Genomic DNA, 186,864 nt, shown 5'->3' with positions numbered 1-186,864 from the left:
TTTTAATAAAATAACTCAAACATGTCTTGCGGAAGTAGTTCAGTGGTAGAATACAACCTTGCCAAGGTTGGGGTCGCGGGTTCGAATCCCGTCTTCCGCTCCAATTTTCAGTATGACATGCCGGGGTGGCGGAAYAGGCAGACGCACAGGACTTAAAATCCTGCGGTGGGTGACCACCGTGCGGGTTCGACCCCCGCCCTCGGCACCATATGCGCCCGTAGCTCAATTGGATAGAGCGTTTGACTACGGATCAAGAGGTTAGGGGTTCGACTCCTCTCGGGCGCGTTTTTTATTAACGGGAAGTGGCTCAGCTTGGTAGAGCACCTGGTTTGGGACCAGGGGGTCGCAGGTTCAAATCCTGTCTTCCCGATATTTTCAAAATATGGGGCCTTAGCTCAGCTGGGAGAGCGCCTGCCTTGCACGCAGGAGGTCAGCGGTTCGATCCCGCTAGGCTCCACTTATTTGAATATAACTTATGGCGGTGTAGCTCAGCTGGCTAGAGCGTACGGTTCATACCCGTGAGGTCGGGGGTTCGATCCCCTCCGCCGCTACCATAAAGGACCTTTAGCTCAGCTGGTTAGAGCAGACGGCTCATAACCGTCCGGTCGTAGGTTCGAGTCCTACAAGGTCCACCACTCAAAGTTCATATCTCGGAGGTATACCCAAGTTCGGCTGAAGGGATCGGTCTTGAAAACCGACAGGCGGCGAGAGTCGCGCGGGGGTTCGAATCCCTCTACCTCCTCCATTTTTTCTAAATTAAATATTATATCRTCGCGGGGTGGAGCAGTACGGTAGCTCGTCGGGCTCATAAYCCGAAGGTCGCAGGTTCAAATCCTGTCCCCGCAACCAAATGGTCCCGTGGTGTAGTGGTTAACATGCCTGCCTGTCACGCAGGAGATCGCCGGTTCGACCCCGGTCGGGACCGCCATTTTTTTACATAAAGGCTCGGTAGCTCAGTCGGTAGAGCAGAGGACTGAAAATCCTCGTGTCGGCGGTTCGATTCCGTCCCGAGCCACCATTTTGAAATCGCAAGCCGGCTTAGCTCAATTGGTAGAGCAACTGACTTGTAATCAGTAGGTTGGGGGTTCAAGTCCTCTAGCCGGCACCACTTTAAAAATGAGCCATTAGCTCAGTTGGTAGAGCATCTGACTTTTAATCAGAGGGTCGAAGGTTCGAATCCTTCATGGCTCACCATTTTTAATTTAATGCGGGTGTAGTTTAGTGGTAAAACAAGAGCCTTCCAAGCTCTGGTCGAGAGTTCGATTCTCTTCACCCGCTTTTTATGGGCCTATAGCTCAGCTGGTTAGAGCGCACGCCTGATAAGCGTGAGGTCGATGGTTCGAGTCCATTTAGGCCCACCATAATTATTCCGCAGTAGCTCAGTGGTAGAGCTATCGGCTGTTAACCGATCGGTCGTAGGTTCGAGTCCTACCTGCGGAGCCATATTATAGAGAAGTACCCAAGTGGCTCAAGGGGCTCCCCTGCTAAGGGAGTAGATCGCGAACGCGGTGCGAGGGTTCGAATCCCTTCTTCTCTGCCAGATTTTGGCCCGTTGGTCAAGTGGTTAAGACACCGCCCTTTCACGGCGGTAACACGGGTTCGAATCCCGTACGGGTCATACTAAAAGAGATAGCATAATCTGCTATCTCTTTTTTGTTGTATATATGTTATCTAAAGCGGACTTTTAGTAGTCTGCTTTTTTTTATAAAAGATGGAGTATGAAAAGGTCATTATAGGGGGGATTTTGTTCTACTGGAAAAGATACCTAAAATATTAAAGCATCTTTCGCTAGATAACCACCTTTACACTGATTTCGCCATCGCTCTACTGAATATCAAGTTCACTGCAATCACGATGACTGCACCGATAAGGGTTGCAAATACACGGTCGAACAGAATGATAAACTGGAACGGCTTGCCGGCTTCCATGATCAAAATAATGAGCGGGATCATGGTTGCAGAGTATACAAGATAATTTCGAACCTTTAGAAGAGGTCGAACACCTGCGAATAGCCCGATACTTATAACTAACCCCAAAATTGGTAGACTAGTTGCGAGAAGCAAGCTCGCAACAATCACGCCGATTACTGTACCAAGCACTCGTTGTGTTGTTTTGATTGGAAAGAGTTCTATTTTCCGCTGAGTAAGGATCGCTACGGTAATTGCAATCCAATAGAAGTGGTGCTCGGGCCAAAGTATTCGCAATCCCTCAGCTATACCTAGACATAATGCGAGCCTGATTTGGAATTGCCAATTGGATAGGTGTGCAAGAGAGTTCCACCATAGAATGATTTTTTTCGATGTTGGCCCTTTCACAGCTCCATCCAGCGATGATTTAAAACAACGGTGTACCCAGATGCCTAGCACCAAGCTGATACTGACGGTCCAAATCGCCCCCGCTAAGATTGAAAAAATTAGTTCCATCCGGTACTCCGTCTGGTCGACCATATTGAGGATGATAATCAGGAATACGACAAAGCGTGTTGTTGCCACCGCCAAGGCACGACTATATCCGCCAATTAACGCAGCAAGGCTTACCAGCAGGATCAAGACTCCAAATGTTAGATAGCCATGTCCGAAAGAGAGAACAGCAGCAATCGCGGCGAGCACTACTGATATCAGCGCTGATGCCAACCTTTTCCCGTGATTTATAAAACTCGAACCGACTTTCACGCTACTGACTGCCAAACTGCCGACCGATGCAGCAAAACCAAGAGCGGGATAGCCTAGAACTGTGGCGAACAGAACGGGTCCGGCCATACCTATGCCGGCGGAAATGAGTTCTACTATTTCTACCTTGGCCTCCTTAGACCAAGAAAACACTTGGGCCCTATATGTCTTTACATTCATCTATAGCACCTCTTCCGACCCAAAGAGTAGGGTACAGTTTAATAATAGGCTCTTTCTTTAATCCATGGACATGTGGTGATACCTATGTCCATCAGGCTAATATTTTGAAGTATCCCCAAAATGAAAATTTTATCTTTCCAGAGTTATTTATAATAATTCAGCTCATTTTTTTCGATATGGGGAAATACCAATTTCTTAAGTTGATGGCAATGTATGGTGACCCCTTATAAAAACCTCTAAAAGTATTGCTGCGGATTTACAAAAGTTAAATGATAAGAATTATGTGAAGGCTAACTTCTTCGCTCCAGTCAAATTTTGAGGTGGGAGTCTTACTGCCCACAAATAGCGGGATAAATAATATAGATAGAAGAAGCTATCCTTGTCGAAACGTCGATATAACCAAAGTTGTGTTCGATATAATTTCACTTACCAAGAAAACTTTAAGAAAAAACCTTTCACAATCTAAAGAAAACGCCTCCATTGAGATGGATTTCACCCGCATTCTAACAACTTTACACTCTATGTGAAAAAGTTCACAAATAGGTCATAATTTGTGAAGGAATTCACAATAATCCGTGCTACAATATGTATGTAAAGAAGTTAAACAACATTAAATTAGTATTTTAATTAATTACTTAAACAATAATAAAAAATAGATGTAAACAATTGAAAGGGGAAATTAACATGAAAAAAGGTATCAATCGCGTAGTATTAGTAGGAACAGGAGCTGTAGGTTGTAGTTACGCTTACTCAATGATCAACCAAGGTGTAGCTGAAGAATTCGTACTAGTAGATGTTAATGAAGCAAAAGCAGAAGGAGAAGCAATGGACTTAAGCCATGCGGTACCATTCTCTCCAGCACCAACAAAAGTTTGGAGCGGTAGCTATGCAGATTGTAAAGATGCAGATTTAGTAGTTATCACTGCTGGATTACCACAAAAGCCAGGCGAAACTCGTTTAGACTTAGTTGAGAAAAATACAAAGATCTTTAAACAAATCGTTCGCGGTATTATGGATAGCGGATTCGATGGAATCTTCTTAATCGCAACTAACCCAGTTGATATTTTAACTTACGTAACTTGGAAAGAATCTGGTTTACCGAAAGAGCGCGTAATCGGTTCTGGTACTACTTTAGACTCTGCTCGTTTCCGTTACATGTTAGGTGACTACTTAGATGTAGATCCACGTAACGTTCATGCTTACATCGTTGGTGAGCACGGTGACACTGAACTTCCAGTATGGAGCCACGCTACTGTAGGTGTACAAAAACTAGAAACAATCTTAGCGAACAACGAACAGTATAACCAAGAAGATTTAGATAAAATCTTTGAAAATGTACGCGATGCAGCTTACCACATTATTGAGCGTAAAGGCGCAACTTACTACGGAATCGGTATGTCACTACTTCGTGTAACTAAAGCGATCTTAAGCAACGAGAACAGCGTATTAACTGTATCTGCATACCTTGAAGGTCAATATGGTGAGAAAGATGCTTACGTAGGTGTTCCAGCTGTTATTAACCGCGAAGGTGTACGTGAAATCGTAGAACTTGAATTAAACGAAGAAGAAAAAGTGAAGTTCGCTCATTCTGTAAAAGTATTAAAAGAAACAATGGCACCAGTACTATAATAACCGCTAATAATTCAGAGGCGGGAAAGTGCTTCCTACCTCTGAATTTATATAAATTAATATAAATTCCTTTCCGGTTTCCCTTGTATATCCCCAATATACCCCTTTTGCTGGATAAGGGTCATTTATAGAAAAAAGCACTCTATTTTCGAATAGAGTGCTTTTATATGTTATTTTTTCGGTGTTAGACGTCTTGAAATGAATTACCCGATGTTTCGGAGTCGCTGAAATAGGCGAATACACTGCCAGATGTAAGTGATAAGCCTAGTGATGCAGTGACAACTGCCATTCCTACTTTTTGTTTCAATGACATAAGAAAGCCCCCTAGTTTGATTTTTATCCCGCTATTTGTGGGCAGTAAAATTCCCACCTCAAAATTCGGCTGGAGCAAAGAAGTTAGGTGGGAGTAGGGCTGCCCGCAACCCACCACTGATTAAAGTTTCACTTTACAGCAAACATTCGCAACGAGCATGAAATAAGTAAACATAGTAATTCAGTATGAATTGTAGTTGCGAAGTATGCTGTTCGTTATTGAGAACAAGTGTATGCTTATGAATTTTACATTTCAATAAATTTTGTGACAAAAAATGTTGAGAAACATTTTTTTATGAAAGATTATTTTGTTTGTATTTTACGTGGAAAGAGCGTGAAATACAGAGAGAAACCAATAAAATAAATATTGAGCAACAATGAAAGGCGAGAAATAGTAAGGGAAATGAAGCGCTTGCAATGAATATTCGTCAAAATTCGATAATTTACACGGAAAATGTGAATATTTTAAGTGAAATTTAAGAAAAAAACGAATATTTTTTAAAAAATAACAAGGATATTTCAGTTTTTCGCAGAAATGATAAAGAGTAAAAAATTTCTGTCATCTTAGTGAGGTGAACATATTGGATGTAATAAATTGTGAAGAAGTGAAACGAGATGAGTTTCATACAGAAAAGTACTATGACAGTTATAACATCTTTGGGGCACATATTGTGACGGAAGATGGGATGCGAGGTGTACGATTCACAGTATGGGCTCCTCATGCGAAAGCAATGAGTGTTGTTGGGGATTTTAATGAATGGGATTATGAGCAACATAAGATGCTACAAGTGACAGAAGAGGGGATTTGGTCCTTGTTTGCACCGCATATTGAAGAGAATGATATATATAAGTATGCGATTGAAACGATGGACGGTGACGTTATTTTAAAAGCGGATCCTTATGCAGTATATGCAGAAGTAAGACCAAATACGGCATCTGTAGTTTTTGATATAGAGGGATATGAATGGAATGATAAAAACTGGATTCGTAAGAGAAAGAAAAAATCGATTTATAAAGAAGCGATGACAGTTTATGAATTACATTTCGGTTCTTGGAAAAAGAAAGAGGATGGCGCTCTGTATTCTTACAGAGAAATGGCCGAGGAGCTCATTCCGTATGTGGTGGAACATCAATTTACACATATTGAAATTATGCCGCTTGTTGAGCATCCATATGATCGTTCTTGGGGATATCAAGGAACAGGATATTATGCAGCGACAAGTAGATTCGGCACGCCACATGATTTGATGTATTTTGTCGATGAATGTCATAAATATGGAATCGGTGTCATTTTAGATTGGGTGCCGGGGCATTTTTGTAAAGATGCTCACGGTTTATATTTGTTTGATGGGACACCGACTTATGAATATAAAGATAGAGACGTACAAGAAAACCTGGTATGGGGAACTGTTAATTTTGATTTAGGGAAGAGAGAAGTACGCAATTTCTTAATTTCAAATGCGTTATTTTGGATGAGGCATTTCCATATTGATGGTTTCAGGGTAGATGCAGTTGCGAATATGCTGTACTGGAATAAAGAAGGAAAAGAGCAAAGCAATGAACATGCTGTTTCTTTCTTACGAGAGTTAAATGAAGCCGTGTTTGCAGAAGATGAAGAGTTTCTTATGACAGCGGAAGATTCAACAGCTTGGCCACTTGTAACAGCTCCAACATACGAGGGTGGACTTGGATTCAATTATAAATGGAATATGGGTTGGATGAATGATGTGCTGAAATATATGGAATGTGCGCCAGAGTACCGGAAATACATTCATGAGAAAATGACATTCTCTTTAATATATGCTCACTCTGAAAACTTCATATTGCCGCTTTCTCATGATGAAGTCGTTCATGGGAAAAAGTCGTTATTAAATAAAATGCCGGGAGATTACTGGGATAAGTTTGCTCAGCTTCGTTTATTATATGGATATTTCTTTACTCATCCAGGTAAGAAATTACTCTTTATGGGTGGAGAATTCGGGCAATTTGATGAGTGGAAAGACCTTGAAGATTTAGATTGGAATTTACATGATTTTGAAATGCATCGTAATATGCATGATTACTTTAAAGAGCTCATAGCATTGTATAAGCGCTCAAAACCACTTTGGCAGTTAGATCACTCGCCTGAAGGATTTCAGTGGATTGATGCTAATAATAATGAGCAAAGTATTTTCTCGTTTATCCGCCAAGGGGATAAGCAGGAAGATGCGTTAGTTGTCGTATGTAATTTTACGAAAGCTACATATGAAAACTATAAAGTAGGTGTACCAGATTTCGAGTACTATAACGAAATTTTAAACAGTGACTCGGCGCAATATGGCGGATCGGGGCAAGTTAATAAGAAACGTCTCAAGACGATTCTAGAGCCATATCATAATCAAGCAGCACATGTAGAAATTACAATTCCACCATTTGGCGTATCCATATTACGACCAGTGAAGACGAGAAAGGGGAGCAAAAAACAAGATGGCTCAAAAACAAAAGTGCGTAGCAATGTTACTAGCAGGGGGAAAAGGTAGTCGTTTAAGTGCATTAACAAAAAATTTAGCCAAGCCAGCTGTTCCATTTGGTGGTAAATATCGCATTATTGATTTTACGTTAAGTAACTGTGCAAACTCCGGTATTGAAACGGTGGGGATTTTAACACAATATCAACCGTTAGAACTTCATAATTATATTGGAATCGGAAATGCTTGGGATCTTGATCGTGTAAACGGTGGAGTCACTGTGTTACCTCCTTATGCGGAGTCTTCAGGTGTGAAGTGGTATACAGGTACGGCAAGTGCTATTTATCAAAACTTAAACTATTTAAGTCAGTATGAACCAGAATATGTCCTTATTTTATCAGGCGATCATATTTATAAAATGGATTACAGCAAAATGCTAGATTACCATATTGAGAAAGAAGCGGACGTTTCGATTTCTGTTATTGAAGTGCCGTGGGATGAAGCAAGTCGCTTTGGCATCATGAATACAAATGAAGAGATGGAAGTTGTTGAATTTGAGGAGAAACCGCAATTTCCAAGAAGTAATCTTGCATCAATGGGAATTTATATTTTTAACTGGGCTATTTTAAAAGAATATTTAGAGATGGATGCAAGAAACCCTGAATCTAGTAATGACTTCGGAAAAGATGTACTTCCGCTCTTGTTAGATGAAGGGAAGAAGTTGATGGCGTATCCATTTGAAGGATATTGGAAAGATGTTGGAACGGTGAAAAGCTTATGGGAAGCGAATATGGATTTACTTCGCGATGAAACATCGTTGAACTTGAACGATCGTAATTGGCGCATTTATTCTGTAAATCCAAACGAGCCGCCTCAATATATTGCAGAAAAGGCAAAAGTAGAAGAGTCACTTATTAATGAAGGGTGCGTCATTGAAGGGGACGTGAAGCATTCTGTTTTATTCCAAGGAGTGACGGTGGAAGAAGGTAGTATGGTAATCGATTCTGTCGTTATGCCGGGGGCAAAGATTGGTAAAAACGTTGTGATTGAAAGAGCGATCGTTGGATCGGAAATGGTTATTGAAGATGGGACAATAATTCGTCCAGAAAAAAATGTTGATGATGTAGTACTAATTGCTGAAGGAAAATAGAAAAGGGGGATGAAATGAATGGGAGAAAAAATGTTAGGAATTATTAATGCAACGGGAAGTTTTCCTTCCTTAAAGAAAGTAACAGGGCATCGTTCATTAGCGGCGTTACCGTTTGGAGGCCGTTATCGCCTCATTGATTTCATGCTTTCAAATATGGTGAATTCTAATATTCATAGCGTGGCGGTTTTTACAAGTCATAAAAATCGTTCTTTAATGGATCATGTCGGTTCAGGAAAACAGTGGGATTTAGATAGAAAGCGTGATGGACTGTTTTTATTCCCACCGAACTGCCAATGTGATCATGACGAATTTGGATCTTTTGCACATTTTAGAAGACATATTGATTATTTTCTAAGAAGCAGAGAAGAATATGTTGTTATTACGAATAGCCATCTTGTAACAGCGTTAAACTTTCAAGCGGTGTTAGAGCGACATATACATACGTCTGCAGATATTACTGAAGTTTGTCATGAAGGGGTTTCGCTTCAAACATATGTGTTAAAGAAACAATTATTGCTAGACTTATTTGAGACATATAAAGATGTGGAGCAATACAGTTTATTTGATGTAGTGAGAGAAAAGAGCGGGAAATCACTGCATATTACTACGTACGAACATACAGGATATGTAGCTATTATTGATTCTATTGAAAGTTACTATAAACATAGCCTAGAAATTTTGCAGCCTTCTATTTGGAAGCAATTATTTAAGAAAGAAGCACCAATCTTTACGAAAGTAAAAGATGAGCCACCAACTCGTTATGTGAAGGGTGCAGTAGTGAAAAATACGATGATTGCAAACGGCAGTATTATTGAGGGTGAAGTAGAAAATAGTGTTGTCTCCCGTTCTGTTAAAATTGGAAAAGGTTCAATTGTTCGTAATAGTATTATTATGCAAAAGAGCCAAATTGGAGATAATTGCATAATAGACGGTGTTATTATTGATAAAGACGTGAAAATTGGTGACGGCGTAGTGTTAAAAGGAAATGCCGATGAGCCATATGTTGTAGAAAAAGGTAGTGTACAAAATAGTACAATCAACAGTTATTCGTAAATAGCAGGTGCATAATTAGTGGGGGATTTAGAAAACCCCCACTAATTAAGGTTTTACTCTATATGAAAACTTGAAGGGAGGAAGCTGTAAGAAGAGCGATTTATGATGTATACGCTTTTCGTGCAGTGGAACAACAGGTGAATATTTTATTTGCAGTATCAGAATGTGTACCGTTTATTAAATCCGGAGGTCTAGCTGATGTAGCAGGAGCGCTTCCAAAAGAATTAAAAAAATTAGGAGTGAATGTTCGCATTATACTTCCAAACTACAGTCTTATCCCGAAAGAGTTAAGAGAAGGATGTACGCTTCATAAAGTAATTAGCGTTCCCCTTGGATGGAGAAATCAATATTGCGGGATTTTAAAAGGTGAGCAGGACGGGATTACGTATTACTTAATAGACAATGAATATTATTTTAAGAGAGATTCTCTATATGGCCATTATGATGATGGGGAGCGTTTTTCTTATTTTTCAAAAGCAGTTTTAGAGTGTATTCCGCATCTTGATTTCGAAGTAGATGTTCTTCATAGCCATGATTGGCATACAGCTATGGTTAATTTCTTACTTCGTGAAAAGTATCAAGATAACCCGTTATATGAGCATATTAAAACGGTATATACGATTCATAACTTGCAGTTCCAAGGTGTATTTCCTCCTGAAGTGATGTACGACTTACTGGAGCTTGGTCATGAATATTTTCATAGTGAACAGCTTGAGTTTTATGGAAACGTGAACTTTATGAAAGGCGGTATTATCGCATCTGACCAAATTACAGCGGTTAGCCCGACATATAAAGAAGAGATTCAATATGAGTTTTTCGGTGAGAAGTTAGATGGATTGCTACGAAAATATAATGATAAGCTTAGTGGCATTGTAAATGGAATTGATACGAGCGTATATAATCCAGAAACAGATCCATATATTACGGCTCAGTATAGTGCAGAATCGCTAGATGAAAAGAATGAAAATAAACGCGCATTGCAGCGTTATTTTGGTTTACCAGAAAAAGAAGATACACCAATTATTTCGATGGTAACGAGATTAACGAAGCAAAAAGGTCTTGATTTAGTACGTACTGTATTCCGCGAAATAATGGAGGAAGATGTGCAATGTATTATTTTAGGATCAGGTGACTCTGAATATGAACAATTCTTTGAATGGATGGCATACGAGTATCCAGAAAAGGTAAAAGTATATATTGGGTTTAATGAAGCGTTAGCGCACCAAGTGTACGCGGGAAGCGATTTGTTTTTAATGCCATCGCTGTTTGAACCGTGTGGACTTGGACAACTTATTGCGCTAGCATATGGCACGATTCCAATTGTAAGAGAAACAGGCGGATTAAATGATACTGTACATTCTTACGATGAGGACACTGGAATTGGGAATGGCTTTAGCTTTACGAATTTTAATGCGCATGACATGTTACATACGATTCTTCGTGCAATTGAGTTTTATCAAGATAAACCGGTATGGGATAAGCTTGTAAAGCAAGCGATGACTGAAGATTATAGCTGGGGGAAATCTGCTCTTGCATACAAGAAATTGTATAAAAGTCTCATGGAATAACATTGAGGTGGTGAAAAAATGTTTACTCATGTTGAAAGCTTCAAATCCGCTTTTCTAGAAAAATTAGAAACGATGTATGGGAAAAGTTTCAAAGATTCTACAACTCGTGATCAGTATAATACGCTCGGTCATATGGTACGTGAGTATATGAATAGTCAATGGATTGCAACGAATGAAAGTTATCGTTCTGGAGATCAAAAACAAATGTATTATTTATCCATTGAATTTTTACTTGGGCGTTTACTAGGCAGTAATATATTAAATTTAGGCATTCGAGATGTATGTGAAAAAGGACTTTTTGAACTTGGAATTTCTTTGCACGAGTTAGAAGAAATTGAAGCAGATGCTGGCCTTGGTAACGGTGGACTTGGACGTTTAGCAGCCTGTTTTCTCGATTCACTCGCTTCTTTAAACTTACCAGGACATGGCTGTGGTATTCGTTATAAGCATGGTCTGTTTGATCAAAAAATTGTTGATGGCTATCAAGTAGAATTTCCAGAACAGTGGCTTCTTCATGAAAACGTTTGGGAAGTAAGAAGGTATGACCAAGCGGTAGAAGTAAGTTATTTTGGAAACGTTGAACCACTAGAAATTGATGGACGTTTAGAGTTCAGGCATACAAATGCAGAAGTTATTATGGCAGTACCATATGACGTTCCAGTTGTAGGGTATGAAACGAGTACTGTAAATACGCTTCGGCTTTGGAATGCGGAGCCAGTTCCTTTCCCGCAAAATTGTAAAGATATTTTGAAATATAAGCGTGAAACAGAGGCCGTATCGGAGTTTTTATATCCGGATGATACGCATGATGAGGGGAAAATACTTCGTTTAAAACAACAGTATTTCCTCGTATCAGCAAGTTTGCAAAATATCGTTCGTATGCATAGGGAGAGACACGGTAGTCTTCGTCAGTTACATGAAAAAATCGCGATTCATATAAACGATACACATCCGGTTCTAGCAATTCCAGAACTTATGCGTATTTTATTAGACGAAGAAAAATTGACATGGGAAGAAGCTTGGCACATAACAACGCAGACGATTTCCTATACGAATCATACGACGTTATCAGAAGCGCTTGAGAAATGGCCAATTCGCATTTTTAAACCGTTATTACCGAGAATTTATATGATTATTGAAGAAATTAATGAACGTTTCTGTCATGAGCTTTGGGACCGTTATTCGTACGATTGGAAGCGTATTGAGGACATGGCCATTATTGCGCATGACCTTGTGAAAATGGCTCATTTAGCGATTGTTGGTAGCCATAGCGTTAACGGTGTGGCGAAAATTCATACAGAAATTTTAAAGCAGCGTGAAATGCGATTGTTCTATGAATTTTATCCAGATAAGTTTAATAATAAAACGAATGGAATTGCTCATAGACGTTGGTTAATGAAGGCGAATCCGCAGCTGACAAACCTGATTTCAGAGGCGATTGGAACAGAGTGGAAGAAAGAACCGATTAAGCTTCAAGCGCTGCAAACAGTTCAACACGATGCGAGTTTCCAAGAGAAATTTGCAGAGGTAAAACAAGAGCGTAAAGAGATTTTAGCGGAGCGTATTCATAATAAAATGGGGATTATAATTGATCCAAATTCTATTTTTGATGTGCAAGTGAAAAGGTTACATGCCTATAAACGACAGTTATTAAATGTTCTTCATATTTTGTACTTGTATAACCGTTTAAAAGAGGATACTAGTTTTTCATTTTACCCGCGTACTTTTATTTTTGGAGCGAAAGCATCACCTGGCTATTATTATGCGAAGAAAATTATTAAATTAATAAATGAGCTTGCAAGAAAAGTGAATACCGATCCGTACGTAAGTCAATTTATGAAAGTTATCTTTCTAGAAAACTACCGAGTTTCTTTAGCTGAAGATATATTCCCGGCGGCAGATGTAAGTGAACAAATTTCAACTGCGAGTAAAGAAGCATCGGGAACAGGGAATATGAAATTTATGATGAATGGTGCGATTACACTCGGAACGTTAGACGGAGCTAATGTTGAAATAAAAGACCGGGTCGGTGATGATAACTGTTTCATTTTTGGTTTAACAGCGGAAGAGGTTCTTCATTACTATCAAAATGGTGGATATCGTGCAAGTGATTATTATCACCACAATATGCATATTAAAAAAGTAGTAGATCAGTTAACGAATGGTTTCTTTGCACATTCGGGAGCTGAATTTGAAGCGATTTATGATTCTCTCGTTATTCAAAATGATGAATACTTCGTTCTTCGAGATTTTAGCCCATATGCTGAAAGACAAGAAGCTGTCGGAAGGGCCTACGAAAATAGGGAGAAATGGCTGGAAATGTCGATTTTGAACATTGCACAATCGGGGCATTTTGCGAGTGATCGAACAATTTTGCAGTACAGTAATGAAATTTGGGGTATTGGTAATACTGTTAAACTATTTTAGATGAAAGCCCCTGTTGAAGGGGCTTATATTTATTTTTAAAACAGGGGTACGCTTGCTTAGAAAAATAAAACGAGCTTAATGAGATTAAGCTCGTTTTACTTATGTTGCTTAAGAAAGAAATGGGATAGCGGTATATATTATCGCTGTTCCGTCATATTCCCCTGTCGCAAAGTATGAAAATGTAAAGAAACCTGTAAACGAAAAAATTATTATAAGAAAAAGTGCAAAGAAAAATTTTAGCATGTAAGGTCCCCTCATCCGAAAGTAATTTCATAGATTATTATAGTATACAAATATTAAATTTCCAATTGTTTACTGGTTAAAAATGAGAGGTCAGACATGTTTTGTATGTTGTAATGGAATGATTATTCGTAATGGATTTTGTATTTTTCGTAAATGTCATGTTGTGATGGACGTGTGCATATTCCCAGTCTTTCTCATTAAAATGGACATTTCTTGGAGGGAGAAGAGGAACGACATCGAATAAATTGACAAAACGAAAGCTACTAGCTACTTGCAGTTTATAATAATTTCGAAAGGCGATATCTCCAACTTTTGGAGAGGCAAAGGTATAAAGACCGTACTGTGCGAAGGCAGTATTTATACGTGCATCTAGTATGTGTAGTGTAGCGAGTGCACCGCCTAAGCTATGGCCTGTTGCAAGAAGTTTCTTATGGGCGGGTAATGACACGAGCATATCCATAATGGAATCCCGGCAAGATTCATAAATTGAAAGAAAGCCATTATGAACATTCCCACTATTTAAAGCATATGGGTATGGCTTTTGGTTAACGAGTGAATCGATAATCCAATCTGTATCTGTTTGTGTGCCCCTAAAAGCTACAATAATCGTATCCTCAGATTCTAATATGAATCCGAACCATTCTGTCTTTTGAATGGCCTTTCCTTGAAACCCTTGTACATATTGGAACCCATCGGGTATTTCGAAAATGCCATTTTGTTTATATTGTTCATACGTTAGATCGCAGCAAGATGCTAACAATATGGCAGTATCTTTATCAAAGGATAAAGGAGTACGCATCAAGAAAGCCCTCCTTAAGAAAAGGTATATTTCAATATATGCAGTGAGGGACTTGATTCATTCTTTTGAAAAAAGGCTTGAACCTACAGTTACGTGAGGGAGTATGATTTTTGTAAACATATTGTTAGGAGGAGTGTAGGATGAGCAAAAAGGAAGGCTATTCAATTGGTGAGTTTTCAACGAGAAAAGGTATCTCAATACGGAAACTACAGTATTACGATGGAATATTACATGATTAAAAATGGTTTATACAGTCAAAAATAAACAGATAGTTCCCTATGAAGGGCACTATCTGTTTTTAGTGTTTTACTCTTTCCCATCTAAAAGGCGACCAAGTCCGCCTAAAACGCTACCTTCACCGCTGTTTTGAGCTGCTGGGCTTGTAAGACGTGCTGCTAAGCGGCTAAGTGTTAAGGACTGAATCCAAACCGTCCCAGGACCTTCTAGCGTTGCGAAGAATAAACCTTCGCCGCCAAATAGAGCTGTTTTTACTTTTCCAACGAATTGAACATCGTAGTTAACATCTTTCGTCATTGCAACGAGACAACCTGTATCAATGCGAAGTTTCTCGCCAGGTTTTAATTCGCGCTTATATACAGTTCCGCCTGCATGCATGAAAGCTAGACCATCACCTTCAAGTTTCTGCATGATGAAACCTTCACCACCGAAGAAACCAGTTCCTATTTTTTTAGTAAACTCAATTCCGATAGAAACACCTTTTGCGGCACAAAGAAATGCATCTTTTTGGCAGACTACTTTTCCTTGATATTCTGTTAAATCAACAGGAATAATTTTTCCAGGATAAGGAGCGGCGAATGATACGTGTCGTTTGCCATGACCTGTATTTGTAAATACAGTCATAAACATACTTTCACCCGTAACGAGACGTTTACCTGCGCCCATTAATTTACCGAATAGACCATTAGATGGTCCAGAACCATCACCGAAAATCGTTTCCATTTCGATATGATCTTCCATCATCATCATTGCGCCAGCCTCTGCGACAACGCTTTCTTCTGGATCCAATTCAATTTCAACAAACTGCATATCATCGCCATATAATTTATACTCGATTTCATGTGCTTGCATTTTTTCACCTCATCATATGTAGTAATTATATTGTACAGAAATCAAAGGAATTAGAATACTGTAGTTTTATTAATTTTTGAATAAAAATAGAATGAAAATTTAAGGTTATACTAGAATTATAAAAAACGATGGGACGAAAGTGTTCTCATTTGACGTTTTTGATATAGCATGATATAGTGAAAACACTATTGAGCTACATAATGTGGTACGGAAATAAAGCACGTTGTATTAAAGGCTGTAAGCTTGTTATACATTCATGTCCTTTATATCCACCTTTTCATGTGGATTCATAGTTTCATTTTTATTTAGGAGGTACATGACATGCAAACAGGTAAAGTTAAATGGTTTAACGGCGAAAAAGGTTTTGGCTTCATCGAAGTTGAAGGCGGAGAAGACGTATTCGTACATTTCTCAGCTATTCAAGGCGACGGCTTCAAAACTTTAGAAGAAGGTCAAGAAGTTTCTTTCGAAATCGTTGATGGAAACCGCGGACCACAAGCAGCTAACGTTACAAAAAACTAATTAGCTAGCGAAAAAAAGCATTCCGAATTTCGGAATGCTTTTTTTATGCTTTAGAACCAGACTCATCTGAAGATAATTCACCTTTAAAGGTGCGTTCTTCAGAGTCATCAAGCAATTGTTCATATTCTTCATGTTCTTCTGTTGCGAAAACTTGTGGGTTTTTTCCATACATATCTGTTCCAATAAAGTTTTCGAAATCCTCTACATACCCAACATTTTCTTCACTATTTACGTACATGCCATTATAGTTTTTTGAATCCTGTCTTTCTAAATCGGATGGTGTTTCTGATGTTCCGTAATTTGCGACGTCTTGCCAAGCATCTTCAGCATCGTACTCTACAGAATGATCTTCGTCGTGCTTATGAAACGAAGAATTTAGCACCTCTTCTTCAACTGGGCGCGTCTGCATATCTAATTTATTTGTAGTGTGCTGAATACACGTTGTAGCAGTTGGCATTGCTTCTAATCTTTCAAATGGAATTTCCTCACCAGACACTTCGCAAATTCCGTACGTACCAGCTTCAATTTTTTGCAGAGCATGTTTCGTATCTTCTAACTGTTTATGCCAAAATTCGATGAGTCCGAAATCTTTCTCACGTTCGTACAATTCTGTAGCCATATCACCTGGATGGTTGTCATAGCTAGACAATTCTCCTACTGAATCACGTTCAGATGCACGGTTTTCATCTTCATGAGTTTGTATCGTTTGTTCAACTTCTTGCTGTTGTTTTTCTAGAATAGATTTAAATTGATTTATTTGTTGTGGAGTTAACATAGTCGTCCACCTTCCTACAATTCAGTTTCTTTACATAGTATGAGCGTTGAGAGTAGGAATTATGAAATGAATTTCAGCCGGGAAGTCGGTATATGAAAAAAGGAGCCGCATAAGCAGCTCCTTTCTATAGGAAGTATCCAAGCAATAATCCGATTCCCATTAGGAGACCGAAAATTGTATTTGTTTTTGCTGTTGAAATCATCGCAGGTACCATTTCCATTGGAATGCTTTTGCCGATAAAGCCTTTCGTCGCTTTAAATGCTTTCGGTACACTTAAGAATACGATAAGCATCCATGGTGATACGATGTTAACGATGATTAAAGCGATTGTCCAAATGTAGGCAACGATAAACATAGAAGCAAGTACACCAACGGCTCTTTCGCGTCCAACGAGAATTGCTAACGTTTTACGACCATTTTCTTTATCACCATCTAAATCACGAATATTGTTAGATAGTAAAATTGCACCAATTAAAATGGAGCTTGGAATAGATAATAAAATCACTTCTGATGTTACTGCCCCTGTTTGGATAAAGAATGAAATACCAATAATAATGACACCCATAAATAATCCTGCTGTTAGCTCTCCAAATGGTGTGTACGCAATTGGAATGGGGCCACCAGTGTAAAGGTAAGCAACGGCCATACAAACAAGACCGATTGCAGCAAGCCACCAGCTAGAGTTCATACAAATATAAGCACCTAATAGCGTTGCGATGCCTAAAAATCCGAATGCTAAGTTAAGCACGGTTTTTGGTTTAATGCCATCGCGGACGATAGCACCTCCGATTCCAACTGAACCTTCATGATCGAGTCCTCTTTTATAATCAAAGTATTCATTAAACATGTTCGTTGCTGCTTGAATGAGAAGGCAAGCAAGAAGCATCATAAAGAAAAGAGGAAGATGTATTTGATTTATACCTCCGACCTGCATTGCAAAAGCTGTTCCGATGAAAACAGGAACGAAAGCTGCTGTTAATGTATGGGGACGTAATAAACTCCACCAAATTCGCCAGCCTGTTTGTTTACTTGGCTTTGGCGCCGTAGGAGAGGAATTCGTTTCGACGTTCATTTCCATGTTGAATCCTCCTTGGTCACATATTGTACACAATTAAGTGTAGAAAAAGCATCATTTAGTGTCAACGTTTATTTTCTAGGAAGAGAAGGTGAATTTCTCAGAAATGCTAAACGTTGACAGGCCTTTCCTTTGAGGTGTATCTTAAAATCAAGCGTAATTATGACTATTTTTCGCCCATAGGGGGGAGACAATTGTGATTCAAACGAAACGAAAAGGCTTACAAGAAGTTCTTGTTACAGCTATTAAGCGTACGACTGATGAAAAAACATTAGTTAGTTTTGTAAAACAAATAGATTGGGTGGATCCACTTCTGTTTTATGCAGCAGGAAAAAGGATCGCATTCGAAAATAGATGTTATTTTGCAGACCCAGCTCAGCATGTAATATTTGCTGGAATTGGCTCTGTTTTCACTATAGCAAATTCTTCTCACAAACGCTTTCAAACTGCTCGTGACGAGTGGGATAAAGTAAAAGAGAAAGCATTCGTACAAAGAGAAGGATACGAATTTGGAACAGGTCCTCTTTTATTTGGTGGATTTTCATTTGACCAAGAAAAAGAAAAAACGAATCTTTGGAAAGAATTTGATGATACCACATTTTCACTACCAGCATTTTTATTAACTGTAAAAAATGAAAAGGCGTGGTTAACGATTAATCAGTTCGTTTCAGCTGAAGATTGTGCAGAAACTCTTTATAACGAAATTATTTCTGTAGAAGAGAGAATTTTACAAGAGAGTAAATGTGCACTAGTAGGATCAAAATTAACAGTTACTTCTAAAGTAGAAGTTGATCCGAGTGGCTGGATGAACGCGATTGGAAAAGTGCAAGATGAAATGAAGCAAGGGAACGTGCAGAAGGTTGTATTAGCAAGGGAGCTAAAATTAACGATGGATCAGCATATTGATTCCGTTCTTGTTTTAGAAGCGCTTCGCATTGGGCAACCGGATTGTTACGTATTTTCTTTTGATTATAAAGGAGCATGCTTCTTAGGGGCGACACCTGAGCGATTGATTCGAAAAGAAGGCGAGAAGTTCACATCGATGTGCCTTGCTGGTTCAATTTGTCATGGCAATTCTATAGAAGAAAGTAAACAAAATGGTGAGACGCTTCTTCATGATGAAAAGAATTTGGCTGAACACGGTTATGTAGTTAACATGATTCGAGGTGTGCTAAGTGAGCATTGCGAATCTGTTAATATTCCGGAGAGCCCAGGCTTATTAACGACGAAAAATTTAATCCATTTATATACGCCAGTAGAAGCAAAAGGTGATGCAAGTCTTTTAACGATGGTAGAAGAATTACATCCAACACCAGCTCTTGGTGGTACACCTCGTCATGAGGCGTTGAAATTAATTCGTGATGTAGAGCTTTTAGATAGAGGATTATATGGTGCACCAATTGGCTTTATAGATGATGAAGGAAATGGTGAATTTGCGGTTGCACTTCGCTGCGGATTATTAAATGGCGAGAAGGCATCCTTGTTTGCCGGCTGTGGTATCGTAATTGATTCAGTAGCGCAGCTTGAATATGAAGAAACAAGTTTGAAGTTTAGACCGATGCTTGGTGCTTTGGAGGAATTAATGAAATGAACAATCATATAGAAGCATTATCATATTATTTAGGCGCGTTCGTGGACGAACTGACGCGTCTAAATGTATGTGATGTTGTCATTAGTCCTGGCTCACGGTCAACGCCGATTGCCTTACTAATGGAACAACATGAAGGAATGAAAACATATTTACATGTAGACGAAAGATCAGCAGGATTTTTTGCGCTCGGTATTGCGAAAGCAAAAAAACGTCCTGTTGCGCTATTATGTACGTCAGGGACGGCAGCAGCGAACTATTATCCAGCTGTATGTGAAGCGTTTCATTCACGAGTGCCGCTTATCGTATTAACAGCGGATAGACCGCATGAATTAAGAGATGTGGGTGCACCACAGGCGATGAATCAATTTAATTTATACGGTACTTTTGTGAAGCAATTTACAGAGATGGCACTTCCTGAAGCGAATGAAGCAATGTATCATTACGCTCGAATGACAACGCAGCGTACGATAGCAAGCGCACTTCTAGCGCCGCAAGGACCTGTTCATCTTAATTTTCCAGTTCGCGAGCCGCTTATACCGGATTTCTCATTAGAAAGTTTATGGGATAAAGGGCGTGGTGAATATACAGGAGTAGTTCAGCAAGGGAACGTGACGATGCCGAGTGAATATGTAGATTCTCTTGTAGGGCGCCTTTCACATATGGAAAAGGGGCTTATTATTTGTGGAGACGGCAGTCATCCAGAAATAACAGAAGTTGTTATGAAAGTAGCTGAGAAAACAGGGTATCCAATTTTAGCAGATCCACTTTCTAACCTTCGTAGTGGTAATCATGATAAAACGATGGTTATAGATTGTTACGATACATTTTTACGAAATGAATTGTTAAAAGAAACGTGGAAGCCGAATGTTTTAATTCGTTTCGGCGGAATGCCTGTTTCTAAAGCATTAACGCAGTTCATCAAAAAACAAACGAAAGCTGTTCATATCGTTGTCGATGAATCTGGACAATGGAGAGATCCAGCTCTAGTTGCGACAGAAGTTGTACAAGCTAGTGACAGTGAATTTTGCAGAGCATTACTAGAGAAAATGCCAGTTATGAAAAAGAATGATTGGTTCGGAATGTGGAAACATATAAACGAGAAAACGAGAGAAACGCTTCGTGAGATGGAAACATATGAAACGGCGTTTGAAGGAAAAGTAATTACGGATATTGTACGTGTATTACCAGAAGGGGCAACGTTATTTGCGAGTAATAGTATGCCAATTCGCGATACCGATTCATTTTTCTTCACATCGGATAAAAACATTCAAGTAATGGCGAACCGCGGTGTAAATGGTATTGATGGAATCATTTCAACAGCTTTAGGAGCGAGTATTATTTGTGATCCGCTCGTATTAGTAATCGGTGATTTATCATTTTATCACGATTTAAACGGACTATTAGCCGCGAAACTACATGAGTTAAATATAACGATTGTTGTTGTAAATAATGATGGTGGAGGTATTTTCTCATTCTTACCACAATACGAGAAAAAGGAACATTTCGAATCATTATTTGGAACACCAATTGGGCTTGATTATGAACATGTTGTCAAAATGTATGGTGGTTCATTTAGCCGTGTAAATGGTTGGGAAAACTTCCGAGAAGAAGTACAAACTGGAACGAAAACGAATGGATTACACGTTGTGGAAATTTGTACGAATCGCGAAGAAAACTTGAAATTACATCGTGAACTATGGGCAAAAACAATGGACGTTATTACTACATCTTTGCAAGGTGAATCAAAATGAAAGTAACATTGCAAGGTGTATCGTATGAATATGAAGTAGCCGGAAGCGGGGAACCACTTCTACTTCTTCATGGTTTTACGGGAAGCATGGAAACGTGGGGTTCCTTTATTCCTTCTTGGAGCGAGCAGTTTCAAGTCATTCTAGTAGACATTGTTGGACACGGGAAAACGGAAAGTCCTGAAGATGTGACGCATTATGATATTCAAAATGTGGCACTGCAAATGAAAGAACTACTGGATCATCTTCATATTGAAAATGCGCACATACTTGGCTATTCAATGGGTGGTAGACTTGCGATTACGATGGCATGCTTATATCCAGAATATGTGCGTTCGCTTCTTTTAGAAAACTGTACAGCTGGACTTGAGAGTGCAAAGGAGCGAAAAGAACGCAAGGAAAAAGATGAACGACTTGCTGATAAAATTGAGCAAGAAGGTATCCGAAGTTTTGTATCGATGTGGGAAAATATTCCGCTATTTGAAACGCAAAAACGTTTAGTGCAAAGCGTAAAAGAAGCGGTGCGAAAAGAACGACTTGCTAATAATCCAAAAGGACTTGCAAATAGTCTTCGCGGCATGGGAACAGGGGCTCAGCCTTCATGGTGGAACGAATTGCAAAACCTAAAAATGCCTGTCCTTTTACTGAATGGAGAAAGCGATGAAAAGTTCTTTCGCATATTAAAAAACATCGAAAAATGCATCCCTCATGCGAAATTTGTCAAAATTGATGGGGCTGGCCATGCAATTCATGTGGAACAACCGGAAAAGTTTGATACAATAGTAAAGGGATTTCTAAAAACTATGCAGTGATACTTTTTTCAGCAAGAAGGAAGTTGCACTTATAGCGGAGATCAGAAATATAAAAGGAGGTAATAGTAATGACTATTGAATGGGTAAAAGAAGGCAATTACGAAGATATTATTTATTCAACATACAATGGCATCGCAAAGATTTCGATTAACCGCCCTGAAGTACATAATGCATTCCGTCCTAAAACGGTAATGGAGTTAATCAATGCTTTTGCACACGCTCGTGATGATGCAAATGTTGGCGTTATCATTTTAACAGGTGAAGGTGGACGTGCATTCTGTTCTGGCGGCGACCAAAAAGTTCGCGGTCATGGTGGCTATGTAGGTGACGACCAAATCCCACGTTTAAACGTATTAGACTTACAACGTCTAATTCGCGCAATCCCTAAACCAGTTATCGCAATGGTAGCAGGTTATGCAATCGGTGGTGGACACGTACTTCATATCGTATGTGACTTAACAATCGCTGCAGACAACGCTGTATTCGGACAAACAGGTCCTAAAGTAGGAAGCTTTGACGGTGGATACGGAGCTGGTTATTTAGCTCGTATGGTAGGCCATAAGAAAGCTCGTGAAATTTGGTACCTATGCCGTCAATATAGTGCACAAGAAGCACTTGATATGGGCTTAGTAAACACAGTAGTACCATTAGAAGAACTTGAAGCAGAAACAGTACAATGGTCACAAGAAATTTTAGCAAACAGCCCAATGGCACTTCGTTTCCTAAAAGCTGCATTCAACGCAGACACAGACGGTTTAGCTGGTATTCAACAACTAGCTGGAGACGCAACGTTATTGTACTACACAACTGACGAAGCAAAAGAAGGCCGCGACGCGTTCAAAGAAAAACGCACTCCGGACTTCGGTCAATTCCCTCGTTTCCCGTGATCAAACCAAAAGCGGAAGCGGCTCGCTTAGAATGTGAGGGGGATGGAGCTTCTGACAAAGAGGCGCTTTTTGCCTCGTAGGAAGCAGCTCGCACACAATGTGAGATGCTCCCAAAAGATTACACCGGAAACAAAACAACTAAGAGACTTGATTTCATATCAAGTCTCTTTCTTTCATGAAAGGAGAATGAGTGATGGAGACGATGCCGAATTGGTTAATGCAACGTGCATTTTTAACACCTGATCGCACTGCAATTGAAATTGAAGAGGAGAAGGTTACTTTCGTGCAGCTGCATGAAAAAGTAGTATCTGTTTGTGAATACCTCACGCATGTAGGAGTGAAGCGGGCGCAAAAGGTGGCTGTTCTGATGAAAAATGGTATGGAGATGATTACAGTTATTCACGCCCTATCTTACATAGGTGCAATAGCTGTGCTTTTAAATACGCGTCTTTCAAGAGAAGAGCTACTTTGGCAAATGGATGATGCGGAAGTTGTTTGTTTAGTGACGGATCAAGAGTTTGAGACGGAAAATGTTCCAGTACGCTCATTTGCTGAAGTGATGCAAGGACCGAAGGCGGAAGCATTTATACAAGAAGAATTCTCTTTAGAAGAAGCGATGACAATTATTTATACGTCAGGGACGACAGGGAAACCGAAAGGCGTTGTTTTAACGTACGGTAACCACTGGGCAAGTGCAGTCGGTTCTTCGCTTAATTTAGGGCTTCGTGATGATGATTGTTGGTTAGCTTGTATGCCAATGTTCCACGTTGGCGGGTTATCTCTTTTAATGAAGAATATTATGTACGGTATGCGCATTTTACTCGTTCCAAAATATGATGCTAATTTTATTCATAAAGCACTTCAAACGAGAGGCGTTACGATTATTTCTGTCGTTTCTAAAATACTAACAGATTTATTAGAACGACTTGGCGAAGGTACATATCCATCTTCTTTACGATGCATGTTACTTGGGGGAGGACCAGCACCGAAGCCGTTATTAGAAACATGTGTGGAAAAAGGAATTCCTGTGTATCAAACGTACGGTATGACAGAAACGTCATCGCAAATTTGTACGTTAACAGCAGATTACATGTTAACGAAAGTAGGATCAGCCGGAAAACCACTATTTCAGTGTCAGCTTCGTATTGAAAAAGACGGCGTAGTTGTGCCGCCCCGTGCTGAAGGAGAAATTGTAGTAAAAGGACCGAACGTAACAGGTGGCTACTTTAACCGTGAAGATGCGACGCATGAGGCGATCAGAAATGGATGGCTTCATACTGGTGACCTCGGTTATTTAGATGAAGAAGGATTTTTATACGTATTAGATCGCCGCAGTGATTTAATTATTTCTGGCGGAGAAAATATATATCCAGCTCAAATTGAAGAAGTATTGCTCTCTCATCCGGCGGTAGCAGAAGCGGGTGTTGTCGGTATGGCTGACGAAAGTTGGGGACAAGTACCAGCTGCTTTTGTTGTAAAAAGTGGAGACGTAACAGAAGAAGAAATTCTTCGTTTTTGCGAAGAGAAATTAGCGAAATATAAAGTGCCGAAGAAAGCATGTTTCTTAGAGGAATTACCACGAAATGCTTCGAAGAAATTGTTAAGACGAGAGTTAAGACAATTAGTGGAGGAGATGTAGGTGGAAATAAAAAAAGCGACACTTTATATAACGGAAATGCCGCTCATTATCCCGTTTGCGGCAAGTTACGGGACTTATGAAAAGCGTGAAAGTATCGTCATTGAATTAGAAGATACAGATGGATACATTGGTTTTGGTGAAGTCGTTGCATTTTCTGAACCGTGGTATACGGAGGAAACGGTGAAGACAGCGCTGCATGTACTTCAGGATTTTTTATTACCAGATTTATTGAAAGCTGAAATCTCTCATCCGAATGAAGTACCGTCTTTGTTCAAACATATAAAGAGAAACCGAATGGCAAAGGCCGGAATTGAAGGTGCTGTTTGGGATTTATATGCGAAGCGTCAAAAGCAGTCGTTAGCGATATTGCTTGGCGGAAATAGGTCTGAAATTGAAGTCGGCGTTGTGATTGGGATCAATACAATTCCCACTATGTTAAAACAAATCGAGAAGTACGCGGAAGAAGGATACGAGCGCTTTAAAGTGAAAATAAAGCCAGAACATGATTACGAATTACTGAAAGAAATTCGCAAAGAGTTTCCGAACATCCCGTTAATGGCTGATGCAAATTCAGCTTATACATTAGCGGATACGGAGAAGTTGAAACGACTAGATGAATTTAGGCTTATGATGATTGAACAACCTTTAGCGGATTACGATTTTCTGGATCATGCACAACTGCAAAAGAAAATTGAAACACCGATTTGTTTAGATGAAAGCATCCATAGTTTAGAAGACGCACGTGTTGCGATTACGCTTGGCAGTTGCCGCGTCGTTAATATTAAACCAGGGCGAGTGGGCGGATTAACAGAGTCCGTTCAAATCCATAATTATTGTATGGAGCATAACATACCAGTTTGGTGCGGTGGCATGGTAGAAATGGGGATTTCACGAGCTCAAAATGTTGCACTCGCTTCATTGCCAAACTTTACGATTCCTGGAGATATATCTGCTTCTAGTAGACATTGGGAGAGGGATATCATTTCACCAGAAGTGATGCTTGAAGGCGGAAAAGTAAGGGTACCGCAAAGTATTGAACGTGAGTATGAAGTAGATCGAGGCAGGTTGGAAGAAATAACAAAGCAGCGGATTATTTTTGAGCGATGAATGGGAGCTTTTATTAGTACTGACTACCTGCAAATAGCGGGATGATTTTGTCGTTAATTTTCGGTAAGTCGATATATTTAAAAAATCGACGATATAATTTCATTTATCAAGGTTACTCTTACGGGTAGCCTTTTCTTAGTGTACAAATTGGATAGACTAGTTTAAAATCGAGCGTATGAAAACAGAATAAAGTAGGGGGACTAAAATGAAGCGCATTTCAATTTTAATAGCTGATGATGAAGCGGAAATTGCTGATTTAATTGAGATACATTTAGAAAAAGAGGGTTACCACGTCGTTAAAGCAGCTGATGGAGAAGAAGCCATGCATATTATTCAAACGCAGCCAATTGACTTAGTGGTTTTAGATATTATGATGCCGAAAATGGATGGATATGAAGTGACGAGGCAGATTCGCGGCAAGCACCACATGCCAATCATTTTCTTAAGTGCGAAAACATCTGATTTTGATAAAGTGACAGGTCTTGTATTAGGCGCAGATGATTATATGACGAAACCTTTTACACCGATTGAATTAGTTGCACGTGTAAATGCACAACTGCGTAGATTTCTTACGTTAAATCAGCCGAAAGTAGCGGAGAATAAATCTGCTTTAGAAATAGGCGGAGTCGCTATTGATCCTGAGCGAAGAACAGTAAATGTGTACGGAGAGCCAATTGAATTAACACCAAAAGAATTTGATATTTTATATGTATTAGCAAGTCATCCGAAGAAAGTGTACAGTGTGGAAAATATTTTTCAGCAAGTATGGGCTGAAGGGTATTACGAAAGTGGAAATACAGTTATGGTACATATCCGTACTTTGCGAAAAAAGCTTGGGGAAGATAAAAGAAAGGATAAGTTAATAAAAACAGTGTGGGGGGTAGGTTATACTTTCAATGGCTAAAACGATGAGAAGCTTTCGCTCGAAGATGATTATGCTATTTGCGTTAAGTATGATATTAGCTGGTGGCGTAACGTATTTAATTTATGAGGGGCTACGTCTCTATTATAAATTAGCAGTTCGTTATGAGGATCCTTTAGCCCAATTTCGTTCAATGGTAAGACAAATTGGGGACATTAATTTCTTTTTAATTGTATTTATTCCTCTGTCCATTATGTTTTTCTTCTTCCTTACTAGACCGTATTTAAAATATTTTGATGAGATTTCGAACGGGATTCATCATCTTGCGAACGGAGATTTTTCAAATCAAGTTCGTGTTTCATCAAATGATGAGTTTGGATATATCGCACGCGAAATTAATGTAGCAAGTGAAAAATTAAAAGAAGCGGTTGAACGAGGAGACTTTGCGGAAAGTAGTAAAGATCAGCTCATTGTCAACTTAGCTCATGATTTAAGAACGCCGCTAACATCTGTTTTAGGGTATTTAGATTTAATTCTTAAAGATGAGAATTTGACGAAGGAACAAATTAAACATTTTTCTACAATTGCTTTTACGAAATCCGAAAGGCTTGAAATCTTAATTGATGAATTATTTGAAATAACGAGAATGAATTATGGCATGTTGCAAATTGAAAAAAGATCAATTGATATAAGTGAATTACTTATACAGTTAGATGAAGAATTATATCCGTTATTAGAAAAAAAAGGTTTAGAAGCGAGATTGAATATGGATTCGCATTTACCTATTAACGGTGACGGGAAATTGTTAGCTCGAGTATTTGAAAATCTTTTAACGAATGCGATTCGCTATGGATACGATGGAAAGTTTGTTGATGTGAACGGATATATTGATCATGAAGAGGTAGTTGTACAAATTATTAATTACGGCGATAGCATTCCAGAAGAAGATTTACCATATTTATTTGATATGTTTTATACAGGTGATAAGGCGAGGTCAGAGCAAAAGGGCGGAACAGGCCTTGGGCTATTTATCGCAAAAAATATTATCGAACAGCATGATGGGACAATCTCTGCTGAAAGTAACGTAATTAGAACGATATTTGAAGTGAGATTACCAAAAGAAGAGAGCAAAGCAATTTAATAAAAATTTAAACTTTACCCCACTTTTTATTTTAATAGTTTTTTCTATTCTATACGTAAGTTACGTTAAGGAGGAACTAGAAATGAAAAAGTGGGTATTTATTTCTCTTTTTATAATATGTACAGCATGTGTAGGCTTTTATATATCACCAGTATTTCAAAAGGAGATCGATGTTAAAATTGCAGAAAAAGATAATAAAGTAAAAGCCGCGAACACTGAAAAGATAGAGGTCACAAAGGAACAAATTTATAAAGGGGATCTACTATTAGTTAATAAAGATTACCCGGTTAAAAAAGATAGTGTTAGGTCCGATATTGTCAATGTAAATCACAATAGTGAATTAGTAAGAGGCTATGTAATATTTGATAGAAATCTTCGCTTATCAGAGGGTGTTGTAAAAAAGTTTTTGAACGTTGTCGATGCAGCTGGGAAAGATGGAGTACAGCATTTCTTAATGAGTAGCGGTTACCGAGATTTTCAAGAACAAAGTAAATTATATAAAGAAATGGGATCGGATTATGCACTTCCAGCAGGATATAGTGAACATAATTTAGGGTTATCACTCGACGTTGGGTCTACTCAAAAGAAAATGGAGAAAGCTCCTGAAGGAAAATGGATTGAAGAGAACGTATGGAAGCACGGATTTGTTTTACGTTATCCGAAAAATAAAAGTGATATTACGGGCATTCAATATGAGCCGTGGCACATACGTTATGTAGGCTTACCACATAGCGCAATTATGCAAAAAAAGAAGATTACGTTAGAGGAATATTTGGACTTTTTAAAAGAGGAAAAAGAAGTTTCAACTGAGGTTGAAGGTAAGAAATATACGGTTTCTTATTATAAAGTTTCAGATCGTATGAACGTGAATGTTCCGGTGAATAAGCAATATGAAATTTCGGGGAACAATATGGACGGGGTTATTGTGACGGTTCAGGAATAGAGAAAAAGGCTGGTCCGTTTTGGGTCAGTCTTTTGGCATATAAGAAATAGATTGCCGTTTTTTGTCGGTAAATCGATATTCCTTGTCGAATCATTGATATAATTTCCTGTACTATCAACATTTTGTGGATTGTTTTTTTATTTACCATTAAACATTATAACGTTATATTTACTTTTCTTTTTTTTCATGATACTCTAAATATGTGAAAGAGATATAAAATGAAACTTTAATGTAAGCGTATTCTTATGGCTTCTTATAGAAAAGGGTGGAAATACAATGACAGAACGATTCGTGCTACGTAATGTGAAACGTGTGAACGGGGAAGAGATTGACATTGTAATTGAAAATAATAAAATCGCACAGGTGACGAAAGCTGGTGCTGGCGAGGGTGGAAAGGTTCTTGATTACTCAGGTACTTACGTATCGAGTGGCTGGATTGATTTGCACGTTCATGCTTTTCCAGAGTTTGATCCGTATGGCGATGAGGTAGATGAAATTGGCGTTAAGCAAGGGGTAACGACAATTGTTGATGCGGGAAGCTGCGGAGCTGATCGTATCGCAGATTTAGTACAAAGTAGAGAACAGGCAAAAACGAATTTATTTGCCTTTTTAAATATTTCTCGCATCGGTTTGAAACGAATTGATGAATTATCCAATATGGAATGGATAGATAAAGAGAAAGTAATAGATGCAGTAGAAAAGTATAAAGATGTAATCGTTGGATTAAAAGCGAGAATGAGTAAAAGTGTCGTTTGTGATAGCGGAATTGAACCGCTGCACGTAGCGCGCTCTTTATCTCGTGAAACATCATTGCCGATTATGGTACATATCGGTTCAGCTCCTCCGCGTATTGAGGAAGTTGTACCTCTTTTAGAAAAAGATGATGTCATTACACATTACTTAAACGGGAAAGAAAATAATTTATTTGATGAAGAAGGAAAACCGATATCTGTGTTATTAGATGCAGTGAAACGCGGTGTGCATTTAGATGTTGGTCACGGTAATGCTAGTTTTTCTTTTAAAGTAGCAGAGGCGGCGAAGCGTCACGATATTGCTTTTAATACAATTAGTACAGATATTTACCGGAAGAACCGTATACACGGTCCAGTGTATAGTATGGCTCACGTTCTTTCGAAATTCCTTTACTTAGGTTATCCGCTAGAAGAAGTAATTGATGCGGTGACGAAAAATGCGGCAGAGTGGCTGAAGAAACCAGAGCTTGGCCGTATTCAAGAAGGCGATATTGCAAACTTAACTTTGTTTACGGTGAAAGATGAGCCGATTACGTTAATTGATTCAGAAGGGGATCAGCGCATTGCTGAAAGAAGAATTGATACGAAAGGGGTTGTAATCAATGGGTCATTCATTGAATGCTAAGTACGGATTAAAAAGAGTTATTAATGCGAGCGGTAGAATGAGTATTTTAGGTGTATCCGCTCCGACAAATACAGTGATGGATGCGATGAAGCATGGTGGACAAAATTATGTGGAAATTGCCGATTTAGTAGATAAAGCAGGAGACTATATTGCAAGAATTTTAGATTCAGAGGCAGCGGTCGTTGTGAACTCAGCATCGAGTGGAATTGCACTTTCTATTGCGGGTATCGTTACAGAGGGAAATCGCCGTAAAAGTGAACGACTTCATCAAGAAGTAATCGCGAAAAACGAAGTGATTATGTTAAAAGGTCATAACGTTCAATACGGTGCTCCTGTTGAAACGATGATTTATTTAGGCGGCGGTAAGCTCGTTGAAGTAGGTTACGCAAATGAAGGGAAAGCGGAGCATATTGAAGATGCAATTGGCGAAAATACAGCAGCTATTCTTTATGTGAAATCGCATCATGCAGTGCAAAAAAATATGATTTCTGTTGAAGAAGCGTGGGAAGTAGCACAGCGAAATAATGTACCACTTATCGTTGATGCGGCAGCTGAAGAAGATATTCAAAAATACGTGAAGTATTCAGACCTAGCCATTTATAGCGGTTCAAAGGCAATTGAAGGACCTACTTCCGGTATTGTCGGCGGTAAACGAAAATATATCGAATGGTTGAAAGTGCAATTACATTGCAGCGGTAGAAGTATGAAAGTTGGGAAAGAAACAACTTTCGGTTTACTTCAAGCGCTTGATGAGTACGGAGTAAAAGAAGATAAGAGTGAGCAAGAAAAAGAGTTGTTACAAGTGCTTATGCCGCTGAAAGAGTTAAACGGTGTAAATGTAACAATCGTTCAAGATGAAGCTGGAAGAGCAATTTTTAGAGCGCGTATTCATATTAACGAGAACGAATTAAATAAAACTGCAAAAGATGTTGTGACCGCGTTACGCGAAGGGGAAATCGCCATTTACACACGTGATTACGGAGTAAGACAAGGGTTCTTTGATATTGATCCACGTCCACTTCAAGGTGATGACATACATGTAATTGAAGAAAAAATGAGAGAAATTGTAGGGGGAAACTAAAATGACAAACATTCAAAAACGTTTTTATAAAGGCCGCGTAGCATTAAATGTATTAGCGAACAATACCCGAAATGCGAAAAACATTTTTGAAGCAGCAGAAGGTTATGTAGTCGTTGGAGTGTTATCAAAAGATTATCCGACAGTAGAAGAAGCAGTAACTGCGATGAAAGCATACGGAAAAGAAATTGATGACGCTGTATCAATCGGACTTGGAGCAGGAGATAATCGCCAAGCGGCAGTTGTAGCTGAAATTGCGAAGCATTATCCTGGTAGTCATATTAACCAAGTGTTCCCTTCAGTTGGAGCGACGCGTGCAAATCTTGGCGGAAAAGATAGCTGGATTAATAGTTTAGTATCACCAACAGGAAAAGTAGGGTACGTAAATATTTCTACTGGTCCAATTAGTGCAGCTGGAGAAGAAAAAGCAATCGTTCCAATTAAAACAGCAATCGCACTTGTACGTGATATGGGCGGGAATTCATTGAAATACTTCCCAATGAAAGGCTTGGCTCATGAAGAAGAATATCGCGCTGTTGCGAAAGCATGTGCGGAAGAAGGATTTGCATTAGAGCCAACAGGCGGAATTGATAAAGAGAACTTTGAAACAATTGTACGTATTGCATTAGAGGCAAATGTAGAGCAAGTTATCCCGCACGTGTACTCTTCTATTATTGATAAAGAAACTGGCAATACGAAAACAGAAGATGTTCGTGAATTACTAGCGGTCGTGAAGAAGTTAGTTGATCAATATGCGTAAGAAAATTGCAGCATTCGGTGAAGTAATGATGCGCCTGCAAGTGCCAGGATATGAATTGCTGTCGCAAGCAAACACATTAAATTACTCATTTTCAGGTACAGGTGTGAACGTTGCAGCAGCACTTTCTCATCTAGGACATGAAGGTTTTCTTATTTCAACTTTACCGGAAAACTCTGTTGGGGATGCGGCGGTATCGCACATTCAAAAACTAGGGATTCAAGCACCGTTTATTTCAAGAGGCGGTAAATATGTGGGCATGTACTTTTTGGAAAATGGATTTGGCGCACGTGCAAGCCGCGTTACGTATTCTAACCGATTAGAAAGTAGTTTCAATACGGCGTCTGAAGAGATTTACCAGTTTGAAAAAATAGCTAAAGAAATTGATATCGTTCATTTTTGCGGAATTACCCTTGCGATGAATGATACTGTGCGCCATCATATGAAATCTTTGGCGAAGGCAGTTAAAGAAAATGGAGGCACTGTCGTTTTCGATTGCAACTATCGTCCGTCGCTTTGGGGAGAAGATGGGTATGAACAGGCGAAACCTCATTATGAAGAAATGCTAGGCTTTGCCGATATTGTAATGATGAATGAAAAAGATGCGATGTTTGTCCTCGGAATGAAAACGGAAGAGACGGAGCGAGAAGCACAGCTTGTTGATCTTATTCCAAAAGTCGCTGAAATATATAATATCGCTACGATCGCGGGAACGCATCGTTCTATTAATAGCGATAATACACACTCACTTCGCGGATTCATATGTAAAGATGGGACGTTCACTTTTGCCAAAGCACTTACGTTTTCTGTATATGATAGAATAGGTGCTGGAGATGCTTATACGAGCGGAATTATTCATGGCGAGATAAAAGAGTTTGCACCAGAGAAAGCTGTTTCATTTGCGTCAGCAGCTGGAATGCTTGCACATACAATCGTCGGTGATACGCCAATGTCATCAGAGAAAGATATACTTCGGGCAATGACGGCATCAGTAGGTGATGTAGAAAGGTAGTGGGTGTAACGGTGAACGTAACGAGAAAAAGAGGTCCATTATATTTACAAATTAAAAATATTATTCGTGATCGAATATTACATGGTGTTTATGCCATTCATACAAATATTCCTTCTGAACCACAATTAGAAGAAGAGTTCAAAGTGAGTAAAATTACAGTGCGAAACGCAATTAAAGAACTCGTTCAAGAAGGATATTTAGAAAAGAAAAGTGGTAAAGGAACGAAAGTCATTCGAAATACTTCTGCGACAAAGCTTTCAAAGGGAAAGAAATTTACAGAAGTGTTAGTGGAAGAAGGCTATAAAGTACAAAAGAAATTGCTAAAGGCAGAAGTGGTTCATAATGAAGAAGGAACAGTACCATTTCGTTTGTTTGGTAAAGAGAGTTTTCGTATTGAGCGTCTATATGCTTTAAATGATACTCCGTACATTCATTATACGCACTATTTCTCAGCACAAATGGCAAGTACAGACTTAGCGGACTTTGACTTACAATCGCTTTATGATCTAGTCGAGGACCGTGGTATACATTTAGAAAACTTCAGAGATGAATTCGCTGTTGGATTTGCGCCTAATTTCGTTGCAGAAGCGTTAGGAGAAAAAGAGGGAACAGCGTTATTAAAACGTATGCGCTATTCTTACGATGAAGTTGGCGAAGTAATTGAATATAGTGAAGGCTACTACAATACGGAAATGCAGCATTACGTTGTAAATTATGATGTGTAAAAAGTGAAGAGGGACCAATTCCCTCTTTTTTTGTAAAAAAATTTCATATCGAAGGGGAATGGGATATGGATATATACTTATTAATCGTCACGTTAATTGCGATCGCAATTGTTATTTTAGGGGTATCATGGTGGAAATGGCATGCGTTTATTAGTTTAACAGTTGCTAGTCTATTTTTAGCTATTATGTCTGGATTGAACTTGACCAAAATTGTTACTGCCTATGAAACTGGTGTTGGTAGTGTACTAGGGCATTTAGTTGGTATTTTGGCTCTCGGAACAATTTTAGGGAAAATGATGTCCGATTCAGGGGCTGGCATGCAAGTAGCAGATTTCTTCATTCGATTCTTCGGGGTAAAAAAATTACCTTGGGCTATGTTATTCGCCGGATTTGTTATAGGGATTCCAGTGTTTTTTGAAGTGGGAATCGTCATTTTATTACCACTTGTTATTTCAATTCGAAAAACAACGAAACAAAATATATTGTTAATTGCTTTACCTGTTATTGCTGGATTATCGATTGTACATGGGCTAGTGCCGCCGCATCCAGGTGCGATGACAGCAATCGGGATTTATAACGCGAATTTAGGAAAGGTACTATTGTATTCATTAATTATCGCGTTACCAACAGCAATTATCGCAGGACCGGTATTTGCAAAATGGGTACATAAGAGGGTTATACCTGAAAATGAACCGGAGCTTGTTCGAGTTACGACAGTATCTACTGATTTGCCAAGTCGTAAAGCTTCATTCTTTATCATTTTATTACCAGTAGTTTTAATGATTTTATCAGTAGTCGCACCATATATTTCATTACCGAAAAAAATAACTGAATTTTTAGTATTTGTAGGAAGTCCGGTAATCGCTTTACTTATTTCATGTTTCGCAGCGTTTTATTTGCTTGGTATAAAACAAGGAATTAATAAAAAGATGATTAAAAAATTAACAGATGAAAGTTTACTACCTGTCGGTTCCATTATTTTAATAATTGGTGCAGGCGGTGGATTTAAACAAATATTAATTGAAAGCGGCGTTGGAACAGCCATCGCTCAAATGGCAGAACATATTTCATTATCACCAATCGTCTTAGCGTTCATGGTAGCGGGATTAATCCGAATTGCAACAGGTTCAGCTACTGTAGCATTAACGACAGCAGCTGGAATTGTTTCACCGGTTATTCAGCACATGTCTGGTGTAAATTTAGAATTACTCGTTATTGCAACCGGTGCAGGTTCATTAATGTTTTCTCACGTAAATGATGCAGGATTCTGGCTTGTAAAAGAGTATTTAGGTTTGACAGTAAAAGAAACGTTTAAAACGTGGACGGTGCTGGAGACATTGTTATCATTTATTGCATTCGGCTTTGCGCTTTTACTTAATATGTTTGTTTAGAAGAAGGGGGTGCCTATTTAAAGGTATCCTCTTTTTGTGTTGGGGCTCTTTTCATGAAACAAGCCCGTTTTTAGGAGTGCCAAGCTTCCGATTTGCCCTGAAAACATAATATAAATGGAATCCCCTCATTTAGAGCAAGTTGAACTTGTTATGAATGATACTAAAGGAGGAATAGAGTAATGAGCGAAAAGTGTGAACACAGACATGATGATTGTAACCGCAGACATGATGATTGCGACCGTAGACGTGGCTGCGGCGGCGGTTTTGCGCTTCTAATCGTATTGTTTATTTTATTAATTATCATCGGTGCTAGCTGCTTCGGCGGAGGCGGCGGTGGTTGTGGTTACGGCGGTTATGGTGGATATGGCGGCGGCTATGGTGGATACTGCTAATTATTAAAAACTATTGAAAATGGCCTTGTGCAATATGCACAAGGCCATTTTATTCATATTTTTATATGCTGTGATAATTTATTAATGTACAGAGAGCGGATTAAGAAAAAGAAAATAATCTCGATAATCCCGAAAAAGGTGAGTACAATCAGTAACTCTTTTAGTAACGAGAAAGAAAACATGCTTTGTAAAAACTTAACCGCAAATAACGTGTGAACACCAGCAACGATGTAAGGAACGAAAAATAAAATTCCTAATTGAATCGTTGCGGAGCGAAACATTTCTGATTCAGTTAAGCCCAGTTTTGTAATCGTAATGTACTTTTGTTTTTCATTCGTTAAGTCGTTATACATACGGAAGTATAAAACGCTAGCCGCTCCGATAAAGAAGATAAAGCCAAGAAATGCCCAAATAAAGAATTGAGCAACTGCATTTTCTTTATTATGGAGTAACTCATCAGTAGCTGTATAAATATTAAAAGGGACGGGAGATGCATGCTTATCATCTTTATGTGCCTCATAATATTTTTCGGTGTCATTACTAATACTTTTTAATATATTTTTCGTTGGAATAATTGCATTTTCCCAATTATCCACGAAGTAGTTATAAACTGTAATGGTTTCAATATGAGGAATCATAGTATCGATTGCATAATCTTGCATAATAACTAAATTTGCTAATGCAAATGGTGGTGCTATTCCTTTGTTAATAAATCCCTTTATATAAAACTCCTTTTTATTGGATTCAAGCGTAATTGTATTTTGTTTTACAAATGGATTTGATACAAGGTTTAATAGCTCTGGTGAATAGCCAGAAATAATGTAAACTTCTTTTGAATCAAGGGTGATTGTAGGTCTCTTTAACTGCTTAGCAATTTCGTTATAATCACTCATTTTCATAATTGCAATCTCTTCTTTTGAAGCATTATCTTTTAAAAGCGTAAATTTATATTTTTTATATTGAAAATGAGCATTGGAAAGTTCGGATTCAATAGTATTAACGTGCTTTCGTTCAAGGGAATGATCCCCTTCTAATTTGTATGTGAAGGGAATAGGATATCGCTCTAGTATCGACGCTTTTGTATTATTATTCGCAGCAAATAGTCCGATAATAATCGTAAATGCAAGCGCAGATAGCATAGAAACGATAAAGAGTACATTAATATTACTACGGGTACGAGCAACTAAGTCTGAAATCCATAACATGTTTATTTGTTTCAAATAAAACTTTCTACGTTTCTTTAAAATATAGATAAAAAGAAGAAATGTTTGTGAAAAGAAAAAATATGTTCCGACTACTACGAGTGGCAAAATAGATAATATAATAAAGAAGACAGATCCGTTTTGCACATTTTTTTCGGTTACGTAGCCTTGTGGATAACCAGCAATATAATAACATAACCCTAAACAAGTTAAAGCAAATATCGAAATGAGTATAGACGGCCTTTTTTCGGCTGTCACTTTCTTGTTCCCTTTAATAAGATGGACTGTTTTACGAGTCCGAATAAACATAGGTGTAAATGTAGAAACGATTAAAAATAAAATGATAAACGTTACGGTTGTCACGATAATCGCTTCTGTTGGCCAATATAAATAGAGACCTTTCGCACTTGTTAATTTTGAAGTGACTAATAAGAAAAAATTAGAGAACACTAGGCCACCTTGTATACCGATAAAGATGGACAATATCCCGATTATCATGTTTTCAGTAAATAACAGTCTTTTTAATTGTTTCTGTGAGATACCGAGAATCGTGAGTATCCCGAATTGCTGCTTCCGTACATTTAAAAATGTTCCAATTGAATATAAGAGAAAGAAGAACGAGAACATAACAATCACAAGCTGTGCTGTACTCGCTAAGTTCATTAGAGGATCCCGTTCTTGAAAGCTTTGTACATTTTGTAAGCGTGGATGATACGCGTATACAGTAAATGAAAAGAAAACCATAATAGAAAAAGCACTACTTACAAAATAAGCAAAATATGCTTTAGAATTACGCGAGACATTTTTAAATGCAAATTGCCAAAACGTCATCCACGCCTTCCTCCTAATAATGCTAAAACATCTAATATTTCTTGATAAAATTTCTCGCGATATAGTCCGCGGTGTAATTCATTGTAAAGCCCACCATCTTTAATGAAAATAACGCGGTTACAATAACTTGCTGCAAACGGATCATGAGTAACCATTAAAATTGTGGCATCCTCTTCTTTATTTAATTTCGTAAATAGCTCCATTACATCAATTGCTGCTTTAGAATCTAAGTTTCCTGTCGGTTCATCCGCAAGTAGAAGTGACGGATGATGAATAACAGCGCGTGCTACCGCGGTACGCTGTGCTTGTCCTCCAGAAACTTCAAAAATACGCTTGTCCAAAATATGATCAATTCCAAGTTTCTTTGAAATGTTATCGAGCTTTTCGTCCATTTCTTTTAAAGGAACATTATCTAACGTTAAAGGCAGTACGATATTTTCACCGATTGTTAGTGTATCTAATAGGTTAAAGTTTTGGAAAACAAACCCTAACTCTTGGCGGCGGAAAATAGCTAGTTTCTCTCTACGAAATGTGTGCGGTTTTTTTCCATTAATCACGACATCACCAGAAGTAGGGGAGTCAATTGTAGAGATAACGTTTAAAAATGTAGATTTACCGCTACCAGATGGTCCCATGATAGCAACAAATTCTCCTTTATCTACATGTAAATTTATATTTTTTAAAGCAGTATGAGGGACTTTTCCTTCATACACTTTTGAGACGTTTTTTATGTGTAATACTTCTTCCATAATAATCACCTTTCTATTTTTAAAACTTAATATGTTGTGATAATTTTTGCATATAAAAGGAACGAATTAAAAGGAAAAAGATAATTTCAACCGTTCCAAAGATTACAAGTACAACTGTAATCTCAGCGAATAATGATAGATGTAATATCTCTTGTAACATCTTTGTCGCAAACATCGTATGGATCGATGCCATAATGTAAGGAACAAAGAAAAGAATCGCAAGTTGAATTGTAGCGGATTGCTTCATTTCGACTTCTGTTAAACCGATTTTTGTAATCGTTATATACTTTTCTTGCTCATTTGTTAAATCTGTATACATACGGAAGTAAAGAACACTGCCAGCTCCGATAAAGAAAATAACACCTAGGAAAGTACCAATTAAGAAAAACGAAGCAACATTTAATTTTGTTTTGTATAGAGAATCGCTTGCTTCACTTGCATGAAACGGTGGATGTTCTGCCTGAATAGCTGCATTGTCATTATCAATTTTTGTTATAAATGCTGAACCGATATTATGTGCCTTTTCCCAATCTGGAACTTTGAAGCTATATACACTCATCTGTTTTGAAGTAGTTGATAAGGCTTCTACATTTTCATCAGATAGTACGAGTAATTGGTATATTAAGCTGTTTGGGAAGGGGTTATAACTTTTATATTCTTTCACTTGTAGTTGTAAATTGTTTTGAGTAAGTGGAAGAATATTTTTCTTTTCTTTAGTATGAATTGTTCCAATAACTTGATCGTCTAAGTCTTTCATAAGAATATAAGATTCATTCTTATTCACCGTGAGAGTTTCCCAGCTTAATGCTTTAGCAAGTACATTATAGTCACTTTGTTTAATGGCATAATAGAGCTGTGAGTTATCCTCAGCTGAAGATACTTCATATATGTCTGTTTTAAATTTTGTATAAGTAAATTGCTCTTCGTTAAATTTTTGTTCTAACCAATTTAAATGTTCATCAGCTAACGTATTTTCAGTATGTGATAAATAAGTAAACGGGAAAGGATTTTTCCTTATTTCATCAAACTTTGTGAATTTCCCAAACCCATATAAGAATGTAATCATTGTGAAAGCGAGTGTCGATAACATCGTCACGATAAAGAGCATGTTAATATTTGTCCGAATCCGAGTTGCTAAATCAGAAACCCAAAGCATATTAATACGTTTCATATAAAATTTTCTTCTCGTCTTTAATATGCGAATGAGTAAGAAGCTAATTTGTGAGAAGAAAAAATATGTCCCAGCTGCAGCAAGTGATGGGATGACAAATATACAGGAGGCAGCGTACAAAAGCCCAGCGATATCTCCTAGTGACATAAAATATAGTGGGTTTGCTGCTAAAACATATCCAGATATTAAACATATCGCACCAAAGAGAGAGATGAGTACAGATGCTTTTCTTTCTTTTTGTTTTGTTCCTTCTTTTAAAAGACGTACAGCTTTTCTCGTACGGATTAGCATCGGTGTAAAAGATGATACGAGAATGAAGAGTCCAAGAAAGATAATTATAGTTAAAACGATAGCAGCTGTAGGCCACCAATATAAATATAAACCAGGCACATGCGTAATTTTGGCGGTAACTAATAAAAAGAACTGTGAAAAGACAAGGCCAAATTGAATGCCGAAAAATATGGATAGGCCACCAATTAGCATGTTTTCTAGAAATACGAGCCTCTTTAATTGCTTTGGAGATATGCCAAGTACTGTTAAAATCCCGAACTGTTTTTTTCGTACTTTTAAGAAAGTACCGATTGAATATAGTAAAAAGAAAAATGAAAAGAATACAATGACAACTTCTGAGATTGTCATTAATATGTTCAGAGCAGCATTCACGCCCGTCATATGCAATTTAGGATGAAATAAATAAACTGCAAACGAGAAGAAAATTGCAATGGAAAACGCACTGCTTACAAAATAGGCGAAATAAGCTCTGGCGTTCCGTGTTACGTTTTTAAAGGCAAACTGCCAAAATGTCATTCACCTGAACCTCCTAATAGAGTGAAGAGGAAAAGGATATAAGAGATACCCTTTTCCTGTACTAATATATTCATAAAACTTAACCATTCGTATACTCTGATAACTTTTGCATGTAAAAGGAACGAATGAATAAGAAAAAGACGATTTCAACTATGCCAAAAATAATAAGAACGGCTGAAATTTCTTTGAATAGTGATAAATCAATTACATCTTGAAGCATTTTTGTTGCGAACATTGTATGAATGGATGCCATAACATATGGAACGAAAAATAAAATGCTAAGTTGAATGGTTGCAGATCGTTTCATCTCTGCATTTGTTACACCAATTTTTGAAATTGCTACATATTTTTCTTGTTCGTTTGTTAAATCTGTATACATTCTGAAGTAAAGAACGCTACCTGCTCCAATAAAGAAAATGACACCTAAGAATGTCCCGATTAGGAAGTATGCAGCACTTCCTGATGTGATTCTATATAATGAGTCTGCTGATTCATAGGAGCGTATAAGGGGGCCTTCGTATTGGAATTCCTGTCGATCCTTTTGTATTTTTTTCATAAAATCATTAGCAATTTCATACGTCTTTTCCCAGTTTTGTACGTTATAATTGTACGCTGATACATGCTTTGTTGTACTTGGTAAGTTGTTTACAACAACATCAGGTAAAATTAAAGTTTGATATGAAAAGTTAGATGGAATGGCCCCTGCTTGTTCATAGCCCTTTACTTGTAATATCGTATTTGTGCTAGAAAGTGTAATGGATTTTCTATTGAAGCTTGGATCAAATTGGCTGAATAAGGTGAAATAAGCGCTGCCGCTTAAGACATATGCTTCGTTATCACTCATGAATAGTTGTTTCATTCGCAGGGAAGCTGCAAGTTTATTATAGTCACTTTGTTTCATTGCATAGATGTCATTGTAAGTCGTTATACCTGCATCTTCTTTCAGTGGTGTTTCATATAAATCAGCTTCTATCTTTTTATAAGAGAAATTTTCTTTTTGTAACTGCTGTTCAAGCCAAGTTAAATGCTTGTTAGCAAAAGGATTTGCGTCATATGAAAAATAAGAAAATGGAAAAGGTGAACTTCTCGTAACATCTAGCTTTGTAAACTTTCCAAATCCATATAGAAATGTAATCATTGTGAATGCTACTGTAGATAGCATCGCTACAATAAAAAGCATATTAATATTTGTTCGAATACGACTTGCTAAATCAGAAATCCAAAGCATATTAATCCGTTTCATATAAAAACTTCTTCTTTTCTTTAAAATATAAATAAGTAAGAAACTAATTTGAGAAAAGAAAAAATATGTCCCAATTGTAACAAGTGCTGGAATCACAAAAATACTTGAAACCATATATATAACGCCTACTTGCGGGTTTACTGAGAAGAAATATTTAGGATTTACAGCTAAAATATAACCACCTAATAAACAGATAGCACCAAATAGAGAAATTAATATGGATGGTTTTCTTTCTTTTTGTTTTACATTGTTTGTTTTTAAAAGGTGCAATGCTTTTTTTGTTCGAATAAGCATTGGTGTGAATGCAGATACAGCGATAAAGAGACCAAGAAACACAATCGTTGTTAAAATGAAAGCATTCGTAGGTATATATAAATATATCCCTGGTACGTGCGTAATTTTCGCCGTCACTAATAAGAAAAATTGCGAAAAGACAAGCCCAAACTGCATACCAAAAAAGATAGATAAAATACCAATTAACATATTTTCCGTAAAAACGAGACGATGTAATTGCTTTTTCGATATACCTAAAACGGTTAAAATACCAAATTGTTTTTTACGAACTTTTAAAAACGATCCGATTGAATATAGTAAAAAGAAGAAAGAGAACAGTACAATGACAACTTCTGAAAAAATCATTAATCCTGAAATTTCAGAGATCATACTGAAATTTTGTAATTTCGGATGAAATAAATAAACAGCAAACGAAAAGAAAACAGCGATGGAAAAGGAACTGCTTAAAAAATAGGCAAAATAAGCTCTTGAGTTGCGCGTTACATTTTTAAATGCAAATTGCCAAAATGTCATAATATGTACCTCCCGTTAGAAGGCCAATATGCAGTTTTATTGCAAAAAATGTATGAGAGTATATTCTCATACATTTTGCTAGCATATGTTCCGATCATGCTTTGGTCACCTTCTCCGTATTTTCTGCTTGATTGTTTGCAGCGTTGTGGAAGATGATTTTAATCGTCGTTCCTTTACCAACTTCAGAGTCTAGTTTTACAGAATGACCTAAATAATCACAAATTTTACTTACGATATAAAGTCCCATACCAGTAGATTCTCCGAATGTACGACCATTTTTCCCAGTGTAAAATGGTTCAAATACTCTTCGAACATCTTCTTGCGGAATACCAACGCCCTCATCACGAACTTCCAAAATGATATCTTTTCCATTTCGATAAGCTGATAAGAAAACTTTCTTTCCGCGTTCACCAGAATAACGAACAGCATTTGTCATTAACTGATAAATGATGAACTTTAGCCATTTCGCATCAGAAGCAACTTTTAAATCTGAATGAACTTCTAAAACAGGGAAGACCCCGTTTCGAATGAATAGTTCTTTTAATCCGTTAATATTTTTTGTTACAGCATCTTTTAATGAAACGGTCTCAACATGGAAGTCTTCATGGAAGTTGTTTAACCTTGCCATGTATAAAGCCATATCGAGTCCTTGATTTAGTCGCTCTAATTCTTTTTTAAATTGCGGGATTAAATGTTCATCTTCCATTTCAAGCACCATAAGTTGCATAACAGAAACGGGCGTTTTCATTTGATGTACCCAGTGGTTAATAAATAATTGGTGTTCTTGCTGTTTTACTTCAAATGTTTGTAGGTCTTTTTGGAATAGACGATATTGCGTACGAACGAGCTCGTTTACACCGTGGGGCATAGGAGCAGTCGCTCTTTCAATAAACGCATCTTCCATTTTCTCTGGTGGTTCACTTAATCTGTGGTACATTCTACGATTACGAACGTAACGATAAGCGAGGAAACAGATGAATAAATATAAGCTTAAAACGATGAAGTAAAACTTATTATTTTGAAATCCGTCTACTGCATCATAAAGAACGAAAATGATTCCGAAGTTTAATACATATAGTAGAAAAAATGCAAAATGATCACGTAAAAATAGCTTCATGCTTATTCACTCCAAGTTGTGTTAAAACGATATCCAAGTCCACGTACTGTTTCAATAGAGTTCTCAATACCAAGCTCATTAAACTTTTTACGAAGACGCGTAATGTTTACGTTTAATGTATTTTCTTCAACGAAGCTCTCATCATCCCAAAGGGCAGCTAATAAATCTTCACGACTCGCTGTACGAGGGAATTTAGATAATAGCATTTCTGCTAAAATAGCTTCTTTCTTTGTTAAAAGAACTTGCTCAGATCCGAAATGAATTTCTGGACGTTCAGGGAATAGTTTTAAACCTTCTACTTCAACGATACGTTCAGAAATATTTGGTGCATAATCACCATAAATACGGCGTAATTGACCTTTAATTTTTGCCATTACAACGTCATAGTGGAACGGTTTCGTAATGTAATCATCCGCGCCACTTTCAATCGCCATAATTTGTTCCATTTCACCAGCACGAGCTGAAATGAAAATAATTGGACAAGTAGATTCATGACGGATTTGACGGCACCAGTAGAAACCATCGAATTTCGGTAAGTTTACATCAAGTAAAACAAGATGCGGTTTCACGGCGTTAAACGATTCCATAATATCATCGAAGTTCTCCGCAACAACAGCATCATAGCCATATTTTTGAATGTGAGATTGTAGTAATGATGAAATATTTGGATCGTCTTCAACGATTAAAATTTTATACATATGTATATTCCTCCTAAAAAAAACAATTGTAGCTATAGTGTACCATGTGTTTCTCGTCTTTTCATTATGTTGAAATATAAGCTAGTAAACAGTATAGGTCAAAAGCGTGAAAAGTAAAAAAGGGCTATGGATACGATTGACAATTTATAGTTTTCATTTTAACATTTAGATAAATATCTAAATGTCTAATTAGTGAAAGGAAGAAAGACATTGAATCAAGCATTCAAAGCATTAGCAGACCCAACAAGGCGAAAAATTTTAGATTTATTAAAAGAAGGCGATTTAACAGCTGGGGAAATTGCTGAACAGTTCAACATGACAAAGCCAAGTATTTCACACCACTTAAATGCACTTAAAAATGCTGAACTTATTCAAGATGAAAAAAGAGGGCAATTCGTTGTGTACTCTTTGAACACAACTGTCTTTCAAGATTTATTGACTTGGGTGTTTACGTTTACGAATAAGGGGGAAGAGGGGAAATGAAAAAGCATCTTTTTGCAATTATATTAATTCTTATAACTTGTATAGCTTGGGCGTTTGCTTGGCCACATTTGCCGGATACAATCGCGACACATTGGAGTGGTGGTAAGGCAGATGGTTATTCTTCTAAATTATATGGAATGATTTCTATGGTTGGAATTATGATTGCGTTATATGTATTTCTAAATGTGATACCAAAGATTGATCCAAGGAAAGCAAATTACGAGAAATTTTCTAAAGCTTTTATGATGATGAATAACGGGATACTATTGCTACTATTTGTAGGAAATATAGATATTATTACAAGTGGATTAGGATATAACTTATTCATTAATCGCATGCCTGAATTATTAGTTGGTATTCTATTCATAGTTATCGGAAACTATTTACCACAATGTAAACCAAATTACTTTGTAGGCATAAAAACACCGTGGACGTTAAGTAACGAAGAAGTATGGAGAAAAACACACCGTTTTAGTGGAAAGGTGTTTGTTGCATTAGGAATCATTATGATTTTAAGTGTTTTCGCGCCGGTAGCATGGAAATCTTTCGTAATGGCTGGAATTATTATTGGTGCAGTAGGACTAACGATGGGATATTCCTATGTTGCTTATAAGAAAGAGATAGGGGCTTAATATAAAATTTATGGGGGAGAGAGGATGAAAAGACACGTATTACCATGGAGTTTAATTATTGCAATTGCAATTGGCTGGTACATTGTATGGCCTTATTTACCGAAACAAATTCCACGTCATTATAATGCTGCAGGAATGGTAGATGGATATTTTTCTAAAGTAGAAGCGAGTTCAGTTTCAATAGGTAGTATGGTGTTGCTGTATTTGATATGGCTAGCTATGGGGTATATTGATGTAACGAAAGATAAGTATAAACAGCATGCTAAAGTCCTTTCTGCAATCCATTATGCAATTCTTTTGATAGGGTTCGGCTGTAATATATTTGCGCTATTAGCAGTGTCTAATTATATTGCATCGGGCTCCATTGCATTTAATTTCGGACTTGGAACATTGTTTTTAGTACTCGGCAATTATATGCAACAAACGAAGCCAAATGGCTTAGTAGGAATCCGGATGGACTCGACATTAGAAAATCCTGTAGTTTGGAGAAAAACACACAGATTTGCTTCGAAGGTATTTGTAATAGGTGCACTTTGTATATATGCTGGGGCGGTACTTCCAGATCCATTCAATATTTTTATGGGGATTGGAATAATATTAATATGCATCTTCATATCAACGATAAAGTCATATGCTATTTATAAAAAAGAAATGCAATTGTGAGTAATAAGGGATTGAACTGTACGAGTCAAATTTTATATTTATAGTTTCTATGTGTTAAGAGATTTAAATACTCAGTGGGGATAATGAAAAAGCTCGCTGAGTAAATTTTTTGCTTTTAGGTCTGGAAATTCAGTTAAAAAGGATAGTTTGGGGGAAATCACATGTTAGAAATTATAAATTTTAGCAAGACATACAAAGGTGGCAAAAAAGCAGTAGATCAGTTAAATATTACTGTTCAAGCAGGGGATATCTTTGGATTTATTGGCCATAACGGTGCGGGGAAAAGTACAACAATTAAGTCGTTAGTAGGAGTTATAGATTTTGAAGAGGGTGAAATTTTTGTTGATGGACATTCAGTAAAAAAAGATCCGATTGCATGTAAGAAAGTAATGGCGTACATTCCTGATAATCCAGATTTATATGAGCAATTAACAGGAATTCAATATTTGAACTTTGTTGCTGATGTGTTTAAAGTGTCTGCGAAGGATCGAGAAGCACAGATACAAAAGTATGGGGATGCTTTTGAGATTACACCTTACTTGGGAGATTTAATATCTTCCTATTCACACGGTATGAAACAAAAAGTGGCGATTATATCAGCGGTTTTGCATAAACCGAAATTATTAGTTTTAGATGAACCTTTCGTTGGTCTTGATCCAAAGGCTGCTGTAGTGTTGAAAGGTATTATGAAGGAGCTTTGTGAAAAGGGAAGTGCGATTTTCTTTTCTACGCATGTTTTAGATGTGGCGGAGAAGTTATGTAATAAAATAGCGATGATTAATAGAGGGAAATTAGCACTTTCAGGGGAAGTGAATTCTTTAATAAAGGAAGGATCATTGGAAGAGCTCTTTATGAAGGAGCTTGCTAATGAATATTAGTAGTCTAGGTCTTTTAAAAATCCGCTTGATAACGCAGCTTGGTTTAAATACTTTTAAATACGAAAAAGATAAAAAGAAGAAGCAGAATAAGATTTTACTGTCAGCATCTATTGCCTTAGTTGGTGTCATGTTAATGCTATATTGTGGGGCCTCGGCATATGGATTGGTGAGACTAGGAATAAGTGAAATTATCCCAGTTTATGCACTAGTTATTAGCAGTGTATTGACGTTGTTTTTCACTATATTTAAGGCAAATGGAGAGATTTTTGCTTTTAAGGATTACGATCTTTTAATGTCATTACCGATTCGTGTAAGTACGGTTATTACAAGTAGGTTTTTGTATTTATATTTGCTGAATACGATCTTTTCAATCATAATCATGCTACCAATGGGAGTTGTTTATGGCATACATGAGAGGCCATCAGTTTCTTTTTACTTTATGTGGTTCATCAGTATGTTTATAGCATCTTTAATTCCAACAACAATAGCAGCGATTTTTGGAGCTGCGATTACGGCAATCGCTTCTAAATTTAAAAATACGAATAAAATAACTACAATTTTAAGTTTCATAGTAATTATTACATTCGGTTTCTTTATGCTGAAAAACGGAAATGCTCAATATAGCCTTAATGATATGAACGGGATTGGTGCAATTGTTTCGGAGCAATTAACTAAAGTGTATCCACTAGCTAACATGTTTCAAAAAGCAATTGTTCATGCTGATATTGTAGCTTTCATCCTATTCGTTGGGATATCGGTTATTTGGTATTATCTTTTTGTAAAAATCCTTTCGTTAAAATATAAGCAAATAAATACAGAGATTACCACTTATCATATGCTTTCAAATTATGAAATTCATAGCATGAGAAAAGAAAGTGTATTGGCCGCATTGTATAAAAAAGAACTGAAGCGTTTCTTTTCTTCTACAGTGTATGTGGTAAATAGCGGAATGGGAGTTGTGATGGCGCTAGCTTTCGCACTAGCTATAGTTGTAGTAGGGCCAAGTCAATTAATAGCGTATCCTGGAATTGAGGCCCTGTTGCAAAAGGTTGCGCCATTTGCTATTGCAGCAGCGATTTCGATGACGTGTACAACATGTGTGTCATTGTCATTAGAAGGAAAAAATGTATGGATTATTAAGTCGTTACCTATTACGCCAAAGATGATTTATGACAGTAAAATACTTATGAATCTTTCATTAAGTATACCTGCATCACTTATCAGTTCCGTATTACTGATAATAGGGTTAAAACTAGATATTTGGAGTTCTCTTTTAATCGTAATAACACCGATAACATATTCATTCTTTTCGGCAGTATGGGGGATTTTTATTAATAATCGATTTGGTTATTATGATTGGGTATCAGAAACTCAAATAGTAAAACAAAGTGTAGGATCGTTTGTCGGTATGTTTGGTGGCTTAATTATGGCTGTTATACCTGCCTTTTTAATCGGTACTGCTACGATCTCGAACTATAGAGTATTTACTTTGGTAGTTATTATAGTGCTTGCGATTATTACTATTTTCTTGTATAAGAACGAGTCGAGAAGAAGTATAAAATAAAAAGCTGCTTTTCCTTTAAAGAGGAAGAGCAGCTTCTTTATTTTGAAAAATTTTAGACCTTTATATTACTTTTTTAAAACAGGTATCCATATCTCGCTTCTGAAATTCGGTGAGGATACGTCTTTACTTTCATTCCACAATATTTCCGGTCCTTCCGCTAGTTCATAATTCGAAGAAGGGAACCATTCGGAATAAATACGTCCCCACACATTTTGTAATGCATCAGGAAATGGACCGACAGCTTCAAATATAGCCCATGTTGAAGCTGCGACTTCAAGTTGTTTGAATTGCTTTGGACAATCTTTCGTTGTGGCTACTCCAATATAGTGATCGAGTTCGCCTTTTTCCTCCATTCTTCCTTCAGAAAAATTCGTAGAAGCACTAATAATTCCGGTAGGTTCAATATTTGAAAGGGACTTTAATGTTTCGATTGATTGGCTGTCTAAACTTTTCCACATAGAAGCAATTTCTTCGTTTACACCGTTAAAAACAATCGGTACTCGTTTTTGTATACCAATGATTTGAAATGGCCCTTTTTCTTCAATTCGATAGTTCATTTCATTTCCTCCTTGAATGGATAGTTGGAAGGTCATTGGTGAATAAGCTTTCAAAGAACGACTAGTACTTCGAGCTTCTGAAGGCGTTATTCCGTGCAAATTTTGAAATGCACGTGTAAATGAATCTGGTGAGTTGTAGCCATATTTTATAGCGACATCAATGACTTTTGCATTGCTATCTTTTAGTTCAAAGGCAGCAAGGGTAAGACGTCTACAGCGAATATATTCTGATAGTGATATGCCAGCTAGAAAAGAAAACATTCTTTTGAAATGATATTCGGAGCAGAAAGCTATTTTTGCGACTTCTTTAAAATCAATTTCGTGTGTAAGGTTGTCTTCAATATACTGCATTGCCGCATTCATATTTTTAAGTGAATCCATTATATGACCTCCTCTGTATATAGAATATCAGGAACGAAATAGCTCCATCCGACATTTCATGCACAACTTTGTGGGGGCATTTTTAACCTTACAAAATTGTAATGTTCCTGTAAGGAGAATGAATGGATGGCATGATATCCCAATGTTATAGTAACAAAGTACTTTAGTACATTAGGTTAAATTCTGATGTCTTTACTTATGTGCCTTACATAACTGTCATGTTTGTGTAAGAAACATCGATAGTGGCAAGAGTAGAGAGTGTATATAGTTGAAAATAGAGAATAGAAGAAATGAGGGATGTCGAGATGAAAACAGTGTTAGAAGCAAAAAATATTGAAAAAGTGTATGACACAGGTGGTAATAAATTTGCAGCTTTAAAAGGTATTAACTTACAAGTAAAAGAAGGTGAGTTCGTTGGAATTATGGGACCGTCGGGTTCTGGTAAGACGACGCTACTAAACGTTCTTTCTACAATTGATAATGCGACGGACGGTGAAATTTTAATTGATGGAAAAGATATCGTGAAGATGAACGATGATAAGCTAGCGTTATTCCGCCGCGATCATTTAGGTTTCATTTTCCAAGATTATAACTTATTAGATACGTTAACGGTGAAAGAGAATATTGCGTTACCTCTTGCGTTATCAAAGGTGAAAGCGAGTGAGATTGATCGCCGCGTTCTTGAAATCTCAAAGAAATTCGGTATTGATCATATTTTAAGTCAGTTCCCATATCAAGTATCCGGTGGACAGAAGCAGCGCTGTGCAGCATCGCGTGCAATCGTTACAAGTCCTAGTATGATATTTGGGGACGAGCCGACTGGAGCACTTGATTCTAAATCAGCGACAGATTTATTAGAAAGTATGAAGTCGTTAAATGAATATGATAATTCTACAATTTTAATGGTAACGCATGATGCGTTTGCGGCGAGTTATTGTAAACGAGTTATTTTCATTAAAGATGGTGAGTTATATAAAGAATTACACCGTGGTGAATCAACACGTAAACAGTTCTTCCAAAAAGTCGTTGACGTAATGTCTTCCATTTCTGGAGGTATGGCTGATGACCTTATCTAGCATTGCCCTCCGCAACATACAGCGGAACTTTAAAGACTACTTTGTATATTTTGCATCTATGATATTTAGCATCGTCATTTATTTTACATTTAAGGCGTTACAGTATAATTCACAAATGGAAAAAGCAGCGGAAGCATCAAAAAAGATTAGCGGTGCATTCCAAGTTTCCAGTGTAATGCTAATCATTTTCGTAGCAGTGTTTATTATATATTCGAACGGTTTCTTTACAAGAAAACGTAAAAAAGAAGTTGGACTATATTCCTTATTAGGTATTCGAAAAAGACAAATTGGTAAAATGCTCTTTTATGAAAATATGTTAATGGGATTAATGTCTTTAATTATTGGGATTGCGATTGGTAGCGTCCTTTCAAAACTATTCCTTGAATTACTTGTAAGTATGATGGGATTAAACTTAAATGTTCATTTTGAAGTCCCGATGGCTGCAATTGTTGATACAGCAATTATTTTCTTTGTGATTATATTGTATACATCACTTCAAGGATATCGTTTAATTTATCGCTTTAAGTTAATTGAACTTTTCCGCGCAGAACGTGAAGGAGAAGCAATGCCAAAAGGATCTGTCATTATGGCGTTAATTTCAGTTTTCTTAATCGGCTCAGGTTATTTCTTAGCGTTAATGTTTATGAAGGCAGTTATGTATGCAAACTTTATGGCAGTCGCACTTTATATATTACTTGCGACAGTATTAGGTACGTATTTACTATTTATGTTCTTTACAGTATTCGTATTGAAACGTGCAAGAAATAATAAATCATCGTTTTATAACGGTATGAATATGGTAACGACATCACAGCTACTATATCGTATTAAAGGAAATGCAAAGTCACTTGCGACAATTTCTATTTTAAGTGCAGTAACATTAACAGCGGTTGGTACGTCAGTTACGATGTATTACAACACATTTACACAATCCAAAGCAGTTGCACCATACAGCTACTCTTATGAAAAGAAAGATGCAGAACTAGATAAGAAAGTAAATGCGATTTTTGCTGAAGAGAAAGAGAATCACCCTGTAAAAGATCAATTTGAAGTTGAGATGGTTCCTGTAAAAGGAAAGTTTGAAGGAGCTAAAGTCGATTTCATCTTTAATATGAACTACAGTATCTCTGAGAAATATCAATTTATATCTCAAACTGAATTTAATAAACTTGCTAAAAAAATCGATGCGGAAACAGTGAATGTAGCTACTGGCGAAGCATTTATATATGATAGTTCTTATATTGAAGGGTATGAGTTTAGCCCTGAATATAAAGGAAATAAAGCGGTATTCCAAATTGGAAATGAAACGAAGACATTGACGATCCAAGGTGCAAATAATAATGCAATTACGAACTTAGGTGAATTAGTTGTTGTCGTTCCAGATGAAATGTATGAACAAGCGAAGCAAGCATTTGGAACACGTGTTGTAAAAAATATCGATGTAAAAGATGAAAGAAACAGTAAAGTGTTAACGGAAAAATTAACAAAAGTGATGCCAGCTGGTGAATCAGAAATGACACCAACATTTAGAGATTTCTACACTGGTTTCCATATGGGACTTGAAGCAACTGGACTAATGATGTTCATCGGAATGTTCTTAGGACTTGTATTCTTACTAGCAACAGGTTCTATTATTTACTTCAAACAGCTAACAGAAGCAAGTGCAGATCGTGAGCGTTACGTTGTCCTTCATAAAATCGGTGTAACGAAACAAGAAATGAAAAAAGCTATTGCAAAACAAGTGAGCTTTATCTTTGCAATTCCACTAGTAATCGGAATTCTACACAGTTTGTTTGCATTAAAAGGTTTAGGGAACATACTACCATTTGAAATTATGATTCCGCTTCTAATTAGTATCGGAGTATATAGCGTTATTTATATCGGATATTACTTCTTAACAGTTCGCTCTTATTATAAGATTGTGAGCGCGAAGTAATGAAAGAGTTGTTTTATCTTGGTAAAAAAGCATCCGACTAACATGTTAGTCGGATGCTTTTTTGTCTATACGTGAGCTTTATTTTCGTCCGAACTATCAAACATGTCCATTACTTTAAAAATACCTTCCAACAGCAAGGTACATAAAATAGCGAAAATTAATACGGCATGAGGTGATAATTCAACTGATGTGAAGTTAAGGTCTGCCAACCAAAAGTAACCTACATAAAAACTTAGAAATGTGCTAACAGCCGAAAGTGTAAATTCTAAAAATCCTAATTCTTTTAATTTTTCCTCAGATAATTTACATAAACGTAAAACAATAGAGAAGAGAATTCCTACTATGAAAAATCCAATACATAATGCGAACAATGATATTATGCTTGGATACTTAACTTCATCAGGTATCCACTTTTTCATTCCCACTATTAAAAATGTAGGGACAAGAATAGGCAATAAAAGTGGTAGCACTATTTGTATAGATGCAAACAATGCATTTGGTTTATTATCGTTTTGATTATTCATAAAGCCTCCAAAAATGATTTCTATACTAATTCCAAATATCTTAGAGGATTCTAACATAAAAATAGTAACTTCGCTATACAAAATCGGAGTAGGATCATGATCCTTCATGGTAAATAAACAAGATGCCTTATTCGTATATGTTCGAGTCGTTTATCCTTGTAATTCAATTTTTATGTCTGCTTATAGTAAATAAGGAAATTTCCTTCATCTTCATAAAATMTTAAGAAATCTCCACAATATTTGTTAAGAAACGATAGTTATACTTAAAAACAAGTTAGAAATATCGAACGAATGGAGAGAAGTATATATGCAGCTTATTACATTCTTAACCGAATTTATTAAACATCCGAAACATACTGGGGCAATTGCACCGAGTTCTCACATATTAGCAAAGAAAATGGTAGATGCAATCGATTTTGAAACAGCGAAGTACATTGTAGAATTAGGACCTGGCACAGGATCTTTCACAAAAGGGATTATGAAGAGAAAAAAGAAAGAAACGATATTTATTCTTGTTGAAATTAATGAAGTTTTTTTCAAAGAGTTAAAGAAAAAGTTTAAAGATGATTCGAGTGTTATCGTTATACACGGTTCAGCTGAAAATATAAAAAAGTATATGGAAGAGCTAAACGTAGAGAGTATTGATTATGTGTTATCTGGGCTACCGTTTGCCTCTTTACCGAAGGAGGTTTCAGCACGAATTTTAAGTAATGTAATGGAGTCACTGCAACAGAATGGAGAATTTATTACATTTCAATATTCACTTGTGAAAAAAGGATTTATACAGCATTTCTTCCCTGAAATTACACTAGAAAAAGTGTGGCTTAATTTCCCACCAGCTTACGTCTTTAGCTGTAGAAAAGAGTTAAGGGGAGCATATGCATAATGGAGTTACATGAATTAATGTCATACATTGAGCAGTACGGTTATTGGGCGCTATTCTTTTGTTTATGGCTAGGAATCGTCGGTATGCCAATTCCTGATGAAATGATTGTCATGAGTGGTGGGTTTGTATCATCAATGGGTATATTAAGTGTGATTCCAGCTTTTTTATTAACATATTTAGGTGTTGTATCAGGTCTTTCTTTAGGGTATATACTAGGGAAAATATTTGGCATAAAAGTACTTAACAAATTGATGAAAAAGAAAAAGGCGAAGTACCTTTTAAAATCACAAGAGGTGATAGGTAAATATGGTCATTATGCATTAGTAATAAGTTATTTTATACCTGTTGTGAGGCATATCGTACCGTATTTAGTAGGAATGAATAACATGTCATTTAAAACGTATGCATTGTATTCCTATATGGCAGGACTTGTTTGGACACTAGCTTATTTCATGTTGGGCGCTCTATTCGGAAAACATATTGAAACGATTGTAGCACTTGCAACGAAGTATGGGATGTATTTAGGCGGGGGCATTATGATCATTACTAGCATTTCTTATGTGTACATTCAAAAGAGAAATGCAGTAGTGAGTGAAATAAAGTAACATTCATAGTTTGGTAAACGATGCTGGAGGAGATTTTGTGAGTAAGGAAACGATACTTATCGTAGACGATGAGAAGGAAATTAGAAAGCTTATCGCCATTTATTTGAAGAATGAAGGGTACGAAGTATTACAAGCTGGAGATGGTGAAGAGGGTTTAGAAATAGTAAAGAAAAGAGACGTGCATCTAATTGTACTTGATATTATGATGCCGAAAATAGATGGTATTCATATGTGTATGAAAGTGAGAGAAATAGCGGAAATGCCCATTATTATGCTGTCGGCAAAAACGCAAGATATGGACAAGATTTTAGGGTTAACAACTGGGGCAGACGATTACGTAGCAAAACCATTTAATCCACTTGAACTCATTGCTCGTATTAAATCACAACTTCGGAGATATATGAAAATGAGCGGGGCAAGTGTAAAAGATGAAAATGTATTTGAAGTTGGAGATATAAAGATAAATATAGCAACGCGGCAGGTCATTATCGCAAATAAAGAGGTGAAATTGACACCGAGAGAGTTTGAGGTATTAGAATTGCTTGCACGAAATCAAGGAATGGTATTAAATGCAGAGCAAATTTATGAAAGAGTATGGAAAGAGCAAGCTTTCCAATCCGATAATACTGTGATGGTACATATTCGGAAAATACGTGAAAAGATAGAGGCAATTCCAAGGAAGCCTCGTTACATTAAAACAGTATGGGGAGTTGGCTACAAGATTGAGAAAGATATTTGAACCGATAATATGGATGAATCAAGTTTTTAAAAAAATGATAGGTAAAACAGTGAGTTATTTGCAAAAGAGTATACGTGTACAGTTGATTGCTACATTTACTTTCTGTACATTACTTGGTGTATTAGTAGGGTGGTCTGCAACTTCCTTTTTCGAGGATGCGAATAAAATTTCTATCATTGATTATGCATCAGGTATGGAAGCCATTGATGGACAGACAAAAAGGCTTGTTGAAAGTATGACAGAAGAAGGCAAGGAAATTAATATACAAGAACTGCTTGATCAATTGAATCACAGGAATCAATTGAAGGTTTTAATAATAGATGAGAATGGGAAAGTGGTTTATAAAACAAAGGGAGCACCGGAAGAACAGATTAATCTTCATGAGACGATGCGTAATGTAATGGATTTTAAAATGGATCAAGTACGATATGTAGAGGCACACAATTTAATTCAAGATAGAGCTGAACAAAAGCGTAAGGAGTTTACAACCTTTTATCCAGTTACTGTTAATACGAAAAATATGTATATCATTGCAAGTGGTATACCACAAGGAAATGTAAAGTATGTAGTGAACGGTAGTAGCCCATTTCCATCTTTACTAGGCTTTATTACTTTTCTACTTTCTTTCTTTTATATAACGAAAAGGAAGATGAATCAAATTGAAGCGATGGCAGAAGGAGTAAGAGAGTTTTCGAAAGGTAACTTACAATATAAAATCAAACAGGCAGGTCAAGATGAAATAGGATTATTAATTTCAAATATTAATCAAATGGCAGAAAAGCTTTTGTCTAATATAGAAAAAGAAAAACAAATAGAGAAACAAAAAAGTGAATTGATTACAAATGTATCACATGATTTAAGAACTCCACTTACTTCTATTATGGGGTATTTACGTTTACTAGGTGATGCAAAATATGAAAATAAAGAACAGTATGATGAGTATATAAAAATTGCCTTTTCAAAGTCAGAGCAGTTGAAGATGTTAATAGAGGATTTGTTTGAGTATACAAAACTAACAGATGAAAATATGGTGTTAGATTCGCAAGAAGTGTGTATGAATGAACTACTTGATCAATTAATAGAAGAGCTAGTACCACAAGCGGAGGAACATAATCTTTCATTCGTGAAAGAATTTCAAGAAGATCGTATATATGCTGTTGTGGACTCGGAAAAAATGGTACGTGTGTTTGAAAATCTCTTAACAAATGCAATTAAATATAGCGTGGAAAAAGAAGAAATTAAAGTTTCTATTCAAAGGGAAGAACGTCATATTAGAGTTTCAATAGCAAATCATAGTGAAGAATTTACCCAAAGAGAGTTAGAGAACTTGTTTGAGCGTTTTTATAAAAAAGACCAATCAAGAAGTAGGGCTGTAGAAGGTTCAGGCTTGGGGCTTGCAATTGCAAAAAGCATTGTTGAATTGCATAAAGGGGACATTCGAGCGGAATATGAAAATGGGGTTATTCAATTTATTATTTTATTACCAATTTAATTAGAAGAACGTTAGAAATATCGGTTACCTTCTAATTAGGGAAGAATGAGTGATAGTGTTGCTATTGATTTAGAGAGAGTCTTATTCCATCATTCAGGTGGACGTTGATTAATAAAACAGAGAAGTGGAGAATCGAAAGTTATATGAAAAAATTAAGTGCGTTTATCGTATTGATTATAGTTGGAGTTACATTACTTGTAGTGAAAGGTGGACCGATGGTAGATCAACTCAATCCATTTATTAAAGAAGATGTTTATTATGCTGTTGTCGACAGTGATGGGGAATATGAAGTGAAAAGTAAAGGTTTTGGTAGATGGAGTTATAAATTTAAAGGGTATGATGAATCTGGAAAAGAACAAAAGATTATGCTGACTACTACAAAACATTTAAGAATAGGAGCATATTTAAAGATTAAATCTAAAAGGACTTATGGTATGCAGTGGGAAGAAGTACAGCGTGAGGAAATACCGGCCAAAGCAAAAGAAAAAGTAACAATTAAGCCCTGAATATAGTAGCAGTATATGATAATTTCTAAATTTTTTATAAAGAAGATAAAGTTTATCTGAACTTTATCTAAACTGCATTTCTTCTGTATACAACTACTAGTATTCTATATTGTGTAGATAAAAAATGGTAAGGAGTAACAAGATGATCATGCAGGTTTCTAAGAAGAAAATATTATTATTTCTTTCAATTATTCTTTTGGCTTTATTGATGGTATATGTATGTACAAATAATAAGCATGTCCAAAATATTGTTCATAATATAGAAGACATTTATAAAGTATATAAAGAGAATCAAGTATTGAAAGAAAAAATTGAACATCAAGAATCGTTAAAGAGTAAAGTGCAAATGTTAAGTGAGGAGAAAGAAAACTTTAATAAACTTATTAGTAAGGAGAAAGAATTAAAGGAACAGGGAAAATATAATTTCATTCAAGCTACAGTAGTAAGCCGTGTAGCAGAAGAGTGGTATAGAGAAATCACTCTTGATAGAGGTTCACAACATGGTGTAAAGGCTGATATGGCTGTTATTACGGTGAACGGTTTTATTGGAAAGGTAGAGAGTGTAGATCAATTTACATCTGTTGTGAAATTAATTACGAATGATGAACGAACAAATCGTTTAGCAATCACCTTCCAAAATGATTCATCTATTTTAGGATTTGTTACAGGGTATGATAAGAAAAAACAAGCCCTTCGAATTGATAATATTCCATCAGATAAAGCGAAAGAAATAAAAATAGGTGATAGCATTATTACCTCTGAATTAAGTCAGAAAATACCACCCGGTCTTGAAGTAGCAGAGGTGATAGAGCAAGAACCAGATCAATATGGTCTTGCTTATATTATTTATGCAAAACCAAAGGCAAACTTATATGATTTAGAAGATGTAATTTTAATAGAACCTAAATAATAGTTTTATATAGTGTCTATGAGCGGTGAATTAGAAACGAAGAGAATTAATGTAAAGTAAAGAGTAAGAGGGATAAGGAAAAATAAAATGGTACTAAATGTAATAATATGTAGTCATATCTTTATATCGTTTTTATTTTATCTTTATCTTATCTTTATCTCGGACAATTATAATGAAGAGGTAAACTGATGATAAGTACAAAGTTATTAAGTATTACAGTGGGTCTTTTTTTTGTCCATTTTTAATATTAATTATTTATATAACCTCTCCAGTAGGCTAGAAAAACTATACAACATCCTTCGAATTTATATTTGTAAATGCATTATTTGAGCGCGAGAATAATGGCTCTTCGAAAACGTTATTGACGTCATCTTCGTGAGAACAAAGTAATGGTATATGAATTGGTTTATAAAACATTTAATTCGTATATTATAATTTAGTTAGAGATATACATTACAAAAATGTAAGGATAATGTAAGAGGAATCAATATTTCTGCTCGCAAGTAAAAGATAAAATGATTGTTAGTAGCTACAAAAATAGCATGATCGAAACACTCGCAACATGACAGGAGGCAATATGAAAACTTTAATATTTGATGAGAACGTTGTACAAAAAGTACATAGTAAAAAAATGAATGTATTACACCATACTGTAGAGAAACGTGGGCGTAAAATATGTTATTAAAACTTTCTATTTCCAGTATGAAAAAAATGATAAAGGATTACATCGTTTTACTAATAGGTCTTGTAATCTCGATTTCTATATTTTACATGTTTCAAACACTTGCGTTAAATAAAGAATTTACAATGAATAACAGCATCATTGGTTCAATTGTATTTGTATTTCAAATAGGATCTGTTTTGGTGGCGTTTATTACATTCTTTTATATTTTTTATGCAAACTCTTTTCTCCTTTCACTCCGGCGGAAAGAACTTGGCATGTATCTTGTAATAGGGGCAAAAAAGAGTAAAATCAGTCAACTTTTGTTTTTTGAGACGTTTATTATGGGAATGATTTCACTAGTGCTAGGTAGTGTATTCGGAGCTATTCTTTCTAATTTTGTAAGCAAATTTTTAACGAAACAATTGGAAATATCAGCGGAAGGTTATCAAGCATTTTATGGTCCTGCATTCAAAATAACATTCATATTTTTTAGTGTATTATTTTTGCTTACATCCTTTGTGAATGCGATTCGTATAGCACTTAAAACAGAATTAGATTTAATTCGTGCAGAGCAGCAAACGGAGCGCATAAGAATGAAAGGCCCAGCTACAATATTGTTAACCTTATGTAGTTTGCTAGGCCTAGGTGTAGGGTATTATTTTGTGATCTTCGTAGGAATAAAAGGTGCTGGTGCTATTTTACTCCCATTATTCACGATTACACTTGGGACATATCTTATATTTATTTCACTCTTACCTGCGTTTGTTAATAGGCTAAAGAAAACGCGCTATTTAAACGAGAAGAAATTAAATGCATTTACATTTGCACAACTGCAATTCCGTGTAAGTAGTTTGGCAAAAATACTAGGAACTGTAACGATGTTAATTGGCCTAGGTGTAGGAGCGATGGCTGGTGGGATGTCTTTACAAAAAAATGTAATCCTTACAGCAGAAAGTATGCCAGGGTATGATATTACGCTGCATGATCCGGTAGCGATAGATTATAAAGCTATGGAAAAAATGAAAATTATAGATAAAAAGCAGTATAAATATAAAGTTGATAATCAAGCTGTGTACTATTTAAAAGAGGAATTATTAGAGAATCCTCCACTTCTATTCAGAAAGAAAGAGACAACACATATTTCTGAACAACTTCCATCTTCGAGCTATAGGATGTTTAAGGGAGAGGAAGTTGATCCATCTAGTTCTACGTTACCGATGAACTGGGACAAGATTGTGGATAGTGATTTTAGGTCGAATATTACTGTATATGATCGTAAGCCTGTCTATATTGTCGATAAAAACCGTTATGAAACAATTCAAGGGAATGAGCATACGTTTTTTATTGCTAAAGTAGATAATATTTTACAGTATAAAACAGAGTTAAAAGAGATGGATAATCGTCAAATTGAAAAAATAGCTGCTGCCACTAATAGGCCTAAAGCAGATGTATATTTACCAACGAACTATGGTGATTATGAATCTATGCTCGCCTTTTCAAAAGGAACTTCCTTTATGGGATTCTTTTTAGGTCTTGCTTTTTTAGCTATGATGGCAAGTTGTTTAATGTTTAAAATCCTTTCTGGGGCTACGAAAGATATAGGGCGGTATGAGATGCTTCGAAAAATTGGGGTGCGTAAAGAATTACTTATAAAATCTATGTATAAAGAATTAGGTATCGTATTTCTATTTCCAGCAATATTGGGTCTCATTCATGTTTTGGTAGGAATGAACATATTTACATTTGTTAAATTTTTTGTGAATCCATATGTGAACATATGGATGCCGATTTGTATATTCCTAGGAATTTATATAGTCTACTATTTAATCACTGTACAATTATATAAGAGGATTGTTCTTCCGAAGGAAAGATAAATATATAACGAGGAAGACTTGAAAAGCTAGATTAATATTTCATTAATAAGTAAGGGATGTAGAAAGGAATTAATAGAATGGGGAAATTGTTAAAGGTAAAAAACATAGTTGTAATGACAGTAGCTACAGTTGTAGTGGGAGGAGCTTTTTTCGTATTTCAATCGATAACCTCACCTGCAAAAGCGATAGCAAATCAAGAAAATTCAGTTCAGTATGCAAATGAACAAATAAAAGTGGAAATGAATAAGGTAGCACCAACGCAATTTAATGGTCAAACTAGGAAAATTGCCTATCTTACTTTTGATGATGGTCCAGGAAAGTATACGGCACAGTTACTAGATATATTAAAGGAAAATGATGCGAAAGCAACATTTTTTCTAATCGGTCAAAATGTAAAATCATATCCTGATTTAGTAAAACGAGAAGAAGTAGAAGGACACTATGTGGGAATGCATAGTATGACGCATAATAACAAGAAATTATATGCCCAGGGTGGCTATGTAGATGAAATGAAAGAGGATCAAAGTTTAATTGCTAGTATTCTTGGACATGCTCCAAAACTAACACGTCCGCCATATGGTTCGAAGCCTGGGTTACACGAAGAACTTCGTAATAAAGTTGTAGAAAATGGTCTTAAAGTATGGGATTGGACAATTGATTCATTAGATTGGGAATACAGTGGAATGCCAATAAATACAGCAACAGCAAAAATTGTTCAAAATGTACTGGCTGGTGCGACAGATCAAAAAGAAGTGATTTTGATGCATGACATTCATCCGCAATCCGTTGCAGCAGTACCTGCTATTATTAAAGGTTTAAAAGAAAAAGGGTATGAATTGGAAGCGTATCATGAAGATGATCATTTCCCATTGAACTTTATGCATGATAAACGTATGTAACATAGGAGGAACTGATATTGATTTATAAAGCGTTAACGATTACGGGAATTATATCTATAAGCTTATTGACAGGGTGCTTTGGCGCAAAGCCAGAAGCAGAATTGTACGTCGCATTTGAAAACGCGATGAAGCAAGAAAAGATGGTTTCTGAAGATGCGAAAAAACTAGAGGTCTTAGAAAAACAAGGTCAAGAGTTATACAATCAAATTATAAATGATGGTAAAGATAGTAACCAAGCAATTATGCCGAAGCTAGAGCAAGCTACAAAAAGTATTGATGAACGTGAAAAAGTATGGAACAAAGAAAAAGAAGCTTTTGGAAAAGCACAAGAAGAAGTAAAATCAGTTCATAAAACTATAGATAAAATGGAAGATGCAGCTCTTCAGAAACAAGCAAAAAAAATACAGGATATTTATAAAAAGCGTTATGCATCTTTTAGTAAGATGAATGATTCGTATCAAAAGTTAATGAAATCTGAAAGAGAATTATATAAAAGCTTAGGTGAAAAAGAAACGAACTTAAAAAAGGTTAGTGAAAAGATTAAAGGTGTAAATCAAATGAATGAGGACATTCAACGAGAAAAAGAGAAATTTAATAGATATACACAAGAATATAACAAAGAGAAATTAGATTTTTATAAACAAGCGAAAATTAAGATGAAAGAGGAGAAATAAATACTTTATTTCTTACTCCAAAATAGAATAGAGAAATCAAAAGTCCCAAGCTACTAGCTTTGGGGCTTTTTCATATTCTTAAAGAAATGTTAAGAATATCCGCTGCTATTTATTAAGAAATGCTATCTATACTTAGAAATGGGTTAAGAAGTGCTCGGAAAATATGTAGGGAAAATAAAAGATAGGAAAAAGAAGTGTAGGAGGATATATATGAAAGCATCAGTTGTAGAGGTAAAGAATGTACAAAAGGTATACGGTAAAAAAGATGAGAGTCAATCACATGCACTAAAGAATGTATCGTTCTCAATTCAAGAGGGTGAATTCGTTGGAATTATGGGACCATCTGGTTCAGGAAAAACAACATTATTGAATGTAATTTCTACATTAGATAAGGCAACAGGTGGAATTGTTGAAATTGCTGGAATAGATATTACGAAAATGAAGCAGGGAGAATTATCTGATTTTCGCTCAGAGACACTAGGGTTTATCTTTCAAGATTTTAACTTACTTGAAAATTTATCAATCTATGAAAACATTGCATTACCGCTTTCTCTGCAAGGCGTTCATTCGAAAAGAATTGAATCAAAGGTGAAAAAGGTAGCAGAAATGTTAGGAATTTCAGAGATTCTTCAAAAATATCCGTCCGAAGTATCTGGTGGACAAAAACAACGCTCGGCAGCGGCCCGTGCACTTGTACATGAGCCAGCCATTATTTTAGGAGATGAGCCAACAGGAGCGCTTGATTCTAAAAATGCGAAAAGTTTATTAGAGTCGATGACCAACTTAAATGAAGAACAGGATGTTTCGATTATGATGGTTACACATGATCCATTTAGTGCGAGTTACTGCCGACGTATTTTATTTATCCAAGACGGAGAACTGTATAAAGAAATTCATCGCAGAGGTACGCGTGATGAGTTCTATAAAGAAATTTTAGATGTGCTTGCGGATTTAGGCACACAAAAAGCATAAGAAAGAAGGTTCAACATGTTATTCAAACTTTCCATGTCGGGACTAAAAAGTAAACGAAAAGACTATATGGTCTTATTAGTTGGGCTTATTATGTCTATTTCAATTTTTTATATGTTTCAAACGTTAGCGTTAAATAAGACGTTTATTGAAGGGAATTCTATGGATGGGATTTTTTCCGTCTTTCAAACGGGCTCATTTTTATTAGGATTTATTACATTATTTTATATTTTATACGCCAATTCATTTTTATTATCACTTCGGCAAAAAGAATTTGGTATGTATATGGTATTAGGGGCAAAAAAGCATAAAATTACATTGCTCATGTTTATTGAAACAATTGTATTAGGAATAGTATCTCTTATAGTAGGTGTGATAGTCGGTATAATCTTGGCACAAGGTGTTGGACATTTACTGATGAAGGAGCTGGAATTTACTGGCGGTGGTTATCATGCATTTTATGTACCATCAATCGTTGTTACTTTCATCTTTTTCATTGCATTATTTATGTTGTCCGCAATTATGAATGGTATGAAACTAGTGCGTAATTCGCTATTACAACTCGTTCACTCCAATAGTCAAACAGAGCGTACGTCTACTAAAGGGAAACTAACAAGTATAGTAGCACTTTTATCAATTATTTTATTAGCAGTTGGCTATGTTTCGATGATTTATATGAAGGAGCTAAAGGAATCAGGATTTATCATTGCAACAATTACAGTAACATTAGGAACTTACATGCTATTTGCATCATTCCTTCCCATTATTATTAATAAACTAAAAGCGAATAAAAATCATAGTGAAAAAGGAATCAATGCGTTTACGTTTGCACAGTTAAGTTTCTCTATTAATAGCTTAACGAAAGTATTAGCGACAGTTGCTATGTTAGTGGCTCTTGGTGCGGGTGCAATCTCCAGTGGTATGGCGTTAAAAAATAATGTTACAAATATAGTGGAGAGTGCAGAATACTATGATGTCGAAATTAAAAATCCCACAGCAGAAGAAAAGAAAATACTAGATAGTATTACATTTAAAGAAAAGAATGAATATCGATACAAAGTAGATGAGCAGTTTATTTATCAATTGAAAGAAGATTTGGAAAGAAAGCGTCCGCTAACACGTACTGGAAATGACGAGAATAGTAGCCGATTCATTCCTGTTTCGAGGGAACTAATTGCGGGATCCGTTTTAAGTCATAGCCAAGAAAAAAATGAGAATAATACCAATGTAATTCCAGAAGAATGGGGAAATGTTTTACGGTCTCTTCAAAAGACATATATGAATCCTAGTCAAAAGATAAAAATTGTAGATCAAAAGATGTATGATGGGATACAAGGTAAAGAAGAAATTATAATACTGGGGAAAACGGACAATTTTATAACGTATAAAGAAGAATGGAAAAAAATTGATGAATTAGAGCTAGCTAAATATAAAGATATGAAGGGCGTACATCTTTTGAGTAAATATATGCTGTATGAAAAATACTACAGTACTTATAGTGGAACACTATTCATGGGATTTTTCTTAGGTATAGCTTTCTTAGCGATGCTGGCAAGCTGTTTAATGTTTAAAATTCTTTCTGGTGCTTCAAAAGATATTATTCGCTATCAAATGCTTCGTAAAATTGGTGTACGTTATGAGCTATTAACGAAATCAATTTATAAAGAGTTATTTTTCATTTTCTTATTCCCAGCGATCGTAGGTATAACGCACGTATTAGTCGGAATGAACATGTTCTCGTTCTTAATAGATAATCCATATTTCCGTATTTGGCTGCCGATTATTATTTTCTTAGTCATTTATGTGTTTTATTATTTCATTACAGTTCAATTGTATAAAAAAATTGTTCTTCCGAAAGAAGTGTAGTGTGTAGTGAATAAGGGGGATGATGAATCGAGCTAAATTTAGGGGAATATTATATGGAATTTATAGCGATGAAGAAGTTATAAATTCAAAAAAGCAGCTATTCTACGTAATAGCTGCTTCTTTCATTATTTGTAATTAGGAAGCAACTTGTACTGTAGATAAGGAGAAACAAAATCCTCTATTTTTTCAGTATATAAAAGATAAAGAGGGAAAGGTATTATAACTTCTGTAGTAATCTTTCGCCACTTTTCATGTCACCTTTACACAATGGGCATTGCGGCTTATCTTCTAAAGAAAAATTTTTACGCATCCATCCAAGGCAGTCGTCTGCTTCGCATTCCCACACAGCAATTGCTTCTGGTTCTTCTACAGGTTTATCATTTTTTCTCCAATACATGTGATCGCTCCCTTAAATTGAAAAGTTTTTCAGAAAAAACAAAAAAGGTTGTTAACGATTTTGTTAACAACCTTTTATTTATTCATCATACTATATTTTTTTGAAAAATGCGAAGTTTAGTAATTATTAAAGTTATAGTGAAATAGTGATTATACAAGCTTAGGATTATAAATCATCGTTGAACACTTTGGTAATAATTCAATTTGACACGGGATTTTTTGTTTGATTTTCTTGTGAATACCTTATTTAATACTAATAAATAAGGTAGATATTACACTTTGTTTACAATGTGTTTTTGTATTAATATATTGTAATTTATTTTGATTGATTATGAAATAGAAAATGGAAAAGTGTCAGTAAAGAGTCGGAATAGGTATTTTTCTTTAAAATTTTATTTTTTTTAGTTGAGTTTCTTTCTAGAATTCATTAAATTTTTAATAAAAGTGAGTAGCGCTAATTAATAGGTAGTATAAATCGCAAGATAGAAATAACTGGAGGATAATATAGAGCAATATATTAGAAACATTTGTTATATATTTCTTAAGGATTTCAAAGAAGATTAGTAGAATGAGCTAAGTAATTCAGCTACACTTTTTTATCATCCAAAAATATTGTAGTGATTTTAATTGAAAAGGGAGCATGTTAATGGAGACACAAATCGTTATTGGAGTACCTGGTTTATGGAAAGATAGAACAGAATTAATACAAGAAGTTGCGAGTAAGAGTAACTATATGTTAGCAGGGAATATTATGCACCATAAGGAGAAGGAGATTGTTTTTGAAATTGATGTATATGAACAAGACACATCTTTAGAAGAAGCTTTCTTCTATGCAAGCGGTGAGCGTTTTGATGAAGAATTGCTTCGGGAATTGGAGAAGCATACTTATACAGTGTATGTTATTGCGAAAGTTGACGATACAGAGAGGTTACAAGAAGTGATTGATGTAGGAATGGAACTCTTAAATGCAGGTGGACTTGCTTTAAAAGTTGAAACAGCAGGTGTAGCTTATTCGAAAGAAGAATGGAAAGAGCTTGCAGAGGATAAGGAAATATTCCCTATGTACTCACACCTTGTAACTTTAGTAGGAGATGAAGAGGGCGGTTATTATTCGTGTGGAATGCAAGCATTTAATCTACCAGATGTTGTTTTAGACGGAGGAATAGATCCGGAAGTAGCTGTAGATTTATTAAATGATTTTAACCTACATAATATATTCGAAAAACCTAATTTGAAAGATGGAGATACAATTAGTTTCACAGAAGATTCCCCAATGTATCGTCTAGCTCATTATATAGATGAACGCTATGAACAAGAGGATCCATTTTATAATCCGTGCGGGGTATGGAAGTTAGAGAGTGCTTCGGCAAAGAAATCTATATTTCAGAAGTTTGGGAGTGTGCTAAAAGGATGGAAAAATACATAAAAGAGCAAATGAGTATATGCGACAAATATAGAGCAGAGTATGTAGAATCCCCGAATGACTTGAAATTAGGAATAGCGCAAAATGTGAAAAGTGGTATCGTTCCGATTAATGGGTTACGAATGCCTGTAGAAAACGGAACGACAGGTTGGTACATTTGGGCTGGTGAAGAAATGGGGACAGAAGAAGATTTCTTTCTTCCTTTACACGTTCAACATATTGATGAATGGGTACCTGAAATAAAGAAGTATTTAGGATTACCACCTGGTTGGAGATTTTTAATTGCTAGAGATTACGAGGATGTGTGGTATGATCCGAATTTGCTTGATGAAGATTTGGAAGAAGATTCAGATGCATGGGAAGAAGAAATGTTACAAGAACATGGATGGTATATGCATAGCATACTAGCGGAAGATAATGATGGTATTCATGCTAATTATCACACTCATGGTCTAAGAGAAAATTTGAATCATCAAGATCTACAAATAATATTAAATATGGATCCTGAAGTTGCGCATGATGTTTTTTGTTCTATAGTAGAAGAAGTACGTAGTGGGGAAAAGTTTGAACAAGGGATTGAGTATACGAATATTATTGAAGGATATCCCGTTATTATGAAGTCTTTCGTAGAGATGGATCGAGAAGTATTAAGAGTTTTATTACCTGATGAAAGAGGCATTCTTCCTACTGCAATAGAGTGTGATGAATGTTATAAGACTCAATTAGATAATATTGAAGATTAAGGATTTTAATACACACTGGAAAATGTAGATAAATTTTGTGTATGACATGGATAGGAGAGCGAGATGAAAAGAAGAAGAAAGTCCGGAGAAAAGATACAAATGAACCGCTTTACACTCCCTTTATGTTATGGAAGTGAAGCACCATATTATTACTACGAGGTAGCACCTCATGAAAGAGAGGGACGCTTCCATTTAACATCAGATCTTTGCATAATGGACGATGAACATTACTTCATTAGAGGGTGTTTAGAACTTCCTATAATTGATTACCACGAAAATTTCATCTGGACTGTGTGGGTATCACTTAGTAAAGAAAGTTATGATAAAGTACTAGAAGAGTGGGATGAGAGAGGACGAGAGAATAGTGATCCTCATTTTGGCTGGTTATCTGTAGAAATACCAGTTTATCCAGAAACACTAAATTTAAAGACAAATGTACATATAAGAGAAGTTGGAATGGCACCGTATGTTGAATTAGAGCCAACCGATCACCCTTTAGCGATAGAACAAAGAAATGGAATTACTTTAGAGAGAGTTAAAGAAATACAAGAAATTATACAACGACATAATTAGATTAGAAGAAAAGAACGAGTGATATCACTCGTTTTTTTCATTACACAACATTAGGATTATAAATCATCGTAAAGTGCGCTTGTAACAACTCAATATGACACGGTGTATGAAGAGAGCTTTCACCATCTGTATCTACTTCTTTTTCTTCTTCTGTTTCAATATGAATGGATTTAGCTTTGACGTGGAAGATGTCATTTTCATTTGAGTCTTCAAATAGTTTCTTTCCGATATAATCTTTAAACGCTTGAATGCCTGTTGATTTGACTACGAAAATATCAAGTGTTCCGTCATCACATTTTACGTTCGGAATAAAGGATGGGATACCCCCGAGATATTCACCGTTTCCAACCATAACAAGGACAGCTTCATCTTCATACACTTGTCCGTCGTAAGTAATTTTTACTGGGAATGGTTCAGCATTTTTTACAGTTCGAATGGTGCTTAAATAGTAACCAATTTTACCAAGCTTTGCTTTCTCTTCTGCATCAATATTGTTTGATACTTCAGATACGAGTCCAATGCCCCAGAAGTTTAAGAAGTGTTGTCCGTTTGCTTTTGCGACATCAATTGGTTTTACATGTCCTTTTGTAATGAGTTTCGCTGCTTCTGCAATATTTTGCGGAACACCAAGTGTGCGAGAGAAGTCGTTGCAAGTTCCACCTGGAATGATTGCAAGTGTAGGTCTAGTTTCAAGAGGGGCTAAGCCGTTTGTGCATTCAAATACAGTTCCATCACCACCAAAGACGATAATTAAATCTACTTTACTAGCAAACTCTTGGCAATATTTTGTTGCATCACCTTGTTTTTTCGTATGAAGGATATGTAGGTCAGGAAAAGCTGCGGCAAGTGGTGGTACGATTTTTGTTAAGTTCGTATGTAAATCGCCTTGTCCTGCTTTCGGATTTACGATGAGGAGTACTTTTTCAAATTTTGTTTTTGTCATTCTTCATCTCTCCCTTTGTTTTTATAAATTACGATAGAAATAAAACTTCCACCAATAATGCATGGAAGCTTATTTGATCCCGCTATTTGCGGGCCAATAATCATTGGGGATGGACAAAAATCCCACTGATTAAGGTTTCACTTTATTATATTATTCCGTTACAACTGAAGCGATAAATGGTAAGTTACGATATTTTTCTGCGCAGTCGATACCGTAGCCAACGATAAATTCGTCTGGAATTTGGAAGCCAACATATTCAGCTTTTAAGTCCACTTTACGGCGCTCAGGTTTATCAAGTAACGTACAGAATTTCAATGCTTTTGGTTTATGCATGAAGAAGTGATCTTTTAAGAAGTGAAGTGTTAAACCAGAATCGATAATGTCTTCTACGACAATTACGTTTTTTCCAGTAATGTTTACATCGATATCTTTTAATAGTTTTACTTTTCCAGTTGATTCTGTTTGATTTCCGTAGCTAGATGCAGAGATAAAGTCGATAGTTACTTCGTTTTTAATATGACGAATTAAATCAGCAGCGAATACGAAAGATCCTTTTAATACAGCGATTACAACGATTTCTTCTCCTTCAAAATCACGTTCGATTTGAAGCGCTAGTTCTTTTACTTTTTCTTGTAATTGTTCTTCAGAAATTAAAGTGTCTTTTATTTCAATTTTCATTTGAATCCTCCTACAGTGTAAAACTTGTGAACATTTCGACTGTAAAGGATAGAAAGAAAAAAGTCAAAGAAGATATAAGGTTTTTACAGAAATCCCCACAAAATAGTCAGATGATATGATATACTGATAATATTAAGAAAACGTTTCCAAAAAGGGTGATTATGATGAAAAAGAAACAGTATACAAGTGTAACATTTATAAAAGCATTGTTTTTAACAATTGTTCTTGGTATGTTGGCTTACATAATTGATGTACCTGCAATTCGCATTTCACTAATTGGAATGACTTTAGTATTAGGCGCAATTTCCCACGGTATGATGTCGCAGCTGCAAGAGGCTGGACTTGATGATATGAAAGATTCTATAGATAAGAAATGAAAAACCTTCACGTATATAGAGTGAAGGTTTTTCGTTTCTTACAAAAATGTAAGGTGATTTGTAAGACAAATCGATAGTTGCATAGTAGTGTTTTGGATAAACTATAAGTGTAAGGTAAAAGGCAAGCATATTTTAGGTAAATTAAGTTTTAGGCACTCTATATGTGAAAAAGGAGTAGGAGGGCATGGAGAAACATTGGACGACCTTTTCTTTTTTAGCAACTAGTAACACCGTAATGCTAGCTGGAGAAATGGATTTTTTGCATACGTTTGATCGAGAAGACGATCATTATTCTTCTAAATTTACAATGAAATGGAGTAAGTGGAGCGATAGTTGTAAATTGGAAGAAGAGGCCCCTAACGAAAGGCAAAAAATTATTTTAACAAATCCTATTAAAGCATGGGTCGTTCAATGTCGTAAGTGTAACGTCAAAAATCACTTCAAGAAAACTGAGCCGAGACAATTAGTTATCACTCCGGCCCTTTCTACTTCTCAATCACGCGAAAGTAACAAATAAATATCGAGACACACACCCGAAAAAACATCGTATATATTACGGTGTTTTTTTATTTTCTAAAATGAAATCTTTAAATGAAATATATTTCATCTGCATCTTATATTTACATCTCTTGTTTATTCTAGTAATACATCCGGTGCGACGTGATGTGTTACTAGAATAAAGTATAAAAGGAGAGAAATAAAATGAAAAAAAAACTATTACCAATTTGTGCAATGGCACTTTTAACAGTAGGATATTCTTCAGTAGCGAGCGCTTCTACTGGAACATTAACAAAAGAAGAATCAGCGCAAATGCAGCAAGATAAAGCTAAAAAAGAAGAAGCAATTAAGGAACAGCAAAAGAGCGAAGTAGAGAAAAAAGAAGCAGCACAAGTACAAGAAAAAAGTGATATGGCTAAAAAAGAGGAAGCAATAAAAGCAGGGCAAAAGAATGATACAGCGAAAAAAGAAGTAACACCACAAGTGCAAGAAAAGGAAGCTCTTGCAAAAAAAGAAGCAGCAATTAAGGCAGGGCAAAAGAATGATGCAGCGAAACAAGAAGTAGCGAAACAAGCTGTACAAGGTGAAAAATTACCAAACACAGCATCAAATAATGTAGCAATGATGGCATTAAGCGCATGTCTTGTAGCGATAGGGACATTATTTGGTTTGAACCGTCGTAATAAGATTAAGGCATAAATAAAATATTGTTCTATAAAGAATGGGATAATTTCATATATTAAAAATGGTAGGTTACTCCTACCATTTTTTGCATGGAGGGATTCACAGTGACAGTTCTAAATCGTATTGGATTTACGTTAATGATAGTAGGCTTATTAATGGGAGCCTATTACGCTTTTGAATGGTATAAAGGAAAAAGTTCTGCACAAGATTTAACGACAGAAGAAATTAAAAATTTTGAACAACAAACATCCAAGCAGCATTCTAGCGAAGTACCAGTAAATGCACAAGTACCTTCTTCTCAAATACAACATAAAGAAGGAGAAAAGATAGCTATGTTAAATATACCGAAAATAAAGAAGAAGTTTTCTATATATTGGGGAGCAAATGATGCTACATTGAAAAAAGGAGTCGGTATGTTTGTTAGTGATTTAACGACAACACCATCTGGAGGGGGGCATACTGTACTGAGCGGGCATAGGGATACTGTATTTACAGAATTAGGGGAGCTTAAAGAAAAAGACAATCTCATTTTAGAATATGAAAATACAATGTACACATATGAAATTCAAAAGATGTGGATTACACATGCGGATGATCGCACTGTTATTGTAAAAAAAGAAGAACCGACATTAACAATGACGACTTGTTATCCATTTGATTATATAGGGGATGCACCGGATCGATATATTATCGAAGCAAAGTTAATTACGAGTAATTCAAAATAAATTATAGAGCTTTGAATAGTAATTTCTTAAAGCGAGAGGGGGAGACATAGATTATGTCAAAAAACATTTTGATTGTTGAAGATGAAGATATTTTACGCGAAATATTAAAGGATTACTTTTTGAGTGAACAATATAAAGTGCTTGAAGCGAGAGATGGAAAAGAAGCTTTAGTCTTATTTGAAGAAGAAGAGGTCGATTTAGTTATACTTGATATTATGTTGCCGGAACTTGATGGATGGTCTGTTTGCCGAAGGATTCGTAAGACGTCCGGGGTTCCAATTATTATGCTGACGGCACGTGTAGATGAAGATGATACATTACTTGGGTTTGAGCTTGGGGCAGATGATTATGTTGCGAAACCATATAGTCCGCCTATTTTATTAGCGAGAGCGAAACGATTATTAGAAAGCAGACAAGCATCAAAGAAACCTTTGGAAAATGAAGATGATACGTTATCAATTCATGGCATTCACGTCCATTTTCCGTCACGTACTGTTACTGTTGATGAGGCAGACATTACTTTAACACATACAGAATTTGAAATATTAGCTTATTTCATGAAAAATCAAGGGATTGTACTAACAAGAGAACAGTTAATTTCAAGAATTTGGGGGTACGAATTTGCTGGTGATGATCGAACGGTTAATAGCCATATTCGTAATTTGCGAAATAAATTAGGAGAAAAATCAAAGCACATTACAACTGTAGTGCGAACCGGTTATAAATTCGAGGGGAACATATGAGAAAAGGGATTGTACTTAAATTATTTACCCTTACAACAGCCTTATGCATGTTGATTTTAGCGACGATATTTATTGGACAAACGATATTTTTTAAACAATATTATGCAAATCGAAAAGTGGAAGATATTAAAGTGAATTTAGATTCCTTTGTAAAGAATTATTTAAATCATGCCGAAAGTGCAGAAGAAATTCAGAAACTGGAGCAAGACTTTTTAAGCGAAAATAATACATGGATTACGACATTAGATCAGAATGGGAATTTAAAACATGCGGATGATTTTTATTTTGAGGTAACGATAGACCGTAAGCAACAGAAGAGCTTTGGACAACAAATAATCATGATTCCCTTATACAATCTCATCAATATAGAAGAGATTGATAATAAACCGTCAAATCAGTTTTTAGACCAAGAAATTAATTTTTCTGGAGTGAAAAAAGAAGATAGTTTTATTCCATTTTCTTTCGCGTTAGGCAAGGGGAATTTAAGTGGATCTAATAAACCGTTAGAAAAAAAAATCAGTGAGATTCGAGAAGAGAAGGAAAAAAAGAAAGCGGACCAAGAACCACTTGTTAAGGAAAAGAAGCAAGTTACTCAAGAACAGGCTGCTCAAGAACGAGCTAATCAGGAACAGGGTGCTAAGATAGACGGGCGTGTTACGAAAGTACAGTTACCCGATGTAAAAGGTCCTGTGAATCCAATTTATAAAAATAGTTTATTCTTAGATAGCATAAAGGAATTTCAAACTGATTTATTATCAAAAGAGAGCAATCACATACAGTATTCAACACAAATAGTGGATTATGAAAAAAATGATATAAAATATAAATTATTAATTAAACCAATAAAAGAAAAAGACGGATCGATAGCATATATATATGCGATGGCTTCTTTGCAGCCTGTAGATGAGGCTGTACAAATGGTGCAAGATTATTACATCTATATTGTTGCGTTTGTAGTCGTTCTCATTTTTCTAGCTTCGTTCTATTACTCAAAACAAATTGCAAAACCATTATTAAAAATAAATAATACAACAAAGAAGATAGCGCATTTAGATTTTACAGAAAAAATTCCGATTACTTCAAAAGATGAGATTGGTGATTTATCAAAAAATATTAATACACTATCTAATAAGCTACATTCACATATTGGACAGTTAGAACAAGATATTGAAAAAGAAAGAAAGTTAGAAAACACAAGGAAAGAATTTATTGCAGGTGTATCGCATGAACTAAAAACGCCGCTGAGTATTATGAAAAGCTGTATTTCCATTTTAAAAGATGGGGTAGCTGAACATAAGAAAGACTACTATTTTCAGGCGATGGAAAAAGAAGTAGACAAGATGGATATACTAATTTTGGATATGCTTGAATTAGCTAAATTTGAGTCTGGCACATATAACATGAAGATGGATTCTTTCTATATCGATGGAGTGATTGAAGAAATATGTGAACAGCTTTCATCGGAGATAGAGAAAAAAGAACTGAGTGTGCACAAACATATATGTCCAGCTGAAGTGGTTGGGAATCAAAATAGAATTGAACAAGTAATTGTGAACTTCATTACGAATGCAATACGTTATACACCAGATAAAGAGGATATTATTATTTCCACAATAGACGAGAAGAATTATATAAAAGTGTGTATTGAAAATAAGGGTGCCCACATTGAAGAAGAACAATTAGATAAAATTTGGGATCGTTTTTATCGAGTAGATGCGGCACGGAAACGTTCACAAGGTGGAACCGGGCTTGGCCTTGCGATTTCAAAAAACATTTTAGAGCTGCACAATGCTGAATATGGGGTCAAGAATACAAAAGATGGTGTGTTATTTTACTTCTACTTACCGAAAAAAGCGTAGACAATACATGCTACGCTTTTTTTAAGTTATTTTCATATTATCTTTATCTAATCTTTATTTTTAAGCGATATAATTTGGTTAGAAAATGAGGTTATGTAAGGAGTAGATTAGCCGTGAATAGCAATTTACTAGGTGTGATGGTATTTATTTTCTTTTGTGTATTTATCGTATTTATTATTGATATTACTCATTGAGAGCTTTGATAAAAAAAAGAGCGCTAATTAAGCGCCTTTTTTTTGTGAATTCATTTGATAAGCACCAATGCTTTTGAATAAGCGTGGTGAAGTTGTAAATAAAAGAATTAGTAATACAGTACATAATGTGAAAGAAGCGAGCATTGTACTACCGTTTACAATTAATGAATATAAGACGGCTGATTGCCCTTTTGGTGCATATTGGCCCCAAAAGATAATACCTGCAATAAAGTGCCAGAAATAACGTGCAAGGCTACCAATAAATGTAGCAAAGATAATATAAGCAATGGTTTTCTTTCTTTGATTATTCATTAATGTTTGCTGAATGGGCTTATAAAATAGTCCAGCAAATCCAATGAATGCAAAGGCAACGAAGTATTCAATTATTGTTTGAGTCGGTGTGACGATAATTGCATCTCCAACAACAATTTGTAAAAGCCCCCAAATCAAGCCTCCTAAGAAAGCTATTTTGAAACCCCAGCGGTATGCGATAATAAAAATAGGTATCATAGCAAATGAGATGGAACCGCCTGTTGGAAGTTTAAGTGATAATGGTAAAATATCGATAATCAAGGCGAAGGCTGCAAGAATAGCAGATTCGATCATCGCTTGTAAATTGGTGTTACGCATGTTGTCTCCCCCTAAATCCAAGTTGCACAAAAAAGAACATTATCATAGGAGGATACGAAATACGTAAATAAAAAAAGAGGTGTGTATTTCGGACGTTTGCACAATTCCTGCGTTAGCATTAACTAACAGGTTCAAAGGGTCGGAACGAATTGTTCCCTCTCAGCGGTAAGGCTCCCCCTGTGATAACGAGATTCTTTATTTGCTATTGTTCATTGTAAGCGAAATGGATGAGAATGGCAAATGAATACCGTATGACAATTATTGAAATAGAATTGTAGCGAAATGTTAATAAATATGAAGCAAAAGGGTATAGTCCAATTGAAATAGAGTATGATATAATTTTTTTGAAAATAATTATCATTCTCTTCTGAGGGGGAAGGTTATGAGCTTAGTAGATATTAAAATTGGCGAGAAAGTGTTAGTAAAAAGTATTCAGTCTTTAGATCAGTTATTAAAGCGTAGACTAGCTGCTTTCGGTCTTGCGGAAGGAAGCGAACTTCGCTTGAAACAGAAAGCGATGTTTAAAGGTCCTTGTACATTGGAGTGTCGTGGACAGTTAATTAGTATTCGTCATTGTGACGCGAAAATGATAAAGGTGGAATTAGCGTGAATAAGGTTGCTTTGCTAGGGAATCCGAATACAGGGAAAACATCATTATTTAATGCACTTACTGGTTCTTATGAATATGTAGGAAACTGGAGCGGTGTAACAGTAGAAAAGAAGGTTGGTAAATTAAAAGATAAGCAAGGAACATTAATTGATTTACCAGGCGTTTATGATTTGAATCCAGTTTCACGTGATGAAGGTGTCGTTACGAATTTTCTACTAACAGATGAATTTCATCACATGTTAAATATAGTGGATTCTTCTCAATTTGAGCGAAATATGCATTTAACATTGCAATTACTTGAATTTGGTAAGCCCGTTTCAATTGGTTTAAATATGATTGATGTGGCAAAGCAAAGAGGAATTGTGATTAATGTAAAACGGCTATCAGAAATATTAGGTGTAACAGTCGTTCCTGTCATCGCAAGAACCGGAAAAGGCTGTGAAGAATTACTTACTACTCTTCATGAAGAGAAACAAAAAGAGAAAAAGCCATTCATTATTTCATATGGTGTACAAATGGATGAAGGAATTGGAGAGGTAATCGCTCTTTTAGAGACAGCGAATTATGAGCATCCGAGATGGTTAGCCCTTCAATTTTTAAGCAATAACGAAGTAGTAGAAAAAGAAATGAAAGCATTACCAATTTATAAGGAACTTATAGCCATTCGATCTCGTTTAGATGGAAAACTTGATTGTACGTTGGAAGAGCACATTTACAAGACTCGTGAAGCGTATATTGAAAAGTTAAAAACAAATGTTATGCAACATGAGAAAGAAGGAAAAATTCCTTTTTCAGAAAAAATTGATAGATTAATTACACATAAAATTTTAGGACTTCCAATCTTTTTAGCAGTTATGTTTTTTATTTTTCAGGTTACGTTTACGTGGATTGGTACACCTTTATCTGATATGCTTGATGGATTTTTTGGCGGACAACTTACTGATTGGGTTACAGCTGGGCTCACAAGTGTTGGGGCTTCTGACTTTATTCAAGCACTCGTTACAGAAGGTATTATTGCTGGGGTTGGTGCGGTATTAGTATTCGTTCCACAAATCTTTGCACTATTTTTCTTCATTTCATTATTAGAAGACTCAGGATATATGGCACGAATTGCAGTTGTTATGGATAGAATTATGGAGTTTTTCGGTTTAAACGGAAAAGCATTTATTCCGATGATTATCGGCTTTGGATGTAACGTTCCAGGTATTATGGCAGCGAGAACGATTGAACAAGAAAAAGAAAGGTTACTTACCGTTCTTGTAACACCGTTTATGTCTTGTTCGGCACGTTTACCTGTATATGCACTATTTGCGGGAGTTTTCTTCCCTCATAGTCAGGCGACTGTTGTGTTCTCTTTATATATCGCAGGGATTGTTCTTGCATTACTCGTTACAAAAATTATGTCACTTACTATTTTAAAAGCGGAAAAATCTATTTTTGTAATTGAGCTACCGCCTTACCGTGTGCCACAAGCAAAAACGTTATGGCTCAGCACGTGGGAGAAAGGTAAAGGATTTGTTCGTAAAGCAGGTACATTCATCTTCGGTGGTTCTGTTGTCATTTGGTTATTAAACTATGCAGGTCCATCAGGATTTGGTGTTGATATGGGAGACAGTTTCTTAGCGATGATTGGTGGATTTATCGCACCACTATTTGCACCGCTCGGTTTTGGAACGTGGCAAGCTGCGGCATCCCTTTTAACAGGATTTTTAGCGAAAGAAGTTGTCGTTTCTACAATGGCAATTATTTATGCGGTTAAAGAAGATGTGCTAGGAAATGTAATGGGAGCACATTATACTGCGCTATCAGCATATGCATTTATGTTCTTTATTTTATTATATGTTCCATGCTTAGCGACAGTAGCTGTTATTAAACGTGAAACTGGATCGATGAAATGGACCGTTTTCTCTGTCGTTTATCCGCTCGTTGTTGCTTATGTATTAACGCTCATTATATACCAAGTTGGATCCTTACTCGGATTCTAGAAGGAGATGTATTGCAATGATGGTCAATATTATAATTGGAGCTATCATTTTTGGTTATGCAGCATATACGTTAGTTAATTTTGTAAAGAGAAGTAAAAAAGGCAAATGCGCAGCATGCTCTTTAAGTAAGTCATGTCAGTCGCAAACTTGTAGTCCGGATATGGAGCAAATCGCTCATAAATAGAAAAAAGCTTTGCGAATTTCGCAAAGCTTTTTTGTTTACTTTTTAATTTTTACAAGCTGAGAAGCTTCTACTCCGTTGTAACCAGGGAATTCTTTACTAGGGTCTTTATCGAATTTTAATACACCAACAGATTTTTCATCACCTTTTACATTTCCATAAGTTGCATCGTCAACAATTGCGAACATGTCTGCATATGCACGGCCACTTCCGATAATTGTGTTGCCTTCGTATTTTAATTTTGCCCCATCAAGTGTAGCATTTTCTACTTTCTCTTTTGCAAATAACACGCCTTCTTCTGTTGTTACAGCTGGTAATTTATCAAGTGGTTTTGTATCATCGTTTTTATCAACTTTGCTAAGTAATTCTTTTTTCACCAGTTCTTCACCAGTTTTCTTATCCATTACAAGAACTTTTTTACCCTCTAATGTTGTCATTTTCATTTTATAGAAGTCTTTTTCTTTCACTTCTTTTTTATTTTTATCTGTAACTTGTTGAATTTGTTCATCTGTTCCGTATAGTACAAAGCCGTTCGCTTTTTCTCCTAATAAAGAACAACCTGATAATGCTCCGAATGAAATTGCTGCTGCTAATCCGATTCCTACTAATTTTTTCATGATGATTGCTCCTTTTATATGTTTTATAGTAAATACATTTTTTGTATTAGTCCTGAAATTATAAGAAGCTTGTTTGTTGCTTCTGGTATTAGTGTATAAGAAATATTGAAACGTAACTATCGAGTTAGCTTACAGTAACATTACAATTATGTAATTTAGTGAAATCGCGCAAAAATAAGTTAATTTTGGAGGCAGAAATAATAAGGATATAGTAGGAATACAATATTATATTTGGAATGTCATATTATATTAGTTGTATTTTGGAAATAACATGTAAGGATATCTTAGTTTTGTTATAATAAACACATAGGTTGTAAAAATGAATATTCTTACTGAAAAGGGAGATTTTTAATTTTCCAAGTAGTGAATTTGAAATATGAGGTATATCATAGGAGGAATTTGGATGTCTGTATTTAAACGATTAAGAGATTTAACAATGTCGAATGTGTATTCATTAATTGAAAAAGCTGAAGATCCAGTTAAGATGACGGATCAATATTTACGCGATATGCAAGCGGATGTACAAGAAGCTGAGAAAAGTGTAGCAGCTCAAATCGCACTTGAGAAGAAATTCAAAATATTATTTGAAGAGCAAGAAGCACTTGTGAAAAAGCGTGAAGAGCAAGCTCATATGGCTGTTCAAGCTAGCAACTTAGATCTTGCGCGCCGTGCTTTAGAAGAAAAACAAAATGCAGAGCAAAAGATGAATGAGTATAAAGCGAGCTATGAGCAAAACAAAGCAGCTGCTGATAACCTTCGTCTTAAGCTAGAAGAAATGCGTAAGCAATTAACAGAGCTGAAAAATAAACGTGAAACACTTGTTGCACGTGTAAATGCAGCGAAAGCACAAAAGAATATTAATCAGGCGATGTCTGGATTTGATTCAAATTCAGCAAAAGCTGGTTTAAGCCGTATGGAAGAGAAAGCACTTCAATTAGAGGCTGAAGCAGAAGCAAGCGGTGAAATTTACAAGAAAGAAAAGTCGTTAGATGATGAATTCGCAAGCTTAAACAAAAATTCTGTTGTTGACGATGAATTAGCTCGTATTATGAAGCAGTACGAGAAATAATATAGAATAGACAAAGAAACCGACATGTCTGAAGAGAATTCATGTCGGTTTTCTATTACCCCGCATTAACGGGCAGTAAGACTCCCACCTCAACATTTTGTGAAAGCAGAGAGGTTGGTGGGAGATCGACTGCCCGTAAATGCCCGATTGGTTCAACTAATAATCAGTAGGGGATGGAAAACTCCCCACTGATTAAATTTTCACTTTACTTTTTTAGAGGAGGTTTTGTAATGACGTGGATGAATGTTTTAGCTATGCTTGTATGGACTGGAGCGAGTGCGGTACTTTTATTTGCAATTATGTGGGTTGATTCGATTTTTACAAAATACAATGATTTAAAAGAAATGAAAAATGGAAATACAGCAGTGACAACGCGTTTCGTTATGAAATTATTTGCGCAAGGGTACATTTTATCTCAATCTATAACGAAAGCGAATGACTTATGGCAAGCGCTTCTTGCCTCAGCAGTTTCATTCGTTATTTTATTAATTGTAGAAATGTTCATTGAGTTTGTGTTAAAGAAAATGTCTGGTTTAGATTTAGAAGAAGGAACGAAAGAAGGCAGCTTAGCACATGCGTTGTTAGCTGGTTCATTACATATCGTTGGTGCACTTATTTTAGGTGCTTGTTTATAAAGAGAAAAGGAGGGGTAGATTGTGAGTTTATTTAAACGTATTAAAAATATAATGAAGAGTCCGGAGCCGCCGAAGCCAGAAAAGAGTCTTTTAACGTTGGCTCCTGGCGATATGATTGAAGTCTCGTTAGTCATGTACGAATTAACTGGGAAAACGAGCATGCATTCTCGCAAGGAGATTATTTTAACTTTGCAGGATGGGAAAGATATTCGTTATTTGAAAATTGAAGACCGTGAAAATACGTATTACAAATTGTATACACCGATTGATGGTCGTTTAGATTCAATCGATGAAATTCCGACGACGATTGAAATGGATGATATAGAGTATCATATGGAAGAACAATATAATGGACGTGTTGTTGTTATGGGGAAAACACCATTCGCTGCTTCAGAAGAACAGTACGTATGGGAATTCCAATCCGATAACCGCAAATTATTACGTGTTGAATGGCAAAATGGTCGCACAATGATGTATGAGGGAGAAGTAATTATTCCTGCTGATGTACAAATCATAAGAGCAACATAAGGGGGGCGTAATCATGTCAAACCGATTGTTTACCATGATTAAATCGTTCGTGATCCCTATACTTGCTATCGTTACATTACTTGTTATTGCCGGCTATGCTTTATCGGGCTGTCAAAGTGGTCAGGCGAAGTCAATTCAGGACCGTTATCCGCTAGAGTCTGTCGCAAAGGATGGTAAACAAGAATCTTACGTGTATAGGGCTGCCAATCGGTCAGTTCCTGAAGTTGCAAAGGAACTTATAGCCGAAAGGAAACCGAAGCAAGCATCTAAAGAAGACGAAAATCAAATGTTCCTCGTTTATTCTGATAAAATGTATAATTTACAAAAGGATAAAGAGAAACCATCTGATACGTTAATTGAAATAAGTAATGAAGAATTTGTCCGTCAAAATTACCAACCATCCTTCTTACAAGGATATATTATGGGGAGTATATTAAACGATATATTCGGTTCACGAAAATCATCATACGGTGATTATCGCGGATATAATGACAGACAAAATCATAAACCGGTTATCCCGGAAAGACCACCTACGAAAGAAGAAAAGAAAACCCCGCCTCCAATTACGAAGGAAGGGAAAGGATCTATCATTAAGCGAGGCGATAATGTAGATCCGAAATCATCTGTAGGTGATAAAGGAAGTATTACGGAAAAAGGAAGTAAAACGACGCCTCCGCCTTCTACCGGAAGCAAAGGGAAAATTACGAAAAACCCGGGTGGCTCGAGTGGATCTGATGTGAAGCCGAAATCATCCATTAAAACCCCACCAAAGAATACGTCGCCCCCGAAAACAAGGGTTGGCGGTTCAGGGAAAATTATGAAGAGAAGATAAAGGAAAACCCAAGGAGCAGGTAAGCACTTCTTGGGTTTTTATTATTGTATATGTCATTTGTTTTTATTTAAAAATTGTAGTGTTTTATCGAATGTTTCTTTTCCTGCTGGTGTATTCATGTTGAACTGAAATTCATGCGCTAACTCGCCAAAAATACTTTTATCAAAGAAAAGACCGTCTACAGCTACATCTTTGCTTTGTAATGTTGAAAATAATTCCTTACCTTGATCTTCGAATGAGGCAGTATTACCATCTGTAATAAACGTTGGTGGATAATCTTTTGTTACATGCTTTGAAATTGAAGCAATGTTCATTTCTGGTAATGTTTCAAAGTTTTTTGCTCCAAAGTATGCCCAACCAGTCGTACGCATAAAATCTTGTATTTGTTTAGATGTTTCCACTTTAGCTAATGCAGGCATGTTATAAGGACCACAATATAACAAAACACCTTTTATAGTAGAAGGGTTAATAATAGCATCAATCTTTGCTAATTTTGCATATTGTGGGGAAGTTTGAATTGTAACAAATTGACCAGATATTTGTGCCCCGGCAGAATCCCCAGCAAAATAAATAGTATTTAGTTTTAAATTATATTTTTCTGCATTATTTTTTATATATGTATAAGCCTCACCGAGCTGGAGTACGGGAGTAGGATATTTTCTTTTAGGAGCAAGGGCATAGTTAATATTTACTACCGTATAACCACTAGCTGCTAATTCTACTGCATAACCAGTAATTTGCGATTTATCTCCACCTACAAATCCACCACCATGCACCCAAAAAATAACGGGTGTTTCTTTCGTATGATTTTTAGGATAAATAATATCTAATGTGCCGTCTGGAAATTTAGAATGATAGTCAATATCTTCAACGATTTTTGTTTCTTTTAAAGCATTTTCATAGTTATCAGATTGAAACATCATGCCTTTTTCAAAGACTTTTTTTATAATAAATGCTTTTGGATTTGGTGAAAGAAACCAGTAACTTAGTCCTGAGAGAATGAGTCCTAAAATAATTAGAAGAGCGATGAAAAGCCTGTTTTTTAATACTCCTTTAGGTTTTTGTTTTTTCATTATGAAATTATCTCCATTTCTTATTTTTATCCCGCATTAACGGGCAGTAAGACTCCCAGCTCAAAATTCGGCTGTAAAGCAAAGAAGTTAGGTGGGAGATCAACTGCCGGTAAAAGCCCGATTGGTGAGGGCTGATTAAAGTTTCATTTTATATAGAGGTGAAATGTATTTTTTTACAGCCCTCCTTATCTAGTACACTCTTGTTAATAGTATTATGAAGTTTTTGGAAAAGTCTACCCAAAAATGTATTCTGCTTTTAGTTTATGACTGCTACAATTAATGAATAAGGAGGGAATATTATGACCATGTATAAAAGATTTAGTTTAATCATATTCCTCGTCTTATTCCTCAGTTTGTTTATTAGCACAACGATGAAATTTCACTTTATAGTAGGTATTCTATGGATACTGTGTACATGTACTCTCTTTCTATATGTTCCGCTTCGCTTTCAGCATGAAGTGCCCGCCTTTCAAAAGTACGTCGATTGGATTAAAAGCGGGGGAAGATGGGGGGAGTAAAATATATCAACGGTTTTTCGATTATATCTATCGTAGCTCAAAATATATCAACGATTCGAAAAGGAATATCGATTTACCAACTTCATAATAAAAAGAGGCTGCACCAATATTTTGGCACACCCTCTTTTTTCATAATGATTAATGAATATCACGTTTCTTAAAGTTACCGCCTTTTACTTCAGCTACGTCATAAACTGTAATAAAGGCATTAGGATCGATTTCATTAATCAGGTCCTTCATTTTACTTTCTTCTAAACGGTTAATTACACAAGAAATTTCTTTGAATTTCTCTCTTGAATAACCACCATATACTTCGTTATACGTTGCGCTTCGGCCTAAACGATCGCGAATTGTTTCTACCATTAATTCAGGCTCTTTCGTGATGATTTTAAATGTTTTCGAACCACTTAAACCAACTTCAACGATATGAATCACTTTCGAAGCGATAAAGTAAGCAATTGCCGAAAGGATAGCCCCTTGAAGACCAAATACTGTTGAAACAAAAATAAAGACAAACATATTTAAGAATAAAATAAGGTCACTTGTTCCAAAAGGTAACTTACGAGAAAGTAATACAGCTAGCATATCGATTCCATCTAATGCGCCGCCGTTACGTAAGGCTAGTCCCATACCGAAACCGATAATAATACCACCAACAACTGTAACGAGTAGTGTATCGCCTTCAATAATAGTTGGTATTCCGTGCATGACAACGGTACCTATTGCTAATGAAGCAATCCCGATGATGGAATAAATTGCAAAGCTTTTACCGATTTGTTTATATCCTAACCAAACGAAAGGAATGTTAATAACTGCGATTAGAGCTCCTAATGGCAATCCAAATAATCTTGAACTAACGATACTTAAACCAGTCACACCACCGTCGGATACGTTATTTGGAATTAAGACAGCTTCTAATCCGTACGCTGTGATAAATGCCCCAATAATAATCATCAAAGCTTTTGAAGCAATTTTCAGCTTATTGGGCTTACTCTTGATCATTTTTTTCATATAATTTCCTCGTTTCAAACTAGTTTCTTTTTCTTACATGTTTGCTAATCAGTTCGATTCATGCCTAACAACCATTTTAACATTATATTTGAAAAAATTCTCCTTTAATGGATGTATGCAGGGAATATTATCACCATAGTACCATTAAAATATTTTTGAAATTCGTATAAGAAATCCCATCCTTTTAAAGGATGGGATGTTGTTAAGAAAGTATAAAACTAACGACTGTTAGGAATAAAGCGAAACCTAAAATAGTTCCACATATTTTCATATGGCGCTTACGCCCCATAACGACAATTGCGACATATTCGCGAATCATTGCATTAGGCCAGTAATAAAAGGCTGTTTTTGATCCGATTCCTTGGCTATTAAGGCCAGCTTGTCTTGCATATATGCCAGCACGGAAAAGATGGAAATTATTCGTTGTAAAAATACTTTTATACTTACCTTCTGGTTTTAAAGAATCCATAATTTCTTTAGAGAACGACATGTTTTGATATGTGTTTACAGAACGATTTTCTTGTACCGTATGTTCAAGCGGAATGCCTTTTTCAACAGCATAATTTTGCATCGCTTCTGCTTCCGGAAGACCTTCATCAGGCCCTTGCCCACCAGAGAAAATGATTGTTGGTGGTGTATTCACAGCGGCTTGCTTCCAATAAAAGTCGATTGCTTTATTAATGCGACTTGCAAGTAAGGGTGGCACTTTGTCATTAATTAAGCCGCTACCAAGAACGATGATGAAATCTTGATTACGTCTCGGTCTATTGAATTGGTATAGAAAATAAGCGCTTAAGAAGTTAGATAAATGTATAAAGAAATACATAGTTACAAGAGAAATAGCAGCAAAAATAAATTGAAAATGCTCTGAGAATAAACTTGCTGGATTTATGATAGGGATTAGTATACAGAATAAAATCCCTAAAGCAGCAATTAAAGTTAAAGAGTTTGTAAAGCGTCTTCCTTCACGCCTCATCAAGATTCTCGCATTAAGAAATAGTCCAAACATTAGAGCAACGATGCCAAAAGGTATCATGAAAAGTAGAGCTAACATGGGTAGAATAACGATGAAATGTAAAGTGTTACTACCAGATGCAAACGAGGCGATTGCACAAAATAATAGAAATGAACAGAAAAAGGCATTAAATAAAAAGCCATTTATTATTTTTCGTGGATCTTTTAAGTAAGAGATAAGAAAAATAATAAACAATATAAGAGGAATGATTCCGAAAAACATAAATATAGTACACCTCAATTTGTATAATGTTTTATTGCATCCTTAATATTACATGATTTTGAAGATGTTGATAAAAAAATAACGATTTCGAATTTTCTCAACAATCGATATAGTTAAATATGGTAAAATGTATTCAAAGTGATATATTAAAAGTAAAATGGTTGAAGAGGCACTCTGTGGAGTGTCTTTTTCTTTTTGGTATGTAATTATGCATATTATGTTTATTTTCAAGGGAAGAGGATTAAAATATAAGTTGTGATACACGCTATAAAGCAGAATTTTATATTAATATTTACCTCTACTCTTTTTGTACCTAACAATCTTGTAACAATTCATGATTCTGTTTTCTAGTGTGTGTTTACAAAAAGCGGGATGGGGTATATATAAACAGGGGAAAGGACGTCTTCTTGAAAGGCGTCTTTTTGTTTCTTAGTATAGATAATTTCCACTATTAACGTAGTGCAAACTATCTATACTAAACATTAGCAATCTTCCGTATAAAGATTATCAATTTACTATATATTCCAGTGGTGTTAAGCTACATATGAAAGGCTTTCTTTTTCAAAATATTACCCCTAATAAATTTTGAAAGAGTCAACTGTCTCCAAAATTGCCATTTGTGCTTAGCAAAAAAAGAATCCTTCGGGGTTCTTTTTTTGTATTCGACAGAATATGACAAAATGAATTTATATAATTTGTTATATTGTTAAATGGTTATTATGGAAAAGAGAAGGAGACTTAAGTATGGGATTTAAAAAATTACTTTTAACAGGTGCAATTGTTGCAACTACAGCATTTACTTCAATCGGGACAGCGCAGGCAAGTACTCAGTTTAAAGATGTTCCAAACAATCATTGGGCTTATAAGGCAATTATGGATTTAGCAAATAAAAACATTGTTGCTGGATATGGAAATGGGATTTTTGGATTTGGTGATGATGTAACTCGTGAGCAAGTTGCAGCCCTTATGTTCCGTCAATTAAAGCCAGCAGTAAAAGAACAGTATAATAATCCGTATAAAGATGTTACTGATCGTTCGACTCAGTTTAAAAAAGAGATTCTTGCTTTAACAGAGATCGGTGTATTCGCTGGAGATGACACAGGGAACTTTAGGCCGAAAGATTCGTTAACTCGCGATGAAATGGCACAAATTTTAACAAAAGGGTTTCGATTGCAAATTAGAGGGGATCATAATTTCCCGGATGTAGATAGAAATGGATGGGCGAATCCTGCGATTACTGCAGTTAAATCAAATTATATTACAGCTGGAACTGGTGATGGTAAATTCGCACCTAGAATGCATGTAAGTCGTGAGCAATATGTTCAGTTCTTATATAACGCGACATTACCACTTGAAGAAAGACCAGGAGCAAGACAAGAACAACCACAACCAGAGGTGAAGCCGGAACAAAAGCCAGAACCAAAACGCTTTGCTAACTGTAAAGAAGCAAATGATGCTGGAGTTTACGATATTACAAGAGATAGTCCGTATTACGGTAAGCATTTAGATCGTGATGGCGATGGAATTGCTTGTGAGAGAAAGAAGAGCGGTAAATAAGAAAAAAGCACTCAGCCTGAGTGCTTTTTTCTTATTCACACATGCTATTTTTTTAGGCGATTCTCATAGAATGGGAGTAACGAAATGAAAGTAGGTGATAAAATGCCAGCTATTGTGGAAGGGGTTATTATTGAGAACTGTAATGGGACAATTAACTTAGGTGATAAATATAACGTACATCCAATTGAAAAAACGAAAGCTTATAATGGATCGGGATCTTCAAATACCGGATTAAATGTGAGGACATTCAGTGGTATTAGTACGGCAGATGTAACGGATAACGATGTGTATGACCAAGTAATTCAATCTACGTTATAATTTTTATATGTAAAATTGCATAAAATGATGTGCTTGCCCTGTGATACAATTTAGTTGTGAGCTGTTAGTGATTCTTCTTTATCATAGTTGTTAGATTAGAAATGTAACATCTTATCGAAAATCATACGTAAAATAAAAAAGACACTTCGCTCGAAGTGTCTTTTTTATTTTAGTGATATCCTTTAGCAGAGTCTTTATGAATTTTATTTTTAAATATGCTGTAGCTCCAAAGCTGATATCCAATAACGATTGGTACCATGACGATTGCAACGAAGAACATAATTTTTAAATTTAATTGACTACCAGCTGCGTTGTATAACGTTGTACTATAAGCGTCGTTAATACGAGATGGTAACATTCTTGGGAACATACCTGCAAAACCAGTTGTCATAAACATTGCGATTGTTAAGCAAACGAATGTGAATGCAAGGCCGATTTTATGTTTGTACACCATAATAAGTGTGAGTACACTCATTAACATTGCAAGTACTGGAAGAATGAATAGTACAGGATATTCCGTGAAGTTTTGGAATAAATTTGTACGATTTGCAGTTGCGACATAGAAGATAGCTAAAATGATAGCAGCTGCCATTGAAAATGGTCTTACAATTTTATAAGCACGATCAGATACTTCGCCAGTTGTTTTAATCATAATCCAAAGGGCACCAGATACGACGAATATAGCAGTGAAGAAAAGACCGCCTAAAATACCATAATGGTTTAGTAAGCTAAGTAAAGTTCCTTCATAACCATCTTTTCCGATTTGCAGCCCGTAATACAGGTTAGCGAATGTAACACCGAATAAGAAGGCGATTAGGAAACTACCAATTGTAAATGCCCATTTACAAGTTTTTTGCCAAATTGGTGAATCGTCTTTATGCATAAATTCAAGTCCAGCGGCACGAGCAAATAGTGCAAGTAATACTAAAAATAGTGGTGTATATAGGTAGCTAAACATATTTGCATATGTGACTGGAAAGGCAGCAAATGTTGCACCACCAGCTGTAATTAACCATACTTCATTACCACCCCAGAACGGGCCGATAGCTTCTTGTAATTGATTTCGTTCTTGTCGGTCTTTCGCAACGAATGGGAAAATCATTCCGTTACCGAGTGCGTAGCCATCAAGAATGAAGTACACTGTCCAAATTACGCCCCATAAACCGAACCAGATAATTGCAAGCATATCATGAGACATGAGCCGCACCTCCTTCAGTAGCAGGTTCTTCTAATGCAGCGGGTCCTTTTTTCGCGAACTTCAGCATTAAGTATACGTCTGCAATTAAGAGTAAAGTGTAGAACAATATTAAACTAATTAATGAGAACCAAATTTGTGGAACTGATATAGGTGACACGGATTCTGCTGTACGCATTAGTTTATAAACTGTCCACGGTTGACGACCTACTTCAGCGACAATCCAGCCAGCATTAATTGCAATATATGGAAGTGAAACAGACCACATTGTAATTTTTAAATAACGTTTTGAGTTTTCTAGTTTTCCTTTTCGGTTTAAATAGAAACCGTACCAAGTTAATGCCATAAAGAACATGCCAAGTGCAACCATTAAGCGGAAGCTATAGTACACGAGGTTAACATTTGGACGATCTTCTTTTGGAATATCTTTTAAACCAACAATTTCTCCATCAAATGAGTTTGTATAGAAGAAACTTCCGAGCTTTGGAATAGTAAGTAGTTCAAAGTTTTTTTCATTTTTCACATCAGGAATTTGAATGATTGAGAAGCCTTGTCCTTTTCCGGTTTCCCAAACAGCTTCCATCGCAGCTCCTTTTGCTGGTTGATATTTAGCAGCTGATACACCGGATTGATGGCCCATAAATGGTGTAATTGTTGCGGCGAATAAACCTAATATTAAACCAAATTTAAATGATTTTTTGAAGAATTCCACTTCGTTTTTACGTAGTAAGTGATATGCACTAATTGCCATAACGAAGAAAGCACCGACAATATAACAACCAATTACAGTGTGGAAGAACATATTCCATGCATATGGATTTGTAACAAGTGCCCAGAAGTCATTTAATTCAGCGCGGCCGTTACGTACTACGTACCCAACAGGATTTTGCATGAATCCGTTTGCAGTAATAATCCAAAGGGCAGAAATATTTGTTCCAAGTGCAACCATCCACATACAGAAAGCACGGAATTTTGGTGAGATTTTGTCTTTACCGAATAACCATATTCCCATGAAAGTAGATTCTAAGAAGAAGGCAACGAGTGCTTCGATTGCGAGAGGTGATCCGAAAATATCCCCCATATATTTGGAGTACTCAGACCAGTTTGTTCCAAATTGGAATTCCATCGTAATCCCAGTTATAATCCCCATTACGAAGTTAATTGTAAAAAGTTTTCCCCAGAAATTTGCCATTTTGCGGTATGTTGGATTCAATGTGCGGGCGTATTGAGTTTCCATACATGCTACTAAAATAACAAGTCCGATTGTCAAAGGTACAAATAAAAAGTGATAAAAAATAGTAATTGCAAATTGAAAACGACTTAGTAACAGAACGTCGGACATAATAAATATTCACTCCTTTTTTACATTATCTACAATCAGTTTATAGTGAAAAAACGTTTAAAGTATGTGAGACTTGTTACAAAGGTGTGTGTATATTTTGAAAGAATTATGTCGATTATCTGAAAATATCCTATTTTTACTATAAAGCAATATCCTTTTTGAGTTTTTCAAATTTTGGTACACTACATATGTAATGTAAATGAGAGAAAAGAGGGTTCTTTACTATGAAGTCATTAGAAGAGATTTTACAATACAATGAAAAATTCGTTGAAGAGAAAAAATACGAAGAGTATGAAACAGGAAAATTTCCAAATAAAAAAATGGTAATTATCTCTTGTATGGATACTCGTCTTGTTGAATTATTACCGAAAGCAATGAATATGCGTAACGGTGATGTGAAAATTATTAAAGTAGCAGGCGCTGTTATTTCACATCCATTCGGAAGTATTATGCGTAGTATTTTAGTCGCTGTATATGAGCTTGGAGCTGATGAAGTATGTGTTGTCGGTCATCATGATTGTGGTATGGCAAAAATTCAAGCAAGCAGTACAATTGAAAAAATGAAAGAGCGCGGCGTAACAGAAGAGAAATTAGATACACTTCGTTATTCTGGAATCGATTTAGAAAGATTCTTACAAGGGTTCTCTAGTGTAGAAGAAAGTGTAGAACATAGTGTGTCAATACTCCGCAACCATCCGTTACTTCCGGAAGAAGTACCTGTTCACGGTCTTGTTATAGATCCTGACACAGGAAAATTAGATTTAGTTGTAAATGGTTACGACAATTAAGAATTTACTTTGTCATCCTTTTTATCTGGGACAGGATCAAATCCTCCTGGATGGAAAGGGTGACATTTTAATATACGCTTACATGTAAGCCAAAATCCTTTGAAGGCACCGTGTTTTTGAAACGCTTCTAATCCATAATGAGAGCAAGTCGGATGAAAGCGGCACGTTGGCGGTGTCATCGGAGAAATGAACTTTTGATAAAAGCGTATAATACCGATAAAAATCTGTTTCATAATGGTCTCCTTTTCAGCATAGTCTTAAAGTATTATAGCACGACAGTACATAATTCTTTACTAATGTCGATTTCCGTTATATCATATTGGATATAACGGAATTAAATTAAAAGCGGGAGAGATGTTGTATGCCATCAGTAGAAAGCTTTGAATTAGACCATACGATTGTAAAGGCGCCTTATGTAAGACATTGCGGAGTTCACAACGTAGGTAGCGACGGTATTGTAAATAAATTTGATATTCGTTTTTGCCAACCGAATAAACAAGCAATGAAACCAGATGTTATTCATACGTTAGAACATTTATTAGCATTTAATTTACGTAAATATATTGATCGTTATCCGCATTTTGATATTATCGATATTTCACCAATGGGTTGCCAAACAGGATATTATCTTGTAGTAAGCGGAACACCAACAGTTCGAGAAATCATTGATTTATTAGAACTAACATTAAAAGATGCGGTTCAAATTACAGAAATTCCAGCTGCAAATGAAACACAATGTGGCCAAGCGAAGCTTCACGACTTAGAAGGAGCACAACGCTTAATGAACTTCTGGCTAAGCCAAGATAAAGATGAACTTGAGAAAGTGTTTGGATAAAGTGATACTTTAATCAGTGGGTGAGAGTCTTATTGCCTACAAATAAAAAAACTGCCTGTGAAAGGGCAGTTTTTTTATTTGTAGAAATGTATGTTATGAAGAGTATTGACTTTAACGTATACGTCAAAGTTTATAGTAGGGATAAATAAAGTAAGTAAAGGGAGGAAATGATGGATAAGTATAGCATTGGCGAAATTTCAAAAGAAACGAATGTAACGACGAGAACACTTAGATATTATGAGGAAATTGGATTATTAAAACCGTCGTACGTTGCCGAGTCAGGATATCGTTACTATTCAAAAGATGATGTAATTACATTGCAACAAATAACAACGTTTAAAAAGCTTGGTTTTAAGCTTTCGGAAATAAAAAAAGTGTTAAAAGAGGAAAAGGGAAATTCAGAAGAAAGATGGAAAAGTGCAATTCAAAATGAGATTCGAACAATACAAGCAGAAGTAAAAAGATTACAGGACTTAGAAAAACTATTATATACAACATTTCATTCCATTGAATTAACAGGGGAGCTTAAAACAGAGGATTTAATGTTATTTATAAAATCCGTACAGGGAATTGATCAGAGGGAGAAATTTTGGAAAAGGTATTTTAATGAGGAAGAGCAGCAGATTATTCAGGGCTTACCAACATTTGAAGAAAACGATAAAAGAACGAAAGAGTGGTTGCAAGTATTAAGAGAAATTCGTGAGCGTATAAATGAACCAGTAGATTCACCAGAAGTTCAACAATTGGCGGAAAAAGTAGTGGATTTTTCCATGCACGTATTTCAAGAGGATGAACAATTAATAAATAAGTATTGGGAATTAATTAGACCTGAAGAGGGGGAGATTGCAAAAGTATATGGACTTGATTCGGAAACAATGGAGTATATAGATGAAATGGTAGAGTATTATTTGAAAAAGGAGGAAGATAAATGACAGCTATGCAAAAAGAGAAGCTATATGGAAAGGAGCACGCACGATTAGAGCGGCAATACTTTTATAAACATGTGGGCATTTTCATTCTTGCGCAGCTTTTATTTATTTTTGTAATAGGGCTTGTACCAGCTCAAGAGTTACCAAGTGGATCTTATATTCTTCATATGAAAGAATGGATTTTGAATAAACAAATAGGCTTTTATAAAAATGCAACTGTTAATACCATTATCAGTGTTTGGACATCGGTGCTCATTATTCATTTTATTTGGGCGATGTCGTATATCTTTTTTCCGAAAAAGAAACGTAGTTCGCTAAAGCAAGAAACACGACAAGAGGTAAAAGAAGAAGTGAAAAAGAAAAAGGAGATTAGTACAAATAGGGCGTGGCTGTATTTAGTATTTGGAGGCTTAATTGAAATATATTGGGCAACAGGATTAAAAACAAATTCGATGAGCATTTTGACACTTATTGCAATTTTAGTTAGTTTTCATCTATTAATTGAAGCAACTAAAAGAATCCCAATTGGAACGGCATATGCAGTATTTACTGGAATTGGGACAGTGGGAACGATAGTAGTAGATATTTTATATTTTAAAGAGCCATTTTCGTTTATTAAAATTTTCCTTGTTTGTTTATTAGCACTATTTATTATCGGATTGAAATTTAGTGGCGACAAGGAAGAGGTGAAATAAAATGGCGTGGATGTATTTAATTATAGCTGGGCTTTTTGAAATTGTCGGTGTAATTGGGATAAAGAAAGTAGCAAAAGATAATAATTGGACGAATAATATTATTTTAATAGGTGGATTTATTATTAGTTTTCAATTTTTAACGATGGCGCTCCAAGAAATTCAGTTATCAATTGCATATGCAGTTTGGACTGGAATTGGGACGCTCGGTGCAGCAGTTGTCGGTATTTTATTCTTTCAAGAGCCGAAAAATGCTTTTCGGATTATTTGTATCGTTGGGATTATGGGGACGATTATTGGATTGAAAGTAGTGAGTTAAAGAAGAGCAAAATCTGCTCTTCTTTTTTTTATGATAGTATACTAGACGCTCCAACATATAAAAAAGCGGCAGAACCGAGAAAATAAACAAATGCTTTTGCTTTTTGCCGCTCTTTTATTTCATCAATTCCAAAAAGGATAAACATAATACTTAAAAGGATAAATACGAATGGTAAAAGCATAGGGAAGTTTGAAAAGAGGCTAAATAGGGCGAGAATAAGAGCGATAGTCGCTATTATAATTCGAATGTTTTTTAACATGAAATCCTCCTTTAGAAGAACAGTATAAATGGAATGACAAAAATAATGGTAAACATACTTAAACCGATGCTAATAGCTCCAATTTGCTTTTACTGCTTTTGAATCGTCTCAATTCCTACTAAAATACCATACAAACTAAAGAGAAACAAAATGGTAGGTGAAAAGATTTGAAAGTTCATTGTAAATGTACTGTATAAACATAGAATCAAAGTAATAAAAACGATAATTAGTTGTATTTGTTTTATGTGCATTTTAGCCCCTTTTAAGTAGAAAGAGTTAGTTACCTGGAGATAATAATTATAATAGCGACGATTAAAGTAAATACGCCAGAAAAGAAGGAGAGTGTACTATGTACTTTCTTTCCTTTCTGTTTTTCTTCTGCGCTCATGATGAAACTCATAACAGATAAGGAGATAAACATATAGGGCATCGTACCAAGCGGGTTTGTAGATATTCCATATAGAGCGAGAGAGATGACAATAAGAGCGGATATGATGCGAAATATTTTTAGCATACTACCACCTATCTTCTTGTAGTTTTAAATTAGCCTTCAATGTAATAATAGTTCGTAGTTGGTATTTAAAGTTTCATTCTACATGTAACGAAGGTAGTTCGATATTACAATGAAGAGCATAAGAATAGAAACGAAAAAATGCGAGATACCCATTGATTTTCTTCCGGATTTCAGTTCATTAATTCCTAGAAGAATAAAGAAACAACTGAGAGCAAATTGCATGTATGGGAGAAGTGTGAAATTATCGGTAGCAAGAGAATAAGTGCAAAGAGAGATTGTGAGAAGCATGAAAAAATAGCGTATTCCAGTTAGCATCGAATTCCTCCTTTAAAGAGACTATTTATCGAAATATTTCTGAGAAGCCAAGAAATAAAGCAACAGCTCCTGCTAACAGAGCAAGTATGCTACCACCTTTTTGCTGTTTTAAGATTTCCTCTATACTAATAATGAAAGCCATCCCCCCTAAAAAGATGAACATATAAGGCATGATTTCCCTATTACCAGTAAAAAAGCTATAGATTGCTATAGATAAAGCAATAAGTGATAAAGTAATCCGTAATCCTTTCAGCATAAAAGACCCTCCTCTATTTTATGTAGGTAATGATGAGAACAATCCAAGAGAATGCTCCAGCAACAATGCAAATAAATCCGGTTCCTGAATCCTTCTTTTTTATTTGCTCAATTGCGATGAGAAACATTAAAGCTCCTAATAGAAATTGTGAAAGTGGTAGAAAGTTATTTTGACCTGTATAGAGCCCAATTGCCGACATAATTATCACAGTGAGTGCGAGTGCGATGCGAAGTATACTATGATTCCTCCTTATTATTTTTCGAGTAAGGGTTATCTTCGGGCTTATCAACAGAATGTTTATATGCGTAGCCTTTATTAATCGTCATAACGGAGAGTACTAATACGATCAGTACGATTATAATGCCGATAATTAATATTTTGAGCATGAAATCCCTCCTTTTCTTTATTTTACATAATTTTGTAATTGATGAAAACAATAGAAATTAAAAGGATGAAAGAAGGGTGTTACATGGAGAATAAAAAAACATATTATATATCAGTTGGAAATGGTCAAATTTCGCAAGTGAAGACGGCGGATACGTATAATTTTGAAATTTATGCAAATGACGAAGAGATTACGGAATTAAGAGAGTATTTTGATCAAGCGCATGAAGAGGACTTAGGTTCGTATGTACGCTCCCACGTTCCATTCGTTGAGTATCATCACGATTCGAATAATGATCGATATGATGAACAACTACAAAAAGCATATAAAATGATTTATGATCTAGGGAATCATGAAACGAAAGAATTAGTCGCACAAATGGGAATAATCAATGGATTGTAATTGGATAATATTATGCAGAAAAGCGAGAATATGCTACAATTTGTGGTAGGAAAAACTTGTAATCATCAATAGGGGAGTAATGGCATGTACAAATTTAAAGATTATTACCACAACACTGTACAATTATCGTTTGAACGTTACCCATTTTCTCCTGAGCCAAAGCATGTTTGGGTTGTATGCCGGTACGGGGATCAATGGTTATTAACGCATCATTTACGCCGTGGTCTTGAATTTCCAGGTGGTAAAGTAGAACTCGGGGAAACACCGGAAGAAGCGGCAGTTCGAGAAGTTCATGAGGAAACCGGCGGCATAGTTTCTGATTTAACTTACTTAGGGCAATACAAAGTATCCGGAAAAGACAAAATAATCATTAAAAACATTTATTTTGCAACAATTAGTGCGGTAGAGCAACATACGCATTACGAAGAAACGAAAGGGTCTGTTTTATTAAAAGACATTCCTGATAATATTAAAACTGATAGAAAATTTAGCTTTATTATGCGCGATGATGTATTAGCGCGTACGATGAAACATATAGAAGAAATCGGCTGTTTTACGAAGTAAAGTGGCCGGTTTCTTTTTTTGATTAAATACCCAAAAAAGGTGTGAATATATCTTTACTTTTAGGGAGGCATTTGGGAATGAAAGTATCCACTTACTATTGTCACTTTTTGTCGGTAAATCGATATATTTCAAAAATCGCTGATATATTTGGAGTTGCGGTCGATATATTCGAAAAATCGCTGATATAATTTATTTATTATTGTATTGTTTTTCTCTCCGCCCCTAAAAACGAAAGCACCTCCAACAAATCATCCACCACACGTGAATGTTCAAAGTCACCCCAAAATAAATCTCTCTTCCAAACGCCAAGAATGCCTATTTGTTCAGCTCCTATTACGTCATTTTCTGGATGGTCTCCAACGTAAAGGCATTCTTCTGCTTTTACGTTTAGCTTTTGTAAAGCACGTTCGAAAATCTCAGGGTGAGGCTTTTTAATTCCTTCCGCTTCTGAAACAAGAATCGTGTTTGTATACGTATGTATGTTTAGTGCTCGAAGGTTGTTCATTTGAAAATCAGTAAAGCCGTTTGTAATAATACCGATTTTAATGTTTCGCTGAGTTAGTTGTTGAAGTAATTCATGCATGTTTTGGAAAGGAATACAATGATGTTGGAAGTTTGTAATGTAGTCGTGCAGCAGTTGCTCTTGCGTTAAAGTGGTAATGTTGTATTCGCAAAGGAGAGTGGAATATACCTTATCTTTCCACGTGTAACCATTATTGTCGAGTTCGAGAAAACGAGAGCAATACTCGAATTTTTCTATGTTTATCAAATGAAAGGCGAAGCGATTATATTGATCGCGAATAAATTGCTCTAGAGATTGGCGACGATCTAATAGTGTTCCATCTAAGTCAAATAAGATTGCTCGAATCATGGGAAACCTCCATACAGCTTTTATAATTAATTATCGCATATTCGTTAAAAAATGATTATGATATTTTTGTAGAATGGAATAATGGAGGTGCGTATGAAGAAACTGTATGGCAAGTTAATGTGTTTTATGATTTCAACGGGCTTAGTAGCTGGATGTGATATGTCGGAGCAAACTTCGAAAAGAGAGAAAAAAGATGTGTGCGAAACGACAGAAGAATGCACACAAATAGGTGATAAAACACTTCAAAAAGTATATAAAAAGATAGATGGACTTTCAGAACTTGAAGTACTAGAGGATTATGATTTAGAAGGACATTCAAGTAACGATATGAAAGAAGCAGAAATGAAAAAAAAGGATGATGAAAATTATTTCTTTTTAGCTTCTTATTATATCGATGGTGATGAAATTGTAGATCCTTATTTCGATAAACTAGATCGCAAACGATTGAATAAGGCTTTTGCGGAGGATAAGGACGCGAAAGAAGAAGTATTAAAGCAACGTCAAGATAGGGATTATCATGAATCGTTATGGGAGATGTATAGCACGCTTATTCCTGCTAAGTATCGCACTGACATAAAAGAGTTTGATATGGTAACAGATGGATACGATGGAATTGTGGCTCATGTTATGCCGAGTATGGAGTATCCGAAAGAGTGGACCATTAGTTTAGATACGCTTGATTCTGCAGTAAATATCGATCAAGTGATGAAAACATTAATACATGAGACGGCTCACGTATTAACGCTGGGACATAAACAAATACCAGTAAATGAAAAGTACTTAAAGGCTTTTGAAGAAGATAAAGATATTTCATCATACCAAAATAAATGTAAATCTCTTTTCTTACAAGAAGGATGTGCGAAGGAGAGCTCTTATATAAATCAATTTTATAATTCTTTCTGGAAACCAATTGACCAGGAGTGGACAGAAAAGAAAGTGGAAGAAAGCGAAGAAGCTCAAATTGAATTTTTTAAGGAAAAGCATGGTGAGTTTGTTTCACTGTATGGGACGACAAATGTGGCAGAGGATATTGCGGATACATTTACAGCGTTTATTTTACAAGATTCAAAAAAGGTGAAAGAAGGAACAGAATTAAAATATAAAAAAATTATCTTCTTCTATCAATTCCCCGAGCTTGTAAAAATGAGAGCGGAAGTGTTAGCGGGATTATATGATGTTTCGAAAACGATAGAACAACCAAGTGGACACTAATGCGAATTATGTGTTCGATATATTTTAGCCAAGGGAAAACGTGAAGAATTATAGTTCTTTGCGTTTCTTTATGTTGATAAAATTGAAAATTCTGTCTTTTTTTAAAAAAGAAGAAGGAACTGAATCATTAAAATAGAATTAGTATAAAAACGTCACAAATTAGACACAATTATAATGCGCATAGTATAGGGGCTATAAGTTTACTCTCGAGGAGGTAATGAAACGTATGAAAACGATTCTTGCTGTTGCTGGTCTCATTTGGGTAATGTCTCACGGTTTTCCGATTTTTGAAGGAGAGCAAATTCGTAGTGCATTAAATAAAGAGTTTAATGATTATCATATTATTGATCGAAAAGATAATGTCGTTACGGTGCGTGTGAAAGATTGTTTCCATACAGTTACGGTTGCTAATGGGAATATTGCAGACGATTCGAAAATGTGTGATAAAAGGTAAGAGAAAGAAGCTGACTCTAGCATATCGCTCTAAGTCAGCTTTTTTTTCGTTTTCCAATAAGGAGTTTTTCAAATGCCTCGACAAATACATACATAAGAGTTGCGAGGACGCAAGTGAGCATTACACTGAGCAAGACGAGTGTGAAGTTAAAGACTTGGAATCCATAGCTAATTAAATAGCCAAGTCCTTGTTTAGAAACGAGGAGTTCCCCGAAAATAACACCGACCCATGATAAGCCAACATTTACTTTTAACGTTGAAATAATTGCAGGGAAAGATGAAGGGAGAATAACGTGCTTATAGCATTGCCATTTATTTGCGCCGAATGTGTCCATGACCTTAATATAGTTGGAATCGACTTCTTGAAATGCGCTGTAAATAACGAGAATGGTAATGATGATAGAGATGATTACCCCCATTGCGATAGAGGATGAAATATTTGGACCGAAAATAACAATGATGATTGGACCGAGTGCGACTTTTGGCATTGCATTTAGGACGACGAGATAAGGATCAAGTACGCGGGCCAAAAGTGGCATCCACCAAAGGAGAGTAGCAATAATAGCTCCAAGTACAGTTCCGAGAATAAAACCCACTCCTGTTTCAAGTAATGTCGTCCATATGTGGACCCAAAGTGAACCGTCAATCCATTTCGTTAAAAAGAGATCCCAAATACTTGAAGGAGAACTAAAGAGTAAAGGATCAATCCATTCTTTTTTACTAGCTATTTCCCATAGTGCAAAGAAAAGAACAAGAAGTACAAGCTGTAAAAAGCGAGCTAACCATGCATGTTGTCTTTCTTTTTTTCGAAACTGTTCATGTAGTTGTTTTATATTATCCAAGTCGTTCCAGCTCCTTCCATATTTCTTGGAAGAGGGATGGGAAGTCATGGTGGTGGCGTGCTTCTAACGGCGATAAGGAACGGATACTTTCTGGGACGATGAATGTTTTTGCGATTTTTCCAGGGTTTGCCTGCAGTAAATAAATACGATCACTCATCGCAATTGCTTCTTCAATATCATGTGTCACAAGTAGGGATGTTTTCTTATAGTTACGTAGTAATGTGAAGACGAGATCTTCTAGTTTTAATTTTGTTTGATAATCAAGAGCGGAAAATGGTTCATCTAACAATAAAATTTTTGGGTCGGTCGCTAATGTTCGAACGAGTGCAGCACGTTGGCGCATACCACCGGATAGTTCACGAGGGTATTGCTGTTCTATATCATATAGGCCGACTTGTTTTAAAAGCTTTAATGTATGTTCTTTCGTATTTTCATCATAAACCTTCCGAATATGAAGTCCGAGCATAATATTTTCTTCAATTGTTTTCCAAGGAAACAAGTAATCTTGCTGGAGCATATAGCCCATAGAGGGGGTCTTAGTTGTAATCGGTTCACCATCTAAAAATACGATACCTTCAATTGGATCAAGTAGCCCTGCGATGATGGAGAGGAGCGTTGTTTTTCCGCAACCACTTGGACCAAGGATTGAAATAAATTCGCCTTCTTCTACTTGCAAACTCATATCTTCAAGAATAAGTTTGGCATTTTCTTTTGCAAAAAAGCAGTGAGAAACGTTACGTATTTGTAAAAAGCTCATACACTTCGCCTCTATTTCTTAATAACGCTTTCGGCAATTTTTGTATTGACGAGCGCTTCATGTGGAACTTCTTTTTGTAATTCACCAGATTCTTTCATAATCGTTTGGAGTTGTTTCCATTCTGCATCATCTAATAATGGATTTGTCGCATATGAATGTTGTTTTTTGTAGCGTTCAATTACTTTTACTGAAATGTCTTTTGAAGTGTCTTTAAATAGTGGTGAAACGGCATCGGCAATCTCTTCTGGACTATGTGTATCAACCCATTGCTGCGCTTTATATAGTGCGCGCGTGAATTTTTCTGCAGCAGCTTTATCTTTCTTTAAGAAACTTTCTTTTGCCATAAACGTTGTATAAGGGACAGTACCAGATTCAGCTCCGAAAGACGCGACGATATAACCTTTTCCTTCTTTTTCAAGTATACTTGCAGTCGGTTCAAAGAGCTGTACAAATTCTCCCGTACCAGATGCAAAGGCATTTGCAATATTAGCAAACTCGATATTTTGAATTAAGTTCGTATCTTTGCGAGGGTCAATGCCATTTTTCTTTAAAACGTATTCACCAACCATTTGCGGCATGCCGCCTTTACGCTGTCCTAAAAACGTAACGCCTTTTACGTCGTTCCAATTAAAAGAGTCTAATTTTTTACGGGAAACTAAAAATGTGCCATCTGTTTGTGTAAGCTGCGCAAAATTAATGACAGGATCTTTTGCTCCTTGTTGATGAACATAAATAGACGTTTCTGAACCAACGAGAGCAATATCAATTCCGCCAGATAAAAGGGCGGTCATCGTTTTATCTCCGCCAGCTGTTGTTTGTAAGTCAATATTTAAGCCTTCATCTTTAAAAAATCCTTTTTCAATCCCAACATATAATGGTGCGTAGAAAAGAGAGTGTGTAACTTCGCCAACGCGAATTTTTTGAGCTTGTTCTTTCGTACTTTCCTTTGTACTACTACAAGCAGCGAATGTGAAAACAGCTAATAACATGATGCAAAAAACGGTTATTAATTTTTTCACTATATGACACCTCCTAGAAGTCAATCTACAAGCATAATATGTAGGTAAGTGCCCATATGTGAGTATAGATAGCAGGAATTTTTCGGGTAATAAAGAAGTACAAATATAAGGGGTGATAAAATGGATTACGAATACGATGATAGCGTACATTTACATCTTGATTATTTCGGAACTGAATGTGATATGGAATCGATTGCTTATAAGAGGAAGCATGAAGACGTGTGGGATGTGTATTTTAATTTTGGAGTATACGGTCTTCAGAAAGAGGAGATAGAGACAGGTCGGTTTATGGACAAATATGCTGGTTATTACGTTTTTTCTGTACATGCTCGTGATTTGAGCTGGGAGTTTGGAAGTGCTCAGTTTGAGGAATGGGTTTTGAAGAACCATATAGTAGAAAGAACGCTTCAAAAATAGGGAGGAATTTTGTGTTTGAATTTCTCATCTTATTGCTTATTTGTGTAATTGGAATTTACATCATGCAAGTGCTCACTTACCGATTCGCAAAGAAAAATATTCATAAATATAAGGAAATGAAATGGATTCATATGTGGCTAGACATGACTATGAAAAAGGGTCCGAGATTAGATTTGTTTGATTTTGTACTTATAGTAATCGTAAGTATCATATGGAAAATATGGATGCTTCCTCTTGTATAGTAAACATGCTAATCATCGTATCCTAATAAATAACGAAAAGAACCTGTCATATGACAGGTTCTTTTCTATTTGTAGCATGTAGTGTTACATGGAAAATCCAATGTATACGACAAATTACGACAAAGGGGTTTATACATATTTGTTATTCTATTAAAGGTCATTATTTGTAATGTATATAGGAGGATTTTTTAATGTTAAAGAAATTATTATTATTTTTACTTATGAGCTTATGTGTAGTGGTTTTAACAGCTTGTAAAGATGAAGAGGAAAAGCTGAAAGCATCGGAAGAACAGAAAATAGATGAGAAGAAAGTTGAAGAAGATAAGAAGGTAGAAGAGCAGCAAAGAGTAGAAGAAGAAAAACGTAAGCAAGAAGAGCAACAAAAAGTAGAAGAAGAAAAACGTAAGCAAGAAGAGCAACAAAAAGTAGAAGAAGAAAAACGTAAGCAAGAAGAGCAGCAAAGAGTAGAAGAAGAGAAACGTAAGCAAGAAGAGCAGCAAAGAGTAGAGCAAGAAAAACGTAAGCAAGAAGAGCAACAGAAGGCTCAGCAACAACAGTCTGCACAACAAGAGAGAACACAAAAACAAGAAAAAACAACAGAAGCAACAGGTGGGAAACCGACAAGATCACAAATTTCGGTTGGTTCACATGTAGTTATTCAATTGGATAAAGATTATAGTAAAACAGTGAGTGGTGTTGTGAAAGATATTTTAACAAACACAGAAACACATACGTACGGAATTAAAGTTCGATTACAAGATGGACAAATTGGCCGTGTTCAAAGTGTTGGATAAATAAAAAAGAGGTCGTCCAAAAATGGACGACCTCTTTTTTATTATGCTTGGCTAGTGCGGAAAAATGGAAGCTTCTGCACAGCGTAAACTAACCCATATGCAAGAATTAAGCACATAAGAGGGTTAATGAAAAATCCGTAGCGATTAATTGCTAAGAATAAGTTTGAGAAGATGATGTAAATAACAGAACTTGCTACTAGCATCATAACGCGTTTATGTTTAAATGAATTTAGCATGCAGAAGAAACTGCTCAAGAATGTGCCTATGATGAAGACTTTATGACACATTTGCATAAATTTATGAATATGGTATTGGTCTACAGCAGGAGCTGTTTTGAATAATTCAATTGTTTTACCAACAGTGAACCACGAGAACCAATATGTGAAGTCCGTTTTAAATCCATTTTTGATTAAATCTTTTGCGTATGCATTTTTATCTTCTAAACCCTGGGCCTTCATTTGATTAACTACATTTTCATAGCCGATTTTGTTAAATGGATCCGCACCGGCAATTAATGGGTCCGCACCTTGGGTTGAGAATAAAATAAATTGATTGAACGCTAAATAGTTACGAACAACCCAGGCACCGATAATAAAGAACGGGCCAATGAGCCATAATAATCCAATTCGAATTGAGTCTTTAAATCCATATGTGAACAAGACGACAAGAACAGGAATGAGCATCATTGGAGCTGGATTTGGACGGAACATAAGTAAAATGGAAACGACAATTCCGAACCATATATGGAATTTCACTTTATTATATTTCCATGCGAGAACAAATACATATACACTTAACGTTAATAAGAATATTGAAGGAACTTCGGTTAATAACGTACGGAAGTATGTATAGTTACTTGGATAAATAGCATATAAAATACTTGCGACAATTCCATAAATATTCTTTTCAAATAACTCTTTTCCTATTAAGAATACTAATAACACTGTGCAAAGGTTCAGTATCATATTAATGACGGTTGCCACGTAATAGTAAGGAAGTGATGTAACATCAGAAATAATCATAGCGCCAGCTAATAATAGTGGCTGACCTGGTGTGATGTATGCATTTTTTCCAGGAACTTCACTAGGCTCCAAATAAACATATCCAAAGACACCGTGTTTTAATAGCTGTTCAGCTGTTAACGAATAGTTGAACGCATCATATGCACCATATGTTACTTTGACTACTTCTCCATTTAATCCTGGCTGTTTTACTAGACAAAAAACATGCAACAGGAAAGAAAGCGCCAAAATTACATATACCGCTTTAGGCAAATTTTTAAACTTATTTAACAAAAATGAGCATCTCCCTTTTTATTATTTCTTTCGTATTTTCATGATAAAACCATATTAGTATTAAGGTTTTCCAAAACATAGTTATTATATCATAAAGTGGAATGAAGGAATTTAGTTTTTTAAGAATGAATAGTTGGTATTCCAAAATTTAACTGTTGATTAAGGGAGAATTAAGAAACTACAGTTATAGTAGAATCCAGTGTGAAGACGAAATGCATGAAGTATGTTATCTTAATAGAAACTGTTTTTACGGTGCGGGGTGAAATTAATAAACAGAAAAGAGGGAATGAATTGAGGGGTAATTTTTCATTTCATCAGCCAAGAAGAAGTATATTAATTTCAGCGATGTTAAGTGGCCTAGTAACCCTATATGTAATACCAACACTTTTCTTGATTTTAAAATATTTTAGTTTAGATGCGATGAAAGATATGTTAAATCAAAAAATTGTTTTAAGTATAATGATAATTTTGATGTGGGTTGTACTACTATATGTTGCGTATTTAAATAAAGGTATAGTTAATAAATTTAAACCGATTATTCGGATTTATATTAGAACTTTTTTAGTAGCTCATGCGGTTACTTTTCTTTTTATTTTTATGCAAAATAATATGAATCTCGTAAATACACTGAATTGGATTTACAATTATAACGCACAGTTTATATTTAGTTTAATTGTAATTTATGCGATATATGTTTTGGTGTATAATGTGCTTGGGAAAGTTTTTTTGAGTACTATTTTGACAAGCATTTTGCTAATCATTTTGGCTATTGTAAATCACTTCAAAATTGTTTTTAGGGGAGACCCACTATATCCTTCTGATTTTACACAGATTGGACATATGCAATCTGTTATACCGATGGTGATGGATTATTTTAGTTGGGGTTATATTCTTCTCGTTATTGTAAGTGTTGTTGTCTGTATTTTGGCGGGTATGTATGTGAGGAAGTATATTCAAAATGTAAAAGTTCATGCAGGCGTACGAGTTCTATTTATAATAGGATCCGTTTTTATTTTATATGTGTATGGTAATTTTACGGATACGTTTTTGAATAAATGGTTTCAAAAGTCAGGTATAGAGTTCATTTTGTGGAATCAAAATGAAAATTATGCTTCAAATGGTTTTGTGCTAGGATTTATAAGTAATTTAGATACGACAGTCATTGAAAAGCCGAAAGATTATTCAAAAGAAAATATGCTTCAAATAGCAAACGATATAAAGAAACAATATAGTAGCAATATAGGGGCGCAGAAGCAAAAAGAGAAACCGAATATTATTTTTGTAATGAGTGAATCGTTTTGGGATCCAACGAAGTTAACGAACCTGTCCTTTAGTGAAGATCCTTTACCTAATTTGCATCATTATATAGAAAGTTTTCCTGGTGGACAAACTATTTCTCCTGCATTTGGAGGAAATACTGMGAACGTTGAATTTGAGGTATTAACGAGTTATTCAATGAGTTTGTTAAAACCAGGATCTATACCGTATCAGCAAGTTGTTACAAATAAGAAAGAAATTCCATCAATTCCTCGAGCTTTGAAAAAAGAAGGGTATTATACAAGTGCAATTCATTCGTTCGGTCGCTCATTCTTTAAACGGGATGATGTATATAAAGTGTTAGGGTTTGATAAGTTTAATGCACAAGATACGATGGAAAATGTAGAAGTTGATGGAGATTATATTAGCGATTTATCTATGAGTAAAGAGATAATAGCTGAATTAGAGAAGCAAAAGAAACCTACGTTTGTTCATGCAGTTACGATGCAAAATCATTTTCCATTTACAGAAGGAAGATTTGGTGAAAATCAAATAGAGATTAGTGGATTAGAAAATGAAGAGTCGAAGGCTGAATTAGAGACTTATACAGAAGGGTTAAGACGTTCAGATGAAGCTCTTCAATATTTAATAGAGGAGCTAGATAATTTAGATAGACCTACATTATTAGTATTCTTTGGGGACCATCTCCCATCACTAGGAACAAATAAATCTCTTTATAAAGAGACTGGTTATATAACAAATGAAAAAACGCCAAGTGAACGATTAGCGATGGCGCAAACGCCGTTATTAATGTATGCAAATTTTGATATGCCAAATGACAATTTAGGTTTAGTAAGTCCAATCTATTTTTCAAATCTTGTCTTTGATTATGCTGGATTAAATAAGGTACCATTCTATCAATTTTTATCGAAGTTATATGGAGAAATTCCCGTACTTCGTGATGAATTGAAGATAGGAAAAGACGGAGAAGCAATAAAAAGTTTAACAGAAAAACAAAAAGAAATGTTAAAGCAATATGAGTTTATTCAATATGACTTACTCATCGGAAAGCAATATAGTAAGGATATATTATTTAAATAGGCGACAAAAAAGAACTTGTATACGATACAAGTTCTTTTTTCATAGTATTTAACGGGATAATCAGACAAGCTAGGTTTAGGGAGTATTACTTGTACATTTAGTATAAATTAAAATAGAGTCGTTTTAATAATTGATTTGTGAGAAGTGTGTGAATTTTTCATCTAGTATATAATTGGACAATTTGTTTAATTTTAATAGAATCAGTTCCAGATTTATTATTAGTTTTTAGTTTACAATTATTTGTTGTGTGGATTTATAAACAAACAGGATTTCGAGTGGTTAGTATTTATGCGTTTAACGATGAGCATGTTTATTTTTTATCTATTCTTTGTATGACAATTGTTCCAACTCTTCATTTTTTCCGCATTATCGTTTTATTTTTAATGGAAGAGAAGAATAAGTCATATGTGGAATTTGCTCGTGCAAAAGGTAGTTAAGAAAAAGAATTTGCCGTAAGGGCAAATTCTTTTTTTACTGTAAAGGAACTATGAATTTAAAAATTTTATCAGTTCCTTATTTAATTCATCCGCTTGATCGATTGGAGAGCCGTGGCCACTATTTGTAAGAGGATATAGTTCAGAGTTTTTAATTCGCTCTTTTGTTAGCTCAGCACTTTTATAAGGGATGAGTTGGTCGTGAACACCGTGGAATATTTTTGTTGGGACGTTAATTTTACTTAAGTCTTTCGTTACGTCTTCGTTTGCAGCAGCTTGCAAAATTTTGATGAGAGCATAAGAAGCGGACTGCATACCGAGATAAGAAAACCATTCTAACGTGGCAGCTCCTAAGTTTCTATTAAAAAATGATAAAGATACATCACTTAGAAACTTAGGTAAATTTACATACATTTGAGCAATCAGAGCATCTGCTTGTTCTTTCGGTACGCCGTAAGGGGATTCTTGGTTTTTCACGAAAGAAGGAGAGACAGCATCCACTAATGCAAGTTTGGAAATACGACGCCCATTATATCGTGACATATACCGAATAGAGAGAGCGCCACCGACTGAGAAGCCGACTAACGTAGCATTTTCTATTTGAAGTGCATCTAATACAATTGCGATATCATCAGCTAAACGATCATAAGTGTAACCAGTCCATGGTTTATCAGACTGTCCGTTTCCTCGTATATCCATGGCGATGCAGCGGAAACCATGTTGTGGTAAGATATTAAATTGATATTGGTACATTTGATGATTTAAAGGCCAGCCATGAACGAAGAAGACAGGTTTACTTCCAGGGCCTGGGTTAATATCCTCAACAAAAATGTGTACATCTTTTTCCACTGTAACGAACATGACGTATCCTCCTCATGTATTTTAATAGGCTCTTTCCCAAAATCGCTGTTTTGTCATTGCCTGAATAAATTCATTCGCAAGTAAGGTAGGATTTTGTTCTGTTATAACGCCAGGTTTTCCTTCGATGTTTAAAGATTGAACAATAGTAGTTCCATTTTGGAAAGCGCCAATTGGCTTAAAGTGATTATACGATTCTACGACGAATGAACTTGCCTTGTTAAGAAAATGATCATTAATATTTCCGCCAATAAGAAGTAGCCCATCATAAAGAAGTGGTGATCCTGTTAAGAAAGTATCATTCACTTCCCACTGTCCATTTTGAGAGCCTTGCACAAAACCTAATCGTTCGGAAATAATAACGGGCTGAAGACCGGCTTGTTTGAATTGATTTATAATATATTGTGCGTTTTGACCGTCATATCCGTTTGCGACAATGACGCCTACTCGTAATGTATTTGGGCTGAATGTTGTATGTTCCATACTTAGTGCTGGTGAGGATTTTGTAACATTTGATTCTTGAACATTTGGCACTGTTGCCCCGACTGCTTCAGCTACTAAAGTAGCTAATTCTGTACTTATATGACCAATCATACCTACGACTTGTTGGCGAACTGATTTACTTTTTACTTTTCCTAATTCAAAGGAAAAGGCCTGCATAATATGGATTTTTTCGACGTGGCTCATACTATTCCAAAATAAACGGGCTTGTGAGAAATGGTCTTTAAAACTAGCGGCTGTTTCTCTTGTTTTATGTCCAGAAACAGTAGAAGGATATGTAACGAAACCGCCTTTCGTACCAGGTACAGTAAAGGGAGAGTTATTAGCTAAAGAGTTATTATGGTAAGCGACTTTTCCTTTATCAATTATATATTTAGACGCACCATCTCTTTGATTGTTATGAAAAGGACATACCGGACGATTAATCGGTAACTCTTGATAGTTTGTACCGACGCGTGCTAATTGTGTATCTGTATAAGAAAATAGTCTACCTTGTAAGAGAGGATCATTTGTAAAATCGATACCGCGGACGATGCTTCCAGGGTGCAGTGCGACTTGTTCTGTTTCCGCAAATACGTTATCAACGTTTCGGTTTAACGTCATTTTTCCGATGATCTTAACAGGGAAGTCTTCTTCCGGCCAAATTTTTGTTGCATCTAATATATCGAAATCGTATTTAAATTCATCCTCTTCTTCTAAAATTTGAACGCCAAGTTCGTACTCAGGGTAGTTTCCGGCATTAATATTTTCCCATAAATCACGGCGATGATAATCTGGATCAGCGCCGCCTAGTTTTTGAGCTTCATCCCAAATTAACGAGTGAACGCCAAGCTTTGGCTTCCAGTGGAATTTTACGAATCGTGACTTCCCATGTTTATTAACTAAACGAAATGTATGAACGCCGAACCCTTGCATCATTCGAAAACTTCTCGGAATTGCGCGATCCGACATAATCCACATCATCATCGCAGCTGATTCTTGATTATTGGCGATAAAGTCCCAAAAAGTATCGTGTGCTGTTTGTCCTTGGGGAATCTCATTATGTGGCTCTGGTTTAAGAGCATGAATAAGATCCGGAAATTTAATACCATCTTGAATGAAGAAAATCGGAATGTTATTACCCACTAAATCGAAATTTCCTTCCTCTGTATAAAACTTAACAGCGAATCCTCGTACATCTCGGTTCGTTTCATTCGCACCTTTTGATCCAGCAACTTCAGAAAAACGAATAAAAATAGGTGTCTTTTTAGATGGGTCTTGTAAAAAATGAGCCATTGTTAAGTCTTCTAAAGAATCATATAGCTCAAAAACACCATGTGCTCCGTAACCGCGGGCATGAACGACTCTTTCAGGAATTCGTTCACGGTCAAAATGAGCGAGTTTTTCTCGCATCAGGAAATCTTCTAAAAGTGTAGGACCACGATCGCCGGCGGTTAAAGAGTTTTCATCATTTGAAATTTTGACACCCGTATTCGTTGTCATCTCTTTTCCTTCATTGTTTTTCGTAAAGGATTGTAACTGTTCTATCTTCTTATTTTCACGACCGTCCATATAAAGCACCTCCCATATTATACGTATTATTGTTCATGGTTTTTATGCTTACATATGGTGTGGGGAAGTATATTATCTATGGATTGATTTTCCTCATTTGTTCAATTTATCTTTGTTTGTCTATGAAAATCATTTATTATAATAAATGGTATTCTTTTGAAGGGGTGTTGAAGTGGAAGAGAGTTTTCTATCAGCTAAAGAAGAAAAGAAAAACGCTAAGATTTTCTTATGGGTAATACATGTTATTTTAATTGTATACGAGGTTGCATACGCGATTATATTAGAAGATACAATGCCTTTAGGAAATTGGCATAAAGGGATATGGAAGCTTGCATATATTATGGCTATATTAGGTATTAGTGTTTACTTATTTGAGAGAGAAAAAGCATATTTAGTTAAATATACATATTTATTTGCATACATGATCGCAGAGACTTTTAATATTGGATGGTATGCTTTTCATAATAGAATAGCATTTGATGAAGGGAATGTAATTGAATATATTTTTATTTTCTTCGTACCGATCTTTTTGAGTAAAAGATATTTATTTGTCTTAGCGCCATTCCTTATAGGGAAATATATGATATACCTATTTGTATTTGGAGAACTTAACCTGTTTATGTCTCTTGTTATAAATATGGTGTTACTTTTCGTGTCATTTATTATTTTAAATCGATTTTTACAATATCTTTCAGCAGTAAAGGGACGTATTGCAGAGGCAAGTCAGTCACAAAAATTGGCGGTTATCGGAAAAATGGCAGCGACAGTCGGACATGAAATTAAAAACCCACTTGCTTCATTAAAAGGGTTTACGCAATTACAAAAAGAGAAACACGAAAAAGATGCAACATATGAACAAATGATTCTCGAAATCGAAAATATGAATAATATGATTAGTGAATTAATGGAGGTTGCTACATGTAAACCTTCTGTTTATGAAAAACACATTGTAAGTGATGTTTTAGTACAAGCGGTAGAAAACATGCGCGGAAAAATGAACGAGTTAAATATAAATTGCACCTTTAATGAAGAGCAAAATAGAAGTGAAATTGAATGTGATAAACGCAAATTAAAAGGAGTATTTTTGTATGTTATTAAAAATGCTTTAGAGGCAATGGAACATGGCGGAACATTAAAAATACAAGTTGAAAATAAAAAAAGAGATTATGTAATAGTAAGTATAGTAGATAGTGGTTTTGGGATAAAAAAGGATAATTTAGGACGAGTTAAGGATGCTTTTTATACAACGAAGCAAGATAGAATTGGATTAGGTCTTACGGTAGCAGAGCGAATTGTGACAGAGCATCTTGGAGAATTACACATTTCTAGTGAAGTAAAGAAAGGAACGAGAGTAGAAATACTGCTCCCGAAAAAATGTGAGCGCAATGTGACACAAGATTAAGAGGTGTTGTTAAAGGAGTTATCATATGGAAAAAGGAAATATATTTGAAAAAGAAGAGATAAAGGCATTAATAATATTTTTAAGCTTATTCTTCGTTATATTTTTTGCGTATGATTTTGCTGAAAAAGTTATTGTCCTTTTATCAGATAAAAATCAAAAACTAGCAGATGCTTTTGGAGAAGGATTAGGTTTATGGCTATATAGTTTTATGGTTGGATTATTCTTTATAGGACTTTATTTTATGAAATGGAAAAAGCCGTATATTGTGAAGTATATTATTTTAATTGGCTATAATATATTGGATTTTATTAATAACTTCATTATTTATTACGGAAGTGATGCGGAATTTGATAGCGGGAATATAGTAGAAGGATTCTTTATTTTATTTGCACCGATATTTGTGAATAAGAGGTACTTTTGGTTAGTTGCCGGAACTATTGTTGGAAAATATGCACTTATGGGATTCGTTGTTCAATCCTTTATTGTTCTTATCCCAATAGCATTATATAGCGTGTTTGTTATTATATGTTGGATTATATTTTTAAGATTCCAATCTTACGTTCGTACACTTGAAATGATGGATAAAGAAATAAGAAATGTAGAGAAATTAGCAATGGTTGGGAAAATGGCGACAGTAATTGGCGATAAGATTAGAAGACCGTTAGAAAAATTGAAAAAACTTGTGAATAAGCAAGCGAAAAAATATCCAGAAGATAAAATTTATAGTGAAATTATGAGACAGGAAGTAGAGCGAATTCATACAATTGCTACAGAACTAAATGGGTTTGAGAAATCTAAATCGGTAGAATCCGAAACGCATAATATTAAAGAAATCATCTCTTATGTTATCAGGGTTATGGAAAAGCCAGCTTTAGAACAAGGGATAAAAATGCATGCTATTTATAGTAAAGATATACCATCAATTACATGTGAGGAAAAACGATTGAAACAAGTATTTTTTAATTTAATAAAAAATGCGATTGAAGCAATGTCAGTTGGCGGAACTATTACTGTAAAAGTTATAGTGGAAGATGTGATCATTGTTCAAATTATAGATGAGGGATGCGGCATTCCGAAAGATAAAATTCCGAAGCTAAATGAAGCTTTTTACACAACGAAAGAAACTGGAACAGGCTTAGGATTAGTAGTTACGGAAAAAATTATTAAAGATCACCACGGTAAATTGAACTTTGAAAGTGAAGTTGGAGTTGGAACGACTGTTGAGATTATGTTGCCGATTTAATTATAGTGGGAAATTTTAAAAAGGGGATGTTTACAACATTGACAAACTGTACAAATTCACAATCCAAAATAGGGGTGTTTTAAAGCGAGAGTATATAATGGATTTGTCTGTTATTTGTTTTCATTTATTTGTAATTTTTTTGCCTCGGTAGCGAGGTTTTTGTGAAATGAACGATTTGTAAGTGTGGGCTATATATCAGTGATTAGAAAAATAGAATATACAGCACTTGCCGTAATCCCGGGGGTAATATAAAGAGATATCGCATCCCCCCTCGAAAACAGGTTTCCGGTTGTAATACTAGTCCAAGTTACAGTGGCAGGTCCAGGTGCTGGAGTAGGGTTATACACTTGAGGTTGTCTAGAGCCAATATCCGTAGGTTTAATTGAAAATGTGATAGTTCCCGTAATTTTATCTGTAGTAGTTAAAGTAATAGTAGATAGGATGTAACTAGAGGTAGGGGCAGAGAGGTTTGTTGGGACATTCCTGCAAATATCAATCGTATAAACAGCAGCGGGTAAGTTATTAATATTTATAGATGTAGCAAAACCAACAATATTTCCAGCTCCAGCAGTTACATACGGAATAACGTTAGAATCAATTCCTGGAGAACCTGCTATACGTTGAAACCCAGCATTCGTCCCTTGAAAAACAATACTTTTCGCTGTTGAACTACCAGCAGGTCCAGTAGAACCAGTGACTCCAGTAGCTCCGGTAGAACCAGTGGCACCAATAGTTCCGGTAGCTCCGGTAGAACCAGTGACTCCAGAAGTTCCGGTAGCTCCGGTAGAACCAGTGACTCCAGTAGTTCCGGTAGAACCAGTAGAACCAGTAGAACCAGTAGAACCAGTAGAACCAGTAGAACCAGTAGAACCAGAAGTTCCGGTAGGACCACCTTCTACCAATACGATATAATCTTGAGACACATTCGGAAATCCTTGAGGTGCATCTTTTTTTACAACATAGCCGCTACTCGTGTAAGTGACAACTTGTCCCGTTTTATAGTTAGGAGCGGCTGCTAGACTAAAAGCGGTAGTACTTTGCAAACCGGCCCCGGCATTGCCAGTAGGTCCAGTAGCACCAGTGGGTCCAGTACTGCCGATAGAACCGCTGTTGCGTCTACCGTCACAACTAAAGCAATTGCGTTGGTACATATATTATCTCCTTTCTATATTTTTGAAAATCTAGTTTTAAAAGTAGAACTACTTTATATATATTGTAGATTCTATATTTATGTGTGGTCGATCGTATTGTGTATATAGATTTTAAAAATAGGGGAGGTGTTATTAGTTTTATAACCACCAGGTCTCCTGCGGAATCAAAGTAACATCTACATCAAAATTCTTTTTAAATCAATCATACATCAATGTCTCTTTCACTAAATATTCAGAGGCAGAGTGTGACACACCGATGAGTGAGTATTTATGCCTACCATAATCATTGTCGATATGGCAATGGATTTCTCCTGTAATAAATGATTAAGTTATTGTTCTATTTCTTTTAAGGCTGGCATGTTTGGTAATCCTCCTTAAGATAGTTCTTACTTTGTTAGTTGTTTTTGTTTTTTTGTGGAAAAATAAGAAGCGGATAGGAAACAAATAAAACCTAGAATCCAGCCAATAGAAGGAGAATAGGGAAGTATATGTTGTAATACCATTCCGCTAGAAATAAAAAAGCTACCTAATAGACCTAAGAAAATGAGATATCGCTGTAGTTTGAACATCAGTGATACAACCTCCTTTATCACGCATTAACTGCTCGTAAAAGCCTGATTGGCGAGGGCTGATAATCAGAGGGGGATGGATACCTCCCTGATTAAAGTTTCACTTTATCACATATATTTTATAGTAGTCTTAATTTTCTGTATATAAGATTCAAGAAAAATGGTGGTACAATATATAAATGATACGAGAAGAGAGGATGTAGGTTAACACATGTACGTTACTGTAACAGAGGCAGCATATAAAAAGATTATGAATACGATTCCAAGTGAAACGAAATATATAAAGTTATTTTATGATAATGAAGGTTGCGGTTGTGTTATGAGCGGGATTATTGATTTAGTAGCCGTTTCAGAGAAAGATGAGCGCGATGTAGATATCGAATCAAGCGTACTAAACTTTATTGCAGATCGCACAAAGCTTGTATTTATGGATGATAAATTAACAGTTGATTGGCATGAAGTTGGAGGGACTTTCCAGTTGAAGAGCCCAAGCCAGTTTTATAATCCGAATATGAAGTTACATGTTCGATTATAATGAAGAGAGAAGGAGTATATAATATGCTCCTTTTTCTTATGGATTTTTTCACATAATGAAATGTACATATAGTTGAATTTTCTGTATAATTCTCTTTGCGGAGGGGGTTGCGCATGAAAAGATGGGGAATTGAGTTATTAATTTTAAGTGTCGTTATTATTTGGGGGATTAACTATACGATTGCGAAATATGGACTTTTAGAATTTACAGCAATAGAGTTTACTGCAGTTCGAATGATGACAGCAGCACCACTACTGTTATTACTTACGTTATTTATCGAAAAGTCACTTTATATGGAGCGAAAAGATATACCAAGATTAATCATCGTTAGCGTTGTAGGTATTGTACTGTATCAAACGTTATTTATGGAAACTGTAAAATACACATCCGCTACAAATGCTTCTTTACTCATATCTATTTCACCTATTTTTACAACTGTATTTGCGATTTTCTTGAAACAAGAAAAATTTTCTTCTCGAAAGTTAGTTGGTTCCATGATTGCCTTTATTGGTGCTACATTAGTTTTAGTAGCGGGGCATTCACTCGCTAGTTCTTTCTACGGAAATGGGATTGGACTTATTACATCAATATGTTGGGGACTTTATCCCATTTTAGCAGGGCCGCTTATTAAAAAATACTCAGCATTACGTGTTACTGCATGGTCGACATTAGTTGGAGCGATTCCGCTCTTATTGTTAAGTGGTCCACATGTATTTGTCATGCCATTTCACATTACACACGGAATGACATTGTTTGCTTTACTATATTCTATTTTCTTTGTAACAGTATTCGGTTTAGTCATGTGGTATGTTGGTGTTCAAAAAATTGGTGCGTCACATACGATGGTATATATGTATATTACGCCGCTTGTAGCTGTTTTATTTGCAGCTGTATGGGCAAATGAATATGTATCGTTTCAACAAATAATCGGTGGAATCATCATTTTCTTCGGTCTATGGTTTGTGAAATCAGAGAAAGTAGAAGCTAATTCTATCGTGCAAGAACCTATATCAAAATAGGAAAACAGATCACCTATGATCTGCTTTCCTATTTTTTTATTTTTGGTAAAAATACGAGGAATAAAATGGCAGTAATAAGTGGGATTAAATTAAGAAAAGGAATGCGGAAGAGTGTAATAAGAATAATACCTGGAAGAAGAACACCGAGGACAGCATAGAAAATACTATGTTTTTTGGTGTACCAATACAAGGAAAGTCCAATAAGTGCAGGAACAATGAGATGAATGAGAGCCATTAAAAAATAAATCATTAGACGCCCCCTTTATTTATGTGCTTATTACATCATATCCGTATGTTCATAGATTGATATCAATTTTTTCATAATTGGACGAAAATGTTTTGAAAAACGTCACATTTATGAGGGATTCTATATTAGAAATCTTGTATAATATTATTTCCTAAAAGCATTTAAAAAACATAAACATACTGTTTATGTTTTTTAAATTTGAGTGAAATGAATTTTAAGTACCATAGACTCGAAAGAAATGAGTTATATAGCTTTGGTTGGATAGATAAAAACTATTGAAGGGGAGTACAATATGATTAGTATGTCATTAAGGTCGTTTAAAATTCAATCGTATTATCTACTAGGTATTCTGTTATTAGGCTGGATGTTAACACCGTTTTCAGCACATTTTCTAGGTGCAGGAATTGGACTTATTGTAAGCATGTATTGTGTTTGGATTTTAGGAAGGCGTATCGAAAAGCTTGGAGATAGTATAGTAAAGAAGACGAAAGCGCCGACGCTTGGTATGTTTAATCGCTTTGCAGCTGCAATTTTGGGTGCTATTATCATGTACGAAATTGAGCATCATATGGTAATGTGGGCATTTGCAGTAGGTATTCTGGGTGGTTATTTCTTAATCGTTATTAATTTAGGGTATTATAGTATGAAGGATGAGGAAGAATTAACGAAGGGCTGAAAAAGATAAAAAGATGAAAAGCCTCTTTTTAGATGGAATAGAGGATCCAGCGGTGGATAGAAGCGGTTAGGGCCTTTTTTAGCCACATGCGGTGCGAAACCAGAAGGAGCAAGTGAGCGAGAGATCTCTTTATATTTTCAAAGCCTTGATTTGTATGTGTGAAAATCCGAGTATATCAATTGAAAATTAGGTTTGGAACTTTTTTAGATGGAATAGAGGATTCGGCGGTGGATAGAAGCGGTCAGATCCTTTTTTAGTCCCATGCGGTGTAAAACCAGAAGGATGTAGTGAGTGGGAAAATAGTTTATATGTTCGAAGCCGTGGTTTGTATGTATGGAAATCCGAGTATATAAATTGAAAATTGGGCTTGGGAATTTTTAAGTTGGAATAGAGGATCTGGCGATGGATAGAAGCAGTCAGATCCTTTTTTAGTCCCCTGTGGTGTGAAACTAGAAGGATGTAGTAAGTGGGGAATAGTTTGTGTGTTCGAAGCTGTGATTTGTATGTGGGCAAATTAAAGAATATATAGAAAGAAGCTTACTCGGAAAACGTAAGCTTCTTTTTTATGTAAGTGTGTGTAACCGTTAAGCCGCATTGGGTTTTGTCGGTGAGTACGCGGAACTTTACGGTTACACGACACTTATTCATATGAGTAAAAGGGTTATTCCAACAGAAAATTTGTAATTAAGCGATTGGACCGCCTAAGTTAATAATAGCTTCAGAAACGCTATCGAATTTTTTGAAGTTTTCTTTAAATTCGTTTGCAAGCTCAATTGCTTTCACTTTGTAAGCATCTTTATCAGTCCAAGTTTGTTCAGGCATTAATACTTCATCAGGTACACCTGGAACATGACGAGGTACTTCAAGGCCAAAGATGTCGTGTTTTGCAGTTTCAGCTTTAGCAAGTTCACCGCTTAGTGCTGCTTGAATCATTGCACGAGTGTAACCTAAGTTCATACGTTTACCAACGCCGTATTCGCCACCAGTCCAGCCAGTGTTTACTAAGAATACTTTCGCATCATGTTTCTCGATTTTTTCACCAAGCATTTCAGCATAACGAGATGCATCAAGCGGTAAGAACGGTGAACCGAAGCAAGTAGAGAATGTAGCTTGCGGAGATGTAACACCGCGCTCTGTTCCTGCTAGCTTACTAGTGTAACCGCTTAAGAAATGGTACATAGCTTGTTCTTTTGATAACTTACTGATTGGAGGCAATACGCCAGATGCATCAGCAGTTAAGAAAATAATTGTATTTGGATGTCCTGCAACACTTGGCAGTACGATATTGTCAATCGCATGCATAGGGTATGCAGCACGTGTATTTTCTGTTAAAGTAGTATCGTTATAGTCAGCGATGCGTGTTTGACCATCAATGACAACGTTTTCTAAAACTGAACCAAATTTGATTGCATCGAAGATTTGTGGTTCTTTCTCATGAGAAAGGTTTACACATTTTGCATAGCAACCGCCTTCAATATTGAATACGCCGTTATCAGACCAACCGTGCTCATCGTCACCGATTAATTTACGGTTTGGATCAGCAGATAATGTTGTTTTGCCTGTTCCAGATAAACCGAAGAATAGTGCTACGTCGCCTTCTTCGCCTACGTTTGAAGAGCAGTGCATAGAAAGAATGTCTTGTTCAGGTAGTAAGAAGTTCATAATAGAGAAGATTGATTTTTTCATCTCTCCAGCGTATTCTGTACCACCGATTAGTACGATACGTTTTTCGAATGAAACCATAATGAATGCTTCAGAATTTGTACCGTCAATTGCTGGATCTGCTTTGAAGTTTGGTGCAGAAACAATTGTGAACTCTGATTCGTGAGTTGCTAATTCTTCTTCATTTGGACGAATAAATAATTGATGTACGAACAAATTATGCCATGCATATTCGTTAACAACTTGAATTGGTAGGCGATAGTTGCGATCAGCGCCAGCAAATCCTTTGAAGATGAATAACTCTTCTTTTTCTTTTAAGTATTCTAAAACTTTTATATATAATTTATTAAAATGTTCTTCAGAGATCGGTTGGTTCACGGCTCCCCAAGCAATTTTGTCAGCAACCGATGCTTCCTTCACAATAAATTTATCCTTAGGAGAACGTCCTGTGTATTTTCCTGTTGAAGCAGAAACGGCACCAGTAGAAGTTAATTTCCCTTCGTTTCGCATTAATACTTTTTCCACTAATTGCGGAACACTTAATTGAATCTGTGCATTGCTTCCGTTCAATAATTCATGTAAACCAATTTGGACATTCACAGTACTCATATTTATATACCATCCTTTTCATTTAATGAAATATTTCTCGTAATCCCCATCAATAGTATAACACAATTATATAAATAATGTATACTATTTATTTATTTTTGTTTGTGTGAATGTATCATTTCCCTATTAATATTTCATTCTATGGGTATTGAGAAAAACTTTCAGGAAAATGTGAATATTAATTGACAAATGAATATCATTTCTTTAGTATAGGTTGGGACGGATACTCTCTTATCCCGAGCTGGCGGAGGGACAGGCCCGATGAAGCCCAGCAACCTCATTTGTAGTGGTAAATACAGGTGAATAGGTGCTAAAACCTGTGCGAGGCTAACGGTCTCGAACGATAAGAGCAAAGGGCAAAAAGCAGTATGCAAGTAGCAAATTAAACCTTTCCTCTATGTTAAGTAGGAAAGGTTTTTCTGTATGCTTGTGTGGGAGAATAAATGTATGTCGCAGTTTGTGGCAAATTAAGGATGAGTTCCGTACAATATATACAATTACTGTAGGGAGGTTTACCACATGACAAAAAAACGTCATCTGTTCACATCTGAGTCTGTAACTGAAGGACATCCAGATAAAATTTGTGACCAAATTTCTGATTCAATTTTAGATGCGATCTTAGCAAAGGACGCAAATGCACGTGTAGCTTGTGAAACAACTGTAACAACTGGTTTAGTATTGGTAGCGGGGGAAATTACGACTTCTACTTACGTAGATATTCCAAAAATCGTTCGTGAAACAATTCAAGGCATTGGTTACACACGCGCAAAATACGGATTCGATGCAGAAACTTGTGCAGTTTTAACATCTATCGATGAGCAATCTGCTGACATCGCTATGGGTGTTGACCAAGCACTAGAAGCACGCGAAGGTCAAATGACTGACGCTGAGATTGAGGCAATTGGTGCGGGAGACCAAGGTTTAATGTTTGGCTTCGCATGTAATGAAACACAAGAATTAATGCCACTTCCAATCTCGCTTGCTCACAAATTAGCTCGTCGTTTAACTGAAGTACGTAAAGATGACACATTATCATACTTACGTCCGGATGGAAAAACGCAAGTTACAGTTGAGTATGATGAAAATGGTAAACCTGTACGTGTGGATACAATTGTAATTTCTACACAACATCATCCAGATGTTACGTGGGAAGAAATCGATCGCGATTTAAAAGAGCACGTAATTAAAGCTGTAGTTCCAGCAGAATTAATGGATGGAGAAACGAAATTCTTCATTAACCCAACTGGCCGCTTCGTAATTGGTGGACCACAAGGTGATGCTGGTTTAACAGGACGTAAAATCATCGTTGATACTTACGGTGGATACGCTCGCCATGGCGGTGGTGCATTCTCTGGTAAAGATGCAACGAAAGTTGACCGTTCTGCAGCATATGCAGCTCGTTATGTTGCGAAAAACATCGTAGCAGCTGGTCTTGCTGACAAAGCAGAAGTACAACTTGCATACGCAATTGGCGTAGCACAACCAGTATCAATTTCAGTTGATACATTAGGCACTGGTAAAGTATCTGAAGACGTATTAGTAGAACTAGTTCGTAACAACTTCGATCTTCGCCCAGCTGGTATTATTAAAATGCTAGACTTACGTCGCCCAATTTACAAACAAACAGCAGCTTACGGCCACTTCGGACGTACTGATGTAGATCTTACATGGGAACGTACAGACAAAGCAGCTACTTTAAAAGAGCAAGCTGGTCTATAATATATGAAAAAAAGCTTTGCGCTGTGTGCGCAAAGCTTTTTTTATTTGGTTTTATCCCGTAAAAGCCCGATTGGTTTAACTAATAATCAGTGGGGAAGAACAAAATCCCCACTGATTAAAGTTTCACTTTATTTACTACTTGAATGCAAGAACTACAATAAACTTCCCCGTCTAGCTCAATATACTTCTTCATATTTGTCATACCACTTGCCGGAAATGGCATATGAATCCACGCTTTTTCATACGTTTGTATTTCCTTTTCACATGATTTACAAAGGATTGGTTTCTTACGGAACATAGACGGTCACCCTTTCAGTTGGCGTGCTTTTCCTGCGCAAAAAGCACTGCTCAGTAAAAATAGCGTTGCGAATATAATACTCACTAATGTAGCGTATGGAATTGCTCCTTTTAGAGAAAAACCGACAGTGATGGAAGCAACAAATAAGAGAATGAATGTTGTTGTTAATTTTTTATAAAGTTCCATAGTAATTTAAGCTCCTTATTAAGAATTAATATGTTTGAAAACACAATTTTCTATGATGAGAAAATACGTTATAATTAATTATAACATTCAAAATATTTCTGATTATATATTTTTACTCATTTTAGTTTATACCAGGAATAGGGACGTGTTTTTAGTAATAATTAGAAATGTGAAGTCTAAAAAACGGTATGTTAATTTAAAGTGTGTAAAGTCAATTTTTGAAGGGGGTATTTTGAAATGAATATATTTAATATTGTAACAAGAGTAATAGCGCTTGTATTATTAGGGATTATAACTATAGTTTTTATTAATCTAAATAAACTATTGACTAATATGGTGGAAATTTTAGGGGCTCTACTTAATGCGTTAGGTGGTTCGTGAACCGAAGTTGAATTCTCGCTTAGGAGATATTTTTAGATGGAAAATTAGAAATTATTAGAGAAGGTTAATGGTAAAATTTGAGAAAGAAACTTAGAGATGGTTTGGGTATTGATTCGACCATCTTTTTACTGTTCATTAATAAAATGCTACTGATATTTGTTATCCAAACCATTTTTATGTAAGATAAAAAATGATTCTCTAAGTGTGTAGTTTAAATAGATATATGGTTAATGAATTTTAGGGGAATGGCTATTTTTATCAATAAAAGTAATTATTCGGATTTTATTCTTAGTATCTTAAGAAAGTCATTATTAAGATAGGGTCACAATTTTTATTTTTTTACTTGTAACAGTATAAAGATACGTATAATAAAGTGAAGGGAAATTTTTAGGAGGGAAAGATGAGACATGAGCGTAACTGAACATAAAAAACAAGCTCCAAAAGAAGTGCGCTGCAAAATCGTGACGATTTCTGATACACGTACAGAAGAGACGGACAAGAGCGGACAACTATTACATGCATTATTAATAGAAGCAGGACATAAAGTGACCTCTTATGAAATTGTGAAAGATGATAAAGAGAGTATTCAGCAGGCTGTGTTAGCTGGTTATCATAGGGAAGATGTTGATGTCGTGTTAACGAATGGCGGTACTGGTATTACGAAACGTGATGTGACGATTGAAGCAGTATCAGCGTTATTAGATAAAGAAATTGTTGGGTTTGGTGAGTTGTTCCGTATGATTAGCTATTTAGAAGATATCGGAAGCAGCGCAATGTTAAGTAGAGCGATCGGCGGTACAATTGGGCGCAAAGTTGTCTTTTCCATGCCAGGGTCTAGCGGAGCAGTTCGCCTTGCGATGAATAAATTAATTTTACCGGAATTAGGTCATATTACATTTGAGCTGCATCGCCAATGAGTAAGTATGCTGGAATTGTATTGGCAGGCGGTATGTCGAGTCGATTTGGTGAGCCGAAAGCGTTAGCGAGCTGGCAAGGGAGTACTTTTATAGAGCATATTTTGAAAGTGATGACAACTGCGTTACAAGAAGTTGTAGTCATTAGTCATTCTGATATAAAAGAGCGAGTAGAGCAACTTGTACAAGTTCCAGTTATAGAAGATATGTCGCACTATAAAGGAAATGGGCCACTTGCTGGAATAGTGTCAGGAATGGAATACATAGATTCAGATTGGTATATTATCATGCCTTGTGATGCACCGAACGTTTCAAATGAATGGATTACCATTTTATTAGAGCAAACGAGTAATGAATATGATGCAGTTGTCCCTATTATTAATGGAAGGAAACAACCGTTACTTGCAGCGTATCATAACCGTGTGAAAGAAAAGATTTATGCTTTGCTTCAGGAAGAAAAAAGAAGTATGGGTCAGCTTTTATCACAATGTAATGTGAAATATATTGCTGGTGAAGATGTACAAGCGAATGTGGATTGGTTTATAAATGTGAATACGAAAGAAGAATATGTACAGGCTCAAAAAGACCTTTCAAATGAATGAAAGGTTTTTTTGATATACAGAAATTGGGGAACAATTACTGTATAAAGGTATGTGAGTAAGTTGATTTTAAGGGGAATTTCTTAAAATCATCATACAGTAAAAATACTGTATAACCATATATTAATTTTTATGGGTTTTTATTACAAGTTTGTTTAGTTATGTGTTTTTTTGTTATAATGAATATAAGAATAATATGATACTTCACCTTATGTATCATTTGTTAAACTAAAATTTCCAGTTATGTAATAAACCCTCTTCATGTTATGAAGAGGGTTTTTCTGTTTAAGCGAGTAATTCTGATGCAGTGTTCTGAAGGACTACTTCATATTGGTCAAGTAAGCCAAGAAAGATCTCATCCCAGCTTTGTGTTTTAGCATAAGACGAAGCTGCTATGCCCATTTGCATAAGTTGATCTTCATTTTGCAATAAAGAATTGATGGAGAATAGAAAGGAATCTGTATCTTTTGGTGGACAAAGAATTCCTGTTTTTCCATCTGTAATAATATTTTTAACCCCGCCACTATTCACACCAATAACAGGTGTACCACATGCGAGTGACTCCAGCACGACGTTCCCAAATGTTTCAGTAGTAGATGGAAATACCATTAGATGGGAGGAAGCATAGACTTCAGCTAAATCTTTACCTTGTAAATATCCAGTAAAGGTTACATTTGTTTTTGGAACATTTTCATGCAGGCCCTTGGCAAGAGGTCCATCTCCAGCGATGAGCCAATGAATATCGTCACGTTCTTTGTTTGTCGTTTGAATAAGTGTTTGAAGAGTATCGATATCTTTTTCAGGAGCAAGGCGCCCGACGTAGGAAAGAATATATTTCACTGTAATATTATATTTTTTTCGGAATAGGTCTTTATTGTAAGTTGGATGAAAGAGAGTACAATCTACACCACGTCCCCAAATATAGAGCTGTTGAAATCCTTTTTTCTTTAATTGATGTAATGTTTCAGGAGAAGGAACAAAGTTTTTTTGCATATGACTATGAAACCACCTTAAATAGTTCCATAGCATATTGGAGAGAAATTCGATTTTGTAATAGCGTAAATAGGCGTCAAAATCAGTATGATAAGAACCGACAACTGGGATATTCAACTTTTTGGCATAATATAACCCACAAAGTCCCATATTGAAAGGCGTAGCGATGTGAATGATATCAGGTTTAAAGGCAAGAAGTTCCCGCTTAATGCGCGGAGTAGGAAAGGCAAAGCGACATTCTGGATATAATATTGTTAACGGGATACTTCTCATTTTGTTCACATTCGCTACGAAATTATCTTCCGCCGTATGCTGAGGGGCGAAAACAGAATAGGCGATATTTTCTTTTTGAAAATATTTAGTTAAACGTTCTAAAGTTTTCGCCACACCGTTGACTTGTGGTGTAAATGTATCGGTAAATATGGCGACTCTCATCATATCGCTCCTTTACATGAGTGGAATGAGTTGATAAAAAGAGATGATGCCAGAGCAAGTGCCAAGGCACATGCCTACAAATACATCTGACGGATAATGAAGCCCTAAATAAATACGGGAAATACCGACGCATAATGCTAACGGTAATAGAAAAGCAAGCAAGTTTGGATTATAGCAAATAAATGGAATGAGGACAGAGAAAACAGCCGTTGTATGTCCGGATGGAAAAGAATGATCTTTTAATGGATGAACTGGATATTTCGCATCCTGAATTGTTAAATAAGGGCGTTTTCGTGGATACCATCTTTTTAATATTTGCACAGGAATATGGCTAATTGTTAAAGAAATAGCAGTTGCAATTGCAGCTTGATGCAAATTCCCTGTTGCGAAAATTAAAAAGAATAGGGTAAGTGCAATGGAAAAACTTGCACCACCGATATGGGTAATATTGCTAAAAAAGATGTTTAATGTTTTTTGATCAAAGTAGCGATTAATTCCTTTGAAGATGTAACATTCTATTTTATATAGTCCACTGACCTTCATGAGATTTTTCCTCCCTCATTTACATATATATGGAGTTATTAACTTCTATTTTAATAAGATTTTATTGAGGGAATAATAATGTTTTGTAAAGAAAAAGTTAGATTTTTTCATAAAAAAAGCTGCCAGTCTTATGGCAGCGATAAAATCACTTTTGTAACGATTTATAATATTGTCCTTTTTCAACGTATTGTGTGCGGATACGTTCCATATCTTTACGGTCTTTTTCTGTTAATTCGCGAATGACCTTCGCAGGGCGACCGAAAGCTAACGTATTAGGAGGGATTTTCTTTCCTTGTGAAACGAGACTACCAGCACCGATGAAAGCTCCTTCACCAATTTCAGCGCCATCTAATATGATAGATCCCATTCCGATTAAAGCATCTTTTTCAATTTTGCAGCTATGTAAAATAACTTGATGCCCAACGGTAACGTCATCTTCTAAAATAAGAGGATACTGGGGGCTTTGGTGAAGTGTACATTGATCTTGTACATTTACTCTATTTCCAATTATCGTTGGTGATACATCACCGCGGATGACTGTATTAAACCAAATGCTAGATTCTTCGCCAATTGTCACATCGCCTGTAATGGTAACATAGTCAGCGATAAAAGCACTACTCGCAATTTTTGGATTTTTTTCTTTGTAAGGATATATCATGTAAAGCCTTCCTTTCCTAGAGACTAGTTTTAGTGTATCAAATTATGAGAAAGAGTGAAATGGAGGAGGTCCGTATGTGGAATTATGAAGCAGAGGAAGCGAAAGCTGTAGTCGTTATCGTGCACGGCGCAATGGAATATCACGGACGTTACGAAGCTATAGCAGAAATGTGGAATCATATCGGCTACCACGTTGTGATGGGAGACCTTCCATCACATGGAACGACTTCGAGAAATAGAGGACATATTGATTCATTTGATGAATACATAGAGGAAGTTAAATTATGGGTGAAAGAGGCAAGGAAGTATCGATTACCTATTTTTATATTTGGTCATAGTATGGGTGGTCTTATTGTCATTCGTATGATGCAAGAAACGAAGAGAGAAGATGTAGATGGTATTATTTTAAGTTCACCATGTTTAGGTGTATTAACTGGACCTTCTGCTCCGCTTCGAGCTGCCTCAAAAATATTAAATGTTGTTGCTCCAAAATTGCAATTTGCAACGAATCTTACAGTGGAAATGTCAACTCGTAATCATGAAGTGAGAGATGCGATGGAGAATGATTCATTGTTCTTGCGCAAAGTATCAGTACGTTGGTATAGTGAATTGATTAAGTCTATCGAGATTGCTCATGAGAAAATAGATGATTTTCCAGATGTTCCGCTCTTGCTAATGCAGGCGTGTGAGGATAAACTTGTAGATAAAACACGTGTCCGTACATGGTTTGATAATGTTAAAATTAGTGATAAGGCATATAAGGAGTGGCCTAATTGTTATCATGAGTTATTAAATGAGTATGAGCGTGATGAAATTTTGAATTATATTCAGTCATTTACTGAAATACGTGTCAATAATATAGTAGAAACAAACAAATAAATTATTATTTGTACATTTAATAGAGGAGATGAAGGAAGAAGTGAACGTACCGAGTAATCCCATAACGCTCATGGCGAAAGTATACCGTGATGTGTTTCCGGTAGTACACCATGAGCTAGCGATGTGGAAAGAGCGTGCCTACCATATTCCGAATGACGAGCTTCATAGTCAGGCAATCGCAAGTATTGAGAATAAAACGTTTCATTGCGAGGGCGGTGGCATTTTAGCGCTACTAGCAAATGAACATCGTGAGGAATGTATTCGTTTTATCGTAGCTTATCAAACGATTAGCGACTATTTAGATAATTTATGTGATCGTAGTACATCACTTGACCCGAAAGACTTTGCGGCTCTTCATGAGTCGATGGTAATGGCATTAAGCCCTGAAGTTGAAGGGGGCGGTAACTATTATCGTTATCGTGATGATCAAGATGATGGTGGTTATTTAGATGAGCTTGTTGAAACATGTCAGGATGTTTTAAAGAAAACGAAGCATTATGATAAAATTGCTCCAATTCTTCATGAACTTGCTTGTTATTATTGTGATTTGCAAATTCATAAACACGTGAAGTTAGAGGAAAGAGAACCACGCTTAAAAACATGGTTTGAAGCGCATAAAGAAAACTTACCAGAGATGAGTTGGTTTGAGTTTTCAGCATGTGCAGGTTCTACGCTTGGAATTTTCTGTCTTGTAGCATATGCATTTCATGATGAATTACATGATGAAGATATTGCGAAAATTAGACAAGGATACTTCCCTTACGTACAAGGACTTCACATTTTACTTGATTATTTCATCGATCAAGAAGAAGACCGTATCGGCGGAGATTTGAATTTCTGTAGTTATTATGAAAACGAGCAAGCTATATTAGATCGTATGAAACATTTTGTAGAAGAAGCAGAGAAGAGCATTGGTGATTTGCCTCATGCAAAGTTTCATCGTCTCATAAGCCGAGGATTACTTGGTATTTATTTATCAGATCAAAAAGTATCAGCGCAAAAGAATATGCACAAAATGGCACGGCGCATTGTAAAATACGGAGGGCTCACTTCACGATTCTTCTACTGGAACGGGAAGATGTACCGAAAGAAAATGGCGCAGTGATGAAAAAAACCACTCATGTTGAGTGGTTTTTTTATTATGATCGTATTTGTGAAAATATGTATATGAGAAGTTCAATCGCGAAAATAACTAAAACAGATAGTCCGAATAAAGGCATGACAGCGCCTAGTATAACCATCATGATAAAGAAAACGAATGTGCTTTTCTTATCTCTTTGCTTAGGAGGTGCTGCTAATTTTCCTTTCGGTTTTCTCGCTAACCACATTTTTACTCCGTAATAAATAAGAAGTAATAAAGATAACGTCGTTAGTAAGCATAATATTTTATTTGGCCATCCGAATAAATGTCCTTCGTGAAGCGGGATACCGTAAGTGAACCATTGTGCAAATAATCCATAATCACGATAGTCCGTTTTGGAAATAAGTTCTCCGCTATATTGATCAAAATAAGCTGTTATTTCTTCATTTGGTGCGACATGCATACCCGTAATACCGGAACCGCTTGATTTCGAAACGGTGAATACACCTTTCGGATCAGCCGGTAGTAAGATAACATATGGCTTCTTTATTTCAATTCCTTTTTGTAATTCATCGACAGAAATTGCTTTTGGCTCATTTGAATTCGATTCAGGAGGAGCTTCTTTTCTAGTTGCCCACGGTAATTCTTTTACCTTCGATTCAGGCGGTGCCATATACAATGTCGGATATCCAATCGATTCATTCGACGATGCGATTTTATAAATTTGGTTCCCCATAAATCCTGACCATGGTAATCCAGATGCGACTAACAAAACGAGTGGAATTGTAAATATAATACCGATAATAGAATGACGTCGTTTTGCTTTTTCTCGCTTAGTGGATGCGGGTGTGTTTTTGAATTGGCGTATACTCATATACAACCCGGTCACAATTAAAAAGATTGTCCAGCATGCCGCAAGCTCTACAGTATAGTTGACGACAGTGCCACCAACTAAAAGAGAACTATGTAATTCCCGCATTATATTGGCAAAAGTTTCACTTGCATTTTGATCTCCAACAATTTGATTATTGCTATCTAAATACACATATTTTTGTTGCCCAGTATATTCATTTGCAATAGTAAGTCTCGTATTATAATCCCCATTAAACTCACTAATTTTCGCCACACTATAATGTGGATATTTTTTCTCTGTTAAGAAAAGCGAATCAGCCATCGAAATAGACTCTGTTTGGGCGCTCTTCCCAAAATATAAATCTTTATAGATGAAATCTTCAACTTCCTCCCGAAATAAATACCCAATTCCGCTCAGTGACAATGTAATAAGAAGCGGCGTAATAAAAAGCCCGGCGTAAAAATGCCACCTCCAAAAAATATAATGAAGCGAACGATTTACTTTCATACTTCAGTTCCCCTAACCTTCCCTATATGAATAAACTACTTATTTAATATAGCGAGATTAAGTGTGATTACTTTGAAATAATTGTGAAAAAAGTTAAAAATTTTGGTTATTTTTATCAAACATAAAACACATTTTAAAAAGGATGTGTTCTATGTTTATGAAGACTTTTTTATATTTGATGCATAGATCCTAACAACTGCTTTCGCAAGACATTGAGCGGAATCAACAAAGTCCTCACTCACCACCACATTCAAATCGGTACATGCGATAATAGCGGTATCTACTTCGTCTTTTAACTGTAAAACGAGCAGACTCCATAATTTACGAGCTTCCTCAATTTCTCCGCCTTTAATACAAGTAATAATTTGATTAATCATTTCTTGCCATTGTTCATTATGAATGTACTCTATATCACGTTTTGTAATTCCATCTTGGTAAATACTTGCTTGAACAGTCGCTTCTGTTGCAAGAAGAGCGACTCTTTTTGTATTTTCAGGAATTGCTTTTAACGTCTCATCGACTATATTCAAAATAGGAATGGTAATAGAACGCTGTAATTCCTCGAAATAAAGATGCGCTGTATTACATGGCATTGCGATGAAATCTACACCAGTACTCTCAAGTTTTTGCGCTCCTTCAATAATCGCTTTTTTCATCGCCGCATGATCAATAGGGCGATCCATATAAAACGGTGTTGGGCACGAATAAATCATCATATGAGGAAAGTCCATATCATGCTTTGCTCCATAAATTGTTTGGCACTCTGCTACAACTGTATCGACGAATGGTCCGGTTGATTTTGGACCCATTCCTGCTAGTATTCCAATCATTGTTTAGTCCCCTTTAATATGTAATCAAAAACGTTTTCTGCGAACGAGAAAAAGAAATAAAGTAAGTAATAAAAATGAATATACGATAGCCCAAGCTGTAAGCCATAGAGTATGAGTAAGTATATTATATTTGTATTGTCCAAGCATTATAAAGCTTTCGACAGGTGGTAAAAACCATAGTAACTCTTTTTTTAACCGGATTGAGGCAATCGTCATAAGTAATATAAATGTAAGACTAAGCCAAGCGGTGCTTGCTTTTTGAATAATATTTCTAGTAAATAATGTTGCGATTGAAATTCCTAGTATAGATAAAGACATGTGAGCGAGAAATCCGACTAGAAATAAAGAAGCTGTCATTTTTTCATTAAACATTTGCAAAATAATTGGATAGATTACGGATATAAAAGATAAAACAGTACAAATAAGAAGAGCCGTAATATATTTACCAACGTATAATGCCGAAATATTATTTGTATGTGAAATAGTGATTTGTTCTTGTACAGGATCTTCAGTATGAAAAATTGTGACTGTAATCCAGGCAGATAATAAATAAAGTGCGAGTGCTGTTTCTAAGTATGTTGGTACAATGGGAGTTGGTTTATATGTATATACAAAAAGTAAGCTTATGCAGTACATCGCAATAGGAGGAATGTACTTATACGATTTCGTGTAGTCGAGAAAATGGTAACGAATAAGCGCAAACATAATAAACCTTCTTTCGATTTAAAAATTAGGCTGTAGCAGTGTGATAGATGCTTTTTTATGTAATAAAAACTGAAGCATTTCGTTTGCATATTCCTTTTCGATTTGTAATTGAATGAGGTTTTGATTTGAATTGTGTGTAACTTGTATAAATCCTGATTGCTTTTGTAGTTCTATAGCTGAAAATGTTTCGTGAACAATTGCCTCAATATAGACCTGTTCTGTTGATTTTTGCACAGAGGTATCTTCCGCAATTGTATGATTTGCTAATGTCACAATTCTATCGGCGAAGTTTTCTAGTAGTTGTTTTTCGTGACATGTGAAGAGTATAGATATGCCTTGTTGTTTTAATGAGGGTAAAATATGCTCTAATTCTTGCTGAGAGTTAGGGTCGAGTCCAGAAAGAGGTTCATCTAGAATTAATAAATGGACGTCCGTAAGTAATGCTTGCATAATGCCTGTTTTTTGTTTCATACCTTTTGAAAAGTTTCGTACAACGTAATGCTTTGCATGATGTAGATGAAAAGATTCAAGGAGCATCGGAATTTTATTTCTTAAATATTTTGTTGATAAACCGTGAATGTGGCCGAGATGATATAAATAATCCTCTAATGTAAAACGAATTCCTTCAGGAAAATGTTCAGGGACATAACTGATTTGTATATGTTCTTTTCTTTGAAGTGTCCCTGCCGTAGGTGGAATAAAGCCTGCAATTATTTTGAGTAAAGTACTTTTTCCAGTCCCGTTCCCACCAATAATAGCGAGTGCTTCTCCTTCTGGAATGGATAAATCGATGTTGTCTAGTATAAGTGATTTGCCATACTTCTTTTGAATTCCCCTTAGTTCTACTAGCAAAGTTCTATCCTTCTTTCTTCAAATATTGTATACATCCATTATATAGGAGAATAAGAAAAAGACGTGCAATGAATGCACGTCTTTTTTTGTTATGTTTTGTCGAATGATCGATATATCTGAAAAATCGTTGATATAATTATCCTGCTATTTGCCGGACAGTAAACCTCACTGATTAAAGTTTCACTTTATCGCTTCTCAATCGCCACAATAAATGGCGGGTTATTTTGCTGGTTAATGAAGCCGTATCGCAAAACGTGAGCTTCTTTTTGATCTAGTTCTTCTGCAAATTTAAGTACAGCGTCGCGTTCTACTTGTCCTTCTGGATGTCCGTGGTAAATGACAAGGACGATGATACCTTCAGGTGCCATTACTCCTAGTAATTGTTCAATTGCCGAGAGTGTTGAGTTCGGTTTTGTAACGATATGCTTGTCACCACCAGGAAGGTAACCTAAGTTGAAGATAGCGCCTGTTACTTTTCCTTTTGCATCTTCTGGTAGTACGGATAGAAGCGTATCGTGACTATCGTGAACTAAAACAGTACGTTCAAAAAGCTCTTTTTCTTTTAGGCGGATAGTAGAGCTTTCAATTGCTTCTTTTTGAATATCAAATCCAAATACTTTTCCGTTATCTCCAACGATTTCAGCTAGGAAGCAAGTGTCATGTCCATTTCCTAAAGTTGCATCTACAGCGTAATCGCCTTCTTTAACAGCCGTTTGCAGCAGCGAGCGAGCAAACGGTAATACACGTTCTAATTTCATTTTTGTTTCTCCTCATTTGCATATTTTCCTTGCCAGCTTCCGCGGCGTACAAATTCTGCATCGATGGAATTTAATACTTCCCATTTATTTAAGCTCCACATTGGACCAATCATTAAGTCAGGTGGACCGTCACCTGTGATGCGGTGCACAATTACGTCTTCAGGAATAATTTCAAGTTGGTCAACAACGAGACTTACGTAATCTTCAAGAGAAAGGAATTCTAATTGACCTTTTTCATATTGCTTCACCATTGGCGTACCTTTTAATAAATGAAGTAAATGAATTTTAATTCCTTGTACGTCAAGTTTTGCTACTTCACGAGTTGTTTCCATCATCATGTCGTAATCTTCAAGTGGAAGACCGTTAATAATATGAGAGCACACTCTAATGCCATGTTTGCGTAATTTATTTACGCCTTCCACATAGGATGGATAATCGTGAGCACGGTTAATAAGATTTGCAGTGCGTTCATGAACAGTTTGTAGTCCGAGTTCAACCCAAAGGTACGTACGTTTATTTAAGTCCGCTAAATATTCAACAACATCGTCTGGTAAACAATCTGGACGAGTTGCGATAGAAAGACCGACAACGTCTTTTTCTGCTAGAAGCGGTTCGAATTTTTCTTTTAACACTTCAAGTGGTGCATGTGTATTTGTGTAAGCCTGAAAATAAGCGATACATTTTCCGTCTTTCCACTTTGAGCGCATTTTTTCTTTCATTTCATGATATTGCGTTATAACATCATCGCGGCGATCACCAGCGAAGTCACCAGATCCAGCAGCACTACAAAACGTGCAACCACCGTAAGCAACCGTACCGTCACGGTTCGGGCAATCGAAGCCAGCATCTAATGAAACTTTAAAGATTTTTTCACCAAATTCATTTCGTAAGTGATAATTCCATGTATGATAACGTTTATTGTCGTTTGTATATGGAAAAGGGTTTTGAACCTTCATTACTTTCCCTCCTAAGACGAGTCAAAATGAAACAAAATCCATTATAACATACTCATAAGGTTCATATGGAAGGGACACACTAAAGGGGAATTGAAGCAAGGAGGGACAATTATGGCAGAGCGTCAATCACTTGAAGAGTATATTACACAGGCAGAACAAGCGGTGGAATATGCGAAAGAACAATTAGACCAAGGCATGAGACAAGAGCATTACAATACGATGGAGTATTCGGATGCTCAGTTACAATTAGAACAAGCATATAACGACTTACAAACTATGCAGCAACATGCGAATGATGAGCAACGTGAGCAATTAAATAGAGCACGTATGGCAATTCGCCAATTGCAACATCAAATGATTATTACACCGCACTAATAAGGAGTGAATGTAATGGCGAAACGTTCAGATCAAAATAATCCAGAGCAAAAAACGCAAAATGGACATAACGCTGAATTTTCAAATGAACTTGATCCAGTTGTTCAAGTGAAACAGCGTAACAGTAAAAAAGGACAACCTCAAAGATCGAAGCAATCAGAGTAAACCAGGTCGAAATACGACCTGGTTTTATTTTATTACAAAAGTGTAAGGTAATTGTAATGTTAACAAATAGCAGTTCACCTCCAAAAGGCGCAAAATAGGTAATGGAAAAACAAGTGTAGGAGGATATATATGACGAAACCAGTTGTAGACGTGAAAAACGTTCAAAAAGTGTACGGTAAAAAAGGTGAGAACCAATCACACGCGTTAAAAGGTGTTTCATTCTCAATTCAAGAGGGTGAGTTTGTTGGAATTATGGGACCATCTGGTTCTGGTAAAACGACATTGTTAAATGTAATTTCAACGCTTGATAAAGCAACGGGCGGCGTTGTTGAAATTGCGGGTACGGACATTACGAAAATGAAGCAAGGTGAGCTTTCTGATTTCCGTTCGCAAAAGTTAGGATTCATTTTCCAAGACTTCAACTTATTAGAGAACTTATCTATTTATGAGAACATTGCACTTCCACTTTCACTTCAAGGTGTTTCATCACGTAATATTGGACCGAAAGTAGAGAAAGTAGCGGATATGTTAGGGATTACAGAAATTCTTCAAAAGTATCCAACTGAAGTATCCGGTGGACAGAAACAGCGTTCAGCAGCAGCACGCGCACTAGTGCATGAGCCGGCAATTATTTTAGGAGACGAGCCAACAGGAGCTCTTGATTCGAAAAATGCAGCAAGTTTACTTGATGCGATGACAAACTTAAATGAAGAACAAGGCGTATCTATTATGATGGTTACGCATGATCCATATAGTGCAAGTTACTGTCAGCGTATTTTATTCATTCAAGATGGTGAGCTATATAAAGAAATTCATCGCGGTGGTACGCGTGAAGAGTTCTACAAAGAAATTTTAGATGTACTTGCAGATTTAGGTACACAAAAAGCGTAAGAAAGGAGGTTCCAGTATGTTATTTAAACTTTCCATGTCAGGGCTAAAGAGTAAGCTGAAAGATTATATTGTCTTACTTGTTGGTCTTGTCATGTCGATTTCAATTTTTTATATGTTCCAAACGTTAGCGCTGAATAAAGCGTTTATCGAATCCAATTCTGTTATTAAGTCTATTGGTTTCGTATTCCAAGCAGGTTCATTTTTATTAGCAATTATAACGTTCTTCTACATTTTATATGCAAACTCTTTCTTATTATCTCTTCGTCAAAAAGAGTTTGGTATGTACATGATGTTAGGTGCAAAAAAGCATAAAGTTACATTACTTATGTTTATTGAAACGATTGTATTAGGTGCTGCGTCTCTTGCGATTGGACTTACAGTTGGTGTAGGACTTGCAGAAGGTATCGGACAGTTATTAATGAAACAATTAGAATTTGCTGGTGAAGGCTATAAGGCATTTTATCTACCATCTATGACTGTTACTTGCATTTTCTTCTTTGCATTATTTGTATTATCAGCAATTATGAACAGTATTAAGTTATCACGTATTTCAGTACTGCAACTTGTACATGCAGATGCACAAACAGAAAGTGTTGCGGTAAAAGGAAAAATGACAGGTGTCGTTGCAATCCTTGCTGTTATTTTATTAGGAATTGGCTATGCATCAATGATTTACATGGAAAAACTAAGAGAAATGGGAATCCTTATTGCATTAATTACAACAACAACTGGTACTTACATGCTATTTGGATCACTTCTCCCAGTTATCATTAGAAAGTTAAAGAGTAATAAAAAGCGTAGTGAAAAAGGACTTAATGCTTTTACGTTTGCACAATTAAATTTCCGTATTAATAGCTTAACGAAAGTACTTGCAACGGTAGCGATGTTAGTTGCTCTTGGAGCAGGTGCAATTTCAGGTGGTATGGCGTTTAAAAATAACGTTATAAAAATGGTTGATGGTTTAGTAATATATGATTCAGTTATTCATAACCCAACAGCTGAAGAAAAGAAAATTTTAGATGGTATTACATTTAAAGAGAAAAATGAATATCGTTACAAAGTTGATAATAAATACGTTTATTATGTAAAAGAAGATTTAGAGAAAAACCCTCCTTTCGTACAAGATACAAAACAGATGGAAAGTATGAAGGATTTAGGAAAAACAAAGAAAGTTTCAGAGGAACTGCCAGTAGGTGCAGTTTCTAGAGAAATGAATGAAAAAGATGCGAGTGCTAAAGAACTTCCAGAAGAATGGAACGAGGCTTTCAGAACAATTCAGCCATTTTATCTATATGAAGATCATGCAATTAAAATTGTAGATCAGAAAATGTACGATACTGTAAATGGTAAAGAAGGAATCGTAGTTACTGGAAAAACAGACGATTTTGTAGCATACACAAAAGAATGGAAAAAACTTGACGAGTTGCAGCTAGTTAAATATAAAAATGTAAAAGCTGAAAGATTAGATAGTAAATATCAATCTTACAATGGATTCTACGGCATTGCGAGTGGAACAGTATTTATGGGATTCTTCCTTGGAATTGCGTTCTTAGCAATGATGGCAAGTTGTTTAATGTTTAAAATTCTTTCTGGTGCATCAAAAGATATTACGCGTTATCAAATGCTTCGCAAAATCGGTGTGCGTCGTGAGTTATTAACGAAATCGATTTATAAAGAATTATTCTTAGTATTCTTATTCCCAGCAATTGTGGGGATCGCTCACGTATTAGTTGGTATGAATATTTTCGGATTTATTTTAATGGATCCTTACTTCCGTATTTGGGTACCAATCGTAATTTTCGTAGTTATTTATGCGATTTATTACTTCATTACAGTTCAATTGTATAAAGGAATTGTTCTTCCAAAAGAAGATTAATAGGTAAAAAGCCGAGTGAAAGTGCTCGGCTTTTTATATTTTCAGAAAAAACACTTTAATGTTACTGAAATATATAATATAATGTAAATAAGTAACATAATATGAAAGTATCAGCAACCGAAAAATGAAAGGAGGAATCCGATCTGTAGAAAGAAGCTGAACTTGTACTCCCCCTATTTTTTCTACCCACACCGTATTTGTACAATCATAAATTTCCAAATGAAAAATTGTCGTAAGAGTATATTGTGAAAATAATGGATAATACATGGAAATCTCATAGCATGATAAGGTAAAATGGACAGGATAATGAGAAAATTACCGTTCATAAGATGAGGAGATACATGTATGGAAGTTGTAGAGGCATTAAAAGATATAAGCCAAATTGAGGCTATGAAAAAGTATTTAAAAGAGCACTCGCAGCGAGATTATCTTTTATTTGTTATTGGAATTAACACTGGATTAAAGATCACTGAGCTACTTAGTATGAAATTTGAAGAGGTATTAAATGAAGATAAGACTGTTAAAGAGTTTTATTCTCTTCCTGTGAAAGATGAAAAATTTAAACAAGATATTTATTTAAATACAAAAGTAAAAGAAGCCCTTTTAGATTACGTACAATCTATTGATGCTCAAAGAGAAAACTACGTATTTCAATCTAATAAAACGACAAATTCAATCTCGCGCCAACAAGCGTATCGTGTTATCCATAGCGCAGCTGAAGCGGTTGGGATTGTTGGAAAGATTGGAACGAATTCAATGCGAAAAACATTTGGATTTCATGCGTACAAAAGAGGAATAGCGATTGCGCTATTGCAAAAGCATTTTCATCACGCAACTCCATCAGAGACGCTCAAGTATTTAGGAATCTCAAAAGATGAGAAGTTTAAAACAGAGATTGATGTAGATTTGTAAAAGCCGTAACTAAAAACTTTAGGAGGCGGAAAATATGAATATTAGAGAGAGTGAACTACCGGGCATTGGTTGTAAATTCGAAGTGATAACAAAAGGTAATGAAAAAATGGTTATCGTTATTCATGATGATGGCCGAAGAGAAATGTATCATTTTGATGCGGATCACGATGAGAGTATTTCAAGCATTTCTCTTCGTGATTCTGAAGCGAGACAAATTGCGGCTATATTAGGCGGAATGGTATATAGGCCGCAAGCGCTAGACACAATTGAGATGGCTTTTGAAGGATTATCAATTGAATGGTTTAAGGTGGAGAATAATGCACCAGTAGTACAACAAACAATTGGTAGCTTACATGTCAGAAAAACATATAACGTAACGATTATTGCTATTTTGAAAAAGAATATGAAGAAATTCTTTAATCCAGGTCCAGACTCTATTATTGAAGCTGGCGATATGCTCGTATTGTCGGGTGAAAGACATGAAGTAAAAAGAATTATTAATGAATTGCTTTCAGCAGGAGGTGATTCCTAATCGATGGATACTTTAATTTTTGAAGTTGGAACTGCGTTAGTATTAGTAGCTTTTGCAGCTATCCTCGCTGCGAAGTTAAAGTTCTCGATTATTCCGTTTCTCATTATACTCGGTATGTTAGTGGGGCCTCATGCCCCAGATTTAGGACTTATCGATTTAAGGTTTATTGAAAGCGGAGAAGTTATTTCCTTCCTCGGCCGTGTGGGCGTCATATTCCTCTTATTCTACTTAGGTTTAGAATTCTCAATAAAAAAATTAATTAAATCAGGAAAGTCGATTGCTTTTGGGGGTAGTGTTCATATATCGCTTAATTTCATATTAGGTTTATTTTATGGATATGTTATGGGTTTCCCCTTATTAGAAACATTAATTATTGCTGGAATCATTACAATCTCATCGAGTGCAATTGTTGCAAAAGTAATTGTTGATTTAAGAAGATCTGGTAATAAAGAGACAGAACTCATTTTAGGGATCATTATGTTTGATGATATCTTTTTAGCTGTATATTTATCAGTCGTTTCAGGATTAGTACTCGGAGGTGCAACATCATTTGTAGGTGCTCTTACATCCGTACTAATCGCAGTAGGATATATGTTACTATTCTTTGTAATCGCTAGAAAAGCTACGCGGTTCCTAAATAAAGTATTAGATATTTCGTCAAACGAAATTTTTATTATCGTAATATTCGCTATTTTATTCTTTGTAGCAGGATTTTCAGAAACAATTCATGTTGCGGAAGCGATTGGGGCTTTATTGTTAGGACTCGTCTTTTCAGAAACAGAGCATAGTGACCGGATCGAGCATCTCGTCGTCCCGTTTCGTGATTTCTTTGGAGCTATATTTTTCTTCAGCTTCGGTTTAAGTATAGATCCGTTTTCGCTTGGAGGAGCAGTATGGTTGGCATTAGGAGCAGTTTTTATTACTCTCATCGGTAATTTTACAGCTGGAATGATTGCAGGGCGTAAAGCCGGGTTATCGCATAAGGCTTCTACGAATATCGGTTTAACACTTATATCACGTGGGGAATTCTCCATTATTGTCGCGAATCTCGGAATAGCGGGTGGCTTAATGGCAACGATTAAACCATTCTCAGCTTTATATGTTTTAATATTGGCGTCGCTAGGGCCATTATTAACGAAGGAGTCTGGGAGAATATACTCTCTACTAGACAAAATATTTAAATGGAGTGCTAAAGAAAGTGCAAAACGTAAAAAGGAAGTTGGATAACCTTTCGCGAGGGAACGATTCCATTATTTATAGATTAATATTTTACAAAGACGATTAGAATACATTCTAATCGTCTTTGTGCTATTATCTGAATTTCATCAACTATTAATCAGTTGCCTTCCTATTTAAAAACGACTACAATTTTACTGTTATATATATGAACGAAAAAAAGAGAATAGGAGGGGAGACTATGCCAAGGAAAGTATGGCTATTAGTAGCTGGGATGATTATTAATGTCACGGGTGCTTCTTTTTTATGGCCTTTTAATACAATTTACTTACATGATAGTTTAGGGAAATCTTTATCAGTAGCCGGAATGGTATTAATGATCAACTCGCTTACTGGTGTAATCGGAAACTTGCTCGGCGGTGTTTTATTTGATAAATGGGGCGGTTATAAATCAATTTTAGTAGGGATTGTCATTACACTTGTATCGATTTTAGGTCTTGTATTTTTCCATGGTTGGCCATTATATGTTGTGTGGCTAGCATTAATCGGATTCGGTTCTGGAATGGTGTTTCCATCGATGTATGCGATGGTCGGTACGGTTTGGCCAGAAGGCGGGAGACGAGCGTTCAATGCAATGTATGTTGGACAAAACGTTGGGATTGCGATTGGAACAGCGTGCGGTGGATTAGTTGCGTCTTATCGTTTTGATTATATTTTCTTAGCGAACTTTATTTTATATTTTATTTTCTTCTTAATTGCGTTTATTGGATTTCGTGGTATGGAAGCAAAAAAAGAGCAAGAGGTACAAAAAGAAGCCGAAACGAAAAAAGGTTGGTCACTTACACCTGGCTTCAAAGCGCTTCTAATCGTATGTGTAGCATATGCTTTATGCTGGGTTACATACGTACAGTGGCAAGGGGCAATTGCGACTCATATGCGAGAATTAGATATTAGCCTCCGCCATTATAGTTTATTATGGACGATAAACGGAGCGATGATTGTTTGTGCGCAGCCACTTGTTAGTATGTTAATTCGCTGGCTGAAGCGTTCTTTAAAACAACAAATTATGATTGGAATCGTCATTTTTGCGGCGTCGTTTATTGTTTTAAGCCAAGCGCAGCAATTTACGATGTTTCTCATTGCGATGGTGACATTAACAATTGGTGAATTATTCGTATGGCCGGCAGTTCCGACCATCGCAAATATACTTGCACCGAAAGATAAGCTAGGATTTTATCAAGGTGTTGTAAATAGCGCAGCGACTGTAGGGAAAATGTTCGGACCGGTCGTTGGCGGAGCGATTGTTGACTTATACAATATGGAAGTATTGTTTATTGCGATCATGGTAATGCTTGTAGTAGCGCTTATAGCAACGAGTATTTATGATAGACGAGTAAAAGTAGAAGAAACAGTTGAAGAAAAAATTGCAGTTTAGTTTGACGGAACATGCAACATGTTTTAGAATATATTTAAATAAATAGTAATAAAATATCCTTTGGAACAAGGGAGTTAGCTCGGCTGTCCTAAGACGGATTCGTTAGTTAGCAAGAGTAACGATTAACCGAGAAGCCCTCGCTTCAAGTAAGCTCTTAAGAGATACTAAGTGGTGGGTAGTTCACATTAACTCATATTTGTAATAACAGTGAGAAGGAGTAGTAGTAATAGAAGCTGGTTTAGAGAGTTGACGGTCGGTGCAAGTCAATCCACGTTTCGTTATGAACTCGCCTTTGAGTTGCAGTTGTGAAATCATTAGTAGCAATTGCCGTTAATCCACGTTACGGATCTAAGCGAATGTATTTATTACATTAATTTAGGGTGGTACCGCGGGAATCTATAACCTCTCGTCCCTTTCTAGGGATGAGAGGTTTTTTGTATTTTGGGCGGTGAAAATAAATAGAATTTCAAGGAGGGTATCTCATGAGCTTTAATCATCAAGAAATTGAGAAGAAGTGGCAAGGGCATTGGGAAGAGAATAAAACATTCCGTACGCCAGATGAAACAGAAAAACCAAAATTTTATGCACTAGATATGTTCCCATATCCATCAGGTGCAGGCTTACACGTAGGTCATCCAGAAGGTTATACAGCGACAGATATTTTATCTCGTATGAAGCGTATGCAAGGATATAACGTTCTTCATCCAATGGGATGGGATGCATTCGGTCTTCCAGCAGAGCAATATGCACTTGATACTGGGAACAGCCCGGCTGAATTTACAGAGCTTAATATTAATACGTTCCGTAATCAAATTAAAGCATTAGGCTTCTCTTACGATTGGGATCGTGAAGTAAATACAACAGATCCAACCTACTACAAGTGGACACAATGGATCTTCCTAAAACTATTTGAAAAAGGTTTAGCTTACGTTGATGAAGTACCTGTAAACTGGTGCCCAGCACTTGGTACAGTACTTGCAAACGAAGAAATCATTGACGGTAAGAGTGAGCGCGGTGGACATCCAGTTGAGCGTCGTCCGATGAGACAGTGGATGTTAAAAATTACAGCTTACGGAGATCGTCTATTAGAAGATCTAGATGAGCTTAATTGGCCAGAAAGCTTAAAAGACATGCAACGTAACTGGATCGGTCGTTCTGAAGGTGCAGAAGTACACTTCAACATCGACGGTACAGATGAGAAGTTCACAGTTTTCACAACGCGTCCTGATACACTATTTGGAGCAAGCTACTGTGTACTGGCTCCAGAGCATGCACTTGTTGCTAACATTACAATACCAGAACAAAAAGAAGCTGTAGAAGCTTACATTAACTCTGTTAAAATGAAGAGCGATTTAGAGCGTACAGAACTTGCGAAAGAAAAAACTGGTGTATTTACTGGTGCTTACGCAGTTAACCCAGTAAACGGTGAGAAATTACCAATCTGGATCGCTGATTATGTTCTTGCAACTTACGGAACAGGTGCTGTAATGGCAGTTCCAGCTCACGATGAGCGTGACTATGAATTCGCATCAACGTTCAATCTTCCAATGAAGGAAGTTGTAAAAGGCGGAGACATTTCGAAAGAAGCATATACAGGTGATGGTGCGCACGTAAACTCAGCATTCCTTGATGGTTTAAATAAAGAAAAAGCAATTGTAAAAATGATTGAGTGGCTTGAAGTAACAAGCGCAGGAAATCAAAAAGTAACGTACCGTCTACGTGACTGGTTATTTAGTCGCCAACGTTACTGGGGTGAGCCGATTCCAGTAATCCATTGGGAAGATGGTACAATGACAGCTGTGAAAGAAGAAGAATTACCATTAGTTCTTCCGAAAACAGAGAATATTCGTCCTTCAGGTACAGGTGAATCACCACTTGCAAACATTGAAGAGTGGGTAAATGTTGTTGATCCTGAAACTGGTAAAAAAGGTCGTCGTGAAACAAATACAATGCCACAATGGGCTGGTAGCTGCTGGTACTACCTACGCTACATCGATCCAAACAACAGCGAAGCACTTGTAGACCCTGAAAAAGTAAAACAATGGCTTCCAGTTGATATTTATATCGGTGGAGCAGAGCACGCTGTACTTCACTTACTATATGCTCGTTTCTGGCATAAAGTATTATATGATATCGGTGTAGTTCCAACGAAAGAACCGTTCCAACAATTATTCAACCAAGGTATGATCTTAGGTGAAAACAACGAGAAAATGAGTAAATCAAAAGGTAACGTTGTAAATCCTGATGATATCGTAGCAAGCCACGGTGCAGATACACTTCGTCTATACGAAATGTTCATGGGACCATTAGATGCTTCAATCGCTTGGTCTGAAAATGGTCTTGACGGAGCTCGTCGTTTCCTAGACCGCGTATGGCGCCTATTCATTCAAGAGAACGGTGAATTAAGTGAGAAAATTACTGATGCACCAAACAAAGATCTTGAAAAAGCTTACCACCAAACAGTGAAGAAAGTAACAGAAGACTATGCAGAGCTTCGCTTCAACACAGCGATTTCTCAAATGATGGTATTCATCAACGATGCATACAAAGCTGAAACACTTCCGAAAGAATATGTAGAAGGTTTCGTAAAAATGATTGCACCAGTTGCACCTCACATCGGGGAAGAACTATGGAGCAAGCTTGGATACAATGAAACAATCACATATGCAAGCTGGCCAACATTTGATGAGTCTAAACTTGTAGAAGATGAAGTTGAAATCGTTGTTCAAATTATGGGCAAAGTTCGCGCAAAATTAACAATGAGTAAAGACGCATCAAAAGAAGAAATGGAACAACTTGCACTTGAGGAAATCAAAGAACAAATTGAAGGGAAAACAGTTCGTAAAGTAATTGTTGTTCCTGGAAAACTTGTTAACGTTGTTGCAAACTAATTAATTATTAATAAAAGCTCAGGGCGTTTATGCTCTGAGCTTTTTTGTGTGAAAAATAAGCTCAGGATCACCTTCATCTAAGTTTTCGATCATTCCACTACGCATAAATCCATTTGCTTTAAAAACTTTTTGCATATTTGTATTCGATTTGTTCGTTGAAGAAAATATTTTTTGAGTAGGAGAATGTCTTAACATATATGAGATTAATGAGCTTGCATGACCTTGTCTTCTTTTCGTTGGCGAAACAATGATTAATGAGAGGAAAGTATGACCAAAGAAATTTGTATCGTATGTTAGAAAACCAAAAATGGAATTGTCCTCTTTTGCAATTATGCAGTTTCCTTCATCAATAGCGTGTTTAATATAATTTCGTCTATTATCATTTCCAATCACGTCGATATCTATATCTCCGATTGAATCTAAATCAGTTATTTCAGCATTTGTTATGATCATCAATACAACGCCCTCCTTTTAGAATGAATAATCAGTTAATTGTTTTTAACACGAATGGAGAACAAATAAAAAAGCGCGGAATTCCCATATAGACAAACACCTATTCTTCTATAGAAAATATGATAAAAAAGGTAGGCTAAATGAGAAGAAGAGGTGAAAGTAATGAAAGGAATGGATAATAATGCACCGCATGGCTTTATGGTAGGTGAGGAAGACGGTTATGCACAGATGATGTTAATGGGGGGCGCTGGACAGCAAGGATATGGAGAAATCCCAATGTGGATGGGAGGAGCAGGAGGAGGCTTTCCAGGGGGAATGGGAGGATTTTCAACATCAGTAGCTGGAGCACAAACAGGCTTTCCAGGGGGAATGGGAGGGTTTCCAACATCAGTAACTGGAGCACAAACAGGTTTTCCGGGGGGAATGGGAGGATTTCCAACGTCGGTAGCCGGAGCACAAACAGGCTTTCCAACATTTGTAGGGGGAGCACAGGGTGGAGTTCCTGTAGGTATGCCAACTACATTCCCATCTTTCGTTGGAGGCGTACAAACAGGATTTCCTGTACCTGGCGTTGGTGTTGTAGCTGGTGGAATCGGCGGCTTCCCTCAAGGTGTTCATGGTCATCATGAGCATCACGGTCATCACGGTCAGCATGTACATCATGAGCATCACGGTCATCACGGTCATCATCAAATTCATCCGCAGGCTGTCCTTTATCAAACACATCATCATGGTCACCAAGGCCAGCATCAACACCATGGTCATCATGGTCACCAAGGCCAGCATCAACACCACGGTCATCATCAACACCACGGCCACCATCAGCAACAAGTACATCACCAAGGTCATCATCAAATTCACCCGCAGGCTGTCCTTTATCAAACTCATCAAGGTCAACATCATCACCAAGGCCAACACCATCACCAAGGCCAACATCATCACCAAGGTCAACACCATCACCAAGGTCAACATCATCACCAAGGTCAACACCATCACCAAGGCCAACACCATCATCAAGGCCAACAGCATCATCAAGGCCAACAGCATCATCAAGGTCAACATCATCATCAAGGCCAACAGCATCATCAAGGTCAACAACAGCATCAGGGTCAACAACAATACCAACAGTATCAGCAACAACAACAGCCTTGGGCAGGTGGAATTGGAGCAGGGACGGCAGCAGGAGCAGCAGCTGGTACTGCAGGAGCAGCAGGACACGCGGGACACGTGGGTCATTAATAGACCAAAGGAAAAAAGACATAATAAAAAACTGCTAGGAGATCCTAGCAGTTTTTTTCTGCCTCTTGACGTTGGCGTTCGATTTCCGCACGAAGTTGTGGTTCCGGTGCTTGCCATCCTTCTGGTTTCATAATTTTGCCGTCGCCCTCGCGGAATCGAGGCTTTCCATCAGGGAATAGTTTTGCCATGTTAGCATTGTTTACAATTTCGAATCCTTTATCTGGACGTACGCCCATTTCTGCAAACGTTCCGAATGCAAAGTAAATAAGGTCAATAAGTGCATCATATTGATCTTCAACAGTTGTTGCTTCTAGAAATTCTTCTAGCTCTTCTTGCATAAAGCTAGCACGAATTTTTGCACGCTCTTCTGTTAGTTTTGTTGGAGTACTTGTCACAGGATGTCCGAATTCTTCATGCATTTTTGCAACAAGTTCGTATCCTTTATCTAAACCTTTTTCGTTTGTCATGTTGTTTCATCCTTTCTTACGTTATGCCGAATTTTATTGTAACATAAGGTAGTTATTAAATAAAAAGAACATCTTATGAGAAATAAGATGTTCGCTCGTTATTCTTCTTTCTTAATTAAAACGGATAAAATAAGATCGATGCCAAACATTCCGATGAGTAGCATTGGTATAACTACAAGTAAATAACGTGTGAAAGAAACATTTTTTAAGTATGTATGAGCAAATAAAAAGACGCCGAGAAATAAAATACCATTTAAAATAGGTTTTACTAATTTTTTAGACATAAGCTCCCCCGTAAATATCCCTTTTCTCTATTTAAAAATAAAAACTCCCCTCTCCGTTGTACCATGCCAGAGAGGGGAGTTCAATCATTAACTTATTCAATTACACCAGAATTTGTAATATTGACAGTGTATTTCACCTTAATAGGAACATCTTTATACATTCTTCGCCACTCTTCTAATTTGAATGGACGGTAATGTTCTTTATACCTTGCGCCGAGACCGAGTGGATCCACATTTAAAGATTTAAACTGTTTAATTAATTTGTTAGCCGTTGCACCTAATTGTTTTTCAACTGATTTTTCTATTTTTTTTGTGTTCTTTTTATTTTCTAAGTTGAACTGTTTAGATAGTTCTTGAATACGTGCTTCTAGTTTGACGTGTATGAAAAATGATGGTTTACCATCTTTAATACTTACTTGGTAAGTTGGGACGGATCGAATATTATTAATGATTGTGTATCCTGAGTTTGCTTTAAATTCATGTGAATCTAAGCGATGTTTTTCCAATAAACCTTTAAAGGCGAACATATCGTGATAACTAATTTTGCCAATATATTTATCTCCTTTTAAAAGGCCGATGCCAGTAATTTTTATTTTATCTTTATCTTTTTTGAGAATTGGTAAATAGGAATCTTGGCCTTCACGATAATATCGATAAGCTCCTAAATGTAGATTGTCAGTAGGTAAAGGGCCTGTTTGCATATTATGGTCTAACATTTTCTTTATATAAATGGCAACGTTAGATGATGTTGTATATTTACCTTTTAGTAAGTCCATTCCAGTTCCTTCTAATAGACCGACATACATTGAGTTCCCGATGTTCACATCACGAATTAATGTGTCAAAGGAAGTTGACAATCCTTTTTTAGCAATTCTTGTAGTAAATAAAGCAAAACGCATTTGTCCACTTGCAAACGGTTGAGAGGATTCTAAAGAAGTATCCGCTTTTACTTGTTTTACTGCGTTTCCTACTCCTTCAAAGACTTGAACTTTATTACCTTTTTTCTGTATAGGACAAACGAATGTGACTTTTACTTTATTATCTTTTGCTGTATCAAAAACAGTCCCTTGAATTAGGTTGACATCATCGATAATATTTTTTTGTAAGCAACCAGTTAGACTAAGGACGCTGATACAAGAAAGAAGCATTAATTTTCTTTTGATTTTTTCCATTTTCTTTTCACCCACACAATAATAAATAGAATTGGGATGTATATGTAAATAAGCCAAAAACTAACCCTTGATGCATTACTAATAAAGTCATTAATATCATGTCTGTTTGTTAAAAGTTGTGAAACAATGAGGGTAATGAGCAAAAAAGTAATTAAAACACCTCTTTGTTTTACACGAAATATTTCGTGTGTTCCTCTTGTCGCAGCCCATAAAGGAAGAATGAAGCTTGTAACAATAACGAGAGCGTAAGCTGAGATTGCAATGTACTCTAGCCTTTCTATGAAAGGAAGTTGGATAACTTGAGTCATAGAGAGCTGGGCCCAAATTGTTTTGGATAATTGTTTTTCGCTAAAGAATGTAAAAGCTAAGAGGGTACTAAATAAATATAAAAGATTAGAGAATAGCACACCGTATTGTGCAAATTTATGAGATTTCTTAGACTCTTTTACAAATGGATAAATCATAAGAAAAATTTCAAATCCGCTCATAGTATAGATTGATAATTGAGCTGCTTTTAAAATGTCTGAAAGCGAATGTGAAAATACAGGGAGTAAATTAGACCAGTGAGTGTATTTTAGGATAAAAAGGCTAATGAAAAGATATCCGAGTGTCCCGCCGATAGAAATGACACAGATACCAGTAATAACACGAAAACCAGATGAGATAATATAATAACCGACTAAGCATAGAAAAGTTGTTAGCATCCAAATCGAAGCAGAAGGAAACATCCATACTTGAATAATTTCTACATATGTTCGAATAACGGAAATACTAACAGTTAAAAAATACGCCATAAAAATGAGGTTAATACCGTTTCCTAGCCATTTTCCAAATGTTTGTCTTTGTAAATCAATTAAATTTCCGTTTGTTTCTTTTAACAAGAAATACATCATCCATAGGAGAATATGAATGATGATTCCTGTGATGAAAACTCCTATCCAACCGTCATATCCAGCAGCCTTAGCAATAATACGGGCAAACCCAAGAACGCCGGCACCGAATTGTGCACCGTGAATTAAAAAGAAAACGAAGACGGGTGATATTTGGTGTTCTGCTTTAATTTTACTCATCGATGCACCTCATTTCTTAATCATCAAAATCAGATGTATGTTTTGTTGAAATTCCGTTTGCTGATTTCTTAACATGCTGTGGTCTAGCTTGTACATCCCTTGTATCAATCATCGTTAATGGAAAGCGAATCCAAGAGTCCTTTGCTGATTGTTGGCGTGTTGGATAAAAAAGTGCGTACGGTTTACGTAAAGAAGTTAGTCTAAAAAGATGGGTAAATAAAAAGATAAATCCAAGAGAGATACCAAATAGACCACCTATTTCTGCAAAGGCGAGAAATGGGAAACGTAGTAAACGAACGGCGTTACCCATTTTATAAATGGGTGTAATAAAGGAAGCTAACGCTGATAAGGCAACGATAATTAATAAAATGTTACTCGTTAACCCAGCTTGAACGGATGCTTGTCCAATTACGATACCACCTACAATGCCGAGTGTTTGTCCTACTTTCATCGGTAACCTAGCCCCAGCTTCTCTTAATAAATCAATAACTAATTCCAAAAAGAGTGCTTCAATTAAAGGTGGGAATGGTACTTGTGCTCTTGATAAAATCAATGTTTCAAGCAAATCGCTTGGAATGAGTTCGTAATGATAATTTAAAACGGCAACATATAATGGGGCTGCACAAATTGAGAAAAGAACCGCGATAAGTCGTAAAATCCTTGAAAATGTAGCGTACAGCCAAGAGACGTTATAGTCTTCTGGTGAAATAAAGAAATCGAAATATGAGACAGGAGTTAGTAGAACGTTTGGTGAACCGTCAACAAAAATTGCAATTTTTCCATCAATAAGTGCCTTTGTCACTCTATCAGTTCGTTCTGTATTTATATATAATGGAAAAATTGACTTTTCTCCCATTAATTCTTGAAGATAAGCACTATCATTAATTTGATCGTATTCAAGAGCTTGCAATGATTCTTCGAGAAAATCCACATTATCTTTTTCTGCAAGGTTGTCTAAATACATTATTACAACCTTTGTTTTCGAAAAGGAGCCAATTATTATTTCTTTTGTCTGCAGTTCTAATACTGGAAGGCGTTTACGGACTAAATTAATATTTGTATCAATAGCTTCTACAAAACCTTCTTGGGGACCGATAACTGTTGATTCATTTAATGGAGGGCTTGGTGCCCGGTAAGTATCAATTGCAATGTTTGCAAGCATACATTTTTGATCTTGCTGGTGCAATTGAATAATCGCATGTCCCTTTAAAACCATGTCCTCAATTTTTTGTAAGTCGTTCGTAATCGTTATACCACTCATTGGAATATGTTCTTTTAGCTCTTCGAGTGAAGAGCAAGATCGTTCCAAAAGAGTAGGCATTAAATACTTTTGTAGTTTTTCCCCATCAAGTGATGGACGATAGTAAGAAATCCAATAAGGCATCGTTTCATCATCAGATGTATGATAATTAACAAAATCACTAGACTGCTTTAGTTTTGCTATTAAGTCTTGTAGAGAGTGAATATGGTCCTTTTCTGGTTTGCTAAAGTCATAAATGCTGTTACTTCCAGCGCTTTGAGAAGGATTCTTTTGTGCAGCCGGTTGCTGTTTGTCTTGAGAAGGATTCTTTTGTGCAGCCGGTTGCTGTTTGTCTTGAGAAGGATTCTTTTGTGCAGCTGGTTGCTGTTTGTCTTGAGAAGAATCTTCTTGTGTAGATTGCTGCTGTTTGTCTTGAGAAGAATCCTCTTGTGTAGACTGTTGCTGCTTGTTTTGAGAAGAATCCTCTTGTGTAGATTGCTGCTGTTTGCTTTGAGAAGAATCCTCTTGTGTAGATTGCTGCTGTTTGTTTTGAGAAGAACCTTCAGTTTGTTCTACATTTTTTTGCTGGCTATTCTTATCTTGGTTATGTTTCATGCTTCTAGTTTGCTTTTGGTTATTGCCCTTTTGATCGTTAGACTGTTGCTTCGTATCATCTGTCTCTTTTCTATCTGCTGTATTTGATTTTTTTTTCTTACGTAACCAATTCCAAATCATATATATTCCCTCTTTGATTTTGTAATATAGTGCTATTTTGTGGCTAATTTTGTATATTATTCATTTGTTTATGAAAAGAAGGAGGAGATTGGCTTGCATAGAAAAAATCCTTTAGTAAGCAGTTCATAAAATGACGGGAAGAAGGCGAGTCTGTGCAAATTGTAAAAAAGGAGAAGTTTGTTTTAAAAGAGTTTGTGTTTGAAAATGGTAGGGAAATTCCTGTTCAAATGGGGTATGAGACGTATGGCACTTTAAATAGAGAAAGATCAAATGCGATTTTGGTTTGTCACTATTTTAGTGCAACAAGTCATGCGGCAGGAAAATATACAGAGCATGATGAGGAAGCTGGTTGGTGGGATGGATTAATTGGACCTGGAAAAGCAATTGATACAAATAAATATTTCGTTATATGCACTGATAACCTTTGTAATGTACAGGTGAAGAATCCCTACGTAATTACAACGGGACCAAAATCGATAAATCCGATGACTGGTTTTGAGTATGCGATGGATTTTCCAGTTTTCACATTTTTAGATGTAGCACGTATGCAATATGAGTTAATAAAAGATATGGGGATTGCTAGGCTACATGCTGTAATGGGACCGTCGGCAGGTGGGATGATTGCGCAGCAATGGGCTGTTCACTATCCTCATATGGTAGAGCGAGTGATTGGAGTTATTACGAATCCACAAAATCCAATTATAACGTCGGGAAATGTAGCGCAAAATGCGATTGAAGCAATTCAGCTTGATCCAAACTGGAAAGGTGGAAAGTATGGAGAAGAGCAGCCAACGAAGGGTCTTCATTTAGCAAATCGAATGATGTTTATGAATGCGTTTGATGAACATTTTTATGAAACGGCATTCCCGCGGAACAGTATAGAAATGGCACCTTATCAGGAATTTTCTGCATTAACATCATTTGAGAAAGAGATTAATAAAGTGACATGCAAAAGTATAGATTTAGTAGATGCAAATTCGTGGATGTACACTGCGAAAGCAGTCTTATTACATGATATTGCGCATGGATTTTCTTCTTTAGAAGAGGCTCTTTCTAATATAGAAGCGAATGTACTCATGATTCCGTGCAAACAAGATTTACTTCAGCCACCTCGTTATAATTATAAAATGGTAGACATTTTGCAAAAGCAAGGGAAGTACGCAGAAGTATATGAGATAGAAAGTATAAATGGGCATATGGCTGGGGCATTAGATGTTCATTTGTTTGAAAAGAAAGTTTACGAGTTTTTAAATCGGAAAGTATCTAGTTTTGTGTAGGAAATAATTAATGTGGAAAGGTGCATGATTTATAGTAGGCACCTTTTTTTACATGATTTGCAGACGGAAAATATATGAAGCGACTGATAAACCGAAGAAAGCTATACTAAGTAATAGAAATAAGAATGACATTTCTTGAGGGGATTTTATCTTTTTATTATTTTTCATACTAAGAGCAATAACTGCAAAAACTAAGAAAATGATGCCCATAATGAAAAGAAAAAGTGTCATTTTAACTGGCTCCTTTCATCAAACAAGTATATTGAGGATACAATGCGTCAGTTATGTTTGTAAAGAATAAGTTTTGCTGGAAAATTGAGAAATAAATGTTCCATTCTTTGCGTTCCTTCCTTCGCGTGCTAAAATTGATGAGAAATGATTGTTTAAAGAAGAAACTGAAGGTTTTATTGTATATAAGGAGGGACTACATATGACAGAAGTAAAAACAATTACTACAGAAGAAGTGCAAGAGCGTTTAGAAAATGGAGAAACATTATTTTTAGTAGATGTAAGGGAAGATGAAGAAGTAGCGGCAGGGAAAATTCCAGAAGCTGTACATATTAAAATGGGCGATATTCCAAATAAAGTGGATTTCTTTGAGAAAGAGAATGAATATATCTTTATTTGCCGTTCGGGAATGCGTAGTGAAAATGTATGCCATTATTTAAATGAGCAAGGATTTAAAACAGTGAATATGGTTGGCGGTATGCTTCAATATGAAGGCGAAACTAAATAAGTAGCTGCAAAAACTTGAAACGAGTCTGTTTCAAGTTTTTTTCTTTTGCATACAGTATACAAAAGGGGGAGGGGAAATGGGAATTAACATGCGTAAAGTAAAAATTATTAATAATACAGGAGCTGTTAATGTCGGCGACTGTTATGATATCTCACCTTTAGCTGTGGCAAAAATATATGCTGGTGCTGGAGGATCGAGTGCGGCTGTGTTTTTAAATGGGAAACGACAGCCAGAAGCTGTGATTAGAACATCAGTGTTTCTTCCGCCATTAGCGACGAGTACACGTACATTAGGTGCATAAAGGAAAGGTAGAGTGTAAGTATGCCTGCACGTATTAAAGAATTTATTATCGTTAATAATACTGGGAATATATTTACAGGTGACAATTTGAGTGATACTTCATTTACTGCTACGAAATCGTATAGTGGTTCAACGGGTTGCACTTGGATTGATGTTGTTACAGTAATAGGGACGGAGACGAAGCTGTGTTTACAACCGGGAGATTCGGTGACGACAACCTATACACGAGGTACCCCTGCTGGTACTTTAACAGGAACAAATATGGGGCAAAGTGTAAATGCATCGGGTATAGCGCAAGCTGTCCCGAATACAGATAATATGGATTCAATTGCGGGACTCCCTTAAGGAATTAAGGGAGTTTTTATTATTTAAAATAAAAATAGTCTTTGAGATTGTTTTTGTAAATACATATTAAGAAGAAGAGGTTTGTTTAAAGTAAAAAAGATGGTGTGTAGGTGGTGAAAGTGTGAAAGAGCGCGATAGACAAAATTCATTAAACTCTAATTTCAGAATTTCACCGAATCTTATTGGACCTACCTTTCCTCCCGTTCCAACGGGATTTACTGGCATTGGGATTACTGGTCCAACCGGTCCACAAGGCCCGACCGGCCCACAAGGACCAAGGGGATTTCAAGGTCCGATGGGGGAGATGGGCCCGACAGGACCTCAAGGAGTGCAAGGGATTCAAGGACCAGCTGGACAAATGGGTGCAACAGGACCAGAAGGACAGCAGGGACCACAAGGATTAAGGGGACCACAGGGAGAAACTGGAGCGACAGGACCTCAAGGAGTGCAAGGGTTACAAGGTCCGATTGGTCCGACCGGAGCGACTGGGGCACAAGGTATACAGGGGATACAGGGATTACAGGGGCCGATTGGAGCTACCGGGCCAGAGGGACCTCAAGGAATTCAAGGAGTGCAAGGGGTACCGGGTGCAACAGGTTCACAAGGAATACAAGGAGCTCAAGGGATACAAGGCCCACAAGGACCGAGTGGAAATACGGGAGCAACAGGAGTGACTGGTCAGGGGATTAGTGGTCCGACTGGAATAACAGGTCCAACAGGGATAACCGGCCCATCTGGAGGACCTCCAGGTCCGACTGGAGCAACTGGTGCGACAGGGCCAGGAGGTGGACCGAGTGGAAGTACAGGTGCGACGGGAGCGACTGGAAATACTGGAGTAACTGGAAGTGCGGGAGTGACTGGAAATACAGGTTCGACTGGAAGTACAGGAGAAACAGGAGCACAGGGCCTGCAAGGAATCCAAGGGGTTCAAGGGCCAATTGGACCAACGGGTCCAGAAGGTCCGCAAGGTATTCAAGGTATTCCTGGTCCGACAGGAGTAACTGGTGAACAAGGAATCCAAGGGGTTCAGGGAATTCAAGGGATAACGGGGGCAACTGGAGATCAAGGTCCGCAAGGTATACAAGGGGCCATAGGACCTCAAGGTATAACAGGAGCAACAGGAGATCAAGGCCCACAAGGAATACAAGGGGTACCTGGTCCAACCGGAGACACAGGTTCACAAGGAGTCCAAGGAATTCAAGGGCCAATGGGTGATATAGGACCAACAGGCCCAGAAGGCCCAGAAGGACTTCAGGGTCCGCAAGGAATACAAGGAGTGCCAGGGCCAGCTGGAGCAACAGGTCCAGAGGGCCCACAAGGAATACAAGGAATTCAAGGACCAATAGGAGTAACAGGTCCAGAAGGTCCACAAGGAATTCAGGGAATACAAGGGATTCAAGGTATAACAGGAGCAACCGGAGCACAAGGAGCAACTGGAGTTCAAGGTGTTCAAGGGAATATAGGAGCAACAGGTCCAGAGGGCCCGCAAGGAGTGCAAGGTACTCAAGGTGATATAGGTCCAACAGGTCCAATGGGTCCACAGGGAGTTCAAGGTATCCAAGGAATTCAAGGACCGACGGGTGCGCAAGGAGTGCAAGGCCCACAAGGAATTCAAGGAATCCAAGGGCCGACAGGAGTAACTGGAGATACGGGTACAACAGGGGCGACAGGGGAAGGGACTACAGGGGCAACTGGAGTAACGGGTCCATCAGGTGTAACGGGTCCATCAGGAGGCCCAGCTGGACCGACTGGCCCAACAGGTCCATCAGGTCCGACGGGATTGACAGGTCCATCCGGTGGACCACCTGGTCCGACAGGAGCGACAGGTGTAACGGGAGGAGTAGGCGATACGGGAGCAACAGGGTCGACGGGTGTGACCGGAGCAACTGGAGTAACTGGTGCAACAGGAGCAACGGGGCTGCAGGGTCCACAAGGAATACAAGGAGTACAAGGAGACATAGGCCCAACCGGTCCGCAAGGTGTTCAAGGTCCACAAGGGATCCAAGGTATAACGGGAGCAACGGGAGATCAAGGGCCGCAAGGAATTCAAGGCCCGCAAGGAATCCAAGGTCCAACAGGTCCTCAAGGAATCCAAGGAGGTCAAGGCCCACAAGGGATACAAGGGGCAACAGGTGCAACCGGAGCACAAGGCCCACAGGGAATTCAAGGGATACAAGGAGTGCAAGGTCCGACTGGTCCACAAGGCCCAACCGGAATACAAGGTGTGCAAGGAGAAATAGGTCCAACAGGTCCGCAAGGTGTGCAAGGTTTACAAGGTCCACAAGGCCCAACCGGGGACACAGGTCCAACAGGCCCACAAGGCCCAACGGGAGCAACAGGAGCGACAGGTTCACAAGGAATTCAAGGTCCAACGGGAGCAACAGGAGCGACAGGTTCACAAGGAATCCAAGGTCCAACGGGAGCAACGGGAGCAACGGGAGCAACGGGAGCAACGGGAGCAACGGGAGCAACGGGAGCAACGGGAGCAACGGGAGCAACGGGAGCAACAGGAGCAACAGGAGCGACCGGGGTGACTGGAGTTAGTACAACTGCAACGTATTCCTTTGCAAATAATACTTCAGGAAGTGCTATTTCCGTGTTGTTAGGCGGTACGAATATACCATTACCGAACAATCAAAATATTGGACCGGGAATAACAGTTAGTGGTGGAAATACTGTGTTTACCGTTACAAATGCAGGTAATTATTATATAGCCTACACAATTAATATAACGGCAGCTTTACTTGTAAGTTCGCGTATAACTGTAAATGGAAGTCCGCTAGCAGGAACAATAAATTCACCGGCAGTGGCTACAGGTTCATTTAATGCGACAATTATTAGTAATTTAGCTGCGGGCTCTGCTATTAGTTTACAGTTATTTGGATTACTTGCAGTGGCTACATTATCTACGACAACGCCAGGAGCTACTCTAACTATTATTAGATTAAGTTAATAAGCAAAAAAACCTTGGAACTTTTATGTTTCAAGGTTTTTTATCCCTCTATTTGTGGGCTAATAATCAGTGGGGATGGACAAAACCCCCACTGATTAAAGTTTCACTTTATTCACCTTAGCAAAAACATCGCGGTTCAAAAATATATTATAATAGAATGAAGAGAGGTATAAATTTGGCAGAAAGGGAGAGTGGCGATGCAGGAGAAGGTTAAAGATTTTTTCGGACGCCCACTTCAAGATTTACGCATCTCTGTCATTGATCGTTGTAATTTACGGTGTACGTATTGTATGCCAGCGGAAGTGTTTGGTCCTGATTATGCTTTTTTGAAAGATGAGTTTTTACTGACATTTGATGAAATAGAGCGATTAGCAAAAGTATTTGTTAGCATCGGTGTACGGAAAATTAGACTTACTGGTGGCGAACCCTTGCTCCGTAAGGACTTAACAAAACTTATCGAACGTCTCGTGAAAATTGACGGTTTAGTAGATATAGGATTAACGACAAATGCGATTCATTTAACGAAGCAAGCGAAGGCGTTAAAAGAAGCTGGGTTACACCGAGTAAATGTTAGTTTGGATGCGATAGATGATAATGTGTTCCGCGCAATTAATGGCCGGAATATGAATACGAAGCCAGTGTTAAAAGGAATTATGGCAGCGAAAGAAGCAGGCCTTGAAGTGAAAGTAAATATGGTTGTGAAAAAAGGAATGAATGATCATCAAGTACTTCCGGTTGCTACGTATTTTAAAGAACAAGGAATCACGCTTAGATTTATTGAGTTTATGGATGTTGGCAGTACGAATGGATGGAATTTTGATCAAGTTATTACGAAACGAGAATTAATTGATATGATTCATGGGGTGTATCCAATTGAGCCAGCTGAAGCTCATTATTTTGGTGAGGTTGCGAAGCGGTATCGATACGTTGGAACGAATGTAGAGGTTGGTTTTATTACCTCCGTTTCTGAGTCATTTTGTTCTTCTTGTACGAGAGCAAGAATTTCGGCAGATGGAAAGTTTTATACTTGCTTGTTTGCGACAGAAGGAATGGATTTAAGGAAACTTCTCAGGGAAAACCTTTCGGATAATGAGTTATTAAAAGCTATACAATATGTATGGGAGAATAGAAAAGATCGATATTCAGATGAACGGACAGAAGAAAGTGCGAAAAATCGTCCGAAAATTGAAATGTCTTATATAGGAGGATAAGAAAGGGGGATGTCGTATGCAAGAGCGATATTCAAGACAAATGTTATTTTCTGGTGTTGGGGAAGAAGGGCAACGGAAAATAAGAGGGAAGCACGTGCTCGTCATCGGTGCTGGTGCGCTCGGAGCAGCGAATGCAGAAGCAATTGTTAGAGCAGGTGTTGGAAAAATTACAATTGCGGATCGTGATTATGTAGAATGGAGTAATTTACAAAGGCAACAATTATATACAGAAGAAGATGCGAAGCATTATAAGCCGAAAGCGATAGCGGCAGCAGAACATTTAAAGGCAATTAATTCCGAAGTAGAAATTGTACCGGTTGTGACTGATGTAACGGTGCAAGAAATGGAAGAGTTAATTAAAGGTGTAGATTTAATATTAGATGCGACAGACAATTTTGAAACGCGCCTTCTTATTAATGATATATCCCAGATGTATAACGTTCCATGGATATACGGAGGATGTGTTGGAAGTTACGGAGTAACTTATACAATCTTGCCAGGAAAAACGCCGTGTTTTCGATGTTTAATGGAACATCCGGCGAGCGGAGCGACATGTGATACGGCCGGTATTATACAGCCAGCAGTGCAATTAGTAGTTGCACATCAAATAACGGAAGCCTTGAAAATATTAGTAGAAGATTTTGAGGCACTTCGTGAAACGATGCTATCATTTGATCTTTGGAATAATCAACAGATGGCATTTAAAGTGAATAGGCAGAAAAAGGATACATGTTTATCCTGTGGAAAGTTACGTACATATCCGAGTTTAACATTTGAAGCACAAACGAAAACAGAAGTATTATGTGGGCGAAATACAGTTCAAATCCGTCCAGGTGTGCGTCAGGGTTTTAATTTAGAAGAAATTAAAAAGCGCTTACAAAAAAGTGTGGATGTAAAAGCAACGCCGTATTTATTATCATTTCCAGTGGAAGAATATCGTTTTGTTTTATTTACAGATGGCAGGGCGTTTATTCATGGTACGAATGATATGAATGTTGCGAAACGACTATATGCAAGATATATAGGTTGAACCTAAAGGGGAATCCTTTAGGTTCAAATGGAAAAGGTAGGATTAAGAATTTCTAATATAATCTCCATTTTTTCCGCCCGTTTTTTCAAGTAAGTACGTTTCGCCAATAATCATACCTTTATCAACGGCTTTACACATGTCATATACAGTAAGAGCGGTAGCGGAAGCAGCTGTTAAAGCTTCCATCTCAACGCCGGTACTACCTTCTGTTTTAACTTTTACTTCAATAAGTAGCCGATATTGTTCTTCTGACTGTTTCCAATCGAAAGAGACGTCAACACCTTTTAATAATAAAGGATGGCACATTGGGATAATATCAGAAGTACGTTTTGCAGCCATAATACCTGCGATTTGTGCGACGGCTAATACGTCACCTTTACCAATTTCGTTGCGTGAGATTTTATCAAAAATTTCTTTTGTAACGAGAATGCTAGAGCATGCTATTGCTGTTCGAACGGTTATTTTTTTGTCACTTATATCAACCATTTTAGCGCGCCCTTGGTCGTTGAAATGTGTGAATGAAGACATGGAATTCCTCCTTGAAGTAATTGCGATTTAATATATAAAGTGTAATCGAGATTAGATATTTTGCAAATATGAGGTGAGAAACAATGGTAGAAAAACGAATCCCGATTCAAGTTGCTGAGGCTGTAGAGCGGGTTATGAAATATGCTAAGCATGGTGAAGTAGAAGAAGTTTCTATTACAGAAAGTTATGGGAGGGTTCTTGGAGAGGATGTTGTCTCAGATCACGACGTTCCTCACTTTGATCGTTCTCCTTACGATGGTTTCGCAATTCGAGCAGAAGACACGAAGGAAGCGAGTCAAGAGCAGCCGATTGAATTTGAAGTAATAGGAGAGATCGGAGCAGGATCTGTTTTTACAGAAGAAGTAGGGGCTTTTCAGGCGGTTCGTATTATGACAGGAGCAGCTATTCCAGAAGATTGCAATGCAGTCGTAATGCTAGAACTGACGGAAGGATTCGAGAGGAACGAAAGTACATATATGAAGTTAAAACGTCCTTTCCAAAACGGTGACAATGTGTCATTTAAAGGAGAAGATATAAAACAAAATCAAGTCCTCGTTAAGAAAGGTGTTGTAATCAATCCAGGTGTTGCCGCATTATTAGCGACGTTTGGATATAGCACTGTGAAAGTTGTAAAACAGCCTGTTGTCGGTATTGTAACGACGGGCAGCGAATTACTAGAAGTGCATGAGGCGTTAGAGCCAGGAAAAATTAGAAATAGTAACTCTTACATGATTGCCGCTCAAATTATGAAAGCTGGCGGAAAAGTGCGTTACTATGGACAACTTGCTGATGAGTTAGATGCATGTTTTACAGCCGTTAAATCAGCGATGGGCGAGGTTGATATTTTAATTACAACGGGCGGTGTTTCAGTAGGAGATTACGACTACTTACCGGCTATTTATGCAAGGTTACAGGCGAATGTACTCTTTAATAAAATAGCGATGAGACCTGGAAGTGTAACGACAGTAGCTGAAGTTGATGGAAAGTTACTTTTCGGTTTATCAGGTAATCCGTCAGCTTGTTATGTAGGTTTCGAATTATTTGTACACCCAATTATGAAAACGTATTTACATGCGAAGGAGCCTCACGTATATAGAACTGATGCTATTTTACAAAAAGATTTTCCGAAACCAAATCCGTTTACTCGTTTTGTAAGAGCGAAAGCGAGTATTGTTAATGGGGCACTACAAGCGATGCCAGTCGGTTTAGATAAATCGAGTGCGGTCTCTTCACTTGCGGATGCAAATGCTTTTATCGTGCTGCCTGGAGGAACGAGAGGATTTGAAGCAGGAATGAAAGTGTCTGTATTATTGTTAGAATGCTCTGAGGGAAGTGATTGGCCGTGGGCAAAGCCTCTTCAATCTTACAAATAGTAGGGTATCAAAATAGCGGGAAAACAACACTTGTAGAGAAGATGGTACATGCATTAGCTGAAAGAGAAATGAAGGTTGCTACAATTAAACATCATGGTCACGGGGGCTTTCCTGAAGTAGCGCAAAAAGATAGTGAAAGACACCGAAAAGCTGGTGCTGTAGTAAGTAGTGTAGAAGGTGCTGGATTACTATCTTTGTCCTCTTTGCGAGATGAATGGTCCTTGCAAGAAATTATCCGCTTGTACGAATTTTTTGAAGTAGATACGATTTTAATAGAGGGCTATAAAGCTGAGAACTATCCGAAAGTAGTGTTACTTCGTTCTGCGGAAGACGCTGAACTTTTACATAAAGTAGAAAATATAGCGGCAGTTATTACGTGGTATGATGCTTCGTCAAATGTACGAGAAGAATATAAAGTATTTCATATAACAGAAGAAAAATTGTATATAGACTGGTTTTTACAAACGGCTAGGGGTGCAAAATGATAAATACGTATTATGAAGTAATTGATACAGAAATCTCGATTGAAGAGGTGACAAAGAAAGTAGTTCGCCGTGAATGTGGTGCTGTTACAACATTTATCGGGACAGTTAGGGAGTTTACGAAAGGGCGTCGTACACTATACTTAGAGTATGTAGCTTATAAGACGATGGCAGAAAAGATGCTACAGAAAATTGGGTCAGAAGTGAAGGAGAAGTGGCCCGGTACACATGTTGCGATTACGCATCGCATCGGCACGCTGCAAATTTCTGATATAGCGGTTGTTGTTGCTGTATCAACGCCTCATCGCAAAGAGGCTTATGAAGCGAATGAATATATTATGGAGCGTATTAAGCAAATTGTTCCAATTTGGAAAAAGGAGTTTTGGGAAGATGGTGACTCATGGATTGGTGACCAATTAGAAAAAACACCATATCCAGCAGGAGAGCCTGGGAAGGAGTTATAAATATGATTCGAGTATTGTTATTTGCGAACTTGCAAGAAGAAGCAGGAACGAGTGAATTACAAATAGAGAAAGAAGATATTACTGTTGCAGAGTTAAAAGATATTGTTGCGAAAGAATATAATGTACCAGTTTCAGCGCCAATTATGGTTGCGATTAATGAAGAGTACGCAAATGAAGATGACACGATACACACTGGTGATGTAGTTGCACTAATACCACCAGTGAGTGGTGGTTAATATTGGATTTATGCTATGAAAAACGACTTTCCTAAATAGGGAAAGTCGTTTTTTTATGGCATTTTGGAGAACACTATCTTATAGGAAAAGGAGGAAGTTATGAAAAAGATATGTGTAATGATTGCAATGATATGTTCTGTTTTTTTCTTTTCTCCAAGCAATTCTTTGGCAAAGGAATCGACGGAACAGCTTTTAGAAAGTGCGTTACTGAATCGATATTACTCGGTTATAAGGCAAGTGACAGAAGATCAATATGAATGTGACTCAGTTACAAATATAAAGCGTCTAGGCAAGAAAGATGAGTTTGTTCCTAGGTTTGAAGTTACGATACAATTTCTTACATTTCAAGGGGCACATAATCCACCGAATGATAAAGTTACACTTACTTTGGAAGACAATTTAGATCACATAAAGATAAAGAAAGTGGAGCGAGAAAAGAATGTTTCTGGTGCTATTGTAGAAAAGATTTGTGCACGAAAAAACGAAAAAATAAAAGCTCACTCTAATGATTTAGAGCGATAACCTATGACATTTTGTAGAGAAAGGTAATGAGCGATGGATATACTTTTAGCGATTTTACCAGCTATATTTTGGGGGAGTATTGTGCTATTTAACGTGAAACTGGGTGGGGGACCGTATAGTCAAACGCTCGGTACAACGTTCGGTGCACTTATCTTCTCAATTGTCGTTTATATTTTTATGAAGCCGGTATTAACTCCGACCGTTATTGGAGTTGGAATTGTATCTGGCTTATTTTGGGCACTTGGTCAAGCGAATCAATTAAAAAGTATTGATTTAATGGGTGTTTCTAGAACGATGCCGATTTCAACAGGGCTTCAATTAGTCGCAACAACATTATTTGGGGTTATCGTGTTTCATGAATGGTCAACGACGATATCGGTCGTTCTTGGAGTTTTGGCGCTCGTTTGTATTATTATCGGGGTTATTTTAACATCGCTTCAAAGTAAAGAAGAGAAGAATGCAGAGCAAGCAGGAAATTTTAAAAAAGGAATTATTATTTTATTAATTTCAACAGTCGGTTATTTAGTTTACGTAGTAGTTATCCGGTTATTTAACGTGAACGGTTGGTCGGCTTTATTACCACAAGCGGTCGGTATGGTATTAGGCGGGATTTTACTCACATTTAAACATCATCCATTCAATAAATATGCGATTCGAAATATTCTTCCAGGATTGATTTGGGCAGCTGGGAATATGTTTTTATTCATTTCACAGCCAAGAGTTGGGGTCGCAACAAGCTTTTCCCTTTCACAAATGGGAATTATTATTTCGACGCTTGGCGGGATTTTTATATTAGGTGAAAGGAAAACGAAGCGTCAATTAATTGGGATTGTTATTGGTATCGTTTTTATCATTGCAGCTGGAATTATGCTGGGGATTGCGAAAGGTTAAGGAGGTATTAAAATGTATAGCGATTTAGAAGGGAAAGTCGTCGTTATTACAGGATCAGCAACTGGTCTTGGAAGAGCCATGGGAGTAAGATTTGCTAAAGAGAAGGCGAAAGTTGTTATTAACTATCGCTCAAGAGAGTCAGAAGCGAACGATGTATTAGAAGAAATAAAAAAGGTAGGTGGAGAAGCGATTGCTGTAAAAGGTGATGTGACGGTTGAGGCAGATGTTGTGAATCTCATTCAATCTGCTGTGAAAGAGTTTGGTACGCTCGACGTTATGATTAATAATGCAGGGATAGAAAACGCGGTACCGTCGCATGAAATGCCGTTAGAGGATTGGAATAAAGTAATTCATACAAATTTAACAGGTGCTTTTTTAGGAAGTCGTGAAGCGATTAAATATTTTGTGGAACACGATATTAAAGGTTCGGTTATTAATATGTCTAGTGTTCATGAGAAAATCCCGTGGCCATTATTTGTGCATTATGCGGCTAGTAAGGGAGGGATTAAGCTTATGACAGAAACGTTAGCGTTAGAATATGCACCAAAAGGTATTCGGGTAAATAATATTGGTCCTGGTGCAATTAATACGCCAATTAATGCTGAAAAATTTGCTGACCCGAAAAAACGTGACGACGTAGAAAGTATGATTCCAATGGGGTACATTGGAAAACCTGAAGAAATCGCAGCAGTAGCAACGTGGCTTGCTTCAGCAGAGGCAAGTTACGTAACTGGAATTACGTTATTTGCAGATGGTGGAATGACTTTATATCCATCGTTTCAAGCGGGGCGTGGGTAATATGAAAGGCCAAAGAGATTTAACTCTTTGGCCTTTTTTACGCAAAAAAAAAATAGCGGTCGGCTATTTTTAAAATTAATGATTGATTGTATCTTGAAGAAATTCTGTTGCTTGATGTTCTGAAACATTCTGTACGAGCGCAACTTCACTAATAACCATTTTACGCGCATTATCTAGCATTTGTTTTTCGCTCGCATTTAATGCTCTTTCTTTATTGCGACGAAGTAAATCACGAACAACTTCTGCACTATCTTGAAGATTGCCGTTCTTCATTTTTTCCATATTCATTGTATATCTTTGTTTCCAAGAGAGTGAGGGGTCTGATTCCCCATGATGAAATTCAAGAAGTATACCATCTAACGTACCTTTATCGACGATATAACGTATACCTGATTTTTGTAATTGATTCATCGGAAGCATTACTTGCATATCTTTACTAATGATGCGTATAACACAATATTGACGCGTAGTGCCTAATATTTCTTTCTCTTCAATTGCTTCGATGATTCCTGCACCGTGCATTGGATAAACGATTTTATCACCAATTTGAAACAAATCATCCACCTCCGTATGTGGTAACTACTTTTAATGATAACATACTAGGATAAAAATGTCAAATTTTATATAATATCACATCTGATATGCTGTAGTCAATATATAAAAGTCGTTTTTTTGTTTGTTTTTTTGCTCTTATAAGTTGAATAAATAGGGGGAATTTTTTTAGAAAAATAGTACAGGCGCAGAAAGAGGGCATATCCACTTATTTTTAAGCATAAAATATAAAATCGCTAATACAATATACCTAAATCCGTTCTTTGCAAGGGAGGGAGAGAAGGTGGGGCGCACAATTAGAATTGATATTACAAATAAAGTTGTAGCTAAATTTAGGCAAGATTATTTGGAATTATATACGAGTAAGTTTATGATAGGTAAGTTTTATGTCTATACTGAAGATAAACAATATGTGTTAGAAGACGGATATATATATGAAGATGGAAAGTTTTATCGCATCATAGATACGCACCGTGGCAATAAACAAGCGGCGGAGGGCTGCGATCTAGGATGGTGTTAACATGATTCGTGTGAAAGTGTTTGATGAAAGTCATGAAAAAGACTTAGAAGACGCTGTAAATGTATTTTTGAAAAAAATTGATGATGGAAATTTTGTAGATATAAAGTATCAAGTTGGTGTTTCAATTAACGATGATGAAAATCAAATTTATTGTTTTTCAGCGATGATTGTTTATAAAGCATAAAAAAGAGCTGGGGAGCCAGCTCTTTTTTATGCTTTATGTTGGGACAACGTGTGTCGGTAAAATATTCATAATAGATTGTGTTGCGCCTGTTTTCTTTTCCGTTAAAAGAACTTTTCCTGTTTCATGCTCCTGAGCATCAGTGCACATACCGAGGTGATAACGATCACCTAAAAATGGATCAATATAAAAACCGTTTTTGAAAACTTTATCATTCGGGTGTTTTTCATGGTGAATTTCAGAACAGTTAATGCAATAGAACATAGCTTTCATCTCCTTTTTATTTTGTTTAAAAAAGTGGGGAGGTAGTCATTTCGCTCCTAAGGAAATGTTGAGGAGAAGAGAAATAACTACCTACCCAAATGGCGGGCATACTCCTTCTGATTTTTACATATCTCGCGCATTGTCCCCGAGGGAAGGAGGAGAGACGAAGTACAGATGAGATAAGTTAGGCGCTTCTCTCAATAGGAGTGATAGAGTTTCGTATTGAGGGAATTTTCTATTTTTCATTGCCTTTGTGAGTATATTATGAAGGAATGGTGAGAGGGTGTTTGTCCTGTTGAAAAAATGTTGAGAATTTCTCAACAGTGAAAAAGAGTCTTTCTTGACATGAAACCAAAAGGTGTTATATTGTTAATACGAAACTAAAAGGTGTTATATTTTAATGCCGAATAAAGGAGATATAAAATGGAACAACAAAATACATTAAATGATATTAAACAAACAATCGTTTTTAACGCGCCTATTCAAAAAGTATGGAATGTAGTATCGACTGCAGAAGGAATTGCGTCATGGTTTATGCCAAATGATTTCGAATTGGCGGTAGGACATGAGTTTCATGTGCAATCACCTTTCGGACCATCACCATGTAAAGTGTTAGAGATTGATGAGCCGAATTATTTATCTTTCTCATGGGACACAGATGGCTGGGTTGTTTCATTTAATTTGAAAGACCTAGGAGATAATAAAACAGAATTTACGTTAATTCACGGCGGCTGGAAACATCCTGATGAAATCCTTCCGAAAGCGAATGCGAAGAGCTCTATTATTCGCGATAGAATGAATGGTGGCTGGGTAGCGATTGTAAATGAAAAACTGAAAAAGGTTGTCGAAGGTTAAATGTCCTCATCAGCAGCGAAATATGATGTGTTTCAAGCAATTGCTGATCCAACCCGCCGAGAAGTGTTACGGTTATTAAGTGATAAAGAGTTACCAATTTCAAAAATAACGGATCATTTTCCGATGAGCCGTACTGCAGTTGTAAAGCACCTTCATATTCTTTCAGAAGCGAATTTAGTGAGTGGAAGAAAGAGCGGAAGAGAGAAGATATATCGTTTGCATCCAGAACCATTAGAGGAATTACAGCAGTGGCTCTCGTACTATGAACGATTTTGGGATAATAAATTGTCCGTGCTTAAACATATTGTGGAGAATGAAGAGTAGATTTTATGCAAAAAGGATGACCAAAATGGTCATCCTTTTTTTATTGTTCACTTGTTTGTTTAGCTGGCTTTAATAGGATCCAAGCGATAATTAATGTGAATACCGCTAATACGAAAGTGCTCATATAAATGACGTGTACACTTGATGCTAATGCGGATTGTGACTCGGTTGCTACGTTTGCTGTAGCCCCTCCATGTCCGCCAGAAGAAACAAGATCAAGGTTTTTAATGCCACGTGCATGAATCATCGTATTGAAGATCGTTCCGAAGATTGCAGCTCCTAGTGTTTGACTAAATGTATTAATAAATGTATTTAAACCAACTGCCGTTCCGCGCGTATTCGCCGGTACAGCTGCTTGAATTGTTACCATGTAAATTGGTGTAACAAGCCCCATTCCTAAGCCGAATAATCCGACTGCAACATAAATAAGGAATGATGGTGAATCTGTTGATAATGTAAATAATAAGAAAGTAGCAACTGATAAAATGCTAGCTCCAAGTAAAATAATTTGTTTCGTTTGTAACTTGCCAACTAAGTTACCGGAGAAGATAGCACCGAATGTCCACATAACAGGAATCGGCATTAAAATGAGTCCAGCCTCTGTCGCATTTTTTCCTAAAACACCTTGGCTCCAAATTGGAAGATACACTGTAATACTAATAATCATTGCGCCAGCAATAAGTGTTAGTATGTTTATTGTAGATAATGTACGGTTAGAGAAAAGTGCTAGCGGAATTAATGGCTCCGGAGACTTTTTCTCGATGTATAAGAAAATAATGAATGAAACAGCGGCAAAGATTAATAGGCCGATAATTGAAATGTCTCCCCAGTTTTGCTTACTGCTACCTGTTAATAATGCGTATAGTAAAGCAATTGTACTTAATGAGAAAACTGTCGCACCAAGATAGTCGATATGTTGCTTAGCGGCGGACTTAACAGATTCCTTATAAGAAGTGGCAAACATTAAGCAAGCGATAATTCCAAAAGGAACGTTTAAGAAGAAAATATAGCGCCAAGAAAGAGAATCAACTAAAAATCCACCTACTAACGGCCCAATAACACCAGATACACCCCAAACGGCACTCATCCAGCCTTGTGCTTTCGCGCGGTCTTTAGCTTCGCTATATAGATCTCCAATAATCGTCATTGTGATCGGCATAACGGCACCAGCCCCTATACCTTGAAGAGCACGAAAGAAGATTAATTGTTCCATTGATGTAACGACTCCGCAAAGTGCAGAACCGATTAAGAAGATTGTTGCTCCGATGAGCAGAACTTTTTTACGGCCGAATAAATCAGCTAGCTTTCCGTATATTGGAGTCGAAACAGCTGTTGCAAGCATATAGATTGCATATACCCAACTAACAAGTTCGACACCTGACAAATCACTCGTTATACGAGGGATCGCTGTACTAACAATCGTTCCTTCTACCGCAGAAAGAAACGTCATTAGCATTAAAGACATCATGACTTTTTTTCTCATTTGTTTTCCCCTTACCCTTTTTCGAATATTCAACAATATAAAATATAAAGGTACTAAGGTATATAAAGCAACAAAAAAGAAATGGGAAGTTAGGAGGAAGGGATATTTTTGAAGAAACGGTCGATATATTTAAAGTATCGCCAATATAATTTCGTGTACTGCTTTGCTATTTCAACATACTAAAAAAAGAAACAGGAGTCCCTGTTTCTTTTTTAGTATTGCATTTTCGCATTTTGTCCTGCTGTTGTTCCGGCAATTCGGCCAGTAACAAGGGCAGATGTAATGTTATAGCCGCCAGTATAACCGTGAATATCAAGAACTTCTCCGCAGAAGTATAAACCATTCGTGAATTTCGAAGCCATTTCTTTCGGGTTAATTTCTTTAACGGATACCCCTCCGCCAGTAACGAATGCTTTTTCAATTGACTGCGTACCATTTACATGGACGGTAAATTCTTTAAAGTCTTTCACAAGTGCGCGAATCTTCTCATGAGAAACTTGTCCAGCTTGTTCGCTACCGTCAATTTCATTTTTTTCTAATAAGAATAGGAAGTAACGTTCAGGAACATAGCCTTTTAAAACGTTTTTAATTCCTTTTTTCGGATCTTCTTTCATTTGTTTCAGCATGCGCTGGAACAGTTGCTCACTATTTTCTTCTGGCAATGCATCGATACTCATGTGCACTGTGTTCGTTTTAAACTTTTTCATCGCTTTCACAACGAATTGGCTACAGCGAAGAGCAGCAGGACCAGATAGGCCGAAGTGAGTGAAAAGCATGTCCATTTTATGAGAAATGATAACTTTTCCTTTCGGGTTTAATACACTTAAGTTTACATCTCGTAAAGCAAGACCTTGTAATGTGCGGTCACGAATAAACGGTTCGTTTGAAAGAATTGGTACTTCTGTTGGGAAAAGTTCTGTAATTGTATGCCCAGCTTTTTCAGCCCAAGCGTATCCGTCTCCAGTAGAACCAGTTTGAGGAACAGATTTTCCGCCAACAGCGATAACGACGTGATTCGTTTCTAACACTTCACCTGTTTGCAGAATAACAGCCTTCGTTTGACCGTTTTCATACTCAATCGTTTCGACAGGCGTATTCGTACGTATTTTCACACCTAAGTCTTTTAATCGTGTTAACAGTGCATCTACAACAGATTGCGCTTTATTTGATACTGGGAACATGCGGCCATGATCCTCTTCTTTCAGTTGTACACCGAGATTTTCGAAGAATGTAATAATATCTTCATTACTGAAAATAGAAAAAGCACTGTATAAGAAGCGACCATTTCCAGGTATATGTTTAACGATTTCATCAAGTGGTAGACGGTTCGTTACGTTACAACGACCACCACCAGAAATCGCAAGTTTACGTCCTAGTTTATTTCCTTTATCAAGAAGTAAGACGCTTGCGCCTTCTTCAGCAGCACCGATTGCAGCCATTAGCCCTGAAGGACCGCCGCCGATGACAATAACATCATAATGCATAATATATCGACCTCATTTTCTACATTTCCTGCCTAAAAGAATAGCATGTTTTCCCTTAAAAGAAAAATAGAGTGAAGTACTGCTTAAGAGGAGAATTGTGGTACAATACAAAAGTTAGAGTTCAGCATTATCCTGCTATTTATGGGCAATAAGACTACTATCTTAAGATTTATGAGAAGTAAAGAGGGAGTTAAAAAGGTCCGTAAATGCTCGAATGATTAGTAGGAGGGGAGTCTCCCACTAATTATAGTTTCACTTTATGTAGATGTAGGAGGATTTTCGTATGTCCGATTCAAAATTTCTGCGCGGAACGCTTATTGTGACGTTAGGGACATTTTTAGTAAAGTTCTTAGGCATGATTTACGTTTTTCCGTTTCATGCATTAGTAGGCACAGAAGGCGGAACGCTCTATACATATGGATACATTCCATATACGATATTTTTAAGTATCGCAACGGCAGGAGTGCCGCTTGCTGTTTCTAAGTTTGTTTCCAAATATAATGCACTTGGAGATTATAAAACGAGCCGGAGAATGTTCCGCTCGGGAATGGTTATGATGATAGTAACAGGAGTTCTTTCCTTCTTAGTACTGTACATGACCGCACCATTATTTGCAGAAGCAATGCTTGGTAAACAAAGTTTACAAAATAAGGTAGAAGAAGTTACGACGATTATTCGCCTCGTAAGTTTTGCGCTTATTGTTGTGCCGGCAGCAAGTTTGATTCGTGGTTATTTCCAAGGCCACCAATCGATGGGACCGACTACGGTTTCACAAATTATTGAGCAAATTATTCGTATCGTCTTTTTATTAGCGGGTAGTTTCATCGTTATTAAAGTACTTGGCGGTACAGTAGCAACGGCAGTTGGGGTTGCGACATTCGCTGCGTTCGTTTCAGCAGTTGGAGCACTTGGCGTATTAATTTGGTACTGGTTAAAACGTAAAAAATATTTGGATCAATATTTAATTGAGCAAACTGTACCAGAATCGACGGTAAGTACCGCTCAATTGTTTAAAGAGTTGTTTGCATATGCAATCCCTTACGTTGTAATTGGATTAACAATTCCTTTATATCAACAAATTGATACATTGACATTTAACTCTATTATGCAGGCGATTGGTCAAGGAGATATCGCAGAGCGAGCACTCGGTATTTTCACGATGTGGACGCATAAATTAATTATGATTCCAGTATCACTTGCAACAGCGTTTAGTTTAACGCTCGTGCCAGCGATTACAAAGTCGTTTACTGAAAAGCAATACCGTTATTTGAAATTACAAATTACACAAACATTCCAGGCGAATATGTTTTTAACATTGCCAGCAGTTGTAGGTATTTCTACACTTGCATATCCGATTTACACTGCTTTCTACGATTCAGACCCACTAGGTGGACAAGTATTAATGTGGTATGCGCCAGTTGCATTGTTATTCGCTTTATTCACAGTAACAGCAGCAATTCTGCAAGGGATTAACCAGCAGAAACATGCGATTGTTGCGCTTGTGATGGGTGTTATTTTGAAATTTGCATGTAACGTAATCTTTATTCGTTATTTCGGTACAGTTGGGGCGATTTTGGCTACTGCAGTCGGCTTCTTAGCTTCCGTATGGTATACGAATAGACAAATTAAAAAACACGCACACTATTCATTTGGTGTTGTATATAAGAGAACATTCCAAATTGCAGTCTTAACACTTGTAATGGTTATTGCTGTAAAACTATCACAATGGCTTCTATCCTTCATGATTTCGCCTGATGGCCGTATTGGTGCTCTTATTACAGTTGCGATTTGTGCAGGTATTGGTGGTCTTGTTTACGGATTGTTAGCGATTCGCACAGGAGTACTAGAAAGAGTATTTGGCGGAGAAGCTTTAGAGAAAATCCAGCGTAAACTTGGTAGTAGATTCAAAATAAAGTTGAAATCAAAAGGGGCGTAAATACGTCCCCTTTTCTATGATAAATAAAGAAGGTGAAGAACATGAGATTAGATAAATTATTAGCGAATATGGGACACGGAAGTAGAAAAGAAGTAAAGAAATTACTGAAAGACGGCGTTGTGAAGATTGATGGAACGCCAGTGAAAGATGCGAAGTTTCATGTGAATGTAGAAGAGCAAGAGGTTATGATTCACGGTGAAGTTGTGGAATATAAAGAGTTTGTTTATTTAATGATGCATAAACCACAAGGTGTTATTTCAGCGACAGAAGATGATAACCACGAAACAGTAATAGATTTATTAGAATTAGAAGATGCGATTTTCGATCCATTCCCTGTTGGAAGGCTCGATATTGATACAGAAGGTTTCTTATTAATCACAAATGATGGGAAGTTAACGCATCAACTATTATCTCCGAAAAAGCATGTGCCGAAAAAATATTATGCACACATTTCAGGTGTTGTAACGGAAGAGGATGTAATAGAATTCGCTAAAGGTGTTATTTTAGAAGATGGCTATGAAACGAAGCCAGGCGAACTTACAATTTTAAAAAGTGATGATATTTCTGAGATTGAACTCGTTATTACAGAAGGAAAATTCCATCAAGTGAAGCGTATGTTTGAAGCGGTAGGGAAAAAAGTAGTTTATTTAAAGAGAACAGAGATGGGACCTTTAATGTTAGATGAAGAGTTAGAACTTGGGCAATATCGTGAATTAACAGATGAAGAAGTAGAAATGTTAAAGACGTATCAAGTAGATAACGAAAAGTAACGCCAATTTCAGAGCATAGAAAAGACCCCTTTCTAATGAGTTAGAAAGGGGTATGTATTTATTTACATACAATTATTTTTTATTATGAGGTCATTCTCACTTTCTTTCCTGTCGTTGTCCACTTGCCGCGGCAAGGGCTATACACGAGTTCATTAAACTGCAACACATTTAGATCACGTTGTATTGTTCGCGGTGTGATCCCGAACTCATCTACAAGGTCTTTCGTTGTTACCGTACCGTTTTCATTGATGTACATATAAATCGATTTAATGCGTGTTAGCATACGAGTAGTTGTAGGTTTCAAGAGAAAACCGCTCCTCTACTAGTTTTTTTGACCCCATTCAGGAAAGAAGGTCGTTACTACCATTGTACTCTACATGATAAAATTCATGCTTTAATCTACTTAAATTTTACAAAAGTTTAACAAATATTCATATAGAAAAATATTGGTAGTTGACATTATATATTTGGTCAGTCAACTAACTCATAAATTTCTACGTAAAACGCCAAATTCCTGCAAATTTTTTTGAGAAAATAAAAGAAAAACTAATAAGAAATATCTGAAATATTACAATTGTTCGTCATTAGATTTTCATGTATGGCATAAGAGATTTTCGTTTGCTATGATGAAAGAGACAATATAGTGAAGGATGGATGCGTGATGTCAACGATTAATTGGACAGAAGAAGTTACAAAACGAAAAGATGATTTAATTCGTGATACACAAAAATTTTTACAAATTAAAAGTGTATGGGAAGAAGAATCTGCGAAAGAGGGCGCACCATTCGGTGAAGGTGTAGAAGAAGCTTTATCTTTCATGTTACATAAAGGAGAAGCAGAAGGTTTCACTTCTAAAAATTTAGAAGGATATGCAGGTCATCTTGAAATGGGACAAGGAGAAGAGTTAGTAGGTATTCTTTGTCACGTTGATGTTGTACCAGAAGGAGACGGCTGGACAACTCCTGCGTATAGTGCGGATATTCGCGATGGAAAGATTTTTGCACGTGGTGCAATTGATGATAAAGGGCCGACGATGGCAGCTTATTATGCGATGAAAATCGTTAAAGAATTGGGCTTACCTCTTTCAAAACGTGTTCGTATGATTTTAGGAACAGATGAGGAAAGTAATTGGAAGTGTGTAGATCATTATTTTAAAAATGAAGAAATGCCAACAATCGGTTTTGCGCCGGATGCAGATTTTCCGATTATTAATGCGGAAAAAGGAATTTCTGACATACAAGTTGTGCAAAGTGGTGGTGAAGAGAAAGAAGGCACATTTAAGCTTATTTCATTTGAGTCAGGTCGTCGTTTAAATATGGTTCCTGATTTTGCAGAAGCAGTTATTACAGGAGAAGATGTAAATACACTTACAGTAGCATATGAAGAGTATTTACAAACTGCTAAAAAAATAGGTAAAGCAATTGTAGAAGGAAAGACGGTGACGTTGCAAATCAAAGGGATTTCAGCTCACGGATCTACTCCGGAAAAGGGAGAAAATGCAGGTTTATTATTGGTAAACTTCTTAACGAAAGTTTCTCTTGATGGAAAAGGGGCTTCATTTGCCTCGTTTGTAACAGAAACATTTACAGGTGATATTATTGGAGAAAAAGCTGGTATTTCTTATAAAGACGATATTAGCGGGCCGTTAACAGTGAATGTTGGTCGCTTGTCTTACTCGCAAGAAAACGGTGGTAATTTAGGATTAAATGTACGCTATCCAGTTACAACTAACTTTGAAGAAACGATTGCAAAGTTAAAAGAATATGTTGGTACTCATGGATTTGAAGTAGCGGATTATTCTAACTCTCGCCCGCATCACGTTGACAAAGATCATACGTTAATTCGTACTTTGCAACGTGTATATGAAGAACAAACTGGTGAAAAAGCTGAATTGTTAGCAATTGGCGGTGGTACTTATGCTCGTTCATTGAAAGCTGGCGTTGCATTTGGCCCGTTATTCCCAGGAAAAGAAGAACTTGCGCATCAAAAAGATGAGTACATTGAAATTGAAGATTTATTAAAAGCGACAGCGATTTACGCTCAAGCAATTCATGAATTAGCGAAATAAAAGATATTTAAATAATGACCGCTCTCTACTTTAGAGGGCGGATTCTTTTTAGCTGAATGAGATAAGGAAGAAAAGCAACAATAACATAAAGGAGACGATGTAGATGGTGCCGCATTATTTTGTCGCAGTAACTTTACCACGTCATATAAAAGAAATTCTTTCTAATTATAAAGAGGAAATGAAGGATGAATTACCATTTCGCTCGTGGGTACATGAAGAAGACTATCATATTACCCTTTCATTTTTAGGAAGTGCGGCGCAGGAACAGTTAGAAGGAATAAAGAATGGATTACAAACACTTACAGAAAAAACGGAATTATCGTTCACGTTACAAGGACTTTCTACATTCGGACAGGTGGACCAGCCGCGTATATTTTGGGCGGGGATAAGTGATAATCAAGATTTGTTTAGTTTACAAAAGCAAGTGCATACAATTTGTGAAGAAAATGGTTTCTCTCTAGATACACGTCCTTATCATCCACATATTACTGTTGCGCGTAAATGGGTAGGAGAAAAAGTGTTTGATCTGACAAATGTAAAAGAGTTACCTGTAACATCATTTCAAGCAGATACGATTACTTTGTATGAATCTCACGTTAAGGAAACGCCGAAGTATAAATCGATTACTGAAATAAAACTACAAAAATAGAATGTATGAAAACGTTTTTTATACAGGTGAATATACTATAGGGAATAATGTGTTACTGTATAGAGCTTCGCTGATAAGAAAAGCCTTATCACTTGCAGCTCGTTTCATTTTAACTTTAAGAATGATGGTGATTTTTTATGTTGAAAGTAAAACGTCCATTTGATGCCTATTTAGATGAAATGAATAAAATTACAATTTTGCTCCCGCATGCGTATGGAACAAGCCGGACATTTCGTTTACAAGAAGGAAGCAATGTGAAAGAGTTACCGATTGTTCATACTATTGCTCTTCCAGATGCAACGAAGTATGAATGCTTTATAGAAGAGCCGATAGATGTGGGGAAGTATTATACAGTACGGGATGAACGGAATGAAGAAACAGATTTACAAATAGGCGCTGTGATTCGAACAGTAGTTTTCGATGAAAAATATTATTACGAAGGTACCGACTTAGGTGCTGTGTATAAAAAAGAAGAAACAATATTTAAAGTATGGGCTCCGACTGCAAGGCTTGCAAAAGTACGGATTTATAAAAGTGATAAAGAATATATTGATTATGAAATGTACAGAGAAGAAAACGGAGTGTGGATTCATACATTACAAGGTGATCATGATGGAGCACGATATACATTCCTTGTTTGTATTAATTTAATATGGAACGAAGCGGTTGACCCTTATGCAAAGTCTGCGACGATAAATGGAAAATACGGCGTCGTTATCGATTTGGAAAAAACGAATGTGACAAAACGATTAGAATTATCACCATTACAGTCAATGACAGATGCCATATTGTATGAACTGCATATTCGTGACGCTACTATTCACCCAAACAGTGGGGTGAATAAGAAAGGAACATATAAAGGGCTAATGGAAGAGGAGACAGTAGGGCGAAATGGGACATTAACAGGATTGTCTCATATAAAAGATTTAGGCGTTACACATGTTGAACTATTACCTTTACATTGTTTTGGTGGTATAGATGAAGTGAATCCTGCTTCCGCATATAATTGGGGCTATAATCCGTTATATTACAATATACCAACAGGATTTTATGTTACAAACCTTTCTGATCCATATAACAGGATAGTAGAGTGTAAACAACTAATTGAAACATTTCATGATCACGGCATTCGAGTGATTATAGATGTTGTATATAATCATGTTTATGAAAGAGAATTATCATCATTTGAGAAGCTTGTCCCGGGATATTATTTTCGTCATGGGGAAGACGGTATGCCTTCTAATGGGACGGGAGTTGGAAATGATATAGCATCTGAACGGAAAATGATGAGGAAATTTATTATAGAATCTGTTTTATATTGGCTTACTGAATACAATGTTGATGGATTCCGATTTGATTTAATGGGAATTTTAGATGTTGAAACGATGAATGAATTAGAAAAAGAAGTACGAAAAATAAAGCAGGATGCGCTGTTATTAGGTGAAGGATGGGATTTGCAAACACCGCTTCCTCTTGAAGAGAAAGCGACGTTAAATAATGCGAATAAAATGCCATGTATCGCACAGTTTAATGATCAATTTCGTGATGGAATAAAAGGAAGTACTTTTAATATAAATAAACGTGGCTTTGCATTTGGTGGGCATGTAGACTGTAATCATTTGCAGTATATAGTAGCTGGTAGCCTTTTAAGTATGAAAGAAACAGGATTGTTCCTAGAGCCAGTACAAAGTATCAACTATGTAGAATGTCATGACAATATGACGATGTGGGATAAACTAGTGCAAAGTAATCCAGAATCAGAAGAAATTTTGAAAAGGCGCCATCGTTTAGCAACTGCAATGGTTATTCTTTCACAAGGGATTCCTTTCTTACATGCGGGGCAAGAGTTTTATCGTACGAAGCAAGGGAATGAAAATAGTTATAATGCAAATGATGAAATTAATCAATTAGATTGGGATCAAAAAGAGAAAGAGATGGAGACCGTTAACTATATAAAAGGGTTAATTGCGATTCGCAAAGGGCACGGGGCATTCCGATTACAAAATGTAGACCTTATAAAAAAGCATATGACTTTTTTGCAAACGTCTACAGAAGTACTGGCATACCACCTAGAGCATGTAGAATTATTTGGACCGTGGAAAGAGATTGTAGTTTTATTTAATAGCGGTTTGGAAGCTAAAACGGTGCAGCTTCCAAAAGAAGAAACGTGGCATGTGTTAGTAAACGAAAAGCAAGCGAAAATAGAGCCAATTTCTTCATTTAGAGGAAAGGAACTTCAATTGGCTCCAATTAGCACGTATATATTGACGATAATGTGACAAATCGCTACTTGACGATGAGAATGTAATAAATGTAGAATTGACAAAGGTGACGATTTTCATAAGTTGTCATTCTATGATTGATTTTGTAAAATAAACTAGAAGAACAGGTGATTTATCCTGTTTTCGGCTTATGCCAAGTTTTTTCATTCAAATACAGTAAAATATATGAATCCACAACATGTGTAGAAATGTTGCGGTTTTTCTTTTCATAACTATAAAAGATAAGGATTTGTTAACGGGTAATGAATATGGAATGGTTGGAACAATTATTAGGAAAAGAGTGGAGTCTTATACCGGCTGGTGGAGTAACGGGCGATGCATATATTGCGCAAAACGGACAACAAAAGTTATTTTTAAAGCGGAATACATCGCCCTTTTTAGCGGTATTGTCAGCAGAAGGAATTGTTCCAAAATTACTTTGGACAAGAAGGGTAACGAACGGTGATGTAATTTCTGCTCAAAAATGGCTTCCGGGACAGAAGTTAGAGCCAGAGGATATGAAACTAGAACGTGTTGCGAAACTTTTGAAGAAAATACACTCCTCTAAAGCGCTTGTGCAGATGATTCAAAGGCTAGGAAAGCAGCCGCTTCATGCGCAAGAGTTATTACAACAATTACAGCTCGTTTTAAGAGGAGATATAAGAGTTGATGAAACAATTCAGCAAGGTCTTCAATATTTAACGGAGTCATTAAAAGATATTGAGTACAATGAATTCGTTGTATGCCATTGTGATGTAAACCATAACAATTGGATATTGTCGGACGAAGATGAATTGTTTTTAATTGATTGGGATGGGGCTGTTATTGCTGACCCAGCTTTAGATCTTGGTATGTTATTATATTGGTATGTTCCGCGCCATGAATGGAGTGAGTGGCTCGGATATTATGAGATTGAACTAGATGAATCATTGCTTAGGCGTATGAGATGGTATGTGATAGCACAAACGATTTTATCTATGCAATGGCACACAACAAAAAAGCAGCAAGCAGAAGCTAAATATTGGCATCAATATTTACAGCAACTACTTGCTTCAGAATAATACTTAAGAAAAATTGTCCATTCCAGCAATCCACTGAGTAAGTTGTTCTTGATTATTGGAAATATGGTTGTCCAAATTAGAGGAAGATTTACCCGATTGACTATAAGAATATACATCGTTTAGCATTACTTTAGTGTCACTACTTATACTATCGTTTGCGAGTAACGATTGAATGAGTCGCTCTAATTGCTCGCATTCAGAAACTGTCCCGCAGCAATCACTTTGATGGTTGATTAAAATATCTTTTAACACTTCTAATTGATGCTGTTGATTAATTGGCATGAACGGATCATCCTTTCGAGTGTTTTTCTCTCCCTAGAAATGTAAGAGAAAAAGCTGTTTCGTCATGGAATGTTTAATGCTTTATGTAGTTTTTATCAAAATGGTACATCTTATACTTGAAAGAAACGGACCGAGTGCTCGTACGTACTTGGTTTTTTGTTTGATAGATTGATTAAAACAGAAAGAAGGAATTTTTCCTTTAAAATAGTTTTGTAAAGAGAGGGAGACATCTATGCGTTTAAGACATAAGCCTTATGCAATGGATCGAATTAATGAGTATTCACATATCGTAATTGGAAATCCAGAGGAGAGCGCTGGTAACTGGAAAGAAATATTTGGAAATGAAAAGCCAATTCATATTGAAGTAGGTACAGGACGTGGCCGCTTCATGTATGATATGGCAAAAGCAAATCCGCATATTAACTATATTGGAATTGAAAAATTCACAAGTGTTGTTGTAGATGCACTTGATAAATTAATTGAAGAAGAAGTACCGAACTTAAAGTTAATTAATAAAGATGCTGAAGATTTAACAGTTTTCTTTGCGAAAGGTGAAATTGACCGCGTTTATTTAAACTTCTCAGATCCATGGCCGAAGAATCGTCATACGAAGCGTCGTTTAACGTATAAAACATTTTTACGCAATTATGAAGAAGTGTTAGTAGATGGCGGAGAAATTCATTTCAAAACTGATAACCAAGGTTTATTTGAATATTCTATTATGAGTATGGCTGAGTATGGTATGTTATTAACTTACCTTAGCCTAGATCTTCATAATAGTGATTATGAAGGAAACATTATGACAGAATACGAAGAGAAATTTTCTAGTAAAGGTCATCGTATTTATCGAGTTGAAGCAAAATATCGTACGGAGCCTATGCAGTAATGCATAGGTTTTTTATATGAAAAATAATCGGAATATTATGTTAAAATTAAATGGAAAAGGGGGATGGGATATGGAACAGTTACAAATTGGAAATATAAAAGTGACGTGGCTAAAAGGTGGGAATACACATTTAGATGGAGGCGCGATGTTTGGAGTTGTGCCAAAAGTACTTTGGTCACGAAAATATAAACATAATGATACAAATCATATTTATTTACGAACAGATCCGTTACTCTTACAAACGAAAGAAGGAAACATGCTTATTGATTCAGGGATAGGGAATGGTAAATTGAATGAGAAAATGAAGCGGAATCAAGGTGTAACAGAAGAATCATCAGTTAAGGAATCTTTAGAAAAATTGGGACTGAATAATGAAGATATTCATTACGTCTTAATGACGCATCTTCATTTTGACCATGCATCTGGTTTAACAAAATGGGAGGGAAATCGCCTTGTTCCGGCGTTTCCGAACGCAACGATTTATGTAAGTGAGACTGAATGGAATGAAATGAAAAATCCGAATGTTAGATCGCGTAATACATATTGGAAGGGAAATTGGGAGCCAATCGTTGATAAGATTGTTACGTTCAGGCAAGAAATAGAAATTACGGATGAAATAAAGATGGTGCATACGGGTGGTCATAGCGATGGACATGCTGTTGTCGTCCTTGAAAGTCAGGGTGAAACGATGCTTCATTTAGCGGACATTTTACCGACGCATGCACATCAAAATGTATTATGGGTAATGGCATACGATGACTATCCAATGACATCGATTGAACATAAACAAAAGTGGATGAAGTATGGTGCTGAAAAAGAGGCGTGGTTTACTTTTTATCATGATGCATATTACCGTGCAGTAAAGTGGAATGAGGAAGGGCATATAGTGGAGAAGATAGAGAGAAAAACAAATATAGAAGCTTAATATTAATAAGAGGAAGGTGTCCAAAAATATTTATTGGAACAATCTCCACTTATTATGTATTGCTGTTATTATCAGCTTTTGTTGGTAATTCTAAAAAAAAAGAGGTTCACCTAATGGGAAACCTCTTTTTATGCTGCTATAACCTCTAAAACAGTACCTGTTTTAGCATCAACTAAAAATTCAAATCGTTCTTGTATTTCATCTAACATCGTTGTAAGACCGCCGCGATAAACTTCGTACGCGACATCATATTTTTCAAATGCCTCCGGAACCATATGTACCCAAGAGCCAGTAATTTCACCTTTATGACTTAATGCTTGTTTCACCATTTTCAATGCTTTTTCTGAAGAAATATGGGATTGTTCTTGTACTTTGTTTGCAACGAAATAACCAGCTGCGAACCCAACGCCAAGACCTGTGACTAAACCTTTCCAGCTCATATATTCACCTCAATTCTGTAAAATAAAAATAGTGTACCAATAATAATTATAATGCAAATGCAACTAAAAAAGAAGAAACTAGAAACATTTCGAAAATTTCGTTACAATAAAAGAGGTATTCTACTAAGGTTTGAAAGAAGGGGACTTCGTGAATAAAGAGACATTACAATTATTTCGTACGTTAACAGAATTACAAGGTGCATCAGGTTTTGAACATGATGTGCGCAGTTTTATGAAGCAAGAATTAAGAAAATATGCTGATGAGATTGTGCAAGACGGTTTAGGTAGCGTATTTGGTCTGAAAAAAGGGGACGAAACTGGCCCGCGCGTTCTTGTAGCAGGTCATATGGATGAAGTAGGTTTCATGGTTACGCAAATTACGAAAAATGGGATGCTTCGTTTTCAAACGTTAGGTGGCTGGTGGAGCCAAGTACTATTAGCTCAGCGTGTACAAGTTATGACGAAGAATAGTCCTGTTATTGGGGTTGTTGGTTCCATTCCTCCTCATTTATTAAGTGATGCGCAACGTGCAAAACCGATGGATATAAAAAATATGTTAATTGATATAGGTGCAGATAGTTATGAAGATGCGATTGAAATTGGCATAAAGCCAGGGCAACAAATCGTTCCAATCTGCCCATTCACGCCAATGGCAAATGAAAAGAAAATTATGGCGAAAGCTTGGGACAACCGCTATGGATGTGGCCTTGCTATCGAATTGCTAAAGGAATTAAAAGATGAAACATTACCAAACACATTATACTCTGGTGCGACTGTACAAGAAGAAGTAGGTCTTCGCGGAGCACAAACTGCTGCAAATATGATTCAACCAGATATTTTCTATGCGCTTGATGCAAGTCCAGCAAATGATGCATCTGGTGATAAGACGCAGTTCGGTCAATTAGGAAAAGGCGCTCTTCTTCGTATTTATGACCGTACAATGGTAACACATAGAGGAATGCGTGAATTCATTTTAGATACAGCAGAAACACATAACATTCCGTACCAATACTTTATTTCACAAGGTGGTACAGATGCGGGCCGTGTGCATACAAGTAACTCTGGTATCCCATCAGCAGTAATTGGTGTTTGTGCACGCTACATTCATACACATGCTTCTATTTTACATGTTGATGATTATGCGGCAGCGAAGGAATTAATTACGAAGCTTGTGAGAGCGACGGACAAAACGACGTTAGAGACAATTAAGAATAACGCGTAAAGAGGAAGGGGGAAAAACCCTTCTTTTTTTAGGTTGAATAGATGACCCAGCGATGAATGGGAGCGGTCAGTGTCTAGTTGGTGTTCGAGGCTAGTATTAGGATAGAATGATGAATTTATATAGAGGTGAATGAAATGAAGGTAGTAGTTGGATCGAAGAATAAGACGAAGGTTGGGGCTGTGGAGAAGGTTTGGGAAGATGCTGAAATTACATCTCTTTCTGTTCCATCAGGAGTAGCAAATCAGCCTTTTTCAGATGAAGAGACGATGCAAGGAGCAGTAAATAGAGCGAAGAGAGCATTGCAGGAAGGTGCAGCTCATATCGGCATTGGGCTAGAAGGCGGCGTTATGAAAACGGAGCATGGGTTATTTATGTGTAACTGGGGTGCTTTAGCGACGATTGAAGGTAAAACATTTGTTGCGGGCGGGGCACGTATTAAGTTACCAGACGATTTTTTAGCACCGCTTGAAGAAGGAAAAGAGCTAAGTGAAGTGATGGAAGAGTTTGTAGAGCGAAAAGATATTCGTAGTCACGAAGGTGCTATCGGTATTTTTACAGATGATTATGTCGACCGAACGGAATTATTTGTACACGTTGTTAAGTTACTTGTTGGGCAATATAAGTATGATGAAAAGCAAGCATAAACCTTGCACCATGCGCGATGTATGGTAGTATAAAGAAAAGATTATAGTGTGAAAAAGTGCACTCGTTAGAGGAGGAAATATAGATGAAATCATTAGAAAGCATGGAACAATTCCAAGAATTAAAAAATGAAGAGAATGTAGTCTTCATGTTCTCAGCAGAATGGTGCCCAGATTGCCGTTTCGTTGATCCATTTATGCCAGAAGTAGAAGAGAAGTATAGTGATTTCTCATTTTACTATGTAGATCGTGATGAATTTATTGATTTATGCGTGAAAGTAGACGTATTTGGCATTCCAAGCTTTGTAGCGTACAATAAAGGTGAAGAAACTGGACGCTATGTAAATAAAGATCGTAAAACACAAGAGCAAATCGAAGAGTTTATTGAAGGTTTAAAATAAGACAATTAGCCAATTGAATTGTAAAAACAACCTCTACCTTCGCGGGGGAGGTTATTTTTTTGGAAGGGAGGAAAAAGAGATGAAAATGACAAGTAAAAAGATGAAAGACGAGTTAATGAAGAAATTATCTCGACCAGAATGGGACTGTCATTATGATAGCGAGAAAGAAGTTCTTCGTATTGAACAAACAGACTCGAAAAAAGGTATTAACGTATCACTTCCAGGAGTAGTTGCAAAATGGGAAGTGAACAAAGAAAAAGCAATTGAAGAGGTCGCTTATTACGTACAAGAAGCGCTAATTGCAATGCATAAAGAAGAAAATAGCACGGCGAAAATTTTACCTGTTATTCGCTCTACTTCTTTCCCGAAACAATCAGAAGAAGGAAATCCGTTTATTATGACGGACCATACGGCGGAAACACGTATTTACTATGCGCTAGATTCTAATAAAACGTATCGATTAATTGATGAGCGCTTATTGCAAAAATTAGAGCTTACAGAGGAACAAGTACGTGAAATGGCATTATTTAATGCTCGCTCATTAGACTATGAATTTAAGCAGGAGACAGTAGCAGGTAATACATTCTACTTTTTAAACACAAATGATGGATACGATGCGAGTCGTATTTTAAACGAATCGTTACTACACTCGATGCGTGAAAAGATCTCTGGTGATATGGTTGTTGCAGTTCCTCACCAAGATGTATTAATTATTGCTGATATCGTCAACGAAATCGGTTATGATATTATTGCACAAATGACAATGAAATTTTTTGCCGAAGGGCATGTTCCGATTACATCACTTTCATTCGTATATGAAGATGGGGACTTCGAACCAATCTTTATTTTAGCGAAGAATCGGAAGAAGACAGATGGAAAAGAGAAAGGATGAACGAAGTGAACGTTTTTTACAACCTTGAAGGAATTGGTGACACTTTAATTGTTACCTTACAAGATATTACTTTAGAAAACCGTACATTTGACCGCAAAGGAGATGTTGCTCGCGTATACGATCGTGAAAGCAACGTAACAGCAGGATTCAACATCTTTAATGCGTCTTCTTATGTAGAAGTAACAGACAACGGAAACGTTACATTAACGAAAGAGTTTGTTGAAAAAATTAACGGAATTTTAGCGAAGAATGGCTTTGAAGAAAAAGTAGAAGCTGATTTCACGCCGAAATTTGTTGTAGGCTATGTAGCTGAAAAAGAGAAGCATCCAAATGCTGATAAATTAAACATTTGTACAGTAGAAATCGGTACAGAAACATTACAAATCGTATGTGGTGCACCAAACGTTGATGCAGGACAAAAAGTTGTTGTTGCAAAAATCGGTGCTGTAATGCCAAGTGGTATGTTAATTAAACCAGCTGAACTTCGCGGTGTTCCTTCTTCTGGAATGATTTGCTCTGCACGTGAGTTAGAGCTTCCAGATGCTCCAGAAGAAAAAGGTATTCTTGTATTAGAAGATAGCTTTGAAGTTGGACAAGAATTTAAATTTTAATTGATGTTAGAAAAAGTAGTCTCGCATATGTGAGGCTATTTTTTTGTGCGAAATTCCTAGGATTGTAACGTTTCCTCTCAAAATCTATATTGTATTTCAAAAACGGATTAGGTAAAATTTAGAAAAAAGAAGGGGGTAGACGTATGAAGCAACAACCAAAAATTGCAGAACTTCTGAAACGAATTGAAACTTCAAAACAGCAAGATATCGAACTAGGTTCCTATGAAATATATGTGTTTAGCGAAAATGAATTAGAAAAAGGACAAATGGGTTATCGATATGATAAACATAAAAATTCATTAATAAGTGAAGAAAGTGGAAAATGGAAAGAGGAATGGATTGTTATCGGATATGAAACGGATATGGGGGATCCTGTTTTCGTAAATGTAGCTGATGATGCGTATCTAGTCTATACCGCAGAGCGTGGTACAGAAACGTGGCAACCCGTTCATATTGGAAATATGGATGAAATTATAAAACAATTATAAGAAAAACTTTGAGACCGGTGCAAAGTGATAGGAGAGAAAAATGAAGTATATAAAAATAATGAGCGCTATTGCAGTCATTGGAATATATATGGGAGGTTGTTCGAAAGAAGAGCCGAAAAAAGAAACAACCTCTTCTATACAAGAAAAAAACAAAGATAATAAGGAAGACGCACCGGTAGAAAAGCAGCAAGAAGAACAAGAAAAGAAAGAACAGCCGCAAGCAATTCAAACGAATGAGCAAGTGGAACATAAGCAGGAGGAAGTGCCGGCCGAGGAAAAGAAAGAGGAAACTACGCCGCTGCAGCCAACTGAGCAACCGCTGCAAAATAATGAACAAAAAGTAGAGAGTAATGAAAAACAAGAAAAGTTTCTCGTCGTTATTGATCCAGGGCATCAACAAAAAGCAAATTTAAATTTAGAGGCAATTGGTCCAGGAGCAACTACGCAAAAATATAAAGTAACAGACGGAACAGCGGGAGTTGTAACGAAAAAGAGGGAATCAGTTCTTGTATTAGAGATGGCTTTTATATTGAAAGAAAAACTGGAAGCAAAAGGTATACAAGTATTGATGACGAGAACGTCACATGAGGTTGATATAAGTAATAAGGAACGAGCAACATTCGCGAATGATCATAAAGCGAATTTATTTTTGCGCCTTCACGCAGATGGTTCTGAAAATCCAAATCAAAGTGGATTTGCTGTATTGACACCGGCAGAAGGAAGTCCGTATACGAAAGAGATTTATGCTGAAAGTCTTCAAATCTCTCAAACGATAGTAAATAAAATGAGAGAGAATCATCAAGTGAAAGTAAATGGAATTAAATTTCGGGACGATCTTTCTGGATTTAATTGGTCAAAAGTTCCAGGAGTACTATTAGAACTTGGATTTATGTCAAACCCTGAAGAAGACAAAAAATTATCTGACCCACAGTATGTAAATTCTTTATTGCAAAGTGTAACGGATAGTGTGGATGAATATCGGAAGGGTAAAGATTAAACGAGGTCTTACATGTAAGACCTCGTTTTTCTATATGAAAAACAATCGTGAATTAGAATATTGTGGATAAAACTAATATGCTTAATTTTACCTGCACTTTTTGCCGAATGCTGATACAATAAAGGATGTTACTATTTAGTAGAAAGAGTGGTAAACATGTTAGATTGGATGAAAAAGCTGTTTAACAAAGAGGAAGAAAAAACAGTGATGAATAAAGAAGTACCGGCACAAATTGAAAGTCAGCCGAAAATTCCTCGTGTAAACCACTACACTGAAGCAAGAGAAGCACAAATGGCAAGTCGGAATGCAGGGAAATGTCGTTTTCCATTAATACCAGATAATGGCTTCGATGAGGAGGATGTAAGAGAACTGCCTAACTTTGAAGAACAACCTATTCAAAGAGGAGCATATGAAGAACAGCCTACTCAAAGAGGAATAAAAGTGGAAAGAAGCAGACGACCGTATGTGGAAACAGAAGCACCTACATATGAGGAACCGGAATTGCAATATGAACCGGAACCAGAGCCTGTCGTAAAAAAAGCATTCGTACCGTCGCAAGAAAGTAACCGTAGACCATTTCGTCCAACAGAAATGATTTCTCCGATTTATGGATATAACCGTCCTTCAGTAGAAACGAAGGTTGTGCAGGAGGAAGAAAAGGTAAGAGAAGATCTTGAAATATCTGTTGAAGGAAAAGCTGTTGTTGACGCATGGTTAGAGAAAAAGGGATATACATTATCTGACTTTTCGGGAGTTCTACAAGGAAGTTCATCTGTTAAGAACGGAGTGAACGAACGAAGTAATAAAGTAGAAGAAAAATCGGTTGTGGATACATGGTTAGAGAAAAACGGTTACGAAGTTGAACGTCAAGCCCCTTCATTAGAAGAAAGCCTAAGTGATGATTTGCTTCATAAAACAGTAGGACAGCATGTGGAAGAAGAGGCTACAATTGTACAAGCCTTGAAGCAGGAGCAAGATGTAGTAGCGTTATCATCTACAGAAGATAACGAAGAAACTTTACAAGAAGAGTCAATAGATTCTAAAGTAGAGCATGTGTATTCGATATTAACAGAAGAAAATGAATGTAATACAGAAATAGAAGAAACTGTTGCTGAAGTTGCAGCAAATCAAGTCGAAGAAGAAACATTAGAAGATGTAGTGATTGTAAAAGCAGATGAAAAGCTTGAAGAAACAATTACTATAGAAATACCAGATGCTTTTGAAGAAGCTAAGGAAGCAGAAGAAGTTGTGGAATTAGAAGCAACTGAGGAAGCAGCAGAAGAAGTTGTGGAATTAGAGAAATCTGAGGAAGCAGCAGAAGAAGTTGTAGAATTAGAGAAATCTGAGGAAGCGACAGAAGAAGTTGTGGAATTAGAGAAACCTGAGGAAGCGACAGAAGAAGTTGTGGAATTAGAAGAAACTGAGGAAGCTGAGGAAGCAGCAGAAGAAGTTGTAGAATTAGAGAAATCTGAGGAAGCGACAGAAGAAGTTGTGGAATTAGAGRAASCTGAGGA

Annotated in this window: 194 protein-coding genes, 18 tRNA genes, 5 pseudogenes, 2 riboswitches and 1 other annotated feature; of the genes and pseudogenes, 148 read left to right on the top strand and 69 right to left on the bottom strand. The window is 36.5% G+C overall.

All coding sequences use genetic code 11. From position 1 onward, the window contains the following. The first annotated feature begins 28 nt into the window (after positions 1-28). From AC1DS7_RS17265 to AC1DS7_RS17180, 18 genes are all read left to right on the top strand, one after another. A tRNA-Gly gene (locus tag AC1DS7_RS17265) sits at positions 29-103 on the top strand. Between the two features lie 16 nt (positions 104-119). Continuing rightward, positions 120-208: transfer RNA gene (locus AC1DS7_RS17260), tRNA-Leu, on the top strand. Positions 209-211: 3 nt separating this feature from the next. Further along, positions 212-285 (top strand) — tRNA-Arg (locus AC1DS7_RS17255). An 11-nt stretch (positions 286-296) separates the two neighbouring features. Continuing rightward, a tRNA-Pro gene (locus AC1DS7_RS17250) sits at positions 297-370 on the top strand. A gap of 14 nt (positions 371-384) precedes the next feature. After that, positions 385-457, top strand: a tRNA-Ala gene (locus AC1DS7_RS17245). Between the two features lie 20 nt (positions 458-477). After that, positions 478-554 (top strand) — tRNA-Met (locus AC1DS7_RS17240). A 4-nt stretch (positions 555-558) separates the two neighbouring features. After that, positions 559-635, top strand: a tRNA-Ile gene (locus tag AC1DS7_RS17235). 17 nt (positions 636-652) lie between these two features. Beyond that, a tRNA-Ser gene (locus tag AC1DS7_RS17230) sits at positions 653-745 on the top strand. A 27-nt stretch (positions 746-772) separates the two neighbouring features. Next, positions 773-849, top strand: a tRNA-Met gene (locus tag AC1DS7_RS17225). A 3-nt stretch (positions 850-852) separates the two neighbouring features. Beyond that, a tRNA-Asp gene (locus AC1DS7_RS17220) sits at positions 853-928 on the top strand. A gap of 14 nt (positions 929-942) precedes the next feature. Beyond that, positions 943-1,018: transfer RNA gene (locus AC1DS7_RS17215), tRNA-Phe, on the top strand. Positions 1,019-1,032: 14 nt separating this feature from the next. Next, a tRNA-Thr gene (locus tag AC1DS7_RS17210) sits at positions 1,033-1,108 on the top strand. A 10-nt stretch (positions 1,109-1,118) separates the two neighbouring features. After that, positions 1,119-1,194: transfer RNA gene (locus AC1DS7_RS17205), tRNA-Lys, on the top strand. Between the two features lie 13 nt (positions 1,195-1,207). Then, a tRNA-Gly gene (locus AC1DS7_RS17200) sits at positions 1,208-1,278 on the top strand. Between the two features lie 6 nt (positions 1,279-1,284). Further along, a tRNA-Ile gene (locus AC1DS7_RS17195) sits at positions 1,285-1,361 on the top strand. Between the two features lie 7 nt (positions 1,362-1,368). Further along, a tRNA-Asn gene (locus AC1DS7_RS17190) sits at positions 1,369-1,443 on the top strand. 6 nt (positions 1,444-1,449) lie between these two features. Next, positions 1,450-1,540, top strand: a tRNA-Ser gene (locus AC1DS7_RS17185). Positions 1,541-1,546: 6 nt separating this feature from the next. Beyond that, a tRNA-Glu gene (locus AC1DS7_RS17180) sits at positions 1,547-1,618 on the top strand. A 184-nt stretch (positions 1,619-1,802) separates the two neighbouring features. Here the strand turns inward: AC1DS7_RS17180 and AC1DS7_RS17175 are convergent. Next, positions 1,803-2,849, bottom strand: coding sequence for an FUSC family protein (locus tag AC1DS7_RS17175; protein WP_476999125.1), 1,047 nt, complete (start codon positions 2,847-2,849; stop codon positions 1,803-1,805). A 684-nt stretch (positions 2,850-3,533) separates the two neighbouring features. Here AC1DS7_RS17175 and AC1DS7_RS17170 point away from each other — a divergent pair. Then, positions 3,534-4,478, top strand: a complete 945-nt coding sequence (locus AC1DS7_RS17170) for an L-lactate dehydrogenase (protein WP_002089250.1) — start codon at positions 3,534-3,536, stop codon at positions 4,476-4,478. 193 nt (positions 4,479-4,671) lie between these two features. On the opposite strand, the pseudogene AC1DS7_RS17165 reads toward AC1DS7_RS17170, so the two are convergent. Next, positions 4,672-4,791, bottom strand: a pseudogene (locus AC1DS7_RS17165) (TasA family protein); the annotation flags it as partial. 580 nt (positions 4,792-5,371) lie between these two features. Between AC1DS7_RS17165 and glgB the strand changes: the two are divergent. The 5 genes from glgB to glgP all read left to right on the top strand — a co-directional run bounded on the left by glgB (position 5,372) and on the right by glgP (position 13,435). After that, positions 5,372-7,309: a 1,4-alpha-glucan branching protein GlgB gene (glgB, locus tag AC1DS7_RS17160; protein WP_085312677.1), complete on the top strand. Its 1,938-nt coding sequence runs from the start codon at positions 5,372-5,374 to the stop codon at positions 7,307-7,309. Further along, positions 7,257-8,387, top strand: a complete 1,131-nt coding sequence (gene glgC / locus AC1DS7_RS17155) for a glucose-1-phosphate adenylyltransferase (RefSeq protein WP_002129671.1) — start codon at positions 7,257-7,259, stop codon at positions 8,385-8,387. The genes glgB and glgC overlap by 53 nt, the downstream gene beginning before the upstream one ends. A gap of 18 nt (positions 8,388-8,405) precedes the next feature. Beyond that, complete coding sequence (gene glgD, locus AC1DS7_RS17150) at positions 8,406-9,440, top strand: glucose-1-phosphate adenylyltransferase subunit GlgD (RefSeq protein WP_002089245.1); 1,035 nt, start codon at positions 8,406-8,408, stop codon at positions 9,438-9,440. A gap of 137 nt (positions 9,441-9,577) precedes the next feature. Beyond that, positions 9,578-11,008, top strand: coding sequence for a glycogen synthase GlgA (gene glgA, locus AC1DS7_RS17145; RefSeq protein WP_476999127.1), 1,431 nt, complete (start codon positions 9,578-9,580; stop codon positions 11,006-11,008). Between the two features lie 18 nt (positions 11,009-11,026). Beyond that, positions 11,027-13,435, top strand: a complete 2,409-nt coding sequence (gene glgP, locus AC1DS7_RS17140) for a glycogen phosphorylase (protein ID WP_476999124.1) — start codon at positions 11,027-11,029, stop codon at positions 13,433-13,435. A 319-nt stretch (positions 13,436-13,754) separates the two neighbouring features. On the opposite strand, the gene AC1DS7_RS17135 is transcribed toward glgP, so the two are convergent. Continuing rightward, entirely contained in the window at positions 13,755-14,477 is a 723-nt protein-coding gene (locus tag AC1DS7_RS17135; RefSeq protein WP_193652257.1) for a lipase family protein, read from the bottom strand. A gap of 140 nt (positions 14,478-14,617) precedes the next feature. On the opposite strand from AC1DS7_RS17135, the pseudogene AC1DS7_RS17130 reads away from it, so the two are divergent. Next, a pseudogene (locus AC1DS7_RS17130) lies at positions 14,618-14,704 on the top strand (MerR family transcriptional regulator); the annotation flags it as partial. Between the two features lie 79 nt (positions 14,705-14,783). Here AC1DS7_RS17130 and AC1DS7_RS17125 read toward each other — a convergent pair. Then, a complete protein-coding gene (locus AC1DS7_RS17125; RefSeq protein ID WP_002015806.1) occupies positions 14,784-15,566 on the bottom strand; it encodes a TIGR00266 family protein in 783 nt (260 codons plus the stop codon). A gap of 321 nt (positions 15,567-15,887) precedes the next feature. Between AC1DS7_RS17125 and cspD the strand changes: the two genes are divergently transcribed. Further along, positions 15,888-16,088 (top strand): cold-shock protein CspD, encoded by a 201-nt coding sequence (cspD, locus tag AC1DS7_RS17120; RefSeq protein ID WP_001193051.1) that lies wholly within the window; start codon positions 15,888-15,890, stop codon positions 16,086-16,088. A gap of 43 nt (positions 16,089-16,131) precedes the next feature. Here cspD and AC1DS7_RS17115 read toward each other — a convergent pair whose 3' ends face one another. Together AC1DS7_RS17115 and AC1DS7_RS17110 are read right to left on the bottom strand one after the other, a co-directional pair. After that, positions 16,132-16,863, bottom strand: a complete 732-nt coding sequence (locus AC1DS7_RS17115; protein WP_002143572.1) for a yteA family sporulation protein — start codon at positions 16,861-16,863, stop codon at positions 16,132-16,134. A 124-nt stretch (positions 16,864-16,987) separates the two neighbouring features. After that, positions 16,988-17,941 (bottom strand): 1,4-dihydroxy-2-naphthoate polyprenyltransferase, encoded by a 954-nt coding sequence (locus tag AC1DS7_RS17110; RefSeq protein ID WP_016102875.1) that lies wholly within the window; start codon positions 17,939-17,941, stop codon positions 16,988-16,990. A gap of 193 nt (positions 17,942-18,134) precedes the next feature. Here AC1DS7_RS17110 and AC1DS7_RS17105 point away from each other — a divergent pair, with 193 nt between their 5' ends. The 16 genes from AC1DS7_RS17105 to AC1DS7_RS17030 all read left to right on the top strand — a co-directional run bounded on the left by AC1DS7_RS17105 (position 18,135) and on the right by AC1DS7_RS17030 (position 35,400). Beyond that, positions 18,135-19,529: an isochorismate synthase gene (locus AC1DS7_RS17105; RefSeq protein ID WP_476999123.1), complete on the top strand. Its 1,395-nt coding sequence runs from the start codon at positions 18,135-18,137 to the stop codon at positions 19,527-19,529. Further along, positions 19,526-21,280: a 2-succinyl-5-enolpyruvyl-6-hydroxy-3-cyclohexene-1-carboxylic-acid synthase gene (gene menD / locus AC1DS7_RS17100; RefSeq protein ID WP_476999122.1), complete on the top strand. Its 1,755-nt coding sequence runs from the start codon at positions 19,526-19,528 to the stop codon at positions 21,278-21,280. The genes AC1DS7_RS17105 and menD overlap by 4 nt, the downstream gene beginning before the upstream one ends. Continuing rightward, on the top strand, positions 21,277-22,089 hold the full coding sequence (gene menH, locus AC1DS7_RS17095) for a 2-succinyl-6-hydroxy-2,4-cyclohexadiene-1-carboxylate synthase (RefSeq protein WP_033709544.1): 813 nt from the start codon (positions 21,277-21,279) through the stop codon (positions 22,087-22,089). Before menD ends, menH begins: the two co-directional genes overlap by 4 nt. A 68-nt stretch (positions 22,090-22,157) precedes the next feature. Beyond that, a complete protein-coding gene (gene menB / locus AC1DS7_RS17090) occupies positions 22,158-22,976 on the top strand; it encodes a 1,4-dihydroxy-2-naphthoyl-CoA synthase (protein ID WP_002089233.1) in 819 nt (272 codons plus the stop codon). Between the two features lie 193 nt (positions 22,977-23,169). Further along, positions 23,170-24,615 carry an o-succinylbenzoate--CoA ligase gene (locus AC1DS7_RS17085; RefSeq protein WP_476999121.1) on the top strand — a complete coding sequence of 482 codons (1,446 nt, stop codon included), beginning with the start codon at positions 23,170-23,172 and terminating at the stop codon, positions 24,613-24,615. Beyond that, positions 24,616-25,722, top strand: a complete 1,107-nt coding sequence (gene menC, locus AC1DS7_RS17080) for an o-succinylbenzoate synthase (protein ID WP_016102880.1) — start codon at positions 24,616-24,618, stop codon at positions 25,720-25,722. Positions 25,723-25,927: 205 nt separating this feature from the next. Further along, positions 25,928-26,626: a response regulator transcription factor gene (locus AC1DS7_RS17075; protein ID WP_002015820.1), complete on the top strand. Its 699-nt coding sequence runs from the start codon at positions 25,928-25,930 to the stop codon at positions 26,624-26,626. Beyond that, on the top strand, positions 26,619-27,725 hold the full coding sequence (locus tag AC1DS7_RS17070; protein ID WP_002143562.1) for a sensor histidine kinase: 1,107 nt from the start codon (positions 26,619-26,621) through the stop codon (positions 27,723-27,725). The genes AC1DS7_RS17075 and AC1DS7_RS17070 overlap by 8 nt, the downstream gene beginning before the upstream one ends. 82 nt (positions 27,726-27,807) lie before the next feature. Further along, positions 27,808-28,668 (top strand): D-Ala-D-Ala carboxypeptidase VanY, encoded by an 861-nt coding sequence (locus AC1DS7_RS17065; RefSeq protein WP_002143561.1) that lies wholly within the window; start codon positions 27,808-27,810, stop codon positions 28,666-28,668. Positions 28,669-28,944: 276 nt separating this feature from the next. Further along, positions 28,945-30,045, top strand: coding sequence for an amidohydrolase/deacetylase family metallohydrolase (locus AC1DS7_RS17060; protein ID WP_002143560.1), 1,101 nt, complete (start codon positions 28,945-28,947; stop codon positions 30,043-30,045). Then, complete coding sequence (locus AC1DS7_RS17055) at positions 30,023-31,126, top strand: DgaE family pyridoxal phosphate-dependent ammonia lyase (RefSeq protein ID WP_215588565.1); 1,104 nt, start codon at positions 30,023-30,025, stop codon at positions 31,124-31,126. Before AC1DS7_RS17060 ends, AC1DS7_RS17055 begins: the two co-directional genes overlap by 23 nt. 1 nt (position 31,127) lies before the next feature. Next, entirely contained in the window at positions 31,128-31,883 is a 756-nt protein-coding gene (dagF, locus tag AC1DS7_RS17050) for a 2-dehydro-3-deoxy-phosphogluconate aldolase (RefSeq protein WP_002143558.1), read from the top strand. Next, entirely contained in the window at positions 31,876-32,892 is a 1,017-nt protein-coding gene (locus AC1DS7_RS17045) for a sugar kinase (protein WP_215588564.1), read from the top strand. The genes dagF and AC1DS7_RS17045 overlap by 8 nt, the downstream gene beginning before the upstream one ends. Then, complete coding sequence (locus tag AC1DS7_RS17040) at positions 32,892-33,617, top strand: GntR family transcriptional regulator (protein WP_002015828.1); 726 nt, start codon at positions 32,892-32,894, stop codon at positions 33,615-33,617. The genes AC1DS7_RS17045 and AC1DS7_RS17040 overlap by 1 nt, the downstream gene beginning before the upstream one ends. A gap of 65 nt (positions 33,618-33,682) precedes the next feature. Beyond that, entirely contained in the window at positions 33,683-35,008 is a 1,326-nt protein-coding gene (gntP, locus tag AC1DS7_RS17035; RefSeq protein WP_002143553.1) for a gluconate permease GntP, read from the top strand. Positions 35,009-35,187: 179 nt separating this feature from the next. Further along, positions 35,188-35,400, top strand: coding sequence for a YjcZ family sporulation protein (locus AC1DS7_RS17030; protein WP_002129632.1), 213 nt, complete (start codon positions 35,188-35,190; stop codon positions 35,398-35,400). Between the two features lie 53 nt (positions 35,401-35,453). Here the strand turns inward: AC1DS7_RS17030 and AC1DS7_RS17025 are convergent, their stop codons facing one another. The 6 genes from AC1DS7_RS17025 to AC1DS7_RS17000 all read right to left on the bottom strand — a co-directional run bounded on the left by AC1DS7_RS17025 (position 35,454) and on the right by AC1DS7_RS17000 (position 44,025). After that, positions 35,454-37,433, bottom strand: coding sequence for an FtsX-like permease family protein (locus AC1DS7_RS17025; RefSeq protein ID WP_002143552.1), 1,980 nt, complete (start codon positions 37,431-37,433; stop codon positions 35,454-35,456). Next, entirely contained in the window at positions 37,430-38,182 is a 753-nt protein-coding gene (locus AC1DS7_RS17020; protein ID WP_000393251.1) for an ABC transporter ATP-binding protein, read from the bottom strand. Before AC1DS7_RS17020 ends, AC1DS7_RS17025 begins: the two co-directional genes overlap by 4 nt. A 19-nt stretch (positions 38,183-38,201) precedes the next feature. Next, positions 38,202-40,160 carry an FtsX-like permease family protein gene (locus AC1DS7_RS17015; RefSeq protein WP_002143551.1) on the bottom strand — a complete coding sequence of 653 codons (1,959 nt, stop codon included), beginning with the start codon at positions 40,158-40,160 and terminating at the stop codon, positions 38,202-38,204. A gap of 79 nt (positions 40,161-40,239) precedes the next feature. After that, on the bottom strand, positions 40,240-42,210 hold the full coding sequence (locus AC1DS7_RS17010) for an FtsX-like permease family protein (protein WP_002143550.1): 1,971 nt from the start codon (positions 42,208-42,210) through the stop codon (positions 40,240-40,242). 94 nt (positions 42,211-42,304) lie between these two features. Then, positions 42,305-43,327: a sensor histidine kinase gene (locus AC1DS7_RS17005; protein WP_002034498.1), complete on the bottom strand. Its 1,023-nt coding sequence runs from the start codon at positions 43,325-43,327 to the stop codon at positions 42,305-42,307. Positions 43,328-43,329: 2 nt separating this feature from the next. Continuing rightward, entirely contained in the window at positions 43,330-44,025 is a 696-nt protein-coding gene (locus tag AC1DS7_RS17000; RefSeq protein WP_002034497.1) for a response regulator transcription factor, read from the bottom strand. Between the two features lie 210 nt (positions 44,026-44,235). Here AC1DS7_RS17000 and AC1DS7_RS16995 point away from each other — a divergent pair, with 210 nt between their 5' ends. The 5 genes from AC1DS7_RS16995 (at position 44,236) to AC1DS7_RS16975 (ending at position 48,245) form a co-directional block, all read left to right on the top strand. Further along, positions 44,236-44,508 (top strand): autorepressor SdpR family transcription factor, encoded by a 273-nt coding sequence (locus AC1DS7_RS16995; RefSeq protein ID WP_001070538.1) that lies wholly within the window; start codon positions 44,236-44,238, stop codon positions 44,506-44,508. Next, positions 44,505-45,140 carry an SdpI family protein gene (locus AC1DS7_RS16990; RefSeq protein WP_372488216.1) on the top strand — a complete coding sequence of 212 codons (636 nt, stop codon included), beginning with the start codon at positions 44,505-44,507 and terminating at the stop codon, positions 45,138-45,140. The genes AC1DS7_RS16995 and AC1DS7_RS16990 overlap by 4 nt, the downstream gene beginning before the upstream one ends. A gap of 24 nt (positions 45,141-45,164) precedes the next feature. Beyond that, positions 45,165-45,803 carry an SdpI family protein gene (locus tag AC1DS7_RS16985; protein ID WP_476999120.1) on the top strand — a complete coding sequence of 213 codons (639 nt, stop codon included), beginning with the start codon at positions 45,165-45,167 and terminating at the stop codon, positions 45,801-45,803. A 161-nt stretch (positions 45,804-45,964) separates the two neighbouring features. Beyond that, positions 45,965-46,681 (top strand): ABC transporter ATP-binding protein, encoded by a 717-nt coding sequence (locus AC1DS7_RS16980; RefSeq protein WP_002034493.1) that lies wholly within the window; start codon positions 45,965-45,967, stop codon positions 46,679-46,681. Next, positions 46,671-48,245, top strand: a complete 1,575-nt coding sequence (locus AC1DS7_RS16975; RefSeq protein WP_002143543.1) for a hypothetical protein — start codon at positions 46,671-46,673, stop codon at positions 48,243-48,245. The genes AC1DS7_RS16980 and AC1DS7_RS16975 overlap by 11 nt, the downstream gene beginning before the upstream one ends. A 65-nt stretch (positions 48,246-48,310) precedes the next feature. Here AC1DS7_RS16975 and AC1DS7_RS16970 read toward each other — a convergent pair whose 3' ends face one another. Continuing rightward, on the bottom strand, positions 48,311-49,183 hold the full coding sequence (locus tag AC1DS7_RS16970; protein WP_002143541.1) for an AraC family transcriptional regulator: 873 nt from the start codon (positions 49,181-49,183) through the stop codon (positions 48,311-48,313). A gap of 305 nt (positions 49,184-49,488) precedes the next feature. Between AC1DS7_RS16970 and AC1DS7_RS16965 the strand changes: the two genes are divergently transcribed. Together AC1DS7_RS16965 and AC1DS7_RS16960 are read left to right on the top strand one after the other, a co-directional pair. Beyond that, complete coding sequence (locus AC1DS7_RS16965; RefSeq protein ID WP_002015790.1) at positions 49,489-50,259, top strand: ABC transporter ATP-binding protein; 771 nt, start codon at positions 49,489-49,491, stop codon at positions 50,257-50,259. Beyond that, positions 50,246-52,195 carry an ABC transporter permease gene (locus tag AC1DS7_RS16960; protein ID WP_002129621.1) on the top strand — a complete coding sequence of 650 codons (1,950 nt, stop codon included), beginning with the start codon at positions 50,246-50,248 and terminating at the stop codon, positions 52,193-52,195. The genes AC1DS7_RS16965 and AC1DS7_RS16960 overlap by 14 nt, the downstream gene beginning before the upstream one ends. A gap of 65 nt (positions 52,196-52,260) precedes the next feature. On the opposite strand, the gene AC1DS7_RS16955 is transcribed toward AC1DS7_RS16960, so the two are convergent. Further along, positions 52,261-52,719: an epimerase gene (locus AC1DS7_RS16955; protein WP_215588561.1), complete on the bottom strand. Its 459-nt coding sequence runs from the start codon at positions 52,717-52,719 to the stop codon at positions 52,261-52,263. A gap of 307 nt (positions 52,720-53,026) precedes the next feature. Between AC1DS7_RS16955 and AC1DS7_RS16950 the strand changes: the two genes are divergently transcribed. The 11 genes from AC1DS7_RS16950 (at position 53,027) to AC1DS7_RS16900 (ending at position 64,803) form a co-directional block, all read left to right on the top strand. Beyond that, positions 53,027-53,605: a class I SAM-dependent methyltransferase gene (locus tag AC1DS7_RS16950; protein ID WP_002143539.1), complete on the top strand. Its 579-nt coding sequence runs from the start codon at positions 53,027-53,029 to the stop codon at positions 53,603-53,605. Then, positions 53,605-54,210, top strand: coding sequence for a DedA family protein (locus AC1DS7_RS16945; protein ID WP_002143538.1), 606 nt, complete (start codon positions 53,605-53,607; stop codon positions 54,208-54,210). The genes AC1DS7_RS16950 and AC1DS7_RS16945 overlap by 1 nt, the downstream gene beginning before the upstream one ends. Before the next feature lie 37 nt (positions 54,211-54,247). After that, entirely contained in the window at positions 54,248-54,949 is a 702-nt protein-coding gene (locus tag AC1DS7_RS16940) for a response regulator transcription factor (protein WP_002143537.1), read from the top strand. Beyond that, the gene (locus AC1DS7_RS16935; RefSeq protein ID WP_002143536.1) at positions 54,933-56,441 is read left to right on the top strand and encodes a sensor histidine kinase; all 1,509 of its coding nucleotides are present in this window, start codon (positions 54,933-54,935) and stop codon (positions 56,439-56,441) included. Before AC1DS7_RS16940 ends, AC1DS7_RS16935 begins: the two co-directional genes overlap by 17 nt. Before the next feature lie 143 nt (positions 56,442-56,584). Then, positions 56,585-56,947 carry a YxeA family protein gene (locus tag AC1DS7_RS16930; protein WP_159147470.1) on the top strand — a complete coding sequence of 121 codons (363 nt, stop codon included), beginning with the start codon at positions 56,585-56,587 and terminating at the stop codon, positions 56,945-56,947. Positions 56,948-57,089: 142 nt separating this feature from the next. Next, positions 57,090-57,857, top strand: a complete 768-nt coding sequence (mreC, locus tag AC1DS7_RS16925; protein ID WP_002143534.1) for a rod shape-determining protein MreC — start codon at positions 57,090-57,092, stop codon at positions 57,855-57,857. Between the two features lie 675 nt (positions 57,858-58,532). Then, positions 58,533-60,395, top strand: coding sequence for an FtsX-like permease family protein (locus tag AC1DS7_RS16920; RefSeq protein ID WP_476999119.1), 1,863 nt, complete (start codon positions 58,533-58,535; stop codon positions 60,393-60,395). Positions 60,396-60,472: 77 nt separating this feature from the next. Further along, positions 60,473-61,294, top strand: coding sequence for a peptidoglycan-N-acetylglucosamine deacetylase (locus tag AC1DS7_RS16915; protein WP_002143531.1), 822 nt, complete (start codon positions 60,473-60,475; stop codon positions 61,292-61,294). A gap of 14 nt (positions 61,295-61,308) precedes the next feature. Further along, entirely contained in the window at positions 61,309-61,968 is a 660-nt protein-coding gene (locus tag AC1DS7_RS16910; RefSeq protein ID WP_476999126.1) for a YkyA family protein, read from the top strand. Positions 61,969-62,178: 210 nt separating this feature from the next. Then, positions 62,179-62,940, top strand: coding sequence for an ABC transporter ATP-binding protein (locus tag AC1DS7_RS16905; protein WP_002143529.1), 762 nt, complete (start codon positions 62,179-62,181; stop codon positions 62,938-62,940). 15 nt (positions 62,941-62,955) lie between these two features. Next, complete coding sequence (locus AC1DS7_RS16900; RefSeq protein ID WP_002143526.1) at positions 62,956-64,803, top strand: FtsX-like permease family protein; 1,848 nt, start codon at positions 62,956-62,958, stop codon at positions 64,801-64,803. Between the two features lie 217 nt (positions 64,804-65,020). Here the strand turns inward: AC1DS7_RS16900 and AC1DS7_RS16895 are convergent, their stop codons facing one another. Continuing rightward, a complete protein-coding gene (locus AC1DS7_RS16895) occupies positions 65,021-65,200 on the bottom strand; it encodes a cold-inducible protein YdjO-related protein (RefSeq protein WP_002015777.1) in 180 nt (59 codons plus the stop codon). A gap of 645 nt (positions 65,201-65,845) precedes the next feature. Here AC1DS7_RS16895 and AC1DS7_RS16890 point away from each other — a divergent pair. The 3 genes from AC1DS7_RS16890 (at position 65,846) to AC1DS7_RS16880 (ending at position 67,938) form a co-directional block, all read left to right on the top strand. Then, positions 65,846-66,625, top strand: coding sequence for a DUF4261 domain-containing protein (locus AC1DS7_RS16890; RefSeq protein ID WP_215588558.1), 780 nt, complete (start codon positions 65,846-65,848; stop codon positions 66,623-66,625). Further along, entirely contained in the window at positions 66,610-67,365 is a 756-nt protein-coding gene (locus AC1DS7_RS16885) for a DUF4262 domain-containing protein (RefSeq protein WP_215569353.1), read from the top strand. The genes AC1DS7_RS16890 and AC1DS7_RS16885 overlap by 16 nt, the downstream gene beginning before the upstream one ends. Before the next feature lie 63 nt (positions 67,366-67,428). After that, positions 67,429-67,938 carry a DUF2199 domain-containing protein gene (locus AC1DS7_RS16880; RefSeq protein WP_215588557.1) on the top strand — a complete coding sequence of 170 codons (510 nt, stop codon included), beginning with the start codon at positions 67,429-67,431 and terminating at the stop codon, positions 67,936-67,938. A 40-nt stretch (positions 67,939-67,978) separates the two neighbouring features. Here the strand turns inward: AC1DS7_RS16880 and AC1DS7_RS16875 are convergent, their stop codons facing one another. Further along, positions 67,979-68,881 (bottom strand): diacylglycerol/lipid kinase family protein, encoded by a 903-nt coding sequence (locus AC1DS7_RS16875; protein WP_002143521.1) that lies wholly within the window; start codon positions 68,879-68,881, stop codon positions 67,979-67,981. Between the two features lie 150 nt (positions 68,882-69,031). Further along, positions 69,032-69,559: a hypoxanthine phosphoribosyltransferase gene (gene hpt, locus AC1DS7_RS16870; RefSeq protein ID WP_002089187.1), complete on the bottom strand. Its 528-nt coding sequence runs from the start codon at positions 69,557-69,559 to the stop codon at positions 69,032-69,034. A 161-nt stretch (positions 69,560-69,720) separates the two neighbouring features. On the opposite strand from hpt, the gene AC1DS7_RS16865 reads away from it, so the two are divergent. From AC1DS7_RS16865 to AC1DS7_RS16840, 6 genes are all read left to right on the top strand, one after another. Further along, positions 69,721-69,936 carry a hypothetical protein gene (locus AC1DS7_RS16865; protein ID WP_002143519.1) on the top strand — a complete coding sequence of 72 codons (216 nt, stop codon included), beginning with the start codon at positions 69,721-69,723 and terminating at the stop codon, positions 69,934-69,936. Positions 69,937-70,120: 184 nt separating this feature from the next. Further along, complete coding sequence (locus tag AC1DS7_RS16860; protein WP_215588556.1) at positions 70,121-70,453, top strand: hypothetical protein; 333 nt, start codon at positions 70,121-70,123, stop codon at positions 70,451-70,453. A 185-nt stretch (positions 70,454-70,638) separates the two neighbouring features. Next, on the top strand, positions 70,639-71,133 hold the full coding sequence (locus tag AC1DS7_RS16855; RefSeq protein ID WP_002143518.1) for an LPXTG cell wall anchor domain-containing protein: 495 nt from the start codon (positions 70,639-70,641) through the stop codon (positions 71,131-71,133). An 89-nt stretch (positions 71,134-71,222) separates the two neighbouring features. Then, complete coding sequence (locus AC1DS7_RS16850) at positions 71,223-71,843, top strand: class D sortase (protein WP_159147201.1); 621 nt, start codon at positions 71,223-71,225, stop codon at positions 71,841-71,843. A gap of 53 nt (positions 71,844-71,896) precedes the next feature. Beyond that, complete coding sequence (locus AC1DS7_RS16845; protein ID WP_002143515.1) at positions 71,897-72,586, top strand: response regulator transcription factor; 690 nt, start codon at positions 71,897-71,899, stop codon at positions 72,584-72,586. After that, positions 72,583-74,445 carry a sensor histidine kinase gene (locus tag AC1DS7_RS16840; protein ID WP_002143514.1) on the top strand — a complete coding sequence of 621 codons (1,863 nt, stop codon included), beginning with the start codon at positions 72,583-72,585 and terminating at the stop codon, positions 74,443-74,445. Before AC1DS7_RS16845 ends, AC1DS7_RS16840 begins: the two co-directional genes overlap by 4 nt. A gap of 221 nt (positions 74,446-74,666) precedes the next feature. Here AC1DS7_RS16840 and thiT read toward each other — a convergent pair whose 3' ends face one another. Then, entirely contained in the window at positions 74,667-75,290 is a 624-nt protein-coding gene (gene thiT / locus AC1DS7_RS16835; RefSeq protein ID WP_193339756.1) for an energy-coupled thiamine transporter ThiT, read from the bottom strand. Positions 75,291-75,355: 65 nt separating this feature from the next. Beyond that, a riboswitch (TPP riboswitch) is annotated at positions 75,356-75,457 on the bottom strand. 194 nt (positions 75,458-75,651) lie between these two features. On the opposite strand from thiT, the gene AC1DS7_RS16830 reads away from it, so the two are divergent. Genes AC1DS7_RS16830 through AC1DS7_RS16820 form a run of 3 tightly spaced genes read left to right on the top strand, consistent with a single transcriptional unit; the run spans position 75,652 to position 78,048 of the window. Beyond that, entirely contained in the window at positions 75,652-75,879 is a 228-nt protein-coding gene (locus AC1DS7_RS16830; protein ID WP_000060512.1) for a FeoA family protein, read from the top strand. Next, complete coding sequence (gene feoB, locus AC1DS7_RS16825; RefSeq protein ID WP_002129597.1) at positions 75,876-77,864, top strand: ferrous iron transport protein B; 1,989 nt, start codon at positions 75,876-75,878, stop codon at positions 77,862-77,864. Before AC1DS7_RS16830 ends, feoB begins: the two co-directional genes overlap by 4 nt. Positions 77,865-77,880: 16 nt before the next feature. After that, positions 77,881-78,048, top strand: a complete 168-nt coding sequence (locus tag AC1DS7_RS16820; protein ID WP_000989601.1) for a FeoB-associated Cys-rich membrane protein — start codon at positions 77,881-77,883, stop codon at positions 78,046-78,048. Positions 78,049-78,083: 35 nt separating this feature from the next. Here the strand turns inward: AC1DS7_RS16820 and AC1DS7_RS16815 are convergent, their stop codons facing one another. After that, positions 78,084-78,662, bottom strand: a complete 579-nt coding sequence (locus AC1DS7_RS16815; protein WP_002129594.1) for a lipoprotein BA_5634 family protein — start codon at positions 78,660-78,662, stop codon at positions 78,084-78,086. A gap of 403 nt (positions 78,663-79,065) precedes the next feature. On the opposite strand from AC1DS7_RS16815, the gene AC1DS7_RS16810 reads away from it, so the two are divergent. From AC1DS7_RS16810 to AC1DS7_RS16795, 4 genes are all read left to right on the top strand, one after another. Then, entirely contained in the window at positions 79,066-79,731 is a 666-nt protein-coding gene (locus AC1DS7_RS16810; RefSeq protein WP_002015754.1) for a PspA/IM30 family protein, read from the top strand. 230 nt (positions 79,732-79,961) lie between these two features. Further along, positions 79,962-80,366 carry a DUF350 domain-containing protein gene (locus AC1DS7_RS16805; RefSeq protein ID WP_002015753.1) on the top strand — a complete coding sequence of 135 codons (405 nt, stop codon included), beginning with the start codon at positions 79,962-79,964 and terminating at the stop codon, positions 80,364-80,366. A gap of 21 nt (positions 80,367-80,387) precedes the next feature. Then, on the top strand, positions 80,388-80,894 hold the full coding sequence (locus AC1DS7_RS16800) for a DUF4178 domain-containing protein (protein WP_002015752.1): 507 nt from the start codon (positions 80,388-80,390) through the stop codon (positions 80,892-80,894). Positions 80,895-80,907: 13 nt separating this feature from the next. Beyond that, positions 80,908-81,726: a DUF4247 domain-containing protein gene (locus AC1DS7_RS16795; protein ID WP_002129590.1), complete on the top strand. Its 819-nt coding sequence runs from the start codon at positions 80,908-80,910 to the stop codon at positions 81,724-81,726. Between the two features lie 53 nt (positions 81,727-81,779). Here the strand turns inward: AC1DS7_RS16795 and AC1DS7_RS16790 are convergent, their stop codons facing one another. After that, positions 81,780-82,799: an alpha/beta hydrolase gene (locus tag AC1DS7_RS16790; protein ID WP_002143509.1), complete on the bottom strand. Its 1,020-nt coding sequence runs from the start codon at positions 82,797-82,799 to the stop codon at positions 81,780-81,782. A 299-nt stretch (positions 82,800-83,098) separates the two neighbouring features. Here AC1DS7_RS16790 and AC1DS7_RS16785 point away from each other — a divergent pair, with 299 nt between their 5' ends. Next, complete coding sequence (locus AC1DS7_RS16785; RefSeq protein WP_033715292.1) at positions 83,099-83,317, top strand: hypothetical protein; 219 nt, start codon at positions 83,099-83,101, stop codon at positions 83,315-83,317. 138 nt (positions 83,318-83,455) lie between these two features. On the opposite strand, the gene AC1DS7_RS16780 is transcribed toward AC1DS7_RS16785, so the two are convergent. Both AC1DS7_RS16780 and AC1DS7_RS16775 read right to left on the bottom strand, forming a co-directional pair. Next, positions 83,456-84,328, bottom strand: coding sequence for a YitT family protein (locus tag AC1DS7_RS16780; RefSeq protein WP_000738210.1), 873 nt, complete (start codon positions 84,326-84,328; stop codon positions 83,456-83,458). Positions 84,329-84,530: 202 nt separating this feature from the next. Beyond that, the gene (locus AC1DS7_RS16775; RefSeq protein ID WP_002129589.1) at positions 84,531-85,565 is read right to left on the bottom strand and encodes a YdcF family protein; all 1,035 of its coding nucleotides are present in this window, start codon (positions 85,563-85,565) and stop codon (positions 84,531-84,533) included. A gap of 744 nt (positions 85,566-86,309) precedes the next feature. Here AC1DS7_RS16775 and AC1DS7_RS16770 point away from each other — a divergent pair. Together AC1DS7_RS16770 and AC1DS7_RS16765 are read left to right on the top strand one after the other, a co-directional pair. Continuing rightward, positions 86,310-87,122 (top strand): S-layer homology domain-containing protein, encoded by an 813-nt coding sequence (locus AC1DS7_RS16770; RefSeq protein ID WP_016102895.1) that lies wholly within the window; start codon positions 86,310-86,312, stop codon positions 87,120-87,122. 84 nt (positions 87,123-87,206) lie between these two features. Beyond that, positions 87,207-87,440 (top strand): spore germination protein, encoded by a 234-nt coding sequence (locus tag AC1DS7_RS16765; RefSeq protein ID WP_002015747.1) that lies wholly within the window; start codon positions 87,207-87,209, stop codon positions 87,438-87,440. A gap of 169 nt (positions 87,441-87,609) precedes the next feature. Here AC1DS7_RS16765 and cydB read toward each other — a convergent pair whose 3' ends face one another. Together cydB and cydA are read right to left on the bottom strand one after the other, a co-directional pair. Beyond that, positions 87,610-88,638, bottom strand: coding sequence for a cytochrome d ubiquinol oxidase subunit II (gene cydB / locus AC1DS7_RS16760; protein ID WP_002143508.1), 1,029 nt, complete (start codon positions 88,636-88,638; stop codon positions 87,610-87,612). Then, a complete protein-coding gene (gene cydA, locus AC1DS7_RS16755; protein ID WP_016102896.1) occupies positions 88,628-89,977 on the bottom strand; it encodes a cytochrome ubiquinol oxidase subunit I in 1,350 nt (449 codons plus the stop codon). The genes cydB and cydA overlap by 11 nt, the downstream gene beginning before the upstream one ends. A gap of 224 nt (positions 89,978-90,201) precedes the next feature. Between cydA and AC1DS7_RS16750 the strand changes: the two genes are divergently transcribed. After that, entirely contained in the window at positions 90,202-90,765 is a 564-nt protein-coding gene (locus tag AC1DS7_RS16750; RefSeq protein ID WP_002015742.1) for a beta-class carbonic anhydrase, read from the top strand. Here AC1DS7_RS16750 and yidD read toward each other — a convergent pair. Further along, the gene (gene yidD / locus AC1DS7_RS16745; RefSeq protein ID WP_002112460.1) at positions 90,762-90,998 is read right to left on the bottom strand and encodes a membrane protein insertion efficiency factor YidD; all 237 of its coding nucleotides are present in this window, start codon (positions 90,996-90,998) and stop codon (positions 90,762-90,764) included. The genes AC1DS7_RS16750 and yidD overlap by 4 nt on opposite strands. 128 nt (positions 90,999-91,126) lie before the next feature. Between yidD and luxS the strand changes: the two genes are divergently transcribed. The 4 genes from luxS to AC1DS7_RS16725 all read left to right on the top strand — a co-directional run bounded on the left by luxS (position 91,127) and on the right by AC1DS7_RS16725 (position 93,540). After that, a complete protein-coding gene (gene luxS, locus AC1DS7_RS16740) occupies positions 91,127-91,600 on the top strand; it encodes an S-ribosylhomocysteine lyase LuxS (protein ID WP_001141371.1) in 474 nt (157 codons plus the stop codon). Between the two features lie 170 nt (positions 91,601-91,770). Next, positions 91,771-92,532, top strand: coding sequence for a MerR family transcriptional regulator (locus AC1DS7_RS16735; protein ID WP_002034457.1), 762 nt, complete (start codon positions 91,771-91,773; stop codon positions 92,530-92,532). After that, positions 92,529-93,224 (top strand): DMT family transporter, encoded by a 696-nt coding sequence (locus tag AC1DS7_RS16730; protein ID WP_016102898.1) that lies wholly within the window; start codon positions 92,529-92,531, stop codon positions 93,222-93,224. The genes AC1DS7_RS16735 and AC1DS7_RS16730 overlap by 4 nt, the downstream gene beginning before the upstream one ends. A gap of 1 nt (position 93,225) precedes the next feature. Continuing rightward, positions 93,226-93,540 carry a DMT family transporter gene (locus AC1DS7_RS16725; RefSeq protein WP_016102899.1) on the top strand — a complete coding sequence of 105 codons (315 nt, stop codon included), beginning with the start codon at positions 93,226-93,228 and terminating at the stop codon, positions 93,538-93,540. A 28-nt stretch (positions 93,541-93,568) separates the two neighbouring features. Here AC1DS7_RS16725 and AC1DS7_RS16720 read toward each other — a convergent pair whose 3' ends face one another. The 6 genes and pseudogenes from AC1DS7_RS16720 to ytzI form a co-directional block, all read right to left on the bottom strand. Then, on the bottom strand, positions 93,569-93,799 hold the full coding sequence (locus AC1DS7_RS16720) for a YczI family protein (RefSeq protein WP_476999118.1): 231 nt from the start codon (positions 93,797-93,799) through the stop codon (positions 93,569-93,571). 11 nt (positions 93,800-93,810) lie between these two features. Then, a pseudogene (locus AC1DS7_RS16715) lies at positions 93,811-94,050 on the bottom strand (hypothetical protein). A 29-nt stretch (positions 94,051-94,079) separates the two neighbouring features. Further along, on the bottom strand, positions 94,080-94,313 hold the full coding sequence (locus AC1DS7_RS16710) for a hypothetical protein (RefSeq protein ID WP_016102901.1): 234 nt from the start codon (positions 94,311-94,313) through the stop codon (positions 94,080-94,082). 340 nt (positions 94,314-94,653) lie between these two features. After that, a complete protein-coding gene (locus tag AC1DS7_RS16705) occupies positions 94,654-94,884 on the bottom strand; it encodes a DUF3953 domain-containing protein (RefSeq protein ID WP_002089156.1) in 231 nt (76 codons plus the stop codon). Positions 94,885-94,897: 13 nt separating this feature from the next. Further along, positions 94,898-95,083, bottom strand: coding sequence for a YczI family protein (locus AC1DS7_RS16700; RefSeq protein WP_215588550.1), 186 nt, complete (start codon positions 95,081-95,083; stop codon positions 94,898-94,900). A gap of 37 nt (positions 95,084-95,120) precedes the next feature. Then, complete coding sequence (ytzI, locus tag AC1DS7_RS16695) at positions 95,121-95,270, bottom strand: YtzI protein (protein ID WP_016095937.1); 150 nt, start codon at positions 95,268-95,270, stop codon at positions 95,121-95,123. Positions 95,271-95,353: 83 nt separating this feature from the next. Between ytzI and AC1DS7_RS16690 the strand changes: the two genes are divergently transcribed. Next, positions 95,354-95,671, top strand: a complete 318-nt coding sequence (locus AC1DS7_RS16690; protein ID WP_016102902.1) for a hypothetical protein — start codon at positions 95,354-95,356, stop codon at positions 95,669-95,671. A gap of 84 nt (positions 95,672-95,755) precedes the next feature. Beyond that, entirely contained in the window at positions 95,756-96,235 is a 480-nt protein-coding gene (mutTA, locus tag AC1DS7_RS16685; protein WP_002015736.1) for an antimutator 8-oxo-(dGTP/GTP)ase, read from the top strand. 196 nt (positions 96,236-96,431) lie between these two features. On the opposite strand, the gene AC1DS7_RS16680 is transcribed toward mutTA, so the two are convergent. Continuing rightward, a complete protein-coding gene (locus AC1DS7_RS16680) occupies positions 96,432-97,106 on the bottom strand; it encodes an HAD family hydrolase (protein ID WP_016102903.1) in 675 nt (224 codons plus the stop codon). A gap of 93 nt (positions 97,107-97,199) precedes the next feature. Here AC1DS7_RS16680 and AC1DS7_RS16675 point away from each other — a divergent pair, with 93 nt between their 5' ends. Further along, positions 97,200-98,318 carry a hypothetical protein gene (locus tag AC1DS7_RS16675; protein ID WP_016102904.1) on the top strand — a complete coding sequence of 373 codons (1,119 nt, stop codon included), beginning with the start codon at positions 97,200-97,202 and terminating at the stop codon, positions 98,316-98,318. 226 nt (positions 98,319-98,544) lie between these two features. Then, positions 98,545-98,772, top strand: coding sequence for a hypothetical protein (locus AC1DS7_RS16670; RefSeq protein WP_002129567.1), 228 nt, complete (start codon positions 98,545-98,547; stop codon positions 98,770-98,772). 34 nt (positions 98,773-98,806) lie between these two features. Here the strand turns inward: AC1DS7_RS16670 and AC1DS7_RS16665 are convergent, their stop codons facing one another. From AC1DS7_RS16665 to AC1DS7_RS16655, 3 genes are read right to left on the bottom strand one after another with little or no spacing between them, the layout of a single operon-like run. Further along, positions 98,807-99,613: an ABC transporter permease gene (locus AC1DS7_RS16665; RefSeq protein WP_476999117.1), complete on the bottom strand. Its 807-nt coding sequence runs from the start codon at positions 99,611-99,613 to the stop codon at positions 98,807-98,809. Continuing rightward, positions 99,606-100,370 (bottom strand): ABC transporter ATP-binding protein, encoded by a 765-nt coding sequence (locus AC1DS7_RS16660; protein WP_002034467.1) that lies wholly within the window; start codon positions 100,368-100,370, stop codon positions 99,606-99,608. The genes AC1DS7_RS16665 and AC1DS7_RS16660 overlap by 8 nt, the downstream gene beginning before the upstream one ends. 11 nt (positions 100,371-100,381) lie before the next feature. Further along, positions 100,382-101,389 carry an ABC transporter substrate-binding protein gene (locus tag AC1DS7_RS16655; RefSeq protein ID WP_016102907.1) on the bottom strand — a complete coding sequence of 336 codons (1,008 nt, stop codon included), beginning with the start codon at positions 101,387-101,389 and terminating at the stop codon, positions 100,382-100,384. A gap of 120 nt (positions 101,390-101,509) precedes the next feature. On the opposite strand from AC1DS7_RS16655, the gene AC1DS7_RS16650 reads away from it, so the two are divergent. The 3 genes from AC1DS7_RS16650 (at position 101,510) to AC1DS7_RS16640 (ending at position 102,842) form a co-directional block, all read left to right on the top strand. Further along, the gene (locus AC1DS7_RS16650; RefSeq protein ID WP_016102908.1) at positions 101,510-101,806 is read left to right on the top strand and encodes a DUF3986 family protein; all 297 of its coding nucleotides are present in this window, start codon (positions 101,510-101,512) and stop codon (positions 101,804-101,806) included. 11 nt (positions 101,807-101,817) lie between these two features. Further along, positions 101,818-102,048, top strand: a complete 231-nt coding sequence (locus AC1DS7_RS16645) for a hypothetical protein (RefSeq protein WP_002034470.1) — start codon at positions 101,818-101,820, stop codon at positions 102,046-102,048. Between the two features lie 191 nt (positions 102,049-102,239). Continuing rightward, positions 102,240-102,842, top strand: a complete 603-nt coding sequence (locus tag AC1DS7_RS16640; RefSeq protein WP_016102909.1) for a YwbE family protein — start codon at positions 102,240-102,242, stop codon at positions 102,840-102,842. A 41-nt stretch (positions 102,843-102,883) separates the two neighbouring features. Here the strand turns inward: AC1DS7_RS16640 and AC1DS7_RS16635 are convergent, their stop codons facing one another. Further along, on the bottom strand, positions 102,884-104,137 hold the full coding sequence (locus AC1DS7_RS16635) for a glycosyltransferase family 39 protein (RefSeq protein ID WP_016102910.1): 1,254 nt from the start codon (positions 104,135-104,137) through the stop codon (positions 102,884-102,886). A gap of 291 nt (positions 104,138-104,428) precedes the next feature. On the opposite strand from AC1DS7_RS16635, the gene AC1DS7_RS16630 reads away from it, so the two are divergent. Further along, positions 104,429-106,495: an LTA synthase family protein gene (locus AC1DS7_RS16630; protein WP_476999116.1), complete on the top strand. Its 2,067-nt coding sequence runs from the start codon at positions 104,429-104,431 to the stop codon at positions 106,493-106,495. Positions 106,496-106,647: 152 nt separating this feature from the next. After that, positions 106,648-106,932: an ABC transporter permease subunit gene (locus tag AC1DS7_RS16625; RefSeq protein ID WP_350457433.1), complete on the top strand. Its 285-nt coding sequence runs from the start codon at positions 106,648-106,650 to the stop codon at positions 106,930-106,932. Between the two features lie 48 nt (positions 106,933-106,980). Here the strand turns inward: AC1DS7_RS16625 and AC1DS7_RS16620 are convergent, their stop codons facing one another. Next, a complete protein-coding gene (locus AC1DS7_RS16620; protein ID WP_002129555.1) occupies positions 106,981-107,790 on the bottom strand; it encodes an alpha/beta fold hydrolase in 810 nt (269 codons plus the stop codon). 21 nt (positions 107,791-107,811) lie between these two features. Then, positions 107,812-109,839, bottom strand: a complete 2,028-nt coding sequence (locus tag AC1DS7_RS16615) for a catalase (RefSeq protein WP_060750079.1) — start codon at positions 109,837-109,839, stop codon at positions 107,812-107,814. 172 nt (positions 109,840-110,011) lie between these two features. Here AC1DS7_RS16615 and AC1DS7_RS16610 point away from each other — a divergent pair, with 172 nt between their 5' ends. Beyond that, the gene (locus AC1DS7_RS16610; RefSeq protein WP_149191009.1) at positions 110,012-111,241 is read left to right on the top strand and encodes an ATP-binding protein; all 1,230 of its coding nucleotides are present in this window, start codon (positions 110,012-110,014) and stop codon (positions 111,239-111,241) included. Between the two features lie 25 nt (positions 111,242-111,266). Then, the gene (locus AC1DS7_RS16605) at positions 111,267-112,484 is read left to right on the top strand and encodes an ATP-binding protein (protein WP_476999115.1); all 1,218 of its coding nucleotides are present in this window, start codon (positions 111,267-111,269) and stop codon (positions 112,482-112,484) included. A 188-nt stretch (positions 112,485-112,672) separates the two neighbouring features. On the opposite strand, the gene AC1DS7_RS16600 is transcribed toward AC1DS7_RS16605, so the two are convergent. The 3 genes and pseudogenes from AC1DS7_RS16600 to AC1DS7_RS16590 all read right to left on the bottom strand — a co-directional run bounded on the left by AC1DS7_RS16600 (position 112,673) and on the right by AC1DS7_RS16590 (position 114,204). Further along, on the bottom strand, positions 112,673-113,635 hold the full coding sequence (locus AC1DS7_RS16600) for a collagen-like protein (protein WP_476999114.1): 963 nt from the start codon (positions 113,633-113,635) through the stop codon (positions 112,673-112,675). A 198-nt stretch (positions 113,636-113,833) separates the two neighbouring features. Beyond that, positions 113,834-113,959, bottom strand: a pseudogene (locus AC1DS7_RS16595) (Nif3-like dinuclear metal center hexameric protein); the annotation flags it as partial. A 62-nt stretch (positions 113,960-114,021) separates the two neighbouring features. Further along, positions 114,022-114,204, bottom strand: coding sequence for a hypothetical protein (locus tag AC1DS7_RS16590; protein ID WP_476999113.1), 183 nt, complete (start codon positions 114,202-114,204; stop codon positions 114,022-114,024). Positions 114,205-114,415: 211 nt separating this feature from the next. Here AC1DS7_RS16590 and AC1DS7_RS16585 point away from each other — a divergent pair, with 211 nt between their 5' ends. Further along, a complete protein-coding gene (locus AC1DS7_RS16585; RefSeq protein ID WP_061674603.1) occupies positions 114,416-114,739 on the top strand; it encodes an iron-sulfur cluster biosynthesis family protein in 324 nt (107 codons plus the stop codon). A 113-nt stretch (positions 114,740-114,852) separates the two neighbouring features. Continuing rightward, entirely contained in the window at positions 114,853-115,758 is a 906-nt protein-coding gene (locus tag AC1DS7_RS16580) for a DMT family transporter (protein ID WP_215588543.1), read from the top strand. Positions 115,759-115,786: 28 nt separating this feature from the next. On the opposite strand, the gene AC1DS7_RS16575 is transcribed toward AC1DS7_RS16580, so the two are convergent. Further along, positions 115,787-116,008 (bottom strand): hypothetical protein, encoded by a 222-nt coding sequence (locus AC1DS7_RS16575; RefSeq protein WP_002034446.1) that lies wholly within the window; start codon positions 116,006-116,008, stop codon positions 115,787-115,789. 289 nt (positions 116,009-116,297) lie between these two features. Here AC1DS7_RS16575 and AC1DS7_RS16570 point away from each other — a divergent pair, with 289 nt between their 5' ends. Beyond that, entirely contained in the window at positions 116,298-116,681 is a 384-nt protein-coding gene (locus AC1DS7_RS16570) for an ATP synthase subunit I (RefSeq protein WP_002089121.1), read from the top strand. Positions 116,682-117,365: 684 nt separating this feature from the next. Here the strand turns inward: AC1DS7_RS16570 and pckA are convergent. After that, positions 117,366-118,952: a phosphoenolpyruvate carboxykinase (ATP) gene (pckA, locus tag AC1DS7_RS16565; RefSeq protein ID WP_215588542.1), complete on the bottom strand. Its 1,587-nt coding sequence runs from the start codon at positions 118,950-118,952 to the stop codon at positions 117,366-117,368. A gap of 228 nt (positions 118,953-119,180) precedes the next feature. Then, positions 119,181-119,302: riboswitch (SAM riboswitch) on the top strand. A 169-nt stretch (positions 119,303-119,471) separates the two neighbouring features. On the opposite strand from pckA, the gene metK reads away from it, so the two are divergent. Next, positions 119,472-120,671 (top strand): methionine adenosyltransferase, encoded by a 1,200-nt coding sequence (gene metK, locus AC1DS7_RS16560; protein WP_002015707.1) that lies wholly within the window; start codon positions 119,472-119,474, stop codon positions 120,669-120,671. Between the two features lie 115 nt (positions 120,672-120,786). Here the strand turns inward: metK and AC1DS7_RS16555 are convergent, their stop codons facing one another. Both AC1DS7_RS16555 and AC1DS7_RS16550 read right to left on the bottom strand, forming a co-directional pair. Continuing rightward, the gene (locus AC1DS7_RS16555; protein ID WP_002067721.1) at positions 120,787-120,969 is read right to left on the bottom strand and encodes a hypothetical protein; all 183 of its coding nucleotides are present in this window, start codon (positions 120,967-120,969) and stop codon (positions 120,787-120,789) included. Positions 120,970-120,975: 6 nt separating this feature from the next. Next, on the bottom strand, positions 120,976-121,155 hold the full coding sequence (locus AC1DS7_RS16550) for a hypothetical protein (RefSeq protein ID WP_002067722.1): 180 nt from the start codon (positions 121,153-121,155) through the stop codon (positions 120,976-120,978). 237 nt (positions 121,156-121,392) lie between these two features. Between AC1DS7_RS16550 and AC1DS7_RS16545 the strand changes: the two genes are divergently transcribed. The 3 genes from AC1DS7_RS16545 to AC1DS7_RS16535 all read left to right on the top strand — a co-directional run bounded on the left by AC1DS7_RS16545 (position 121,393) and on the right by AC1DS7_RS16535 (position 123,052). Beyond that, positions 121,393-121,536, top strand: a complete 144-nt coding sequence (locus AC1DS7_RS16545; RefSeq protein WP_016102921.1) for a hypothetical protein — start codon at positions 121,393-121,395, stop codon at positions 121,534-121,536. A 407-nt stretch (positions 121,537-121,943) separates the two neighbouring features. Then, positions 121,944-122,453 carry a MogA/MoaB family molybdenum cofactor biosynthesis protein gene (locus AC1DS7_RS16540; protein ID WP_016102922.1) on the top strand — a complete coding sequence of 170 codons (510 nt, stop codon included), beginning with the start codon at positions 121,944-121,946 and terminating at the stop codon, positions 122,451-122,453. Continuing rightward, positions 122,450-123,052, top strand: coding sequence for a molybdenum cofactor guanylyltransferase (locus AC1DS7_RS16535; RefSeq protein ID WP_016102923.1), 603 nt, complete (start codon positions 122,450-122,452; stop codon positions 123,050-123,052). The genes AC1DS7_RS16540 and AC1DS7_RS16535 overlap by 4 nt, the downstream gene beginning before the upstream one ends. A gap of 282 nt (positions 123,053-123,334) precedes the next feature. On the opposite strand, the gene AC1DS7_RS16530 is transcribed toward AC1DS7_RS16535, so the two are convergent. The 3 genes from AC1DS7_RS16530 to AC1DS7_RS16520 all read right to left on the bottom strand — a co-directional run bounded on the left by AC1DS7_RS16530 (position 123,335) and on the right by AC1DS7_RS16520 (position 125,678). Then, a complete protein-coding gene (locus AC1DS7_RS16530) occupies positions 123,335-124,477 on the bottom strand; it encodes a glycosyltransferase family 4 protein (protein WP_016102924.1) in 1,143 nt (380 codons plus the stop codon). Between the two features lie 12 nt (positions 124,478-124,489). Then, positions 124,490-125,020, bottom strand: coding sequence for a phosphatase PAP2 family protein (locus tag AC1DS7_RS16525; protein ID WP_002034412.1), 531 nt, complete (start codon positions 125,018-125,020; stop codon positions 124,490-124,492). 145 nt (positions 125,021-125,165) lie between these two features. Then, positions 125,166-125,678 (bottom strand): gamma carbonic anhydrase, encoded by a 513-nt coding sequence (locus AC1DS7_RS16520; protein WP_002034413.1) that lies wholly within the window; start codon positions 125,676-125,678, stop codon positions 125,166-125,168. A 74-nt stretch (positions 125,679-125,752) separates the two neighbouring features. Here AC1DS7_RS16520 and AC1DS7_RS16515 point away from each other — a divergent pair, with 74 nt between their 5' ends. Then, on the top strand, positions 125,753-126,556 hold the full coding sequence (locus tag AC1DS7_RS16515) for an alpha/beta hydrolase (protein WP_002164927.1): 804 nt from the start codon (positions 125,753-125,755) through the stop codon (positions 126,554-126,556). A 40-nt stretch (positions 126,557-126,596) separates the two neighbouring features. After that, the gene (locus AC1DS7_RS16510; RefSeq protein ID WP_016102926.1) at positions 126,597-127,661 is read left to right on the top strand and encodes a tetraprenyl-beta-curcumene synthase family protein; all 1,065 of its coding nucleotides are present in this window, start codon (positions 126,597-126,599) and stop codon (positions 127,659-127,661) included. 34 nt (positions 127,662-127,695) lie between these two features. Here the strand turns inward: AC1DS7_RS16510 and AC1DS7_RS16505 are convergent, their stop codons facing one another. The 6 genes from AC1DS7_RS16505 to mnmL form a co-directional block, all read right to left on the bottom strand. Beyond that, on the bottom strand, positions 127,696-128,997 hold the full coding sequence (locus tag AC1DS7_RS16505) for a PepSY-associated TM helix domain-containing protein (protein ID WP_215588541.1): 1,302 nt from the start codon (positions 128,995-128,997) through the stop codon (positions 127,696-127,698). A gap of 155 nt (positions 128,998-129,152) precedes the next feature. Further along, a complete protein-coding gene (locus AC1DS7_RS16500) occupies positions 129,153-129,827 on the bottom strand; it encodes an aspartate/glutamate racemase family protein (RefSeq protein ID WP_002184795.1) in 675 nt (224 codons plus the stop codon). A 24-nt stretch (positions 129,828-129,851) separates the two neighbouring features. Beyond that, positions 129,852-130,532 carry a hypothetical protein gene (locus AC1DS7_RS16495; RefSeq protein WP_002067629.1) on the bottom strand — a complete coding sequence of 227 codons (681 nt, stop codon included), beginning with the start codon at positions 130,530-130,532 and terminating at the stop codon, positions 129,852-129,854. A gap of 18 nt (positions 130,533-130,550) precedes the next feature. Next, positions 130,551-131,384: an ABC transporter ATP-binding protein gene (locus AC1DS7_RS16490; RefSeq protein WP_215588540.1), complete on the bottom strand. Its 834-nt coding sequence runs from the start codon at positions 131,382-131,384 to the stop codon at positions 130,551-130,553. A gap of 185 nt (positions 131,385-131,569) precedes the next feature. Further along, a complete protein-coding gene (mnmM, locus tag AC1DS7_RS16485; RefSeq protein WP_002184797.1) occupies positions 131,570-132,142 on the bottom strand; it encodes a tRNA 5-(aminomethyl)-2-thiouridylate-methyltransferase MnmM in 573 nt (190 codons plus the stop codon). Continuing rightward, the gene (mnmL, locus tag AC1DS7_RS16480; protein ID WP_002034421.1) at positions 132,139-133,098 is read right to left on the bottom strand and encodes a tRNA modification radical SAM protein MnmL/YtqA; all 960 of its coding nucleotides are present in this window, start codon (positions 133,096-133,098) and stop codon (positions 132,139-132,141) included. Before mnmL ends, mnmM begins: the two co-directional genes overlap by 4 nt. 111 nt (positions 133,099-133,209) lie before the next feature. Between mnmL and AC1DS7_RS16475 the strand changes: the two genes are divergently transcribed. The 9 genes from AC1DS7_RS16475 to leuS all read left to right on the top strand — a co-directional run bounded on the left by AC1DS7_RS16475 (position 133,210) and on the right by leuS (position 143,351). Further along, entirely contained in the window at positions 133,210-133,473 is a 264-nt protein-coding gene (locus AC1DS7_RS16475) for a YtzC family protein (protein WP_002089099.1), read from the top strand. A 15-nt stretch (positions 133,474-133,488) separates the two neighbouring features. Then, on the top strand, positions 133,489-133,638 hold the full coding sequence (locus AC1DS7_RS16470) for a hypothetical protein (protein ID WP_001129345.1): 150 nt from the start codon (positions 133,489-133,491) through the stop codon (positions 133,636-133,638). 129 nt (positions 133,639-133,767) lie between these two features. Next, positions 133,768-134,529, top strand: a complete 762-nt coding sequence (locus AC1DS7_RS16465; protein WP_002129519.1) for an ABC transporter ATP-binding protein — start codon at positions 133,768-133,770, stop codon at positions 134,527-134,529. Positions 134,530-134,545: 16 nt separating this feature from the next. After that, positions 134,546-136,405, top strand: a complete 1,860-nt coding sequence (locus tag AC1DS7_RS16460) for an FtsX-like permease family protein (protein ID WP_215588539.1) — start codon at positions 134,546-134,548, stop codon at positions 136,403-136,405. Between the two features lie 345 nt (positions 136,406-136,750). Beyond that, a complete protein-coding gene (locus AC1DS7_RS16455; RefSeq protein ID WP_002143468.1) occupies positions 136,751-137,317 on the top strand; it encodes a tyrosine-type recombinase/integrase in 567 nt (188 codons plus the stop codon). Positions 137,318-137,351: 34 nt separating this feature from the next. Continuing rightward, positions 137,352-137,849, top strand: a complete 498-nt coding sequence (locus AC1DS7_RS16450) for a cation:proton antiporter regulatory subunit (protein WP_001026048.1) — start codon at positions 137,352-137,354, stop codon at positions 137,847-137,849. Between the two features lie 3 nt (positions 137,850-137,852). Then, entirely contained in the window at positions 137,853-139,076 is a 1,224-nt protein-coding gene (locus tag AC1DS7_RS16445) for a cation:proton antiporter (protein ID WP_002143465.1), read from the top strand. A gap of 190 nt (positions 139,077-139,266) precedes the next feature. Then, the gene (locus AC1DS7_RS16440) at positions 139,267-140,460 is read left to right on the top strand and encodes an MDR family MFS transporter (RefSeq protein WP_002143464.1); all 1,194 of its coding nucleotides are present in this window, start codon (positions 139,267-139,269) and stop codon (positions 140,458-140,460) included. 198 nt (positions 140,461-140,658) lie between these two features. Further along, positions 140,659-140,877, top strand: a binding site (T-box leader). Between the two features lie 65 nt (positions 140,878-140,942). Then, positions 140,943-143,351: a leucine--tRNA ligase gene (gene leuS, locus AC1DS7_RS16435; protein WP_215588538.1), complete on the top strand. Its 2,409-nt coding sequence runs from the start codon at positions 140,943-140,945 to the stop codon at positions 143,349-143,351. 27 nt (positions 143,352-143,378) lie between these two features. On the opposite strand, the gene AC1DS7_RS16430 is transcribed toward leuS, so the two are convergent. After that, positions 143,379-143,804, bottom strand: coding sequence for a GNAT family N-acetyltransferase (locus tag AC1DS7_RS16430; RefSeq protein ID WP_215589130.1), 426 nt, complete (start codon positions 143,802-143,804; stop codon positions 143,379-143,381). A 162-nt stretch (positions 143,805-143,966) separates the two neighbouring features. Here AC1DS7_RS16430 and AC1DS7_RS16425 point away from each other — a divergent pair, with 162 nt between their 5' ends. Beyond that, a complete protein-coding gene (locus AC1DS7_RS16425) occupies positions 143,967-145,043 on the top strand; it encodes a VrrB protein (RefSeq protein WP_215588537.1) in 1,077 nt (358 codons plus the stop codon). Between the two features lie 44 nt (positions 145,044-145,087). Here AC1DS7_RS16425 and AC1DS7_RS16420 read toward each other — a convergent pair whose 3' ends face one another. The 5 genes from AC1DS7_RS16420 to AC1DS7_RS16400 all read right to left on the bottom strand — a co-directional run bounded on the left by AC1DS7_RS16420 (position 145,088) and on the right by AC1DS7_RS16400 (position 150,011). Next, complete coding sequence (locus AC1DS7_RS16420) at positions 145,088-145,510, bottom strand: pyrophosphohydrolase domain-containing protein (RefSeq protein WP_002034433.1); 423 nt, start codon at positions 145,508-145,510, stop codon at positions 145,088-145,090. 98 nt (positions 145,511-145,608) lie between these two features. After that, a complete protein-coding gene (locus tag AC1DS7_RS16415) occupies positions 145,609-145,794 on the bottom strand; it encodes a hypothetical protein (protein ID WP_002129504.1) in 186 nt (61 codons plus the stop codon). A gap of 92 nt (positions 145,795-145,886) precedes the next feature. Further along, positions 145,887-146,966 (bottom strand): Ger(x)C family spore germination protein, encoded by a 1,080-nt coding sequence (locus AC1DS7_RS16410; RefSeq protein ID WP_012261854.1) that lies wholly within the window; start codon positions 146,964-146,966, stop codon positions 145,887-145,889. Then, on the bottom strand, positions 146,942-148,036 hold the full coding sequence (locus AC1DS7_RS16405) for a spore germination protein (protein WP_002143458.1): 1,095 nt from the start codon (positions 148,034-148,036) through the stop codon (positions 146,942-146,944). Before AC1DS7_RS16405 ends, AC1DS7_RS16410 begins: the two co-directional genes overlap by 25 nt. Before the next feature lie 16 nt (positions 148,037-148,052). Beyond that, on the bottom strand, positions 148,053-150,011 hold the full coding sequence (locus tag AC1DS7_RS16400) for a spore germination protein (protein WP_002143456.1): 1,959 nt from the start codon (positions 150,009-150,011) through the stop codon (positions 148,053-148,055). Positions 150,012-150,163: 152 nt separating this feature from the next. Here AC1DS7_RS16400 and AC1DS7_RS16395 point away from each other — a divergent pair, with 152 nt between their 5' ends. Further along, positions 150,164-151,288, top strand: a complete 1,125-nt coding sequence (locus tag AC1DS7_RS16395) for a homoserine O-acetyltransferase family protein (RefSeq protein WP_002143455.1) — start codon at positions 150,164-150,166, stop codon at positions 151,286-151,288. Positions 151,289-151,336: 48 nt separating this feature from the next. Here AC1DS7_RS16395 and AC1DS7_RS16390 read toward each other — a convergent pair whose 3' ends face one another. Then, positions 151,337-151,519, bottom strand: coding sequence for a hypothetical protein (locus AC1DS7_RS16390; RefSeq protein ID WP_002015640.1), 183 nt, complete (start codon positions 151,517-151,519; stop codon positions 151,337-151,339). Between the two features lie 199 nt (positions 151,520-151,718). On the opposite strand from AC1DS7_RS16390, the gene AC1DS7_RS16385 reads away from it, so the two are divergent. The 6 genes from AC1DS7_RS16385 to AC1DS7_RS16360 all read left to right on the top strand — a co-directional run bounded on the left by AC1DS7_RS16385 (position 151,719) and on the right by AC1DS7_RS16360 (position 157,863). Further along, complete coding sequence (locus AC1DS7_RS16385; RefSeq protein ID WP_000141214.1) at positions 151,719-152,024, top strand: rhodanese-like domain-containing protein; 306 nt, start codon at positions 151,719-151,721, stop codon at positions 152,022-152,024. A gap of 76 nt (positions 152,025-152,100) precedes the next feature. Then, a complete protein-coding gene (locus tag AC1DS7_RS16380) occupies positions 152,101-152,325 on the top strand; it encodes a spore germination protein (protein WP_000512595.1) in 225 nt (74 codons plus the stop codon). Between the two features lie 20 nt (positions 152,326-152,345). Next, entirely contained in the window at positions 152,346-152,669 is a 324-nt protein-coding gene (locus tag AC1DS7_RS16375; protein WP_002143452.1) for a hypothetical protein, read from the top strand. 121 nt (positions 152,670-152,790) lie between these two features. Beyond that, complete coding sequence (locus tag AC1DS7_RS16370) at positions 152,791-155,622, top strand: BclA-related collagen-like exosporium protein (protein WP_476999112.1); 2,832 nt, start codon at positions 152,791-152,793, stop codon at positions 155,620-155,622. 197 nt (positions 155,623-155,819) lie between these two features. After that, positions 155,820-156,833 carry a GTP 3',8-cyclase MoaA gene (moaA, locus tag AC1DS7_RS16365; RefSeq protein ID WP_002138702.1) on the top strand — a complete coding sequence of 338 codons (1,014 nt, stop codon included), beginning with the start codon at positions 155,820-155,822 and terminating at the stop codon, positions 156,831-156,833. A gap of 16 nt (positions 156,834-156,849) precedes the next feature. After that, positions 156,850-157,863, top strand: a complete 1,014-nt coding sequence (locus AC1DS7_RS16360; protein ID WP_002067678.1) for a molybdopterin-synthase adenylyltransferase MoeB — start codon at positions 156,850-156,852, stop codon at positions 157,861-157,863. Positions 157,864-157,905: 42 nt separating this feature from the next. Here AC1DS7_RS16360 and moaC read toward each other — a convergent pair whose 3' ends face one another. After that, the gene (gene moaC, locus AC1DS7_RS16355) at positions 157,906-158,391 is read right to left on the bottom strand and encodes a cyclic pyranopterin monophosphate synthase MoaC (RefSeq protein WP_002129484.1); all 486 of its coding nucleotides are present in this window, start codon (positions 158,389-158,391) and stop codon (positions 157,906-157,908) included. 83 nt (positions 158,392-158,474) lie between these two features. Between moaC and AC1DS7_RS16350 the strand changes: the two genes are divergently transcribed. The 7 genes from AC1DS7_RS16350 (at position 158,475) to AC1DS7_RS16320 (ending at position 163,157) form a co-directional block, all read left to right on the top strand. Next, complete coding sequence (locus AC1DS7_RS16350) at positions 158,475-159,764, top strand: molybdopterin molybdotransferase MoeA (RefSeq protein ID WP_002143450.1); 1,290 nt, start codon at positions 158,475-158,477, stop codon at positions 159,762-159,764. Then, positions 159,728-160,249: a molybdopterin-guanine dinucleotide biosynthesis protein B gene (gene mobB / locus AC1DS7_RS16345; RefSeq protein ID WP_002143449.1), complete on the top strand. Its 522-nt coding sequence runs from the start codon at positions 159,728-159,730 to the stop codon at positions 160,247-160,249. Before AC1DS7_RS16350 ends, mobB begins: the two co-directional genes overlap by 37 nt. Continuing rightward, positions 160,246-160,710, top strand: coding sequence for a molybdopterin synthase catalytic subunit MoaE (gene moaE / locus AC1DS7_RS16340; protein WP_002129479.1), 465 nt, complete (start codon positions 160,246-160,248; stop codon positions 160,708-160,710). The genes mobB and moaE overlap by 4 nt, the downstream gene beginning before the upstream one ends. Before the next feature lie 2 nt (positions 160,711-160,712). After that, entirely contained in the window at positions 160,713-160,946 is a 234-nt protein-coding gene (gene moaD / locus AC1DS7_RS16335) for a molybdopterin converting factor subunit 1 (protein WP_002015653.1), read from the top strand. A 99-nt stretch (positions 160,947-161,045) separates the two neighbouring features. Next, complete coding sequence (locus AC1DS7_RS16330) at positions 161,046-161,468, top strand: DUF3888 domain-containing protein (RefSeq protein WP_002089063.1); 423 nt, start codon at positions 161,046-161,048, stop codon at positions 161,466-161,468. A 33-nt stretch (positions 161,469-161,501) separates the two neighbouring features. Then, a complete protein-coding gene (gene glcU, locus AC1DS7_RS16325) occupies positions 161,502-162,359 on the top strand; it encodes a glucose uptake protein GlcU (RefSeq protein WP_002129475.1) in 858 nt (285 codons plus the stop codon). 12 nt (positions 162,360-162,371) lie between these two features. Continuing rightward, positions 162,372-163,157: a glucose 1-dehydrogenase gene (locus AC1DS7_RS16320; RefSeq protein ID WP_002015659.1), complete on the top strand. Its 786-nt coding sequence runs from the start codon at positions 162,372-162,374 to the stop codon at positions 163,155-163,157. Positions 163,158-163,232: 75 nt separating this feature from the next. Here AC1DS7_RS16320 and AC1DS7_RS16315 read toward each other — a convergent pair whose 3' ends face one another. Beyond that, positions 163,233-163,712 carry a CarD family transcriptional regulator gene (locus tag AC1DS7_RS16315; RefSeq protein ID WP_002089061.1) on the bottom strand — a complete coding sequence of 160 codons (480 nt, stop codon included), beginning with the start codon at positions 163,710-163,712 and terminating at the stop codon, positions 163,233-163,235. Positions 163,713-163,992: 280 nt separating this feature from the next. On the opposite strand from AC1DS7_RS16315, the gene AC1DS7_RS16310 reads away from it, so the two are divergent. Together AC1DS7_RS16310 and AC1DS7_RS16305 are read left to right on the top strand one after the other, a co-directional pair. Beyond that, positions 163,993-164,229: a DUF2553 family protein gene (locus AC1DS7_RS16310; protein ID WP_002089059.1), complete on the top strand. Its 237-nt coding sequence runs from the start codon at positions 163,993-163,995 to the stop codon at positions 164,227-164,229. A gap of 1 nt (position 164,230) precedes the next feature. Then, positions 164,231-164,413 carry a sporulation protein Cse60 gene (locus AC1DS7_RS16305; RefSeq protein WP_000621746.1) on the top strand — a complete coding sequence of 61 codons (183 nt, stop codon included), beginning with the start codon at positions 164,231-164,233 and terminating at the stop codon, positions 164,411-164,413. 33 nt (positions 164,414-164,446) lie between these two features. On the opposite strand, the gene AC1DS7_RS16300 is transcribed toward AC1DS7_RS16305, so the two are convergent. Beyond that, the gene (locus tag AC1DS7_RS16300; protein WP_016102936.1) at positions 164,447-164,674 is read right to left on the bottom strand and encodes a DUF3973 domain-containing protein; all 228 of its coding nucleotides are present in this window, start codon (positions 164,672-164,674) and stop codon (positions 164,447-164,449) included. A gap of 423 nt (positions 164,675-165,097) precedes the next feature. Here AC1DS7_RS16300 and AC1DS7_RS16295 point away from each other — a divergent pair, with 423 nt between their 5' ends. Beyond that, on the top strand, positions 165,098-165,529 hold the full coding sequence (locus AC1DS7_RS16295; RefSeq protein WP_002015664.1) for an SRPBCC family protein: 432 nt from the start codon (positions 165,098-165,100) through the stop codon (positions 165,527-165,529). Then, on the top strand, positions 165,530-165,853 hold the full coding sequence (locus AC1DS7_RS16290) for an ArsR/SmtB family transcription factor (protein WP_002015665.1): 324 nt from the start codon (positions 165,530-165,532) through the stop codon (positions 165,851-165,853). Positions 165,854-165,893: 40 nt separating this feature from the next. On the opposite strand, the gene AC1DS7_RS16285 is transcribed toward AC1DS7_RS16290, so the two are convergent. Next, positions 165,894-167,336: an MDR family MFS transporter gene (locus tag AC1DS7_RS16285; protein ID WP_002143445.1), complete on the bottom strand. Its 1,443-nt coding sequence runs from the start codon at positions 167,334-167,336 to the stop codon at positions 165,894-165,896. A gap of 212 nt (positions 167,337-167,548) precedes the next feature. Continuing rightward, entirely contained in the window at positions 167,549-168,820 is a 1,272-nt protein-coding gene (locus AC1DS7_RS16280; protein WP_002034390.1) for a BaiN/RdsA family NAD(P)/FAD-dependent oxidoreductase, read from the bottom strand. A 283-nt stretch (positions 168,821-169,103) separates the two neighbouring features. Here AC1DS7_RS16280 and AC1DS7_RS16275 point away from each other — a divergent pair, with 283 nt between their 5' ends. Next, on the top strand, positions 169,104-170,756 hold the full coding sequence (locus tag AC1DS7_RS16275; RefSeq protein ID WP_002034389.1) for a putative polysaccharide biosynthesis protein: 1,653 nt from the start codon (positions 169,104-169,106) through the stop codon (positions 170,754-170,756). Between the two features lie 41 nt (positions 170,757-170,797). Further along, complete coding sequence (locus AC1DS7_RS16270; protein ID WP_002034388.1) at positions 170,798-171,526, top strand: pseudouridine synthase; 729 nt, start codon at positions 170,798-170,800, stop codon at positions 171,524-171,526. Between the two features lie 82 nt (positions 171,527-171,608). Here AC1DS7_RS16270 and AC1DS7_RS16265 read toward each other — a convergent pair whose 3' ends face one another. Next, the gene (locus AC1DS7_RS16265) at positions 171,609-171,830 is read right to left on the bottom strand and encodes a DeoR family transcriptional regulator (RefSeq protein WP_000805512.1); all 222 of its coding nucleotides are present in this window, start codon (positions 171,828-171,830) and stop codon (positions 171,609-171,611) included. Positions 171,831-172,187: 357 nt separating this feature from the next. Between AC1DS7_RS16265 and pepV the strand changes: the two genes are divergently transcribed. The 4 genes from pepV to AC1DS7_RS16245 all read left to right on the top strand — a co-directional run bounded on the left by pepV (position 172,188) and on the right by AC1DS7_RS16245 (position 177,565). Continuing rightward, complete coding sequence (pepV, locus tag AC1DS7_RS16260) at positions 172,188-173,594, top strand: dipeptidase PepV (RefSeq protein ID WP_002143444.1); 1,407 nt, start codon at positions 172,188-172,190, stop codon at positions 173,592-173,594. 103 nt (positions 173,595-173,697) lie between these two features. Further along, entirely contained in the window at positions 173,698-174,243 is a 546-nt protein-coding gene (gene thpR, locus AC1DS7_RS16255; RefSeq protein WP_215551569.1) for an RNA 2',3'-cyclic phosphodiesterase, read from the top strand. Positions 174,244-174,380: 137 nt separating this feature from the next. Continuing rightward, entirely contained in the window at positions 174,381-176,522 is a 2,142-nt protein-coding gene (gene pulA / locus AC1DS7_RS16250) for a type I pullulanase (RefSeq protein ID WP_002143442.1), read from the top strand. A gap of 245 nt (positions 176,523-176,767) precedes the next feature. Then, on the top strand, positions 176,768-177,565 hold the full coding sequence (locus tag AC1DS7_RS16245) for a phosphotransferase family protein (RefSeq protein ID WP_002034382.1): 798 nt from the start codon (positions 176,768-176,770) through the stop codon (positions 177,563-177,565). A gap of 3 nt (positions 177,566-177,568) precedes the next feature. Here the strand turns inward: AC1DS7_RS16245 and AC1DS7_RS16240 are convergent, their stop codons facing one another. After that, positions 177,569-177,847 carry a YtzH-like family protein gene (locus AC1DS7_RS16240; protein ID WP_002015625.1) on the bottom strand — a complete coding sequence of 93 codons (279 nt, stop codon included), beginning with the start codon at positions 177,845-177,847 and terminating at the stop codon, positions 177,569-177,571. A 232-nt stretch (positions 177,848-178,079) separates the two neighbouring features. On the opposite strand from AC1DS7_RS16240, the gene trmB reads away from it, so the two are divergent. Then, positions 178,080-178,733 (top strand): tRNA (guanosine(46)-N7)-methyltransferase TrmB, encoded by a 654-nt coding sequence (gene trmB, locus AC1DS7_RS16235; RefSeq protein ID WP_002034380.1) that lies wholly within the window; start codon positions 178,080-178,082, stop codon positions 178,731-178,733. A gap of 70 nt (positions 178,734-178,803) precedes the next feature. Beyond that, on the top strand, positions 178,804-179,658 hold the full coding sequence (locus tag AC1DS7_RS16230) for a YtnP family quorum-quenching lactonase (protein WP_476999111.1): 855 nt from the start codon (positions 178,804-178,806) through the stop codon (positions 179,656-179,658). A gap of 128 nt (positions 179,659-179,786) precedes the next feature. On the opposite strand, the gene AC1DS7_RS16225 is transcribed toward AC1DS7_RS16230, so the two are convergent. Beyond that, positions 179,787-180,098 (bottom strand): PepSY domain-containing protein, encoded by a 312-nt coding sequence (locus AC1DS7_RS16225; protein ID WP_002015622.1) that lies wholly within the window; start codon positions 180,096-180,098, stop codon positions 179,787-179,789. Between the two features lie 148 nt (positions 180,099-180,246). Between AC1DS7_RS16225 and AC1DS7_RS16220 the strand changes: the two genes are divergently transcribed. The 8 genes and pseudogenes from AC1DS7_RS16220 to AC1DS7_RS16185 form a co-directional block, all read left to right on the top strand. Further along, positions 180,247-181,320, top strand: coding sequence for a M42 family metallopeptidase (locus AC1DS7_RS16220; protein ID WP_476999110.1), 1,074 nt, complete (start codon positions 180,247-180,249; stop codon positions 181,318-181,320). A gap of 134 nt (positions 181,321-181,454) precedes the next feature. Beyond that, positions 181,455-181,964: a DUF84 family protein gene (locus AC1DS7_RS16215; protein WP_002089045.1), complete on the top strand. Its 510-nt coding sequence runs from the start codon at positions 181,455-181,457 to the stop codon at positions 181,962-181,964. An 83-nt stretch (positions 181,965-182,047) separates the two neighbouring features. Next, entirely contained in the window at positions 182,048-182,362 is a 315-nt protein-coding gene (locus tag AC1DS7_RS16210; protein ID WP_002015619.1) for a thioredoxin family protein, read from the top strand. 79 nt (positions 182,363-182,441) lie between these two features. After that, a complete protein-coding gene (locus AC1DS7_RS16205; RefSeq protein WP_002015618.1) occupies positions 182,442-183,254 on the top strand; it encodes a DUF1444 domain-containing protein in 813 nt (270 codons plus the stop codon). Then, positions 183,251-183,865 (top strand): YtpR family tRNA-binding protein, encoded by a 615-nt coding sequence (gene ytpR, locus AC1DS7_RS16200; RefSeq protein WP_002089041.1) that lies wholly within the window; start codon positions 183,251-183,253, stop codon positions 183,863-183,865. Before AC1DS7_RS16205 ends, ytpR begins: the two co-directional genes overlap by 4 nt. A gap of 143 nt (positions 183,866-184,008) precedes the next feature. Further along, positions 184,009-184,353, top strand: coding sequence for a hypothetical protein (locus AC1DS7_RS16195; RefSeq protein ID WP_016102943.1), 345 nt, complete (start codon positions 184,009-184,011; stop codon positions 184,351-184,353). Between the two features lie 40 nt (positions 184,354-184,393). After that, positions 184,394-185,350 carry an N-acetylmuramoyl-L-alanine amidase gene (locus tag AC1DS7_RS16190; protein WP_016102944.1) on the top strand — a complete coding sequence of 319 codons (957 nt, stop codon included), beginning with the start codon at positions 184,394-184,396 and terminating at the stop codon, positions 185,348-185,350. Between the two features lie 156 nt (positions 185,351-185,506). Beyond that, positions 185,507-186,864: pseudogene (locus AC1DS7_RS16185) on the top strand (DNA translocase FtsK); the annotation flags it as partial.

The organism is Bacillus sp. P4_E1 (assembly GCF_056401715.1).
This window is presented reverse-complemented; position numbering and strand designations above follow the sequence as displayed.

Excerpts from the sequence above, each read along its gene's own strand:
- AC1DS7_RS17000 (WP_002034497.1), bottom strand. The coding sequence starts at position 44,025 with ATGTATAAAATTTTAATCGTTGAAGACGATCCAAATATTTCATCATTA.
- AC1DS7_RS16785 (WP_033715292.1), top strand. The coding sequence starts at position 83,099 with ATGACCATGTATAAAAGATTTAGTTTAATCATATTCCTCGTCTTATTC.
- AC1DS7_RS16580 (WP_215588543.1), top strand. The coding sequence starts at position 114,853 with ATGAAAAGATGGGGAATTGAGTTATTAATTTTAAGTGTCGTTATTATT.
- AC1DS7_RS16845 (WP_002143515.1), top strand. The coding sequence starts at position 71,897 with ATGTCAAAAAACATTTTGATTGTTGAAGATGAAGATATTTTACGCGAA.
- leuS (WP_215588538.1), top strand. The coding sequence starts at position 140,943 with ATGAGCTTTAATCATCAAGAAATTGAGAAGAAGTGGCAAGGGCATTGG.
- AC1DS7_RS16525 (WP_002034412.1), bottom strand. The coding sequence starts at position 125,020 with ATGAAGGTCAGTGGACTATATAAAATAGAATGTTACATCTTCAAAGGA.
- AC1DS7_RS16865 (WP_002143519.1), top strand. The coding sequence starts at position 69,721 with ATGATGAAAAAGAAACAGTATACAAGTGTAACATTTATAAAAGCATTG.
- AC1DS7_RS16650 (WP_016102908.1), top strand. The coding sequence starts at position 101,510 with ATGGATTACGAATACGATGATAGCGTACATTTACATCTTGATTATTTC.
- AC1DS7_RS17070 (WP_002143562.1), top strand. The coding sequence starts at position 26,619 with ATGGCTAAAACGATGAGAAGCTTTCGCTCGAAGATGATTATGCTATTT.
- AC1DS7_RS16305 (WP_000621746.1), top strand. The coding sequence starts at position 164,231 with ATGATTCGTGTGAAAGTGTTTGATGAAAGTCATGAAAAAGACTTAGAA.
- AC1DS7_RS16210 (WP_002015619.1), top strand. The coding sequence starts at position 182,048 with ATGAAATCATTAGAAAGCATGGAACAATTCCAAGAATTAAAAAATGAA.
- AC1DS7_RS16555 (WP_002067721.1), bottom strand. The coding sequence starts at position 120,969 with ATGTTCCGTAAGAAACCAATCCTTTGTAAATCATGTGAAAAGGAAATA.
- AC1DS7_RS16730 (WP_016102898.1), top strand. The coding sequence starts at position 92,529 with ATGACAGCTATGCAAAAAGAGAAGCTATATGGAAAGGAGCACGCACGA.
- AC1DS7_RS16545 (WP_016102921.1), top strand. The coding sequence starts at position 121,393 with ATGAATATATTTAATATTGTAACAAGAGTAATAGCGCTTGTATTATTA.
- cydA (WP_016102896.1), bottom strand. The coding sequence starts at position 89,977 with ATGTCCGACGTTCTGTTACTAAGTCGTTTTCAATTTGCAATTACTATT.
- AC1DS7_RS17170 (WP_002089250.1), top strand. The coding sequence starts at position 3,534 with ATGAAAAAAGGTATCAATCGCGTAGTATTAGTAGGAACAGGAGCTGTA.
- AC1DS7_RS16275 (WP_002034389.1), top strand. The coding sequence starts at position 169,104 with ATGTCCGATTCAAAATTTCTGCGCGGAACGCTTATTGTGACGTTAGGG.
- AC1DS7_RS16475 (WP_002089099.1), top strand. The coding sequence starts at position 133,210 with ATGGCAGAGCGTCAATCACTTGAAGAGTATATTACACAGGCAGAACAA.
- moaC (WP_002129484.1), bottom strand. The coding sequence starts at position 158,391 with ATGTCTTCATTCACACATTTCAACGACCAAGGGCGCGCTAAAATGGTT.
- AC1DS7_RS16295 (WP_002015664.1), top strand. The coding sequence starts at position 165,098 with ATGGAACAACAAAATACATTAAATGATATTAAACAAACAATCGTTTTT.
- AC1DS7_RS16445 (WP_002143465.1), top strand. The coding sequence starts at position 137,853 with ATGGATACTTTAATTTTTGAAGTTGGAACTGCGTTAGTATTAGTAGCT.
- AC1DS7_RS16945 (WP_002143538.1), top strand. The coding sequence starts at position 53,605 with ATGGAGTTACATGAATTAATGTCATACATTGAGCAGTACGGTTATTGG.
- AC1DS7_RS16550 (WP_002067722.1), bottom strand. The coding sequence starts at position 121,155 with ATGGAACTTTATAAAAAATTAACAACAACATTCATTCTCTTATTTGTT.
- AC1DS7_RS16205 (WP_002015618.1), top strand. The coding sequence starts at position 182,442 with ATGAAAATGACAAGTAAAAAGATGAAAGACGAGTTAATGAAGAAATTA.
- AC1DS7_RS16615 (WP_060750079.1), bottom strand. The coding sequence starts at position 109,839 with ATGGACGGTCGTGAAAATAAGAAGATAGAACAGTTACAATCCTTTACG.
- AC1DS7_RS16320 (WP_002015659.1), top strand. The coding sequence starts at position 162,372 with ATGTATAGCGATTTAGAAGGGAAAGTCGTCGTTATTACAGGATCAGCA.
- AC1DS7_RS16535 (WP_016102923.1), top strand. The coding sequence starts at position 122,450 with ATGAGTAAGTATGCTGGAATTGTATTGGCAGGCGGTATGTCGAGTCGA.
- AC1DS7_RS16465 (WP_002129519.1), top strand. The coding sequence starts at position 133,768 with ATGACGAAACCAGTTGTAGACGTGAAAAACGTTCAAAAAGTGTACGGT.
- AC1DS7_RS16450 (WP_001026048.1), top strand. The coding sequence starts at position 137,352 with ATGAATATTAGAGAGAGTGAACTACCGGGCATTGGTTGTAAATTCGAA.
- thpR (WP_215551569.1), top strand. The coding sequence starts at position 173,698 with ATGGTGCCGCATTATTTTGTCGCAGTAACTTTACCACGTCATATAAAA.
- AC1DS7_RS16820 (WP_000989601.1), top strand. The coding sequence starts at position 77,881 with ATGATGGTCAATATTATAATTGGAGCTATCATTTTTGGTTATGCAGCA.
- AC1DS7_RS16350 (WP_002143450.1), top strand. The coding sequence starts at position 158,475 with ATGGTAGAAAAACGAATCCCGATTCAAGTTGCTGAGGCTGTAGAGCGG.
- AC1DS7_RS17005 (WP_002034498.1), bottom strand. The coding sequence starts at position 43,327 with ATGAAGCTATTTTTACGTGATCATTTTGCATTTTTTCTACTATATGTA.
- AC1DS7_RS16245 (WP_002034382.1), top strand. The coding sequence starts at position 176,768 with ATGAATATGGAATGGTTGGAACAATTATTAGGAAAAGAGTGGAGTCTT.
- pepV (WP_002143444.1), top strand. The coding sequence starts at position 172,188 with ATGTCAACGATTAATTGGACAGAAGAAGTTACAAAACGAAAAGATGAT.
- AC1DS7_RS16405 (WP_002143458.1), bottom strand. The coding sequence starts at position 148,036 with ATGAGTAAAATTAAAGCAGAACACCAAATATCACCCGTCTTCGTTTTC.
- AC1DS7_RS16765 (WP_002015747.1), top strand. The coding sequence starts at position 87,207 with ATGAAAGTAGGTGATAAAATGCCAGCTATTGTGGAAGGGGTTATTATT.
- AC1DS7_RS16680 (WP_016102903.1), bottom strand. The coding sequence starts at position 97,106 with ATGATTCGAGCAATCTTATTTGACTTAGATGGAACACTATTAGATCGT.
- AC1DS7_RS16195 (WP_016102943.1), top strand. The coding sequence starts at position 184,009 with ATGAAGCAACAACCAAAAATTGCAGAACTTCTGAAACGAATTGAAACT.
- mnmL (WP_002034421.1), bottom strand. The coding sequence starts at position 133,098 with ATGAAGGTTCAAAACCCTTTTCCATATACAAACGACAATAAACGTTAT.
- pulA (WP_002143442.1), top strand. The coding sequence starts at position 174,381 with ATGTTGAAAGTAAAACGTCCATTTGATGCCTATTTAGATGAAATGAAT.
- AC1DS7_RS16675 (WP_016102904.1), top strand. The coding sequence starts at position 97,200 with ATGAAGAAACTGTATGGCAAGTTAATGTGTTTTATGATTTCAACGGGC.
- AC1DS7_RS16805 (WP_002015753.1), top strand. The coding sequence starts at position 79,962 with ATGACGTGGATGAATGTTTTAGCTATGCTTGTATGGACTGGAGCGAGT.
- AC1DS7_RS17045 (WP_215588564.1), top strand. The coding sequence starts at position 31,876 with ATGCGTAAGAAAATTGCAGCATTCGGTGAAGTAATGATGCGCCTGCAA.
- AC1DS7_RS16900 (WP_002143526.1), top strand. The coding sequence starts at position 62,956 with ATGTTATTCAAACTTTCCATGTCGGGACTAAAAAGTAAACGAAAAGAC.
- cspD (WP_001193051.1), top strand. The coding sequence starts at position 15,888 with ATGCAAACAGGTAAAGTTAAATGGTTTAACGGCGAAAAAGGTTTTGGC.
- AC1DS7_RS16905 (WP_002143529.1), top strand. The coding sequence starts at position 62,179 with ATGAAAGCATCAGTTGTAGAGGTAAAGAATGTACAAAAGGTATACGGT.
- mnmM (WP_002184797.1), bottom strand. The coding sequence starts at position 132,142 with ATGAAATTAGAACGTGTATTACCGTTTGCTCGCTCGCTGCTGCAAACG.
- AC1DS7_RS16980 (WP_002034493.1), top strand. The coding sequence starts at position 45,965 with ATGTTAGAAATTATAAATTTTAGCAAGACATACAAAGGTGGCAAAAAA.
- menB (WP_002089233.1), top strand. The coding sequence starts at position 22,158 with ATGACTATTGAATGGGTAAAAGAAGGCAATTACGAAGATATTATTTAT.
- AC1DS7_RS17085 (WP_476999121.1), top strand. The coding sequence starts at position 23,170 with ATGGAGACGATGCCGAATTGGTTAATGCAACGTGCATTTTTAACACCT.
- AC1DS7_RS16460 (WP_215588539.1), top strand. The coding sequence starts at position 134,546 with ATGTTATTTAAACTTTCCATGTCAGGGCTAAAGAGTAAGCTGAAAGAT.
- AC1DS7_RS16830 (WP_000060512.1), top strand. The coding sequence starts at position 75,652 with ATGAGCTTAGTAGATATTAAAATTGGCGAGAAAGTGTTAGTAAAAAGT.
- glcU (WP_002129475.1), top strand. The coding sequence starts at position 161,502 with ATGGATATACTTTTAGCGATTTTACCAGCTATATTTTGGGGGAGTATT.
- AC1DS7_RS16540 (WP_016102922.1), top strand. The coding sequence starts at position 121,944 with ATGAGCGTAACTGAACATAAAAAACAAGCTCCAAAAGAAGTGCGCTGC.
- AC1DS7_RS17060 (WP_002143560.1), top strand. The coding sequence starts at position 28,945 with ATGACAGAACGATTCGTGCTACGTAATGTGAAACGTGTGAACGGGGAA.
- AC1DS7_RS16600 (WP_476999114.1), bottom strand. The coding sequence starts at position 113,635 with ATGTACCAACGCAATTGCTTTAGTTGTGACGGTAGACGCAACAGCGGT.
- AC1DS7_RS16300 (WP_016102936.1), bottom strand. The coding sequence starts at position 164,674 with ATGTTCTATTGCATTAACTGTTCTGAAATTCACCATGAAAAACACCCG.
- AC1DS7_RS16240 (WP_002015625.1), bottom strand. The coding sequence starts at position 177,847 with ATGCCAATTAATCAACAGCATCAATTAGAAGTGTTAAAAGATATTTTA.
- pckA (WP_215588542.1), bottom strand. The coding sequence starts at position 118,952 with ATGAGTACTGTGAATGTCCAAATTGGTTTACATGAATTATTGAACGGA.
- AC1DS7_RS16575 (WP_002034446.1), bottom strand. The coding sequence starts at position 116,008 with ATGATTTATTTTTTAATGGCTCTCATTCATCTCATTGTTCCTGCACTT.
- AC1DS7_RS16780 (WP_000738210.1), bottom strand. The coding sequence starts at position 84,328 with ATGAAAAAAATGATCAAGAGTAAGCCCAATAAGCTGAAAATTGCTTCA.
- menH (WP_033709544.1), top strand. The coding sequence starts at position 21,277 with ATGAAAGTAACATTGCAAGGTGTATCGTATGAATATGAAGTAGCCGGA.
- AC1DS7_RS16360 (WP_002067678.1), top strand. The coding sequence starts at position 156,850 with ATGCAAGAGCGATATTCAAGACAAATGTTATTTTCTGGTGTTGGGGAA.
- AC1DS7_RS16880 (WP_215588557.1), top strand. The coding sequence starts at position 67,429 with ATGAAAAGAAGAAGAAAGTCCGGAGAAAAGATACAAATGAACCGCTTT.
- AC1DS7_RS16990 (WP_372488216.1), top strand. The coding sequence starts at position 44,505 with ATGAAAAAGCATCTTTTTGCAATTATATTAATTCTTATAACTTGTATA.
- AC1DS7_RS16585 (WP_061674603.1), top strand. The coding sequence starts at position 114,416 with ATGTACGTTACTGTAACAGAGGCAGCATATAAAAAGATTATGAATACG.
- AC1DS7_RS16500 (WP_002184795.1), bottom strand. The coding sequence starts at position 129,827 with ATGATTGGAATACTAGCAGGAATGGGTCCAAAATCAACCGGACCATTC.
- AC1DS7_RS16520 (WP_002034413.1), bottom strand. The coding sequence starts at position 125,678 with ATGATATATCCTTACAAAGAAAAAAATCCAAAAATTGCGAGTAGTGCT.
- AC1DS7_RS16770 (WP_016102895.1), top strand. The coding sequence starts at position 86,310 with ATGGGATTTAAAAAATTACTTTTAACAGGTGCAATTGTTGCAACTACA.
- AC1DS7_RS16710 (WP_016102901.1), bottom strand. The coding sequence starts at position 94,313 with ATGCTAAAAATATTTCGCATCATATCCGCTCTTATTGTCATCTCTCTC.
- AC1DS7_RS16515 (WP_002164927.1), top strand. The coding sequence starts at position 125,753 with ATGTGGAATTATGAAGCAGAGGAAGCGAAAGCTGTAGTCGTTATCGTG.
- AC1DS7_RS17125 (WP_002015806.1), bottom strand. The coding sequence starts at position 15,566 with ATGCAAGCACATGAAATCGAGTATAAATTATATGGCGATGATATGCAG.
- AC1DS7_RS16890 (WP_215588558.1), top strand. The coding sequence starts at position 65,846 with ATGGAGACACAAATCGTTATTGGAGTACCTGGTTTATGGAAAGATAGA.
- AC1DS7_RS17175 (WP_476999125.1), bottom strand. The coding sequence starts at position 2,849 with ATGAATGTAAAGACATATAGGGCCCAAGTGTTTTCTTGGTCTAAGGAG.
- AC1DS7_RS16215 (WP_002089045.1), top strand. The coding sequence starts at position 181,455 with ATGAAGGTAGTAGTTGGATCGAAGAATAAGACGAAGGTTGGGGCTGTG.
- AC1DS7_RS16750 (WP_002015742.1), top strand. The coding sequence starts at position 90,202 with ATGAAGTCATTAGAAGAGATTTTACAATACAATGAAAAATTCGTTGAA.
- AC1DS7_RS16960 (WP_002129621.1), top strand. The coding sequence starts at position 50,246 with ATGACCTTATCTAGCATTGCCCTCCGCAACATACAGCGGAACTTTAAA.
- AC1DS7_RS16420 (WP_002034433.1), bottom strand. The coding sequence starts at position 145,510 with ATGACAAACGAAAAAGGTTTAGATAAAGGATACGAACTTGTTGCAAAA.
- cydB (WP_002143508.1), bottom strand. The coding sequence starts at position 88,638 with ATGTCTCATGATATGCTTGCAATTATCTGGTTCGGTTTATGGGGCGTA.
- mutTA (WP_002015736.1), top strand. The coding sequence starts at position 95,756 with ATGTACAAATTTAAAGATTATTACCACAACACTGTACAATTATCGTTT.
- AC1DS7_RS17025 (WP_002143552.1), bottom strand. The coding sequence starts at position 37,433 with ATGACGTTTTGGCAATTTGCATTTAAAAATGTCTCGCGTAATTCTAAA.
- AC1DS7_RS16700 (WP_215588550.1), bottom strand. The coding sequence starts at position 95,083 with ATGTCGGCAATTGGGCTCTATACAGGTCAAAATAACTTTCTACCACTT.
- AC1DS7_RS16285 (WP_002143445.1), bottom strand. The coding sequence starts at position 167,336 with ATGAGAAAAAAAGTCATGATGTCTTTAATGCTAATGACGTTTCTTTCT.
- AC1DS7_RS16965 (WP_002015790.1), top strand. The coding sequence starts at position 49,489 with ATGAAAACAGTGTTAGAAGCAAAAAATATTGAAAAAGTGTATGACACA.
- AC1DS7_RS16915 (WP_002143531.1), top strand. The coding sequence starts at position 60,473 with ATGGGGAAATTGTTAAAGGTAAAAAACATAGTTGTAATGACAGTAGCT.
- AC1DS7_RS16975 (WP_002143543.1), top strand. The coding sequence starts at position 46,671 with ATGAATATTAGTAGTCTAGGTCTTTTAAAAATCCGCTTGATAACGCAG.
- AC1DS7_RS17115 (WP_002143572.1), bottom strand. The coding sequence starts at position 16,863 with ATGTTAACTCCACAACAAATAAATCAATTTAAATCTATTCTAGAAAAA.
- AC1DS7_RS16390 (WP_002015640.1), bottom strand. The coding sequence starts at position 151,519 with ATGACACTTTTTCTTTTCATTATGGGCATCATTTTCTTAGTTTTTGCA.
- AC1DS7_RS17020 (WP_000393251.1), bottom strand. The coding sequence starts at position 38,182 with ATGGAAGAAGTATTACACATAAAAAACGTCTCAAAAGTGTATGAAGGA.
- AC1DS7_RS16735 (WP_002034457.1), top strand. The coding sequence starts at position 91,771 with ATGGATAAGTATAGCATTGGCGAAATTTCAAAAGAAACGAATGTAACG.
- ytzI (WP_016095937.1), bottom strand. The coding sequence starts at position 95,270 with ATGCTCAAAATATTAATTATCGGCATTATAATCGTACTGATCGTATTA.
- AC1DS7_RS16860 (WP_215588556.1), top strand. The coding sequence starts at position 70,121 with ATGGAGAAACATTGGACGACCTTTTCTTTTTTAGCAACTAGTAACACC.
- AC1DS7_RS16920 (WP_476999119.1), top strand. The coding sequence starts at position 58,533 with ATGTTATTAAAACTTTCTATTTCCAGTATGAAAAAAATGATAAAGGAT.
- AC1DS7_RS16620 (WP_002129555.1), bottom strand. The coding sequence starts at position 107,790 with ATGTTCGTTACAGTGGAAAAAGATGTACACATTTTTGTTGAGGATATT.
- mreC (WP_002143534.1), top strand. The coding sequence starts at position 57,090 with ATGATCATGCAGGTTTCTAAGAAGAAAATATTATTATTTCTTTCAATT.
- AC1DS7_RS16720 (WP_476999118.1), bottom strand. The coding sequence starts at position 93,799 with ATGTTAAAAAACATTCGAATTATAATAGCGACTATCGCTCTTATTCTC.
- AC1DS7_RS17015 (WP_002143551.1), bottom strand. The coding sequence starts at position 40,160 with ATGACATTTTGGCAGTTTGCCTTTAAAAACGTAACACGGAACGCCAGA.
- moaA (WP_002138702.1), top strand. The coding sequence starts at position 155,820 with ATGCAGGAGAAGGTTAAAGATTTTTTCGGACGCCCACTTCAAGATTTA.
- AC1DS7_RS16895 (WP_002015777.1), bottom strand. The coding sequence starts at position 65,200 with ATGTATTGGAGAAAAAATGATAAACCTGTAGAAGAACCAGAAGCAATT.
- glgD (WP_002089245.1), top strand. The coding sequence starts at position 8,406 with ATGGGAGAAAAAATGTTAGGAATTATTAATGCAACGGGAAGTTTTCCT.
- yidD (WP_002112460.1), bottom strand. The coding sequence starts at position 90,998 with ATGAAACAGATTTTTATCGGTATTATACGCTTTTATCAAAAGTTCATT.
- AC1DS7_RS16670 (WP_002129567.1), top strand. The coding sequence starts at position 98,545 with ATGAAAACGATTCTTGCTGTTGCTGGTCTCATTTGGGTAATGTCTCAC.
- AC1DS7_RS16855 (WP_002143518.1), top strand. The coding sequence starts at position 70,639 with ATGAAAAAAAAACTATTACCAATTTGTGCAATGGCACTTTTAACAGTA.
- moaE (WP_002129479.1), top strand. The coding sequence starts at position 160,246 with ATGATAAATACGTATTATGAAGTAATTGATACAGAAATCTCGATTGAA.
- AC1DS7_RS16885 (WP_215569353.1), top strand. The coding sequence starts at position 66,610 with ATGGAAAAATACATAAAAGAGCAAATGAGTATATGCGACAAATATAGA.
- AC1DS7_RS16380 (WP_000512595.1), top strand. The coding sequence starts at position 152,101 with ATGGGAATTAACATGCGTAAAGTAAAAATTATTAATAATACAGGAGCT.
- AC1DS7_RS17110 (WP_016102875.1), bottom strand. The coding sequence starts at position 17,941 with ATGGAAATGAACGTCGAAACGAATTCCTCTCCTACGGCGCCAAAGCCA.
- AC1DS7_RS16690 (WP_016102902.1), top strand. The coding sequence starts at position 95,354 with ATGGAGAATAAAAAAACATATTATATATCAGTTGGAAATGGTCAAATT.
- trmB (WP_002034380.1), top strand. The coding sequence starts at position 178,080 with ATGCGTTTAAGACATAAGCCTTATGCAATGGATCGAATTAATGAGTAT.
- AC1DS7_RS16725 (WP_016102899.1), top strand. The coding sequence starts at position 93,226 with ATGGCGTGGATGTATTTAATTATAGCTGGGCTTTTTGAAATTGTCGGT.
- AC1DS7_RS16375 (WP_002143452.1), top strand. The coding sequence starts at position 152,346 with ATGCCTGCACGTATTAAAGAATTTATTATCGTTAATAATACTGGGAAT.
- AC1DS7_RS17030 (WP_002129632.1), top strand. The coding sequence starts at position 35,188 with ATGAGCGAAAAGTGTGAACACAGACATGATGATTGTAACCGCAGACAT.
- hpt (WP_002089187.1), bottom strand. The coding sequence starts at position 69,559 with ATGAAAATTGAAATAAAAGACACTTTAATTTCTGAAGAACAATTACAA.
- AC1DS7_RS16425 (WP_215588537.1), top strand. The coding sequence starts at position 143,967 with ATGAAAGGAATGGATAATAATGCACCGCATGGCTTTATGGTAGGTGAG.
- AC1DS7_RS16570 (WP_002089121.1), top strand. The coding sequence starts at position 116,298 with ATGATTAGTATGTCATTAAGGTCGTTTAAAATTCAATCGTATTATCTA.
- AC1DS7_RS16440 (WP_002143464.1), top strand. The coding sequence starts at position 139,267 with ATGCCAAGGAAAGTATGGCTATTAGTAGCTGGGATGATTATTAATGTC.
- menD (WP_476999122.1), top strand. The coding sequence starts at position 19,526 with ATGAACAATCATATAGAAGCATTATCATATTATTTAGGCGCGTTCGTG.
- AC1DS7_RS16640 (WP_016102909.1), top strand. The coding sequence starts at position 102,240 with ATGTTAAAGAAATTATTATTATTTTTACTTATGAGCTTATGTGTAGTG.
- AC1DS7_RS16430 (WP_215589130.1), bottom strand. The coding sequence starts at position 143,804 with ATGATCATAACAAATGCTGAAATAACTGATTTAGATTCAATCGGAGAT.
- AC1DS7_RS16455 (WP_002143468.1), top strand. The coding sequence starts at position 136,751 with ATGGAAGTTGTAGAGGCATTAAAAGATATAAGCCAAATTGAGGCTATG.
- AC1DS7_RS16415 (WP_002129504.1), bottom strand. The coding sequence starts at position 145,794 with ATGTCTAAAAAATTAGTAAAACCTATTTTAAATGGTATTTTATTTCTC.
- AC1DS7_RS16985 (WP_476999120.1), top strand. The coding sequence starts at position 45,165 with ATGAAAAGACACGTATTACCATGGAGTTTAATTATTGCAATTGCAATT.
- AC1DS7_RS16660 (WP_002034467.1), bottom strand. The coding sequence starts at position 100,370 with ATGAGCTTTTTACAAATACGTAACGTTTCTCACTGCTTTTTTGCAAAA.
- AC1DS7_RS16385 (WP_000141214.1), top strand. The coding sequence starts at position 151,719 with ATGACAGAAGTAAAAACAATTACTACAGAAGAAGTGCAAGAGCGTTTA.
- AC1DS7_RS16290 (WP_002015665.1), top strand. The coding sequence starts at position 165,530 with ATGTCCTCATCAGCAGCGAAATATGATGTGTTTCAAGCAATTGCTGAT.
- glgC (WP_002129671.1), top strand. The coding sequence starts at position 7,257 with ATGGCTCAAAAACAAAAGTGCGTAGCAATGTTACTAGCAGGGGGAAAA.
- AC1DS7_RS16795 (WP_002129590.1), top strand. The coding sequence starts at position 80,908 with ATGTCAAACCGATTGTTTACCATGATTAAATCGTTCGTGATCCCTATA.
- dagF (WP_002143558.1), top strand. The coding sequence starts at position 31,128 with ATGACAAACATTCAAAAACGTTTTTATAAAGGCCGCGTAGCATTAAAT.
- AC1DS7_RS16840 (WP_002143514.1), top strand. The coding sequence starts at position 72,583 with ATGAGAAAAGGGATTGTACTTAAATTATTTACCCTTACAACAGCCTTA.
- AC1DS7_RS16970 (WP_002143541.1), bottom strand. The coding sequence starts at position 49,183 with ATGGATTCACTTAAAAATATGAATGCGGCAATGCAGTATATTGAAGAC.
- AC1DS7_RS17075 (WP_002015820.1), top strand. The coding sequence starts at position 25,928 with ATGAAGCGCATTTCAATTTTAATAGCTGATGATGAAGCGGAAATTGCT.
- AC1DS7_RS16810 (WP_002015754.1), top strand. The coding sequence starts at position 79,066 with ATGTCTGTATTTAAACGATTAAGAGATTTAACAATGTCGAATGTGTAT.
- AC1DS7_RS16605 (WP_476999115.1), top strand. The coding sequence starts at position 111,267 with ATGGAAAAAGGAAATATATTTGAAAAAGAAGAGATAAAGGCATTAATA.
- ytpR (WP_002089041.1), top strand. The coding sequence starts at position 183,251 with ATGAACGAAGTGAACGTTTTTTACAACCTTGAAGGAATTGGTGACACT.
- AC1DS7_RS16505 (WP_215588541.1), bottom strand. The coding sequence starts at position 128,997 with ATGAAAGTAAATCGTTCGCTTCATTATATTTTTTGGAGGTGGCATTTT.
- AC1DS7_RS16330 (WP_002089063.1), top strand. The coding sequence starts at position 161,046 with ATGAAAAAGATATGTGTAATGATTGCAATGATATGTTCTGTTTTTTTC.
- AC1DS7_RS16270 (WP_002034388.1), top strand. The coding sequence starts at position 170,798 with ATGAGATTAGATAAATTATTAGCGAATATGGGACACGGAAGTAGAAAA.
- AC1DS7_RS16815 (WP_002129594.1), bottom strand. The coding sequence starts at position 78,662 with ATGAAAAAATTAGTAGGAATCGGATTAGCAGCAGCAATTTCATTCGGA.
- AC1DS7_RS16400 (WP_002143456.1), bottom strand. The coding sequence starts at position 150,011 with ATGATTTGGAATTGGTTACGTAAGAAAAAAAAATCAAATACAGCAGAT.
- AC1DS7_RS16775 (WP_002129589.1), bottom strand. The coding sequence starts at position 85,565 with ATGTTTTTCGGAATCATTCCTCTTATATTGTTTATTATTTTTCTTATC.
- AC1DS7_RS17055 (WP_215588565.1), top strand. The coding sequence starts at position 30,023 with ATGGGTCATTCATTGAATGCTAAGTACGGATTAAAAAGAGTTATTAAT.
- metK (WP_002015707.1), top strand. The coding sequence starts at position 119,472 with ATGACAAAAAAACGTCATCTGTTCACATCTGAGTCTGTAACTGAAGGA.
- AC1DS7_RS16590 (WP_476999113.1), bottom strand. The coding sequence starts at position 114,204 with ATGTTCAAACTACAGCGATATCTCATTTTCTTAGGTCTATTAGGTAGC.
- AC1DS7_RS16955 (WP_215588561.1), bottom strand. The coding sequence starts at position 52,719 with ATGAATAATCAAAACGATAATAAACCAAATGCATTGTTTGCATCTATA.
- AC1DS7_RS16190 (WP_016102944.1), top strand. The coding sequence starts at position 184,394 with ATGAAGTATATAAAAATAATGAGCGCTATTGCAGTCATTGGAATATAT.
- glgP (WP_476999124.1), top strand. The coding sequence starts at position 11,027 with ATGTTTACTCATGTTGAAAGCTTCAAATCCGCTTTTCTAGAAAAATTA.
- AC1DS7_RS17010 (WP_002143550.1), bottom strand. The coding sequence starts at position 42,210 with ATGACATTTTGGCAATTTGCATTTAAAAATGTAACGCGCAACTCAAGA.
- AC1DS7_RS16470 (WP_001129345.1), top strand. The coding sequence starts at position 133,489 with ATGGCGAAACGTTCAGATCAAAATAATCCAGAGCAAAAAACGCAAAAT.
- AC1DS7_RS17135 (WP_193652257.1), bottom strand. The coding sequence starts at position 14,477 with ATGCGTACTCCTTTATCCTTTGATAAAGATACTGCCATATTGTTAGCA.
- AC1DS7_RS16225 (WP_002015622.1), bottom strand. The coding sequence starts at position 180,098 with ATGAGCTGGAAAGGTTTAGTCACAGGTCTTGGCGTTGGGTTCGCAGCT.
- AC1DS7_RS16495 (WP_002067629.1), bottom strand. The coding sequence starts at position 130,532 with ATGTTTGCGCTTATTCGTTACCATTTTCTCGACTACACGAAATCGTAT.
- AC1DS7_RS17065 (WP_002143561.1), top strand. The coding sequence starts at position 27,808 with ATGAAAAAGTGGGTATTTATTTCTCTTTTTATAATATGTACAGCATGT.
- AC1DS7_RS16230 (WP_476999111.1), top strand. The coding sequence starts at position 178,804 with ATGGAACAGTTACAAATTGGAAATATAAAAGTGACGTGGCTAAAAGGT.
- AC1DS7_RS16705 (WP_002089156.1), bottom strand. The coding sequence starts at position 94,884 with ATGCTGAAAGGATTACGGATTACTTTATCACTTATTGCTTTATCTATA.
- AC1DS7_RS16950 (WP_002143539.1), top strand. The coding sequence starts at position 53,027 with ATGCAGCTTATTACATTCTTAACCGAATTTATTAAACATCCGAAACAT.
- gntP (WP_002143553.1), top strand. The coding sequence starts at position 33,683 with ATGGATATATACTTATTAATCGTCACGTTAATTGCGATCGCAATTGTT.
- AC1DS7_RS16530 (WP_016102924.1), bottom strand. The coding sequence starts at position 124,477 with ATGAGAGTCGCCATATTTACCGATACATTTACACCACAAGTCAACGGT.
- AC1DS7_RS16875 (WP_002143521.1), bottom strand. The coding sequence starts at position 68,881 with ATGACAAAAACAAAATTTGAAAAAGTACTCCTCATCGTAAATCCGAAA.
- moaD (WP_002015653.1), top strand. The coding sequence starts at position 160,713 with ATGATTCGAGTATTGTTATTTGCGAACTTGCAAGAAGAAGCAGGAACG.
- AC1DS7_RS16790 (WP_002143509.1), bottom strand. The coding sequence starts at position 82,799 with ATGAAAAAACAAAAACCTAAAGGAGTATTAAAAAACAGGCTTTTCATC.
- AC1DS7_RS16280 (WP_002034390.1), bottom strand. The coding sequence starts at position 168,820 with ATGCATTATGATGTTATTGTCATCGGCGGCGGTCCTTCAGGGCTAATG.
- AC1DS7_RS16930 (WP_159147470.1), top strand. The coding sequence starts at position 56,585 with ATGAAAAAATTAAGTGCGTTTATCGTATTGATTATAGTTGGAGTTACA.
- luxS (WP_001141371.1), top strand. The coding sequence starts at position 91,127 with ATGCCATCAGTAGAAAGCTTTGAATTAGACCATACGATTGTAAAGGCG.
- AC1DS7_RS16410 (WP_012261854.1), bottom strand. The coding sequence starts at position 146,966 with ATGGAAAAAATCAAAAGAAAATTAATGCTTCTTTCTTGTATCAGCGTC.